The sequence below is a fragment of the Enterobacter sp. ENT02 genome (assembly GCF_019219165.1).
Taxonomy (GTDB): domain Bacteria; phylum Pseudomonadota; class Gammaproteobacteria; order Enterobacterales; family Enterobacteriaceae; genus Enterobacter; species Enterobacter mori.
Genome location: NZ_JAHUWD010000001.1, coordinates 57672 through 288357 on the forward strand (window position 1 = coordinate 57672; position 230686 = coordinate 288357).

The following is a 230686-nucleotide window of genomic DNA, read 5'->3' on the forward strand; positions in this document are numbered from 1 at the left end:
TCTGGCCTTGCTTCCCTGTTTTCCAAAGCGGCCTACGCGGCTGACTCTGACATTGCAGACGGCCAGAGCCGTCGTTTTGACTTCTCCGTACTGCAATCCATGGCGCATGACCTGGCGAAAAACCCGTGGGGTGGCGCGCCGCGTCCGCTGCCGGAGACGCTGGCAACCATGACGCCGCAGGCGTATAACGCCATCCGCTACGACGAAAAACAGTCTCTGTGGAATAACATCGAAGGCCGTCAGCTGGACGTGCAGTTCTTCCATATGGGGATGGGTTTCCGCCGCCGCGTGCGTATGTTCTCGCTGGATCAGACAACCTCTCAGGCGCGTGAGATCCACTTCCGCCCTGAACTGTTCAGCTACGGCGACACGGGTGTTGATACGAAACAGCTTGAAGGCCAGAGCGATCTCGGTTTTGCGGGCTTCCGCGCCTTTAAAGCCCCCGAGCTTGCGCGTCGCGATATCGTCTCGTTCCTCGGTGCGAGCTACTTCCGCGCGGTGGATGACACCTATCAGTACGGCCTTTCCGCACGCGGTCTGGCGGTGGATACCTTTACCGACACGCCGGAAGAGTTCCCGGATTTCACCTCCTTCTGGTTTGAAACCGTTAAGCCTGGCGATACCACTTTTACCGTCTACACGCTGCTGGATAGCCCAAGCATCACCGGTGCCTATAAGTTCGTGATCCACTGCGAGAAGAGCCAGGTGATTATGGAGGTGGAAAACCATCTCTATGCGCGTAAAGACATCAAGCAGTTGGGCATCGCGCCGATGACCAGCATGTTCAGCTGCGGCAATAACGAGCGCCGCATGTGCGACACCATTCACCCGCAAATCCACGACTCCGACCGCCTGGCGATGTGGCGCGGCAACGGGGAGTGGATCTGTCGTCCGCTGAATAACCCGCAGAAGCTGCAGTTCAATGCCTACATGGATAAGAACCCTAAGGGCTTTGGCCTGCTGCAGCTTGACCGCGATTTCTCTCACTATCAGGATGTGATGGGCTGGTATAACAAACGTCCAAGCCTGTGGGTTGAACCGCGTAACGACTGGGGTAAAGGCGCTGTAGGGCTGATGGAGATCCCAACGACGGGCGAAACGCTGGATAACGTGGTCTGCTTCTGGCAGCCGGAGAAGCCGGTGGCAGCGGGGGACGAGCTGGACTTCAAATACCGCCTTTACTGGAGCGCGCAGCCGCCGGTGCGTTCTCCGCTGGCGAACGTTTTCGCCACCCGTACCGGTATGGGGGGCTTCCCGGAAGGCTGGGCACCGGGCGAAAATTACCCGAAAGTGTGGGCGCGTCGCTTTGCCATTGATTTCGTCGGAGGCGACCTGAAGGCCGCTGCGCCAAAAGGTATCGAGCCGGTGATCACGCTCTCCAGCGGTGAAGCGAAGCAGGTTGAGATCCTCTACGTTGAGCCGTTTGACGGGTATCGTATTCTGTTTGACTGGTATCCAACCTCGGATTCAACCGAGCCGGTGGATATGCGCCTGTTCCTGCGCTGTCAGGGCGATGCCATCAGTGAAACCTGGCTGTATCAGTATTTCCCGCCAGCGCCGGATAAGCGTAACTACGTTGACGACCGGATAATGCGTTAACGTTTGTGGGGTTGTGCCGGGTGGCGGCTTCGCCTTACCCGGCCTACTCTGGACGCATTTGTAGGCCGGGTAAGCGTTAGCGCCACCCGGCAATTGAGAGGCACCATGTCTTCAGAAATCATCCCCGTTTCACAGCAAATCGAACTGCGATCCGTCGAAGAGCGTTACACCACCGACCTGCACAGCCTCGTCATCAAAAACAAAAATTTCCTGCAAACCGCCTTTGACTGGGCGCAGCACGTGGGCAGCGAAGAGGATACCCGCCGCAACGTGCAGAGTAACCAGATGCTGCACCAGCGCGGCTACGCCAAAATGTTTTTAATTTTTCATGACGATGCGCTGGCAGGTGTGCTGTCGTTCAACGCCATTGAACCCGCGAACAAAACGGGCTATATCGGCTACTGGCTGGATGAAGCGCATCAGGGAAAGGGCATCCTCTCCCGGTCGTTGCAGGCGTTTATGCGCCATTATGTTGAACTCGGGACCGTTCGCCGCTTTGTGATTAAGTGCCGGGTGGATAACCACAGCAGCAACGCTGTTGCGCTGCGCAACGGTTTTATGCTCGAAGGGTGCCTGCGGGAGGCCGAATACCTGAACGGCCGTTATGATGATGTAAATACCTACGCGAGACTGTTCCCGCTATAGCGCGCCAAGCAGTGGCGTGCGGGTAATGCGCGTATCGCCGTTGATCGCCTTTTCCCCACGCAGGTGAATGTTCTCGCCCATAAAGGCTTCAATCACAGCATCGTCGGTAATCTCCACCCGATGTTCGATAAACACGTCGCCACTGATGCGCGCGCGCCCCTGAATAACGACTTTATCGTCAATCAGAATCGGCCCACCGCGCAGCCACGCCTCTCCACCGATCAGCACGTGATGCTTGATGACGCAGTTACCTTCGATAACGGCGTTTTCTGCAACCTGCGAGCTGTAGCGCACGGTGGGGATAGCGTCGTCATCAAAGCCCGCAATAAGACGCGCGTTGCCGTACACTTTGGCGCAGTCACAGACCCAGACGTTGTTGAGATCGTTACCCTCCAGGATGGCCCTGTCGAAGACTTCGGCTCGATGCTCGATAAAGGCATAGCTGACCAGCGCGTCGCCGTAGATTTGCGCCTGATGCACAATGCGCGACTCGCTCACCGTGGCCCGGTCATAAATTTTGAGGATCTGTTCCTGGTCGGGCGTTAAGCCTTTCGCGGCAACCACTATGCTATTGTGGATCACGCGAGCATCACCGTAAATATGGCATTCGCCGCGTACGGTAGATTGCTGAATAGTGACGTTGTCACTTATTTTTGCCTCATGGCTCACCTGTGCATTGTCCAGCCAGCTGTTACCGCCGACGCAGGCACGGTGGCTCACGACGCAAGGCTGGGTAAGACGGGCGTTATCCGATATTGTCGCGCCCGCAAATACCACGCTGTTCTCGTCGTAGATCCAGCAGTCACCGTCCTGCGCGAGGGCACTCTCGTCGTCAATCCAGCCGCCTTTCGTGCCGGCCGTCACGTCGTTAAAATCCGCAGTGGCGATAATCTGCCGCAGAGTGGCTGAGTGGCTTGTCTCGCCGTTTTTCCACTGCCAGAGGCGGGTCTCGTCGCTAAGGCGGTATTTGTTCATCATGTTATCCCAGGTGAGCGTCTCCACTAAACGTAGCAAACTTTCGGCTTTCCGTTGTGCTGGCATCCGTAGCGGAAACCTCTTAAAATGGCATTTAAAATACATTTTAAAAAATCAAATTAATGAATAACTTTAACAAATCCCAACAGGTGCTTAACCTTCCCGCGGGGTATTTTGGCATGGTGCTGGGCATCATCGGCATGGGCTTCGCCTGGCGATACGCCAGCACTCTGTGGCCGGTGACGCGCTGGCCGGGTGAGATTCTGGTCGCTCTTGCGGTTACATGCTGGTTTTTACTGACGGCGGCCTTTATCACCAGAGCGATCCGTTTCCCGTGCAGCGTGCTGGCAGAGATGCGCCACCCGGTGATGAGCAGCTTCGTCAGCCTTTTTCCGGCCACCACCATGCTGGTTGCCATTGGCTTTGTACCTTGGTTCCGCCCGGTATCGCTGGTGCTGTTCGGTGTGGGTGTGGTGGTGCAGCTTGCCTATGCTGCCTGGCAAAGCGCCGGGCTATGGCGGGGGACGCACCCGCAGGAGGCCACCACGCCGGGATTATATCTGCCAACGGTGGCGAATAATTTTATCAGCGCAATGGCGTGCGGAGCTCTGGGATTCAACGACGCAGGGCTTGTCTTCCTCGGCGCAGGCGTCTTTTCCTGGCTCAGCCTGGAGCCGGTGATCCTCCAGCGTCTTCGCAGCGCCGGAGAGCTTCCCTCCGCGCAGCGTACCTCTTTAGGCATTCAGCTGGCGCCCGCGTTGGTGGCGTGTAGCGCCTGGTTTAGCGTCAACGGTGGGGAAGCCGATACCTTCGCCAAAATGCTGTTCGGCTACGGCCTGTTGCAGTTGCTGTTTATGCTGCGCCTGCTGCCGTGGTATTTGTCTCAGCCGTTTAACGCCTCCTTCTGGAGTTTTTCGTTTGGCGTGTCGGCTCTGGCTACTACGGGGCTGCATCTGGGGCACGGCAGTTCGTCTGGATTCTTCCACGCCATTGCCGTGCCGCTGTTTATCTTTACCAATCTCATCATTGGGATGCTATTGGTTCGTACATTTATCCTGCTGATACAGGGCAAACTTCTGGTGCGCACTGATAAAGCACTGCTTATGCAATCTGAGGAAAAATAATGGCTGTCGATGAAAATTACTTCACAGAGAAATATGGTTTAACCCGTACCCACTCTGAGGTGCTGTACAGCGCGGAGATCGTTAAACCGGGTAAAACGCTGGATCTGGGCTGCGGAAATGGCCGCAATAGCCTTTACCTGGCCGCCAACGGCTTTGAGGTGACCGCCTGGGATAAAAACCCGATGAGTATTGATAACATCGAGCGCATCAAAGCGGCAGAAGGGATGACGACGCTGCATACTGCGATCAAAGATCTTAACAACCTGAGCTTCGACGGTGAGTATGATTTTATCCTCTCCACCGTAGTGCTGATGTTCCTGGAAGCGAACACCATCCCTGGTCTTATCGCCAATATGCAGCGCTGCACGAAGCCGGGCGGCTACAACCTGATCGTTGCCGCCATGGATACGGCAGACTACCCGTGCACCGTTGGCTTCCCGTTTGCGTTTAAAGCAGGTGAGCTGAGCAACTACTATGAAGGCTGGGAGTTGCTCAAATACAACGAAGAGGTGGGCGAACTGCACCGCACCGATGAAAACGGCAACCGCATCAAGCTGCGCTTTGCCACTATGCTGGCACGCAAGCCCGCTTAACGGGCGGCCAGCAGGCAGATCTGCAGGGCAGTGTTGTACGACGCCTCGAACGACGACAGCGGTAAAAACTCAAACTTCGAGTGGAAGTTATGCGCGCCGGTGAAGAAGTTCGGGGTGAGCAGCCCTTTAGCAGAGAGCGCTGCGCCGTCGGTACCGCCGCGCATCGGCGTGGGTTTTGGCGTGATGCCCAGTGATTCCATCGCCTCAAACATCAGATCGATGGCGCGCCTGTCTTCGCCAATCGCATTGCTGATATTGCTGTAGGTGTCTTCAATGCGATAGTCCACCCTGGCCGTTGGATGTTGGGCGGCAATCAGTGCGGCTACGTCGGCAATCTGCTGCTTGCGGGCGGCAAAGTTGTCCTTATCGAAGTCCCGGATATTGGCTTTAAGAACGGCCTCGTTCTGACCGGCCTGAATGCCGTTAAACCAGATATAGCCTTCACGCCCCTCGGTGCACTCCGGCGTTTGCTGGCGGTCAAAATGGTTGATGTAGTCAGTCGCCATCAGCAGGGGATTCACCAGCACGCCTTTGGCGGACATCGGGTGCGCCGTCACGCCGTTAAAGCGGATCTCAGCGGCTGCCGCATTAAAGTTTTCGTAGACAATTTCACCCAGCTCGCAGCAGTCGATGGTCCAGGCGAAATCGACGTCGAAGCGTTTCAGATCCAGCGCCTTGGCACCGTTCAGGCCGATCTCTTCATCAGGCACAAATGCCACGACGATATCCCCGTGCTGATGTTCCGCCGTCAGGTTTTCCAGCACCGTCATCACCACCGTCACCGCCGATTTATTATCTGCGCCTAATACGCTGGTTCCGTCGCTGAAAATAATCTCTTCGCCAGGATACGCCAGAATTTCTGGGTGCTCTTTTACACGTAACCAGATGTCTTTCTCTTTATTCAGACAGAGATCTTCACCATGAAAGGTCAATATTTGCGGATGAATATCCGGTGATAAGCCCACGTCTACGGTATCAATATGCGTAATAAAGCCGATGCGCGGTGCACCGGGCACGTTGCCTTTTTTTACCGCCGTTACCGTGGCGAATTCATCAATCACAATATCGTCTAACCCCAGCTGTGCCAGCTCCTGCGCCAGCTCCCGCGCCATGTCATGCTGGCCCGGCGTTGAGGGCAGGGTTTTCACTTTGGGATCGCTCTGGCTGGTGATAGCGAGATAGCGGAAAAAACGATGCGTTAATTGTCTGGAAAGCGGCGAGCCCATAGTGATTTATTCCTTATTTATTTTTCAGGTGTTTGCCACATCACTTTAATGTTATTTATGGAATGGCAAAAGAATTAATTAGCCGTCGAATTAAAAAGACAGGAATAAATGATGAAAAGCAAACTCACAATGTTAACGCTCGCGTTTGCTGCGCTGACGGTCAGTTCCACCGTGGTGGCGAAAACGCTGGTGTATTGTTCCGAAGGATCGCCAGAAAACTTTAATCCTCAGCTATATACCTCGGGAACTAGCGTGGATGCCAGCGCCGTGCCGGTCTATAACCGACTGGTCGATTTTAAGCCGGGCACAACGGAGCTGGTGCCGAGCCTGGCGGAGCGCTGGGAGGTGAGCGAGGACGGCAAGGTCTACACCTTCCATCTGCGAAAAGGGGTGAAATTCCAGAGCAATAAAGCGTTCAAGCCGACGCGGGATTTTAACGCCGACGACGTCATTTTCTCGTTTATGCGTCAGAAGGATGTCAATCATCCGTACCATAACGTCTCCAACGGCAGCTATTCCAACTTCGAAAGCCTGGAGTTTGGCAGCCTGATTACCGCGATAGACAAGGTGGATGACCATACCGTGCGCTTTACGCTGGCTCACCCGGAAGCGCCGTTTGTGGCCGATCTGGCGTGGTATTTTGCCTCGATTCTTTCGGCGGAATATGCCGATGCGATGCTCAAGGCCGGTACGCCGGAGAAGGTCGACATGGATCCTGTCGGGACCGGGCCGTTCAGGCTGGCGCAGTATCAGAAAGACTCCCGCATTTTATTCACGGCGTTCCCGGAATACTGGCAGGGTAAATCGAAGCTGGATCGACTGGTCTTCACCATCACGCCGGATGCGTCCGTGCGTTTTGCAAAAATCGAAAAAAATGAGTGTCAGGTGATGCCGTTCCCGAACCCGGCCGATCTGCCGCGCATGAAGGCGAACAAAGACATCACGTTGATGAGCAAGGCGGGGCTGAATACCGGTTTTCTGGCATTCAATACGCAAAAGCCGCCGCTGGATAATGTGAAAGTCCGTCAGGCTCTGGCGATGGCTATCAATAAACCCGCCATTATTGACGCGGTATTCCACGGTACGGGCACTGCGGCGAAAAACCTGCTGCCGCCGGGCGTCTGGAGCGCAGACAGCGAGCTTAAGGATTACGATTACGATCCCGAAAAGGCGAAAGCGCTGCTGAGAGAGGCCGGTTTTGCTAACGGTGTCAGCATCGACTTGTGGGCGATGCCGGTGCAGCGTCCCTACAATCCAAATGCGAAACGCATGGCGGAGATGATTCAGGCCGACTGGGCGAAGGTTGGCGTGCAGGCCAAAATTGTCACCTATGAGTGGGGGGAATACCTCAAGCGTGTGAAAGGGGGCGAACATCAGGCTGCGCTGATGGGCTGGACAACAGCCACGGGCGACCCGGATAACTTCTTTGGCCCGCTCTTTACCTGTACGTCCGCCAACGGCGGTTCGAATTCGGCCAAATGGTGCTACAAACCTTTTGATAAAATTATTGCCGAGGCAAAATCGATAACCGATCAGAATAAACGTATTGCCTTGTACAAAGAGGCGCAGCAGATAATGCATGACCAGATGCCAGCCGTCATGATTGCACACTCCACAATATTTGAACCGGTGCGTAAGGAAGTGACTGGCTACGAAATAGACCCGTTTGGTAAGCATCTGTTCTGGCAGGTGGATATTAAGCCGTAATTTTGTTCTGCCCGGACCGCGTTCGGGCAGTCTTTTCGCAATTTGTGCTGTCTGCATCATTTTTTGCCACAACAAATCCCCCCATCTTTTGCTATAACTTCAAGTGCATACTTGCAGATAACATGGAATACCATCATGCGTACTCACACTTTTTTTAAAGTTGCAGTGCTTTCTGGTCTGTTGGCGTTGGCTGGCTGTGCATCGAAAGTTGCCGCTCCCGAACAATATTCAGGCTTTTTAAAAGATTATTCAGGCTTGCAGCAAACGACGTCCGCGACGGGGAAACCAACGCTGCGTTGGGTTGAACCTTCGTATAACGAAGCCAATTACGACAGTATTCTCTGGACGCCGATAACCTATTATCCGGCGCCAAAACCGACGACTCAGATTGGTCAAAAAACGCTTGATGAGCTTCTGGCCTATACCAATACCAAAATGAAAACGGCAATTGGTCAGCGTAAACCTGTTGTGTCGACGCCGGGCAAACACAGCCTGATCTTCCGCGGAGCCATCACCGGTGTGAGCTCGCAGAAGGAAGGCCTGCAGTTCTATGAAGTGGTGCCTGTCGCGCTGGTCGTAGCGGGTACGCAGATGGCAACCGGTCACCGCACCATGGATACGCACCTGTTCTTCGAAGGTGAATTGATTGATGCGGCAACGAACAAAACCGTCATGAAAGTAGTGCGTAAAGGCGAAGGGAAAGAACTGGCGAACGAAAATACGCCAATGGGCTTCGCAACGCTGAAGCAAGTCGTGGATGACATGGCGACAGATGCCACCATGTTTGATGTGCATAAAACAGCGAAATAATGAATCAGGGCCTGCAGCGATGCAGGCCTTTTTTTATGCCGTTCTCAGTCGTCTGTACCAGGTTTCTGGCTTCGTAAACATCACCATATTCCCGCCCAAAATCAGCAATAGCCCAACAATCCCATTCACGTGCCACACGTATCCTTCATAAATCGTCGAAAAAGATAGCGCAACCAGCGGGAACAGCAGGGTGCTGTAGGCGGCTTTACCCGGACCGATGCGTCCGACCAACGTAAAGTAGGCGCCAAAGGCAATCACCGAGCCAAACAGGGCCAGATAGAGCAGCGCACCGATGTAGCTTACCGTCCATTCCGGCATAAAATTGTCCCCTCTGACGAGCGCAATACCGCCCATCACCAGCGTACCGTAGAGCATCGCCCAGGCGTTGGTTGTCATGGTCTCCAGACCGTTACGCTGGTGGCGCATGCTGATCATATTACCCAGTGAGAATCCGTAGGTGCCCAGCGCCGACAGGCCAATGCCCGTCAGTAGAGAGGCGCTCCAGCCGCTTGCCAGCAGATCGTCCCAGAAGAGGGTGATGATCCCGACCAGGCCCAGCGCGGCGGCCGTCCAGAAACGAGCGGGCGGGCGCTGTCCAAAGAAAAGAAAGGTGTTAATGGCGTTATACAGCACCGCCATGGAGAAAATCACCGACTCCAGGCCGGTATTGATGTGTGCGGCGGCAGCGTAAAAGCACCAGAAGTTGAAGCAGAAAACGCAGCATCCCTGCAGCAGGCAAAAGAGGTGATCCCGCAGGGCCATCTTACGCAAACGGCGAAGGGCAAGTAAGACGATCATTATCGTGGCGGTGGCCACGGCAAAGCGCCAGAAAATCGACACCGGGGCCGAGACAGGTCCCTGCTGCAGAAAAATGGCAATCCAGGTCGTTCCCCATATCACGACCACCAGTCCATAGAGCAATGCGTTCATTGTTTCTCTCTTCTCATACCGCGAAAAGCACAGTCTGACCCGTCTGGCGCTGGGCTGCTTTCATCCTCTTGCGCTGGACTTGCAAATTCTTGCGCTTTTTTGTTGCGCGAAGGCTGGCATCGCGCGACAACACTTCTTAGACTGAGGGTCTGATCAACCATCCGTTCACGGCTATGTCTCACGCTTACGATACCTTTGAAACGCTACGCCAACAGAATGCAGTGCTCCGGGAAACGGTCGCGCTCAATTCCGGTATTCAACTGGCGGCGTGGTACAACAAGCACGATACGATCACCGTAAAAAGCAATCACCATACCCTCAGCCTGTACGTGGCCGATGGTTACGAAAGCTACCAAAAAACGCCGGGCGGCTGGAAGAATGGCGGCGGTCCGGACCGTTTCTGCCTGATGCCGAAAGAGAGCGAATCGACGTGGGATATCCGCGATGACCTGTCGTTTGTTCATCTGTACTGTACCGATGAACATCTGCGCGATGTTGGCGAAAAAATCTGGGATAAACGCCCGCTGTCGCTGACGCTGGATGAGAAAATCTTCGGCAGCGATCCGAAAATCACCGCGCTTTATCGCCAGTTTTTGCTTGGCTGCGACTGGCAGCAAAAAGCGAATCAGCTCGCCCTCAGTACCGCCTCTACGCTTTTACTGACGCATCTGCTCCAGAATTATGCCAGCGTGCAGTGGAAGCTGCCGGTTGTCACCGGCGGGCTGTCGCCGTTTGTGCTGCGAAACGTGCTGGCATTTATCGAAGAGCATCTCTCCCAGCCGCTGACGCTGGCCGATCTCGCCGATCAGGCTGCGCTGAGCGAGTATCACTTTGCCAGAATGTTTCGTCAGTCGATGGGGCTGGCTCCGCATCAGTACGTTATGCAGCGCCGTATGGAGAGAGCCAAAGCGCTGGTGCAGCATACCAACACGCCGCTTACGGATATCGCACTTGCCTGCGGGTTTAACTCCGCCAGCCACTTCAGCAACCGTTTTCGCAGCATCATGGGGATAACCCCGTCACAGCTACGCGCGGCGACGGCGTGAAAACACGGCGTAACAGAGGCCACCCAGCACCAGCCCCCAGAAAGCAGAGCCAATCCCCAGAATTGTTGCCCCGCTGGCGGTCATCAGAAAGGTGACGATCGCCGCGTCGCGTTCCGCCTCGTGATTCAATGCGTGATACAAACTCCCGCTGATGGTGCCGAGCAGCGCCAGACCGGCAAGCGTCTGGATCCAACTGAGCGGTAATGCGGCCATTAATCCCGCGATCGATCCGCCAAAAATGCCCGCCAGGAGATAAAACGCGCCCGCAGCCGCGGCGGCAAGCCAGCGTTTACCCGCATCCGGATGGGCATCAGGGCTCTGGCAAATGGCGGCGGTAATGGCGGCGATACAGATGGAGAACACGCCGAAGGGAGATAACAGCAGCGCCAGCCCGCCCGTCACGATAATCAGCGGTGAGACCGCCAGCGGATAGCCCGATGCTTTCATCGTGGCGAACCCCGGCGCGTTTTGCGAGGCCATGGTGACCAGGAAGAAGGGCACGCTGATGCTCAGCAGGCTGGTGAAGGTAAACGCCGGTGCGATAAATTGCGGCATAACGACAGAAAGAGCGATATCGCTTGTGACAACGTCACCTCCTGCCCATGCTACTGCGCTACCCACCAGCAGTGTGGCGACAATGGCGTACCGGGGCGCAAAGGCTTTGGCCATCAGCCAGGCCGCAAGCATGCTCCCGCACAACAGAAAATGCCCGTCGAGATTGCTGAACGCCTGCAGGCCAAACCGCAGCAGCACGCCTGCCAGCATCGCGGCAGCAAGGGAATGCGGGATGAGCTTCATCAGGCGGGCAAATAGGCCGGTCACGCCGCACAGTAAAATGAGCGCGTTGGCAAAGATAAAAATGCCAATGGTTTCGGCAAGCGTCACGCCGTTGAGGCTGGTGGCTAACAGCGCCGCGCCGGGCGTTGACCAGGCGGTGAGTACCGGGGCTTTGTACCACCAGGATAACGCAAGGGTGCTGACACCCATCCCAATGCCCAGCGCGGTCATCCAGCCCGCAATCTGATGCGCATTTGCGCCCGCCGCCGCTGCGGCCTGCCAGATGATGGCTGCCGAGCTGGCATACCCCACCAGTACAGCAACAAACCCGGCAAGGACGGCAGGAAAGAGATGAGTTGAAGGGCGCATAAAAAAACTCCGTTGTGCGTTATAGCGTCCGGCATAAGGTAACACTGTGCGTTATAGCGTACAAGTGGTATGCTGTGTGAGTATCTGGAGGGACCATGGAAATTACACAACATCTTGCGCACACTCTGAAAACCGAGCGCCAGGCGCGCGGCTGGAGCCTGTCGAAGCTGGCAGAAGAGACGGGCGTGTCAAAGGCCATGCTGGGCCAAATTGAGCGCAATGAATCCAGCCCGACGGTGTCGACGCTGTGGAAAATCGCCACCGGGCTGAACGTACCCTTTTCTGCCTTCATCGCACCAGAGGCGGACGGGCAGGCCGTGTTTGATCCCCAGCAGCAGGCGATGGTTGTGAAACCGTTATTCCCGTGGGATGAGACGCTGAGGTTTGACCATTTTTCGATTACCCTCGCGCCCGGTGCGCTGAGCGAATCCACGCCGCATGAAGCGGGCGTCATTGAACATGTGGTGGTGATCAGCGGCGAACTGGAGATGAACATCGACGGCGAGTGGCGCACGATCCACGCTGACGCCGGGGTGCGTTTTGCGGGGGATAAACCGCACGCCTACCGCAACAGCAGCGCCCGGACGGTGCATTTTCACTCCCTTATTCATTATCCCCGCTGAGGCTACGCAAAACTGTTTCGCTGACGCATACTTCTGACTACAATAGCCGCCATTTTGACCATAACGGATAACGACGAAGTATGCGCCTGCAATCCCATCATCTTGAACTTTTAAGCCCGGCCCGTGACGCCGCCATTGCCCGTGAAGCGATCCTTCACGGTGCCGATGCCGTCTACATTGGTGGCCCTGGCTTCGGTGCCCGCCATAACGCCAGCAACAGCCTGAGCGATATTGCCGAGCTGGTGCCGTTCGCCCACCGTTTTGGGGCGAAAGTGTTCGTGACCCTGAATACGATCCTTCATGATGATGAACTGGAGCCTGCGCAGCGTCTGATTACCGATCTCTACGAAACCGGCGTGGATGCCTTGATTGTTCAGGACATGGGCGTTCTTGAGCTGGATATTCCGCCGATTGAACTCCATGCGAGCACCCAGTGCGACATCCGCACGGTAGAAAAAGCGAAATTCCTCTCTGACGTCGGTTTCTCGCAGATCGTGCTGGCGCGCGAGCTGAACCTGAACCAAATCCGCGATATTCACCAGGCCACGGACGCGACCATCGAGTTCTTTATTCACGGTGCGCTGTGCGTCGCGTATTCCGGCCAGTGCAATATTTCTCACGCGCAGACCGGCCGCAGCGCCAACCGCGGCGATTGCTCGCAGGCCTGCCGTTTGCCGTACACCCTGAAAGACGATCAGGGGCGCGTGGTGGCCTTCGAAAAACACCTGCTGTCCATGAAGGATAACGATCAGACCGCTAACCTTGGCGCGCTGATTGACGCAGGCGTGCGCTCCTTCAAGATTGAAGGGCGCTATAAAGACATGAGCTACGTGAAGAATATCACCGCGCACTATCGCCAGATGCTGGACGCCATCATCGACGATCGCGGCGACCTGGCGCGGGCTTCCGCCGGGCGTACAGAGCATTTCTTTGTTCCGTCGACGGATAAAACCTTCCATCGCGGTAGCACCGACTACTTTGTTAATGCCCGTAAAGGGGATATCGGCGCGTTCGACTCCCCGAAGTTTATCGGTTTACCGGTTGGCGAAGTGCTGAAAGTGGCGAAAGATCATCTGGACGTAGAAGTGACGGAGCCGCTGGCGAACGGTGACGGCCTGAACGTGATGATCAAGCGTGAAGTCGTGGGCTTCCGCGCCAATACCGTAGAAAAAACCGGCGAAAATCGCTATCGCGTCTGGCCAAACGAGATGCCAGCGGATCTCTACAAAGCGCGCCCGAATGCGGCACTGAACCGTAACCTTGATCATAACTGGCAGCAGGCGCTGCTGAAAACCTCCAGCGAGCGTCGCATTGCGGTAGATATTGAGCTCGGCGGCTGGGAAGAACAGCTGATCCTGACCATGACCTGCGAAGACGGCATCAGCGTGACGCATACGCTCGATGGCCTGTTCGAGGTGGCAAACAACGCGGAAAAAGCGCTGAATAGCCTGAAGGACGGCGTGGCGAAACTGGGGCAGACGATGTATTACGCCCGTAACATCGACGTGAATCTCCCGGATGCGCTGTTTGTCCCCAACAGTCTGCTCAACCAGTTCCGCCGTGAAACGGCCGACATGCTGGATGAAGCACGTCTGGCGAACTACCCGCGCGGTAGCCGTAAAGCCGAAGCGGTGCCCGCGCCGGTCTATCCGGATACGCACTTGTCCTTCCTGGCGAACGTCTACAACCACAAAGCGCGTGAATTTTATCACCGCCACGGCGTGCAGCTGATCGACGCGGCCTATGAAGCGCATGAAGAGAAGGGCGACGTGCCGGTGATGATCACTAAACATTGTCTGCGCTTTGCGTTTAACCTCTGCCCGAAACAGGCGAAGGGGAATATCAAGAGCTGGAAAGCAACGCCAATGCAGCTGGTGAACGGCGACGAGGTATTGACCCTTAAGTTCGACTGCCGTCCGTGTGAAATGCACGTCATCGGTAAAATGAAAAATCACATTTTTAAGATGCCGCAGCCCGGCAGCGTCGTGGCGTCAGTCAGCCCTGATGAACTGATGAAGACCCTGCCTAAGCGTAAAGGCAGCTAACTAGCGAAAATGGGTGTCTGGTTTGCGCGATTTCTGCCACTGGTGGTGCTCGCGCAAGCCTTCCGCTGACTCCTCCGCTGCGGTACGCAACTCATCGCTGTCGGCTTCATGCCGAAGCTGATGCTCCACACTCTTCACATACAGAAATTCATGTCCTTTGTGTCCGGCCATCAGTTGACCGGAGAATAATGCACACGTCAGTAATATTATCGATAAGCCTTTTCTTAACATTATTTCACCGCAGCAGATTCTGTCGTGGCTATCATGGCAATAATTTCGTGGTGTTATTATTCACAAAGTCAAAGTAGCGAAAAGGGTTTGTCAATACCTGTAGTGAGGTGGCGACCTGGTAATATCCCGTAACCAATAAGAGGTCATCCATGCCTATTTTAGGAATATGCTGAATTACATTACCCCTGCCAAATTTGATATGTCTCCGACTCACCAAAAAGTAGAATAATCCTATATAATGGTATTCCTCTGGCTAAGGAATGAGTCTGATTAAATGAAAAAAATATTACCTATTGCGCTCGTGGTGGTTTCTGTTGGTGCAGTTGCAGGGATAGGCTATACCCGTACTGGCGCCCCGGAATATATCCAGTCGGCCGAATCCCGTGTGGGCTCCTATTTAACCAGCGATTACGGCCGTGTGGCGTGTATTAGCAGCCAAAAGAGCGAGCAGCGCTGGGAATTAGATTGCACCAATCAGGCAAAAGGGAAGTCATTCCAGTTTGCCGTATATCCTTCCGAAAAGGCGCCCTATGGCGTATCACGCTCTTTTTATCTTGAAGCGATTAATGATGACGCTAAACAGAGCGCGGAACAGGGACTGATGCGTTACCTGCAAATAAACACCCAGGCAGGTTAAGCGGTCTGTTTACCTTTCGTTGAGTCTGATGGTGTTAGGTTGTACGGGATCCGCACCCCGGCATGGAATGTCGGGAACGTAGATACCAAAATACAAATCTATCCATGCAAGCATTTACCGCCAGCTAATGGCGGTTTTTTTTTGCCCGTATTCAGCCCGCGCGGGCGAACTGTTTACGGTACCGTGCAGGGGAAAGGGCATAATGCTGCCGGAAATGGTGCCTCAGGGTAGCGGCCTGGCCAAATCCGGTCTGTTCAGCGATGCTGTCGATGCTTAATTTACTGTTTTCAAGGTAATCTTTGGCGCGCAGCAGGCGTTCATTCAACAGCCAGCGCGTGGGCGTGGTCCCGGTGGCGTCCTGAAAGCGCCGCAGAAAGGTGCGCTGACTCATGCCAACCCGACGCGCCAGGGAGTCCACGGTGTGCGCCAGAGCCAGATGCTGGTGCAGGAAATCAAACAGCTGGCCCAGACGCTGGCTTTCCCGCAGCTGGGCAACTGGACGGCTCAACTGTTGGGTCTGCGAACCGTCCCGATGCGGCGGAATGACCAGACGCCGCGCCACGCGGTTTGCCGCTTCCATGCCGTAATCCCGACGCACTACATGCAGGCACAAATCGATTCCCGCAGCGCTCCCCGCAGAGGTCAGAATATCGCCTTCGTCCTGATACAGGACATCTTCAACCACGTCGATGGCAGGATAACGGGTTTTAAGCGCCTCAATGTAGCGCCAGTGCGTGGTGGCTTTGCGCCCATTGAGCAGCCCGGTTGCGGCAAGTACAAAGACCCCTGAACAGATGGACAACAGCTGGCACCCGCGCGCGCTGGCCCGGCGTAAGGCATCACAAAGCGCGTCCGGTACGGCGGCATCAATACCGCGCCAGCCCGGAACGAGGATTAAATCTGCACACTCAAGCAGGCTCAGATCGCCATCGGCCAGAATACGGATGCCCCCCGTTGCCCGTAACTCGCCTTCATCCACGCCTGCAACCGCAAACCGATACCAGCTCTCGCCCATTTCCGGGCGTGGCAGACCGAAGATTTCCACGGCTACACCAAACTCAAAGGTACACAAACCGTCATAGGCCAGAACGACCACCCTGGCGGGAGAAACCTGTCTTAAGTTTGTCATCTTTTTGCTGTTTTCTGGCATACGCGGACGCATTCACTGGCTGAATTTATAGATAGAGTAGTGTTAACACAAACACCCAAGATGAGGAAGGATCATGAGCTATGTTACTGAAATCCCGGCAGCAGAACCGCAGGAAGCCGTTGCCCATTTTCTGCGTCGGCTGAGCGTCGAGACCGATTGTGCTGACGTGCATCATGCCATTACAAACAATGAACAGGACTTTGTTTTGCTGCACGTGGTGGGTAAAGCAGAGCAGTTTGCCCGTCGCCACGTCCCCGGCGCGCTGCATTTGCCCTGGAGCCAGATATCCGCAGTGCGCATGACGCAATGGCCTGCAGGCACGCTGTTTGTCGTTTACTGCGCCGGGCCTCACTGTAACGGAGCAGACAGGGCTGCGCTTAAGCTCGCCCGCCTTGGGCTGCCGGTAAAGATCATGCTCGGGGGGATTACCGGGTGGGAAGACGAAGGGTTCACGTTTGCTCATGAGGGATCGCCCGTTTCGCTGTGAAGATGAATTTTTTTCAACACAGGTGAAATTTTCTCGTTTGCCGGAATGCGGCAGATATGACATCTTTTTTGGACATTTAGACATCCAGAAGTCTAAAGATTCAAATAATGAATTATCACTGTTGGCAACCATTGCCGACAGACAGAGGAGATTTCCATGCAGCGACAACACGCCCCGTACCGCGCCGATGTAGTTGGCAGTTTTTTACGCCCGGATGCCATCAAGCAGGCTCGCCAGAAATTTGCCAACGGTGAGATTGATGCCGGGCAGCTTCGTGCGGTAGAAGATGAGGCCATCCGCCATGTTGTCGAGCAGCAGTGCGCCTGCGGGCTACACGTCGTCACTGACGGTGAGTTTCGCCGCGCCTGGTGGCATTTTGATTTCTTCGACGGCCTGCAGGGCGTGGAGCGTTACGATTCACAGCAGGGCATTCAGTTCAACGGCGTGCAGACGAAAGCCCACGGCGTTCGCGTGACGGGCAAGCTGGGCTTTGGCGAGCACCCGATGCTTGATGATTTCCGCTACCTGAAAAGCATTAGCGGGAACGCGCAGCCGAAGATGACCATTCCAAGCCCGAGCGTGCTGCATTTCCGCGGGGGACGTAAAGATATCGACGCCACGGTTTACCCCGATCTGGCTGAGTATTTTGACGATCTGGCGACCACCTGGCGCGATGCCATCCGCGCGTTTTACGACGCAGGCTGTCGTTATCTTCAGCTGGACGATACCGTCTGGGCCTATCTCTGCTCGGACGACCAGCGACGCCAGATCCGCGAGCGCGGCGATGATGCCGATGAACTGGCACGGATCTATGCCCGCGTGCTGAACAAAGCGCTCGAAGGCAAGCCTGACGATCTGACCATCGGGCTGCATGTCTGTCGCGGTAACTTCCGTTCGACCTGGATTTCCGAAGGCGGCTATGAGCCAGTGGCCGAGGTGCTTTTCGGGACGGTCAACGTTGACGCGTTCTTCCTCGAATACGACAACGACCGAAGCGGCGACTTTGCGCCATTACGTTTCGTGCGTCCGGGCAAGCAGCAGGTGGTACTGGGCCTTATCACCACCAAGAACGGCGAGCTGGAAAACCCGGAAGGGGTGAAGGCGCGTCTGGAAGAAGCGGCGAAATACGTGGCGAAGGAGCAAATCTGCCTTAGCCCGCAGTGCGGCTTTGCCTCGACAGAAGAGGGCAACAGCCTGAGCGAATCCCAGCAGTGGGACAAAGTGCGTCTGGTGACGCAGATCGCCAGCGAAGTCTGGTAAGCCTCCTCCAGCGCTGCATTATAAAAGTGCAGCGCTGATTCATTCTGAGTCGTTCTTTTTACAACCCGCGCCTCATCTCCCGCCATTCCGCTTTCTCCATTCTGGCATCCTTTTTGCTCTCCTGAAGCTGACACCTTGTTTATCTGCGTCCCTGCGGTATCGGACGCTTTCGCACAGCTTTCTTTTCAGGAGTGAAAATATGCACCGTCGTACCTTGTTAAAAGCTTTTGCACTGTCGGCCTCCGTGGTCGCGATGGGAATGAGTTTTGGCGTGCAGGCTGCCGATACCATCAAAGTGGGAATTATGCACTCGCTGTCCGGCACGATGGCGATCTCCGAGACGCCTCTGAAAGACGTTGCCCTGATGACGATTGATGAGATCAACGCCAAAGGCGGTGTGCTGGGCAAGAAACTGGAGCCGGTGGTGGTTGACCCGGCGTCGAACTGGCCGCTGTTTGCCGAGAAAGCCCGTCAGCTCATCAGCCAGGATAAGGTGGCGGTGGTCTTCGGCTGCTGGACGTCGGTATCGCGCAAATCCGTGCTGCCGGTGTTTGAGGAGCTGAACGGCCTGCTGTTCTACCCGGTTCAGTACGAAGGTGAAGAGATGTCGCCGAACGTCTTCTATACCGGCGCCGCGCCGAACCAGCAGGCGATCCCGGCGGTGGAGTACCTGATGAGCGAAGACGGCGGCGCGGCGAAGCGCTTCTTCCTGCTGGGCACGGACTACGTGTATCCGCGCACCACCAACAAGATCCTGCGTGCCTTCCTGCATTCAAAAGGCGTTGAGGATAAAGACATTGAAGAGGTTTACACCCCGTTTGGCCACAGCGATTACCAGACCATCGTAGCCAACATTAAGAAATTCTCCGCAGGCGGTAAAACGGCGGTGGTGTCGACCATCAATGGCGATTCCAACGTTCCATTCTATAAAGAGCTGGCTAACCAGGGGCTGAAGGCTACCGATGTTCCAGTGGTGGCGTTCTCTGTCGGTGAAGAGGAGCTGCGTGGGATCGACACCAAACCGCTGGTGGGGAACCTGGCGGCGTGGAACTACTTCGAATCCGTGGATAACCCAACCAACCAGACCTTCGTGGCGGATTACAAAGCCTACGCCAAAGCGCACAAGGTGCCGAATGCCGATACCGTCGTAACCAACGATCCGATGGAAGCCACCTATGTGGGCATTCACATGTGGGCGCAGGCCGTCGAAAAAGCAGGCACCACCGACGTGGATAAAGTGCGTGCCGCGATGGCAGGTCAGTCCTTTAAAGCGCCGTCTGGGTTTACGCTCACCATGGACGCCACCAACCACCACCTGCATAAGCCGGTCATGATTGGGGAAATCGAGGGTAACGGCCAGTTTAACGTGGTCTGGCAAACCGACGCGCCGGTGCGCGCCCAGCCGTGGAGCCCGTTCATCGCCGGAAATGACAAAAAGCCTGACCAGCCGATGAAAACCGCCAGTAACTAAGCCATTACCGCAGGGAGAAACGTCATGAACGCCATGCGCATGTTCATCGCTCTTGTATGGCTTACCGGACTGCTGCCAGGGATGGCGCAGGCATCGGATGCCGATAACTTTGTTGCTGCTAACCGCACGCAGCAAGCAGCATTGCTGTCCGCGTGGGCGGCTTCACCGGATGCGGCAAGGATGCCGCTGCTTCAGGCGCTGCAAGCTGAAAGCCTGTTTATCGACGGCCAGAAGCATGCCTTTGCCAGGCACGGCGGCGAGATGGTGCCGCTCGGGGCGGCAACGGCGGCAGAAGGCGCTACCAAAGCCGTACGCCTGACCAACCGACTCCGTGTGCTGTCGGCGACTGCCCTGGCGACACACCAACTCATAAGTGACAGCGTCACAGAAAGGCGAGGCGCAGCCCGGCAGCTCCAGCGGGATATCCAACCAGATATGCTCGGTTTTCTGCAAAAAAGGGTCAGTCTCGAAACGGATGATGTGACGCGGCAGTCCCTGCTGCTGGCGCTGGCGAACCTCCAGCTTGCCAGTCCACTGGCGGAGACCCGTCTTCAGGCTATTGAACTACTGGGTCAATCCGACGACCCGGACGTGCAGGCAAAAATCACGCCGTTTACCCAACCGCAGACGGAGCCGGATGCGAAGGTGCGTGCGGCCGCTGCCGAGAGCCTGAGCCACATTCAGCACCGTCTGATGTGGGGCGACCTGCTTGGGCAAGCATTTATGGGGCTTTCTCTGGGCTCTGTCCTGCTGCTGGCTGCGCTGGGGCTGGCGATCACCTACGGACTGCTTGGCGTCATCAACATGGCGCATGGTGAAATGTTGATGTTAGGGGCGTATGCCACCTGGATGGTGCAGCAGGTGATGGCGCAATTTATGCCCCAGTGGCTGGCGCTTTATCCGGTTATTGCGCTGCCCGTGGCCTTTTGCCTGACGGCGGGCATCGGAATGATTCTCGAGCGCACGGTGATTCGCCATCTTTACGGACGTCCACTGGAAACGCTGCTGGCGACATGGGGGATCAGCCTGATGCTTATCCAGCTGGTACGCATGACGTTCGGGGCACAAAACCTGGAGGTGGCAAACCCGTTCTGGCTTTCAGGAGGCGTGCAGGTGTTCGCCAACCTGACGCTGCCGTGGAACCGCATTGTGGTGCTGGGCTTTGTGCTGCTGGTGCTGTTCTTCACCTGGCTGATTCTGAACAAAACCCGTCTTGGCCTGAACGTCCGCGCGGTGACCCAAAACCGCAGCATGGCTGCCTGCTGCGGGGTGCCTACCGGGCGCGTCGACATGCTGGCGTTTGGGCTGGGGTCCGGCATTGCCGGTCTGGGCGGCGTGGCGCTTTCCCAGTTGGGAAACGTAGGGCCGGAGCTGGGTCAGGGCTACATTATCGATTCGTTCCTGGTGGTGGTGCTGGGCGGCGTCGGCCAGCTGGCCGGTAGCGTGGCAGCGGCGTTTGGCCTGGGGATTTTCAACAAAATTCTCGAACCGCAGATGGGTGCGGTACTCGGCAAGATCCTGATTCTGGTGGCGATCGTTCTGTTTATTCAGAAACGCCCTCAGGGACTCTTTGCCTTAAAAGGGAGGGTTACTGACTGATGAGCCAGCCACTTACCTTAACGATGGCGCGTAAAGCGCCGCGCACGACTCAGATTGCGGGCAGCCTGCTGGTGGCGTGTCTGCTGATCTTACCGTTTTTCGCGCTGCTGCCCGCCACGCATCCCCTGGCGCTATCGACCTGGATGCTGACGCTGATTGGCAAGATCCTCTGCTATGCCATCGTGGCCGTTGCGCTCGATCTGGTATGGGGATACGCGGGCATGCTCTCGCTGGGACACGGCATTTTCTTTGCCCTTGGCGGCTATGCGATGGGGATGTACCTGATGCGCCAGGCGGCGGGTGACGGTCTGCCTGCGTTCATGTCCTTTCTCTCCTGGAGCGAGCTGCCGTGGTTCTGGTGGGGCACCCAGCACTTTGCCTGGGCGCTGGTCCTGATTGTGATGGTTCCGGGATTGCTGGGGCTGGTATTTGGCTGGTTTGCCTTCCGCTCAAAAATCAAGGGGGTCTATTTTTCCATCATGACCCAGGCGCTGACCTACGCGGGCATGCTGCTGTTCTTTCGTAACGAGACCGGTTTTGGCGGTAATAACGGCTTTACCGGTTTTACGACCCTGCTCGGATTTCCGGTGACGGAGACCGCCACGCGCATCGCGCTGTTTCTGGCGACCGTGTTGCTATTGATTCTGGCATTAGGCACAGGATTTGCGCTGGCTAAAAGCAAGTTTGGCCGTATCCTGACGGCGGTGCGTGACGCGGAAAACCGCCTGACGTTCTGCGGTTACGATCCGCGCGGGTTCAAGCTGCTGGTGTGGACGCTGTCCGCGGTGCTGTGCGGTCTGGCGGGGGCGCTGTACGTTCCGCAGGTGGGCATTATCAACCCTGGCGAAATGTCGCCGACCAACTCGATTGAAGCCGCTATCTGGGTGGCGCTGGGCGGGCGCGGCACGCTGGTCGGTCCGGTGATTGGCGCAGCGCTGGTGAACGGCGCCAAGAGCTTCTTCACCGTCGCGATGCCGGAATACTGGCAGCTGTTTTTGGGGCTGATTTTTATCGCCGTCACGCTGTTCTTGCCGCGCGGCGTCTACGGCCTGTTGCGTAAGGGGGAGAAATAATGCAGCCATCTGACGGATTATTCACCCGGCAGCTGCCCGGTGACCGCTACCGGGAACAGACCGATCCCGTGTTGCAGCTTGAGGCCATCAACGTCAATTTTGACGGGTTTCAGGCGTTGACGGATCTCACGCTCAATATTGGCGTGGGCGAACTGCGCTGCGTAATTGGGCCTAACGGCGCGGGCAAAACGACGTTAATGGACGTTATCACGGGCAAAACGCGGCCTCAAAGCGGCAAAGCGCGCTATGACCAGTCTGTCGATCTGACCCTGCTCGATCCCGCCGCTATTGCCCGACAAGGGATCGGGCGTAAATTCCAGAAACCCACGGTCTTTGAAGCGCTTACGGTGTGGGAAAACCTCGAAATCGCAATGAAAACCGACAAATCCGTCTGGGCGAGTCTGCGGGCAAAGCTAAACGGCGAACAGGTCGATCGCATTGATGAAATGCTGGTGCTTCTGCGGCTCAGCAGCGAGCGCGACCGCCGCGCCGGGCTGCTTTCTCACGGGCAAAAACAGTTTCTGGAGATCGGTATGCTGTTGGTGCAGGATCCGCATCTGCTGCTGCTGGACGAGCCCGCCGCTGGAATGACGGACGCGGAAACCGAATACACCGCAGAACTGTTCAGAACGCTGGCGGGCAAGCACTCTCTGATGGTGGTGGAACATGACATGGGGTTTGTGGAAACCATCGCCGATCGGGTGACGGTGCTGCATCAGGGGCGCGTGCTGGCGGAAGGCTCGCTTCGTGAGGTACAGGCCAACGAGCAGGTGATTGAAGTCTATCTGGGACGCTAAGGAGCCGTAATGCTACAGGTTAACGAACTGAATCAATACTACGGCGGCAGCCATATTCTGCGCGGCGTGAGCTTTCAGGCTCTTGGCGGCGAGGTCACCTGTCTTTTGGGGCGCAACGGCGTCGGTAAAACCACGCTGCTGAAGTGTCTGATGGGGCTGATCCCGGCGAAAAGCGGTGACATCGTCTGGCAGGGCAAGAAAATCACCCACAGCAAGCCGCACCAGCGGGTGCGCGCTGGCGTGGCGTATGTCCCGCAGGGGCGCGAGATTTTCCCGCGATTAACCGTTGAAGAGAATCTGCTGCTGGGACTGTCACGCTTTTCCGCCCGCGACGCGAAGCAGGTGCCGGATGAGATCTGGCAGCTGTTTCCGGTGTTAAAAGAGATGAAACACCGCCGCGGGGGCGATCTCTCCGGGGGACAACAGCAACAGCTGGCGATAGGACGCGCGCTGGCAAGTCGTCCCCAGCTTCTGATCCTCGATGAGCCGACGGAAGGCATTCAGCCATCGGTTATCAAAGAGATTGGGCAGGTGATCCGCTCGCTGGCAGATCGCGGCGATATGGCGATTCTGCTGGTTGAGCAGTTTTACGACTTTGCCGTCGAGCTGGCCGACAGCTATCTGCTGATGTCGCGCGGCACCATTATTCAGCAGGGTCGTGGTGAAAATATGGAGCAGGAGGGCGTTCGCAGTCTGGTTGCGATCTGAAATGTTATAATATAACATCGTCATTCTTATAAAACGGAATGAGGGTTTTGTTTTGGCTGCACATATTGGAAAAATTGCCATGACTCTGGGGGCGCTGCTGGTCAGCGGTCAGCTGTTTGCCCATTCGCACGGTCACCAGATGACCGAGGCGGAACAGAAGGCGGCGAACGGCGTGTTTGAGGATAAAGACGTGAAGGACAGAAAGCTGTCTGACTGGGACGGCACCTGGCAATCCGTCTATCCGTTCCTGTTGGACGGTTCGCTCGATCCGGTATTTAAGAAGAAAGCGGAGAAGGACCACAAATCCGTTGAGGCGGTGAAAGCCTATTACCGGACGGGCTACGCAACGGACGTGGGATCTATCGGCATCGAAAATAACGTGATGGAATTCCACCAGGGGGAAGCGGTAAGCCGTTGTCACTACGACTACAGCGGCTACAAAATCCTGACCTACGCCTCGGGGAAAAAAGGCGTTCGCTATCTGTTTGAGTGTAAGGATACCAGCAGCAAGGCACCGAAGTTTGTTCAGTTCAGCGACCATATCATTGGACCGAAAGCCTCTTCACACTTCCATCTTTTCATGGGCAATACCTCCCACGAGGCGCTGCTGAAAGAGATGGATAACTGGCCGACGTACTACCCGAACGAGATGTACAAAGAACAGGTGGTTGAAGAGATGTTGCACCACTAGCTTTTGCTTGAGCCGGGTGGCGGCTACGCCTTACCCGGCCTACATGGTTATGCGACTTTGGGCGCGTCGCACCACGCTTTCACGCTCATCCCACGCAAAATCATCAGCCAGGCAATGACGATGGCGGCCATCATAATCACAAACAATGACCAGTGAGGCAGATGGGTCAGGATGAGCCCGGTGATCATCGGGTTCGCCGCCGCGCCCAGCCAGCCCAGCGCTTGGGCGGAGAAATAGCTCGCCTTCATTCCCGGCGGGGCGATGTTGTCGATCAGCATATATTCCCCCGGAGCATAGATAATCTCCCCGAGGGTAAAGATCGCGGCAGCGATGCCCCAGTAAACCAGGTTTTCACCGGAGAGCATAAACCCGCCCAGACCCACGATGAAAAACAGGGTGGCAACGGTCATCAGCGGGCGAATGTTGCTGGCTGAAATTTTACGCCCGAGGGCGTATTGCAGCGTCACCACCACGGCGGCGTTGACGGGGAGTACCACGGCCACCACCTTTTCGGCGAAATCACCGTCGGCGTGCGCGGCAAGCACATACTGCGAAATGCAGGTCGCAAACGATCCCCCGACGTAAGAGGCGAGCAGACCAGACAGCGTGTACCAGAACAGGGCGCGGTCCTTCAGCAATACCGACGGCTGCCATGGCGCCTTTTCTTCAGCGGCATCTAACGCCACGCTTTTCTGTACAAAGAAATGGATAAAGCCGAGCGGCAGTGCGGCGCAAAAGGCCGCCAGCCAGAACGGGAGCTGCAGGCTGTACATCACCAGCAGGGTCCCAAGCGGTGGGCCGATCGTCCAGCCGATGTTCAGGAAGCTGTAGTTCAGCGAGAAGACGCGGGCTTTTTCGCTTGAGGTCAGCACATCGGCAAACCAGGCTTTGAGTACCGTTGAAAAAACTGAGTAGGCGCAGTTGATCAGCGCAAAAAACAGGACCACCAGCGTGACGTTATTAACCAGCGGAATGGCCACAAAGCCCGCAATAAACGCCACAATGGCGATTAGCATATAGCGCTTTTTATCAAACTTATCGGCCAGAATGCCAAACCCTAAGCTGAACACGACGCCAATGGTCAGCGCAATGGTCAGCGCATAACCGATATTCTCGACGCTCATGCTATACGCGCGCGTGAGATAAATGGTCATAAACGGCAGCGTTGCCCCTCGACCAATTGTTAATAACAATGACGATGCCAGCAGCGCTGCGGTAGAGCGCCTGAGAGATGGTTTCATATTCCTGCCCGACAAATGCTTATGCTTTTTTTGTTGTGTTATAAAAGGAGTATCACGACATAAGGGGCTTGTATAGCGCCTAATTTATCCCTAAGTGCTTCGCCTGACTGCCAGAATTAATGATCTTCTCGTGGTGCTATTTTTTCTGTTACCTTGAACTGTTAACAAATTATTAATAATTCAGGGGCAGGGTATGACGCGTAAAGACGGGCTGCTGGCGTTGCTGGTGGTCGTAGTGTGGGGGCTTAATTTTGTGGTCATCAAGCTGGGGTTACACAATATGCCCCCGCTGATGCTGGCCGGTTTACGTTTTATGCTGGTGGCGTTCCCGGCGCTATTTTTCGTGGCGCGTCCAAAAATCCCCCTGAAACTGCTGCTGGGCTACGGCCTGACCATCAGTTTTGGTCAATTTGCGTTTCTCTTCTGCGCCATTAAGTTCGGCATGCCCGCCGGCCTGGCCTCGCTGGTTCTGCAGGCGCAGGCGTTCTTTACCATCATTCTCGGCGCGTTTGTGTTTGGTGAGCGTTTACAGGGTAAACAGCTGGCGGGGATCACGCTGGCGGTGTTTGGCGTGCTGGTGCTGATAGAAGCCAGCCTGAACGGTCAGCATGTGGCCCTGCTGGGCTTTATGCTCACTCTGGCGGCGGGGCTTAGCTGGGCCTGCGGAAACATCTTCAACAAGCTGATTATGCAGCATGAGGCGCGCCCGGCGGTGATGTCTCTGGTGGTGTGGAGTGCGCTGATCCCTGTTATCCCGTTTCTGGCGGCATCGTTTATTCTGGACGGCCCGGATCTGATGCTGAAAAGCCTGGTCGAGATCGATCTCACGACTATCCTGTCGCTGATTTATCTGGCGTTCGTCGCCACGATTATCGGCTATGGCATTTGGGGTTCGCTGCTGGGTCGCTACGAAACCTGGCGGGTGGCGCCACTGTCTCTGCTGGTACCCGTGGTGGGGCTGGCCAGCGCGGCGTTGCTGCTGGATGAAAAACTCAGCGCGCTGCAGCTCTTTGGCGCGGTGCTGATCATGGGGGGACTCTACATCAACGTGTTTGGTTTGCGCGTGCGTCGGGCGACGCGAGTACGGAATTAGGGCACAAAAAAGCCCCGCAGAGGCGGGGCAAAACGAATCAGAAGCCGTGCTGATTGTAATATGGCACGCCTAATTCGTCGGATTTGTCGCTACCAGCTCCCATATGGTTGAAATCAAAAGGTGACTGGTCATGTGCTGACGGCAAAATCATCGTGTCACGATTATTTTGCTGCGTTGCACTGGGCGTTTGCTCCGCGAAGGTCTGGCTGGAAAACAGCACCAGCAAGGCGAGGGCGGCGGAGACGGTAACTTTCATGATTTCCTCGGTACGTCTTTACAGGCGTTGTTTAACTACAGTGTTTTAACGGATAGAGATATCGGGATTCACCCGGCATGCTGGTGATACGATACTTATGAGGCGGCACATCAAAGTAGTTCTTAAACGTGCGCGTCAGGGTTTGTTGCGATTCAAATCCGTAACGCTCCGCCAGATAAAGGATCGGCTCATTGCTTTCTTTCAGTTTTTGGGCAATCTCCGTCAGCTTGCGGCTGCGAATATATTGACCTAATGAATGACCGGTCTCTTTTTTGAACATCCGTTGCAGGTGCCATTTTGAGTAACCTGAACGCTCTGACACTTTTTCAAGGGAGAGCGGCGATTCCAGGTTGTCCTCGATCCAGTCCAAAATGCTATGAATGGTGATAGCGTCAGTATTGCGTCTGGACATCGTCATACCTCTTTTTCTGTTTACGGCAGTATTTTCTTAAGCAAAAGCTCAAGCGTTGCCACTTCATCTGCCGTTAAGTTTTTTGTTAGTTCCTGATGCAGTGTTTGTCCTACGAGTTGATGACATTGCTCACACATGGCCGCGCCGTCGCTGGTCAGTTTGATCAGCACGCCGCGTTTGTCATTCGGGTTAGGGCTTCGTTCTATCCATCCTTTGCAGACGAGACGATCCAGCATGCGGGTTAACGCACCCAGATCGACAGAGAGCACCTTTTTCAGCTCAACCGGCGTGATACACACTTCGCAGCGAATGGAACACAGCACTTTGAACTGTGTTGCGGTGATATCCAGCGGTGACAGATAGTCATTGAGCAGGCGATCTTTTTTCTGGTTAACCATGTGAATAAGACGGCCCAGTGGAATGATGTCGTTAAAGAGATCGCTGGTGCTTTTCACAATGGTTGCCCTGGCAAGTAGTTTAGTCACGGCAGATATTATTGCTCAGGCAAGTATAAGTCAACTGAATGAATCGACGGATGCCACGAATTGCTAAAACGTTTCATGAACTTTTTTTGAGTGCTTTCAAATCATATACATAACGCAGGGTTATCATTGCAGTGAGAAAATAATGGTTACGTTGTGGTCATGGCTGAATGTCACACTTTCACCCTATAATTGCGGGGATGAATATGGATAAGGACAACGACGCACTATGTTGGATTTGATTAAAGCAATTGGCCTCGGGCTGGTGGTGTTGCTGCCGCTGGCGAACCCGTTAACGACGGTGGCGCTGTTTCTGGGGCTGGCAGGGAATATGAACAGCGCAGAGCGCAATCATCAGTCGATGATGGCCTCTGTCTATGTGTTTGCCATCATGATGGTGGCTTATTACGCCGGACAGCTGGTGATGAACACCTTTGGGATTTCGATTCCCGGCCTGCGTATCGCCGGGGGGCTGATTGTGGCCTTTATTGGGTTCCGTATGCTGTTCCCCGCGCAAAAAGCGCATGAATCACCGGAAGCGGCCAGCAAATCCGAAGAGCTGGAAACAGAGCCCAGCGCGAATATTGCTTTTGTCCCGTTAGCGATGCCGAGTACGGCGGGGCCGGGAACGATTGCGATGATCATCAGCTCCGCCTCAACGGTGCGTGATAGTTCCACCTTCCCGGACTGGGTGCTGACGGTTGCGCCACCGCTGATTTTCGCCCTTATCGGTATTATCGTGTGGGCATCCCTGCGCAGTTCCGGTGCGATTATGCGCTGGGTAGGAAAGGGCGGGATTGAAGCGATTTCCCGTCTGATGGGTTTCCTGCTGGTGTGTATGGGCGTGCAGTTTATTATTAACGGCGTGCTGGAAATTATTAAGACCTACCACTGAGGTCATTGCCGGGTGGCGGCTTCGCCTTACCCGGCCTACAAAAAGACGGATTTCGTAGGCCGGGTAAGCGCAGCGCCACCCGGCACAAACAAACCTCACCCGTGCTGGCCCTGTTCCTCCAGCGCCACCGGCCATTTACGGAAGATCAGCAGCGACCAGATAAGCGCCACCAGCGCAGGGATCGCCCCCAGATAGCCAATCGCCGACATCGACACATGCAGGCTAATCTGATTTCCCAGCAGCGCGCCCGCCCCAATCCCCAGATTGAAAATTCCCGAGAAGAGCGACATCGCGACGTCCGTGGCATCCGGTGCCAGCGCCAGCACTTTCACCTGCATGCCCAGACCGATAATCATGATTGCTACGCCCCAAAACAGGCTGAGGATTGCCAGATGGCTTTCGCTGCCCGCGGCAGGCATCAACAACAGCAGGCACGCCAGCAGCAGGCCAATGGCGCTGCTCACCAGCGTAGACGCATGCTGGTTGCCGAGCTTACCAAACAGAATACTGCCGATAATGCCCGCGCCGCCCAGAATCAGCAGCAGAACCGTGGCGAAATTGGCGCTAAAGCCCGCCACAACCTGCACAAACGGCTCAATGTAGCTGTAGGCCGTGTAATGGGCGGTTACCACAATCACCGTAAGCAAATAAATGCTCATCAGCGCCGGGCGACGCATCAACAGCGGCAGGCTTTTCAGCGAGCCGGAATGTTCGCTCGGCAATGTTGGCAGTAGCTTGATGAGGCAGACCAGCGTGATCAGCGCCCCCATGCCGATGGCAAAGAAGGTGGTACGCCAGCCGAAGTATTGCCCGACAATGCGGCCAATCGGCAGGCCGAGCACCATCGCCAACGCGGTACCGGTGGCAATCAGGCTCAGCGCCTGCGCGCGTTTCCCCGCCGGTGCAAGGCGAATAGCGAGCGACGCGGTAATCGACCAGAACACCGCGTGGGCAAAGGCAATACCGATGCGGCTAATGACCAGCACCGTAAAATTCCACGCCATGAATGACAGCACATGGCTGGCGATGAAGACCACAAACAGGCCAATCAGCAGCTTTCGCCGCTCCATCTGGCTGGTCAGCAGCATAAACGGCAGCGACATCAGCGCCACCACCCAGGCGTAGATGGTCAACATAATGCCCACCTGCGCCGTCTCCATCTGGAAGCTGTCGGCTATGTCAGACAGCAGCCCAACCGGAACAAATTCAGTGGTGTTGAAAATAAACGCAGCGATGGCGAGCGTGACCACACGTAGCCACGCGACCCTGCGGGAAACCGTGTTTGTTGTCATAAAGATGTCTGGGATTGATTAACGATGAGGAGACGATCTTAAAGCTTTAAACGGCGAAAACTCAACCATAATGTGACCTAAATCACAAAATTTACCGTACCACAGCGGTAGCGGCGGGCGAGCTTTTCCGTGAAGATAAAGAACAACATAACGATAACAGGCGGTAAGTCGATGCAGGAGATTGATTTTTATCTGGTAGATGCGTTTAGTGATACCTCATTTGGTGGCAATCCGGCGGCGGTTTGCCCGCTTAAGGCATGGCTACCGGATGAGACGTTACTCAGCATGGCGCAGCAGCATAACCAGTCCGAAACCGCGTTCTTCGTGTGCAGTAAAGGCGGGATTGAGCTGCGCTGGTTTACCACCTTAACCGAGGTCAATCTCTGCGGACACGCGACGCTTGCCGCTGCGTATGTGCTGTTTAACGAGCTGGACTACCCGGATTCGCGCATTCACTTTGAGACCGCCTCGGGCCGCCTGACGGTCAGCCGGGAAGGTGACTGGATAACGCTCGATTTCCCGGCCAGTCCGACGCAGGAATTGACCCCGCCGCCAGAGATGCTCGCCGCGCTGGGGATCAACCGCTACGTTGAGGCCCGAAAGGGACGCGCCTGGGTGGTGGTGCTGGAAAATCGTGAGCAGGTGGAAGCCGTGACGCCAAACTATTCCGCGATGACGCCAGGTGAACACAAGGTTGCCGTCACCGCTCGTGGGGAGGGTGAGTACGATTTCGTCAGCCGCTTCTTCTCACCGGGGGTTGCCGTACCTGAAGATCCTGTCACCGGCTCTGCGCATACGATGCTCATTCCTTACTGGAGTGAAACGCTGGGGAAAACGACGCTGTTTGCGCGCCAGGTGTCGGCCCGTGGCGGTGATGTGCGCTGCGAACTGAAAGGCTCGCGCGTGATGATGAGCGGCCAGGCATCACTATATCTGAAAGGCACAGTATTTCTGCGCTAGAAAAAAAGAGGAAGAGACCATGCAGGAAATTGATTTTTATCTGGTAGATGCCTTCAGCGACAGGGCGTTCGGTGGTAATGCGGCGGCGGTTTGCCCGCTGGAAGAGTGGCTTCCGGATGAGACGCTGCTCAACATGGCGAAGCAGCATAACCAGTCGGAAACGGCCTTCTTCGTGCGTACGGATAACGGCTTTGAGCTGCGCTGGTTTACCACGCTTGATGAAATTAACCTCTGCGGACATGCGACGCTGGCGGCGTCCCACGTCATTTTTGAATATCTCGACTACCCGCATACCGAAATCACCTTCTCGACGCGTTTTGTTGGCGACCTGACGGTGAAGCGCAACGGAGACTGGCTGACGCTCAATTTCCCGGCATGGTCGACGGAGGTTGTCGACAATCCGCCCGCGTTACTCTTTAGCGCGCTGGGCATCAGCGGTGCACAAGAGATCCGCGCAGGGCGCGATTACATGGTAGTGCTGGAAAGCCAGCAGCAGGTGGAAGCCTTAACGCCGGATATCGCGGCAATGATCCCGCTGGATAAAATGGTCTGCGTCACGGCACCGGGGGACGCGTATGACTTTGTCAGCCGCTTCTTCTGTCCGGGCGAAGGCGTGCCGGAAGATCCGGTGACGGGATCGGCGCACAGCATGTTGATTCCGTACTGGAGCGAAAAACTGGGTAAAACGTCACTGAATGCCCGCCAGGTATCAGCCCGTGGCGGGGATCTGCGCTGCGAGTTAAAGGGCGACCGCGTGCTGATTGGCGGGCAGGCGACGCTGTATCTGAAAGGACGGATCTTTTTGCGCTAGCTGAGCGATGCGCCGCCGCAGATCGCAATCTCTTGCCCGGTAATGGCGGCGGCCTCTTCGCTCAACAGGAAGTTGACCAACCCGGCGACCTCTTCTGGCCTGATAAGCCTCCCTAACGGCGGACATTTCGGCGGGGAGGTTTCCCGCCCCGGCGAACTGAGCATTGGCGTTTGGGTGGCACCGGGAGCGACCACGTTCGCGGTAATCCCTCGTGGGGCCAGTTCGGCGGCCCAGCTTCTGATCATCCCAACCATTGCCGCTTTGGTGGCGACATACTGGGAACGTCCGGCTGCGCCGCGTGACGTTCTGCTGCCTATCGCCACCAACCGTCCTCCGGACGCCATGCGGGGTGCGAAGTGGTTAAACAGTACTTCACACGCCTGCACGTGCAACCGCCAGAGCGCGTCACCGGTAGCAGACTCCAGCAGCCCCAGAGGCGCGGCAGCCATCATTCCGGCAGCATGGATCACCGCGTGAGGCGGAGGGAGGGGCTGCAATACGGCCATCAGCGCATCAGGCTTGCTGATATCAAGGCTCAGACTGGTGAAGCTGGACGTTTCCAGCGTGACGGGGCGTCGGCTCAGTCCGGTCACCTGCCAGCCTTCAGCCAGCAGACGTTTAACGATCGCCTCACCAATGCCCGAGCTGGCTCCGGTAACGACAGCATGGCGCATCTCATACCTCCAGCATCGTGCGGGGAATTTTGAATACCGCTTTGCGCACGGTCATGGGCGACACGGCAGCACACAGCGCCTGATGGGGCTCACCAGGGTAAAAGACGGCAAAATCACCCGCGCCGAGACGGATAGCGACGCTGTGTTCAGCGGTGGAGGCAATAAACAGATCTGGCTTGCGCTCTTCATCACCCGGCCGCCCGATGGGAAGTGCTCCGGCGTGAATATATTCTTCGCCTGCTAACACAACCTGAATATCTGCCCACTGGTGATGGTACTCCGTGTGCCGCTCGATACGCGGCTGCGTCCTGGCAGGCCCGATATGGCAAAACCATTCGCTATTCTCCGGTTGCCAGCGACCATCCGCGCGCGCCATAAGAGCCGGGAGCGTGCACTCCGGGCGGGAAAGCAGGGCGTATAACGCCGACGGTAGCCCTGCCAGTGGCAGGGCGTTGAGATGCCCAATAATCATATTAGCCCCTTGACCCATTCTGGCGTCACCCGCACGTATTTGATGGCCTGACGGAAGTAGGTGTAAGCGATATGAATATTGCCTTCCGATCCCTGTTTGATGCTGGGATAGGAAAATTCGCGATTGAGTTTTTCCATGGAGTTGTTGGTCATACAGTAACCATCCCCCTCGTCCAGGTTACGCTGCCACGGCCAGCTTTTCCCGCCGTCCGGCGAAATGGCGACGGTCATCGGCGCACGCGGCGCACCCCAGAAGGCAGCACGACCGCGGGTGACGACCGGCTCTTTACGGTCATCACCATCATCAATTTCATCGTAGAGAGACGCCCGGCGCTCAAACGCACCGGCGGCGCTCATGTGATTGAACACCAGCGCCAGTTCACCGCTCGAAAGCGTCGTTACCTGAATGGAGGAGTTGTTATTGGGTAGCGCCGTCGGCTCCGGTACGGACCAGCTTTCGCCGCCGTCCGTTGACTGGCTGTAATAAATATTGTCCGCCCAGCGGCTGCGGAACAGCGCCACCAGGGTGCCGTTGTGAAGCGGGGTAATATTCATATGCACGCAGCCCAGGCTTTCGGGCACCACAACATCACGCCAGGTTTCTCCGCGATCCTCCGAGATTTTCACCGCGCTGATATCGTCGTTACCTACCCATTTCTCCCCCGGCCGTGTACGGCAGTAAAACACCGGTAGCAGCCAGTTGCCGTTTTCTAGCACCACTATCGGCTGGCGGATAAAGGTGCCCGGTTTATCGAGAAGAGTATCAATCTCGCCCCAGGTTTGGCCCAAATCCAGTGACTGGCGATAGCGCACAATCGCCGTGTCCTGATTGCCGGAAATCTGGGCGGTCCACAGCAGCCACAGCACGTTGTCCGGGGCAAGGAAGAGGACCGGGTTTTGCTCAGAGCGCGTCGCGTCGTCCGAGAGTTTAACCGCGTCGCTCCACTGCTGGCTGCCCTGTGTCAGGCGTGAACCCCATACGGAGATATCCGCAATCCCTTCCTGCGTCCCCCCGAACCAGACGCACATCAGCGCGCCATCCGGCAGCGGCAGCAGGTTTGCGGCATGGTTTTGTGGGCAAGAGGAAGGCAGCATGGCTGTCTCCATGTGAATGTCCTGCGGGTGCGGACGAACAATCCCGTCGCGGGTTACGGTTACAGACATATCAAACTCCATTATTTTCTGCAGGGGTGGGCGCTTTTGCGTTCGCTTTTCCCGGAATAAGCCGCTCTATCACCATGATGACGGCTGGGGTCAGCAGAGCGATATACATATTGTTGATACCAAACGGATCGCCAAGCAGATACCAGACCGACGTGACGACGCAGGCACCAATTAGGCCAGCGTTAGCCCCACGGGTGCTGCGGAAGAACGGGGCGTAAAAGGCGATAACGGCCACCACGGAAATCGACAGGCGAATGGCGCGGGTAAAGAACGAGAGCTTCAGGACTTCAGGCACCAGCAGAACAAAAATCAGCGGCAGGAAGCCAATCAGCAGTGAGATCCAGCGGGTGGCCTTAAATTCCTGCTCAGGCGTCGGGTTGCGCATCGGCACGTAAAAGTCTTTAACCACCAGGGAGGCGATAGCTAGCGCAACGGTACTGACGCTGACGAAAATAGACGCCACCAGAGAGGTGGTGACCAGACCGGCCAGCCACGGGTTCATATCCTGCAGGAAAATCGGCATCGCATACAGGCTGTTAATCTCCGGGTGCAGGTATTTAGCCGCCACGCCGATTACCGCGATGGCCAGCGCAATCGGCAGACAGAAGAAGAACGCGACCCAGGTTGAACGTTTGGCCGATTTCACGTCTTTGGTGGAGGAGATGGCCTGAATCACAAACTGGGTACAGAAGATGGAACCAATGGTGCCGATGAGCCATGCGAAAATGGTCGACGCACCGATATTGCCATCCCAGGTCCAGTAGAAGTCCGGCATGTTTTCAACCATTGGCGCGAAGCCGCCTGTCTTAGACAGCGCGAAGCCCATGATGACCAGAATGCCGAAGTATTTAAGCGCACTGTGCAGCACCGTCACCCACGCCACACCCTTCATGCCGCCAAAGGCGAAATAGAAGGTGCTGACGATAGCGGTAATAAACGCCGCAACGGGCAAATTGACCTTCAATACGGTGGAGATGGCTGCCGCACCGCTGACATAGTTCCCTACGTTAACCAGCAGAAGGGCGTAGATCATGATGATGGAGATAATATTTTTGGTGCTGTTACCGTACTTTTCGGCAATGGCCCCGGAGATGGTGATTTTCCCGGTGTTATAGATGCGCTTGACGAGCAACAGACCAAACAGCGGAAAGCCAATCGCCGCACCGATGACGGACCAGGAGGCCGCAAACCCGTCTTCAAACGCGGCCTGCGCCGTGCCGATAGTGGATTTTGCGCCGATATATTCAGACATGAGCAGGATCCCGACAATAAATGCTGGCATTGCGCGGGAGCCTTCCATGAAATCACCGGAGTTTTTACTGCGGATCCGGAAGGTTAGCCAGGTCGTGAACAGAATGTAGACAATCACTATGCCGACAATGATTAGGGTATCTTCAGCGGTAAAATTATTCATCTTTGCCTCTCTTCAGGGCGAGTGAATCCTGGGCACCTCAGGCACCCGGTATTCTTATTGACGAAACTGACGCCGGTTAATTCAGTGACGCTGTCACTATCTGGCGTATCTGTTGCAGCTGTTGCGCGTTAAACGCCACGGCGTATCGGCTTTCTCCAACGTCTTCTCCCATAATCTGCAGCGCTTTTTTGACTGCAGCGGGGGAAAACGCGACGCTGTATAACTCCGTGCGAAGCTGGGTGACGCTTTCCTGAGCCCGGCGGGAACCGTCGATGTCACCAGCATTAAAGCGTGACCAGATGGCGTTAATGGCCGCCGGTGCCACGTTCGCCAGTCCGGAAATACAGGCGGAGCAGCCATCGACAAAGCCCTGATGGATCAGCGAATCGGGGCCGTTCAGCACGTCGAATCCGTCAATGTCTTTCACCGCATTGAGGAATCCGCTCAGGCTCTCGTAACTACCGGCACTGTCTTTAATACCGATAATATTGGGATGCTCCGCCAGCGCGCGAGCGGTGTCTGGCTCAATGGTGTTACCGGTTCTCGCTGGAATGTTGTAGAGATAAATCGGCACGCTCAGCGCATCGGCAATAGCCGTATAGTGCGTGATTAGCTCGTCTTGCTTTAGGGGAACAAAGTAAGGGGTAATGACCGATACGGCATCCACACCCAGTGAGGCGATCTGTTTGCCAAGACGGATGGTCTGATGGGTAGATATTTCTCCTGCATGGGCCACAACGGGCGCGCGTCCCGCCACGGTTTCAACGCAGTGCCGGGTGACGGCAATTTTTTCTTCTTCGCTTAGCACGAAAAACTCGCCGTTGGTCCCACCGCAAAAGATGCCATTACCGGCATCCAGCTGACGCGCGATCTGCCGTGTGAGTCCCGGTAAGTTCAGGTCGCCGTCCGCGTCAAAGGGGGTGACGATAGCCGTCAGTACGCCCTTTATGGTGTTACGCATTTCTCACTCCTTCGATATTAATGTTGGGGAAACAGTGTCCGATAGATTGCCTGCACCTCGTCACGGTCTGGCTGACAGGGGGCATTATTCATTAAGCGTTTAACGTTAAGCGCGGCCTCACTGAGGGAAGCAATGTCTTCTCGCGGTACGCCCAGCGTCTCAAGGTTATCCGGCAGGTTGAGGCGGCGAACCAGCGCCGCAAAGTACGTCACCAGCGCGTGGGATTTGTCCTCGTCCGACAGGGTGGTATCCGCGCCGGGCACGAGATCCCAGACCTGAGCAAACTTTGTCACCGCATGGGGGCGCACTACGCGCATGCACGGTGCCAGCAGAATGGCGTTAGCCACGCCGTGCGGCAGGTGATATTTCCCCCCGAGAGGATAGGAAAGGGCGTGAACCAGGTGCGTGCCTGCATGCGCAATGGCAACCCCGCCGTAGTAAGACGCCCACAGCATCTCCAGCTTCGCCAGCAGATTACCCGGTTCGGCGCAGGCTGTTTCAATATTGTTCAGCAGCTTAGACAGTCCCGTCAGCGCGGCGTTATCGCTGACCGGGTTGGCAACCGTTGACGTGAAACACTCAATCAGGTGGCACAACGCATCAATACCCGTCGACGAGGCGATGTGCGCGGGCATGCTGGTAGTGAGTTCAGGCAGGAGCGCAACGTAATCCGGCAGCAGCACGGGGGAGATGATCCCCACTTTCGTATTCTGTTCCGGTATCGCCAGAATTGCGTTTGGCGTGGCTTCGGAGCCAGTACCGGCCGTAGCGGGGATCAGCAAGGAGGAAATCCGCGCTGCGGGTTTTGTCCCGGCTAGCAGGGTATCCAGCCCCGGGGACTGAGGATGACACAGTACGGAGAGTAACTTTGCGACGTCCAGCACGCTGCCGCCCCCGATCCCCACGATCAAATCGAACTTGCAAGACGTTAACCCGCCGAGCACCTGGCTGACATCGTGGTGCGAAGGTTCCGGCGGCACGTTATCAATAATCGTGATGCTGCGATTGTCCTCTTCAAGAAGGGTCCGGATCTGCTTTGCTGCCTCCAGACGTGAAATATTGCCGTCTGTGACCAGTAAAATGTGCGCTTTACCGTGAAGCAGCGGTCTGATGGCGGGAATAGCGCCAGCGCCGCTGATAATTGTGCTGTTGATGGTTACCACATTCTTCTCCTGTCCAGGTGGTCATGATTGATTTCGCTCAAATGAGATCAGTTATGGTCATCGTGTGGCTAAATTTATAATTTATTCGCAAACTGATTAACTTGATCTTGCTCACATATAATCAATCGTGATTGAATATAATCATTAACAGGATGAACGGACCCGGAGTGGGGATGAAAACAAACAATCTGTACAGAGAGGTGGTGGTCGTCGCAGATGACTTTACCGGCGCAAACGATGCGGGCGTCAGCCTGGCGCTTCGCGGGGAAAAGGTCTGCGTGGCGTTCCAGACGGTTTCTACTGAACCCACTGATGCGCTGGTTATCAATACCGAATCACGGGCGCTGGGGGCATCAGAGGCGGCTGAAAAAATAGCGCGCCTCGGGGCGGATGTCGTGAACGCGCGGTGGCTGATTAAAAAGATTGATTCCACGCTGCGCGGGAACGTGGGCGCTGAAACCGCAGCCCTTCAGGCACTGAGCGGTAAACGGCAGATCGTCATTGCGCCAGCGTATCCCGCAGCCGGGCGCATTACGCGACACGGCCAGTGTCTGGTTAACGGCATCCCGGTAAATGAAACCGAATTTGCCAGCGACCCGAAAACGCCGGTGCCTTCTGCTGACATTGTTGATCTCTTCTTCGGACTGGCGGGCAAATCCGTGACCGTACACGACCTGGAAACCGCGCTGGCGCAAGGGGATGACGTGCTGATTGTGGATGCAGAGACGGAGGGTGAGCTGGATGCCGTTATTGCCGCCGCGCTGACCTGCGAGCAGACGCCGCTGCTGGTGGGATCGGCCGGGTTGTGCGATGCGCTGGCGCGTCATCTTGCACCGGTCCGGCACAAACAGCTGCTGGCCGTCGTTGGCTCGATGAGTGAAATCGCGCAGCGTCAGATTGCGTTTGCGCTTAACGCACCTGGCGTGTCGCGGGTGTTCATTGATGTTAACGACATGCTTAACGGCACAACGGCAGACGCATTCATCCGAATAATTCAGGCGCTTCAGGCGGGTCATCACTGCATTGTGCAGACCTGTTCGGATCGGGAGTCCCGACATCGCGTTGAGGATATTTGCAGCCAACATCGAATGACCCGCGCGGCGCTGGGTGAAAAGATTTGTACTTATCTGGGAACGCTGACCCGCGAAGTGCTGGAAAAGCAGGCACCGGATGCGCTGTACGTTTCAGGTGGCGATGTGGCGATGGCCGTTGCCAGCGCGCTTGAGGCACAAGGTTTTGAGATTACGGGACGTATTGCACATTGCGTACCTTACGGCAGATTTATGGGTTGTGCCTGGCATCGGCCGGTGATGACCAAAGCAGGGGGCTTCGGAAAGGAAGAGACGCTGCGTGAGGTTTTGCATTTTATCGAGGAGAGAATGAGTGACTAATATTATTGCTGTAACCATGGGTGACCCGGCGGGTATTGGCCCGGAAATTATTATCAAATCCCTTACTGACGGCGAGTTATCGGGTTCACCTGTTGTCGTGGTGGGCTGCGCCCGTACGCTACAGCGGGTGCTTAAGCAAGGGATCACCGCGCAAGCCGATATGCGTGTGATTGAGAAAGTCAGCGATGCGCAGTTCGCGCCCGGTGTGATTAACGTGCTGGACGAACCGCTGGCGGATCCTGATGGGTTAACGCCGGGGGTTGTTCAGGCTCAGGCCGGGGATCTGGCTTATCGCTGCGTGAAGCGAGCCACCGAACTGGCGATGGCGGGTGAGGTAAAGGCAATTGCAACGGCGCCACTCAATAAAGAGGCTCTGCATCTGGCCGGACATCACTATCCGGGCCACACTGAACTGCTGGCACATCTGACCGACAGCAGAGATTACGCCATGGTGTTGTATACCGATCAACTCAAGGTGATTCATATCACCACCCACATCGCGCTGCGCAAATTCCTTGATACGCTCAGTCAGGATCGGGTAAAAACCGTGATCGGTATTGCCGATACCTTCCTGAAGCGTGTGGGAATCGATCATCCGCGCATTGCAGTTGCAGGTGTGAACCCGCATGCGGGTGAGAACGGCCTGTTTGGTGATGAAGAGATCAAGATTGTCGGCCCCGCCGTCGAGGCGATGAAAGCGCAGGGGCTAAACGTCACCGGACCTTGTCCGCCGGATACGGTATTTATGCAATGCCACGAAGGAATGTATGACATGGTCGTTGCGATGTATCACGATCAGGGGCATATTCCGTTAAAATTACTCGGCTTCTATGACGGGGTGAATATCACCGCCGGGTTGCCGTTTATCCGTACCTCTGCAGACCACGGCACCGCGTTTGATATTGCGTGGACCGGCAAAGCGAAGTCTGAGAGCATGACGGTGTCTATCCAGTTGGCTATGCAAATTACACGGGAATGATATGAAGGGATATAACCGGTTAGAGCAGATAATGGATTACCTGAAAGGGCATAATCTGGTGACGGTGGATCAGCTGGTGGCAATCACGGATGCCTCACCGGCGACCATCCGCCGCGATCTAATAAAGCTCGACCAGGAGGGCGTCATTAGCCGTACCCACGGCGGCGTTACCCTTAACCGGTTTATTCCTTCCCAGCCCACGACGCACGAAAAAATGCAGAGGAGTCTGGCGGAGAAACATGCTATTGCCAGTGTGGCGGCCAGCTTTGTTAAGGCGGGAGATGCCGTCGTGCTGGATGCGGGCACCACGATGATTGAACTCGCGCGTCAACTGACGCACCTGCCGCTGCGCGTCATTACCAGCGACCTGCATATTGCGCTGTTTCTCTCGGAATTTAGGCAAATCGAAGTGACGATTATTGGTGGCCGTATCGACGATTCGAGCCAGTCGTGCATCGGTGAACACGGGCGTCGCTTGCTGCAAAACGTATGGCCGGACGTGGCTTTCGTCAGCTGTAACGGCTGGGATATGACCCGAGGGATCACCTCGCCAACGGAAGAGAAGGCGGCATTAAAACGCGATTTGATCGCCAACGCTAAGCGCCGCGTACTGCTGGCAGACAGTTCGAAGTACGGCGCCTGGTCACTGTTTAACGTGGCACATCTGCATACTCTGACGGATATCGTCACGGACAGCAGGCTGGATGAGACGACACAGGCCGAGCTGAGGGCGCTTGATGTCCAACTGACGCTGGCCTCATGACATAAGTTAATACTATGTAGCCCCCTGGCAGGTCTGCGCTATGTTAAAAGAAAAATAGCAAGGAGCCTGCCATGTATTCCATCACCTCTGAGTCTGCCCGTCATCCCGACATCCTTAATCTGATCGCGGCCCTTGACCGCTATCAGAGCGAACTTTACCCCGCCGAAAGCAACCACCTGCTCGATTTGGCTAATCTGCCGGACGCGTCCCTAATTTTAATGATTATTCGCGACCAACAGCTCAATGCCGTAGGGTGTGGCGCCGTGGTGCTGAACGGTGACGGCACGGGAGAGATGAAGCGGGTGTATATCGACCCGACGCATCGGGGACAACATCTTGGGGAAAAGCTGCTGGCCGCCCTTGAAGATGAAGCCCTGAGCCGGGAATGCCATACCGTCCGGCTCGAGACGGGGATCAAACAGCATGCCGCTATCCGTCTGTATCAGCAGTGCGGATACGAACTGCGTCCGGCGTTTGCCCCGTACGTCGAAGACCCGCTGAGCCTGTTTATGGAGAAGGCGCTGGTGGTTGACGTTCGTTTAGCAGCGCTATAAAGGCTTCAAGCTGACGGGTCATTGCCCCGCGTCGCCACACCAGCCAGGTGGTGAGCCAGCGCCAGTTTTCCACCAGCGGCCACGCTGCAACCTGATGGTGCCCCGGCATGCTCTCCAGCATGGATCGGGGCATTAATGCGATGCCGGCCCCGGCAATCACGCAGGCGAGCATGCCGTGATACGACTCCATCTCATGAATACGCCCCGGCGTAGCTCTGTCGGCGTGAAACCAGCTTTCCAGATGTCGGCGATAGGAGCAGTTTGCGCGAAAAGCGTAAACATCGCTGCCGCTGACCTGGGTGGCTTTTGAGACTTCAGCATGCCCGGCGGGCGTCACCAGCATCATCTCTTCCCGATAAACCGGCATCCCTTCCAGCTCCGGATGGGATAGCGGCCCGTCGACAAATGCGGCGCTCAGGGTACCTTCCAGTACCCCATCAATCATCGTCCCGGATGGCCCGGTGGACAGTGCAAACTGAATGCGCGGATAGCGCTGGTTAAACTGCGCCAGACTCTCCGGGATGCGCACGGCGGCGGTGCTCTCCAGCGCGCCGAGGGCAAACAGCCCCTGCGGTTCGTCCCCGGCCACGACCATCCGCGCCTCGTCAACCAGCGCCAGGATCTGCCTGCTGTAGCGCAGAAAATTATGCCCGGCTGGCGATAAGCGCAAACGCTGGTTCTCGCGGATAAACAGCTCCACGCCGAGATCCGCTTCAAGCTGGCGGATGCGGGTGGTCAGGTTCGACGGCACGCGATGCACCTTCTGCGCCGCCTGGGTGATGCTGCCGGTTAGCGCGACGGCGTTAAACATTTCAAGCTGAGTTAAGTCCATAGCGTTCTCGATTCGTGAATAAGGTGGTCAGTATTATTCATTTTTAAGAAATAGCAGAGTGGGCCACAATGAATCAACTGTTATTGCGAGGAGAACATCATGACCCTTTCATCTGCTACTCATGCACGCTCTGTTAACCCGGCGACGGGCGAAACCCTGGCCACGTATCCCTGGGCGACAGCCGACGATGTAGAACGCGCCATTTCCCAGGCCGATACGGGCTTTCGCCAGTGGCGTCGCGAAAGCGTTTCCCATCGCGCGCAGAAGCTGCGCGATCTGGGCGCGGCTTTGCGTAACCGGGGTGAAGAGATGGCGCGGATGATGTCCCGCGAAATGGGTAAACCCATTCTGCAGGCGCGCGGCGAGGTGGCTAAATCTGCCAGCCTGTGCGACTGGTATGCCGAACATGGCCCGGCAATGCTGAATGCTGAACCCACGCTGGTTGAGGATCACAACGCGGTCATCGAGTACCGTCCGCTGGGACCGATTCTGGCGGTAATGCCGTGGAACTTCCCGCTCTGGCAGGTGCTGCGCGGCGCGGTTCCCATTCTGCTGGCGGGGAACAGCTACCTGCTGAAGCACGCCCCGAACGTGCTCGGCTCCGCGGATCTGATTGCGCAGATTTTTGCCGATGCCGGTTTTCCTCAGGGCGTATTTGGCTGGGTAAACGCCACCAACGACGGCGTCAGCCAGGCCATTAACGACCGCCGTATCGCTGCGATTACCGTCACTGGCAGCGTGCGTGCCGGGGCGGCAATTGGCGCTCAGGCGGGCGCGGCGCTTAAAAAATGCGTGCTGGAGCTGGGCGGTTCCGACCCCTTTATCGTCCTGAACGATGCCGATCTGGATCTGGCGGTGAAAGCCGCAGTGGCGGGGCGTTATCAAAATACCGGACAGGTTTGCGCGGCGGCGAAGCGTTTTATCGTGGAACAGGGGGTGGCTGATGCCTTTACCCAACGCTTTGTCGACGCGGTTGCGGCGCTGAAGATGGGCTCGCCGGAGACGGAAGAGAACTATCTTGGCCCGATGGCGCGCTTCGATCTGCGTGATGAACTGGATCAGCAGGTGCAGGCCACCCTGGCAGAAGGGGCGACCCTTCTGCTGGGCGGAGAGAAACTGGCTGGTGAGGGTAACTACTACGCGCCAACCGTGCTCGGCAACGTCAACCCGAACATGACCGCGTTCCGCCAGGAGCTGTTTGGCCCGGTGGCGGCGATTACGATCGCCAGGGATGCGGAGCATGCTTTAGCGCTGGCTAACGACAGTGACTTTGGTCTGTCTGCCACGGTCTTTACCGCAAACGACGCGCTGGCGGAGACATTCTCTCGCGAGCTGGAGTGCGGCGGGGTGTTTATCAATGGCTACAGCGCCAGCGATGCCCGCGTGGCTTTTGGCGGCGTGAAGAAGAGCGGCTTCGGTCGTGAGCTTTCACATTTCGGTTTGCATGAGTTCTGTAACGTGCAGACGGTCTGGAAGGATCGCGTGTAATTTATCGCCCATCTGTAATTTCGGCCCTCATTACGAGGGCCGTTGTCATGTATCTGCAATGGTTCTGTCATTTTCGTTTCGTAGACTCGCTCGCGTCTAACGTATTGTTACAGAAGAAAATTATGAACCTAACGCAAATTTTTCGCCGTATTGCGCAGCGCGTCATCCCCCGTCAATTTGGTCTGCTGGCCGGCATTTTTTGTATTATTGGGCTTTTCTCCACACTGCAACTCTCCTCCACGCTTCTGCTCACCGCCTCTCTGAGAGAGGCCCAGCGCAACGAACAGCATAACCAGCTGGCGTATCAGCAGCAGGGCAAGCTGGATCAGGCGCGCGTTTCCCTGCTGGCCGCAAGCGATTTGCTTAACCGCTCCGGCGTCTGGTTTATGCAGGATAAGGAGACCGGCTCGGAAGGGAGCTGGCACAGTCTGATGGACGAGGCGCAAAAGGCGCTGGACGACTCTCATCAGGCATGGACGGCGTGGCTGGCACTCCATCCGGCGAAAGACGAGGCGCTGGTGAACAGCTACCAGCTTTTCTACGGTGCCATTAAAGAGCAGGCGGAAGGGCTGATTAAAACGAACGCCATTGATGCCTTTTTTGCTGTTCCCGCCCAGGCGTTTCAGACCGACTTTAATGATAACTATGCGCGTTACCAGCAACTGAGCGAGAAACAGGCCCTACAAGGGCGGCAGACGCTGGTGTCGCAGCTTTCAGGCCTGCAAACGCTATTCCTGTTTGCGCCCGTCGTTCTGCTGGTGATTGCCATTCTGGTCTGGTTCGGGATGGCAAAGTGGGTCATTACGCCGTTGCGTCGGTTGATTGCACATATCAACCAGCTTTCTGCGGGGGATCTGTCCGGTACACCGCCAGGTGTAGCCTGCTTCAACCGGGAGATGGGTCAGCTCAGCGGCAGTGTTAATACCCTACAGCATGGGCTACTGCAGCTGGTATCGCAGGTCAGCCACGCCACGACCTCGATGGTCGAGAACATTGGCTCCCTGGCGCAGGGGAATCAGAAGCTGTATCAGCAGTCTGTACGTCAGGCGAAAGAGCTTGAGGATGTCACGGCGAATATCGCCGCGCTGGAAACGCATGTTGAAGGCAACACCGGCTATGCGAAACTGGCCAGCGCCCGCGCAGATGAGGCGCGTCAGGCTGCGGCAGGCGGCGACCAGATGATGTCTACGGTGAATGCCTCCATGCAGGCGATCGTTGACCGATCCTCCGAGATGCGCGGGATCGTAGCGATGATCGACAGCGTGGCGTTCCAGACCAATATTCTTGCCCTGAACGCGGCCATTGAAGCGGCACATGCGGGCAATCAGGGACGCGGCTTTGCCGTGGTCGCCCGCGAGGTGGGGCTGCTGGCCCGCAAAAGCAGTCATTCTACGCAGACCATTCAGGCGCTGATCAATCACTCTTTGCAGGGGATTCATGATGGCTCAAAAGCGGTTAACCGGCTGGAAGATAACCTGCAGCAGGTTACCGGGCTGGTGGCGAATTTAAGCAGCCTGCTGAATGACATCTCAGACGCCACGCTGAGCCAGGGGGAGAGTATTCATCAGATGACTCGCCAGCTTCACGCCCTGAATCAGGTATCGCGGCAGACGGATGCGCTGGTGTCTGACGCGTCGGATGCCTCTGCGCGTTTGCATCAGGAGTCCGATAATTTGCTGGAAGCCGTCTCGCGTTTTCGTCTTCCCGCCTGACGCAATATATAAGCCTCTGTTATACTCGCAGCCCGTTTTAGCCTGAGGGCAAGGAGCAAAGTGTGGCTGCGGTTATCCATAATGAGATGCTGGACGAAATTCTGGCGCAGGTCCGACCGTTAATCGGAAAGGGGAAGGTTGCCGACTATATTCCGGCTCTGGCCTCGGTCAGCGGTAATAAGCTGGGTATCGCCATATGCACGGTAGACGGACAGCGTTTCCAGGCCGGTGATGCGACCGAGCGATTCTCGATTCAGTCCATCTCAAAGGTGCTGAGCCTGGTGGCGGCAATGCGTCAGTATGAAGAAGACGAGCTCTGGCAACGTGTGGGTAAAGATCCCTCCGGCCAGCCGTTTAACTCGCTGCTGCAGCTTGAAATGGAACAGGGTAAACCGCGTAATCCTTTTATCAATGCCGGGGCGCTGGTGGTGTGCGATATGCTGCAAAGCCGCCTCAGCGCGCCTCGCCAGCGAATGCTCGAAATCGTGCGCCAGCTTTCTGGCGTGCAGAGCATTGCCTACGATCCGGTGGTCGCGCGCTCGGAGTTTGAGCACTCGGCGCGCAATGCGGCGATAGCCTGGCTGATGAAATCCTTTGGCAATTTCCACAACGATGTGGCGACGGTTCTGCAAAACTACTTCCATTACTGTGCGCTTGAAATGAACTGTGTTGAACTCGCGCAAACGTTCCTGTTCCTCGCGCATCAGGGGCATGCACCGCATCTCGATCAGGAGGTGGTATCGCCGATGCAGGCCCGTCAGGTGAACGCCCTGATGGCAACCAGCGGGATGTACCAGAATGCCGGTGAGTTCGCCTGGCGTGTCGGCTTACCGGCAAAATCCGGCGTGGGCGGCGGGGTCGTGGCCATCGTTCCCCATGAGATGGCGATTGCCGTCTGGAGTCCGGAACTCGATGAAACGGGAAATTCACTGGCAGGTGTGGCGGCACTGGAACGACTGACCCAACGGTTGGGGCGCTCGGTTTACTGATGTCGAACCTGGATCCGTTATTTGCGCGCCTGTCGCGTTCGACGTTTCGGTCGCGCTTTCGACTGGGGCCGAAAGAGCGGCAATACTGTTGGGAAAAAGGGGCTGAGACCATCGATCGCCATGCGGCGGATTTTGTTGCTCAGCGCCTTGCCCCGGCTCATCCCGCGAATGACGGTAAGCAAACGCCAATGCGTGGACATCCGGTGTTTATTGCTCAGCACGCCACTGCCACGTGCTGTCGTGGCTGCCTGGCAAAATGGCACAGCATTCCGCCGGATGTCGAGCTTACGGCGCAGCAGCAGCACTATATCGTCACCGTGATTCATCACTGGCTGGTCATACAAATGAATGCATGACGCAGACGTAGAATTATCCTGTTGTTCATCCCCATGCAGTGAGAAAGCGGCCTTGATATATATGATTAAAAGATAAATTGCTTGCTAGGTATTTTTAAGCTCAATAAGATACCGCAAGAAACATATCGGAAAAATCTTAGTATGAATGCCACTGACAAACTTAGTCCCAAGCCTCGCTTACCTGGTCGTCGGTTTGTCAAACGTATGTATCTCATGCGTTTACTCGGCACATTTCTCTGTTTTATTCCTGTCCTGTCCGTATTGATTGAACACCATCGCTCGGTCTGGCTGATGATCCTGCTAGGGGCGAATGCCTTTATTTGGCCAACGGTGGCCTGGCTGCGGGCGCGTCATTCACCGACGCCCCTGTCGACCGAGCATCAGCACCTGGTGCTGGATGCAGGCGCCGGGGGCTTTTGGATCGCGATGATGGCGGTTAATCCGCTTACGTCGGTCGTGATTGCGACCATTTTGCTTTCAGACAGGCTTTCTGCAGGCGGTATTACGCTGCTGAAAAAGGCCGCCGCTCTGATGCTGGGCGTATTCCTGGTGACCTGGCTGACGCAGGGGATGGAGGTAGACGGGTTTGTTTCCCAGCGGACAATGTTTGCCACCTTGCCGCTGATCGCTATCTACATGCTGGCCATGAGCATGCTGACTGACAGTATTGCGCAGCGCTTACGGATAAAAAGCCGAGAGCTGGAGCGGATCGCCATGATGGATCCGCTGCTGGATATCGCTAACCGTCGTCTGCTGGAAAAACGTATCGATCATGAACTGAATAAACTTCGTCAGACGTGCCGTGAATCTGCTTTGATGTTTATCGATATCGACAACTTTAAAGATGTAAATGACCGCTTTGGCCATAAGGTGGGCGACGCGATGCTGGCAACGGTATCGAAGATCCTGCATCTGGCCACGCGCCCGACAGATACCCCAGCGCGTCTGGGGGGCGATGAATTTGTCATTTTGCTTCCGGATACCAGCGTGGATGAGGCCCAGATTGTGGCTACCCGCATTATGGACGCGGCGGCAGTAATGAAGGATGTGGCGCAAGAGGCCGTGCATTGCACCCTCAGTATCGGTATCGCCTGCGCAACGCGAGACACAAGCAGCGTGGCCGACTGGCTGCAGGCCGCCGATAGTGCTCTTTACCATGCCAAGCGTGAAGGCAAGAACAGAATATTCGCACACTGACAATGTCTCTGTTTAAGCTACGCTTTTAATAACGCAAAGCGTCAGGAGACGTTATGAAAGCACCTGTAACCCCCGCTAATGAAACAGAACGCCTGAACTCGCTGCGCGAGTCTGGCCTTCTTGAAATCGACAATTCCGTGGCATTTGACCGGCTGACGCGTCTGGCTAAACGTTTTTTCCAGGTGCCGCTGGCGATGGTCAATCTCATTGATGAACATTCACTTATTGTGAAATCCGCCGACGGACAGGCGCCTGACACCGTTCCGCGCAATATCTCTTTTTGTGGTCACACGATCCTCAGCGAAGCGCCGCTGGTGGTGAGTGATATGCTTCAGGACGACCGTTTTGCCGATAATCCGCTGGTGGCAGGCGACCCAAGGGTTCGCTTCTACGCGGGTTTTCCGCTGCGCTTGCGTGACGGGGCGAGCGTTGGGTCGCTGTGCCTAATCGATTTCGCGCCACGTGAATTTTCCGCGGCGGATCTCGCCGTACTCGGGGACCTGGGCGCGCTGGCGGAAGATGAATTTGCCGCAGTCAGCGCGGCAACCACCGACGAACTCACCGGTTTATACAATCGCCGCGGCTTTAACCAGTTTGTTCGTTTCACCCTCTCTGTCGCCAGACGTCGGGCGGAGCCGCTAACCCTGGGATGGCTGGATCTCGATCGTTTTAAAGAGATCAACGATCGTTATGGCCACGAGGAGGGCGACAAGGCATTGCAAGCGATGGCTTCCCTCATGAAGGCCTCTTTCCGCGAGGCCGATCTGCTGGTTCGCTTTGGGGGTGACGAATTCGCGGTGCTGTTTGCAGATACGGATGAGCAGGGCGCCTGGATCGCCATGCAGTATTTGATCGAACAGGTAGAGAGCTATAACGCGCGTCAACTGCACCCCTGGTCGCTGCATTTCTCCTGGGGCTTGAGTGAGTTCGACCATAACAGCAACGATATTCAGCAGTGGCTTAAAAATGCCGATCGGAAAATGTATTCCATGAAACAGCAGAGACATACTGAGAGATAACGAAATCCTATGTATTAGGTTATTGCGTTACGGAAATGTTAATAGCAATCTGGAGAGATTCATTAAAAGGACAAAACATGAACTCTCCACTGCATATTAAAACCCTCTCCCGGGACGACATTCTGTCCCACATCGACGCGCTGGCCGATATCCTCGAAAACTGTGTTAACGGCGGCGCATCCGTTAGCTTTATGCTGCCTTTTAGTCACGACAAAGCGCGCACGTTCTGGCGCGGGATTGCTGAAAGCGTTGGCCGTCATGAGCGTACCGTACTGGCGTGCGTTGATGAGCAGGACGGCATTATTGGAACGGTACAGCTCATCACCGATCAGCCGGAAAATCAGCCGCACCGCGCGGATGTCGCAAAACTGCTGGTTCACGAAAAGGCCCGCCGTAAAGGGGCGGCAATGGCGCTGATGGAGACCCTTGAGGTGATGGCGCGCGAAAAAGGGCTATCGGTTCTGGTACTGGATACCTCCACCGGTAGCGGCGCGGAGAGCTTTTACCAGCGGGCGGGCTGGCAAAAAGTGGGAGAGATCCCGCGCTATGCCTTGATGCCTGATGGCGCGATGACCGCAACATCCATTTTCTATAAATTCTTATGATTATTTTTCACAATTGCCTGATGAGTTGATCCAAACAGGGGTTCTGGTCTGAAAGGTTTGATAAGTTATTACACCAATCTTATCAGGCTGTATGACTAATCGAAAAGGACCCCAATGTGAACACACTCAACCGACGTGATTTCCCCGGTGCTCTCTACCCTGAACGTATCATTCAGTTTGGCGAAGGTAACTTCTTACGTGCGTTCGTTGACTGGCAAATCGACCTGTTAAACGAGCATACCGATCTTAATGCCGGTGTGGTGATTGTTCGCCCGATCCAGAGCGATTTCCCGCCATCGCTCAGCACCCAGGATGGTTTGTACACCACCATCATTCGGGGTCTGAATGAGAAGGGGGAGGCGGTAAGCGATGCGCGTCTTATCCGCTCCGTTAACCGTGAAATCAGCGTCTACGATCAATATGATGAGTTTTTGACGCTGGCCCACAATCCCGATATGCGTTTTGTCTTTTCGAACACCACGGAAGCCGGTATCAGCTATCACGCCGCTGACAAATTCGACGATGCCCCGGCGGTAAGCTATCCGGCGAAACTGACGCGACTGCTGTTTGAGCGCTTTAGCCACTTTAACGGCGCAGCGGACAAAGGCTGGATTATCATTCCGTGCGAGCTTATCGACTACAACGGTGAAGCACTCCGCGAACTGGTGCTGCGCTATGCGCGGGAGTGGGCGTTGCCGCAGGCGTTTACCCAGTGGCTGAATAACGCCAATAGCTTCTGCTCTACGCTGGTTGACCGTATCGTTACCGGTTATCCGCGTGACGAAGTGGCATCGCTGGAAGCTCAGCTTGGCTATCGCGATGGATTTATCGATACCGCTGAACATTTCTATCTGTTCGTGATTCAGGGGCCAAAATCACTTGCCGCCGAGCTGCGTCTGGATAAATTCCCGCTGAACGTGCTCATCGTTGATGACATTAAGCCGTACAAAGAGCGCAAAGTGGCTATCCTGAACGGGGCGCACACCGCGCTGGTACCGGTAGCCTTCCAGGCTGGTCTGGATACGGTTGGTGAAGCGATGAACGATGCTGAGATTTGTGCGTTCGTCGAAAAAGCGATTTACGAGGAAATTATTCCTGTGTTGGATTTGCCGCGCGAAGAGCTGGAGTCGTTCGCCAGTGCGGTGACGGGCCGTTTCCGTAACCCTTACATCAAGCATCAGCTGCTGTCTATTGCCCTGAACGGGATGACCAAATACCGCACGCGTATCCTGCCGCAGCTGCTGGCGGGGCAGGAGGCGACGGGTCAATTACCCGCGCGTCTGACGTTTGCGCTGGCCGCGTTGATTGCGTTTTACCGGGGTGAACGTCATGGCGAACGCTATCCGGTACAGGATGATGCGCACTGGTTGACCCGCTATCAGCAACTCTGGGCACTGCACCACGATAAGCAGATCGATACCCGTTCACTGGTGGAAGCGGTGCTGAGTGAAAGCAATCACTGGGAGCAGGATTTGACGGAGGTGAAGGGATTGGTTGAACAAGTTACGTTAGATCTTGATGCCATCCTTCATCAGGGGATGCGTGAAGCGGTAAAACCACTTTGCTAAACGGTTACCCGGCTTCGGTCGGGTTTTTTTACGATCCTATTTAGTTACAACATACTATTTATTATGTTTTTAAAAATGACTTCAACTCCGTGCGGTTTAGGCTAGCCAGTGGAGAAAATGCAATGTTCCATTAACATGCTTGCAACCGTGAGGGGGATCACGTTTAATAGCCTCGCTCTTTTCCTTTCTGACACTGACTATGATTGTTCGTCCTAAACAGCACTGGCTACAACTGATATTTGTCTGGCACGGTTCGGTTCTGCCGAAAATCTACACCCGCTTGTTGCTCAACTTCCTGCTTTCCATCGCCGTCATCCTGATGCTGCCGTGGTATACCTCGCTTGGCATCAAATTTACCGTCGCACCGTTTAGCATTCTTGGCGTGGCGATCGCGATCTTTCTCGGTTTCAGAAACAACGCTTGTTATTCGCGCTACGTTGAGGCTCGCCAGCTCTGGGGGCAACTGATGATAGCGGCGCGCTCGCTGTTTCGCGAGGTAAAAAACACCTTACCAGACGATAAACATCTGGGTGAGTTTGTGCGCCTGCAAATTGCCTTTGCCAACTGTTTACGCATGACGCTGCGCCGGGAAACAAACGCAGAACAGCTTTCACCTTATCTGGCGGCAGAGGATTTGCGTAAAGTGATGGACGCCAACTCTCCGGCGAACCGTATTTTACTGATCATGGGGGAGTGGCTTGCCGTACGGCGTCGTAACGGGCAGCTGTCAGATATTCTGTTCCACAGTCTTAATAACCGTCTGAACGATATGTCGATTGTCCTGTCCGGCTGCGAGCGCATTGCGACAACACCGGTGCCGTTTGCGTACACCCTGATTTTGCATCGCACGGTGTATCTGTTCTGCATCATGCTGCCGTTTGCACTGGTTGTGGATCTGCACTACATGACGCCGTTCGTCTCCGCGTTGATTTCCTATACCTTTATCTCGCTGGATACGCTGGCGGAAGAGCTCGAAGATCCGTTTGGCACCGAAGATAACGATCTGCCGCTGGACGCCATCTGCAACATGATGGAACGCGATCTGCTGCAGATGAACGATGAAGAGAACATTCCGGAAAGGTTGTTCCCGGATAAACACTATCAGCTGACCTGACGGGCATTCCACTCGTCACGGGTGATCTCCCATAACTCGGAATCCAGCATTCCGCTGACGTAGGCTTTCTTTTCTGTTCTGATTAACCGCATGCCGCTGCTGTCTGAAATACGTCGGGAGCGGCTATTGGCGGCAGCCTTCGGGGCGCGTAGAACGGGTTTGTTGAGCGTGTTAAACCAATAATCCGTCGCGGCAATGCTGGCTTCGCGCATAAACCCTTTCCCCTGAAACTCCGGCGCCAGCCAGAACCCGCGGTTGTTATCCTCGACATCGTAGAGGCAGATAATTCCCATGAGCCGATCCGGCGCTTCACGACGCCGGATACTCCAGAACCAGGCAATCCCTTTTTCCATATCCGGCAGCGCCACGTTGTTGACATAGCTTTCCGCACCGTTTTCTGGGTAGGGCCAGGGCACCGAAGAAACCATATAGCGTACGATTTCCCAGCGCGGATACAGCTCTTGAATCTGGACAGCATCCTCAGCAACCAGCGGTCTCAGTAGCAGGCGTTCTGTCGTAAGCGTCGGTATCGTCATCCGCGGTTCTCCATATTTAAGCGTTATGCTTTTGTTTGCGTTCTGGTATTTTCATCATTATCACATTCTGATGAGTTGTGCTTTTCGCTGGCGGTATTCTGATGAGATTTCTGAGTTTTTTAACCGGACGTGTATTCCAGGAGCTCCTGCAGCATGGCAAAGAGATTGAGGAAGCTATTGCTCGTCGTGATACCCGTCTTTTGAATCACTCCACTCCCGAGCTGGAACGGTATTTTTCTCGTCCTCTCGACGAGCTTCCGCGTCAAAACCCTTACCCGATAGCGGCGCTGTTACCTCTGTTTATAGTGGCATTTGCGTTAAATCTTCTGCCTTTTCTCCACACGTTGCGGGGTTTGTCGCCTTCACATCATGCACTGAGTTTTTTCGTACCATCATTGATAATCCTTGTCACGCTCATTGTTAGTAGCGTGCTTCTTGCCCGAGGGGTGACGTCAGGTTTGCTGGGCGTTATGGCATTGTTCATCATCCTACTGGTCATGACCCTCGTTCAGGCGCTACATCTCCTGTTTTCTCATGGCGGAAGCCTTTGGCCAATTGTCATCGCATGCTTCGCCCTGTTACTTTGCCGGGTGGTGATGAATAGCAGAGGTTTTGTGCTGTTTACCCTCTATTGTCGCACTCAGCGTCTTGCCAGACTGGCACGTGAAATCCGGTTAAAAAGCCGTTAAGGGGAGGTATGACGTTACGAAAAGCTAAACCGCAGGAAGCCGAAATACTCTGGGATATTCGCAATCAGGCGATTCGTCACGGCTGTAAAACCAGTTACGACGCGGATGTGATTGCGCGCTGGACGCCCGACCTTATGCCCGAACACTATCGAAAAATGGTCATAGATTACCCTTTTTATGTAGTGGAAGATGAAAAGGGTGACATCGCGGCGACGGGTTATCTCGATCTTGATACGCATAGCCTGGAGGCGATATTCACCTTACCTTCAGCATCAGGTAAAGGAATGGCGACGCGGATCGTCGAGGCACTGTTCGACGAAGCCCGCAGCCGTGGAATTACGCGTTTGCTGCTCGATTCCACGCCAAACGCCCGGTCGTTTTATCATAAGCTCGGTTTTGTCACGCTGGGCGAAAAGCATCATCACTCGCGTATGGCGGGTGCTGATTTACGCTGTTTTGAAATGGCAATCACGTTGTAATGTGAGGAACTCATGGCTGTCACGGTAAGATCGTTGCGCGCAGATGACTATTCCCAGTGGCGACCGCTGTGGGATGGCTATACCCATTTTTATGATTGCTACCTCGATGAATCTGTTACCGCATCGACGTGGGAAAGGGCGCTCTCAGATAACTCACCCCTATTTTGCCGGGTCGTAGAGAAGGATGAACAGGTTATCGGTTTCGCGATGTGTATTCTGCATGAAGGCACCTGGTCGACAGCACCCATCTGCTACCTGGAAGATCTGTTTGTGAATGCTGCAGAGCGCGGGGCGGGAGCAGGAAAGGCGCTGATAGATGCTTTGATTGCGGAAGGCCAGCGCGAAGGGTGGTCAAAACTGTATTGGGTCACCCGGGAGAGCAACCCGGCGCGTAAACTCTATGATAAATATGGTGAGGCTGACGATTACGTCCGATACCGCATAACCCTTTAACGTCAAATCGCCTGTGTTTGTATCACACTGTATCAGCGTCCCGGATACATACACAGGCTTGCAATAAACCCGCTTTCGCACATATCCGCTATACAGTGACATGTTGTTATATCCCCGTGAAATGTACACAACCGGAGATATCAACATGTTTAGCAAACTCGCTTACTCGACTCTTGCATTGACCGTTTCTCTTGGCACCGTCATGTCCTGCCAGGCAGAAGCCACGGGCAACGACTTCGCCTCGGCATTTGATCACCCCCAGCAGATTAACGCAGGCGATCTCAACGTCGGCTATGTCGACATCGGACCGAAAACCGGCCAGCCGGTGATTTTGTTACACGGCTGGCCCTACGATATTCATAGCTATGCGGAAGTGGCGCCCGCACTCGCGGCAAAAGGCTATCGCGTTATCGTGCCTTCACTGCGCGGATACGGTACCACGCGGTTTATCTCGGATAAAACACCGCGTAACGGTCAGCCTTCCGCAATGGCGAAAGACGTTGTTAACCTGATGGACGCGCTGAACATTAAGCAGGCCGTTTTCGCGGGTTACGACTGGGGGGCCCGCACGGCGGATATCGTCGCCGCTTTATGGCCAGAGCGCGTTAAATCGCTGGTCTCGGTGAGCGGTTATCTGATCGGTAGCCAGGCCTTAGGCAAACAGCCCTTGCCGCCGAAAGCTGAGGTTCAGTGGTGGTATCAGTTCTACTTCGCAACCGAACGCGGCGCGGAAGGCTATGCTAAAAATACCCATGATTTCGCGCGTCTGATCTGGACCCAGGCTTCGCCGGACTGGAAATTTAGCGAGGCCACCTTTAACGCCAGCGCCAAATCGCTTGATAACCCAGACCACGTTGCCGTAACGCTCAGCAATTACCGCTGGCGTTTAGGCCTGGAGAAAGGGGAGCATAAATACGACCGCTACGAGCAGAAGTTGGCAACGCTGCCGAACATCACCGTGCCTACGATCACCATTGAGGGCGGTAATAACGGCGCGCCGCATCCTGCACCCGCGGCCTATGCCAGCAAATTTACCGGAAAATATGAGCACCGAACCTTTGGTGCCACCGTCGGGCACAATCCTCCCCAGGAAGATCCGCAGGATTTCGTTAAAGCGGTCGTCGACGCTGACGCGCTTTAAAATGTGCTATTTTCAATCCGTTACCCTTCATTCTGGAGCTTGCGGTGGAGCATATTGATCATATCCTTGTCGTCGATGACGACAGGGATATTCGTGAACTGATTGTCGCTTATCTCATTAAATCCGGCTATCACGCCTCCGGCGCGGCGAACGGTAAAGAGATGCATGCGGCGCTTAATAAACAGCACGTCGACTTGGTTGTGCTGGATGTGATGATGCCGGGCGAAGACGGTCTGACACTGTGTCGACAGCTGCGCAGCAGCAAGCATAAAGATTTGCCGATACTGATGCTGACGGCCCGCAACGAGGAGACGGACCGGATCCTGGGGCTGGAAATGGGCGCCGACGATTACGTGGTTAAACCCTTTGTTGCCCGCGAGCTTCTGGCACGCATCAAAGCCATTATGCGTCGTTTTCGCACGATGCCGCCCAATTTGCAGGTCACCGAAGCAGGGCGGTTGGTTGAGTTTGGCGACTGGCAGCTCGACACCGTTGCTCGTCATCTTATCGACCCGGAAGGCACGATCGTGGCACTTAGCGGTGCGGAATATCGACTGCTGCGCGTTTTCCTTGACCATCCCCAACGCGTTTTGACGCGCGACCAGCTGCTGAACCTGACTCAGGGGCGAGATGCCGAACTGTTTGAACGTTCGATCGATCTGTTGGTGAGCCGCGTCCGCCAGCGTCTGAATGAAGATGCGCGAACGCCGGCCTACATTAAAACCGTTCGTAGTGAAGGCTACGTTTTCACCATGCCGGTGACCATTAAAGAGGTTAACGAATGACTCTCTGGCCGCGCTCGCTGCTGACCCGGCTGCTGATTATTGTGCTGGTTGGGCTGCTACTGGCTAATGCGCTCAGCCTGACGCTGGTTATGGTGGAGCGCATGCGCAGCGCCCGCACGGTGATGTTGGGTAACCTGGAATATGATGTTGCTACCAGCGTCGCCATTCTTGACCGCCTTCCGGCGAATGAACGTCCGGCCTGGCTGGCGCGGCTTGACCGGGGAAATTACCGCTATATTCTTGGGCCGGGCGAACCGGGTGCGGCCCCGCAGGACAAGCGGTCGCAAGATGCTGTACGCACCCTCAAAGAGACGCTTTCTGCAGACTACCCCCTTTATTTTACTGCCGTTGCCGGGCCGGTGTCGCACATTCAGGCGCATATCACCTTAAGCGATGGTGCGCCGCTTACGATTGATCTCATCCCCCGCATGCCGCCGGTCGCCAGCTGGCTACCCGTGGTGCTGATCTTACAACTGCTGCTTTTGGCCGCCTGTTCGTGGGTTGCCGTGCGTCAGGTGGTGCGGCCATTCTCGCAGTTTACTCGCGCGGTCGACTCCCTGGACCCGTCGTCACATGCCGCCATGTCCGAGCAGGGGCCGATCGAAGTGCAGCGCGCCGCGCATGCCTTTAACGCCATGCAGTCCCGCATTCAGGCTTACCTCCGCGAGCGCGGGCAGATCCTGGCGTCCATTTCACACGATTTGCAGACCCCGATAACCCGTATGAAGCTGCGCGTTGAAATGGCCGAACAACCTGTACTGCGTGACAAGCTGCTTAACGACCTCGACAACATGACGCGTTTGGTTCGGGAGGGTATTGCCTATGCCCGGTCATCAGAAATTCTTGAAGAAGCCACGGTGAAGATGGAGTTAAACGCCTGGATAAATACCCTTGCCAGTGATTATCAGGATGTCGGTAAGAACGTGCAGTTTCAGGCAAGCGACGAAAGGCTGCCCATCGTCACTCGCCCCCAGGCGCTGCGGCGGGTAATGACCAATTTGTTGGACAATGCGCTTAAATTCGGTGATTACGCCGAGATTGAAATTGAGCCTCAGGCAGAACAGGTTGTTATCCATATCAAAGACGGCGGGCCGGGAATTCCTGATGCCGAACTTGATGCGGTATTACAGCCTTTTTATCGTATTGAAACGTCCCGTAACCGCGATACGGGAGGAACCGGGCTTGGCCTTGCCATCGCGGCGCAGCTCACCGCGCAGCTGGACGGGAAACTTCACCTGGCGAATCGCACCGAAGGGGGACTGGAGGTTTCCGTCGCGCTGCCGCGCCGTTGATTGTACGGTTTTGTATCTGCGTTCCGTACGGATACGGTGGCAGACAAATCGCGCAGATTTACACATCATCTGAACACATCAGTACGTTGAAATAACCTCACTGCAGCTACGCAGCCAATCTGTTATGTGAGGTCGTTATGTTTCTGATTATCGCTTTTTTAGGCGGGATGATTAGCCTGCTGAGCCCCTGTACGCTCCCCGTTATTCCGCTGCTGTTTGCTGGCTTTCAGGGGCAGCGGCGACACGTCGCGGCGCTTCTCGCGGGCATGGTTGTGATGTTCACCCTGGTGGCCCTGGCCGTTACGGCTGCCAGCGAGTGGATCGTGCAAGCCACGCTGGTAGGGCGCTGGATCGCACTCATGATTTTGGCCACCGCAGCCCTTGCGCTGATTTTCCCGCAGTTTGCTCAGCGTATTGCCACACCCGCGGTCCATGTCGGCAATGCGCTGAATACCCGAAGCGGACAAACGCGTGGAGTGTCTGCCGCATTTCTGGCCGGGCTCGCGGTCGGGCTGCTCTGGTCTCCCTGCGCGGGCCCCATTCTTGGCGCGATCTTCAGCCTCAATATCGCGGGTCACTCGCCCCTTACCACCGGCACGCTGCTCATCGCCTACGGAAGCGGATGTGCGCTGATGCTGGGATTGCTTGTTGCCGGAGGCCGTAAGTTGATTCAGCCGTTAAGGGCGAAATCGGCGCTCATGGGACGACTGCGTCAGGCGGCAGGTGCAGTGATGTTGGCCGCGGTGGCATTTAACGTCACCGGGATGACGTCGGCCTTAAAAGGGGCAAATGGCATCGCCGATCGGCTCGAAAACTCACTGTTAAACCTGGCAAAACCGTCGACCTCAACCGTGAAATTGCAGCCGGTGGTGGACAGTGCGCCGAGCAGTGAGTTACCGTCATTGAGCGGCGGCACCGGATGGCTTAATGGTGACCCTGTCACGTCTGAGTCACTGCGAGGGAAGGTGGTTCTGATCGATTTCTGGACCTGGGACTGCATTAACTGCCAGCATACGCTTCCCCACGTCCGGGACTGGGCCAACAAATACCAGTCTCAGGGACTCGTGGTGATTGGCGTTCACACGCCAGAATATCCATGGGAAAAACCGCTTTCGTCCGTAAAAAATGCGGTCAATAAATGGCAGCTCCCGTACCGGGTGGTGGCGGATAATCAGTATCAAATCTGGAACAGATTTGGAAACCAGTACTGGCCCGCGCATTACTTCTTTGATGCCAAAGGACAGCTACGCTATACCTCATTCGGTGAGGGTAACTACGACAAACAGGAGCAGGTCATTCAACAGCTTCTGAAAGAAGCCCGCTCCTGAACGCCACCTTAGGGTTGACGCTGAGCGACGATGAAAAGCCGTGGAAACGCCAGCAGTATCTGCCCATTCTCCTGGAGCGGATACTGCTCTTCCAGCAACGCCTGATAACGCTTCAGATAGGCTTTTCGCTCGCTTTCGTTGAGATCCTGCAGCCACGGACGCAATCCCGTGGCGCTGACCCAGTCAATAATGGCCTGGTGCGAGCTCATCTTGTGGAAATAGGTTGTCCGCCAGATATCCACCTCGCATCCAGCCTCCGTCAAAATATCATAGTAGGCATGCACGCCGGGCAGCGGCTCACGGCCACGGTCGGGATAGCCTTGTTCGTAAGCCACTTCGCGCATTGAAACATGCGTAGGTTCAAGCCAGTTGTCGGGCATTTGAATCGCCAGCACGCCATTCAGACGAAGCAGCGAAACCAGGTGCGGCAGCAGATCGTAATGGTCCGGGATCCACTGCAAAGAGGCGTTGGCGTAAATCACATCCAGCGGCTGGTGAGGTGTGAACTGGCGAATGTCTGCCTCAACAAAGTGGCATTCAGGCAGCGCGCTGCGCGCTTCTTCCAGCATGGCGGGAGAGTTATCCACCCCTGTTATGTGTGCCGACGGCCAGCGCTGCTTCAGCAATGCGGTACTGTTGCCCGGACCACACCCCAAATCAACGACGGTGGACACCGCATCCAAAGGAACACGCGCCAGAAGCTCGGCGGCAGGGCGTGTGCGTTCCGCGCTGTATTGCAGGTAGAGAGAAGGATTCCAGTCGGCCATGTTCGCAGCTCCATTTCACGGGATTAAGGAAGAATAGCACAGACAAATACCCGCACAGCGGCAGGTATCTGACAACGCGATGTTTATAGGATCCCTTTCAGGGCGACGTGGTAAATCAGCATGATGGTTTTGCCGTCAACAATTTGGCCGGTCTCGATGCCGCGGAGCGCCTCGTCCAGCGTCACTTCAAGCACGTCGATATCTTCCCCCTCTGATTTGATTCCGCCACCTTTGCCGGTTTGATCCTGAGGGTGATATTCCGCCAGGTAGAAATAGAGTTTTTCCGTTACCGAGCCAGGGCTCATATAGGCTTCGAAAATTTTCTCTACGCGCGACACCGTAAACCCGGTCTCTTCCTCGGCTTCCGCTTTGATACGGCTTTCAGGATCCATATTGTCGAGCAGCCCGGCAGCGGCCTCTATCAGATCGCCTTCATGACCGTTGATAAAGACCGGAAAGCGGAACTGGCGGGTGAGGATGATCGTTTTTTTGTCTCGATTGTAGAGCAGTATGGTGGCTCCGTTGCCCCGGTCGTACACTTCTCGGCTTTGGTGCTGCCACTCGCCGTCGCGGCGTCGTTTATCAAAGGTAAATTTTTTCAGTATGTACCAGTTATCAGATAGGGTTTCGCTCTCGATAATGCGGATATCTGCGCGTTTTGATTGCACGTTCGGCTCTCCTTACGTAGAGTTAAGATCATAAACAGCACTATCGTGCACCCTCAAGATAAAACATGCAATATCAGGAAAGTCCGATGCTCACTAGTCAGCGAAAACAATTGATTCTGGAAAAACTCGAAGCGGAAGGTCAGGTACAGTCGACAGCACTCAGTGTCCATTTTTCAGTATCTGAAGACACCATCCGGCGCGATCTCCGCGAGCTGGCGGCAGAAGGGCGTTTGCAGCGCGTGCACGGCGGTGCGCTGCCGGCATCGTCGGCGGTAGTACCCTTTGCCGAGCGTAAAACCGTGAAAATGGATGCGAAGAAAAACGTTGCCCGAAAGGGCGCTCAACTCATTTCGGCAGGACAAGTGGTGATTATCGACGGTGGCACGACCACCGCTGAGTTAATCACGTTTTTGCCCCCAGACCTGCAGATTACCGTCGTCACGCATAGCCCGAGTATTGCGCTGGGTCTGGTCGAGCATCCTTTGATTGACGTTATCCTGATCGGCGGACGTCTGTACAAGCACTCGATTGTCACCGTGGGTGCGGCAGCTATCGAAGGCATTGGGAACATACATGCGGATCTGTTCTTTATGGGGGTAACGGGCATTCACCCGGATGCAGGGCTGACAACCGGCGATTTCGAGGAGGCGTGCATCAAACGTGCATTTTCCGGCAAAGCCGCGGAGACCATTGTGCTGGCTTCGCCTGAAAAGATTAATACCGCCTCGTCATTTGCGATCGGCGATGTGTCGCTGGCGAATACGATGGTTGTGGAAGATGGCACGGATCGGGCCTGGATAAATGCGATAACAGAGAAGGGCGTAACGATCGTTAAAACCGCTGATCGGACACATGAATAACCGTTTTTCTGCCAGCTTTTTGGTCAGGCTGTCCCTGGGGTAAAGGTTATTGATTAATTGAGTTCTTATACTGCTGATTTTCAACAGTATAAGGGATTCCATGGCAGACATTTCAATTTTAACGTTCGGGGCAGATCCGCGTGCTGGACGTATTTCAACGACGGCTATCCAACAGGCTATTGCGAAAGCGAAGCCTGGCGACAGCGTGGTGATCCCTGCAGGCCGTTATCTTACCGGTGCCATTTTTCTTAAAAGTGATATCACGCTGCATCTGGCGCAAGGTGCGGTGCTTTTAGGCAGCCAGCACCTGGACGATTACCCCTTAATCGACACTCGGGTTGCCGGCATTGATATGCGTTGGCCAGCAGGCATGATCAACGTGATTAACGCGCAGAACGTAAGCCTCACCGGAACGGGTACCCTCGACGGGCAAGGGCGGATCTGGTGGCAGCGATTCTGGGGAGATGATGAACACGGCGGCATGGTTGGGGACTACAGCGCCAACGGTTTACGCTGGGTAGTGGACTATGATTGCCAGCGGCCACGCAATGTTCTGGTGTATGAAAGCAAGAATATCCTGCTCAAGGATTTCACCAGCTGCGAGTCCGGTTTCTGGAATGTTCACCTTTGTTATTCCCGAGGTGTGGCAGTCGAGAACCTGAGTATCATTAATTCAGCGGGGCCAAGCACCGATGGAATTGACATTGATTCTTGCGAACAGGTTCGAATTGAGCGCTGTACGGTTTCCTGCAATGACGACAATATCTGCATTAAGGCGGGCCGCGGGCGCGAGGCTGCGCAAAAAGCCCGTACGGCCAGGGACATTGTTATTCGGGAATGCGTGTTGAACAAGGGATCAGGCATCACCCTGGGCAGTGAAACCTCTGGTGGGATCGAGCACGTACTGATCGAAAACAACCGTTTCAACGGCACGGGGGTTGGGTTTCGCATTAAGTCAGCCCGCAATCGCGGCGGGTTTATCCGCCATATCACGGTGCGGAATTTGCTGCTTCAGAATGTGCGTTTCCCCGTACTTATCCAACTGAACTGGTTCCCTCAATACAGCTACGGTGATAGCGGCAACCTGCAGGATAAGCCTGAGCACTGGCGCAAACTGGCTGACGGGCTAGAAGGAGAGGCGGGTTTGACGGAAGTGAGCCACCTGACGCTTAGCAATATCACTGCGCGCCGTTCAGACAGCAACTTATTCTCTCGTGCGTTTTTTATCGAAGGCTATCCGGACCGTCCTGTATGCGGGTTAACGCTCGACAATATTTCCGTCGATGCCACCGAGTTTGGGAAAATATCGGGTGTTGAGGGGTTGCGCTTCAATAATGTCCTGGTCACCGCGAATGAACTCACGCAGGACATAAATGATAGCTACGAACGCTGATGGGGATTCCGTCAGGCCTGAGGAATGCTCTCTAAGCTGGTGTAGACCTGAAGACCACGCTTGCGCGCGACCTCAATATCCATATCTGCGCCTTTTGATGCACCTTCGATGCGATAAATCGCGTCGCATTTACCAATGAGGCGATGGGCAACGGGATACAGCATCGCTTCACTGATTTCATCATGCAACGAGGTTGACCCTGCGGCCTTCGCCAGCGGCAGGGCGAGCCATTCACCAATGACCGGGATGTGCCCACGTTCGTACACCGCAAGCGCTGCGTTTTCTAATCTTGCCAGATTGGCATCGATACGTTCCTGAATACCATCCGTGCCGCTACGATAGGGTCCGGCGATTAAAATCAGCTGTTGAGTCATATCTACCTCTGTGAGTGATTATGCATGTTATTGCACGATAATTGCTGTTTTGCAGTGAGATTAAACATAACAGGCATTATCATGCAAGATCAAGTGGAATCATGCATACTGGTCACCGAAGTAGCGGTAGTATCAGTCCAATAAGTCGCTTTCAGGTGCATGACAAACCGCCTCGATATTATGACCATCGGGCGCAATGACAAACGCGGCATAATAATTTTTGCCGTAGGAGCGTAATCCCGGCGCGCCATTATCTTGCGCGCCCGTACGAAGCGCGGCATTGTAAAAGTCATCAACTTGCTGACGCGTTGTGGCTACAAAGGCGATATGCAATGGTGCTGGCTTATCATGTGTCTGATACAGGCAAAGTGAAACATCACCGGAACTCATTTCTACGCCGTAGTCTGGAGTGCCTTCATCGATAATGTTTACGCCAAGCGGCTGCAAGGCTTCGAGGAAGAAGGTTTTACTTTTTTCATAATCACTTACGCCGAATTTAACATGGTCAAACATTTGAGCCCCCAGTAAGTAGCGGTGAAATATGGAGTATAGAAGCGGAGCGTGATTATGGTGGATTGGATGCCTGGTAATGTGGGTTTGAGCACGTTCGTTGACGAGGACAAGGAGGACCATGAAATGCTGGATTTTGCCTTAATCCATTTTAGTGCGCATAATGTATATTATGTTAAATGAGATATTTGAGACGATAAGCCACGTATAATCTGTTGGGGTCTTTCCTCCTTCCTGCCAGGTGGCAATCCTCACCACGCCGTCTACCCCCAACGCGCCGCTGAGATCCAGCTCGTCGATTTTGCCTGCGGGAATATGCGCATAGCGACAAACGCCATAGAGCATATCCGGCAGTGTAATATCATCGCCATATAGGACGGTTCCTTTGACTTTCGCCAACCCATCCACGCGCCCTGGCGACGCTGAACGCAAAGCACACATAATGCTCCCCTTATTATCAATTCTGTAAGTAGCCACGGGAAAAGCCCATCGCTACGTACAAATCCAAGATTTGTGCCAGAGATCAACGAGGTGAGCACCAGGGTTTGTTTTTGTGATTGTGCACGCGTAAAAACCGCGCCGTTGAGTGAAAAGCGTCCATCACAAGCGGCGCTGCCTGAGAATGATTCCCGAGCAGCGCTCGTTTTTATCAAAGTAATAATCGGTTTTATCAAAATAATAATGGCTTAACGCGCGCAGACCAAACAGGGATGTGCAAGGAGGGATATTACTGGGCTGAGAAAGTCTGCCGATAACCTTTAATACTCCTTGGTATCGTTTACATTTTACTCGAGCAATATCATTTGATCACCGAGTTATCACTGCTATTATCAACCTATCCCTGTTCGAAACATAAATTTCTTCAATAAATTACCCTGCTAATTAATAGTCCTCACGGAATGAAGGAGCTTCCTCGATGAACTTACCCGGTCAGCAGTCGCCTGACAGCACCCTTCCCTCTTATGATCTCTCGCGCAGCCTTGGCCTACAGGCTGGTGCTGATATCGATTTTAAAAAGCTGGCCGCGCAGCTCGACTGCACGCGAAATTTTTACAATGTCGGCATCATTTTTGATGATGGCAAGCAACGCTGGCTGGTACGTCCCTCTCGACGCATTGCTGATGTGAATCAGAGCACCGTCAGCCATGTGGTAATCAGTAAAATTCCTGATGCTAAAGAAACCAGTGCAGAAAAAGCTGTTGTAGCAACGCTAACCACTCCGTCACTTGCGACGGAAATCACCTCGACCGGTTTCGCCTGTGGCGCAATGATTGTTACGCTTGTCATGGCGTTTGGTGCCGGTGCGGCAGTGCCTTTTACCGCTGGCGGGTCCGGTGTGATTGCGGCGATCAGCCTGTCCGGTACGCTGGCAACCGGAGCACAATGCATGATTGGCGCGGGCCGCCTGCTGGCTATCCATAACGACCATGGCTCCGATGTTGCCTGGCTCGACAGCCAGGACTGGTACGTCGCCACCACGACAGTTCTGGATGTCATTTCGCTTGCTGCGGCAGGAACCGCGCTAAGAGGTACTTTAGAAACGTACAAGCTGATGAAAGCGGCATCTTCGAGTAAAGTTACCGCCTGGTTCCAGAGCCTGAGCCGTGCCGAGCGTAAGCGCATCACGGAAGAGATCATCAAAGCGCAGAATCCAGGCATTTCCAGTGCCGGGGTAAAGGCCGCGATCCGCGCAGGTGTTTATCCGAAACGTTTCCCCAGCGAATCGTTACAAAAATCACTGCAGCGCGAGCTGATGAGTGCGGTCAATAACGCATCAGCCTTTGTGGGGAGTTCACTCACTGGGACTATCCGCAACCCACAAAATACCGTCCAGTCAGGACGCTATGTGGTAGGTGTGCTGCAGTCATTTTTACCTAACTAAACGCTGAGTATTCAAATGTTTAAAGTTTTAACCCGTCGCCTGCAACGCTGTAACGAGGCTGCCGCCAGCATAAACCATGCCGCCCCGACGCAGCTGCAGCAGTTGAAGACGCAGCTGGCCGACGAAATGGGTAAGCCTGTGGGACTGCATACCATGGGTATTCCCGCGGCGGTCAGTACGCTCGGGGTGATTGTCAGTTTCGCCATTCCGCAGCTGTGGCTGGGGTATGGCGTACTCGCCGCACTCGGCCAGCCGGCCGAACGCGTATTCGTGTGGGTTGTGCTGGTCGCCCTGCTGTTCGCCGGCATTAACGGCGTGACGATGTTTATGATTGGCAAAGGCAGCATGCGCGCCGTGCGGTTACATCTTACGCTGGCGGTGATAAGCTTGATATTAACCGCAGCCTACCTGCTGGCCGCGCTGAGCGGTAGCGCTGCTCCGGGCGTCAGCCTGACCGCGGCGCTGGTGAGTATTGTCATGCTGGGGCTGAGCGGCAGCTGCATCCTCTCTACCGCTTTCTATAAGATGCTGCTATTTACTCTGCATAACAGAGCCTGGCGCAAGCTTATCAGCCAGACGCGCTAAGCATTAATCCCGTAAAAAACCCGCCGCTACCAGCGGGTTTTTTTATGGCTTTTTATGCCTGCGCAACCAGATCAGCTTGTACGCCGCAGGTATAATAAACAGCGATAGCAGCGGCGCCGTGATCATCCCGCCAATCATCGGTGCCGCTATCCGGCTCATGACCTCTGACCCGGCACCGGTACCCCACAGAATGGGCAGCAGACCGGCAATGATCACCGCAACGGTCATCGCCTTTGGCCGCACGCGCAGCACGGCGCCATGATAAAGGGCGTCATCAAGCCCTTGCTCGGTGAACGTTTCACGACGAGACAACTCCGGGTGCGCTTCAATGGCCTGACGCAGATACATCAGCATGACTACCCCAAACTCAGCCGCGACGCCAGCCAGCGCGATAAACCCGGTTCCGGTTGCGACAGACATATGGAAGCCCTGCCAGTACAGGAACCAAATCCCCCCAACCAGTGCGAACGGCAGGCTCATCAGGATCAGCAACGCCTCATCCACGCGTCGGAACGCCAGATAGAGCAGAATGAAAATGATCATCACCGTCATCGGCACCATCAGCTTCAGTTTTTTATTGGCATGCTCGAGTAGCTCAAACTGTCCTGAGAATGACACGCTGGTTCCCGGCCTCAGTTTTACCTTCTGGCTGATGGCTGTCTTAATGTCGTTTACCACCGACACCATGTCCCTGCCCCGTGCATCAATGTAAATCCAGCTGGCGGGACGGGCATTTTCCGTTTTCAACATTGTTGGACCGGAAACGACGTTAATCTCTGCCACATCGCCAAGGGTGATTTGCTGCTTCATCGGCGTCAGGATCGGCATCTCCTTCAGCGCCTGCGGGCTGTTCCGGTAATCCTGCGGATAGCGGATATTGATCGGATACCGGGCCACGCCTTCAACCGTTTCACCTACCGTCGCGCCGCCGATTGCGGAGGAGACGAAGAGTTGCACATCGCCCACCGTCATGCCGTAGCGGGAGGCTTTTTCACGGTTGATATCCACATCAACGTAGCGCCCCCCTTCCAGACGTTCAGCCAGTGCTGAGACCACGCCCGGCACGGTTTTGGCTACCGCCTCAATGTTCTGCGCCGTTGCGTCGATATCCGACAAAACGGTACCCGACACCTTGATCCCTATCGGACTTTTGATCCCGGTTGAGAGCATATCAATGCGGTTACGGATGGGCGGCACCCAGAGATTGGCAAGCCCCGGCAAACGAACCGTCTGATCCAGTTCATCGATAATCTTGTCAATCGTCATGCCCGGCCGCCACTGGTCTTCCGGCTTAAGCTGAATGGTCGTTTCAACCATTTCAAGCGGCGCGGAATCTGTTGCGGTTTCAGCCTTACCCGTCTTACCAAACACGGAAGCCACTTCCGGGACGGTTTTGATTAACTTGTCCGTGGTCTGTAACAGCGCTGCCGCTTCCGCTGGAGAGACGCCCGGCAGCGTCGACGGCATATACAGCAGATCGCCCTCATTGATCTTCGGCAGAAACTCACCGCCCACCTGACTTAAAGGCCAGATAACCGTGAAGATGGATAACGCCGCAACCAGCAGGGTGGTTTTTGGCCAGCGAAGCACCTTAAGTAGCAGCGGATGATAGGCTCCGATCAGCAGCCGGTTCAGCGGGTTACTGTTCTCAGCGGGGATTTTTCCCCGGATCCAGAACCCCATCAGAATCGGAATGACGATGATAGCCAGCGCGGCCGCCCCCGCCATGGCATACGTTTTCGTGAAGGCCAGCGGACCAAACAGCCGCCCTTCCTGCCCTTCAAGGGTAAAAATCGGAATGAAGGATAAGGTGATGATCAGCAGGCTGATAAACAGCGCGGGGCCAACCTCCACGGAGGCGTTGGTGATCACCTGCCAGCGGGTGGCGTTATCAATCTGCTCTCCGGGATGCTGATGATCCCACTCCTCGAGCCGTTTATGCGCATTTTCAATCATCACAATGGCGGCATCCACCATTGCGCCGACGGCGATGGCGATCCCACCCAGCGACATAATATTGGCGTTCAGCCCCTGGAAGTGCATGACGATAAAGGCAATGCACAGGCCGAGCGGCAGAGAAATGATGGCGACCAGCGCAGAGCGGACGTGCCAGAGGAACAGCGCGCAGACGATGGCCACCACGATAAACTCTTCGAGCAGCTTGCCGCTCAGGTTATCAATGGCCCGGTCGATAAGCTGGCTGCGGTCGTAGGTCGTGACAATCTCAACGCCTTCCGGCAGGCTGGCCTTCAGCGTCTCCAGTTTCTCTTTCACCGCAGTAATGACCTCACGCGCATTTTTGCCTGAACGCAGGATCACGACGCCTCCGGCGACTTCCCCCTGCCCGTTTAGTTCGGCAATACCGCGTCGCATTTCCGGCCCCGTCTGCACGCGAGCAACATCACGCAGATAAATGGGTACCCCGTTCTCCCCGGTTTTCAGGACGATATTATTGAAGTCATCAAGAGTCTGGAGATAACCGCTGGCGCGAACCATATACTCCGCTTCCGCGATTTCAATGGATGAGCCCCCTGCTTCCTGGTTGGACGATTCCAGGGCTTGCTTAACCTCAGGCAGGCTTACGCCGTACTGGGCCAGTTTTAATGGATCGACCTGAATCTGATACTGCTTCACCACGCCGCCGACCGACGCCACCTCGGCCACGTTCGGAATGGTTTTCAGTTCAAACTTGAGGAACCAGTCCTGAAGAGATCGCAGTTCCGCGAGATCGTGTTTTCCACTGCGATCGACCAGCGCATACTCAAATATCCAGCCCACGCCCGTGGCATCAGGCCCGATTTCAGCGCTCACCCCGGCGGGCAGTTTACCCTGCACCTGATTCAGATACTCCAGCACGCGTGACCTGGCCCAGTAGAGATCTGTCCCATCTTCAAAAATGACATACACGTAGGAATCACCAAACTGGGAAAACCCGCGCACGGTCTTTGCGCCCGGCACCGACAGCATGGTGGTGGTGAGCGGATACGTCACCTGGTTTTCAACAATCTGCGGAGCCTGGCCGGGATAACTGGTTTTAATAATAACCTGAACATCAGACAGATCGGGCAAGGCATCGACCGGCGTGTTGATGATGGTCCAGGTTCCCCAGACGCTGAGAAACAGCGCCCCCATCATCACCAGAAAACGATTGGCAACTGACCGCCGGATAATCCATTCAATCATCGTCGTCTCCTTAGTGACCAGCATGCGCGTCGTCATGTTTTTCAGGATGCCGCATGCGCTCCAGCGCACCGGTAATATTGGCCTCAGAGTCAATCAGGAACAGACCGCTGACCACCACCGACTCCCCTTCATTCAGGCCAGAACCAATACCGGACTGTTGCTGAGATTCGTGCAGCACGTGGATCGGTTTCGGCACAAAACGCCCCTCCGCATCGACCGTAATCACGCGCTGTTCCTTGCCGGTATCGATAATGGCCTGAGACGGGATCAGCAGCATGTCCTGGCTTTGAGTATTCAGTTTCAAATAAGCGTTCATACCCGGTTTCAGACGTTCATCTTTATTGGAAACCTGCAGGCGCACCTGCAGCGTGCGAGTGGCCGGGTCCACGCTCGGCAGAAGGTTCCATTTTTCAACGGGGAAAGATGTGTCCGGATAAGCCGGTACGGAAACGGCAAACTGCGACGTGTCTTTCAGGAGATACGCGATGGACTCAGGGATGGCTGCGCTGATCCAGACGGGGTCCATCCCCTGAATCTGTGCCACCACTTTATCTTTTGAAATATTCATTCCGGTGCGCAGGTCAAACGTGGTGATCACCCCGTCGATGGGGGCTTTAATGGTAAATCGGGTCTGAATCGTTCGGCTTGCGCGCAGCCTTTGTATATCGTCGTCTGGCATGCCTGCCAGCCGCAGCCGCTCAAGTACCCCTTTAATCTGGGTAGGCGTTCCGCCGGTGCCGGATAACAGCAAAAACTCACTCTGCGCTTCGACCCAGTCCGGGATCGTGATATCAATCAGCGGTGTACCTTTCTTCACATGGTCGCCCGTTGTCAGCGGGTACACCTTCTCAACGAAACCTTCAGCGCGCGCCTGCACAATGACAAACTGATAGTCGTTATAGCTGACGTTGGCCGGGATGGTCTGGGAATAATTCAGCTTCCCTTGCGTGACTTTTTGCGTTTTTAATCCCAGATTCTGAACCTGTGTCGGATCAATACGAATACCGGCGCTGCTTTTCTCGTCGTCTTCATCCGCATATTTCGGCACCAGGTCCATATCCATAAAAGGTGATTTACCGGGTTTATCAAATTTAACGTCTGGTTTCATCGGGTCATACCAGAAAAGTACCTTTCGCTCGGGTACTGTCTTTTCTGTTTTATCCACTGAATGCATTGCCTGCCAGGCCGTCACTGAAATCAGCCCGCCTGCGATGAGGCTGGAAATAATCATTGCAGCATATTTTATTTTAAAAGACGCCATGCTATTTCTCGCTATTTAATGCTCTTCAGTAAAGAGATATTGCCCTGCTGCACAAACGAAAAATTAACCTGGCTACCCACTTTTAACGCCGTAATACTCTCGTCAGCCTGGGTAAAGGTGAAGCGCATGGTCATCGCGGGCCACCCCACCGCCGGGATAGCATCATGAGAAATGGTGATTTTCTTATTGGTGAGATCAATGTCCTTCACAATGCCGGTTCCTTCGATTACCTGCTCTGAAGCGGCGTTGCTGGCAGCAGCCATTTCACCATGCTGATGAACTTCAGCCTGAAGGCCAGCAGAAAACATCACAGAGAGAGCACCAAATACAACGGCTTTAATGGAATTACGCATATTCATTGTCCTGTTAAATGATAAATAATTTATTCAACCCAGCCGCCACCCAGTGCGGTGTAGAGATTAATTTCATTCACCTGTCTGGAATTGGTCAGGTCGAGTAGGGTTTGCTGTGTGGTGAAAAGAGAGCGTTCAGCATCAAGCACTTCGATATAGCTCACCGCGCCGCTGGCATATAATCCTCTGGCGCGCTGAAGGGTAATTTGCAGTGAATCCAGATAACGCTGCTGCGCATCAATTTGATTGTTAATGCTGTCACGCAGGGCGAGCGCATCAGCAACATCTTTAAATGCAGCCTGAATTTTTTGTTCGTAATTTACAACCGACTGCTGCTGGCGTATTTCAGCCAACTTCAGGTTGGCGTTATTCCTTCCGGCATTGAAAATAGGAATGTCGATTTTAGGAATGAAATTCCACATCCCGCTCGCCGGTGTGAACAGGCTGGATAGCGCCGTACTGCTTGTTGAAAGTCCACTTGTCAGCGAAATGGAAGGGAAAAAAGCGGCTCGCGCAGCGCCAATATTGGCATCAGCCGCTTTCAGCTGATACTCCGCCTCCATGATATCCGGGCGCTGAAGCAGAATGTCTGATGACAGATTGGGCGGCAACTTTACGGGTGTCATAGCGCTATCGCTCGCACCGTTTTCTGCCGGGAGCACGCGATACGTGCCCAGTACAAGCTGCAAGGCATTATTGGCCTGCGCCAGCTCGCCCTCTCTTTTGGCAATCTCCGCGCGGGTGCTTTCGATTTGTCCACGAGCCTGTTCCAGCGCGAGGACGTTCGTGCTGCCCGTCACCAGCTGCTGCTCTACAAAAGCATAAGACTGTTGATAATTTTTCAGCGTCTCGCGCGCAATACGCAGCTGTTTGTAGGCCAGCTGCTGGCTGAAATAACTCTGAGACACGCTGGAGACAAGCAGAATATGTACCGCCCGGCGGGCTTCTTCGCTGGCAAAAAAGTTTTGTCTGTCTGCCTCACTCATGTTCCTGAGCTTGCCGAAAAAATCGAGTTCGTAGCTAAGCTCAAGGCCCGCGTCATACTCTTGTGATGTCGGCTTGTCACTTTTCAGCCCGCCGCTGTAGGTAATACCTGACGACGCATTCAACTGCGGATAGCGGTCTGCATCCGTGACGTTAAACTGCGCCCGGGCCTCTTCCACCTTCAGGGCCGCCATGCGCAAATCGCGATTGTTGCTCAGGGCCTCGGCGATCAGCCTTGTCACCTGCGGATCGGCAAAAAAGTTGCGCCACCCGCTGTCCTGATAATTCTGCGCTGCGGGCATCAGACCGTTGCGAGACAGTGAAAACTGCTGCGGGACCGGTGCCGCGGGGCGCTGGTATTCAGGCGCCAGCGAGACGCAGCCTGCAAGGAGGAAAATTGTGCTGATGCTAAGTCGTTTTAAGGTGAACATAACGCTTCTCGTCCAGGCAGACCTGGTAAATGATTCCAATGAAGTCCAGAGTGTTACCAGGGTTACTCTAACGAAATCATCCTGTTTGCCCGGTGACAGGATAATGACAATGTTGTCATTTTTAGCGTAAGCCGTTGATTACGCCCTTCGGCGCAATAGAATGTCGCTAGCAGCCAGTCAGGGGAGCAAGATGAAAATACTGATCGTTGAAGACGAGATTAAAACAGGCGAATACCTCAGCAAGGGGCTGACGGAGGCGGGCTTTGTGGTGGACTACGCTGACAATGGCCTGAACGGATATCATCTCGCCATGACCGCCGGGTATGATCTGCTGATTCTGGATATCATGCTGCCTGATGTGAACGGCTGGGATATCGTCCGCATGCTGCGTTCTGCCGGGAAAGGGATGCCGATACTGTTACTGACGGCCCTCGGCACGATTGAACACCGGGTTAAGGGGCTTGAGCTGGGCGCAGATGATTACCTGGTAAAACCTTTCGCCTTTGCTGAGCTTCTCGCTCGGGTGAGAACGCTGCTAAGGCGCGGTAATACAGCGATAGCCGAGAGCCAGTTCAACGTGGCGGACCTGACGATCGATCTCATCTCCCGGAAGGTCACCCGCGCCGGAAACCGTATTCTGTTAACCAGCAAAGAGTTCAGCCTGCTGGAGTTTTTCATCCGGCATCAGGGCGAAGTCCTGCCCCGCTCCCTGATTGCTTCGCAGGTGTGGGACATGAACTTTGACAGCGACACCAACGCCATCGACGTCGCGGTTAAGCGCCTGCGCGCCAAAATAGATAATGATTATGAGCCGAAACTGATCCAGACCGTCCGCGGCGTCGGCTATATGCTGGAGGCACCTGATGCACAATAAGCCCGCCAGGCGTCCATTCTCTCTTGCCCTGAGGCTGACGTTTTTTATCAGCCTCTCTACGATCCTCGCTTTTTTCGCTTTTACCTGGTTTATGCTGCATTCGGTTGAAAAGCATTTTGCCGAACAGGATGTTAGCGATCTGCAGCAAATCAGCACCGCAATGCACCGCATACTGCAGTCACCGGCCGATCCCGATGAACGAAAGGTCAGTAAAATCAAAGAGTCGATTGCCAGTTACCGCAACGTCGCCGTGCTGCTTCTGGATCCTCAGGGGAATGAACTGTTCAGTTCAGCGCAAGGCGCGGCATTACGGCCTGCGGTAAATACGGCGGATTTTGGCACACACCGCCGCGCGCAGGATGTGTTTCTCTGGACGGTAGAAGATCCGTCCATGCCCGCGCATTCCGGCCCCGAAATGAAAATGGAAACCTACCGAATTATCGCCTCTTCTGGAACGGCTGCATTTCAGGGAAAAACGCAGAACTACGTCATGCTTATCGGGCTTTCCATCAATTTTCATCTTCACTACCTCGATGCGCTGAAAAAGAATCTGCTCGCGATTGCTGCTGTTATCAGCGTGCTGATTATTCTTGTCATCCGCATCGCGGTTCGCCAGGGACACCTGCCCCTGCGTAACGTCAGCACCGCTATCAAAAATATCACCTCTGAAAATCTGGATGTGCGGCTGGAGCCGTCCCGCGTGCCTGTTGAGCTGGAACAGCTGGTGATCTCCTTCAACCATATGATTGAAAAAATTGAGGATGTCTTTACCCGTCAGGCCAATTTTTCTGCCGATATCGCGCACGAAATCAGAACCCCCATCACCAACCTGATGACGCAGAGCGAGATTGCGCTAAGCCAGAACCGGACCCAGAAAGAGCTTGAAGACGTACTCTATTCCAGCCTTGAAGAGTACACCCGGATGACCCGCATGGTCAGCGACATGCTGTTTCTCGCGCAGGCAGATAATAACCAGCTGATCCCTGACCGGGTCATGTTTGATTTACGTGCAGAGGTGATGAAAGTTTTCGATTTCTTCGAGGCCTGGGCGGAAGAGCGCAACATCACGCTGAAATTCAACGGGATGCCCTGCCTGGTTGAAGGCGATCCCCAGATGTTCAGGCGAGCAATCAATAACCTGTTATCCAATGCCCTGCGCTATACGCCGGAAGGACAGGCTGTGACCGTTTCACTCACAGAACAAGATAGCTATTTTGTTCTGATGATTGAAAACCCCGGCACGCCCATCCCGGAAGCGCATTTGCCGAGACTGTTTGACCGCTTCTATCGGGTGGATCCGTCCAGGCAACGTAAAGGCGAAGGCAGCGGGATCGGGCTTGCCATCGTCAAATCCATTGTGGTTGCCCATCATGGAAAAGTGCGTGTGGAATCTGACGCTCGCTCAACGCGGTTTATCTTGTCTGTGCCAAAGGCGATAACGCGCTAAGGCTCACTGCGCAACCTGGCAGACTTCGCGCACTTTCTCTCTCAACCAGCGGTGCCCCGGATCCTGCTCCATTCGCGGGTGCCACATCTGGGAAACCGTAATGGTCCGGGCTTTAAACGGCAGTTCGAAGACGTGCAAATTTTCCGTCATGGTTTGATTGCGCAGATACAGTGCGGGAACCATCGCAATGAGATCGGACGCCAGCGCCACGGATAACGCCGTCGGGAAGCCCGGCACCACGCTGGCCACTTTACGTTTCATACTCTGTTCCGCCAGAACGTCATCGACAAAGCCGTGTAACGAACCGTCGGGCGAGGCGACCACATGGCCCCATGACACATAATCGTTGATGCTGATTGCCGACAGCGCGGCCAGCGGATGTCCTTTGCGTACCGCACCCACAAACCGGTCCTGAAATAACCGCTGCAAACGTATCTCCGGTCCCATGTTGCTCTGTACGCCAATTTCCAGGTCAACCAGCCCCTCACGCAGGTACCGCGACGTTTTTTCAGGCTTCGGTGCGAAGCGTATACAGACCTCAGGTGCAGCCGCGGCAACGGCGGCAATCAGGGCAGGACCAAAGGCCACCACGAAGCCATCATTTGCCCGAATGGTGAAAAGTCGTGCCAGAGTTTGGACGTTTAGCGTCTCGGTGGAGGGCTGGAGCACCGCCCTCGCCTCGTGCACGGCGTTTCTGGCCCGGTCCCGGGTGGCTTCTGCCCAGGGCGTCAGCACCATGTGACGTCCGGCCCGAACCAGAATCGGATCGCCGGTCACTTCACGCAGCCTGCTCAGCGTTCGGCTCATGGCGGAGGTGCTCAGGTTTAGACGCCGCGCCGCAGCCGCTACGCTGGCTTCAACCAGCAAAACGTCAAGGGCAACCAGCAAATTGAAATCAGGGTCGGTCACGTTATCTCCTCATATAAGGCGTTATACGCAACGAATGAATGCACAGGCTGCGTCTTCCGCCTTGTATACCCCATGATTATAGTTTCGTCATCACTATTCTTTTCTGGAGTAAATATCATGACGCTGTTTTCAAACCAGCCCGGCGATGAGGGATTACCGGGACATGAACGTGCTCGGGTCATGGTCGCGCTGATGACCACCACGCTGATGGGCGTCTTTGATGGCACCATGATTAACGTAGCGCTGCCCTCCATGGCGAGCGCGATGCAGGTCTCTGCGAATGTCGCAGTATGGTTTGCCAACGGTTACCTGCTGTCGGCGGCGATGACGCTGGCTATCTTCGCGGCGCTGGCAGCGAGCAAGGGCTATCGCCCGGTGTTTCTGGCGGGTCTTGCGACGTTCACGCTTACCTCCCTTGGCTGCGCGCTGGCGACGACGCCGGATATGCTGATCGGGATGCGCGTTTTGCAAGGTATCGGTGGCGCGGCCACGTTGAGCATCGCTCCGGCGATACTGCGCTCCGTTTTCCCTGGACGACTGCTTGGCCGCGTTCTGGGGCTACACGCCCTGCTGATTGCCGCCAGCACGGCCATAGCGCCGGTGCTGGGCGGCACGATCCTGGAGGCGCTGCGCTGGGAATGGCTGTTTGCAATTAACATGGTTCCGGGAAGTGTCGCACTGCTGCTGGCCTGGAAGGCGCTACCGCGCGGTTCGGCTTCCAGTAAAACGCCCTTTGACACCACAGGTGCGGTGCTCTCGGCGATACTGTTAGGTTCGACGATCATGACCGCGAACAGTTTCCAGCACGTCAGCCATGAGGCGGCGTTCTGGGCGGGTATTGCCCTGCTCAGCGCCACCGCCTTCATCTGGCATATTTGCCGCGTCCAAAGCCCCTTGCTGCCCCCCGTTATCTTCCGCAACGGCCGCTTTACGCTCGCCGCACTCACCTCACTTGCGTCATTTGTGAGCCAGGGCATCACCTTTATCGCGCTGCCGTTTCTGTTTCAGAGCGTGTATGGCTACAGCCCGCTGGAATCGGCCCTTCTGTTCACGCCCTGGCCGATTGGGATCGTGTTGATTGCCCCTCACGCGGGCCGTTGGGCAGATACGATTTCCGCGCCGCTGATTTCCACCATCGGGCTGATGATTTTTGCCGTTGGGTTGATCCTGCTGGCGACGTTACCCGCAAGCCCTCCCACATGGGATATCTGCCTGCGCAGTCTGGTGTGCGGTATTGGGTTTGGCTGCTTCCAGAGCCCCAATAATCGGGAAATGCTCGCTAACGTGGCGCGCGAGAATTCCAGCTATGCGTCCGGGGTATTGTCCATCGTCAGGACCTTCGGGCAGTGTCTGGGGGCGGCCGTGATAGGCGTTTGGCTGGCTGCGACGACGGGCTCGGACCAGGCCGTTCACTTTGCGCTGTGGACTGCGGTGGTAGCCTCAGCCGGATCGGTGTTGTTTAGCCTGAGCCGACTGCGCGCCGCCGTTCGGGCATCAGCCTGATTCGCCCGGCGGCGCTACGCTTGCACGGGCCTACAATGTAGGCCGGGTAAGCGCAGCGCCACCCGGCAAAAAAGACGACGCGTTTATTTACTCCAGCGCCAGCAGCGCAAAGCTCGCCAGCCAGTGCCCGCCGCTGTAGTGGCTGCCCACCACGTGCTCAACGCTTGCCGTCAAATGTTTCGCCACGGCATCACGCAGCGCCTGCTGTCCCGGATGGTTCTCCGGCAGCGCCTTTGCAATGTGCTTCATACACCAGGCGCGGCTGAGGTTTAACCCGTCCAGATGGGCAATTTTCGGGTCGGTACGGTCGCTCACCTCCGCCGGGTTCATCAGTGCCGCAACTGTCTCTACATCAGGGAGGAATTTATCGAACCATGCCGGGAAGTTATCCGTTACCTTGCTCATCAGCAGCGCCTCGGTCAGCGCGCCGGAAATATACTCATCGCCGCCCGGTTCGTAGTGCGCAGGATAGCGCGTATCCGCGAGATAAAACCGCTCAGCCGCCGTCAGAATTGCCTGCTCGAGCCCGCTGTCCTGCACGGCACGGGCGTAATCCAGCCCCAGCGCGAGGGCAAACGCCGTGTTGTAGTGCGTTCCGACGCGGATCGGATAGGTAAGCTTGCTGAGATAATCCACCAGCCGGTTGCGAATATCCTGGGTTAACGGCTCAAGCGTCTGGTACCAGACTGCGGCCTGCGGCAGCGACGACTGTTTCAGCTCATGAGCCAGTGCCAGCAGCCAGCCGTAGCCATACGGACGTTCGAACGACGCGCGGAACGGCGCGGTGAAATAGGCCAGCTCTTTCGCCACGTTCTCGTCGGTCAGATGCTCGTCGATAAGCGCGACGATTTCATTCCGACACGGTAGCTCAGGATAGAGGCGCACGCAGCGCAGCAGCAGCCAGTAGCCGTGCACCGCCGAGTGCCAGTCAAAACAGCCGTAGAAAATGGGGTGCAGCTCGCGAGGCGGTAGAACATCGCCATCATCATTCAGCAGGTGCATGATGTGGTTCGGGTATTCCTGGCGCAAATAGGTCAAAGGCATGCGGGCAAACGCGTCTGCCTGATGTTGCGTTAATTCCATATCAGCTCCTTAGCGAAACACGAGGAAATACATTAAGAACACGTTCACCACCAGCAGGGTTAACGCGGTCGGGATCTGGATCTTGATCACCTGATATTTGTCTTTCAGCTCCAGCAGCGCGGCGGGAACGATATTGAAGTTCGCGGCCATCGGCGTCATCAGCGTGCCGCAGTAGCCCGCGTACATGCCAATCGCCAGCAGCGGTGCCGGGTTGCCGTGATGCACGTTAATCAGGAACGGTAAGGCGATACCGGCACTTAATACCGGGAAAGCGGCAAAGGCGTTACCCATGATCATGGTAAACAGCGCCATACCCACGCAGTAAATCACCACCAGCATGAAGCGGCTATTCGGGTTCACGAACAGGCTGACCACCTTCTGCACCGAATCGCCGGTATTGGCCGCCACGAACACGCCGCCGAGCATCGCCAGCATCTGCGGCAGGATCACCGCCCAGCCGATGGTGTCGACAAGACGACGAGACTGGCGGATAGCGTGCAGCGGGGTACCCTTCGTTAGCCACCATCCGGTGAGGATCGCCGCGACGCAGGCCACGCACAGCGCCGCCAGGGTAAGCTGTTTCTGGTCGAGAAGATAAACGCCACCAATCGACACGCCCTTCAGGAACAGCGTCCCGATAACCGTCACCACCGGGATCATCAGAGCGGGCAGGAACAGCCAGTTTTTGAGCCGGTTCGATGAGGCAATGCGCTCCTCGTCGGAGGCCATTTTATAGTGCCCTTTCCCGACCAGACCAAAGCCCGCCAGCAGCGCGATAGCGATGACGCCGCCGCCAATGATCCGGTACGCCAGCGATTTCCCCAGCTCCTGCACCATCAGATCGCCAAACAGGAAGATCCCGCCGAATAAAAACCAGAACAGCGCAGTGGTAAAACGCTTCGGATTAGCCCGATCGCGCAGGGTCATCACGACCAGCAGCATCACGACAAAGCCGATGAGGTAGTACACGCGGTTAATGGTGATAAGCGTCATCATTGCGCCACCTCCTGTTTCCCCTGCTCTGCACGCCAGGCCATGACGTCGCGACGAATGCTGGCATCCAGGCGCAGCAGGCGCGTCATATGAATAATTAATGCCGCAATGGCGGTGGGAATAGCCCACAGTCCGATATGCAGCGGTTCGATCCCCTGGATCCCGTTCTCTTTCAGGAAGGCGTCAATCAGCAGAACCGCACCGAAGGCGATAAAGATATCTTCGCCAAAAAAGACCGCGATATTGTCGCACGCGGCGGCATGGGCTTTGATTTTGTCGCGGATATGCTGCGGCAGTTCGCCATATTCATTCAGCGCCGCCCCTTCGGCCATCGGGGCCAGCAGCGGGCGCACCGTCTGGGCATGGCCGCCAAGAGACATCAGACCCAGCGCCGCGGTCCCTTCACGCGCGACAAAATAGAGCATCAGAATACGCGCCGAGGTGGCGCTGGCGATCTTCGCCACCCAGGCCTGGGCGCGCTCTTTAAGCCCGTAGTATTCCAGCAGACCAATCACCGGCAGGATCAGGATGAAGGTGGCCAGCGATCGGCTATTCACGAACTTCTCGCCGAAGGTTTCCAGCAGCATCCCAAAATCCATCCCGACCAGCAGACCCGTCGCCAGCCCCGCCACCACGACCACCAGCAGCGGGTTGAAGCGCAGTGCAAAACCAATAACCACGATCGGTATCCCGATCAGCGGCAACAGCGTAGTACCGTCCATAAACGTTTACCCTATCCAAAGTGAGCGTTGCGCGCCGACGGCTATTTTTTTAATTTGCGGCGAGCGATGTTGTGTTTTGTTGGCAGGCTTCGCAAAACCTGCGCTAAAAAGCTATATCTGAACCTCAAAAACATGTAAACAATTTATCAATAAAATGTTCTTATTTTATCGATGAGTTTACATTTCTGGCTAAGGAACGTTATGACCTCAAAAAAGAGTGTTGCCTCAAACCACGACGATATTACGGATGGCCGCATCGTCTCCTCTCGCCACCTGGTGTCGGAACGCTGTGCGGAGCTATCGGAGCTGGAATACGCGCTGATCATGACCAGCAACGCGTTTAACAAATGGATGGTGCGCTGCATGACGGCTGCCGGTGAGCCGGATATGGGGGCGTTTGACGTGTCGCTGCTGCATCATGTGAATCATCGCAACCGCAAGAAAAAATTGGCCGATATCTGCTTTGTCCTGAACGTGGAGGACACGCACGTGGTGACCTATGCGCTAAAGAAACTGATGAAAGCGGGCTATGTGACGAGTGAGAAAGCGGGCAAGGAGCTCTTTTTCTCAACCACGGAGGAAGGCAAAGCCTTATGCATGAAGTACCGCGACGTGCGGGAAGCCTGCCTGATTAACATTCATGGAGAGAGCGGTATTTCAGGAACGTCTATCGGGGAAACCGCGCAGCTGCTGCGCACGATCTCCTCTCTGTATGATACCGCCGCGCGGGCGGCGGCATCGCTGTGAGTTAAGGACGTCTGAAAAGCGAGATACTGCGTCCGGCCAGTTCGTAATCTACGGCCTGGGTGATAACCGTTCCGGTGGCAGTATCTTCAGCCGTAGACAGTTCGAGCACCCATCCACCTTCCCCAAACTGCGGGATCTGGAACGGAACCGGGCCTTCAAACGGGTTAAATAACATCAGCACATCGTGCCAGATGCCGTCCTCCTGCTTGAGATCCGGCCTGCTGATGGAGACCCCGAGCGTCGAGCCCTCATCCCACTGTTCCTCCTGCTGCGGCCCGCCTCCGGCATTAAACCAGCGGATCTCCAGCCCGTCGCGCCAGCTTTCACGGCGCAGTAACGGCTGTGAAGCGCGCAGGGCAATAAGACGGCGGGTAAAGTCGCGCAGCGCTTCGTCGTTTTCGGATAGCCCCTTCCAGTCTATCCACGAGATCTCGCTGTCCTGGCAGTAGCCGTTGTTATTGCCCTTCTGCGTGCGGCCAAACTCATCACCCGCCAGCAGCATCGGCGTGCCGTGGGAGAACAGCAGTGTGGTCAGGAAATTACGCTTCTGCCGCTCGCGCGTGACAATAATATCCGGGTTCTCCGTCGGCCCCTCTTCGCCATAGTTGTACGAGCGATTATCGTTATGCCCGTCGTTATTATCTTCTCCGTTGTCGGCGTTGTGCTTCTCGTTGTACGACACCAGGTCGTTCAGGGTAAAGCCGTCGTGAGCGGTGATGAAGTTAACGCTGGCCCACGGACGACGACCGCGCAGATCGTAGAGATCGCCGGAGCCCAGCAGACGCGCGGCAAAATCGGTTGAGACGTTATCCCCCTTCCAGTATTCGCGGGCGGTGTCGCGGTATTTGTCGTTCCACTCGCCCCAGCCCGGCGGGAAACCGCCGACCTGATAGCCGCCGGGACCGATATCCCAGGGTTCGCCGATAAGCTTAAGCTTAGAGAGCACCGGATCCTGGGTGACCGCGTCAAAAAAACCGCCACGCGGATCAAACCCTTCCGGCTCGCGGCCAAGGATGGTCCCTAAGTCAAAGCGAAAACCGTCAATATGCATCGATTCCGCCCAGTAGCGCAGGGAATCCATCACCATCTGCAGCACCCGCGGGTGCGAGGTGTTGACCGTGTTTCCCGTCCCGGTGTCGTTAATGTAATACCGGTGCTGGTCCGGCAGCGTGCGGTAATAGCTGTAGTTATCAATACCCTTAAACGAGAGCGTTGGCCCAAGCTCGTTACCTTCCGCCGTGTGGTTATACACCACGTCGAGGATCACCTCGATACCCGCATCGTGATAAGCGCGCACCATGTCGCGGAAACCTTGGATCCCCGCCGGGCCGTAGTAGCGCGACGCCGGAGCGAAAAAGCCCAGCGTGTTATAGCCCCAGAAGTTTTTCAGCCCGCGGTCAAGCAGATGCTGATCGTCCGGGAACCAGTGAACCGGGAGCAGCTCAACCGAGGTGATGCCAAGACTCTTGATGTAATCGACCGAGGCTTTGTGTCCCATCCCCTCAAACGTCCCGCGCAGTTGGGGCGGAATGGCCGGGTTCATCTGGGTAAAGCCTTTCACGTGGCTCTCGTAGACAACGGTATGCGGCCAGGGCACGTCCGGCCGGTTGTTGTCCTGCCAGTCGAAGGCGTCCGGATCGATAACCTTGCATTTGGGCGTGAACGGCGCGCTGTCGCGAGTATCAAAACTGAGATCAAGTTCATCATGCCCAAGCTCATAGCCAAAATGGGCGTCGTTCCAGTCGATATCGCCCACCAGTTCACGCGCGTACGGGTCGATAAGCAGCTTATGCGGGTTGAAGCGGTGGCCGTTTTCCGGGTCATAAGGACCATAGACGCGATAGCCGTACAGCGCGCCGGGCTTAAGATCGGGCACGTAGCCGTGCCAGACTTCATGGGTATATTCCGGGAGCTCCAGCCGGGCAATTTCCGTTTTCCCGGACGGGTCAAACAGACAGAGCTCCACCCGCTCTGCGTGCGCGGAGAAGAGCGCAAAGTTCACGCCTTTTCCGTCGTAGTTTGCGCCCAACTGCTGGCCGTGACCGGCCCGAATTTCAAACCTGTTATCCTTTGCCATTTTCGTTCTCCACGATTATTCGCAGGTAAGCAGAACCAATACACATCCCTTTTCTGACGTTAGATCCAGCGTCTCTTGCAGAACGCGGCTTTCACCGCTGAACACATCGCGATAGCGCTTCCCGACCAGCTCTTCGGGTATGTCTACCGAGGTATTGACCCACAGTTTTTCGTTCCCGGTGACAGTGAAAACCAGGCGCGGCACAGCAACAATCAGCGCCTCGTCGTCCTTCACGCGCGCATACACAATCAGATGCTCCTCGCGTTCACCGGTCACTTTAAGCGGCAGCCAGTCGCCGTAGCGGAACAGCGCCGGGTAGTGCGGACGCAGCCGCAGCAGCGTGGCAGTGACATACTGCTTCACGCGTCCGTCCCGCCAGCATTGTTCGTCGTTAAATACCCTGAGGTTCGACGTACTGAGGTTTTGCACCAGCGTGGCGAAGTCCGGTTCGCGTCGGTTATCCGGGTCAACCAGGCTAAAGTTGAGCGCTTCGCTGCCCTGATAGATGTCCGGTACGCCGGGCGCGGTAAGTTTAATCACAGTCTGACTCAGGCTGTTCATCAGGCCTGCGCGAACAAACGGCTGTAAGGTTTCACTGAAATCATGCAGGAACAGCGTGTTGTCGGGCGACAGCAGATGACGAACATAGTCCATCACCACGTTTTCGTAGCTCTCGTTACTGTCGATCCAGTCGGTTCGCTGCTTGGCCTCGCGCAGCGCTTTTTCAATAAAACCGAGGAAACGCGCTTCAAGGGTTTGCAGCCCGTCCCGGTCGTCGGGTGAGAGCGTGGCAGGCCAGACGCCAGCCAGCGCCTGATAAATCATCCAGGTATCAGCGGCGTTCGGCGCGGTGCCGTCGTTAAGGAAACGCACGTGCGTCTGGTTCATCTGCCGCCAGCGGGCCATATTTTCGCCCCACTGCTCGGGCGCTTCGGTCAGCGTGTACAGGCGCGCCCGGGCATCCTCCCCGCGCTTGGTGTCGTGCGTCGAGGTGCCCAGCAGCGCGTCGGGCTGACGGGCAAGACGGATGCGCATCTCCTGATGGAAACGCGACAGCGAGAAGGCGCGCGGCGTCGGGTCGGCTCCCACTTCATTAAGCGCAAGCTCAAGGTTGTGGCGAAAGAACAGCGTGTCTTCCACAGACTTCGCCATCAGCGGCCCGGTCAACTGCTGGAAACGGGTCCGGAACAGGGTGGCCGCATCGCGGTCACCCACCGGCAGATCGCCGGTCAGAATCCGCACGATCAGGCTTAGCGCGGGTTCTGAAGCGTTCACACTGGCGACAACGCGGCTCAACAGCGTAACGTCAGAAGGCGTTAACCCCTCCGCCGTCCCGTAGGTGCGGTAAACCGGAAAGGCGATAAGCAGTTCGCGTAACGCATGGTGAATATCATCCGTCTGTATCTCAACGCCGTTGTGCTGAGCCAAATCGCGGGCGAGGTTGAGGAGCGTGGTGAATTCCCCCTCGAAGTTGCGGTCGGTCATCAGCCCTTTGGCATCCCGCAGCGCGTTTTGCCGATCGACCGTAACGCCCAGCGTCTCGTTATGGACTTTCTCCAGACGCTCCAGGCTATTGTCATCCACCAACACCTCCGCCAGCGAGGCGATGAACTCATACCCCGTCGTGCCGGACACGGGCCACTCGGCCGGGAGTTGTTCTCCTTTCGCGAGGATTTTTTCCACCGTGATGTAACAGTCTGGCCCGGTGGCCTGGCGCAGGCGCTGCAGATACCCCAGCGGATCCGCAAGCCCGTCAATATGGTCAATGCGCAGGCCGTCAACGGTCCCGTCGTGAACCAGCTCGAGGATCAGGCGGTGCGTGTCGTGAAAAACCTGTTCGTCTTCAACCCGAACGCCGACCAGCCCGGTTATCTCAAAAAAGCGTCGCCACGAAAGCTGCTTTGGCGCTTCGCGCCATGACATCAGCCGCCAGCTCTGTGCCTCGTGCAGTTCGGCGATGCTTTTGTTCTCGTCCCAGGTACCCGGGTTAAGCGGATAGGCCGTGTCGTAATAGACCAGTGCGGCCTTATTCGTGACACTGTCACGATGAAGCCTAATGGCATCCTTCTCCAGTTCGGCTTCAAAGGTATCGCCAAGAAACGGCAGCGTCAGCGGTCGCGACCAGTCGATATCGAAATAACGCGCGTAGCGGCTCTGTTTGCCGTGCTCAATCACGTCTCGCCACCAGCGGTTTTCCAGCGAGGTCGACATATGGTTAGGGACAATATCCAGTATCAGCCCCATGCCAGCCTGCCCGAGCGCCGCGGCCATGCGGTTAAAACCGTCTCGCCCGCCTATCGCGGGGTCAATTTCGTTGGGATCGGTGACGTCATAGCCGTGGGTGGAATCCGTTGTCGCGGTAAAAACAGGTGACGCATAGAGATGGCTAATGCCGAGATCGCGCAAATACGGGATCAGAGCAACCACCCGGTCAAACGTCATGCCATTGCGAAACTGTATGCGGTACGTGGCGGAAGGGATCATAACGCGGCTTCTCCATCAGCAAAGCGAACGACAATACTGTTCGGCGTCAAAATGTCTCCCGTCTCCGGCCAGCTAAAGAGGGTTTCTCCGGCCAGTTCGGGCATTGGGGCAGGTTTTTTGCCAATATTCAGCGCCAGCGACAGCGTCCCCTGCGGGAACTGCCAGCTCACCGCGACCCTGCCGTGCGCCGTGTGCAGGATCTTGCCCTCAACGGTTCCGCCCTGGCGCAGCAGCGGGACGATATGACGATGTCGCAGCGTAAGCAGGCTTCGGGTAAAGCGCAGCCATGATTTTCCCTCCTCCTGCGACGGCTTATCCCAGTCGAGTGTTGAGCGAACAAACGTGTTCAGATCGTTAGGATCGGGGACGGTTTCATCGTGCCCGGCATGGCCGGTAAACTCCTTCGCACGCCCTTCCCGCACGGCTTTTGCCAACTCGCCATGGAAATCGGTGAAGAACAGAAACGGATGGGTTTCACCGAACTCCTCGCCCATAAACAGCAGCGGGATATGGGGTGAAAGAAGCAGCGTCGCCAGCAGCACGCGGGTCTTTTCCGCGCCCGCCAGCGTGATGAGCCGCTCCCCCTGGGCGCGATTCCCGGTCTGATCGTGGTTTTGAATAAAATCGACGAAGAACGGTGGCGGCTGGGTGTGGCACTCCACGCCGCGCGATTGACCGGTTTGCAGAGAAACCTCGCCCTGGTAGACAAAGCCTTCCGCCAGCGCCCGGGCGAACTTTTTCTCCGGTTCAAAGGCAAAATCCTGGTAGTAGGCGTGCGTCTCGCCGGTGGCAAACACGTGGGCTGCATTGTGGAAGTCATCATTCCACTCGGCGGTGAACAGTGGCGTATTTCCCTGTTCATCTCGCGGATGCAGGAAAATCACGTTGCGGCTGTCTTCCGTGGTCAGGTGAACGTGACGGTGCGGGATCGCTTCGCGGATCTTTTCGGCTATCTCCTCAAGGATATGCGTATCCGAGGTGTCTTTTATCTGATCGATGGCATCAAACCGTAGGCCATCCAGACGATATTCCGTCAGCCAGTAAAGAGGTGCATCGGTGATGTACTGCCTAACCGGCTCGCGCTCGTAAGCGATGCCGTTGCCCCACGGCGTCATCCGATCCGCATCGAAAAACGCGGGCGACAGCAAGGGCAGATAATTCCCTTCCGGGCCGAAGTGGTTGAGCACAATATCCAGAACCACCGAAAGCCCCAGCCCGTGCGCGGCGTCGATAAACGCGTGAAAATCCTCCGGCGTACCGTAGGCGGCGTGCGGAGCGTACAGCAGCACGCCGTCATAGCCCCACCCGCGGGATCCGCCAAACTGAGAGACGGGCATCACTTCAAGCTGGGTAATTCCGAGCTCTGCCAGATACGGCAGCTTGTCGATAGCAGCCCGGAAGGTTCCCTCCGGGGTAAAGGTCCCCATGTGCAGTTCGTAAATGACCGTCTCTTCCCACTGACGCCCCTTCCAGTCACGGTTAACGTGCGCAAACCGGCGATGATCGATAACAACTGACGGTCCGTTGACGTCCCCTTTCTGAGCGCGTGATGCAGGGTCAGGAACGGTCATGCCGTCCTGTAAAACAAACTGATACTCTGCGCCATGCCTGATGCCCGGAACGTCAGCCTGGAACCAGCCATTGCCGCTGGTAACCATCGGAATGTCGTTATCATTAAGACGCAGCGTGAGATTTTTTTGTCCTTCAGCCCAGACGCGAAAGCGGACAACGTCATCGGAAATATACTCAGCACCCCAGTGCCTTTGACATGTTCTGAATTCCATTCCTTGTCCTCGAATGACCGCATTTTACGCGAAACGAAGTACAAGCTTAGTTCAGGATGAAAAGTGTGTTAGCTCAGCGGATTTAACCGCTTCGTCTATTCTTTATGAAATAACTCACCACAGGGAATACTATGCAGATTCGAAAAGGATTAAATACTGACCTTGTACGTCTTGAATGCTGTGACTTTTCTTTCACCATTAGCCATATTGCGCGAGAGCCCTTTATCCACTGTGATTTGCATATTGAAGCCGTCACCGAGCCCTGGATTAAAACCTACGAGCTCGACATCCAAACCCTTGAAAACCACTGCGTAAACCCGGACGCCATATTTCTTATCGCCGAAACGGATGACGGTGAAATAGCCGGATTTATTACTGCGTCAATCGGCTGGAATAAGTTTATCTCAGTGGATTATATTGCCGTTGAGCGAACAAAACGCAGAACCGGCGCTGCGCAAAAATTAATGGCCGCCGCCCACGTATGGGCCCGCAGCGTAAACGCGCCGGGATTACGGCTTGAAACACAAAATGTGAACGTCTCTGCCTGTCTGTTTTACCGTAACTACGGGTTTACTCTTGGCGGATACGATCGTTTTCTCTACAACGCCTTACCGGAAAAAGACGAAGTCGCCCTGTTCTGGTATTACATGCTGGTGTAGCAACGCAGCCTTCATATTTCTGTCATTAGATTTCATTACGCTTTCGGGATTTTAACCACGGTGTTGAGGAAAGAAGTGTGAATTCAATGGCTAAGGCATTACTGCTGGCATTACCTATTTTGAGTGCAACGGCAGCGGCGACGGCCGCTGAGCGCGACCTGTGTGAACCCAAAGCGTACGAAATGGCGCTGCGCTATCAGCAGAAATCGGCAGAGATTATGGCTCTTCAGCTGCAGACGTATCGGTTTGCCACCGAGCGTTTCAACGAAAAGGTAAAAGACCTTAAAACGCCTGAAAATTACGCCGTGGTAATGGATCTTGATGAAACGGTACTGGATAACACCCCTCTGCTGGTGCGCGACACGGAACAGTGTCACGACTATACAAAATGGGACACCTGGAGCGACTGGGAGAAACAGGGAAAACCCGGCTTGATTCCTGGCGCGAAGGCGTTTCTTGACCATGTGAATCAAAGCAATGTCCGTATCTATTATGTCTCGGACCGCATGCAGGAAAATAAAGCCGATACGCTCAGGACGTTAAAAGCCCTGGGGCTTCCGCAGGTATCCGATGAAAACGTGCTTCTGGATACGGTCAGCAAGGAAGAGCGTCGCCAGAGCATCCTCAAAAAGCAGCAGATCGTGATGCTGTTTGGCGACAGCCTGCCGGATTTCGCCGTGCAGTTTAAAAACAAAAAGCCGAGCGAGCAGCAGCGTGAGCTGGTTGAAGCCAGCAAAGCGCACTTCGGCGATGACTGGATTGTGCTACCTAACGCCGCTTATGGATCCTGGTCGCAAGCCACGCCGGACAGCTGGAAACCATGAATTTTGCCGGGTGGCGCTGCGCTTACCCGGTCTACGTCCAGAATGTAGGCCCGTGCAAGCGTAGCGCCGCCGGGCGATACTCACATCCTCTGGGATGCTAAATATTCATCAATATCTTGCACATAGGCGTGGGTGTCGCTCTGAAGGCATTCGCGGTTTTATCCATCACTACCTGAGCGTCAGTGCCTGAATCCAGCACAGTATTTTGTACCGATGCCGCTTCAATCTGGACGGTTGTTACTGTCAGCGCTTCAAGACCCTCAGTCGCCAGTAACGCATTCACCTGCGTAGCGAAACACGCGCTGGCATCTGCCGCTGCCGCTTCAACAGTGGTTTCGGTTGTGGCAACAATATGATTATCAGAAATATAATTTCCTTTACCGGACACCACCCGAATAATGACCGGAGTAGCATCGGGCGGGGTTATATATTGCGTATCAATAGTCTCGGAAATATGGTTGGCAATGACGGAATTATTATCACCACTGATATACAGCAGGCCATATAAATCATCTAACCCGTTATTGTAGCCCTGCATCGGCCCCCAGGGTTCACGCTCGCGGAAGAAATGGTTTGACGATACCAGGTTTTCAGCGCTGCCTTCTTCAATGACCAGCATGCCTGGGTAAAAGGAATGGAATCGGTTACTGCTTATTGAGGAGCGAACCACCCCGGAGAAATGCACGCTGCTTTTTCCGCGCGGGAATATATTGTTGGCGGTAATTAAAAGGCCGCCGAAGTCTTCAGCGTAAACAGAGTAACCTCTGTAGCCTGCGCCAATCATATTATCGGTGATTTTTGAAGCCTGACCGGATCCACGTAGCTCAATGCAGTTACCACATTCCGCGATGAAGTTGTTATGGATAGCCAGGGCATCGGCATTGTAAATCGTCACGCCGTGCTCAAGGTAGACCAGCCCCATGCCGCTGATGCGAAAGGAGTCTTGCGCGCTGGCAATGTAAATGCCGGTCTTACCGTTAAGGTAGCTGTTCTCCGGGTCATTGCTTCCAGAACCGTCGTCATCAAAGTGCAAACCATCAATGCAGAAGTCAGCAAATTCGACCGAGCTTATTCGCGGGTCACCGCTGCGTGCGACATAGAATGCGGCTCCGGCTGATTCTTCGCCTCCCTCTTGAGGTGACATATCCACCAGAATACGGCTGCCGCCCGGCCATAATTCATGCCAGTTTGGCCAGTCGCTTACTGGCGTATTAAAGCGGATACTGGAAGAGGTAAAACCATGCCCGGAACCCATGATTTTTAAATAACTTATATCAATGACAACCTGCGTCAAAAGATGATAATCGCCGGGTGGGATATAAATCACCGCACCGGGTTTCCCCCCTTCATTCACATCGGCGTTTGTTTGCCGGCTCTTAATATCTGCGATAATGCTATTAATCACTTCACCAATGTCATTATACGGATTACCCGTGGTCCACTCAGTGACATCGTAAAAATTATTACTCGACATGTATAAAATCCTTCTGGTCTATTAATATTAAGCAGGCTTATAACTACGCGTAAGTAGAGTTAGCTTCTAATTCACGTTTAGCGAGATCGACTTTAATTTTCTCAAGGAACGTTTGGTTGAGTTTGAAATAGCGCACTATCCACGCGCTAAAGAAATAGCTCACCATCGGCAATAGCGAAAACATCATAATAATTCCCTGGAGGGTCTGCGGATTTTGCTGCGCCTGATTCGCAACATAACCGGTCCAGGACAGTATCCACGCGACAATAGCACCGGCGACAGCCAGACCCATTTTCAGCATGAAGAGATTTCCGGCAAAAGAAATACCCGTCAGCCGTTTACCAAACTTCCAGTCACCGTAATCGTCAACATCGGACATCATTGCCCACAAAATCGGCCCGGACTGAATCAGGTGCAGAATATTAATGACGATAAACAGCGTCAGCAGCAGCGTCAGTGAATGTGGGTCGACAAACCACAGGGCAAAGGAAAGTATGCCGAGAATAATATTAATGATGCGAAAGAGCTTAACTTTATCAAAACGATCGGTCAGCGGTTTAGCAATGACGCTGCCCAGCATATTGCAGGCCACGCCGAGAGCCATAAAGAAGGTGATAAACCCGACGGAGGCTTGCATCACATAGGTAGCATAATAGATGGTTACCGCCCCCCGAATGAATGCTGGAAAAACGTTCAGGAAGGTAATGGTGATCATCAGCAGCCATTGGTCATTTTTAATAATGTCGTTAAGATCCTTTCTTAAGGAGTCATTGGTTTTAATCGAGACCACGCGCTCTTTTATACTGGAGAAGCAGAACAAGAACATTAATGTGGCGGCTCCCCCCATAATCATCATGGTCAATTGAAAGCCAGATGCCCGATTACCGTCTCCCAGCCAGTCGGTTAACGGCAAAATGGAGGAGGACACAATCAGCGTGGCGAGACCATTCAGGAAGAAACGCCATGAGAGACAGCCCAGACGCTCTTTCTGATTAAGCGTAATAACGCCAGCAACCGAACAGTACGGGATATTAATTGCTGTATAAATTAAAGACATAACCAGATAGGTAACCCATGCATAAATAATTTTCCCGTTCATGCTCAGGTCTGGCGTTGTGAACATCAACACTGCGCCCAGACCAAACGGTACGGCCATCCACAGCAGCCACGGCCGGAACTTACCCCAGCGGGTTCGGGTACGATCGCAAATTGCGCCCATGACGGGGTCGCTGAAGGCGTCGAAAATACGGATGACCAGAAAAAGAGTCCCAACAATACCGGCATCAAGGCCGTACACGTCGGTATAAAACCAGGTCAAATATAGCGCCAGCACGCTCCAGATCATACATGACCCAGCATCGCCCATACCGTAGCCGATTTTTTCTTTCAGACTCAATTTTTCATAAGCGCTGTGTTTATCTGCGGCCGTCATATATATCCTTAAACAGTGATAATGAATACAAAGCAAGGTTTACCCTGTGAAGCCAGGGAAATATTACCCAACTTCAGTTGCATTTGATTAATAAATACTTAAAGCGTAGTGATATTAAGGCTGATGCTGCTCTCACGGATAATCAGGCGAGAGTCGATTTCGACCATTTCGATGCTTTCCTGTTTATTATTATTAACCATCTGGAATGCCAGATGCGCAATTTCACTTATCGGCTGTGCGATGCTGGTCATTTTCCTGGTCTGCGCCAGCATCGTATTATCGAAACTGACGATGGCAATGTCCTGTGGAATGCATAAACCCTTAGCATTCAGTCCGTCAATAATATAGCTGGCAGCGACGTCGTTATAGATCATCAGGCCCGTGCATACCGTTTTTCGACTGGCTAGCTTTTCTATAATGTCGTCAAGAATACTGATATGGCCCGATATTTTTTCACCCTCACCTTTTGCTATCCAGAACTGGTTCAGTGGATTAAGTGCTATTCCGTGACTGGTGATTTTTTTACTCCAGGCGGATACTTTTCGATTGTCTACGCCCTCCTGAGCAATAAAACCTAATGCGGTATGTCCGGTCTGGATAAAATGTTCCGCAATCTTTTCCGCGCCTTTGCTCTGATCGATTGACACCGAGTTAAAAAAACGGGAAACCTGCGTCACCACGGCCACCGGAATGTGTGTTGCGGTAAGCCACTGTGCAAGCTCAGCTTCCGCTTCCGTCGGAACCCACAGCAGGCTGTCAATTCCCATCCCGATCAGGGTATGAACGATCTGTTTATCCTGCTGCGGCTGGTTCTGGTGCGTTTTAACGATCACCGTTTTGCCAATGTATCGCGCCTCTTCCTCAAACGTTGCCAGCAGTTCGCAGAAATGTGGGTTGACCAGATTCGGCAGCACGACGGCAATCAGGCCTGAGCATTTACCGCTCAGTTGAATCGCGCTTTTATGGGGTACATAACACAGGTAATCCATCGCATCATGTACCGCCCGACGCGTTTCGGGCACCACGCTGGGATGATTGTTCAGCACCCGCGAGACGGTAGCTGTTGATACGCCAGCTTTTTTTGCGACATCTTTAATGGAAGCCATAGTGTTGAAACGCACCCTCTAAACAGTGACGTCACTATAAAGTGTGATAAAGGTCTAAAATGTAAGCCAGTTCACATGTTGTTTCGTTACATGAATTCCGGTTCACGCTCTCATTTTTCCATAAGCGTTGCGAAACGTTAGCCGCCTTTGTCCGCTGGACCTATCCATCCCGTTTATAGGTCCTATCATTATTAGGCAGGTTCTTATAATTTTACGGAGAAGTAAGATGAGCGCTTTCAAAGGAGACTTGTATGCTTACCGTGAAAAAACTTGCTCTGTCCACGCTGATTTCCAGTTCATTGCTTTTCTACCCTGCGCTGCAGGCGTCGGCACAGACACCTCAGCACGTCGTCAAACAACCGGCAGGCGGATACAGCGTTCAGGTCGGCGATGTGCTTGTCACCTCGTTTACCGACGGGAGCGTCGCGCAGGATCTGCACAAACTGCTGCGCCGGACAACACCGCAAAACATTGATGCGCTGCTGGCGAAAAATTTCCAGACCAACCCGGCTGAGGTATCCATCAACGCCTTCCTGATTGCGATGCCCGGACATAAAATTCTGGTGGATACCGGCTCAGGCCAGCTCTTCGGCCCCGGCAACGGCGGACGTCTGATTGAGAGCCTCGCCACGCAGGGAATTAAGCCGCAGGATATTACTGAAGTCCTGCTGACTCACGCCCACTCCGACCATTCTGGCGGCCTGGTGAAAGACGGCAAGGCGGTGTTCAGCAACGCGCGCGTTTTCGTGGGCAAACCGGACATCGACTTTTTCTTTAACGACGACAACCAGAAAAAAACCGGCTACGGCAAGAACTACTTTACCGTCGCGCAGAAGACCTTAAAGCCCTATCTGGACGCCGGCAAGGTCGTGCCGTTTAGCGGCACCTCTGAACTTCTGCCGGGTATTACCGGCACGGTTCATCCAGGCCATACGCCGGGTTCGGCGTTTTATACCCTGGAAAGCAAAGGCGAGAAGATCACCTTTGTGGGCGACATTATTCACGCCGCGGCGGTCCAGTTCCCGCAGCCTGACGTGACCATCACTTACGATGAAGATCAGGACAAAGCGGCAGGCGTGCGCCAACACGCGTTTGCGGACTTTGTGAAAAATAAAGATCTTGTGGCCGCACCCCATCTGCCTTTCCCGGGTATCGGCTATGTGACCAAAGGCGAAAACGGCGGCTATGCCTGGGTACCGGTAACCTATACCAACCGGGACGCCAGCGGCGCGAAATAAGATGACGCGGGTATCTGAGATGGACATAGACCTGCTCCTGACCCTGGACGCCCTGCTTCAGGACAGGAACATCACCCATGCGGCCGCGCGGCTGGGCATCAGCCAGCCGGCGATGTCCGCCCGTCTCGCGCGCCTGCGTTCGCTCTTTGGCGAACCGCTGTTTATTCCCTCCCCGCATGGACGCGGGGTGTTACCCACGCCGAGAGCGGAAGCCCTCAGGCCGCAGGTGGAGAGCGTGCTGCGCGGCATCAGCGCGATGTTTGCCCCCACCGCGTTCGAGGCGCAAACCAGCAGCCGGACCTTTGTTATCGCGCTGCATGAAAACCCGGCGCTGATGCTGGGCACCGGGCTGCTTAACCAGGTAGGCACCGCTGCCCCCGGCGTTCGCCTGCGCTTCGCCCTGCCTGTGATGGCTGAACTGCCGCAGCAGCTTGAAAATGGCGATGTGGATATCTACATTGGCGTGAGCGCGGGCGCCCATGACGGCTGGGTAAGACGCAAACTCATCGACGACGCGTTTGCCACCGCGCAGCGCAAAGGCCATCCGCGCGGGACAGGACCGTTAGATCTGGAAAGCTACTGCGCCCTTTCTCATCTGGTAGTGTCTTCGGCGGGGGATCCGTTCACCGGCTTTGTCGATCAAACCCTCGCAGGGCTGGGCTACCAGCGGCACGTCGCCATGTCGACACAGAGCTACGCCGTGGCGCCTGCGCTTGTGACCGGTACCGACCTGGTGTGCACCCTGCCGGAGCGGATGCTCAAACTGTTTGCCAGCACGCTGGATCTCTTCGCGCCGCCGCTGCCGCTCCAGCCGATTACCATCAACATGTACTGGCACCCGAAAAACAGCCATGATCCGGCGAATACCTGGCTGCGCGGGCAGCTGCTGCTGGCCGCCGGACGTCAGGTGTGATCGAGGGTAACCAGAAACTTTTTAAGCACCTCTGAGCGAATAATCCGGTGGCAAACCAGCGTCAGCTCGCTCTCCCGGAGCCGGTCGAGGATGTCCACGTAAACAACGTTCTCGACGCTCACCGCCTTTGCCGAGGCGGGCAGCAGCGCCAGCCCAAACCCCGCCGAGACCAGGCTTATCACGGTGGGCACGTCGGTCGCGTTTTGTACCACGTTCGGCTGAAAACCCGCTCCGCTGCAGGCGTCGTAAAAGTATTGTTCCAGCCCCATTCCCTCCGGGTCGCGCAGGGAGATCCACTTTTCATCTTTAACGGAGGCGAGCGTCAGCGCGGATGAGCCCGCCAGCGGATGCTGACGATACAGCGCCAGCACCGTTTTCTCGGCGGTGAACGGTCGGCTCTGCAGATCGTCAGGCAGCGTGGGCAAGGGAGCCCGTATGATGGCCACATCCAGCTGATTGCTCTGCACGGCCGCGTAGAGCGTTTGCACATTTCCCGTCACCAGCGACATGGTGATGTCCGGCCAGCGCGTATGCATCTGGCGCAGCGCGGCGGGCAGCCTGCCGTCGAACATCGCGCTCGACACGCACCCAAGGTTTAACACCCCCAGCTCGCCCCTTGCCGTTTGCCTGGCGTCCAGAACCGCCTGCTCGGTCAGGGAGATGGCGAGTCTGGCTTTCACCAGAAACGCTTCACCAGCGGGAGTCAGGGTCAAGCGGCGGTTCGCCCGGCTAAAGAGCGTGACGCCTAAACGATCCTCCAGCGCCTTTATCTGCTGACTCAGCGCCGGTTGCGCCATGTTCAGACGCTCGGCGGCCCGGTGCATGTGGAGCTCTTCGGCAACAACGATGAAATGGCGCATCTGACGAAACTGCACGGGACGCCTCCTTTTTGATATGAGTTTACTTATCAATTTAGCAGTAATGATGCAATTGATGCTATTGGTCATTGCCATAAGAATGGAGGTATTCAAACGAGGGAGGAAAATATGGAAAACCCGATCAACGATCTCCGCAGCGCCATCGCCCTGCTTCAGCGCCACGAAGGGCAGTTTCTTGAAACCGATTATCCGGTCGATCCCAACGCGGAACTGGCGGGGGTCTATCGTCATATCGGCGCGGGCGGTACGGTAAAACGTCCGACCCGTACGGGCCCGGCCATGATGTTCAACAGCGTGAAGGGCTATCCGGGTTCCCGCATTCTGGTGGGCATGCACGCCAGCCGCGATCGCGCGGCGCTCCTTCTGGGCTGCGAGCCTTCTGAACTGGCAAAACACGTCGGGCAGGCGGTGAAAAAGCCCGTGGCACCCGTTGTCGTCCCGGCCTCGCAGGCGCCCTGTCAGGAGCAGGTCTTCTACGCAGACGACCCTGATTTCGACCTGCGCAAACTGCTTCCGGCACCGACAAACACGCCAATCGATGCGGGACCATTCTTCTGTCTGGGACTGGTGCTGGCAAGCGATCCTGAAGATAGCTCGGTCACGGATGTCACCATCCACCGTCTCTGTGTCCAGGAGCGCGACGAGCTTTCCATGTTCCTCGCCGCCGGTCGGCATATCGAAGTCTTCCGTAAAAAGGCGGAAGATGCCGGAAAACCGCTGCCGGTGACGATCAACATGGGGCTCGATCCCGCCATCTATATCGGCGCGTGCTTTGAGGCCCCCACCACGCCGTTTGGCTACAACGAGCTGGGCGTCGCCGGGGCGCTGCGCCAGCAGCCGGTCGAACTGGTGCAGGGCGTGGCGGTGAAAGAGAAAGCCATTGCGCGGGCAGAAATCATCATCGAAGGCGAACTGCTTCCAGGCGTGCGCGTAAGGGAAGATCAGCACACCAATACCGGCCACGCGATGCCGGAGTTCCCAGGCTACTGCGGTGAGGCGAACCCCTCCCTGCCTGTGATCAAAGTGAAAGCGGTGACCATGCGTCATCACGCAATCCTGCAAACGCTGGTGGGACCCGGAGAAGAACATACCACGCTGGCCGGTTTGCCAACGGAGGCCAGCATCCGTAATGCCGTTGAGGAGGCGATCCCGGGCTTCCTGCAAAACGTCTATGCGCATACCGCGGGCGGCGGTAAGTTCCTCGGGATATTGCAGGTGAAAAAACGCCAGCCATCAGACGAAGGACGACAGGGCCAGGCGGCGCTCATTGCCTTAGCCACCTATTCGGAGCTGAAAAACATTATTCTTGTCGACGAAGACGTGGATATTTTCGACAGCGACGACATTCTGTGGGCGATGACCACCCGCATGCAGGGAGATGTGAGCATCACGAATATACCGGGGATCCGCGGCCACCAGCTGGATCCGTCGCAGTCGCCGGACTACAGCAACTCAATTCGCGGAAACGGCATTTCCTGCAAGACAATCTTCGACTGCACGGTGCCGTGGGCGCTGAAGGATCGCTTCGAGCGCGCGCCCTTTATGGAGGTGGATCCGCGTCCGTGGGCGCCGGAGCTGTTTAAAGATAAAAAATAAACGCTTTTTCTTCACCCCTCAGGGGTGAAGAACCTCACGCTTAAATTGCCGCTTCCCCTGCTTTCTTGTACCCTTTCACCGGAAACCCTTCTCCCATAAACATTGAGATATCCGGACGCCTATGACTGCACACATTTCTAACGATCCTTTACATGGCGTAACGCTGGAGATGATGGTCAACGCCCTGGTGGCGAAATATGGCTGGAGCGAGTTGGGCGACCGAATCAAAATTAACTGTTTCAGAAAAGATCCCAGCGTTAAATCGAGCCTGAAATTTCTGCGCCGTACCCCGTGGGCGCGCGCAGAAGTCGAAGCCCTGTATCTGGATTCCCTCAACGATGAGGTAAGCACAGAACAGGCGGAGCCCGCCTTTAATCCCTGGGCTAACAGTCGGATTATCAAGAGCTAAAACGCAAATGACGCGACACGTAAAACGGATTGGTGCGCTGGCTGCCTGCGCGCTTTTACTTGTGAGTTGCTCCTCAACACCACCCAAATCACTGGTTACCCCTCTCCCGACCGTGAGCAAACCGACGCAGCAGGCAAACGCGCCGATGCGCGGGATCTGGCTGGCGACCGTCTCTCGTCTCGACTGGCCGCCGTTGGCATCCGTGAATGGCCGCAGCGCTGACCAGCGTATCGCGATGCAGAAGCAGGCGCTGACGGACAAACTCGATAAGCTGAAAAGCCTCGGGATCAACACCGTATTTTTTCAGGTGAAGCCGGATAGCACGGCGCTGTGGTCATCTAAAATCCTGCCCTGGTCGGATACCCTGACGGGAACCATTGGAGAATATCCGGGCTACGATCCGCTCCAGTTTATGCTGGATGAGGCCCACAAGCGCGGCATGAAAGTCCACGCCTGGTTCAATCCATACCGCGTATCCACGAACACCAAACCCTCAACCATTGCCGCGTTAAACCGGACAACGTCACTGCACCCTTCCAGCATTTACGTACAGCACCCGGAATGGATCCGTACCTCAGGCGATCGTTTCGTCCTCGATCCAGGCATTCCGGAGGTGCGTGACTGGATAACCCAGGTTGTAACAGAAGTAGTGAGGCAATATGCGATAGACGGCGTGCAATTCGACGACTATTTCTACACAGAAACGCCCGGGTCGACCCTGAATGATGCCTATACCTACAGGCGATATGGCGAGGGATTTGCCTCAAAAGCAGACTGGCGACGTCACAATACGCAAGAATTGATCGTGCAGGTCTCCCGTGCAATTAAACAGGCAAAACCCAACGTTGAGTTTGGTGTGAGCCCGGCGGGTGTCTGGCGCAACCGCTCCTTTGATCCGGCAGGCTCTGACACGCGCGGTGCTGCCGCGTATGATGAATCCTACGCCGACACCCGTAAATGGGTTCAACAGGGGTTGCTGGATTATATCGCGCCGCAGATCTACTGGCCCTTCGCCCGTGACGCCGCGCGCTATGATGTTCTGACCAAATGGTGGGCTGACGTGGTGAAACCGACCCATACCCGCCTTTACATCGGCATCGCGTTTTACAAAGTGGGGGCACCCTCTAAAAATGAGCCCGACTGGACGGTTAACGGCGGCGTGCCTGAGCTGAAGAAACAGCTCGATTTGAACGATTCACTGCCCAACGTGAATGGCACCATCCTGTTCCGCGAAGACTATCTCAACCAGCCGCAAACACAGGACGCGGTAAGCTATCTCCGTGGGCGCTGGGGTAGCTGAGAGGATAAACGCAGGCAGGAACACGCCGTTTCTGCCCGCGCCGATCAGGGTTTCGGCCCGAACATCTCTACCAGCTGTTTCTCGTTCGGCAGTCCCATTACCTGCTGAAGTTCGTTTTCTTCATTCAGATAATAAATCGCCGGAGTGGCATTCCCCCCCAGACTGTCCATTAATGCCTGATGCTTCTGCAGGATCTCGACGGTTTCACGCGTCGCCGCAGCGTCTGGTTTAGGCAATTTTCCCCCCCCCGAAAGCTCGTACTCTTTCCAGGCCGAGACTGGATCTTTCGCATTCAGAATGGCTGAGGCGTTACGCCCGCTGTTGGGGTTGAGAAACGCAACCAGCAGCGTGTTCAGCTGAACCTTGCCCGCCTTCACCCACGGCTGCGCTTCGGACCAGAACTGTTTGCAGTACGGGCAGAACGGATCGGCAAAGACGAAGACTTTACGCGGCGCAGCGTCAGCCCCCTCTTTCAGCGGATGCGCGGCATTGAGCTTTTTCCACATTTCACGCCCCATCGGCGCGTAGATCTCTTTCTGGAAATAGGCCTCACTGAGATTTTTTCCCTTATCATCATACAGATACCCCGAAACCACGTGTTTTCCGTCAGGGGTTAAGAAAAGGGTGACGCCCATGTCCTGGTATTGTCCCAGCCAGGCAGGTGCGCCGCCCGGGGCGTCAATCTTCTTGAGGATCTTGATATCCTGCTGCTCACTGAAGTTCTTCACGGCATCAGGCAGCGTCTCTTCCGCTTTGAGCCCCCCAGAAACCATGAGAGCAGCAAGTAACAGCACTTTTTTCTTTGCAGGCAGTTGAAGCATAACGATCCCTCTAACATATTGTTTTTCAGAGTGGTCGAACTTCATTCCCCTGTCAACGCTTCATAGATATCCTGCAGGCGACTACGCAGGAATCGCACGGCCTTGTGCTTGCGGGATAACAACGCCTGCACCGTGTCGCCCGTTTCATCCGCCAGCGCTTTCATGCTGTACCCCTGAAATTCCGTTTTTTCGAATACCTCCCGCTGCGACGGCGGCAGTTCCGACAGGGCTTGCTCGAGTTCTTCCCACAGCAGCGATTTAAGATACTCCTCCTCCGGCGTTTGAGGCACGCCGAATAACGTTTCGGCTAACTCCTCTTCAGGGAAATCCTCGTCGTCGTCAGCGGTAAAGTAGCCAGCGAGCGAAACCTCGCGCTTTTTCCGCGCCCGGTCGGTCATCTCATTGCGTGCCGCGCGAAACAGCCAGGCGGCGACGTTCTCCACCGGCTGTTCCACTTTCATCAGCTGGTACGTCACTTCCTGCAGGATATCGTCGGCATCATCGCGAACCGCCGTTCGCCCGCGAATGAATGCCTTCAGGCGGGCGCGGCAGGCATTAAGCGCCGAAACCAGTAATGATTCACCTGCCTCACCAGCTTTCATATCGTTCACTCTGCTTCCGGTGTTTTCGCCGCAGTGTCATCGCGCTTTTCATCACGATGGTCGCGCCAGCCACAATGGCCGTGGCGTCCAAACCCAGCGCGGCGCTGCTGAATAAAAGCTTCACGCTGTTCGGGCGTCATGTTCATCCAGCGCTCGTGCATCCGGCGGTGTGCGCCGAACATGCCTGGCCTGAAGCCCAACCCACCGAACAGAATGCGGCTCAGCAGCAGAATGCCCAGCGCTTGCCAGAAGCCGATGGCTTTCACGCCGAGGATGGCGGGAAGTAATGCGTTCCACAGGGTCATCACCAGCAGGCCGAGCACGATGAAAATCACCGCGCCGATGACTAAACCCTTGCCCATACGGTGGCGACCAAACCCGCGTCCGTGACCTCTGCCGTGCAGTTCAAAATCTCTCATGGTGTTTACCTCGTTTACAGTAACTGATTATGGCTTGTGATGAGGTAGACGGATGAGGACGGGAAATATTGCTGGGGAAAATGAAATAATTACTCTGGCCGCACATTCGCGGTTATTGCCCGCCGGCGCTGACGCTTGCGCGAGCCTACAGGTTTCGTAGGCCGGGTAAGCGTCAGCGCCACCCGGCACATGTCAAAGGCTTACGCCTGCACCGGCAATCTAAAACTCGAAATACTCCGTGAAAGCTGCTGCGCCTGCTCTTCCAGCGAGGCCGCCGCTGCGGCAGACTGCTGTACCAGCGCCGCATTCTGCTGGGTCACGCCATCCATCTCGGTCACCGCCTGTCCGACCTGCCCAATCCCTCGGCTCTGCTCTTCCGAAGCAACGGAAATCTGTTCCATCAGCGTATTCACTTTATTTACCGAAGAAATAATCGAATCAATAACGTCTCCCGAGCGGTTAACCAACTGCGCACCGTTTTTCACGCTGGAAACAGACTGCGCGATAAGACTTTCAATGTCCTTCGCCGCCACCGCGCTTTTCTGCGCGAGTGTTCGCACTTCGCTGGCAACAACCGCAAAGCCGCGGCCTTGCGTGCCCGCGCGCGCGGCTTCAACTGCCGCGTTGAGCGCCAGAATATTGGTCTGGAAGGCGATGCTGTTAATGACGCTGGTAATATCCTCGATGCGCTTCGAGTTCGCCGCAATGGTGTTCATCGTTTCGATCACTTCGCGGGTCACCGCTTCGCCGGTGTGGGCATTTTTCACCGCATCCTGCACCAGCTTCCCGGCCTGGAATACATTATCGGTATTATTCGCCACCGTCGCGCTCAGCTCTTCCATACTGGCTGCGGTCTGTGTCAGTGCAGATGCCTGTTGTTCGGTGCGTGAAGCCAGGTCGATATTTCCGGAGGCGATCTCTTGCGCCGCGTGCGTGACGATATGGCTCGCGTCGCGCACCTGGGCGATAGTGGCGAGCAGCGCCTGACGCATCTGTTCCATCGACCCCATCAGGTGATCGATTTCATTCCCGGCGCTGCCCTTCACGGGCACCGGTATGTCCAGCTTGCCCGCCGCAATCTGGCAGCAGTGTTCACGGGCCAGGTTAACCGGCGCGAAGACAAATCGCTTCATCAGCAGGCTGACGGCGATAATCACCAGCACAAACAGGCAGGCGATAACGGCAATAATCACCAGACCAGAAACAAAGTTGCTGCTCGCATCCTCGTTAAGACTTTTGGCATATTTCTGATGAATGGAAAGGACCTGGTCGAGAACGATCTCGTACTGACGGTCGAGGCGGGAGACTTCCGGGATCAGCGCGTTAAATTTGGCCACGTCGTGCACCTCGGCGGCCTCGATCAGCGGAGCCAGCCCCTGGTTGCGGTAGTTTTGCCAGGCATCCTGATAGGCAGCCACCTGCGGGGCTTCATCCGTCAGACGCGGCGAAGCCATAAAGGCCGCAAAGGCGTGGTCCGCTTTGGTCAGCGCCTCTTTCACCGCAGAAAGCTTGGCAGCCTCATCGGCAGTATTGCCCGCTTCCACCATCTTCACGTACTCCATCACCCTGACGCGCAGCGTACGGCTATGGTTGATAGGGTCAATAATGGAGAGCACAACCTGGATCTCTTTGTTCACGTTATCCAGGGAATTATTACTTTTAATGATGAGGCCAACGCTGGTAGCAGTGCTGACAACAAAGAAGAAAAGCAGTGAGAACAGGACAATCAGGGACGACTTCTTCAACGACATAAACCAATACCTCAAGGAAAATTATTCCTTATGGTTATCGGCTGTTCCAAAACTTAAATTAATTAAAGTTATTGATGTATTGGCCGGGGCTATACCGCTGACTTATAGCGCCGCTGAAGGGTGGCATCCAGCTTCCGCTGCACAGGTTGCGGTGCCTCACCGTCGATCAATTTCCCAATCAGATCAAAGCAGTGCCACGCCAGCTGGCGGTTGTCCTGGCGAATGGTATCAACCGGTATCGTCAGCGAATCATACAAATAATGGTCGTCAAAACTGGCTAACCTGATATCACTTTGCAACAGGTTATGTTGCCCCATATAGCGCAATACCCCTTCCAGCAGGCCACAGGCGGCGGTAAAGAGGGCTTTAGGCGGACGGCCTAAGCGCGCGCAAAGCTCAGCGAACATCTCGTAGCCGGAGCTCGGGTGATAGTTGCCGTGAATGATCCACTCCGGACGTAGTTCGACGTTGGCCTCGCGTAAACCTTGCTTAAAGCCTTCCAGACGGTCCCGCGTCGGGGAAAGCCGTGGCTGCCCGCCGAGGAAATAAAACTCATCAGGATGCTGGCGGGCGATCTCAGCCACCAGTTCCGCCGTGGGGGTAATCGAATCGGTAATGACCAACGGCAGAGAGCTATCGTTCATATGGCGGTCAAAGAGGACAACGGGCAGCTGCTCGCTCAGTTTCTGGTAGTCCGCATCATTCAGCATGCTGGAGGCCACAATCAGACCGTCTACCTGGCGCGCCACCATGTTATTGACCACCACGGTCTCCTGCCCCGGATTCTCATCGCTACAGGAAATCAGCAGCTGAACACCCGCCTCGCGGCACAGTGTTTCCAGTTCGTGAGAAAAGACGGCAAAACCGTAGTTGGTGATCTCCGGGACCACCAGACCAATGGTGTGGCTGCGGTTATCACGCAGCGAACGGGCGTGAATGCTCGGCTGATAGTGATGCTCTTTGGCAATTGCCAGAACGCGATCGCGGGTCTCTTCCGCCACCCGAAGCTCTTTGCTGCGTCCGTTCAGTACCAGGCTGGCGGTGGCTTTTGAAACCCCCGCCAGCTCCGCGATGTCTTTAATTGTGACGCGTTTTGTTTTTCTCACAACGACTTAGATCCGGCTGCCAAAACCCCTATTCTATCATGCAGCGGCGCAGCGACCAGTAGCGTAATGTGATGTCGGACGCACCTTCGAAGCACACCTGAGCCGGATGAGCAGGAAAATAGCGGCTGCTCATCACCCCTTCGCCATGATTGATGAAAATCTCAACGCTGGAACGGTCGCACAGCACGCGTAAATGGTTAACGTCACCCAGCCAGTACCGGGTCAAGGTTTCGCCATTTTTCAGGCTGGCACGTTCAAGACGCAGCCCCTTCTCATCCCAGCGAAGGCGCATCGCGCCGGCAAAATCCACATTCACACACGCCGTTTCCAGCTCAAACTCAAGACTCGTCGCATCCAGAACGGGCGCACCGTGGGCAGCACCCTGCCACTGACATTCGGTCTCGCGCAGCGTTTCCAGTTCACGAACAGGCGTTTGCCACAGCCTGCCGTCGCGATACCGCAGTTCACGCGGGCAGGTCATCTGGTGGATCCAGCCATGGGCTCGCGTCGGCTGGAGCATCTCTTCCCCGTCCGGCACGCCCATCCAGCCAATGAGGATACGCCGTCCGTCTTCCGCCAGCGTGGTTTGCGGGGCGTAGAACTCGAACCCGGCGTCCAGTTCATGTAACTCGCCGTGATCAAACGTCGCGCGCTGATAGTCAAACGCCCCACTCATCCAGGTCGCCGGATAGGTATTGAGGTAGCGATGCGGCTCGCGCGCCAGCCCCTGCGGACAGCAGATCAACACGTGCGTCCCGTCGAGCCCGAACAGGTCCGGACACTCCCACATATACCCTGCGTCCGACAGGCCGTTGACGCCGTGACCGGCAATCTCGCCGCAAGGCTGCCAGCGCTGTAAATCACTGGATGTGAACAGCAGCACTTTGCCGTGCTTTTGCACGTCTTGTGCGCCCAGCACCATGTACCACTCCCCGTCGTGTTGCCACACCTTCGGGTCGCGGACGTGTCCGGTATAACCGTCCGGCAGCGGCAGCACCGGGCCCCGTTTTTTAAAGCTTCCGTCCGGTTGTTCGACGGCCAGGCACTGCCAGGCGGTGCGGCTGCCGTCGTCAAACTTCACGTTGCCGGTGTAGCACAGCGTCAGTTCGCCGCCATTGTCCACGGCGCTGCCGGAGTAGCAGCCGTTGCGGTCATATTCTTCATCCGGCATCAGCGCCAGCGGCTCATGCTGCCAGTGCACCAGATCCGCTGAACTCCAGTGTCCCCAGCATTTGTAGCGATGATCGCAATCCAGGGGATTCCACTGATAAAACAGGTGGTAGCGCCCGGCGAACCAGATAAAACCGTTGGGATCGTTCATCAGCCCCGTCACGGGCACGGCGTGCCACGCGGGGTAATGGCTGTCGGCCAGCGCGCGCGGCTGGCCCTTCATGACGGCCTGCAATATCGCAGGCCAGCGGGAAGCGAAAGTCATTATTCAGAGTCCGTTTTATATTTCAGCAGCAGCGAGACGGTAAACGCCACGCCGAACGCAATCACCATGCCGATAATATAGTTGAGCAGCGAGCTGGCCTGCACGATGGCCATTCCCGGAATAGCGGTCAGGCCAACGGCGGTCATATAGACATGGACCGACACCACCCAGGCGCCGCCCACCGCGCCGCCAATCAGCGCGGCGATAAACGGTTTTACAAAGCGAAGGTTGATACCAAAAATGGCCGCTTCGGTGATGCCCAGCATCGCAGAAAACGCCGAGGGTAAGGTAATGGCTTTGATTTTGGCATCTTTTGTCTTGAACCACACCGCCAGACAGGCACCGCCCTGCGCCACGTTCGCCATGGCCCAGATTGGCAGCAGGAAGTTAACACCAATCGACGGGTTACCCAGCAGCCCTGCCTCGATGGCGTGGAAGCTGTGGTGAATACCAGTGATCACAATCACCGAATAAAGCCCACCAAACAGCAGCCCGGCTAGCCAGCCCGCGTGTTCAATGAGCGTACTCAGGATAAAGGAGATGCCGTCGCCCAGCGCGCGCCCTGCCGGGCCGATAATCAACAGCGCAATAAAGCCGGAGATCACCACGGTCAGGAACGGCGTCAAAATCAGATCCAGCGCGTCCGGGATCGCGCGGCGCAGATTTTTCTCGACGATGCTCATAAACCAGACGGCCAGCAGAACCGGGAACACCGTGCCCTGATAGCCAATCATGGCGATCTCAAGCCCGAAGAAGTTCATGGTGTGGAAGCCGGACGCCACGCCCCAGGCGTTGGTCAGCGCCGGGTGCGTCAGGATCCCGCCCAGCGTGGCCCCCAGATAGGGGTTGCCGCCAAATTCGCGTGCGGCGGTGAAGCCAATCAGGATAGGCAGGATGATAAACGCCGCCGAGCTGCACATGTCCAGCATGATGTAGAGCGCGTTGTCCGCGTTAACCCAGCCGTAGGTTTTCACCATCCCGAGCAGCCCCATCAGCAGACCCGAGGCCACAATCGCCGGAATAATCGGCACAAAAATATTGGAGAGCAGACGCGCGATGCGCTGGAACGGGTTGAGCTTGCGCGCTGCAATATCCGCCGCTTCCGACTTGCTGGATTCACTGATACCCGCCGCCTGAATAAACGCCGCGTAAACCTTGTTGACCACGCCCGTGCCAAAAATTACCTGCATCTGCCCGGCGTTACGAAAACAGCCTTTTACACCCTCAACCTTGCCGATAGCCTGCTGATCGGCAAGCGCGTCATCGACCAGCACCAGACGAAGACGCGTTGCGCAGTGGGCGGCGCTGGCGATGTTTTCCTTGCCACCGAGCAGCGGAATAAGCTCGCGGGCGATTTGATTAAAATCCATAGATACCTCTGCCTGACTTCTTTTTTATGATGTGCGAAACGCTCCCGCCAGGCGGGAGCGTGATGGGTTAAAACCAGGTTTCCATCTGAACCCCAAAGTTCCATTCCCCGCCAGCGTTGAAGCCGCTGCTGCCAAAGGCATCATCGCTGGCGTAATTATCCAGTTTGCTGCTCCAGTCCATCCAGGTGGCAAACAGGCGCAGCTCCGGACGGCTGAAGAAATCGCCAATCTTGCCCGCTTTTAACGTCGGGGCGAAGGTCAGCTTGTAGAAGCTGCCGTTAACCGCATTGCGATCCTTGTAGCCTTCCGGGTTTAAGTCCATGTACTGATAGCTACCCTCGAACGCGAGGGCGAAATTCTGCGTGACCTCTTTGATCAGGCGCGTATTCAGGGTGACCCACTCATAGCTGTCGCCTTTCACGTAGCGGTCCTTGCTGCTCTGCGCCAGCACGGCAGGCGCGATATGCCAGCCACCACCGAGCGGCGTGACACCGTAACTTGCAAAGCGCAAGGTATCGGCTTCCGACAGCAACGCGCCATCCGAACCGATGCTTTTGACCTCGGCGCCCAGACCGTGACCGTAGAGCAGCGCCGTTTTGGCGGAACCTTCACGCAGCCCGTAGAAACTCTCGTTATGCAGGCCGACCAGGGCGTGCACGCCGTTGTTCGCCGCATCGGTTTTAATCAGATCGCCGCTGCTGTCTTTACGGTCGTCATTATCCTTCGCGCGTAAGCCGCTGACCATGACCTGGAGCGGACCGGCGAAGTGGTTCATGCTGAGGATGTAGTTCTGAACGTTATTGTCGATCTCCTCTTCGCTGCCAAAGTTGCGGCCATAAATCGAGAAGTTGCTGCGCAGGTTCTCGTTCCACTTCACGTCATACACGCCGCCGCCGGTTCCGGCGAGAAACACCACGTCGGAGTCCAGCCAGTGAATGTCAAAGTTATCGCGATCGAATCGTTTACCCGCCCAGAAGGTGCTGCCCTTTAGCGCGCCGGTAAAATCTGGCAGATTTCCCAGTTCGGCAAAGGCCTGACGAATATTGAGATCGCTGGTATCGGCGGACCAGTCGTTATAGGTCTTCTGACCGTCGGCAAGCATTGCCTTGAAGCGGGTGGTCGCCCCGCTGTCGAGCGTCTGTTTGTGCTCCACGTTCAGCTCAACGTAGGTGTCTGCTTCGTTACCCAGACGCCCTACCGCACCACCGGTTTCCCCGGCTGGCGTCAGGTATGGACCACTTTTACTGCTGGAGGCCGCGTCGTTCATCAGCAGGCCCGAACGGGCGTAGCCGTGGAACTCAAACCCGCTGCTCTGGTCGGCTTTTTTCTCCAGCACCGTGGTACGTTGCGCCACCTCCTTAGTGGTGGTTTGCGCCTGCTGCTGTGCCGCCACCAGCTGCTGCGTTTTTTGCTCCGCCGCCGTGGCACGTTTCTCGGCAACCTGTGCGCGGGTTTCCGCAGCCTGGAGGCGCTGCTCCATCGCGGCAAGGCGCGCTTCGATGCTTGTCATATCCGTTTGGGCAAAAACAGAGGTACTGCCGGCCAGCATGCCTATCATCACGGCAAGTCTGCGTTTTTTATACATTTTGTCGCATCCCTAAAAGAATTTATTAAAAGTGCTAAAGTGCTAAACCGGTTTAGGTTGCTGATACTAAACCTGTGAAATTTGGATCGGCAATGTTTTTTGCTAAACCGATTTAGTTTGTGTGATCGAGGCAACAATTCAGGCCGCCGACGGGCGGCCATGGGGGGGAATTACAGTTCGTGATGGTAAGGCAGCGCGGTCATTGCCCCTTTCGCCGTCGTGGCTAACGCGCCGCAGCGCTGCGCGAGTCCGATGACCGGGACAAGTTCCTGACCGGCGGCCAGTCCGTAGAGAAGACCGGCCACGAAGGCATCACCTGCTCCGGTCGTATCAACACACTCCACGGAGGTTCCCGGATAGTGTTTCACGGCGCCATCATGCCAGGCGATAACGCCCTCTTTGCCCAGCGTGACCAGCACCAGACGGGCCGGACAGCGGCGCATGAGTGACTCCAGCCCGGTTTTTACCTGAGCGTCGTGGGTTAAAAACGTCAGCTCCTCAACGGAGAGTTTGACCACGTCTGCGTGCTGCAAAGCCAGTTCGAGGCAGCGGCGAAGTTCGTTCTCATCAGCCCAGAGATCCGGACGAATATTGGGGTCGAAACTGACGTAACCGCCCGCTTCTCTGATGGAGGCCATCGCCTGAAACGCCGCTGAGCGGCTCGGTTCTGCGCTTAAGGCGATGGAGCAGACGTGCAGCCACTCACCGGCGCTGAAGGACGGCAGATCGGCGGGTTCCAGAAACAAATCGGCGCTCGGGCGCACCATGAAGGTAAACGAGCGTTCGCCCTGGTCATCCAGATCGACAACCACCGTAGAGGTACGATGCGCCGGGTCAAGGCGCATCTGCTGCACCTCAACCTTCTCATCAGCTAATATCTGATACATAAAGCGGCCAAAAGGATCGTCGCCCACTCTGCCGATAAACGCGCTGTTTCCCCCCAGCCGCGCCACACCAACCGCCACGTTTGCCGGTGCGCCGCCGGGGCATTGCAATAACCTGCCTTCCCCATCTGGCAGGAGATCCACTACGGCATCACCAAGAACCCAGATCTTTTTCATGTCACCCTCTTTGCTAAACAATGTTAAACCGTTTTAGCTATTTAAGCACAGCCTGGCATGAGGGGGAAATAGTCGAGGAGGAAATGTATGGAATGCGTGATCAACGCGTCATATGCGGCCAGTTAATATCAGACACGCCGTTCAGCTGTGGGCGAGCAAACAAAAAGCCCTGAAAACGGCGTATTCCGGCAGACTCCAGCCAGAACCACTCTTCGAGCTTCTCGATGCCTTCGGCCACCAGGGTAATTTCAAGGTCGGTACAGCAGCTAATGATTGAGCGCACAATCGCCTGCTTCGGGCCGCTCAGGTGAATATTGCTGACAATCTCCCGGTCGATTTTAATTTTATCCGGCTGGAATCGGGTCAGCAGAGAAAGTCCGGCATAGCCAGAGCCAAAATCGTCAATGGCCAGACCAATCCCTTCTGCACGCAGCTGTTTAATGGCGCTATTAAACTTATTGAAACCGGAAATCATCTCGTTTTCGGTCACTTCGATGATGACCTGTTCAGGCTGTAAACCATACCTGCCGATCTGTTCGACCAGAAACTCAACCGCGCCAGGCACATTCACCAGCGACATTGGCAGCAGGTTCACTGCAAGTTTATGACTCCCGATCCCCAGTTTTTCGGCCAGCGCGAAGGCATACGCTTTGGTTTGCAGATCGACCTCGTAAATCTTATCCGGATCGAGAGCATTGAAGAAATGCTCCGGGCTTCCGCCGTCATTTCCGCGGATCAGCGCTTCAAAAGAGCTAATTTTGCCTTCCGAGGGCTCGACAATCGGCTGAAGGGCAAACTGGCAGGGTTGATCCGCGAACAGCCCTAAGGCATCACCAAAATCCGTGCTCTCGCGGGAAAGCGTCCATTTCTCCGGTTCGTAATGCGAGCCAGACGATGTCGATTTATCGCCGGTAATAAACGACTGGATAAATTTAAACACCCGATCGTCAGATGTCAGATAACTCTCGAGCTTACTGTAATGTAGAACCGATTCCAGAACCTCTTTCTGCGACTGAACCTGCAGATCGAACAGCAGCATGCCGACGTTGTCGAAACGTCGGCGCGGACCGTAATCCCGCATAAGCTCGACCACGCCTGCATGCCGTTCATCTGCGCGGATTTTATGGAAGAGTTTCACCACGCTCTCTTCTTTCCCTTCGAGAAGTTGCAGGATTTCGCTTCCATTCGAGAGAAGAATACCGGTGATGTTCTCCCCCGTATTACGGATCCTGGCCTTTTCAACCAGCGCGCTGAGCTCTGCAGAGCTGCAGGATAAATTCAACTGGCTTCGATAAATGAGAGTAGTAAGCACAGAATCGGGGTCCGAATATGAGGTAAACGTCTGGAAGTTACTGTTTATACACTTCATCCTTCAAGCTGCCTCTGCGTTGGCTACGTCTGTTCACCCCAGTCACTTACTTCAGTAAGCTCCTGGGGATTCTCAGACTCGCCGCCTTGATCCAGCATGAATGATTTTGTGTATAACATACTTCCCCCTTGCGGCCTAATCTATTCATTAAACCAATTAATTTCCGTCGATGCGCCGGTTAATCCGCTCCTGCATATAGTCGTAAAACGGATTCGACGTGACTCGCATGAGCGCATCCTTCCCAACGCTAAGAACCGATGTCTCGCCCCACAGCGCAATGGTTCCCAGGCTGATGCCATAGCGGTTTTTGACCTCCGGTTGACGGCCATACAGATCATCTTCAGGAGGGAACGGGATGGCCACATGCGAGAGCGAATAGACCTCTTGCGGATACAGCATCGACAGCGGGACGACCGTTTCACGCATACTCTCCGCTGGCGTAATCTTAGCAACCGTGTCATCACTGTTTACACCGCGATTAGTCACCACCGTGACACTGTAACGCCTTTTTACCGCAGGCAGGAGATCGGCAAGCGCTGTCCATGAAGAGGGTTTAAACAACGGACGGAAGCTCGCCGCCTGGTTGATATCAAACACCACCAGTTCACTGCCGTTTGCCGGAAGCTGGTCGAACAGCCCCGTCACCACCGCCCGGGTACTGACCGTAGAGTCCATGATGGACTGAAACGCTATCACCGGCGCGAGCTGGTCGAGGCGGTGGCTCTGTGCATCATGGCTAAGCTGCTGCTGCAACGCCTGCGTAAGTAACCACGACTGTCGCGCCGCGTTCACCGGAAACGAATTATATTTGTAAGGGTTATATTCTGGAGCAATGTTGAGCCACGCGGCTTTGGCGAATGCCGGTAACATCGCGGGGAGCCCGGCGAATCCGGCAAAACGGGCGAACGCCGTGACGCCAATCATGGGCGACAGCAGTACCAGCTGGTGAGGTTTACGCAACGTCGGGGCGTCGAGCGCATCAAGGGCATACTTCATGGCCAGCGCCCCGCCGTTGGAATACCCCACCAGATGCAGCGGGACTGCGTCACCCGCCAGACGCGTCGCTTCACGTACGGCAAGCCGCGTCGCCGCCATCCACATCTCCCAGTCGACATCCGTTAACGCACCAGGCGCAGTGCCATGACCGGGCAGGCGCGGAACAACGGCGACAAAACCGTGCTGCTGATAGTTAACCGCAAGGTGTTTTACGCTGTAAGGCGAATCCGTCAGTCCGTGAAGCAGCACCACCGCTCCGCGTGGTTTGCCTTTTGGCATCAGCACAAATGAACGGTTGGCATCGGGTGAAAACTGTCCTGGCCATACCAGGCTCTGGCGGTTGTAGCGGTTAAGAGGGGTCTTCTCTTCTGCTTCCGTTTTCGCCGTCACCTCGTTTTCCAGCGCGCTGAAAATGGCGTTTTCGCGGGTCAGGTACTGGGCGAAATTTGCCTTGTCCATCTCCTGGACGGACATTTCATCCGCGCGCCAGGTATGCCAGCGGTGCAGTTCCGGCCCCTGCTGCGAGAGATAAACCCGCACGGCGAGCAGTACAAACAGGATAATCCCCAACACCAGGATACTTTTCTTTGCGAACGCGATCAGCCGCACGCTGACACGCCAGGGCCAATTCGCCATGCCGATTTTCCTTTCCAGCTCAGTGTCCTTCAATCTTAACAAAAATGTGAAGGCACTGACGTATTCACCAAAATCATTCTCCTCCGCTTCGACCAATGCACCAAAAGTGAACTACGCTGCACAAATGTTGATCATTGGTTAAACAAATATTGCATTAACTTTGCTGCATAGCGGGTTTTACCCCCTCTGTGAACATGGCACGCGTCCTGCATTGTTAATCAGGTAACAAAAAATCGGCAATTGACAGCGAGTTAACAGCGAGGCGGTATGACGACACAACCTGAAGTGCTGAGCCGTATCGAAGCGACCTTCAGTCAGCTCACGCCAAGCGAAAAGCGGGTGGCAAGCTGGATGCTGGCGCACGCCGCGCAGATCCCCTTTGAAACGGCAGAAAGCGTGGCGCTGATTACCGGGACCAGCGGGATCACCGTCGGGCGCTTCCTGCGCAAGCTGGGCTACCGCAATCTTGACGATGCAAAAAAAAGCCTGCGCGACCCTTATCAGCCCTGGGGTATGAACGAGCGTCTTGACTCGTGGCAACAGCAGCAACCGCTGTCGGACCGCGTTCAGCACTCGCTTTCCCTGGAAATCGACGCGATTACGCAGGTGTACCAGCTGGCGCAAAGCGAGGCCTTCAGGCAGGTGGTCCATCAGCTTGCCCGTGCAGACGCGGTATTTGTGCTGGGTATTCAGTCGACGCGCGGGATCGCTAATGCGTTCTTCAGCCATCTGGAATATCTGCGCCCGCGCGTGAGCTACTCAGAAGGGTTATCCGGCAGTTGGGTGGAGTCCCTGAACTCCGGATTTGCCAACCCCTACGTGGTGCTGACCGATACCCGCGCTTACTCCGCTATCGCCCGTCAGTACTGTCGCGTCGCGAGTGAAAAAGGCATTCCGATGGCGCTCATTACCGATATCTGGTGTCCGTGGGCGCGGGATTACCCTATCGATTTACTGCAGGTGAAAACCGATACCGGACACTTCTGGGATTCGCTTGCCCCCGTCAGTTGCCTGTTCAACCTGCTGCTCTCGGGCGTGGTGGAAGCACTGGGTGAAGCGCTGCCGGAACGCCTCGCGGTAAACCGACAGCTACAACAAGAGTTTGGTCAATTCGAACGCTAAAGGAGTGGATCAATGTCCGACGAGTATCAACTGGTTGATGTGGCGAAGACGTTTCCCGCGCTGCATATCGATCTTAAATACGCCACCGATGACAACATCACCGGCAGGCCGATTTATCAGGAAGCTCGATGCTTGCTGCATACCGATGCGGCTACCGCGTTAGCGAAATCGATCGGCATTGCTACCCTGGCCGGACTGAAACTGGTGGTCTACGACGCCTACCGTCCGCACGAGGCCCAGGCGCAGCTGTGGGATGCATGCCCAAACCCGGAATACGTGGTTGATGTGGCCATTGGCTCGAACCACAGCCGGGGGACCGCCATCGACGTCACCTTGATGGATGAACGGGGTCACGTGCTGGATATGGGCGCCGGGTTTGACGAAATGCACGACCGCTCGCATCCGTATCACCCTTCCGTACCGCCGCAGGCACAGCGCAACCGCCTGCTGCTCAACGCCATTATGTTTGGCGGCGGATTCGTGGGCATCAGCAGCGAATGGTGGCATTTCGAGCTGCCAAACGCCGCAGGCTACCCGCTGTTAGACGACCAATTTCCCTGTTTTTCGACCACACACGCTGCACGTTAATACTGGAGCCCGGCCATGAAAAAAACGCTTCTTACCACCCTGATCGCCGCTACGCTGGCGTTAACTTCTACCGCTGCACTGGCAGCCGTTCCCAAAGATATGCTGGTGATTGGCAAGGCGGCCGATCCGCAAACCCTTGACCCGGCGGTGACAATTGATAACAACGACTGGACGGTCACCTACCCGTCCTATCAACGTCTGGTGAAATACAAGCCGGGCACGACCGAGGTGGAAGGCGATCTGTCGACGGGCTGGAAAGCGTCCGACGACCAGAAAGAGTGGACATTTACCCTGACGGACAACGCCAGATTCTCCGACGGTACGCCGGTCACCGCCGAGGCGGTCAAGCTATCCTTCGAACGTCTGCTGAAAATCGCTCAGGGCCCGTCGGAAGCCTTCCCGAAAGATCTCAAGATTGATGCGGTTGATGAGCACACGGTGAAATTTACCCTCAGCCAGCCGTTTGCCCCGTTCCTCTATACGCTGGCGAACGACGGGGCCTCCATCATTAACCCGGCGGCGCTGAAAGCCAATTCCGCCGATGATGCACGCGGTTTTCTGGCGCAGAACACGGCGGGATCTGGCCCGTTTATGCTGAAAAGCTGGCAGAAAGGCCAGCAGCTGGTGCTGGTACCTAACCCACACTGGCCGGGCGACAAGCCGCACTTTAAGCGCGTGTCGGTGAAGATCATTGGCGAGAGCGCATCGCGCCGCCTGCAGCTTTCCCGTGGCGATCTGGACATCGCCGACTCTCTGCCGGTGGATCAGCTTTCCGCCCTCAAGCAGGAAGGCAAAGTGACCGTCGCGGAATACCCGTCCCTGCGTGTGACCTATCTCTATCTGAACAACAGCAAAGCGCCGATGAACCAGGCTGATTTACGCCGGGCTGTCTCCTGGGCGACGGACTATCAGGGGATGGTGAAAGGTATTCTGAGCGGCAACGGCAAGCAGATGCGCGGGCCGATCCCGGACGGCATGTGGGGCTATGACGCCACCGCCATGCAGTACAGCTTTGACGAGGCCAAAGCAAAAGCGGCGCTGGAAAAAGTGAAGGATAAACCCGCCAGCCTGACGTTCCTCTATTCCGACAACGATCCCAACTGGGAGCCGATCGCCCTCTCCACTCAGGCGAGCCTCGGCAAGCTCGGGATTAACGTCAAGCTGGAGAAACTGGCCAACGCCACCATGCGCGACCGCGTGGGCAAAGGCGATTACGACATCGCCATCGGCAACTGGAGCCCGGACTTTGCCGACCCGTATATGTTCATGAACTACTGGTTCGAATCGGACAAAAAAGGGCTGCCGGGCAACCGCTCGTTCTATGAGAACAAAGAGGTCGATGCCCTGCTTCAGGCGGCGCTGAAAACCACTGACCAGGCCGAGCGCACCAAGGACTACCAGCAGGCGCAAAAAGTGGTGATTGACGAGGCGGCCTACGTTTATCTGTTCCAGAAAAACTACCAGCTGGCGATGAACAAAGAGGTCAAAGGCTTCACCTTTAATCCGATGCTCGAGCAGGTGTTCAACATCGCCACCATGAGCAAGTAGCGGCTCTCGCCGGGGGAAAATGTATGACGTTCTGGAGCATTCTGCGCCAGCGCTGCTGGGGGTTACTTCTGGTGGTGGCCGGTGTCTGTATTATCACCTTTGTTATTTCACACATGATCCCCGGCGATCCGGCCCGCCTGCTGGCCGGTGACCGCGCCAGCGACGAAATGGTCCAGAGCATCCGCCAGCAGCTGGGGCTGGACCAGCCGCTCTGGGTCCAGTTTGGTCGCTACGTGGACGCGCTGGCGCACGGTGATTTAGGCACCTCCATCCGCACGGGGCGGCCGGTGGCGGAAGATTTGAAGGCCTTTTTTCCCGCCACGCTGGAACTGGCCTTTTGCTCCCTGCTGCTGGCGCTGGTGATTGGCGTGCCGCTGGGCATTTTATCCGCGGTCTACCGTAACCGCTGGCTGGACCACCTGGTGCGGCTGATGGCGATGACCGGCATCTCCACGCCCGCGTTTTGGCTGGGGCTGGGGGTGATTGTGCTGTTCTACGGACAACTGCAAATTCTCCCGGGCGGCGGCAGGCTGGATGACTGGCTCGATCCGCCCACGCACGTGACCGGGTTTTATCTGCTGGATGCGCTGCTGGAAGGCAACGGCGAGGTGTTTTTCAACGCGCTGCAGCACCTGATTCTCCCCTCGCTCACCCTGGCGTTTGTTCACCTGGGAATTGTAGCGCGACAGGTTCGCTCGGCGATGCTGGAGCAGCTTAGCGAGGATTATATCCGCACCGCCCGCGCCAGCGGCCTGCCGGGCTGGTACATCGTCCTGCGCTATGCTCTGCCCAATGCGATGATCCCGTCGATTACGGTGCTCGGGCTGGCGCTGGGCGATCTGCTTTACGGTGCGGTGCTGACCGAAACCGTCTTTGCCTGGCCGGGAATGGGTGCCTGGGTGGTGACCTCTATACAGGCGCTGGATTTCCCGGCAGTAATGGGATTCGCGGTGGTGGTGTCGCTGGCGTATGTCTTCGTCAATCTGGTGGTGGATCTGCTCTATCTGTGGATTGACCCACGAATCGGGCGCGGAGGTGCCGAATGATGTTAACTCAGGAAACGTCCGTCCCCGTAAAACCCGCAACGCAGCGCATCAACTGGGCAAAGCTGTTCTGGATGCTGCGCCAAAGCCCGCTCACGCTGATTGGCGGCGTGATAATGCTGCTGATGCTGGCGCTGATGGTGACATCACCGTGGATCGTACCGCACGACCCGAACGCGCTCGACCTGACCGCCCGCCTGCAGGCACCGTCTGCGCAACACTGGTTTGGCACCGATGAAGTGGGCCGCGATCTGTTCAGCCGGGTGCTGATTGGCAGCCAGCAGTCCATTACCGCAGGGTTAGCCGTGGTGGCGATCGCGGGCGGTATTGGCTCGCTGCTCGGCTGTCTGTCCGGCGTGCTGGGCGGGCGCGGTGACGCCATTATCATGCGGATCATGGACATTATGCTCTCCATCCCGTCGCTGGTGCTGACGATGGCGCTGGCCGCCGCGCTCGGTCCGAGCCTGTTTAACGCGATGCTGGCGATTGCGATTGTGCGCATTCCGTTTTATGTCCGCCTGGCGCGCGGGCAAACGCTGGTGGTGCGTCAGTTTACCTACGTGCAGGCCGCACGTACCTTTGGCGCTTCGCGATGGCACTTGATCAGCTGGCACATCCTGCGCAACGCCCTGCCGCCGCTGATTGTGCAGGCCTCACTGGATATCGGCAGCGCGATCCTGATGGCCGCCACGCTGGGCTTCATTGGTTTAGGCGCGCAGCAGCCCACCGCCGAATGGGGTGCGATGGTCGCCGTTGGCCGCAACTACGTGCTTGACCAGTGGTGGTACTGCGCCTTTCCGGGAGCGGCGATTCTGATCACCGCTGTCGGTTTTAACCTGTTTGGCGATGGGATCCGCGACCTGCTGGATCCGAAATCGGGAGGAAAGCAGTGATGAGTGATGCCGTTTTAGCGATAGAAGATGTACACCTGAGCTTCCCGATTTTTCGCGGAGACGTTCATGCGCTTAACCACGTTTCGCTGGAGATCAAACGCGGGGAAATCGTCGGCGTGGTGGGCGAGTCCGGTTCGGGCAAATCGGTGACGGCGATGCTGGCGATGCGCCTGCTGCCGGAAGGCAGCTACCGTGTTCATCACGGAAAGGTCACTCTGCTGGGTGAAGACGTGCTGAACGCCACGGAAAAACAGCTTCGCCAGTGGCGCGGCGCGAAGGTGGCGATGATTTTTCAGGAGCCGATGACGGCGCTCAATCCCACCCGGCGCATCGGCAAACAGATGGTGGAGGTGATCCGCCAGCATCAGCCGCTCTCCCGCCGCGAATCACAGCAAAAAGCCATCAGCCTGCTGGAGGAGATGCAAATCCCCGACGCGGCCAGAGTGATGGAGCGCTATCCGTTTGAGCTTTCCGGCGGCATGCGTCAGCGGGTGATGATTGCCCTTGCCTTCTCCTGCGAGCCGGAGCTTATCGTTGCGGATGAGCCCACCACCGCGCTGGATGTGACCGTCCAGCTGCAGGTGCTGCGGTTACTGAAGCATAAAGCGCGCGCCAGCGGCACCTCAGTGCTGTTTATCAGCCACGATATGGCGGTGGTATCGCAGCTTTGTGACAGGATGTACGTGATGTATGCAGGAAGCGTGATAGAGAGCGGTGTCACGCAGACGTTAATACATCATCCCGTTCATCCCTATTCCATCGGCCTGCTGCAGTGCGCACCGGAAAACGGCCAACCTCGCGATGTTCTGCCCGCCATTCCCGGCACGGTACCGAACCTCAGCCAGCTTCCGCGCGGGTGTGCATTTCGCGAGCGCTGCTTTGCCGCTGGCGCAAAATGCGGCGAAACGCCCCGCCTGATGCCACATGGCGCTGAAGGCCAACAGGCGGCATGCTGGTACCCGCAACAGGGGGCACACCATGTCTGACATTCTGCTGGAACTGAACAGCGTGCACGTGAACTTTACCGCGCGCAAAAACTGGCTTGGGCACGTTACCGAGCAGGTTCACGCCCTCAACGGGCTGGATCTCCAGCTCCATCGGGGCGAAACGCTGGGCATTGTCGGAGAGTCCGGCTGCGGCAAAAGCACGCTGGCGCAGCTGCTGATGGGGATGCTCAAACCCAGTACCGGCGTTTGCCAGCGGACACACCATGCTGGCGATATGCAGATGGTGTTTCAGGATCCGCTCTCGTCGCTCGATCCGCGCTTGCCGGTCTGGCGGATTATCACCGAGCCGGTGTGGGTGCAAAAACGCAGCAGCGTACGTGAACGTCGCCAGCTTGCTGAAGATCTGGCGCTGCAGGTCGGGATTCGTCCGGAATACCTCGAGCGACTCCCCCACGCGTTTTCGGGCGGCCAGCGCCAGCGCATCGCCATCGCCCGCGCGCTCTCCTCCGATCCTGACGTCATCGTGCTGGATGAACCCACCAGCGCGCTGGATATCTCCGTGCAGGCGCAGATCCTCAATCTGCTGATCAAGCTGCAGCAGCAGCGCAATCTCACCTATGTGCTGATCTCGCATAACGTCTCGGTGGTCCGGCACATGAGCGACCGCGTGGCGGTGATGTATCTGGGGCAAATCGTTGAGCTGGGAAGCGCCGCGCAGGTTCTGGGGGATCCTCAGCACCCGTATACCCGGCTGCTGCTGGACTCCGTCCCGAAAACCGGCGTGCCGCTGGATGAAGCGCTGGCGCTGCGTAAAACGGACCTTCCGGGTAACCGCCATCTGCCTGAAGGGTGTTATTTTCGCGACCGCTGCCCGATGGCAACGCAGGGGTGTGAACGTCCTCAACCGTTACAGCCCTCGCGTGAGGGCCGAAACGTGCGCTGCTGGAGAAATGCGGGTTAGATTTGCGCCATTCCGCCGTCGACAAACAGCTCGACGGCATTAATAAAGCTGGCCGCGTCGGAGGCCAGAAACGCCACAGCTTTACCGACCTCTCCCGGTGCCCCTAAGCGGCCCAGCGGAACCTGAGCGGCCAGCGCGTCGTAAAGCCCCTGGCGCTGGGATTCTGGCACCAGGTCACCCAGTCCTGGGGTTTTGACCGGACCAGGGCTGACGACGTTGACGCGAATGCCCCGCCCCTGTAAATCCAGTGCCCAGGAGCGGGCAAAGTTACGCACGGCGGCCTTACTGGCGCTGTACACGCTGAAGTTGGCGGTCCCTTTCACCGATACGGTCGACCCCGTAAGGATGATGGATGAGCCGGTGACCAACAGCGGCAGCGCTTTTTGTACCGTAAACAGTACGCCCCGCACGTTAATGCCGAAGATCCGGTCAAACTGCTCTTCGGTGATGGCCCCGAGCGGCAGCATGTCCCCGCCGCCTGCGTTAGCAAACAGGATATCCAGGTGACCTGCTTCTTGTGCAATTTGGGCGTAGATCCGGTCGAGATCGGCAAGCGAAGAGACGTCTGCACGGATACCCACGGCAGCGGCACCGATGCTGGTGACAGCGGCATCCAGCTCAGCCTGGCGGCGACCGGTAATATAGACCTTAGCACCCTGTGCCGCCAGCTCCTGCGCGGTTGCCAGACCAATACCTGTGCTGCCTCCGGTGACCAGTGCGATTTTTCCTGCGAGCGTTGTGTTCATTGTATTCACCTTTAATGAGGGGGTTGGGTTGAACACACTTTAGCGCTGGCGTTATTGGTGAAAAATGGGCAAAAATGAAAATGACTATTCACACAGAGAAATAATCCGGGGGATCGCATGGATCAATTACTGGCGATGCGGGCGTTTACGCGAGTCGTCGAATCCGGCAGCTTCACGCGTGCGGCAGATTCTCTGAACATGCCGATCGCCACGCTAAGCAAGCTGGTTAAATCGCTGGAAACGCATCTGGAAACGAGGCTGCTGCACCGGACGACCCGCCGCGTCGTGACGACGCTGGAGGGGACGGAATACTATGAAAAAGCCATGCGGGTGCTGATTGATATTGAGGATATCGACACCTCGTTTCGCGCCTCCTGCTGTACGCCCAAAGGGCATTTGCGTATTGACGTCGGCGGCTCCACCGCGCGTGACGTGCTGATCCCCCTGCTGCCGGACTTTATGCAGCGGTATCCGGATATTCGCATCGATCTGGGCGTGGCTGACCGCCCGGTAGATTTGATAGGCGGCAACGTGGACTGCGTGATCCGCGGTGGCCCGCTTGATGATTCAACGCTGATCGCCCGCCGCATCGGGGAGGCGGAAAGGGTGACCTGTGCGTCACCCGACTATTTGAAGCGTCACGGCATTCCCGCGTACCCGCAAGAGCTGCGCAATGGGCACAAGCTGGTGAGCTATCTCTCACCCGTAACCGGACGGGCGTTTCCTTTTCGCTTCAGAGAAAACGGCGAGGCGCTGGACATCAGCGTGCCGCACTATCTTGGGGTAAACGAAAGCAATGCGCACCTGGCGGCGGCGGTCGCGGGGCTGGGAATTATTCAGACGTTTGGCTACGCGGCCCGTTCCTCTTTGAGAACCGGATCGTTAGTTGAAATCCTTCAGGAATGGCGTCCTGCGGATTATCCTTTTCACGTGGTTTATCCGCAGAACCGGCATCTGACGCATCGCCTGCAGGCATTTATTACGTGGCTGGGTGACGTGTTCCCGACAGCGTTGAAGGGCTAGCCGGGCGGGCGCCCGGCTTTAGACTTAGTTGAGCTTATAGTCCAGCGTGATTTCCGCTTTTAATACCTGCGATACCGGGCATCCAGCTTTGGCCTTCTGGATGATGCCGTCGAATTTCTGCGGGTCAATACCCGGTACGGTAACCTTACTGGTTAGCGCAATTTTTGTGATCGCAAAACCACCGTCGGCCTTGTCCAGTGAGACATCCGCCGTGGTGTCAATGGAATCCGCGGTGAAGCCCGCTTCACCAATCATCAGCGACAGCGCCATTGAGAAACAGGCGGCGTGCGCTGCGCCAATCAACTCTTCCGGGTTCGTGCCCTTAGCGCCTTCAAAACGGGTGTTAAAGCCGTAAGGTTGTTGATTCAGGACGCCACTTTCCGTTGAAACCGTCCCTTTTCCTGATTTGATGTCACCAGACCAGTGTGCCGAACCGTGCTTATGAATCGTCATTCTTGCTCTCCTTTTGGCTTACAAAGGGTTAAGTATAGACTATGCCTCTGGCACTCTCCTGAACCCAGACAATTCCGTAACTTACCTCTGCCCTACCGACAACAAGGATAAACATATGACACTAAAAATCAGGATGGCCCTCGCGGTAACGACGCTGGCTATGTCGCTGTCTCTGCTGGCAAAGACGCCGGAAAACTTTATTTATACCAGTTCAGGCGATCTCGACGCGGCGTTCCCTCTCATTGCGCGAAGCGACATCGGTGGTGTGCAGATCGTCTACAGCTGGCGCGCGCTGGAAAAAGAGAAGGACAGCTATGACTTCTCGCAGATTGAACAGGATCTGGCGCGCCTCAAGGCCGCCAATAAAAAACTCTTTATTCAAATTCAGGATCGTTTTTTCGAAAAAGATGCCCGCTATGTTCCTGACTATCTGATGAAGGATAAGCAATATGGCGGCGGCATTGCGCCGCAGTTTGATAACCCAGGGGAAGGTAAACCGGTTGGCTCGGGCTGGGTAGCTCAACAGTGGGATCCCGCCGTGCGCCAGCGGTACCAGGCGCTACTGGCGGCCATTGCTAAGCAATTTGATGGCCGGGTGTATGGCGTGAATCTCCCCGAAACGGCGATAGATCTTGACGAGAAAAAACCACCAAAGGGATTTTCATGTGATAGCTATTTTGCCGGAGAAATGGAAAACCTGGCCTATGCGCGAAAGGCATTCAGCCAATCCCATGTCGTGCAGTATGTCAACTTCTGGCCGTGCGAGTGGAATAACGATCGCAATTACATGGGACGCCTGTTTGCCTTTGCCAGCGCCAATAACATTGGCCTCGGCGGCCCGGATATCGTTCCCAACCGCAAGGCACACATGAAGAACGCTTATCCGTTCTTCAATCAGTACAAAGGTAAACTGGCCCTCGTCGCCATGGCCGTTCAGGAGCCAACCCTGACCTACCGCAACCCGGCGACCGGTAACCCGTTCACTAAAAATGAGTTTGTGCAGTTTGCAGAGAATTATCTCGGCGCTGATATCATCTTCTGGAGCACGTCATCCCCCTGGCTGAATGCGAAATAGCCATCAGCCCTGCCGCGCGTCGTTTGACAGATAGCGCACAATTTCGTCCAGAAAGACGCGCAGTGCTGCGGGCTGATATTCCCGGGACTGATAAATACCGTGGATGGCTAAGGTTTTGGGTTTCAGCCCGCTCAGCAACGGGACCAGCGTACCCTGCTCAATCGCGGCGTGTGCTTCCTGCTCTGGCAGCATCGCAATGCCGCAGTGCTTCTCTGCCGCATCCATCAACAACGATGAGATGCTGGCGCTGAGGTTGCCGCTTACGGCGACGCTGACGTTTTCCCCTTCCGGCGTCAGGAAGTGCCACGACTGGCCAGCGAAAAAGCTGTAGTGCAGACAGTTGTGCTGCGCTAAGTCATCCGCATGTACTGGCGTGCCGTGGGTAGCGAGATACTGCGGCGATGCACAGAGTACGGAGCGGCACTCACCCAGCCTGCGGGCAATCATTCCCGGCTCCGGGTTATCCGTGATGCGAATCGCCACGTCAATCCGTTCTCCGACAAGGCTCACCGGATGGTTGTTCACGTCCAGCTCAACGCGCAGCTGCGGAAACCGGGACAGCAGATCGGGCAGCACCGGCGCGATAATGTGCATAGCGGTAAAATGCGCGCAGGCCACCCGCAGCGTGCCTGAAGGCAAATCTTTTGCCGACTGATCTTCAATTTCCTGCGACAGCTGCGAAAGCGTGCGCGTTTTTTGCAGCACCTTTTCCCCTGCCGCCGTCAGCGTCAGCTTGCGCGTCGAGCGGTTTACCAGCCGCGTTCCCGCCCACTTTTCCATCTGTTCCAGATAGCGGCTGACCATTGGGCGAGAAATACCCAGCGCGCGGGCTGCCGCGCTCAGGCTCCCCAGCTCGCATATTCGGTTATAGACCTGAGCAGCAATAACGCGATCCATACAACACTCCATTTGCTCGATTTATGAAACAAAGCATGTCTTGTTTCAGGAATTCTGGCAAATGCGAATATCCGTACAATAGCGATATTCCTGAACAACAGAGACAACAGCATGAAATTCACTCACCTTGCCCTGCTTTCCACCCTTTTTACTCCGGCTGTGTTTGCCGCGCCGTTAACCATTGATACCTATAACCCGCAGGAAAAAGGCATTTTTGCGGTCTCCTCCACGCTGGTCTCCGGCCCGAAAGAGGCGGTGCTGTTTGACGCGCAGTTCAGCGTGAAAGATGGCGAAGCGCTGGTAGAAAAAATCCGCAAAAGCGGGAAAACACTGAACAAGATTGTGATCACCTCCGGCGATCCGGATTTCTATTTTGGCCTTCAGCCGCTGGTGAAAGCTTTCCCGAATGCCAAAGTGGTGGCCACGCAGCATGTGGTTGACCATATCAAAGCCACCAAAGACGCCAAACTCGCCTTCTGGGGTCCGCAGATGAAAGATGGCGCGCCAACGGAACTGGTTGTCCCTCAGGTGCTCGCGTCCACCACGTTTATGGTTGATGGAGAAAAGATCGATATTGAGGAGCCAGACAGCTACGCGGCCTATGTGTGGATCCCGTCAGCGAAGACTATCCTCGGCGGCACCGGCGTCTCCTGGGGCATTCACGTCTGGACAGCGGATACCCAAACGTCGGCTCGCCGTCAGCAGTGGCAGGAAACCCTGGATAATATGGCCGCGCACAAGCCAGAGCGCGTGATCCCGGGCCACTACCTCGGTACGCCGCCTGCCGGAACCGGCGCTATCGACTTTACCCGCACGTATCTGCAGCAGTTTGAACAGGCATTGGCTAAGCATAAGGATTCTGCTGGCGTGATTGCCGCGATGAAAAAACAGCAGCCGGACCTGGCCGAAGTCAGTTCTCTTGAGTTAAGCGCTAAGGTGAATACCGGCGAAATGAAGTGGTAAGTTAAACTCTGCTCCTGCTATATTTCCGTGATAGCAGGAGCAACCAGCAAATATCTACCCACTCTCCCATTGATTCCCCCTTCTTTTTAAAAGCACATAAAAGCATGCACTTATGACTTTTTTAATTCTAAGATGAATCTTACACACAGCGCCGGAAATATTTGCCATTCTGAATGTGAATTATATTTTTGCACGCCGTAACATTAAACAGACAACGACACGGAGGCAGCATGTTTACTTATTACCCGGCAAATACTACAGCAGCACAACCGGAACTCGTTAACGCCATTGCGCAGGGTCTTCACGCCGAGCACGGTGCTGTGACTGAAGATGACATTTTGATGGAACTGACCAAGTGGGTGGAATCCACAGACAATGACATCCTCAGTGACATCTACCAGCAGACCATTAACTATGTTGTTAGCGGGCGAAACGCACCTTTGTAAAAACCTGCTAAGCTGGATCTGCAACCTAAGGGGTTACATTTCGTTTGCGTAAGCAAGCTTGTCCTTAAAACTATCAACAGGATTGAGGAGTTAACATGAAATCGAACCGTCAGGCACGCCATATTCTGGGACTGAACTACAAGCTTTCAAACCAACGTAAAGTGGTGATTGAGGGCGACAGTGAAACGCAGGTCACCCACGCCACGGGCAGAAAACGCCACGCAGGCAAGTAAGTTCCAGTAAGATATTTACGACACCATCGGTAATCCCGATGGTGTTTTTGTTTATGTGTTGCGGTAATTAATATTTAGCTCCTTTATAATACCGCCCGACCGCACCCCGTAGCACAGGCCAGAAAGATGACAAACAGCAGTGTCAGGGACGGATCTTCATAAAAAGAGTGAGTGACATGGACAACAAACTGAAAAAACATCGTTCCTTATACATCCCATACGCCGGACCCGTTTTACTCGAATTTCCCCTGCTTAACAAAGGCAGCGCCTTCAGCATGGAAGAGCGCGGCAGCTTTAACCTGCTTGGCCTCTTGCCTGAAGTGGTTGAAACCATTGAAGAACAGGCAGAGCGCGCCTGGATCCAGTATCAGGGCTTCAAGACGGAAATCGACAAACACATCTACCTGCGCAACATCCAGGACACCAACGAAACCCTTTTCTATCGCCTGGTGCAAAACCATCTCGAAGAGATGATGCCGGTGATCTACACCCCGACGGTGGGTGCCGCCTGTGAACGTTTCTCTGAGATCTATCGTCGTTCCCGTGGGGTATTTATCTCTTATCAGAACCGTCACAACATGGACGATATTCTGCAGAACGTGCCAAACCACAATATTAAAGTCATCGTGGTGACCGACGGCGAACGTATTCTGGGTCTTGGTGACCAGGGCATTGGTGGGATGGGGATCCCAATCGGCAAGCTCTCCTTGTATACCGCCTGCGGTGGCATCAGCCCGGCGTATACCCTGCCGGTGGTGTTGGATGTCGGAACCAATAACCAGCAGCTGTTGAACGATCCGCTTTACATGGGCTGGCGTCATCCGCGTATAACCGACGATGAGTACTATCAGTTTGTCGACGACTTCATCCAGGCCGTGAAACAGCGTTGGCCGGACGTACTCTTGCAGTTCGAAGACTTTGCGCAGAAGAACGCGATGCCGCTGCTGAACCGTTATCGGGATGAGATCTGCTCGTTCAACGACGATATCCAGGGCACCGCCTCGGTGACCGTAGGCACGCTGATCGCTGCCAGCCGCGCAGCCGGTAGCCAGCTGAGCTACCAGAAAATCGTCTTCCTGGGTGCAGGCTCTGCGGGCTGTGGTATTGCCGAGCAGATTATCGCCCAGACGCAGCGTGAAGGGTTAAGCGAAGAGCTGGCCCGCTCCCGCGTCTTTATGGTTGACCGTTTCGGCCTGCTGACCGACGGTATGCCGAACCTGCTGCCCTTCCAGACCAAGCTGGTGCAGAAGCGCGAAAACCTGAAAAACTGGGATACCGACAACGAAGTTCTTTCCCTGCTGGACGTGGTGCGCAACGTGAAGCCGGATATTCTGATCGGCGTTTCCGGACAAACCGGTCTCTTTACCGAAGAGATCATCCGCGAGATGCACAAGCACTGCGAACGCCCTATCGTGATGCCGCTGTCTAACCCGACCTCGCGCGTGGAAGCGACGCCGCAGGACATCATCGCCTGGACCGAAGGTAACGCGCTGGTCGCGACCGGCAGTCCGTTCGATCCGGTGGTGTGGAAGGATAAAACCTATCCGATTGCCCAGTGCAACAACTCCTACATCTTCCCGGGCATTGGTCTGGGCGTGATCGCCTCCGGCGCATCCCGCATTACCGACGAAATGCTGATGTCGGCAAGCGAAACCCTGGCGGGCCACTCTCCGCTGGTCAATGACGGCGAAGGTCTGGTGCTGCCAGAGCTGAAAGACATTCACAAGGTGTCACGCGCTATCGCATTTGCGGTAGGTAAAATGGCGCAGCAGCAGGGCGTGGCGGTGAAAACCTCTGCCGACGCGCTGCAGCAGGCCATCGACGACAACTTCTGGAAGCCTGAATACCGCAGCTATCGCCGTACCTCGATTTAATTCTGCACGCCGACCGTTCCCTCTCCTCAAAAGGGAGAGGGGATGTCAACACCCTACTCCCTTGATTTTGTTTGCCGCTTCTACAGCATTCCCCATAACATTATTTTGAAAATCAATACTCCAACAATAATACATATCTCATTGAAATATAAATATTTTGCATAGCATTCCTTGCCTAATAAACAATTTCTTTTAAAGGTTTAGTAACGTTCCGCATCACTAAATTCATTAATTGAAAAAGGAGTTTTGAAATGGCAATTCCGGCATACCTTTGGCTTAAAGATGACGGCGGCGCAGATATCAAAGGCGCTGTTGATGTAAAAGATCGCGAGGGAAGTATCGAGATATTAGGGTTCGGTCATGGGCTGCATCTGCCAACAGATAACATGACAGGAAAAATAACGGGTACACGCGTTCATAGTGCGCTGGTATTTGAAAAGGAGTTTGACAGTTCTAGCCCTTATTTATACAAGGCCGTGGCAAAAGGCCAAACGCTGAAAAGTGCCGAGTTTAAGTGGTATAAGATCAATGATGCTGGTCAGGAGGTCGAGTACTTCAACATGTATCTGGAGAACGTTAAAGTTGTCTCAATATGCCCGGTAATGCATGACGTAAAAAATCCAGCGATGGAAAAACATAACCATCTTGAAAATATTTCCCTACGCTATGAGAAAATCACGTGGCGGCATTGTGACGGTAATATCATCTTCGCTGATTCATGGAATGATCGTTCATGAACCTCCTGCAGTGTTATTTCCACCTTAACGGCGGTAAGTATGCAACATTGTCTGTGCCCGGTGTGGGTTTTTTCCCTGCATTTTCTGGGAATGGTAATGCAACAAATCGTCCCGAAAGCGCGTCTCTACCCGACATAGGCCCTCTCCCTCCGGGCCGATATTTCATACTATTGCGTGGATTAGGTGGTTGGTATACTCAAACAAAGGACAGTGTCAATGCATTTTTCACGGGTTCCAATCGGAGCGAGTGGTTTGCTTTGTATCGCGATGACGGATTGATAAATGATGAGACTTTTGTGAACGGGATAAGGCGAGGAGAATTCAGATTGCACCCTATCGGACCATCTGGATTAAGTAAGGGATGTATCACGCTTTACAGTCAGAGCGATTTTAAGGTTCTGGCATCAGCCTTGCTTCGAACGGGAGGGCAGCAACTGGGAAACTATATGATTGCTCATGGCGTTGTGCAGGTTTATTAATGAAGGTGGTACTACTGGCACTGCTATGGTGTACGGCAGTGTTTCTTTCACTACTCACACTATATAAAGTTATTCCACCGGAAGCGCAATACTCTTTTGCGGAGCATTTTGAAATATATGGCGACGAATTGATCATGGATTTTGTTCTGTACCTTTTTTTCGGTATAGCCACATTCATTGCGTCAGTTCTCACACTAGCCCTATATGTTTTTATACGAAAAAGATAATCCTGGGCAGCACTGCTGCCCCTCTGTTTGGTATATGCAAAGAAACGTTGTATAGTGATAGTCACCTACAAACTCAAAACATATAAGGAGGCCAATTATGCTGTATCGTGAAATTTTCAATGTTTCACATACATTTGGTGATCGCACCAGCTCAAGCGTTATCGGTATCGTGCTGCGATAACTTCTGCTTGAGCGAAGACACCAACCCCTGAAATCCCTTCTCTCGGGCTTACTGAGTTATCGTCAGCGATGTTTGACGAGGCATAAACATGCCTGTAACTCTTGGGTAAGCAACAATGAGCACTTTACTCACTGCACAATCTTTACGCGTTGATACGGCGTTTGGCACGCTCTTCGACTCACTCTCCTTTACGCTGAAAAAAGGCGACCGCATTGGCCTGCTGGGCGACAACGGCTGCGGCAAAAGTACGTTGCTGAAGGTGCTGGACGGAACAGATTCCCCTGCTGTCGGAACGGTAGCGCTGGCCGGGCACTGCCTGATGGCGCGCGTTGAGCAACATCTCCCGGACGCCATTTTCCCGCTGACCATGCTGGATGCCGTACTCGCACAGCTGCCTTTTGCTGAGCGCGACAGCCTGCGCTGGAAAGCCGAAACGCTGCTGGCAAGCATGGGCTTTACGCCGCAGGATATGATGCTGCAATCCGCAACGCTCAGCGGCGGGCAGCATACGCGTCTGCTACTGGCACGAGCGTTGATTCACGATCCGGATCTGCTCCTGCTGGACGAACCGAGCAACCACCTCGATTTACCGACCCTGCTGTGGCTGGAACAATTCCTGCAGAACTGGCCAGGGAGCTTCGTGCTGGTCTCGCACGACAGACAGCTGCTGGATGCCGTCACCAACGGCAGCTGGATCCTGCGCGATAAGATGCTGCACTACTTTGCCCTTCCCTGCACGGCGGCACGCAAGGCGCTTGAAGCAAAAGATGAAAGCGACGCGCAGCGCCACAAAGCGGAGCAAAAGGAGATCGACCGCGTCACCGCCAGCGCCAGGCGGCTGGCAACCTGGGGAAAGGTCTACGACAACGAAGACCTTGCCCGCAAAGCCAAACAGATGGAAAAACAGGTCGAACGGCTCAGGGAGAGCCAGACGGCGCTCACGGCGGGCAGTCAGTGGACGTTAACCCTGCGCGGCGACGCGCTGCGGGCAGACCGTCTACTGGAACTGGAAAACCTCGACGTCCCGCCTGCGCCCGGGCTACCGGCACTGTTTAACATCGAAATGGCACGGCTGAAAAGCGGCGATCGCGTGGCGATTGTCGGTCGTAACGGCTGCGGCAAATCGTCGCTGATGAGGCTTATCTGGCAACAATTTGCCGATGAGCCCGCAGGAAGCGGGCTGAAAATCCATCCGCGCGTGTCGCCAGGCTATTACGACCAAACGCTTAATCAACTTCCGGACTCTGCCACGCTGCTTGACGCACTGGAGCCGTTCGCACCGGATCCGCAGAACCGCAAAATGGCGCTGATAAGCGCGGGTTTCCCGTGGGCGCGTCACGGACAAACCGTCAGCACGCTCAGCGGCGGCGAGCGCTCTCGCCTGCTGTTCGTTGGCCTGACGCTTGCCCGCTATAGCCTGCTGATGCTGGATGAGCCGACCAACCACCTTGATATGGAAGGCAAAGCGGCGCTGGCAGAAACCCTTCAGCAGTTCGAAGGCGGCGTGCTGCTGGTCAGCCATGACCGCCAGTTAATCAGCCAAAGCTGCAACCGTTTCTGGCTGATTGAAGAGGGAACGCTGAGCGAATGGCACGATGCCGAAGCGGTGTTTGAGCGGATGCGTGAAAGCGCGGGTCTGGTGACACCCACCGCGCCTGTCATCGCCGCTGAGACAGTTCAACCCTCGCCGTATGACGATCTGCTCGAACGGCTGGTCGCGCTGGAAACGCTGCTGGAAGACGATCTGGCGCGCAAGCCGAAGCATCAAAAGCCGCAGCTGCAGGCGCAATGGCGTAAAGAGATTGAGGAGATAGAAGCACAGCTGTGAGTCTGCGCCCGGCGAGCACCTCGCCGGGCCAGCATTTCCCCCCCTTAATTATTAGAGGATCGCCGTATTCTTAATCTGAAATCGAATCAAATGATGACATTATGTTGCGGCAGCCTTGCATTACCAGGCTAATGTATTAATCCTTAAGGGGTATTACACCTGCTATGCAGATTCTTATCATGAACAAGGAGATACACATGAAGGCTGCTGTTGTCACACAGGACCACCAGGTCAACGTTACCGAAAAAACCTTACGCCCGCTAAAGCACGGGGAAGCCCTGCTGAAGATGGAGTGCTGTGGCGTATGCCATACCGACCTCCACGTTAAGAACGGCGATTTCGGCGATAAAACCGGGGTGATCCTGGGCCATGAAGGGATTGGCATCGTGAAGGAAATCGGTCCCGGCGTGAAATCACTGAAAGTTGGCGACCGTGCCAGCGTGGCGTGGTTTTTCGAAGGCTGTGGCCACTGCGAATATTGTAATACCGGCAACGAAACCCTGTGCCGTGACGTGAAAAACGCCGGTTACTCCGTTGACGGCGGCATGGCGGAAGAGTGCATCGTCACCGCTGACTACGCCGTCAAAGTGCCGGACGGTCTGGATTCTGCAGCGGCCAGCAGCATCACCTGCGCCGGCGTGACCACCTACAAAGCGGTGAAAGTGTCTGGAATCAAACCGGGCCAGTGGATTGCTATTTATGGTCTGGGCGGGCTGGGCAACCTCGCGCTGCAGTACGCTAAAAACGTCTTTAACGCCAAAGTCATCGCCCTTGACGTTAACGACGAACAGCTGAAGCTGGCGGCCAGCATGGGTGCAGATTTGACCATCAACTCCCGCAGCGAAGATGCCGCGAAAATTGTGCAAGAGAAAACGGGCGGCGCACATGCCGCAGTCGTTACTGCCGTCGCAAAAGCCGCATTCAACTCAGCCGTTGATGCCGTGCGTGCCGGTGGCCGCGTGGTCGCGGTTGGCCTGCCGCCGGAAGCGATGAGCCTCGACATTCCGCGCCTGGTGCTGGACGGCATTCAGGTGGTCGGTTCGCTTGTCGGCACCCGTCAGGATCTGCAGGAAGCCTTCCAGTTCGCCGCTGAGGGTAAGGTTGTGCCGAAAGTGACGATGCGTCCGCTTGAGGATATCAACGCCATCTTTAAAGAGATGGAACAGGGCCAGATCCGCGGCCGTATGGTGATCGACCTGCGTTCATAACCGATCATCTTTCATCACCGCTCCTCTCCGGGGCGGTTTTTTTATAGCCATTTTCCGGCAATCCTTATCTTAATTCCTTTGTTCCCTTGTTTTCCCCCGCGCCCGATGATGAATCCGACGCTAACAAGAAGATAACAAAGGAATTCACCATGCAAACCCCATTTCGTCTGCCGCTGCTGACGGCGCTGATTCTGGCGACAACAACAGCCTGGGCAGCAGAAGCGCCCGTCAAAGGCGGCACGCTGATCTATCTGGAGCAACAGGCGCACACTAACCTCTACCCGCCCGCCGGTGGCTTTTACCCGAACGGCGGCATTCTGAATCAAATCACCGACAAGCTGACGTGGCAGAACCCGAAAACGCTGCAGGTGGAACCCTGGGTGGCAGAAAGCTGGACCACCAACGCCGATAAAACCGAATACACCTTTAAGCTTCGGCCCGGCATCACCTTCTCCGACGGCACGCCAGTGGACGCCAGCGCCGTGGCGAAAAATTTTGATACCTACGGTTTAGGCAATAAGGCGCAGCGCCTGCCGGTGTCAGAAGTGATCAATAACTACGATCACAGTGAAGTGGTCGATCCGCTGACCGTGAAGTTCTACTTCAAAAAACCATCGCCGGGGTTCCTGCAGGGCACTGCCACCATTGGCTCTGGGCTGGTCTCGCTCAGCACGCTGAAGCGCAACTTCGAAGAGCTGGGTGATGCCCGCCATATCGTTGGCTCCGGGCCGTTTGTGGTTAAAGACGAAAAGCTCGGACGCGAAGTGACGCTGGAAGCCCGCAAAGACTACCAGTGGGGACCGAAAAGCCTGGCGCAACAGGGGCCAGCGAATCTCGACGGCATCAAGTTTATCGTCACCCAGGAAGACAGCGTGCGCGTCGGCGCTCTGCTGGCGGGTCAGGCCGACTTTATTCGCCAGGTGCAGGCGTATGACGAAAAGCAGGCGACCGATCAGGGCTATAAAATCTACGCAGCGCCTACGCGCGGGGTGAATGACAGTATCAGCTTCCGCCCGGATAACCCGCTGGTATCCGATATACGCGTGCGCCAGGCACTGTTGCATGCCACCAATGCAAAACAGGTGGTCGAGACCCTCTTCTCGCCTAACTACCCACAGGCGAAGTCGGTGATTGCCGATTCCGCCGCTGGCTTTGTCGATCTCAGCGATAAATTGACCTTTGACCCGGCTAAAGCCAACCGGCTGCTGGACGAGGCGGGCTGGAAAGCGGGAAGCGACGGGATCCGCGCAAAAGACGGTCAACGTCTGGCATTGACGGTATATGAATCCCTGCCGCAGCCGCAAAACAAAGAGGTACTGCAGCTGGTTGCCCAGCAGTGGCGACAGGTGGGCGTGGCGCTGAGCGTCAAAGCCGGTGACGCAGGCAGCCGCACGCTGGATAACCTTGACCCGCTGAAAACCCCGCTGACCGTCTCCGAAGTGGGCCGTGCCGATCCGGACGTGGTGAAAAGCATGTTCTACCCCGCTAACCGCGACGCGCTGCTGCAAAAAGGCGGCTCCAGCGACAAGGTCAAAAACTTCCGTGACGATAAGCTGAATGAACTGCTGGTGAACATCTCTGCTGAGGTCGATCCACAAAAACGCCTGCAGCTGACGGGAGACGCCCAGCGCTATCTTCTGGACAACGCTTATGTCATTCCGATTTTCGAGGAGCCGCAGGTCTTTGCCGGTGCGCCGTGGTTAAAAGGTGTGAATTTTGAAGCGGTTGGTCGCCCGTCGTTCTACGGCGCGTGGATTGAGAAACACTGAGGAGCTGACGATGCGCCACGCACTTCTTCAACGTCTTGGGCACGGCCTGCTGGTATTGTGGGCTGCCTTTACCCTCTCGTTCGTGTTGCTCCAGGTGCTGCCGGGTGACGCGGTGCTGATCAAATTTCAGAACCCGGATCTGGGACTAAGCCCGGCACAAATCGAGGAAATGCGCGTGGCGTACGGCGCGGACAGCCCGCTCTGGCTGCAATATTTTCATACGCTGCTTGCTATGCTACACGGTGATTTCGGCTACTCCTTGCAGGCTGGCGTACCGGTTAGCGAGCTGATTGCCAGCAACCTGCCGGACACCCTGAGCCTCGCTCTGCCCGCGTTTGTGCTCGCGGTCCTGCTGGCGTTTGCGCTGGCCTTTGCCTCCCGCCTGCCGGGTCTGCGCTGGCTGAGTAATACCCTTCAGTCTCTGCCGGTCCTGTTTATCTCCTTACCAACGTTCTGGCTGGGGATTGCCCTCATCCAGCTCTTTTCTTTTCAGCTGCGGCTGATCCCGGTGATTAACCCGACGCCGCTGCAGGGGCTGATCCTGCCGATCGTCACTGTCGCCATCCCGATCTCCGCCCCGCTGGCGCAGATTCTGATGCGCAGTCTCGACCAGGTGGCGGCGCAGCCGTTTGTCGCCGTCGCCCGGGCCAAAGGACTGAGCGAAACCGCCGTCCTGTGGCGTCACGTCACCGGTAACGCCCTGCTGCCGGTCCTGAACATTGCCGGGTTGCTGCTGGGCGAACTGATTGCCGGGGCGTTGATCACCGAAACGGTTTTCGGCCGCAGCGGGCTGGGACAGCTGACCCAGCAGGCGGTGAATAACCAGGATATCGCCGTGCTTCAGGCCGTGGTGATGATTTCTGCGCTCGGTTTTGTGCTGATTAACCTGATGGTGGATCTGCTGATGCCGCTCTTCGATCCACGCCTGCAAACCGTTACCGGAGGTGCCTCATGAGTCTGGTCGATTACGCTGCCGCCGCGCGCAAACGCGTCCCGACGTGGCAAGGGCTGCAGTGGCAGCCGGGACTCTGGCTGGCCTGGGCGGTCATTATCGCCGCTGCGCTCGCCGCCGTTGCGCCGGGTCTGTTTACCCACTACAGCCCGATTGAAGGGATTGCCGGGGCGCAGCGTCTGGCTCCGCAGGCCGATCACTGGCTGGGTACCGATCAGCTTGGCCGCGACGTGTACGCCCGCATTGTTTACGGCGCGTCGCATTCGCTGAGCGCCGCGCTGGCCGCCGTCACCATGGGGCTGCTGGTCGGCACCGGGCTGGGCGTGGTAGCCGGGGCGTTCGCCGGGCGCGTCGAATCTCTGCTGATGCGTTTTGTTGACGTATTGCTGTCAATTCCGTCCCTGCTGCTTTCCCTGACCGTGATCATCCTGCTCGGTTTTGGCACCGTCAACGCCGCCATCGCCGTGGGCGTCGCCTCGATTGCCAGCTTTGCCCGCCTGGCGCGCGGTGAAGTCGTGCGCATCCGTCACACGGATTACGTCGAAGCGGCGTACGGCAGCGGCGGAACGTTCTTCGCCGTGCTGTGGCGACACATTCTGCCCAACTCGTTAACCGCCGTCCTCGCCTTCGCCACGCTGCAGTTTGGTCAGGCTATCCTGGCGCTGTCCACGCTGAGCTTCCTCGGTTATGGCACTCCGCCCCCCATTCCGGAATGGGGTTTACTGATTGCCGAAGGCCGTAACTATCTCTCAACCGCCTGGTGGTTAACCACCTTCCCCGGCGTGGTGGTCATCGCCGTGGTGCTGGCCACCAACCGTATCAGCCAGCAGTTTAGCGGAGGTCGCTCATGACCGTTCTCTCAGTGGAAAATTTGACGATTAGCTACCGCACCGCTCGCCAGTGGCAAGAGGTGGTGCATAACGTCAGCTTTACCCTCAAACGGGGGGAAATGCTGGCGTTTGTGGGCGAGTCAGGATCCGGTAAAACGAGCACTGCACAGGCGATCATGGGGTTGCTGGCCGACAACGCCCGGCGTGATGCGGGCAAAATCATCCTCAACGGCGAGGAGATAAGCCAGTGGTCAGCTAAACGTCTCGATACCCTTCGTGGTGCGCGGATTAGCCTCGTCCCGCAGGATCCGGGTAATTCCCTCAACCCGGTGAAAACCATCGGTGCGCAGGTGGGTGAAATAATTGAACTACACCAAAAAGTGACCCACGCCCAGCGTCATGAACAGGTGCTTGCCCTGCTGACTAAAGTGGGGTTGAGCCACCCCGAACAGCGCATGAAACAGTATCCTCATCAGCTCTCCGGCGGTATGAAACAGCGCGTGTTGATTGCCATCGCCATTGCCCTGCGACCGGACGTGATCGTTGCCGACGAGCCGACCAGCGCGCTGGATGTGACGGTGCAAAAGCGCATTCTGGATCTGCTGGACGCCCTTCGCCGGGAGTCCGGTACCGCCGTACTGTTTGTGACGCATGACCTGGCGCTGGCCGCACAGCGCGCCGACAGGCTGCTGGTGTTTCGCCACGGTGAAGTGCAGGAGCACGGCGCGACCGTTGATATCGTCCGCGCCCCGCAGCATGCCTATACCCGCCAGCTGTTAAGCGATTTACAGGGCCAGCGTCTGACTATCGCGCCGGTCTCAGGACGTCCGCTGGCCTCGCCTGCCATTCGCGCGCTGTCCATCAGCAAGCAGTTCTCGTTGGGTAAAGGGCATCAGCTGCAGGCGCTGGACGACGTCAGTTTTGACGTCACGCGCGGCAGCACGCACGCGTTAGTCGGCGAATCGGGGTCGGGAAAAACCACCCTTGCCCGCATTTTGCTCGGGTTTGAGCAGGCGGACAGCGGGCGGGTGATTATCGATGATATTGATGCCACCACGCTCAGCCGGGAGGCACGTCGACAGCTGCGTCAGAGGATCCAGTTCGTCTACCAGAACCCATTTGCCTCGCTCGATCCGCATCAGTCGCTGTTTGAGATTATTGAAGAGCCGTTGAAAAATTTCGCCCGTCTCAATAAAGCGGAGCGTAGGACCCGCGTGGTGACGGTTGCGCAGCGGGTGGCTCTGCCGCTTGACGTGCTGGGGCGTACGGCGCGGGAACTCTCCGGTGGCCAGCGCCAGCGCGTGGCCATTGCCCGGGCGCTGATCCTGGAGCCGACCCTTATCGTTCTGGATGAAGCTACTTCCGCGCTGGACGTTACCGTGCAGGCGCAAATTCTGGCGCTTCTCCAGCAGCTGCAGCAACAGCTTGGGCTGACCTATCTCTTCATCACACACGATCTGGCAACGGTTCGCCGCATAGCCCACACCGTCACCGTGCTGCAGGGCGGTAAAGTCATCGAGCATGGCGCCGTTGAGACGTTGTTCAACGCCCCGCAGAACGACTATACCCGCGAACTGATCGACGCTATTCCCCATTTTTCACCCGCTACGGAGGAGTTCGCATGACGCGAAAACGCCTGGGCTTTTTCACTCGCCTGCTTGACGACGCCACGCCAAAGGAGCGCTATCGACTGGCAACCGAACAGATCCGCCACGCCGAACGCCACGGTTTTGACAGCGCCTGGATTGCGCAGCATCACTTTCATGAAAACGAAGGCGGGCTGCCGTCGCCGCTGCTGTTTTTGGCACACGTTGCCGCGCATACCGAAACCATCCGCCTGGGTACGGCCATCATTACCCTGCCGATGGAAAACCCGCTCCGCGTCGCAGAAGATGCAGCCGTGCTCGATTTACTCGCCAATGGACGTCTTGAAGTCGGTTTTGGTTCCGGCGGCACGCCGACCTCTTTTCTGCCCTTTGGCCTGACGTTTGAAGAACGCGGCGCGGTCTTCGCTGACCATTTGCACGCGATCCAAAGCGCCTGGCGCGGGGACTCACTGACCCATCCGGATAACCACCTTTATCCGCCTGCGCCACAGCTGGCCGACCGTATCTGGATCGCCACCTTCTCCGTCGACGGTGCCGTGCGCGCCGCGCGGGCCGGTCATGGGCTGATGCTGTCTCGTACCCAGCCTCGCCCCGCTGAACAGTTAGATTTAACGCTCGACCAAATCCAAAACCCGATTGTTGACGCCTATCTTGACGCGCTACCCGCCGGTATCGCGCCACGGATCCTGGCCTCACGTACGGCGTTCGTCGCCGACAGCGATGACTATGCGCTGAAGGTGGCGACGCCGGGCTTAACCCGACAGGCGCAACAGCATCGCGCGGCGGGACACAGGGTAACAGGTGACACCGTCACGGATTATCGCAGACAGTTCGATGCACATATCGGGTCGCCAGAAACGGTACTGAACTCGCTTAACGCGGACGTCATCCTGGCGCGCGCCACGGATATCTCATTCCAGGTGCATTCGGTAGAACCTTCGCACCGGGACACCCTACGATCGATTGAATTGATTGCAGAACACATCGCCCCCCACATTGTTTGAGGAGACACGTATGGCTTTAAGTCAGGATATTCTCGCCGAACTGGCGGAAATCGTGCCCGGTTCGCCGCTGGCAGAGGCGCGGGCCACGCGGGACGCCGCCACGCGTCACGCTCAGGGCAGTTATGAGACTTTATTCAGCCAGCAGGATGCAGCATTTGCGCTGGATGAACGCTTTGCCGTGGCGGCGAAGGTCGCAAAATGGCACAACGCAGAGGCGCTGGCGGCGCACTATGCCGGATTTGGGCTGGCCGATCCGACCTCCGGGCGCCTGACCGCTGCGCTGAACTTTGCCCGTCTGCTCACCTTCTCACCTGTCGACGCCACACCCGGTGCGTTACAGGCGCTTGTAAAGGCGGGATGGAGCAAAGACGGCATTGTCACCCTTGCTCAGCTGATCGCCTTCGTCAGTTTCCAGAGCCGACTCATTGCCGGGCTGCGTTTACTGAATGATAAACCCATTGCGGCCAGCGATACGCCCGTCGTTGCGGGGGCATGGCACACCAACACAGCCACTGCCAAGGGTAAAGCGGCCCCCGTCGCGTTCACCCAGCAAGAGCTGGGCTGGGAGCCATGGATTGCCGCTAAACCTCTGGCAGAATTTAACGATGATGAAGTGACCATTCTCGCCAAATTTGGCCATACGGAATCTGACTATTTCCGCCTGCTGGGTCGCAACCTGCCAGTTCTGGAACAGCGCACGTTAACGGATAAAGGGATTTTTTACACGCCGGGAGGATTACCGCGTGCTGAACGCGAACTGGCCGCGACGGTAGCCAGTAAAATCAACGGCTGCATTTACTGCGCATCTGTCCATGCGCGCAAAGCGAGCCAGCTGTCAAAGGACGACGGCGCGGTGGAAACCCTTCTGGCCGTCAGGCCGGGACGCGCCCTGAGCGAGGGGCAGTCTGCGCGCTGGCAGGCGGAAATCAACTATGCGGCGGCGCTGTCGGTCACGCCACCGGCCGCCACGCCGGGCCATCTGGCTGAGCTGGAAAAACAGAGACTGGATACGCTTGAACAGCTCGATCTGCTGCAATCCGCCGCGTTCTTTGCCTGGGCCAACCGTCTGATGTTGACCCTGGGCGAGCCCTGGCTTCCCTAAAAAAATCAGGCCAGCGCCCGCGCGTTGGCCTGACGCTTTTTGGCGCAGAGATGGCCATACATCAACAGCGAGGTCATCGCAGCGAAGGACAACAACGCCGCCGGTAGCGTGACATAGCTCCAGCTAAAGCCGAGCGTAATCATCATCCCACCAAAGTATGCCCCTACAGCGCTACCCAGATTAAAGGCCATCTGTCCGCCCGCCGCCCCGAGCATTTCACCCCCTTTCGCATTCTGCAGCAGAAGAATTTGCAGTGGTGCGGAAAGTGCAAACAGGCCTGCACAGCAGACAAAGCCCATCAACAGCGAGGCCGTTTTCAGTTCGCCAAAGGCGAAAAGCAGCAACAGTGAGGCGACAATGACCATGTCGGTGGTGGCAGCAATGCGCAACGGGCTAAACCGCCCCGAGAGTTTACCGCTCAGCAGATTGCCCAACACCATGCCGAGTCCCATCAGCATCATTATGACGGTCATCATGCCTTCGGAGAAACCCGATACATTGACCATAAACGGCTTAACGAAGCTGAACCACGCGAAGACGCCGGCGTTGCCAAACATGGTGGCGGCGAAAATCAGCCAGGGCTCCGGTTTCTTCAGAAAGTGAAACTGCGCGGTCAATTTGATCTCTGATTTATCGTGCAGAGTGGGCACCCACAGCAACACGGAGAGGATCACCAGTACATCAAAGGCAGCAATCAGGAAAAAGGTATAGCGCCAACTGTACTCATGCCCAAGCCACGTCCCGAGCGGTACGCCGACAAGATTGGCAACGGTCATTCCGGCGATCATACCGGCCACCGCGACCGTGACTTTTCCCGGCGGCGCAATTTTGGAGAGAATTATCGCCCCTACGCCGAAAATCGCGCCGTGAGGGAATCCGGAAATTAAGCGGCCTGTCGCCAGCCCGACGTAAGAATGTGAAAGGCTGAATATGGTATTCCCGATGACGCACATCGCCACCAGGAACAATAATGTTGATTTCAGAGAGAACCGGCTGGAAAACAGCGCCACTATCGGTGCGCCTATCACCACCCCGAAGGCGTAAAAGGAGATCATGTTCCCGGCAGAGGGAATCGAAATCCCGGTATCCTTCGCCAGTTCCGTCAATACGCCCATCACGCCGAATTCGGCCATTCCCAGACCAAACGTACCAAGCGCCAACGAAAAAATTGTTTTTTTCATACCACGACCACGGGTTAACTATTCGCGACGGGCATTATCAAACAATCTGGTATGGTGAGCCAGTTCAAATCAGTTGGCTGACAGGTTAATCCATTAAATCGGGTGCTTTATCCTACATTTTTTAAATCAGGTCGTTTCATACGGATTAGATTTTTAGCGTTGAGAGAATCGCCACGCGGCATTCTCACAGGGGAACGGGTGCATTAAGGGTAACAAAACTCGGCCAGACAATAAGGTGCAAGCCCTTATTGTCTGGCCGATGGCGGGATTAGAAAATGAAAATGCTTTCTTCAATCTTGCTGATTGCAACGCCACGCAGGGTAACCTGGCTGTCAAGATAAGAGACTACCGTGCCGTTATTGGCTGCCTGGAAGTGCAGATCGTCAAAACTCACATTGGAATCTGAGAACATTATCTTGTCTTCCAGGACATTAAAGTCACCAATAATATCCTGACCCGCACTCCCACTGAAGATAAACATATCGTTGCCACCGGAGCCGTACAGGATATCATCCCCAACTCCACCGATAATAGTGTCTACACCCTGTGTACCGTGGACAGTATCGTCACCCGCGCCAGCGTCGATGTAGTTCACTTTATCTTTATCATTATTTCGATCGAGATCGTAGGTATAAATGACGTCCTTGCCACCACCGGACTGAATAATGTTATTTCCGCCATAGGCGTAGATGGTGTCATTCCCATTGCCCGTCACAATGTTGTCATCTGTTCTGCTTGTGTGGATCACATTATTACCGTTACCGGTGTGGATCTGAGTCTCATCTCCACTCCCCGCGCGGCGATTCGCCGCCGTATCGATATAATTATTGCCATCACCCGTGGTAATACTGTCATTACCGCCGAAGGTATGGATCCTCTTCTGGCCGTCATCTACAATCACCGTGTCGTTACTATAGGAAGTCGAGATAATGTCACGTCCAGCACCGCTGATCACGGTTTTACTACGGCCAATGTCGTCGTTGCGATTGCTGGAATAGGCATAGATATTATCGTTACCATCGCCAGTCTTGATATAATCATCACCACCATAGCTGTAAATGGTGTTATTACCCGCGCGCCCATCAATCAGATCGTTACTGGCTCCGGTATGAATATCATCGTTACCGCTGCCGGTGATTACCTTGACCGTATTGCCGCTCCCTTCGGTATAGTTTCTGGCTGTATCGATATGGTTATTGCCGTTACCGGTAATAATGCTGTCATTCCCTCCGTAAGTGCGGATGACTTTATTACCATCCCCCACCATGATTTTGTCATTGCTGTAAGACGTATCGATCACATCGCGGCCATTACCGCTGATGATGGTTTTAGTGACATTGATATCGTCATTACGATTAGCGGCATAAGCTGCAATAAAATTGTTACCGTTGCCAACTGTGATACTGTCCGTACCACCATAGGAATAAATACGTTTATCCCCATCACCACCAATAATGGTATCATCGCTGTCCGAGGTTTGGATGTAGTCTCTACCCGCCCCGCTGTTTATCAGTTTGGTGAACCCTTTGTCCTGTTGACGATTATTTGATGCAGCATAAATGGTATCATTACCTGCGCCAGCAATGATCTCATCATTACCTCCATAACTGCGCACGATATTATTACCTTCACTTACATCAATAAAATCGTCCCCTTTGGCCCCATAGACCGTATCGTTACCTTCACCGGCATAGATGATATGACGCGCATCAGCATCGTCCGTATTGCCATTTTGGGCTGCATGAATTATGTCATTGCCTGCACCGGCAAAAATAATCTCGCTGCCTTTATTACCATAAATACCGTCATTACCCTCATAACCATAAATAATGTCGTTCTGCTCACCACCGCGCAGTACATTATTATACTGGTTACCATGAATAGTGTTATGCTCTCCAGCCCCTTGACCATAAATCACCAGTTGTAATTGAGCGCGATCGGTCAACGCAGTTTCATCACTGATCTGATAATCAATAGCAATCCGTATTGACTCCCCAAAAGCCAAACCGTCATAGGCCCCCTGATGCTCAAAGATATATTGCCCATCGGCGGAAATCTTGATGCGCCCTCCCTGTTCCAGGTCAATCCATTCGCCAACAGCATCTGTGCTATTGCCAACGGCGGACACGTGGATCATCTGCGGGTTATAGTCGCGATCATTGAGCAAAACGTTGCCAATATCTTCAGTGATACCAGGGATCACGGTCACGCGATCATCACCGGACTCTGGAGCAACCGGCCGTAACCAGAGGGGGATATAACCCGTGATATCTTCCTGCGAAACCGGGCTACCCATCAGGTCTTTCAGGAAATTAACGGCAAACTGGTACCCCATATAGGAGTATCCTTCCGCATCGAAGTGTACCCGTCCATTAGACGACTGCAGAAAGTGTTGCATACTGAAAAACTCAATATGATCGGAGGCATCGGCCGCCTGCTGCAACTCAGCCTCTATCTGCGGTCCTCCCTGGTATGGAGAGGTACCACTTGCCACCAATTTGAGATCTTCCATAGCAAATTCGTTTTGCATGCGGGCAAGCAAAGCGAGCAGTTTCTGGTCGTAATCATTATGCCGACCATAATCATTTTCCCCTTGAGTCCAGCCAACGCCACCGATAAAGGGCGCGTAGCCCTGGTCAGCAATCGACTGCGATGCCTTGAGCGTGTTGGTGAAAACGCGCTCGAGCATGTCTCTATCCAGCCAGCGGTCGATAGAGGTACCACCGGCCGTGACCTTGGTGAAATAGACTTCTGAGCCTAATGCCTGTGTCAGGTTGATCCCCAGGGACAATTCAGAACCCGCCCAGCTTTTCGCTGACCCGGCCCCGAATTCCAGCGGATGGGTGTTTTTATTCGGCGTCAGGCTTTCAAATTGGCTACCAGTCCAGATTTTCACCTGCTCCTGCACGCCGCGCAATTCAGGATCAAAATCGGCGACATCTTCCCAACCGGCCATATTTGACTGCCCCGACAACACGAAATTATAGCGTGTCTCAGCAATAATCCCCGCGTTGTTTACTCCACCACTGGCGGTTACCCCGACAACAGCAGGGCCTTCGGTATGCATATTGGTGCCAACCACGGCGTTATATTTTGATATACCGTTTAGCTGGGCGCCACCCGAACCTGGGGCGGTGTACTTTTCGGTAGTGATACCATCCGAGTGATATACTACTGCGCTGGCACCTTCACCTAAAATATATTGGTTTTTAAACAGCGCCACACCCGAAGTTTGAATGACTCCGGCAGAGTTCAACAAAACAATAACGCTATTCTCGCCACCTGCATAAACAGCGGTCGCCAGATCCATCGGACTATTCGCAGTCCCTTGTGCTTCTTTTGTGCCATCAGCACTTACATAAATCACGTTTAACGACATAGTTCCCTCTACGCTATAGTATTCAGGCTCATTCAACAGCCTTAAATAGCGCTGGAACAATACCAGGAAAAATACCAAAAAAAATTAGTAAAACGTGGATATTATATAGAACGGTGAACGCTATTTCATCGCCCCAACAAAAAATCAGTGGTTTCTTAGAACCTGCCGAAAAAGAATTTCATTCCAGACGTAAATATTTCAACGTCCTGGACGAATATACGTCCGCCTGCGACGGCATGTTGAAAGCCGCCGATACCGCCTGGGCACCGTGTTTTGTGCCGCGTTCAGAAAATAAAAAACGCGTGCGGATAAATATTATTTCACACCTGCTTAAACAGATCCCGTATAAAGACATTCATGCCGACAAGGTGGAGTGAGGCTGTGAATACCGTTAGCCTAAAACAACGATGCCAAGTCGCTCCATCAACTGGGAAACCTGATAGCTGTCCAGTTTGACGCCCTGCAAATCAATACCCCGCACGTCCAGATCACCCAGTTCTGAATTGGTCAGATCGCAGTGGGTAAAATTGGCCGCTCGCCAGTCAAAGGATGAGAACTCGCCCCCAGACAGATCCGAGCCGCTAAAGGTAGCGCCAAGTATCTGCGCGCCGTTCCAGCGGTTTTCCCACAGTTCGCATTTTTCCAGAACCACCTTCGAAAAATTGGCATAGCTCAGGTTGCTTTTTGTGATGTAAGCACAGCAAAACCAGGTACGGGTGGTGATCATGTTCATAAAACTGGCCCCGCGGAAATCGGCCCCTTGCGCCCTGCATTCACGGATTTCGATGCCTAATGCATTTGAATGCCTGAAATCCGCCATCGATAAATCGCAGCTTTTGAAAATAGCATCTTTAAGTTGCGCCCGATTAAAGTTACCGCCCTGCTGGCTTTCCCGGTCATAGAACTGACAGCCGATAAACTCCGAGCTGGTTAAATCCGTACCGGAAAAGTCGCAGTTACGAAAGATTGCATTTTCTATTTTCTCGCCGGTAAAACGTTTACGACCTATTTTTTCGCCTTCAAAAATCAATGCCATGGCACCACCCTGTTTATTTATACAGTCCCTCGCACCATTCTAACCCGTTACCTGATGAAGGGAAACACGCTTATCAGACACGTATGTCAAAAATTCCCGCGAAGGTTGCCGGCCAGCATTACACTTCAAAGTGTTAGTTCCTTCCAGGCACATCACCCGATTCGGAGATGAGGATTATCATGGGAAACGCAAAACAGAATAAAACGAAAGCAGTGACCGTGACCAAAGCCAGCGTAGACAGGGAGTTTAAACCCGCGCTGAAGACCAAAGAGTATGAACAAGAGCTTCGTCGCCTTCACGTGGAACTGGTTAAACTCCAGCAGTGGGTCGTCGCCAAAGGATTAAAGGTCTGTATTGTGTTTGAAGGACGCGACGGTGCCGGTAAAGGCGGCACCATCAAAGCAATCACCGAGCGCGTCAGCCCGCGCGTCTTCCGCGTTGTCGCGTTGCCCGCCCCCACCGATAAAGAGAAAAGCCAGCTCTACTTCCAGCGTTACGTGCCGCATCTGCCCTCTGCCGGTGAAATCGTCATCTTTGACCGCAGCTGGTATAACCGCGCGGGCGTCGAGCGCGTGATGGGGTTCTGTACCGAGGAGCAGGTGGAGAAATTTTTGGACGGCACGCCGGTCATGGAAAAAGCGATGGTGGATGCCGGAATTATCCTGCTGAAATACTGGCTGGAAGTCACACCAAAAGAGCAGGAGCGCCGTCTGCGCGATCGCATTAACGATGGTCGTAAGATCTGGAAGCTGTCCCCGATGGACATTAAATCTTTCAACCTTTGGGATGAATACACAGTTGCCCGCGACGCGATGTTTAAAGCCACTGACACCGCCTGGGCACCGTGGTTTGTGGCGCGTTCAGAAGATAAAAAGCGCGTGCGGCTAAATATTATTTCGCACCTGCTTAAACAGATCCCATATAAAGACATTCACGTCGAAAAGGTCGACTTGCCGAAGCGTAAAATTGGCAAGGTAAAACCCACGAAATACCCGTTCAGGTATGTGGAGGAGCGGTTCTGATACAGCAAGGGTAGGCCCGCGCAAGCGCAGCGCCGCCGGGCAAAGCCGACGGCGCAGGTCTTACTTCATCCCTTCCGTACTCTCTTTTTTCGCTTCCAGACGTTCCACATCACGATACCAGCGCGGGTGGTGCTTCTGCGCCCAGCGGCGGCTCACCTTCCCTTCAATCATCCCTTTAATCGATCCTTTCACCCAGAACGCCATATACATATGGATCAGGATGGCATGGATCAGAATGATGGCCGACGTGGCGTGGATGAGCAGCGCATAGCGAATCACCTGAATCGGGAAATACTGCGCAAAATATGGACGCCAGATAATCACCCCGGTCACCAGCAGCACAAAAATCATGCTCATGATGGTCCAGAACATCATCTTCTGCCCGGCGTTGTATTTGCCCACCTTTGCGACTTTATGCTCGTTGCCTTTCAGGACTTCAACAATCCCTTTCACCCATGGGATGTCCTGCTTGTCCGGGATGTTGTGATGAACAAAACGCACGAACATAAACATCAGCACCACGAAAATCAGCACGCCGAAGAATGGGTGCAGAATTCGCCCCATCTGCGGCGTACCGAAGGTTTCGGTCAGCCACTGCAGTGTCGGGAAGAAGAATGAGATCCCGGATACCGCCACCAGGAAGAAGCAGATCACCACCGTCCAGTGACAGGCGCGGTCGATAAACTTCGTGCGCACAATCATTTTCGACTTACTCATGGTGTTCCTCCTCCTCGTCGTCATCCACCTCTTTGTTTGGCCCGATCCCAATGTAGTGATAAATCAGCCCGGCAAAAGTGGCGATAAAGCCCGCCGCCGAGAGCGGTTTGAGAGCACCTTTCCACAGGTTGATCGAGGTATCGATCACCGGATCTTTCGGTAGATTGTGGTACAGCTCCGGCTGGTCGTTATGGTGCAGCACATACATCACGTGCGTACCGCCCACGCCCTGCGGGTTATAAACGCCTGCATTCTCGTACCCGCGCGCTTTCAACTTATCCACCCGCGCCTGCGCCACATCCAGCATCTCTTTTTTGGTGCCGAAGTGGATAGCGCCGGTGGGACAGGTCTTGACGCAGGCAGGCTCCTGCCCGACGCTGACGCGGTCCACGCACAGGGTGCATTTGTATACCCGGTTATCCTCTTTATTGAGGCGCGGGATATTAAACGGACAGCCCGCAATGCAATACCCGCAGCCGATGCAGTTGTCCTGCTGGAAGTCGACGATCCCGTTGGCGTACTGAATAATTGCACCGGCAGACGGGCACGCCTTCAGGCAGCCCGGATCTTCGCAGTGCATACAGCCGTCTTTGCGGATCAGCCATTCCAGCCTGCCGTTCTGGTCGGTTTCGCTAAAACGCATCACCGTCCATGATTTGGCGCTCAGATCCGCCGGATTGTCGTAGACGCCAACGCAGTGCCCGACCTCATCGCGGATATCGTTCCACTCCGAACAGGCCACCTGGCAGGCTTTACAGCCCACGCAGGAGGAGACATCGATAAGCTTGGCGACCTCTGCCTTATAATCCCGCGCGCGAGGTGCGGGAGTTATCGGGTTGGTCGCGGAGCGTTTGATAATGTCTTGTGTTTCCATCGCCATTGAATCGCTCCTTACGCTTTCTCGATGTTGACCAGAAACGCCTTGTACTCCGGCGTTTGCGAGTTGGAATCGCCGACGTTAGGCGTCAGGGTGTTGGCGATGTAGCCTTTCTGCGCCACGCCCTCAAAGCCCCAGTGCAGCGGAATACCCACGGTTTCAACCTGCTGACCGTGCACGTTCAGCGACTGCAGGCGGCGAGTGACCACGGCAACGGCGCGAATAAAGCCGCGCTTGCTGCTGACCGTGACGCGATCGCCGTTGGCAATGCCTTTCGCCTTCGCCAGCGTTTCGCTGATTTCCACAAACTGTTCCGGCTGCGCGATAGCGTTAAGCCGCGCGTGCTTGGTCCAGGTGTGAAAATGCTCGGTCAGGCGGTAGGTTGTTCCGACGTATGGGAATTTGTCCTTTTTGCCCAGGCGCAGCACGTCCTCTTCGTAAATACGCACCACCGGGCTGGAGATCACGTTCGGGTGCAGCGGGTTAGTCCCCAGCGGCGTTTCCATCGGCTCGTAGTGTTCCGGGAAAGGCCCTTCCGCCAGCTTGTCGAGGGCAAACAGGCGTCCCAGTCCTTCCGGCTGCATGATAAACGGCCCGGTGTTGCTGCCCGGCGCGGCGGTGTTGTAGTCCGGGATATCGTTCCCCGCCCACTTCGCCCCGTTCCACTGAATCAGCATACGTTTCGGATCCCACGGCTTGCCGTTTACGTCCGCAGACGCGCGGTTGTACAGCACGCGACGGTTCAGCGGCCACGCCCATGCCCAGCCCAGCGTATTGCCCAGCCCCGACGGGTCGGCGTTATCGCGGTTGGCCATCTGGTTACCCTGCTCTGTCCAGCTGCCAGAGTAGATCCAGCAGGACGACGCGGTCGTGCCGTCATCGCGCAGCAGCGCGAAGCTGTTCAGCAGTTGACCTTTCTTCGCCACCAGGTTGCCGCTCGCGTCATAGAGATCCGCCAGCGCCACGCCGTTGTTCTCTTTGGCGACTTCCTCTGACTCAGGATGGTCAGGCTGCTTGTAGTCCCAGCCCATCTTCAGCAGTGGCTCCGCGCCTTTGCCACCTTCAGTGCGGTACATTTCGCGCAGGCGATGGTAAATCCCGGCGAGGATCTCACCGTCATTACGCGCTTCGCCCGGCGCATCCTGACCTTTCCAGTGCCACTGCAGCCAGCGGCCGGAGTTGGCAATAGAACCATCCTCTTCTGCAAAGCAGGTAGACGGCAGGCGGAACACTTCGGTCTGAATAGACGCCGGATCGACATCGTTTGATTCCCCGTGGTTCTGCCAGAAGGTGGAGGTCTCGGTCACCAGCGGATCGATAACCACCATGTACTTCAGCTTGCTCAGGCTGCGAACGACTTTGTTTTTGTCCGGGAAGGAGGCCACCGGGTTGAAGCCCTGGCAGATATATCCCGTGACGTTGTCCTTATCCATCATGTTGAAATACTTGATGACGTCGTAGGCCTGGTCCCACTTAGGCAGCCACTCAAAGCCCCAGTCGTTCTCCTTCTGCGCCGCGTCACCGTAGAAGGATTTCATCAGGCTGACGTAGAACTTCGGATAATTGCTCCAGTAGTTCACCTGATCCGGCAGCGTCGCCTTAGGCGTATTCGCCGCCAGATAGGTCTGCAGATCGGCCTGCTTCTCAGACGGTAGCGTCAGGTAGCCTGGCAGGCTGGTCGACAGCAGGCCGAGGTCGGTCAGGCCCTGGATGTTGGAGTGACCGCGCAGCGCGTTCACGCCGCCACCGGCCATACCCATGTTGCCGAGCAGGAGCTGGATCATCGCCATGGTGCGGATGTTCTGCGCGCCAACGGTATGCTGCGTCCAGCCCAGCGCGTACAGGAACGTGGTGGTTCTGTCGGCGGCGCTGGTTGAGGCCAGCACTTCGCACACCTTCAGGAAATCAGCTTTTGGCGTGCCGCAGATGTTTTCCACCACGTCAGGCGTATAGCGGGATACATGCTCTTTCAGCAGATTCCACACGCAGCGCGGGTGCGTTAGCGTTTCATCACGCATCGCGTAGCCGTTTTCATCGAACTGATAGTTCCAGGACGATTTATCGTACTGGCGTTTTTCGGCGTCATAGCCGCTAAACAGCCCGTCATCAAAGGCAAAATCATCCCGCACCAGCAGGTTCGCGTTGGTGTAGTGCTTAACGTATTCCGCGTTAATTTTGTTATTTTCGATCAGGTACAACAGCACGCCGGACAGGAACGTGATGTCCGTACCGGAGCGGATCGGCGCATAGATATCGGCCACCGATGCCGTACGCGTAAAGCGCGGATCGACGACGATCAGCGTCGCATCGTTGTTGTTTTTTGCTTCCATCGCCCAGCGGAAACCCACAGGGTGTGCTTCAGCAGCGTTACCGCCCATCACCACCACGACGTTAGCGTTTTTGATATCAACCCAGTGGTTGGTCATCGCACCGCGACCAAATGTTGGAGCAAGACTTGCTACCGTTGGTCCGTGTCAAACGCGCGCCTGGTTGTCTACCGCCAGCATGCCGAGAGAACGCACAAATTTTTGCGTCAGCATGCCGGTTTCATTACTCGCCGCAGATGCGCACAGCATCCCGGTGGAAAGCCAGCGGTTAACCGTTACGCCCTGCTCGTTCTTTTCAATAAAGTTGGCATCGCGGTCGGCTTTCATTAATTTGGCGATTCGGGAGAAGGCCTCCTCCCAGGATATTCGCTGCCACTTGTCGGAACCCGGCGCGCGGTATTCCGGGTAGCGCAGGCGGTTTTCACTGTGAACGTAGTCCAGCAGCCCCGCCCCTTTCGGGCAAAGTGCGCCCCGGCTCACCGGATGATCCGGATCCCCTTCAATATGATAAATCGCTTCTCTGGCGTTCTTCGCGCCATCGCCCAGGCTATACATTAAAAGCCCACAACCTACGGAGCAGTATGTGCAGGTGTTACGGATCTCTTTCGCGCGCAGCAGCTTATAGTTGCGTGCCTGAGCCAGCGCCATTTTGGGAGCAAATCCCAGCATCGCGGCTGTTGTTCCGGCCATACCGCCCGCGCAGATTTTGAAAAATTGTCTGCGGCTGACGTCCATTGTTGTCCTCGTTATCTGATAAGACTTCGTGGCGCAAACTAACAGCAATGCCCCTGTGTTTTTTGCGTCAAATCAAGGTCATCTCCCTTCCCCCCCTAAATAGTCACCTTCGGTACGGTCAAATACCCCTTTTTGATTAACAGCTTAAGAGAATAATTCGCGACAGCGTCAGGATGAATGCGCTACATTTTCCCTCTGATTTTTATTGCAATGGCAACGACATGGACAGAAAAAGAGCAACGCTTATTGGGCTGGCGGCGATACTGTTATGGAGCACCATGGTCGGCCTTATTCGCAGCGTGAGCGAAGGGCTGGGGCCGGTAGGCGGCGCGGCGATGATATACACCCTCAGCGGATTACTGTGTCTGGTAACAGTAGGATTTCCTGATATCAGACGGTTTTCGCCCCGGTATCTTATTGCTGGCAGCGTTTTATTTGTCAGCTACGAAATATGCCTGGCGCTGTCATTAGGCTATGCCGCCACGCGATCTCAGGCTATAGAAGTAGGCATGGTCAATTATCTCTGGCCAAGCCTGACGATTGTATTTGCGATTTTGTTCAACGGGCAGAAATCAAACGTGTGGGTGATCCCCGGGCTCGCGATCTCATTGCTCGGCGTCTGCTGGGTATTAGGCGGTGAACAGGGGTTACACGTTGATGAAATCATCCGCAATATCGTCTCCAGCCCGCTGAGTTATGCTCTGGCATTTGCCGGTGCCTTTATCTGGGCGGCCTACTGCACCGTCACCGCCAAATTTGCCAGAGGACAAAACGGGATCACCCTTTTCGTTTTGCTAACGGCGCTGAGTCTGTGGGTGAAATATGCGCTCAGCGATCAGCCGGAGATGGTGTTCAGCATCCCGGTGGTGGTGAAGCTCGTCATGTGCGGCATCGCGCTGGGGTTTGGCTATGCCGCATGGAATATTGGCATTCTCCACGGCAACGTCACCGTCCTGGCGGCGGTCTCCTATTTCACCCCGGTATTATCCGCCGCCCTGGCGGCCGTGCTGTTAAGTTCCTCGCTGTCGTTCTCTTTCTGGCAAGGTGCACTGCTGGTCTGCGCCGGTTCGCTCCTTTGCTGGTATGCGACACGCAAATAATTCCCTCGCGCCGGGAATATTTTCATCCCGGCAACATAATTAACATTAATTTAAAATGTGAGCCTGCTCAGAATATTTATCAGAATTAGAGTGACCGGTTTAAATTCTGTTTATATTAGGCTCGTGGCGTAACCTCACCTCTTCTCATATTGACATAAACTGACAACGCAATGTGATTAGTTCGCTGCGTATATTAACGAACTATATAGCACGGAATGCAATAATACATTTCTGGATATGTCAGACATCCTTTTATAAATTCGATGCAATAAAACCTTCATGTGACTGTTTTTATTGATCTTAAAATTATCACCTAACACTTAAAACATCGTTAATCACGAATATTCCCCTCCTGTACTACAACATATACAAACTATTTACTGCGCAATATTCATGGCGCGTAAATAGTCATTTTATGTGTGAATATTAATCAAATTCGCGGGTTTCACGGCAATTATTCCGATCAGGATCACACTAATTGAAATTATCTTTAATATTTTGAAACTTATTATTGAAAGCAGGCTACAAGATTTTTAAAAATAGTCTGCCATTGACGAACCGCCTCGTTTAGAAATCGTTCAAATTGGCTCAGGAAATACCTAAGAAAATTATAAGGAATGTTTAAGATGAAACTTAAATTAGTTGCAGTGGCAGTCACTTCTATGCTGGCAGCAGGCGTTGTAAACGCAGCTGAAGTTTTTAACAAAGACGGTAACAAACTGGATCTGTACGGCAAAGTAACAGGTCTGCACTATTTCTCTGATGACGCTGACAACGACGGCGACAAAACTTACGTTCGTCTGGGTTTTAAAGGCGAAACGCAGATCAACGACCAGCTGGCCGGTTACGGTCAGTGGGAATATGAGTTCAAGGGCAACCGCTCTGAAGCACAGGGCTCTGACGGTAACAAAACCCGTCTGGCATTTGCCGGTCTGAAATTCAACGAATTCGGCTCTTTCGACTACGGTCGTAACTACGGTGTTGCTTACGACATCGGCGCGTGGACTGACGTTCTGCCAGAATTCGGTGGCGATACCTGGACCCAGACCGACGGCTTTATGACTGGCCGTACCACTGGCGTTGCAACCTACCGTAACACCGACTTCTTCGGTCTGGTTGACGGCCTGAACTTTGCGGCACAGTACCAGGGTAAAAACGACCGTGACGATATCACCGAATCCAACGGTGACGGCTGGGGTCTGTCTTCCAGCTATGAGTTCGACGGCTTCGCTGCGGGCGCAGCCTATGCGAAATCCGACCGTACTGACCGTCAGGTTCGCGCAGCAAGCGATCTGAACGCCGGTGGCGAAAACGCAGAAGTCTGGGCAGCGGGCCTGAAGTACGATGCGAACAACATCTACCTGGCAACCACCTACTCTGAAACCCGTAACATGACCGCGTTCGGTAACGGTCACGTGGCGAACAAAGCGCAGAACTTCGAAGTGGTTGCACAGTACCAGTTCGACTTCGGCCTGCGTCCATCCATCGCTTACCTGAAATCCAAAGGTAAGGACATCGGTTCTTATGGCGATCAGGATCTGGTTGAATACATTGATGTAGGCGCGAGCTACTACTTCAACAAAAACATGTCTACCTACGTTGATTACAAAATCAACCTGCTGGACGACAACACGTTCACCAAAGATGCCAAAGTGTCTACCGACAACATCGTGGCTGTGGGTCTGACCTACCAGTTCTAAGATGTGTCAGTACGAAAAGGCCAGCCATTGTCGCTGGCCTTTTTTATTCCAGGCTCTGTTCACTGCCCGCCGCCCGGCGTAGCCAGTTTTGCAGCAGTTTCCCGTCTTCGGTCATGTCCGAGTCAGTGCGTACGCAGAGGTAGTAATCCCGCCCGTCGTCGATCGGCAAATCAAAGATCTTTACCAATTCCCCGCTCTCAAGATACGGAGCAATGAGCGGCTCGCGCATCAGGGCACATCCCAGCCCGGCCTGTACGCCAGCCAGCGTCAGTAAGCCATCCTCAAACATCGGTCCACTGCGGCGCACGGGACGCTTCACCCCCTGCTGCATGAACCATTGCGGCCATGTCGAGCGCTCCTCGTCATGCAGCAGCGGCATTTGCAGCAGCTGTTCGGGCGTATCGATATGGCCGTGAATACGCAAAAACGCGCGGCTGCACACCGGCACCATCTGGCCGGAGATCAGTTTTTCACTCTGATAGCCAGCCCACTGACCGTTACCAAAGCGAATCGACATATCGGATGCGTCGCTCAGGTAGTTACGGTGGTTGGCGTAGACGACGTTGATCTCCGTCTGCGGGTTGGCGCGCATAAAGGTCGGCAGACGTGGAATAAACCACCCCATACCAAACAGCGGGATCAGGCTGATGGTCACCTGACGCGTTTGCGCCTGTTCCACCAGGTGCTCCGTCGCCTGCCGAAGCACGTTGAACGCGGCGCGAATCGAGCGGTAGTAATCCCGCCCCTGCTGGCTCAGGATCAGCCTTCGCCCCTGTCGCTCCGTGAGTGGCATCTGCAGATAGGCCTCCAGCACCTTAAGCTGATGGCTCACGGCGGAGGGGGAGATATCCAGCTCCTGCGCGGCCAGGGTTACGCTTCCCAGCCTGGCAATGGCTTCAAATGCCCGCACGGCCCGAAGCGGCGGATCGTTTGCCAGACGGCTTTCGGCATAGGCTGACACGGCGGTCGACTGTTCTGTTTTATTCATATATTGATTTCTTTAGGCTTTTCACCCTGCTAATGGGTTTTGATATTTTCATGTAAATCATAAAGATAAAGCAATACCGGTTTATCATAAGAAATAATATATGTGTATTTTACAATTTTATTCATTTATTGGATGGTAGCCGCTGAAAGAGCCACTTGTCGGGTACGCACGTTGGATACACTGATACAACAACTGATCAACGGCGTGATGCTGGGAAGCATCTACGCGCTGATCGCGCTGGGCTATACCATGGTGTATGGCATTTTGCGCATTATTAACTTCGCCCACGGCGATATTCTGATGGTCGGCGCGCTAACCACGCTTTCAGCCATTAACGTTCTGAACAACACCTTCCCACATCTGCCGCTGCTGCTGCAGTTGGGCTTTGCGCTGCTGGTTGCCATGGCGGTCTGTGCTCTGCTGGCGATGGCTGTTGAACGCTTTGCCTACCGACGCCTGCGCAACGCGCCGCGTCTGGCACCGCTGATCTCCGGGATTGGCGTCTCAGTGCTGCTGCAAACCGTGGCGATGATTATCTGGACGCGAAATCCGCTGATGTTCCCGCAGATCCTGCCGATGGGCCCGATCGCCGTCACGTCCGGCAGCGAAGCCCATCCCCCTGCGATTGTTACCGTCACCGGCATCGTGACCGTGGCGCTGGCGCTGACCGTCATGATCGGTCTCTGGCTGTTGGTCGAATACAGCCGCCTGGGGCGCGGCATGCGCGCCGTGGCGGAAAATCCGCGCGTCGCCATGCTGATGGGCGTGAACCCGAACGCGATAATTACCCTCACGTTTGCCATCGGCGGCATCTTTGCCGCACTGGCAGGCGTGATGATGGCGAGCAACTATGGTAACGCCAGCTTCTCCATGGGCTTTCTGCCAGGGATTAAAGCGTTCACCGCCGCCGTGCTGGGCGGGATCGGCAATATTCGCGGCGCAATGATTGGCGGGATCCTGCTTGGCATCATTGAAGCACTCGGCGCGGGCTACCTGGGTGAACTGACCCACGGCGTGTTCGGCAGCAATTATCAGGATGTCTTTGCCTTCATCGTGCTGATTCTGGTGCTGGTCTTCCGTCCGGCAGGCCTGCTCGGCGAACGCGTGGCAAACAGAGCGTAAGGAACACTATGACAACCGTACAACTCCAAACGCCAACGGCGACGCGCAAGTTCTGGTCCGGCATGACGCTGTTCTGCCTCGCGCTGCTGATTGCGCCCGTGGTCGCCAGCCAGATCGGCGGCAACTACTGGGTGCGGGTTATCGACTTTGCCCTGCTTTACATCATGCTGGCGCTGGGGCTTAACATCGTGGTCGGCTACACGGGCCTGCTGGACATGGGCTTTATCGCTTTTTACGCGGTCGGTGCCTATCTGGCCGCCCTGCTTGCCTCCCCGCACCTGTCAGAGGTATTCCCGATCCTCACCGTCTGGTTCCCGGAGGGGCTGCACACCTCCTGGCTGCTGATTATTCCCATAGCGGCTCTGGTCGCCGCGGTGTGCGGCATTCTGCTTGGCGCACCAACGCTGAAGCTGCGCGGGGATTACCTGGCGATAGTGACCCTCGGCTTCGGTGAAATCATCCGCATCCTGATGCGTAACCTCGACCGTCCGGTGAACATCACCAACGGCGCAAAGGGCATTACCGGCGTCGATACCCTGAACCTGTTCGGCCTGAAGTTCAGCGGCGTATATCACTGGTTTGGTTTCAAAGTGCCCGCCCTGTGGCTGTGGTACTACCTGCTGATGCTGGTGATTGTGGCGATTGTGTTTGTCTGCCTGCGCCTGCAGCATTCGCGCATTGGTCGCGCCTGGCACGCCATTCGTGAAGATGAAGACGTGGCCCGCGCGATGGGCATCAACGTGCGCAACTACAAGCTACTGGCCTTTGCCATGGGCGCCTCGTTTGGCGGCGTGGCGGGTGCCCTGTTCGGCGCGTTTCAGGGCTTTGTCTCACCGGAGTCGTTTACCTTGCAGGAATCCATTGCCGTGCTGGCGATGGTAGTACTTGGCGGTATGGGGCATATACCCGGCGTGATCCTCGGCGCGGTGCTCCTGACGGCCCTGCCGGAGCTGCTGCGCAGCCAGGCCGCGCCCGTTCAGCAGGCGCTGTTTGGCACGGTGCTGGTCGACCCGGAAATTTTACGCCAGCTGTTCTACGGTCTGGCGCTGGTGCTGGTGATGCTGGTTCGTCCTTCAGGTATCTGGCCGGTGCGCCACAAGGAGGTGAAAGCATGAGCCTGTTAACTGTACGCAATATGTCCAAGCGCTTCGGCGGGCTGACCGCCGTGGATGACGTTTCGCTCACCGTGAATAAAGGCGAAATCTACGGCCTGATTGGCCCTAACGGCGCGGGCAAAACCACCTGCTTCAACCTGATTACCGGGCTCTATCCGGCGGACAGCGGTGAGTTCACCATTGCCGATAAGCCCTATTACCCGAAACAGATTGAAAAAGTCACCGCCGCCGGGATCGCCCGCACGTTTCAGAACGTCAGGCTGTTTAACGAGATGTCGGTACTGGAAAACGTCATGGTGGGCCGGCACGTGCGCACCCGCAACGGTTTATGGGCGGCGCTGAGCCGCAACGGGCGCGCCCGTAAAGAAGAAGCCGAAACGCGCGAGCTGGCGTGGCACTGGCTGGAATACACCGGCATTGCAAAATTTGCCCACTATCGTGCCTGCGACCTGGCCTACGGGCATCAGCGACGTCTCGAAATTGCCCGGGCGCTGGCAACGGATCCGCTCCTGCTGGCGCTGGACGAACCCGCCGCCGGGATGAACGCGGCGGAAAAAGTGGCACTCGGTGAACTGCTGTCGCGTATTCGTGACGACGGCAGAACCCTGCTGATGATCGAACACGACGTCAAGCTGGTGATGGGCATCTGCGATCGCCTGACGGTGCTTGATTACGGCAAAACGCTCGCCAGCGGCACGCCAGAGAGCGTGCGTCGCGACCCGGCAGTGATTGCCGCCTGGCTTGGAGGCAGCGCCCATGTCTGAATTACTGAAGGTTGAACGTCTGGACGTGCATTACGGCGGTATTCAGGCCGTACGCGATGTCTCTTTTACCCTGCACGAAGGCGAACAGGCTACGCTGATCGGCGCGAACGGCGCGGGAAAAAGCTCCACCGTGCGCGCCATCACCGGGCTGGAAAACTTTAGCGGCAGTATTGAATTCAACGGTAAAACGGTACGTAAGCGCAGGCCCGAATCCTTGCTCCGGGATGGGTTAGTCATGGTCCCGGAAGGACGAGGGATCTTCGCCCGAATGACGGTACTGGAAAACCTGCAGATGGGTGCCTGGCTCAGGCGTGACACTGTCACCATCAGGCAAGAGATGAATGACATTTTCGAGCGCTTCCCGCGCCTGGGGGAGCGCCAGCATCAGCTCGCTGGCCTGCTTTCCGGCGGTGAGCAACAGCTGCTGGCGCTTAACCGCGCCCTGCTAAGCCGCCCGCGCCTGCTGATCCTCGACGAGCCGTCGATGGGTCTGGCCCCGAAGATGGTGGAGAACATTTTTGCCGTTATCGGCGGCCTGCGTGAACGCGGCGTCGCCCTCCTTCTGATCGAGCAAAACGCCAGGCTCGCGCTTGAAGTAACCGACAGCGCGTGGGTGATGGACAGCGGCAGCATTGTCCATCATGGCGAGTCAAAAGCGCTGCTCAATGACGACCAGATTGCACAGATTTACCTGGGCGAAATGCCCGTTTAACCACACCAGCCAACATCAGGGAAATATAATGAAAACAGTAAAAATCAGTGTGCTCAGCGCCGCTATTCTCCTCAGCGGTTTTGCCTCGACGGCCGCGTGGGCCGCTGGCAGCGAAACCGTGACCATCGGCCTGGCGGGCCCACTCACCGGCCCGTCTGCCCGTATCGGTAAAGATCTGGAAAACGGTGCGCAGCTGGCCATTGACGACATCAACAAGCAGCACCCGACCATCGGCGGCAAAGCGGTGACTTTCAAACTGCAGTCCGAAGACGATCAGTCTGACCCGCGTACCGCCGTTGCCGTGGCGCAACGTCTGGTGGACAGCGGCGTGGCGGGCGTAGTTGGCCACTGGAATACCGGCACCAGCATTCCTGCCGCGCGCGTTTATCACGATGCGGGCATCGCACAGGTGGCTCCGGTAGCGACCGGGCACGCCTATACCAAACAGGGCTTCGACACCAGCTTCCGCGTAATGGGCCATGACGATGACGGCGGACAGTTTGCTGGTCAGTACGCGGTCAATACGCTGAAAGCCAAACGTATTGCGGTGATCGACGACCGTACCGCCTTTGGTCAGGGTCTGGCGGACGAATTTATCAAATCGCTGGAAGCTCAGGGCGTGAAGATTGTCGACCGTCAGTACGTCGATGATAAAACCGTGGACTTCAGCGCCGTGCTGACCGCCATTCGCAGCAAAAACGCCGATCTGATCTTCTTTGGCGGCGTCGACAGCCAGGCTGCACCGCTGGCGCGCCGTATCAAACAGCTGGGCATGAACGCCACGCTGATGGGCGCAGGCGGCTTCGTCAGCCAGACGTTCCTTCAGCTGGCGCAGAAAGAAGGCGAAGGCGTTGTCGCCCTCGAACCGGGACTGCCGGTTGAGAAAATGCCGGGCGGTAAGGCGTTTGAGCAGGCCTACCAGGCGCGCTACCACACGCATATTGAACTGCACGCCCCGTTCGCCTATGACGCCACCCGCGTGCTGGTTGCGGCCATGGAAAAAGCCGACTCCGTCGATCCGACCGAGTATCTGCCTGCCCTGCGCGCCATCAGCTATTCGGGCGTGACCGGACAGATCGCGTTTGATAAAGAAGGCAACCTGAAATCACCGTCGTTCACGGTCTACAAAGTCGTTGACGGCAAGTGGCAGCCGCAGACCGTGCTGGGCGGCGCGAAAGACAAGTAACCGCAGTGAGGCAATGTGATGAGTGATAATAATGAGCTGGGCATTCTCGCCCGCCGCAAAATTGAAGCAGAAATTATTAAGCCAATCTATGAAATCCTGGTGCGGGAGATAGGAAAAACCCGCGCACAGGCGGTCATTGGCGAGGCCATTGAGCAGGCCGCGATTGACGCAGGCAAAGCGTTTGCCAGCAAAGAGCCCGACGGCGCGGACGTAAAGAGCTTTATCGCCCTGCAGTATCTGTGGGAGAAAGATAATGCCCTTGAGGTTAAGGTGATCGACGCCGACGACCAGCAGTACAACTACAACGTGACCCGCTGCCGCTACGCCGAGATGTACCACGAGATGGGGCTGGGTGAAATCGGTCACCTGCTTTCCTGCGCGCGCGATGAGAAATTTATTGTGGGCTACGCGCCGGACGTGGAGCTGACGCGCACCACCACCATCATGCAGGGCGGCTCATGCTGTGACTTCCGCTACCGCAGTAAAAAGGACACGGCATGATTCGGGTCAACGCTGAGCGTCTGTGGACAACGCTGGAGATGATGGCGCAGATCGGCGGCACTCCCGCCGGTGGCGTTACCCGTCTGGCCCTGAGCGAGGAGGATCGCATCGCGCGTAACCTGCTTCGCGACTGGGCGCTGGAGGCGGGCCTCACCTGCGACGTCGACAGCATGGGCAATATGTTTATTCGCCGCGCGGGTACAAACCCAGCGCTTGCGCCGGTGATGACCGGCTCGCACGTCGATTCGCAACCCCTCGGCGGCAACTACGATGGTATTTATGGCGTGCTGGCCGGACTTGAGCTGCTGCGGACGCTGAACGATAACAACGTACAAACCGAGCGCGACATTGTGCTGGTGAACTGGACCAACGAGGAAGGCGCGCGCTTTGCCCCGGCGATGCTCGCATCAGGCGTTTGGGCAGGCCAGCTTTCGGAAGATTTTGCCTACGCCCGGATGGACAGCAAGCGAGTAACGGTACGCGAGGCGCTTGAGACGATCGGTTATCGCGGCGAAATCCCGGCCCGCGCTTTTCCGGTCCACGCCTGCTATGAACTGCACATTGAGCAGGGACCGATTCTGGAAGATGAATCCATCGATATCGGTCTGGTGCGTGCGGCCATGGGCCAGCGCTGGTTTACCCTCGCGCTGGAGGGTTTCGCCGCGCATGCGGGCACCACGCCCATGCACAGCCGACGCGATGCGTTAACCGCGTTTGCCGAGCTGGCGCTGAAGGTGGAAGAGATTGGTTATCGGCATGCGCCGGACGGTCGCGCAACGATCGGCATGGCGGAGATCATACCGAACTCGCGAAACGTGGTGCCGTCTCGCGTCGTGTGTAGCGTGGAGTTCCGCCATCCGGAGCAGGATGCGCTGGAAGCGATGGAGGTGGCGCTGCATCAGGCTGCGGAAAGCCTGGCCGCCCGTGGCGTGACGGCTAACGTCGAGCGCATTTTTGACTACGCGCCGATTGCGTTTAACGCGGCGTGTCTGGCCCGCACGGAACGCGCCGTGGCGGCGCTGGGCTACTCGTCTAAACCGATGGTTTCGGGTGCCGGGCATGACACCTGTTATGTCAGCAAAATCGCCCCGGCCAGCATGATCTTTATCCCCTGCGAGAAAGGCATCAGCCATAACGAAGCGGAAAGGATCCTGCCGGAGTGGTCAGAGAAAGGGGCCAACGTGCTGTTGCACAGCGTGTTGGCCGCCGCGCAGGAAATCTAAGCCATTACCTCTCCCACAGGTCTAAGGACGGCTCCCTCTCCCTTGAGGGAGAGGGCTGGGGTGAGGGGGAACATACGGCTCTGGTGGACATTCCGTTCACTTTATGTTCCTTGCTACTCTGTAACGACATGACCGGTGAACGTGCCAGGGTGGCTCAGTCGCCACCACCCTGGCGACCCGGGCTCCCGGCGGTAAATCGCCGCTTCGCGGTGCCCTCGGCTTATTCCTTCCGGCTTGTCGGGGACGGGCGGAGGCAACGTCCATGTAAAGCCCGCCCTCTCGGCGCATCCCTGCGCCTCGCCCCGGCCGGAATGCAAACGCCTCAGCGATTTACAGCCGGACCAGGTCGTCGCTGTAAGTCATTAATTATCCTGAAACAACATTCATCGCTTCCGGTTAAAAAACTACTGGGGATCAGCCCACAGGGAGAGGGGACAAACCGGGTGGGTTTTACGGCTTCGGCACCTTCGCCAGGCTAAACCAAATCCCTGTCGCAAGCATCAGCAGCATCGCTCCCGCGCTGCCGAGCGCTACGCTGTGGGAGGTGATAAACGCCGTTTTCGCCGCCTCAATCACCGACTCCGCCAGTGACGGTGCCAGGTCCTGCGCCACCTTCACCGCTTCACCGATAGATGACGAGGCTTTATCTGCAAGCGACGGGTTCAGCCCCTGCGGCAGCTCAATCGACGCCGAGAAGCTGCGGGTTAACAGCAGGCCGAAAATGGCGATCCCCAGCCCCGCGCCCAGCTCGTAGGACATGGTTTCAATCGCCCCTGCAGCAGCCGCTTTCTCTTTTGGCGCAGCGGCCATAATCGCAGAGGTCGAGGCCAGCAGCGCGCTGGCCGCGCTAAAGCCGAGCAGAACCATCAGGGCAGACGCCAGCAGCTGCTGAGTGCTGAAATCCAGCATCGACAGGCCGATAAAACTGACCGCGCTCAGACCCATCCCCCCTGCCGCCACAAGACGCAGACCGAGACGTCCCACCAGTACACCCGCTATCGGGCCGCTAAACCCGCTGGCCACCATCAGCGGCAGCATAAACATGCCCGCCTCAAACGGCGTGAAGCCATGTACAAACTGCAGCTCCTGCGCCATCAGCAGTTCAAACCCCACCAGCGCGATCATCGCCGTCATCGCCATCACCACGCCGCTTAAAATGATGCGGTGGCAAAACAGGCGCATGTCGATCATCGGCACGCGGGCGCGGAGCTGAATGCGCACGAAAATAAACAGCATTACCGCGCCAGTCAGCAGCGTACAGGCCACCAGCCACGGCGACAGCACGCCTTTCAACGCGGTTTTGGCGCTGTAGACCAACAGTAAAATCGCCACGATCAGCATGATCGCATGGCTAATGTTCAACGGCTGCTCAGGCCGCCCCTGCTGCCGGGGAACAAAACGCGCCGCAAGCGTGACAACAATAAGCACGATTGGCACGTTGATCAAAAACACTGACCCCCAGTAGAAGTGTTCCAGCAACATACCGCCAATCAGCGGACCAAACGCCGCCCCGCCTGATCCCACGGCCGCCCAGACGCCGAGCGCGATGTTGCGATCCTTCGCGTCGACAAACAGCGTGCGGATCCCTGCAAGCGTGGCCGGAATTATCATCGCTGCGCCTATTGCCAGCGAGGCGCGCGCCGCAATCAGCCAGCCCGCAGAAGGCGCAAACGCTGCCGCCAGCGACGACAGGCCAAACAGCGTGCTGCCAATCATGAGCAATCGTTTAAAACCAATGCGGTCACCCAGCGCCCCCATTGGCAGTACCATTCCCGCCATCACCAGCGAGTAAATGTCGATGATCCACAGCAATTCATTGCCGCTGGCGCCCAGCGTCATGCTCAATGTCGGCGCCGCCACGTGCAGCACCGTCGCGTCGATCGCCACCGGGATATACACCAGCACGATAATCACTAACGCTAACCACTGACGAAACATAAATTTCCTTTTCTTTTAAAACATGGACACATGTCCAGGATGCGATCCTACGTAAAGTTGAACGCATGTCCAGCTTTTTGTTACACTCGTTTCGCCCCCATTGAGAGTGAGAAAAACATGCGTTATCTGAGCAAGGACGAGCGGCGTGAAGCCATCCTACAGGCCGCCATGCGCGTGGCCCTCGCCGAAGGACTGGCGGCCATGACGGTGCGCCGTATTGCCGCAGAAGCCAGCGTGGCGACAGGACAGGTTCACCATCACTTCACCTCCGGGGGAGAGCTAAAGTCGCTGGCCTTTGTTCGCCTGATCCGCGAGCTGCTGGATGCCGACGCGTTGGACGAAAACGCCAGCTGGCGCGAGCGGCTGCATGCCATGCTCGGCAGCGATGACGGCAGGTTTGAACCCTACATTCGTCTGTGGCGTGAAGCCCAAATTCTGGCCATTCGGGATGCCGAAATAAAAGGCGCTTACGTACTGACAATGGAGATGTGGCACCAGGAGACCGTTGCCATTATTCGTGCCGGGGCGGACGCCAGCGAATTTACGCTGACTGACCGTGCAGAAAATATTGCCTGGCGTTTGATAGGGCTGGTGTGCGGGCTGGACGGCATTTACATATTAAATATGCCGGAGATGGACGACGCGGCCTTTAATAAGCATCTCGATAAACTCATTTCGCTGGAATTGTTTTAATACCCCTTCTGGAGTATTAATTCTCGTGCATTTTACAATTAGTAACACATTAAGCGCCCCCTTAATCCCATTCTAATCTCCGGGGTTCGCTTTTTTATCTATCCTTTCAGATGTATCCCAAAACATCCAATAAACTCTAGTCCCCACTCTTATTTATCTTTTTGTTTTCACTTCGTTTTTCTCTCCATTATGGCAAGCAAGAGGGCGATATGTCACCACAAAGTGAAAAGAGTAACCCGCATCTTTTAAGAAACTGGAAACCTGAAAACGCGCAATTTTGGGAGAATAAAGGCAAACATATCGCGCAAAGAAATCTGTGGATCTCGGTGGCATGTTTACTGCTGGCCTTTTGCGTATGGATGCTGTTTAGCGCAATCGCGGTCAATCTCAATAAAGTCGGATTTAATTTCACCACCGATCAACTTTTTATGCTAACGGCATTACCTTCTCTCTCCGGCGCGATATTGCGCGTCCCCTATTCGTTTATGGTACCCATATTTGGCGGACGATACTGGACGGTATTGAGTACCGTCATCCTGATTATTCCCTGCGTCTGGCTGGGAATTGCCATTCAGACCACCGCGACGCCTTACTGGGTCTTTATCGTGATTGCCCTGCTCTGCGGCTTTGCAGGTGCCAACTTTGCCTCCAGCATGGGCAACATCAGCTTCTTCTTCCCCAAGGCAAAACAGGGTAGCGCGCTCGGCATTAACGGCGGGCTCGGCAACCTGGGCGTCAGCGTGATGCAGCTGGTCGCACCGTTGGTGATATTTCTGCCGATGTTCACTTTCCTCGGCGTGCACGGCGTGCCGCAGGAAGATGGCTCGACGATATGGCTGGCCAATGCAGCATGGATCTGGGCGCCGCTGCTGCTGCTGGCAACCCTTGCGGCTTTTTTTGGCATGAACGATATAGCCAGCTCTAAGGCTTCTATTGCCAGCCAGCTCCCGGTGCTGAAGCGCTTTCACCTCTGGCTGCTGAGCCTGCTCTATCTGGCGACCTTCGGCTCGTTTATCGGCTTCTCGGCGGGTTTTGCCATGCTGTCAAAAACTCAGTTTCCAGATGTCAACATCCTGCACCTCGCCTTCTTTGGTCCACTTATCGGTGCGCTGGCCCGTTCAGCAGGCGGGATGATCTCTGACAAACTGGGCGGCGTGCGGGTCACGCTGATTAACTTCGTCTTTATGGCCGTCTTTAGCGCCCTGATCTTCCTGACGCTGCCCGGCTCTGGCTCCGGCAGCTTTGTCGCGTTCTATCTGGTCTTTATGGGACTGTTCCTCACCGCCGGGCTGGGCAGCGGATCCACCTTCCAGATGATCGCGATTATTTTCCGCCAAATCACTCTCGACCGCGTCAAAAAGCAGGGCGGCACGGACGAGCAGGCGCAGCACGAAGCGGTGACGGAGACCGCCGCCGCGCTGGGCTTTATCTCCGCTATCGGCGCCGTTGGCGGGTTCTTCATTCCCAAAGCCTTTGGCACCTCGCTGGCGATGACCGGATCGCCGGTCGGCGCCATGAAGGTGTTCCTCGTGTTTTACATTGTCTGCGTGCTTGTTACCTGGCTGGTGTATGGCCGCAAATCCGCAAAAAAAGAATAACTACACGTCCGAAGCAGGAGAAATGTCATGAGCAAACTGTTGGATCGCTTTCGTTATTTCAAAACAAAGGGGGACAGCTTCGCCAACGGGCACGGGCAGGTATACCACACCAACCGCGACTGGGAGGACAGCTACCGTCAGCGCTGGCAGTTCGACAAGATTGTGCGCTCCACCCATGGCGTAAACTGTACCGGCTCCTGCAGCTGGAAGATTTACGTCAAAAACGGCCTGGTGACCTGGGAAACCCAGCAGACCGACTATCCGCGCACCCGCCCTGACCTGCCCAACCACGAGCCGCGCGGCTGTCCGCGTGGGGCGAGCTACTCCTGGTATCTCTACAGCGCCAACCGTCTCAAATACCCGCTGGTGCGCCGCACGTTAATTGAGCTCTGGCGCGAGGCGCTGGCGCAGCATACCGATCCGGTGCTGGCCTGGGACGCCATCCAGAGCGATCCGCAAAAAGCGCAGAGCTACCGGCAGGCGCGCGGACACGGCGGATTTATCCGCTCGAACTGGAAAGAGCTGAACCAGCTGATCGCCGCCGCCAACGTCTGGACCATCAAAAATTATGGCCCGGACCGCGTGGCGGGTTTCTCCCCTATCCCGGCAATGTCAATGGTCTCCTACGCCGCCGGCACGCGCTATCTTTCCCTGCTGGGCGGCACCTGCCTGAGCTTCTATGACTGGTACTGCGACCTGCCTCCGGCTTCGCCGATGACCTGGGGCGAACAGACCGACGTGCCGGAGTCCGCCGACTGGTACAACTCCAGCTATATCATTGCCTGGGGCTCGAACGTGCCGCAGACCCGTACCCCGGACGCCCACTTCTTCACCGAGGTGCGCTACAAAGGCACCAAAACCGTCGCCATCACGCCGGACTTCTCGGAGGTCGCGAAGCTGAGCGACCAGTGGCTGGCCCCCAAACAGGGCACCGACAGCGCCCTCGCGATGGCGATGGGCCACGTGATCCTCAAAGAGTTTCACCTCGATAACCCCAGCGACTACTTCCTCAACTATTGTCGCCGCTATACCGACATGCCGATGCTGGTGCTGCTCGACGAGCAGGAAGACGGTCGCGAGGTACCGGGACGAATGCTGCGCGCCTCGGACCTTGTCGACGGGCTGGGTGAAGCCAATAACCCTGAATGGAAGACCGTCGCCTTTGACATTGCCGGGAACCTGGTGGTGCCAAACGGATCGATTGGTTTCCGCTGGGGAGAAAAAGGCAAATGGAATCTGGAGCCGCAGGCTGCGGGCCACGAAACCGAACTGACGCTTTCTTTGCTCGTTACCCACGACAGCGTTGCCGACGTCGCCTTCCCCTACTTTGGCGGCAACGAAAATCCACATTTCCGCAGCGTGAAGCAGGAGCCAGTGCTGACGCGCCGCGTGCCGAGCAAAACCCTGACGCTCGCCGACGGCAGCGAGAAACGGGTGGTCAGCGTTTACGATCTGGTGCTGGCTAACTACGGTCTCGATCGCGGTCTGGAAGACAACAACGCAGCAGCACACTACGGTGAAATCAAAGCCTACACCCCGGCCTGGGGCGAGCAGATTACCGGCGTGCCTGCTTATCTGATAGAAAAAATCGCCCGCGAGTTTGCCGATACGGCGCACAAAACGCACGGTCGTTCGATGATCATTCTGGGTGCCGGGGTGAACCACTGGTACCACATGGACATGAACTACCGCGGGATGATCAACATGCTGGTCTTCTGCGGCTGCGTCGGGCAGAGCGGCGGCGGCTGGTCACACTATGTCGGCCAGGAGAAGCTGCGCCCACAAACCGGCTGGCTGCCGCTGGCCTTCGCGCTGGACTGGAACCGTCCGCCGCGCCAGATGAACAGCACTTCCTTCTTTTACAACCACGCCAGCCAGTGGCGCTACGAGAAGCTGACCGCGCAGGAGTTACTCTCCCCGCTGGCGGACGCCTCGAAATTCACTGGCCACTTGATCGACTTCAATGTCCGCGCGGAGCGTATGGGCTGGCTGCCGTCGGCCCCGCAGCTCAACCTTAACCCGCTGCACATTAAAGCCCGCGCGGAGGCGGCGGGCATGACGCCGCAGGAGTACACCGTACAGGGGCTCAAATCCGGTGACGTGCGTTTCGCCTGCGAGCAGCCCGACAACGGTAAGAACCATCCCCGCAACCTGTTCGTCTGGCGCTCTAACCTGCTCGGCTCGTCCGGGAAAGGCCACGAGTACATGCTGAAATACCTGCTCGGCACCGAGAGCGGCATTCAGGGCGAGGATCTCGGCTCTACCGATGACGTGAAGCCTGAAGAGGTGGAGTGGCAGACCGCCGCCATCGAGGGCAAGCTCGACCTGCTGGTCACGCTTGACTTCCGCATGTCCAGCACCTGTCTGTTCTCGGACATCGTTCTACCCACCGCCACCTGGTATGAAAAAGACGACATGAATACTTCGGATATGCATCCGTTTATTCATCCGCTCTCCGCCGCCGTCGACCCGGCGTGGGAGTCCCGCAGCGACTGGGAAATCTATAAAGGCATCGCAAAAGTCTTCTCCGAGGTCTGCGTCGGGCATCTGGGCACCGAAACCGACGTGGTGCTGCAGCCGCTGCAGCACGACTCTCCGGCGGAGCTCTCCCAGCCATTTGATATTCAGGACTGGCGCAAAGGCGAATGCGATCTGATCACCGGCAAAACCGCGCCGAACATTGCGGTCGTCGAGCGTAACTACCCGGAAACCTACGAACGCTTCACCTCTCTCGGTCCGCTGATGGATAAGCTCGGCAACGGCGGAAAAGGCATTTCATGGAACACGCAGAACGAGGTCGATTTCCTCGGCAAGCTGAACTACGTCAAGCTCGAGGGCCCTGCGAAAGGCCGGCCGCGCATTGAAACCGCTATTGACGCCTCCGAGGTGATCCTCGCTCTGGCACCGGAAACCAACGGTCAGGTGGCGGTGAAAGCCTGGGAAGCGCTCGGCGAACTGACCGGGCGCGATCACACCCATCTGGCGCTGAACAAAGAAGACGAGAAGATCCGCTTCCGCGATATCCAGGCGCAGCCGCGCAAAATCATCTCCAGCCCGACCTGGTCCGGACTTGAGAGCGAGCATGTCTCCTACAATGCGGGCTACACCAATGTGCACGAGCTGATCCCGTGGCGTACCCTTTCCGGTCGTCAGCAGCTTTATCAGGACCACGCGTGGATGCGCGCCTTCGGAGAGAGTCTGGTGGCCTACCGTCCGCCGATTGATACCCGAAGCGTTACCCATATGCGCGAGATCCCGCCAAACGGCTTCCCGGAAAAAGCGCTGAACTTCCTGACGCCGCACCAGAAATGGGGCATCCACTCCACCTACAGCGAAAACCTGCTGATGCAAACCCTGTCGCGCGGCGGGCCGATTGTCTGGATCAGCGAAACCGACGCCCGCGAGCTGGGCATTGAGGACAACGACTGGATCGAAGCCTTCAACGCCAACGGCGCCCTCACCGCCCGCGCGGTGGTCAGCCAGCGCGTGCCGCCGGGCATGACCATGATGTACCACGCCCAGGAGCGCATCCTGAACATTCCGGGTTCAGAGGTGACCGGACGGCGCGGCGGGATCCACAACTCGGTGACCCGCGTTTGCCCTAAACCGACGCACATGATCGGCGGTTACGCGCAGCTGGCGTACAGCTTCAACTATTACGGCACCGTCGGCTCCAACCGCGACGAGTTCATCATGATCCGCAAAATGAAAAACATTAACTGGCTGGATGGCGAAGGTCGGGATCAGGTACAGGAGGCGAAAAAATGAAAATACGCTCACAGGTTGGCATGGTTCTGAACCTCGATAAATGCATTGGCTGCCACACCTGCTCGGTCACCTGTAAGAACGTCTGGACCGGGCGTGAAGGCATGGAGTATGCGTGGTTTAACAACGTCGAAACCAAACCGGGGATCGGCTACCCGAAAAACTGGGAAGATCAGGATGAGTGGCAAGGCGGCTGGATCCGCGGCATTACCGGCAAGCTAACGCCGCGCCTCGGCGGCAAAATGGGTGTGCTGTCGAAAATTTTCGCTAACCCCGTCCTGCCGCAGATTGACGATTATTACGAGCCCTTCACCTTTGACTATCAGGATCTGCACCGCGCCCCGGAGGGCGATCACCTCCCTACCGCCCGTCCGCGCTCGCTGATTGACGGCAAGCGGATGGACAAAATCGTCTGGGGGCCCAACTGGGAAGAGCTGCTGGGCGGCGAGTTCGAAAAACGCGCCCGCGACCGCAACTTCCAGAAGATCCAGAAAGAGATGTACGGCCAGTTTGAAAACACCTTCATGATGTACCTGCCGCGCCTGTGCGAGCACTGCCTGAACCCCAGTTGTGCCGCCACCTGCCCGAGCGGCGCGATTTACAAGCGTGAAGAGGACGGCATTGTGCTGATCGACCAGGATAAATGCCGCGGCTGGCGTCTGTGCATCAGCGGCTGTCCGTACAAGAAAATCTACTTCAACTGGAAAAGCGGCAAATCAGAAAAATGCATCTTCTGCTATCCGCGCATTGAATCCGGCCAGCCGACCGTCTGCTCGGAAACCTGCGTCGGGCGCATCCGCTATCTCGGCGTGCTGCTGTATGACGCGGACCGCATTGAAGAGGCGGCCAGCACCGAGCATGAAACCGATCTGTACGAGCGCCAGTGCGACGTGTTCCTGAATCCAAACGACCCGGCCGTGATTGAAGAAGCACTGAAACAGGGTATTCCGCAGAACGTGATTGACGCCGCCCAGCGCTCGCCGGTCTATAAAATGGCGATGGACTGGAAGCTGGCCCTGCCGCTACATCCGGAGTACCGCACCCTGCCGATGGTCTGGTACGTGCCGCCGCTGTCACCGATTCAGTCCTACGCTGATGCGGGCGGCCTGCCGCAGAGCGACGGTGTCCTGCCTGCCGTTGAAAGCCTGCGCATTCCGGTGCAGTATCTGGCGAACATGCTCAGCGCGGGCGATACCGGCCCGGTGCTGCGCGCCCTGAAGCGCATGATGGCGATGCGCCATTACAAACGTTCCCAGACCGTGGAAGGCGTGACCGATACCCGCGCCATTGAAGAAGTGGGCCTGACCGAAGCGCAGGTTGAAGAGATGTATCGTTATCTGGCCATTGCCAATTACGAAGATCGCTTCGTGATCCCGACCAGCCACCGTGAAATGGCGCGCGACGCCTTCTCGGAGAAAAACGGCTGCGGCTTCACCTTTGGCGACGGCTGCCACGGCTCCGACACCAAATTCAACCTCTTCAACAGCAGCCGCATTGACGCGATTAACATCACCGAGGTGCGCGAACACGGGGAGGGAGAATAATGCAAATCCTCAAAATCATCGCGCTGCTGATCGAATATCCCGATGAAACCCTATGGGATAGCCGTGATGAAGCGTTTTCGTTGATTGAGCAGGACGCGCCCACGCTGCTGCCGTTTACCCGGCAGCATCTGAACGCCCCGCTGCTGGATAAACAGGCCGAGTGGTGCGAGGTTTTTGAGCGCGGTCGCGCAACGTCGCTGCTGCTGTTCGAGCACGTTCACGCTGAGTCCCGCGATCGCGGTCAGGCGATGGTCGACCTGATGAGCCAGTACGAGAAAGCCGGGCTGCAGCTCGACTGTCGTGAGCTGCCGGATTACCTGCCGCTCTACCTGGAATACCTCAGCATCGTCACCGACGATGAAGCTCGCGAAGGATTACAAAACGTCGCGCCGATCCTGGCGCTGATTGGGGGACGTCTGAAGCAGCGCGGCGTGGCGCATTACCAGCTATTTGACGCCCTGCTGGCGCTGGCGGGTACGCGGCTTTCCAGCGACAGCGTGGCGACACAGGTGTCCAGTGAAAAACGGGATGATTCCCGCCAGGCGCTGGACGCCGTCTGGGAAGAGGAACAGGTCAAGTTTATCGAAGACAACGCCACATCGTGCGACAGCTCGCCGATGCAGCAATATCAACGACGCTTTAGCCAGGACGTCGCGCCGCAGTACGTGGACGTCAGCGCCGGAGGCCCAAAATGACACACTACCTGAACGTGTTTTTCTATGACATTTACCCCTACATCTGCGCCACCGTCTTTTTCCTCGGCAGCTGGTTGCGCTACGACTACGGGCAGTACACCTGGCGCGCCTCGTCGAGCCAGATGCTCAGCAAACGCGGCATGAACTGGGGCTCGAACCTGTTTCATATCGGGATCCTGGGGATTTTCTTCGGACACCTGTTCGGCATGTTAACCCCGCACTGGATGTACGCCTGGTTTTTACCCGTCGCGGTTAAACAGCAGTTGGCCATGATGGCGGGTGGGGTTTGTGGCGTATTGACGCTGATTGGCGGTTCTATGCTGCTTTACCGCCGCCTGTTCAATCAGCGCGTGCGCGCCACGTCCACCACGCCGGATATCATCATCATGAGTATTTTGCTGATCCAGTGCATCCTGGGCCTGACCACCATCCCCTTCTCCGCACAATATCCTGACGGGAGTGAGATGATGAAGCTGGTCGGCTGGGCGCAGGGGATCGTGACGTTTAAGGGAGGCTCATCAGAAATGCTGAGCGGCGTGGCGCCGATCTTCCGCGTTCATCTGGTGCTCGGGATGACGATCTTCCTGATCTTCCCGTTCACCCGTCTGGTGCACGTGTGGAGCGCGCCGTTTGAGTATTTTACCCGTCGGTATCAGGTGGTGAGATCGCGTCGTTGATTTTGTCGGGTGGCGGCTACGCCTTACCCGACCTACGTTCAGGTTCCTCCTGGCCCGGTAAAGCGTAGCCGCCACCGGGCTATAATCAGCCTACGGAACCTCCGGTTACCAGAGAGAGAATAAATAACAGCAACAACACTGCGACGATCAGCCCGAACGCAAGCAGCACAGCATGAAAGGTCAGCGTTAGCCCTGAGAATAGAAGTGCCCCAGAGATACCCCAACGGCTCTCCTTGCACATTCCTCCGATGAACGAAAGTCCCAGTGCCACAACAGCGAGTATAATCCCGGCGTTAAGAATAATGCTGTCGATATCAACCGTCGTTTTTTCTGTTCGGGCAGCAGGACGCTCTCCCTTTAACCCCGCAATTACCCCTTGTTTTACAGCCGAAACTTTCTCAGCAACAATAACCTCAAGCGCTGCCGGCTTTGGAGAAAACGGTCCGAATGAAAACTGAACGATTGAGAGAATGAGTGCAATTCCCCCCAAAAACATTCCCAATGAACTGAATTTATTTCGTAATACGATTTCCATATCAACATGCCTTCGAGTAATGCCGCCGCGTGGGCTGTAGGCCCGGTAAGGCGTAGCCGCCACCGGGCGATTAAGACTGAAGCATGCCGTTTTGCAGAAGAAAATTCCACCACGGAATGCCACAAACTCTATGGACCTGAAACGTGACTGGTTTTATGAAGTGCGGAAAAATTCAGAGAGATGACAGTATGTCGAGCTGCCGGTTCAGAATACGCGTCGCGGGGATTATTTCACCGATGCGCTGGCTTGGGCGACGGAGAATCTCCAGCTCGCACTCACGCTGGACTGCGTGGCGGAGAAAGCCTGCATGAGCCGACGCAGTTTTACCCGGCGGTTCCAGCAAACCACGGGGGAAAGTTTTTCGCGCTGGCTACTCAACCAGCGCATCATCGTCGCACAGCGCTATCTCGAAAAAACCGACCAGCCTGTGGATGACATTGCCGAGCGCGTCGGTTTTCCCTCGACGACCTCTTTACGCCGTCACTTTCACAATCTGCTCAATACCTCACCTTCCCGCTATCGACGCGAGTTTCGCGGCCGATAATGAAGTGAGTTATTTTCCCTGCGTTTCAAAACCCGCCATCACGGCCGTGAGCTCAGCCAGTGAAAATCCGTGTTTTGCATCGTCAACGCCCAGTCCAAAGCGTTCCTGCATCAGTCGGTAAAGCGCTTCAGCGTCCGGCAAATGGATCTGCTCCTCCACATGGCCATTTTGCCAGTGGGTAAAGTTGAAGTTGGTTAGCGTCAGCTTGCCGCCATCCGGCAGATGACGACACATCAGCAGATGGTGACGGAAATGCGACTGCGGCCAGTGCGCCGACCAGAAATTCCCCATAACGTAATCACTGAAATACTGCGTCGTCAGGTCAAACTGATACATCGACTGCCAGTGCTCGTGGTGGCGGAACTGCAGTACCCAGTCGTTACCCTCACTCAGCAGACGATACAGCCCGTGCGGCGTCTCTTGTTCTTCATTGGCAAGCAAACGAATCGGCGCCGTCAGCGTCTGGCCGCCAAACCCTACGTCGGCAATCCAGCGCTCACCGTTAAGCTCCACCAGCAGCAGGCGATGCGTGCGCGGCGGCATTTGCGGCGGATTTGCCAGAACGACGCGCCCCAGCACGCTGCGTACCGTAAAGCCAACTTCGCGCAATACGCGTTCGAACAGGCCGTTTTGCTCAAAGCAATAGCCTCCGCGGCGCGCGGAGACCAGCTTGTCGACCAGATTCTGATCCTCAAGGTGGATCTCTCGCGGCAGAACGACATCAATATTTTCAAACGGGATCGCGCCGTTGTGGTGTAAATGCAGCGCGCGCAGCATGTCGATATCAACAGCGGTTGGTTGCGTCCAGCCGATGCGAGCGAAATAGGCGGTCAGAAATGGGGACATTCATCAGTTTCCTTTGATTGCGATGTTTTGTTTATAAACTAATTTTATGCGTCCACTTTGATTTACGTGCTTTTTCGTCATACTCATCAAAGTAAATAAGGAGCCTCTATGAATCACTTTCGCCCTGTTGAATTACGTCATGCCAGCCGTCTGCTGAACCACGGTCCGACTGTGCTTATCACCAGTCGGGATGAAAGCCTCGACAGACGCAACGTGATGGCCGCCGCATGGTCAATGCCCGTTGAGTTTGAACCGCCGCGCATCGCGATCGTCGTGGATAAAAGTACCTGGTCACGTGAGCTGATTGAGCGCAGCGGGAAATTTGGCATCGTCATACCCGGCGTGGCAGCGGCCAACTGGACATACGCGGTCGGTAGCGTCAGCGGACGCGATGAAGACAAATTCAACTGCTATGGGATCCCGGTCGTGAACGGTCCTGAACTTGGCCTGCCGGTTATTGAAGAGAAATGTCTGGCGTGGATGGAGTGCCGGTTATTACCTGTAACTTCTGCGGCAGAAAAATATGACACCCTGTTTGGTGAAGTGGTTTCAGCAGCAGCAGACGAACGCGCGTTTGTCGCTGGCCGCTGGCAGTTTGACGGGGATAAGCTGAACACCCTGCATCATCTTGGTGCCGGGACGTTTGTGGCGAGTGGGAAGATTGTGAAGGCGTTGGATTGATTTTTTAAACATATGCGTCTGAATTATATAAAATTTCTATGGCATTTTATGTTTACTATTGCGTTGTGAAACGGAGGATATTTCCGGAGTTGCTGCATTAGCACTCACGCGTTAAGGAAATATCAATGTCATGGAATAAAGATGGCGCAATCTCGTATGCCAAATCACACGCCCAACCGAAGAGCACCGGTTATTGTGCTCGCTACGTCACCGAAGCGATCAGAACGGGGGAAGATTAAAAATCCCCAATACGCGTCTGGCGAAAGATATGGGCCGTACCTTGGTCAACGCTGGATTCCGCCTGGTATACGATCAACCTCATGCCGGTGACGTAGCCGTTATCCAAAATATAGTGGGTCACGATAGCGGGCACGTTTGCATATACGATGGTCAGCAGTGGATCAGCGATTTTGTACAACGCACCCTGTATCCAGGACAGGCTTACCGCAACATACAACCTCATTACGAACTGTTCAGGCATGATTAATGAAACCACTCTACTTATTACTTTTCACCCTTTCTCCGCTCGCGGTCGCAGAAAACATTTATACACCGGGCCAGGCAGCGCTTAAATTCAATCAATGGTATATCGCGCAGTTAGAACAGAACAAACCGCCCGTACTCAATCCAGACGTTATGAATGATTACGTTGCCTCTGGGACAATTGCAGCAGTTAAAGAATTGTATTCAGGCGACAGTAATGAAAAAGATATGCCCGACGCGGATATGTTTATCAAAGCACAGGACTGGGATGATGACTGGAATCAGATAACCGTCTTACATTCTGATTTTGACGCCGTTTGCACAAACGTCTATATCGCGTTTGGTAAGAAGCAAGATCATGTTGTTGCGGATTGTCTCGTTGAAGAACAAGGAAAATGGAAAGTTCGATCGGCGACGCTAATTAAGCAACAGGCATAAGCTCCCAGTCGTACTAATAAAAACACATGGTAGCCTAACGACTACCATGTGCAATTAATTAACTACTTAGAACGCCGCGAAATAATCTCTTCCGCAACATTCCGCGGAGCTTCCGCAAAATGATGGAACTCCATCGTGTACGTCGCGCGTCCCTGTGACATAGAACGCAAGGTGGTGGCGTAACCAAACATCTCTGCCAGCGGCACGTCAGCACGAATAATCTGGCTGCCGTACTGCTCTGCCATCCCCTGCACCATGCCGCGACGGGAAGAGAGATCACCCATAATATTACCGGCGTACTCTTCCGGCGTTTCCACCTCCACGTGCATCACGGGCTCCAGGATAACCGGATCCGCTTTACGCGCGCCCTCTTTGAAGCCCAGGATCGCCGCCATGCGGAAGGCCATCTCCGAGGAGTCGACGTCGTGATACGAACCAAACGTCAGGGTGGCTTTCACATCCACAACCGGATATCCCGCCAGCACCCCAGAGTTCATGGCCTCACGCAGTCCTTTCTCAACGGAAGGAATATACTCGCGCGGCACCACGCCTCCCTTGGTGGCATCTTCAAATTTAAAGCCGCTGCCCGGCTCTAACGGTTCAAGGCTGAGCACCACATGGCCGTACTGCCCTTTACCGCCGGACTGACGGACAAATTTGCCTTCGATGTCCTTCACCGCTTTACGCAGGGTTTCACGGTAGGTTACCTGTGGACGACCAATATTTGCCTCCACGCCAAACTCACGCTTCATGCGGTCGACGATGATTTCCAGATGAAGCTCGCCCATCCCGGAGATAATCGTCTGGCCAGACTCCTCGTCGGTGTGGAGACGGAAAGACGGATCTTCCGCCGCCAGACGCTGCAGCGCGATACCCATTTTCTCCTGGTCGGCCTTGGTTTTCGGCTCGATCGCCAGAGAAATTACCGGGTCCGGGAACTCCATACGTTCAAGCGTAATAACCGCATTAGGGTCGGTCAGCGTGTCACCGGTCGTGACATCTTTCAGACCCACGCAGGCCGCGATATCGCCCGCGCGCAGTTCGTCCACCTCGTGGCGATCGTTCGCATGCATCAGCACGATACGCCCGATACGTTCTTTCTTCCCTTTTACCGGGTTATACACCGCGTCGCCTTTGCGCAGCACGCCGGAGTAGACGCGGATAAACGTCAACTGCCCGACGTACGGGTCGCTCATCAGCTTGAATGCCAGCGCCGAGAACGGTTCGTCATCACTCGGATGACGTTCCGCGTGCTGCCCTTTTTCATCCACGCCATCAATGGCGGGGACGTCCAGCGGCGACGGCATCAGTTCGATCACGGCATCCAGCATGCGCTGCACACCTTTGTTTTTGAAGGCGCTGCCGCACAGCATCGGTTGGATTTCCCCGGCAATGGTGCGAATACGTAGCCCTTTAATGATTTCAGCTTCATCAAGATTGCCCGTTTCCAGGTACTTATCCATCAGTTCATCGCTTGCTTCCGCCGCCGCAGAGACCATTTTTTCGCGCCACTCTTGCGCGGTACCGAGCAGATCGTCAGGTACCGGCGCATAGTTAAACGCCATGCCCTGAGTGGCATCGTCCCACAGAATGGTGCGCATCTTAATGAGATCCACCACGCCGGTGAAATGTTCTTCTGCGCCAACCGGGATCACAATCGGCACCGGATTGGCCTTCAGGCGTTCCTGCATCATCCGCACGACGCGGAAGAAATCGGCACCCGGACGGTCCATTTTGTTGACGAACGCAATGCGTGGAACCTTGTATTTGTTAGCCTGACGCCAGACGGTTTCCGACTGCGGCTGTACGCCGCCCACGGAGTCATACACCATCACGGCACCATCGAGTACGCGCATGGAACGTTCCACCTCTATGGTGAAATCCACGTGCCCCGGAGTGTCGATGATGTTGATCCGGTGCGGCTCAAACCCCCGGTCCATACCCGGCCAGAAGCAGCTGACCGCCGCGGAGGTAATGGTGATACCGCGCTCTTGCTCCTGAGCCATCCAGTCGGTGGTTGCCGCGCCATCGTGTACTTCACCCAGCTTGTGGCTCATCCCGGTATAAAACAGGATGCGCTCAGTGGTGGTTGTTTTACCGGCATCGATATGCGCGGAGATACCGATGTTGCGATAACGTTCGAGGGGGATGGGTCGGGGCATGATATTTCCTTAAGTCTTCAAGACTGTATTGTGACGACCGGGATGGTCGTATATTCGTTCGTTTGCTATAATAGTCCTATTGTACGAGTATTATCGAACTATTTTTTAACGATTGACCTATTGTTGATATAGCTCAATCTGACATTTCACGCAGGAAAACCATGATCCCAAACCACCCCGAACCTGAACAAATACTCCTGGAAAACGTGCTGTTCGCCCTCGGCAACCCGCTCCGCCTCTCGATAATTCGCAGGCTGGCCGACGGCAGTGAACTCAGCTGTAATGCCCTTCGTCCGGAAGATGTGGTGAAATCGACAATGACACACCACTGGCGCGTACTGCGCGACAGCGGCGTTATCTGGCAGCGCCCGCAGGGGCGGGAAAATATGATTTCATTGCGAAGAGAGGATCTTGACGCCCGCTTTCCGGGGCTGATGGAGATACTTTTACAGGCGAAATCATAAGAACATGTGGGGTTTCCCCTGAAAAATGCCCCGTATAGATTTAAGGGGCATCATGTCAGCTAAGGGATTTATCTCACGTGCATACGATACTCAATCATCCCGCTTTTTTTCGCAATCCAGTCGTACAATCGTTGCCCGCGATAATTGGCTTCATGCGTATGCCAGTAAAGATGGGCGGCATGATGTTTCCTTGCTTCTTTCTGAACATATTCTATTAATTGTTTGCCAACGTGTTTGCCTCTGATGGTCTCACAGACATATAAATCTTCGAGGTAGCAGTAATCGCTCTCAGCCCAGGTCGAACGGTGAAAAAGATAATGCGCAAAACCCACTACGTCTCCATCACATCGCGCCACCACGCAGAATAGCGGTTCTACGGGGCTGAAAAATCGTTGCCAGGTTCGTTGAGTGACGGCCCCTGAGAGGTCGACATTATAAAATTCCTGGTATTTACCCCACAGTGGCATCCAGCTTTCAAAATCACGTTCTTTAACTGCCTCAACCGTCACGCTCGTATTGTTCATATTGCCTCTTTCCTTATCCGTTATTTGTTTCAGGAAGAGTGTATTTGCTGAATGGCACGTTTTTCCCCGCCAATTTTTGCCATAAATGCAGACCAATTCTTCATCCTGCTGTCCGCAATATTGCTTTAGAATCAAGAGACACAGAGGAAAAGTGGACAACGTAATGTTTAAGCACGCGCAGCTTGAAACGGTTAAAGCATGGATCATCGATCCTGCAAACGGTTCGCTACCGCTTCACGAAAGAATCCAGAGAGCGATACGGACACTGATACTGGAAGGGATCTTATCTAACGGTAAGGCCCTTCCTGCTTCACGTGCGCTGGCTATCTCACTGAGTGTTTCCCGGGATACGATTGAAGCAGCCTATTCCAGCCTGCATGCGGAAGGTTTTATTGAGCGGCAAACAGGCCGAGGAAGCTTTGTCTCTTCCAGCGCGCGGTTTTTAAAACCTCGCTCTCGACTGCGCCAGCCAACCGCTGAAACACGAAAAGCAAAACTCAGTGCCCGTGGAAAAGTCATCTATGAAAGCGGCGGGATCCGCGAATTTTCCTCACCCCGTCCGCTGGCACCCGGTATTCCTGAAACCCGCATGTTTCCCATTCCAACCTGGGAACGTCTTCAACGGCAGGTCCTGAAGGAATATCAGCACCAGATATTAGCGCAAAGCCCTCCGCAGGGTATGGAGCGCCTGCGGCGAGCAATCGTGGAATATGTCAATCTTGAGCGCGGGACACGGGCGAGTGCAGAACAGGTCATCATTCTGACAAGTTCTCAGCAGGCGCTAGCGCTCTGTTCCCACGTGCTGATGGACACCGGGGATGGCATTGTCATTGAAGATCCCTCCTATCAGGGGGCACACAAAGCGTTCAACGCCGCAGGATTGCACCGTATTCCGGTATCTCTTGATGAAAAAGGCATCTCAGTTGACGGTCTTAATTCTCTGGCCGAACCAGCCAAAGCTATCTACCTTACGCCTTCCCATCAGTATCCTACCGGGGTGACGCTCTCTCTTGACCGACGGCTGGCTGTCATTGACTGGGCAAATCGTCACTCGGCCTGGATCATTGAGGATGACTATGACAGTGAGTTTCACTACGAAGGAAAGCCTATGGCCTGTCTTCAGGGGCTGGATGCTTACCATCGGACAATTTATATCGGCACGTTCACCAAGGCCCTGTTCCCTGGGTTACGTATTGCTTACATGATCGTTCCCTCAGAGTTGACAGAGCCCCTTACCATGGCCAGGACATTAATAGATGGCCATACAGCCTCAATAAACCAATTGACGCTGGCTAAATTTTTGGAAGGTGGGCATTTTGGTGCCTACATTCGCAAGATGCGGAGCGTTTATGTTGCTCGTCGCGACAAACTGGCTAGCCTGATGGAAGAGTATCTTTCTGATTATGTTGCGTGCATAACGCCAGCGGGTGGAATGCAGATGCCTTGTCTCCTGAAGCACGGTATATCTGAGAAAGAGATTGCCGCCGCCGCTCGCCATGCGGGCGTTGATATATTAGGGCTTACCGGTTTATATGCAGGTCCCCCCGGCTCCACCGGTTTTTTGATGGGGTTTGCTGCCTATACGGAGAGGGAAATAGAAGACGCTGTAAAAAAACTGGCCGCAATTTTCCGTCTTGTTTGATGCGGTCGACTGGTCAGCGGCTGATACTCATTCCGGGCGAGCAAGGCTATAAACAGGAACCCGCCGGCTGGTCTTTGTAAGCGTATCAAAGACCTCGGTTTCCGACGTCACAATGCGCACGCCCATTCTCCTTAACCTCTGAACATCCGCCGCGATGCGCTGAATACCAAACCAGAAAAGCCCGTCGAGCGCCGTCACGGACAGCCCGTTTTCCAGCGCCAGCTTGAGTCGTTCGCGGGGCGCTTTCACCTGCAGGGCGATTTGCCGGTAAGGGACTTCATTGCATCCTGTCGCGTCACTGCGCTGGATCCGCGTTTTCAACTGATAGGTAAACTCGTCAGGTATTCCGTTGAGATCCTTTTTAAGGCTATAGACGCAGCCAAAGCGCTTGCCGTTAAACAGAACATTTTTCTGACTAAGCTGCAGCTCGTTTCTGACGCCGTCTATCAGCTGTGGCGCACGGGTGAGGAGAAGCCTGAAGGGAAGCTCGAAGCTGGTCACATAATCCACATTTAGCAGCGCGAGGCGCAAGCGCTCCTCAGCACCGGATTTTTGCTCACGACACTCTTCCAGCACCTCTGCCCACTGGCGCGTCAGGCGTTCCGGCTCGGCGGCTTCGGTAAGGAGATATTTTTCAATCTGGTAATCGACTCGGGTGGTCATAGTGGTGTATCCGGTCGCTGTGGATGGGGTAATTCTATCCAGCGCGGCGACTTTTATAAAGGGCTGAACCGCAACGGCATTCACAAAATGCCGTTGCGATTCAGTCTCCTGATATTTCGAATCAGTGCGCCATTATCCAGCCCATCAGCAGCGTGGCGAAAATCACCGTCGATGCGCCGCCGATACGGGTAGCGATCTGCGCGAACGGCATCAACGACATGCGGTTAGAGGCGGATAAAATCGCCACGTCCCCTGTCCCACCCAGCCCGCTGTGGCAGCAGGTAACGATAGCCGCTTCCACGGGATACATATTCAGACGCGATGCAACAAAATAGCCGCTCAGCGCCATCGCAATCACGATCGATCCGCACACCACAACGTAGCCCACCGAGAAGACCGCCACCACGCTCTCCAGCGGCACGTACAGCATGCCCAGACCAATCATTAGCGGCCAGACCAGCGCTGCCGAGACAAACTTATAGCAACTGTGCGCCCCCTGTTCCATGGAACCGGGGATCACCCTGAAATACTTACACAGCACGGCGATGAGGATCATCAGCACCGGACCAGGAATGTGCACCAGTTTTTCAAACAGGCCACCGACGATGAAAAATGCGCACACCATTAGCAGCCCGCCCCCCATCAGGTGGAAATCCGTCTGCTGAACGCTTTGCGTCCCCGCAAACAGATTCTGATCGTCCTTGCTGCGGGTTAGCATGCCGTTTCCCGAAAGTGCAGGACGTTTCGTTCCCAGACGCGCTAGCGTACCCGCACAGATGATGGCGAAGATATTACCGACGACGGCGGCAGGTGCCAGCTGTGCGACGTAAACGTCAGGCGCTTGTCCGAGTATGGCCGAATACGCCAGCGACAGTGGCAAAATGCCCTCACCAATCCCACCGCCAATAATCGGCACGATGATGAAGAAAAAGGTGTGGTAAGGCGTATAGCCAAACAGCGAGCCGACGATTAACCCGCTCATTACCGCCATTAGCGTCCCGACAACCAGCGGTACAAACATGCGGATCATCCCCTGGATAAGCAGCACCCGGTTCATCCCCAGAATGCTTCCCACCACCAGACAGGCAATGACGAAATAGAGCAGATTCGCCTCTTTCATCAGCAGGTGTACGGTATCCAGCGTCTGTTTTTCGAACACGCCAAAATAGACCAGGATGGATGGCACCATCAGGCAGAGAATGGCCGGGCCACCGATGTCCTTCAACAGCGGGATCTGACGACCGATTTTGGCAAAGGCGAAACCGAGCGTCATGATCACCGCCAGTCCACCGATCATATTTTTCGGCAGCAGCCCCGCCCATGCGGACGTCGCCACGATGGTCGCAATGCCCACAAACAACATCAGTGGGACGGCGCCCACTTCGGCATTACTCAGCCCTAACGTAAAACGCGAGGAGACCGGAGAAGTCGATACAGGATTATCTTTCATATAATCACCTGATTAGTAGGTTCGGATATAAAAACAGGAGTAAAAACCGATAACTCCCGTGTTCAAAAATATTCTTTATATTTAATAATTTTAAATCGCCATTGATAAAATGGTTCAGCGTGAAATTAGCATGGGCATTCAGCCAGAAATGTGAAGACCGCAATGGTTTCATTTTATAAAGTTAATTCATCTTTTTGTAAGTAAAGTTATTCATCGCCCGGTATTTTGAAATTAATAAAACCAGACAGAGTGTGACCCTTATCACCACCGCCCTGATGTTTAACCGCTAGATTAGCGCTAAATAAAAACATAAACGCGCTTAAGAACAGACCTGCTTCGCAAATCTTATTTAATCCGTTTTAACTATTTCAGGAGTCAACCATGTCTCGCAAAGAAGTGCTGTATACGCCTTATAACGGCGCAGTACTGCTGGAAAACCCATTACTGAATAAAGGCCTCGCGTTCATTAAAGAGGAACGTGATAATTTTAATCTGCACGGCTTATTACCGCATAATGTTGAAACCATTGAAGAGCAGACCGAACGCGCATGGGTACAATTCTGTCATTTCAAAAGTGATATTTCCCGCCACGTTTATCTGCGTAATATTCAGGACACCAATGAGACCCTGTTTTACAATCTGTTGCGGAAACATATGAAGGAGACGCTGCCGATCATATATACCCCAACGGTCGGTGAAGCCTGCGAACATTTCTCTACCATCAATCGTCGGGCGCGCGGGCTTTTTATTTCATGGCCGAATCGCCATCGCATCGATGAAATGCTGCAAAGTTTCTCGCGTAATGATATTCGCGTGATCGTGGTAACTGACGGAGAGCGTATTTTGGGCCTTGGCGACCAGGGGATCGGCGGAATGGGTATTCCGATTGGTAAATTGTCATTGTATACCGCGTGCGGTGGTATTCATCCGGCCTCAACGTTGCCGATTATGCTGGATGTCGGCACCAATAATCAGCAACATCTGGACGACCCGCTGTATATGGGCTGGCGTCATCCACGCATCAGCGACGAGCAATACGCTGAATTTATGGATATGTTTATCAGTACCGTCAAAGCCCGCTGGCCAACTGTTTTACTGCAGTTCGAAGATTTTGCGCAAAAAAATGCGACCAGGTTACTCCAGCGTTACCGCGACCAGCTGTGCTGCTTCAATGACGATATTCAGGGAACCGCTGCCGTCACGGCCGGCACGCTGATTGCAGCCGCCCATGCAGCCGGAACCCGCATCCGCGATCAGCGCGTGGTCTTCCTCGGCAGCGGCTCTGCCGGATGCGGTATAGCCGAAAAAATCGTGGCGCTGATGGTCGGCGACGGGCTAACCGAGGCCGAGGCCCGCAGCCGGATCTTTATGGTCGATCGTTTTGGCTTACTGACCGACGATATGACCAACCTGCTCGATTTCCAGAAAAACCTGCTTACGGCGCGGGAAGCCATTCGCGACTGGCAGGTGGAATCGTGCAATATTTCGCTGATGGAGGTGGTCAGAAATGCCCATCCAACCGTGATGATTGGCGTATCCGGTCAGCCGGGGCTGTTCAGCGAAGCGATAGTTAAAGAGATGCACCGCCACTGCCCGCGCCCTATTATTATGCCCCTCTCTAATCCAACATCACGCGCAGAGGCGCAACCTCAGGATCTGATCGAATGGACGCAGGGTAGCGCTCTGGTTGCGACGGGTAGCCCCTTCTTGCCGGTATTCTGGCAGAACGAACAGTACGACATTGCCCAGTGTAACAATGCCTACATTTTCCCCGGTCTGGGGCTGGGGATATTGGCCAGCAACGCGCGGCGGGTTACCGAAGAGATGTTGATGGTGGCGAGCCGCAGCCTGGCGGCGCAATCGCCGCTGGTCACCACTGAAAAAGGTGGATTACTCCCTCCCGTCGACTGCATTGATACCGTGTCGCGCAATATCGCGTTTGCGGTCGCCCGGGCAGCGATTGAGCAAGGCGTTGCGGCGGCAATGGATGACGAGACCTTGCTGGCGCAAATCGAAAAAACCTGGTGGCAGGCGGACTATGCGCCGTACCGCAGGTCGGCGCTGTAGTTTCAACGCCGGGTAGCGTTCGCGCCTGCCCGGCAAACCTTACATCGAATACCCAGGCTTCTTGATCAGCTCGTCCAGCTTCGGTCCGATCTCGGTATCCCAGACCTGCGCTTTCCAGTCGGCTTCCTGAACTTCATTCAGCGCCACCGAAATGGAGCGGTCTTTGCTGTTCAGATGGCGCGTAATCACCTCGGCGATATCCGCCGCCAGAGCGTTTTTTTGTTCATCGTTCAGATCGCGGGGAAAACATTTGATATCTACGTGTGGCATTTGCAGGCTTCCTGTTGTGGGTGAGCGTTCCACGTTATCAGATAATCTCGTTTGCCTTTAACACCTTGTGCAGTTCCGGCAGCGCACACACCGAATCTGCGATCGCGGTGATCTTTGGCGTGTTGGCCGCAAACCATTCGTGCCGTGGCCCCCAGGTGCGCGCGACCGCAATATAGACATCGAGCAGTGTCAGCCGCTTCCCCAGCGCAAAAGGTGAGGCGGTAAGTTGGCTATCGAACCACAGATAGAGTGATTTCCGGTACTCAATGCAGTTTTTCTTCAGCTGCTCCGGCGCGTCGGGCACCCAGCGTTCCGGATAATCGGCATAGGTAAAGGTGGGATAGACGTTCGCCACAAACCAGATGAGCAAACGCTGAAACTGCTGGCGCTCGGCCTGGCCGACGGGCGGGGCAAGATCCGGGCAACGGTCGAGCACCATCAGGGCAATGGCCGCGGTTTCCGTCATGATGGACCCATTTTCCAGCGCCAGCGTCGGGACCTGGCACAGCGGGTTGAGTTTTTGCAGCAGCTCACGCTGCGGGCCGGGCTGGTCAAACCCGTCCACGTTGATAAATTGATAAGGGATATCAGCCAGGGTTAGCATCACTTCACTGATTGCCGAGCCCCAGCCGGGTACGCCATAGAGTTTAATCATGTTGCCCCCTCAGGAATGAAAACCCTAAGTGTAGAGCACCATTAATAGGTTATCCCAGGCGGGTTGACCTCCGACTGCGCCACCGCTTCGCCCTGTTCACCCCAGCGCGCCAGCACCTTCTGGTACTCTCCCCGCTTGATCGCACCGTCCAGCGCGGCCTGCAGCGCGTACACCAGCTCATTGCCCTTTTTCGTGGTGGTGGCTACAAACGCCTTCTTCGGCCCTAATCCCACGACGCGCGTTTTTCCGGTGAGCGCCGCTTTGTAGGCCGAGACTGACTGAGGCCCGAAGAACACGTCTGCCCTGCCGGACTGAATATAGAGATTGCCGGAGGCATCGTCCTGGAGATAGACCGGCAGCGCAGGCGTCCGCCCCGCCTTTTTGTTCTCTTCGTTCCAGCCCAGCAGTATGCGCTCCTGATTGGTACCCGAGCCGACAATCACCTTTTTCCCTGCCAGATCTTCCGCGCTTTTGATTGACTGAATCTCGCTGGTGGATTTCACCGAAAACGCCAGCGAATCGACGCGGTAGGTGGCGAAATCAAACTTCTCTTTGCGCTGTTCGGTCACCGCAATGTTCACCAGCGCCACGTCGTAGCGCCCGGAACTGATCCCCAGCGGCCAGTCTTCCCACGCCGTCGGCACCAGCTTCAGCTTTAGCCCAAGACTGCCCGCCAGCAGGCGAGCGATATCCGGGTCGCTGCCGATGCGCGTGCGGTTATCGCTTGCCAGCAGCGCCAGCGGTGGCGAATTGAGGGCTGAAATGGCCACCGTCAGCGTACCCGGTTCAACGAATGCGTAGTTCGCGGGGATCTTCGCCACCGCCTGCGGATCAAGCGTTATCGGCAGCGGCTGCTCGTTGGCTTTCACATCAATGCTGGCGTGGCTCACCGTCGTGAAGACCAGCCCCGCCAGAAGTCCATATTTCATCTGCGCTCCTTACAGCACTTTAGACAGAAACTGGCGCGTTCGCGCATGCGACGGACGGTTCAACACCTCGTCGCTACTGCCCTGCTCAACAATTTTCCCGTCAACCATAAACACCACCTGATCCGCGACTTCACGGGCAAAGCCAATCTCGTGGGTGACGACCACCAGCGTGGTGCCGGATCGGGCGAGCTTTTTAATCACGTCCAGCACTTCGCCAACCAGTTCAGGGTCGAGCGCCGAGGTGGGCTCATCAAACAGCATCACGCGAGGGCGCAGCGCCAGCGCCCGGGCAATGGCGATACGCTGCTGCTGTCCGCCGGAAAGATGGCGCGACCAGGCATCGGCTTTATCCCGCAGCCCAACCACGTCCAGCAGGCTGTACGCCCTTTCCAGCGCCTCTTTTTTGCTGAGCTTTTTGTGCGCGATGGGCGCTTCAATCAGGTTTTCCAGCACCGTCAGATGCGGAAAGAGATTAAAGTTCTGGAACACGTAACCTACGTTGACGCGCTGTTTGAGGATCTCCTTCTCCTTCAGCTCGTAAAGCTTGTCGCCCTGACGGCGATAGCCGATGTAATCCCCGTCGATCTGGATAAACCCTTCGTCAACGCGCTCCAGGTGGTTAATGGTGCGCAACAGGGTTGATTTGCCAGAGCCGGACGGCCCAAGGATGACCGTCACGGACCCGGGCGGGATCTCAAGCGAAACGTTGTCGAGCGCCTTATGGCGGCCAAAAAACTTGCTGACGCCGGTAATCGAAATATGTCCTTCAGGAGAGGCTTGCATGAACGGGCTCCTGTGCTGGCGTGGAGGTAACGGAACGGACGCGGCGAGTGGCGCGGTTCTGATTGACGGCGGAGCGGCGTTCGCTGCGTGCCAGAGCGCGCTCAACAACATACTGAATGGCGGACAAGACGGTGGTAATGACCAGATACCAGGCAGCACCGACCATCAGCAGCGGGATCACCTCCTGCGTGCGGTTGTAGATCATCTGAATGGTATAGAACAGTTCCGGCATCGCCAGGACGTACACCATCGCCGTACCTTTGGCGAGACTGATGATTTCATTGAATCCCGACGGCAAGATGGTGCGCAGCGCCTGAGGCAGAATGATCCGCACCGTACGACGCCAGGCCGGGAGACCCAGCGCGGCGGCCGCTTCATACTGACCGTGATCGACCCCAAGGAAGCCCCCGCGAATGATTTCGGCGGTATAGGCGCTCTGCACCAGCGTCAGCCCCACCACGGCGGTAGAGAACTGCCCCAGCACGTTGATGGTGTCGAAGCTGCCCCATGTAATACCGGTGAACGGCACGCCCAGAGAGAGCGTGTCGTAGAGATAGGAGAAGTTGTAGAGAATGATCAGCACCACAATCAGCGGCAGCGACCGAAACAGCCAGATATAGCCCCACGCCAGGCTGTTCAGCAGCCATGACGAGGACAGTCTCGCCAGCGCCAGCAGACCGCCCAACACCACGCTCAGCGCGGTGCCGATCAGGGTCAGCAGCAGGGTCTGCCCTACGCCTTCGAGGATCACCGGGTCAAAGAACCAGCGGGCGAATACCGCCCACTCCCAGCGCGGGTTAAAGGCCACCGACTGAATCACGACGGCCAGGACAAACAGCGCCACCGCGGCGCCGACGGCCCGCAGCGGATATCGCGCCGGGACCACCTTAATGGTTTCAACGTTGCTCATCGTCGTTCCTCATGCGGTTTTACTGAACGCTTCGCGTACCAGCGTTTTAGTGAAGCGCAGCCGACCGTCAAACGGCGGCTGGCTGTACTCTTCCGGATCTCGGTTCAGATCGAACTGCGCCTGGTAGCCCTGGCTGAGATAGAGCCTGACCGCCTCCGGCTGGCGAAAACCGGTTGTCAGGTAGATTTGGCTATATCCTGCCAGTACCGCCCGGCGCTCAAGCTCCTGCACCACGCGTCCGGCAAGCCCCTGCTGACGCAGGGTTTTGTCCGTCCAGATGCGTTTGATTTCCGCGGTGCGTTCGTCGAAAGGTTTGTACGCGCCGGTGGCGATAATCTTTCCGTCTCGCTCCAGTACGATAAACAGCCCCTGCGGCGCTAAATACCACTCGGTGAGTTCTACTTCCGCGTCTTTAGAGAAGTAGTCCCCATAACGGGCGGCGTATTCTCCGAACAGCCCCTCAATGATGGGCTGGAGTTCGGCATCTTCTGGCGAAACGTCACGAAATTGTTCGCTCATGCAGCCTCCTTAATCGCCCAGGCCAGCAGGGTTCACTTCGGACTGAGGAATGCGCTCAACCCCTTCCCCCCAGCGGTTCAGCACTTTGTCGTAATCGCCGTTTTTGATGACGCCGTTCAGCGCGGTTTGCACCGGCTCAACCAGCCCGCTGCCTTTTTTCAACGTCACCGCAATGTGCGCCGCCTTTGGCCAGCCGCCGTCGACGCTACCCACCAGTTTGGTTTTCCCGTTTAACGCCGCTTTCCAGGCGCCAATCACGTTCGGACCAAAGTAGGCATCCGCGCGTCCGGACTGCAGCGCCAGCGTTTGTGCCGCATCGTCTTTGGTGTAGATCGGGGTAAAGGGTTTAAGTCCCTTCTTCAGGTTTTCGGCATTCCATGCCAGCAGGATGGCCTCCTGGTTGGTGCCGGAGCCAACGATAATCCGCAGCCCGGCGATGTCCTCCGCCTTCTCAAGCGACGCGATCGGGCTGGTTGATTTCACGTAGAACCCAAGGGAATCTTTTCGGTAGGTGGCAAAATCAAATTTCTCTTTGCGCTCTTTGGTCACGGTGATATTGCTGATGGCCGCATCGTATTTCCCGGAGGCCACGCCCAGCGGCCAGTCTTCCCAGGAGGTCGGCACCACGTTCAGCTCCAGTCCCAGGCTGTCAGCGACCAGACGGGCGACGTCCACTTCACTCCCCAGCAGCGTTTTGTTGTCATCGGAAAACACCGTCAGCGGCGGTTGATTGAGGCCCGCCACCGCAACGGTAAATTTCCCCGGCACGGCGAAGCGGTAATCTTTCGGCAGCTGTGCCACCGCATCGTTGTTTTTGGCGGTATTAACCGGCGTTTTATTGGCCTCGATGCTCACGCCGGTGCCGTTAATCTTCACATTCTCTGCCCAGACGGCAGGGGTAAAAGCCAGCGCAAGCGCCAGAATAAGGGATGTTTTCTGCATAGCGGGATTCTCTTTTATTGTTGTGTGAATTGGTTTTTAGGTTCGTCTAAGCCAAGACTGTCGCGCAGCGTGGTGCCGGGATAGTCGGTCCGAAACAGTCCGCGCGCCTGTAAAACGGGCACCACCTGGTCAATAAAGCGCGGGAAGGTGTCCGGCGTACCGCCCTGAATGATGAATCCGTCCGCCGCATGGCCTTCGAACCAGGCCTGCAGACCGTCAGCCACCTCTTCCGGCGTGCCGGAAAAGCGCGGGCGCGGTGATGCAGCTTCAAGGGCCACCTGACGCAGGGTTAAGTTACGCTCTGCGGCATTACGCTTAATTTCATCGGTGGTGCTGCGGAAGCTGTTTTTGCCTAAGTCGCCGATATCCGGGAACGGCTCGTCGAGCGGATACTGGCTGAAATCGTGATGCTCAAAATAACGCCCGAGGTAGTTGAGGGCATCGTTAATCGACACCAGCGCCGCCGTGGTTTGATACTGGTTTTCCACGTCATCGGCGTCTTTACCCACAATGACGCTGACGCCCTGGAATATATGCAAATCAGACGCGCGGCGTCCGTTAATTTCCAGCTGCTGCTTCACGTCACGATAAAAAGCTTTCGCTTCGTCGAGGGTTTCATGATGCGTAAAAATGGCGTCGGCATGTTTCGCCGCCAGTTTTTTCCCGTCGTCCGACGCGCCCGCCTGAAAGACAATCGGTCGCCCTTGTGGCGTTCGACCAATATTCAGCGGACCGGCGACCTGGAAGAAATCACCGTGGTGATCCAGGGTATGCAATTTTGCCGAATCAAAGAATTGGCCACTCTCTTTATTGCGCACAAAGGCGTCGCCCTCCCAGGAATCCCACAGCCCTTTTACGACGTCGAGATACTCGTCCGCAATGCGATAGCGCAGCGCATGCTCGGGGTGCTTTTCACGGGAAAAATTCTTCGCTGAGCCTTCCAGCGGCGAGGTCACCACGTTCCAGCCCGCGCGTCCATTACTCAGGTGATCGAGGCTGGCAAACTGACGTGCCACGGTAAAAGGCTCGCTGTAGGAGGTGGATAAGGTTCCCACCAGGCCAAGGCGTGAGGTAATACTCGCCAGCGCGGATAATACCGTTAGCGGTTCAAAGCGATTTAAAAAATGCGGGATCGATTTTTCGTTAATATAGAGACCGTCGGCCACGAATAAGAAATCGAGTTTGCCCGCCTCCGCTTTTAGCGCCGTCTCTTTAACAAAATCAAAATTGATGCTGGCATCCGCGATTGCCGCAGGATGACGCCAGGCTGACATATTTCCGGATGCACCATGCAAAATGGTCCCCAGCCGCAGTTGACGATGTGCAGACATATTCACCTCAAATAAATTAAACGTGTTGCAGGGCTTTTTCCGCAAGCTGTGCAAAATAGCGGGCAGCGGGTTCAATGAGGGCCTCATCCGGATTAAAGGACGGGTGGTGTAAACCGAACGGGCTGTTGCTGCCAATGCTGACAAACGCGCCAGGAATAGACTGCAGATAGACCGCAAAATCCTCCCCGCCCATGTGCAGTTCCGCGTGCTGGGTTTCGTACCCTGACTCTCTGGCAACAGAGGTGGCGAAATCTGCCCAACGTTCGTCGTTCACCAGCGCGGTCGGTCCGGCATACCAGGTGATGTCGATCTGCGCACTGAAGGCGCTGGCAAACCCGGCGGCGATTTCCCCGACGCGGGCCTTCACGTTTTGCTGCACTTCCGTGCGATGGGTGCGCAGCGTGCCTTCCAGCTCCACGCTTTCCGGCAGGACGTTCCAGGTGTTGCCTCCGGCAATGCGCGTTACGCTCAACACCACCGAATCCAGCGTATTGACGTTGCGGCTGGCAACGCTTTGCAGCGCCGTCACCAGCTGGCTCGCCAGCACAATGGCATCGTTGCCTTCGTGTGGACGTGCGGCGTGCGCGCCCTTGCCGGTAATGCGGATCACAAAGCGGTCAACGTTGGCATAAAACGGCCCGCCGCGAGTGGCAAACTCGCCTACCGGCAGCCCCGGCTCGTTATGCATACCGAAGATGGCGCTCACGTCACGCAGGGCACCGGCCCGCACCATGCTTTTTGCACCGCCAAAGTTTTCTTCCGCAGGCTGGAACAGGATCCGCACCCGCCCGTCGAGCGACGCTTCACGCTCTTTCAGCTTCAGCGCCGCGCCGAGGATCACGCTGGTGTGGATGTCGTGTCCGCAGGCATGCATCACCCCCGCACGCTGCGAGCTAAATGGCACGCCGCTGCGCTCCTCTATCGGCAGCGCATCAATGTCTGCGCGCAGCGCAATCAGCTTATTACCCGTCCCGATTTCCGCCACAAGCCCGGTTGTCAGGTCATACGGCAGCGGCGTAATGCCAGCATTCGTCAGCCACTGGCGCAGGCGTGCAGTCGTTTCGACCTCCTGTCCGGAGAGCTCTGGGTTCTGGTGCAGTTCACGACGCCAGGCAATCAGTTGTTCGCCAAAACTCATACGGTGACCTCCTTGTTGAGACGCGCTTCGGCAAGCAGACGGAGCGACGCGACGCGTGTTGCCCCCTCCGCGACCGGCGTGTCGATGATAAATTCGTCAATGCCCCACTGCTCATGCAGGGCGTTCAGCTGTTCAAGCACCGAGTCAGCAGTGCCTGCCAGCAGGGACTGCGCCCGACGTGCAATACGCACCGGCTCGCTGCCTGCCTGACGCGCAAAGGCGTAGGCCTGTTCTTCGCTGGCGACGGTCACGCGCTGGCCGTTTGCCAGCTCAACGCCCCATACTTCGACCTTCTGCGCCAGCGCGTCGGCCTGCTCCTGCGACTCCGCCACAATGGCCTGCACTGCAACAATCACATCGCGGGTGCTGTTCTGACGCCAGGTTGACACCACCTCTCGCAGCAGTTCCGGATCGCCGTTCAGATGAGCGGCAAAAACAAAGTGCCAGTCAAGTGATGCGGCGAGCAGCGCGCTTTCGGTACTGGCTCCCAGCAGGAACCCCTGCGCAGGCACCGGCGGCAGCGGCGTGGCGCGAACGGCCTCCTCCGCCGACTGATTTTCAGGGCGGATCCAGCCGTCCAGCTGCGTCAGCTGTTCAGCAAAGCTGCCTTTTTCCTGCGGATGTAAACCGAGCTGCAGTGCGCGGGTAGAGAGCGGGAGACCGCCGGGGGCTTTCCCGACGCCCAGATCCACGCGGCCCGGTGCCAGCGCGGCCAGAAGATTAAAGTTTTCTGCGACTTTATAGGGGCTGTAGTGCTGAAGCATGACGCCGCCCGACCCCACGCGAATACGCGTTGTTTGCCCGAGGATCCAGGCAATCAGCAGTTCCGGCGAGGGGCTGGCGAGCTGAGGGGTGTTGTGGTGTTCGGCAATCCAGAAGCGGTGATAACCCAGCGTTTCCGCCTGCTGTGCCAGTGTTAAGGTACGTGCCAGCGCATCGGCGGCGGTTTCGTGTTCTGCGACGGGGCTTTTATCCAGAATGCTGATTCGCCATGACATGTTGCGTTCTCGTTTGACTTAACATGTCGTCATTATTAAAGGCGCGATTAACCTCTGAGAAACAATTAATTTACATTTAGTTTGCCGGAAATCAGATATGTAAACCCTGCTAACGGTGTGATTTAAGCGATGAAATCAGCGCCTCCGCCTGCTGCCGACGGGTGATGCGGACAAAGCGAATGTGGGCATATTGCGGATTTTGCATATCAGCTTCGTAGCGTTCGCGATTACTGCGCCAGGTTTTGACGGTCCATATGATGATGGACTCCCGACTAAAAAACGAGCGGCGGAAGCTTTCACGGTTTCCGGTGCCGGGCCACAGTTCCTGCTGGTGCCATGCACGTTTAAACGCACGCGTCACCGCCTGCCAGAGCGTGCGGAGGAACCCGCAGTCCACCCACACCACCAGATCTACCTCGCGCCACTTCACTGGACGGGTGCGGTTGTAGTTACCGTCGAGCACCCAGCCGGGCGTGGCGGCAAGCGTCTCCGCCAGCGTTTTCAGCAGCACCTCGTCGGGCGTTCCCTGCCAGTCAGGACGCCAGTACAGCCTGTCCATCTCAATGTACGGGAGTGACAATTCCGTTGCGATGCGCCGGGCAAGCGTGCTTTTGCCGCTCCCGCTGGTGCCGATAATATTGATTTTCACCGTTCCGCCTGACTATGCTGAAAAAAAGGATCGCATCATATCCCTTTCTTTTTGTCACCGAAACGCTCAATAGCTAATCATTCGGGTACTGCACGTCACTCACTTTCTCCAGCCACTCAACCGGACTGCCGTTTACCGCTTCGGCGATGGCAATATGAGTCATCGCCGTTTGCGCACACGCGCCGTGCCAGTGCTTTACGCCCGGCGGGATCCACGCGATGTCGCCCTGGTTAAGCGGCTCCGCCTCTTTGCCCCACTCCTGCAGCCAGCCGCGCCCCTGGGTGACAATCAGCGTTTGCCCAAGCGGATGAGTGTGCCAGGCGGTACGCGCGCCCGGCTCGAAGGTCACCGTGGCCCCGCCTACTTTTGCCGGTTCTGTCGCCTGGAACGGCGCATCAATGCGTACGGTGCCGGTGAACCAGGCGTCTGGCCCCTTAACTGACGGTAATGAACCGTTGCGGATAATTTTCATCATGTACTCCTCGTTGACTGTTGCGTTAACAGTAGCGCAAAGCCATCCGCAGCATTAGAGTGCATAATCAGAACGTAAACATGAACTGAATTCATAAATGAGGGCTAGCCGCCATGTTAAAAGACAATTTCAACGATCTGCTCTCGTTTATGGTCGTCACCCGCGAGCGCAGCTTTACACGAGCCGCGGCACAGCTGGGCGTCTCGCAGTCGGCACTGAGCCATGCGATGCGCAATCTTGAAGCCCGACTCGGCGTTCGCCTGTTAACCCGAACCACCCGTAGCGTGGCTCCTACCGAGGCCGGCGAGCAGCTTTTTATCCGCTTACGTCCCCACCTGATGGAGATCGAACAGGAGCTAACGGCGCTGCGCGATACGCGCGACAGGCCTGCGGGGAATATCCGTATTACCGCGGGTGAACATGCCACGGAGAGCGTACTTTGGCCGGTGTTGAAACCCTTTATGGCGCAATACCCGGATATTAACGTTGAAGTGACGGTGGATAACGGCCTGACCGATATTGTTGATGGGCGTTTCGACGCGGGCGTGCGCCTGGGTGAACAGGTGGCGAAAGATATGGTGGCGGTGAGGATCGCGCCGGACATGCGCATGGCCGTCGTCGCGTCCGAAGATTATCTGGAGCGCTTTGGCGTGCCGGAAACACCGGAGCAGCTCGCGACGCACCGCTGCATCAATATGCGCCTGCCCACTCTTGGGGGATTATATGCCTGGGAATTTGAACGCGACGGGCGCGGTTTTAGCGTACGAGTTGAAGGACAGCTTACGTTGAACAGCCTGCCGCAGCGTATCGATGCCGCCGAGAACGGTCTCGGTTTGGCCTACGTGCCGGAAACGTCGATCAGTAAGGCCGTGTCAGAAAGACGGTTAGTTCAGGTCCTCGATGCCTGGTGTCCGACCTTTGAAGGATATCACCTTTATTATCCCAGTCGTCGCCAGCATGCGCACGCTTTCAAGCTGCTGCTGGATGCCCTGCGTCAGCCGTCAGCGATACCTACAGGTAATTATTAAGCAAACCTGATGATTAAAGCACCGCTTCAACGCGCGTTTTGTCTAAAAACTCGCCACGTTTCAGCGCGTTGTGATCCCCGTCTGCTCTGACCACACGATTTCCTTCGACGTGCATCACTTTCGGCACGGTTATATTTTGCGTCGCTTATCAATTGCGGGTAGGATGCCACGCCATGTTTCGCCTTATCCATACACAGAATGACTGGAAAGGCAGCATGTGTTTGCGCAGAAGCAATCGTTTGTATTGCGTTCTGCCAGGCAGGACTATCACGATAATGGTTCAGACAGGCAAACAGGTAACTCAATGAAAACAAGCAATAAAAGCGCAGCCGATCATCACGCTGCGAAACGTCGCTGGTTGAACTCCCACGAAGAGGGCTACCACAAAGCGATGGGCAACCGTCAGGTTCAAATGATCGCCATCGGCGGCGCTATCGGTACAGGTCTGTTTTTAGGTGCTGGCGCACGTCTGCAAATGGCGGGCCCTGCACTTGCACTGGTCTATCTGGTGTGCGGGATCTTCTCGTTCTTCATCCTTCGTGCCCTGGGCGAACTGGTACTGCACCGCCCGTCCAGCGGCAGTTTTGTCTCCTACGCTCGCGAGTTCCTCGGTGAAAAAGCCGCCTATGTGGCAGGCTGGATGTACTTCGTCAACTGGGCGATGACCGGTATTGTCGACATCACCGCCGTTGCGCTGTACATGCACTACTGGGGCGCGTTTGGCGATGTGCCGCAGTGGGTGTTTGCGCTCGGCGCGCTGGCGATTGTCGGCACCATGAACATGATCGGCGTGAAGTGGTTCGCCGAGATGGAGTTCTGGTTTGCGCTGGTAAAAGTGCTGGCCATCGTGGTGTTCCTGGTGGTCGGTACGGTGTTCCTCGGCAGCGGTAAACCGCTGGACGGCAATGCCACCGGCTTCCACCTGATAACCGATAACGGCGGCTTCTTCCCCCACGGCCTGCTGCCTGCGCTGGTGCTGGTTCAGGGCGTAGTGTTTGCTTTTGCTTCCATTGAGCTCGTCGGTACCGCGGCGGGTGAATGTAAAGACCCGCAGACGATGGTGCCAAAAGCCATCAACAGCGTGATCTGGCGTATCGGCCTGTTCTACGTCGGCTCCGTGGTGCTGCTGGTTCTGCTGCTGCCTTGGAACGCCTATCAGGCAGGTCAGAGTCCGTTCGTGACCTTCTTCTCTAAGCTGGGCGTCCCTTATGTGGGTAGCATCATGAACATCGTGGTACTGACCGCGGCGCTCTCCAGCCTGAACTCTGGCCTGTATTCCACTGGCCGTATTCTGCGCTCCATGTCGATGGGCGGTTCAGCGCCGAAGTTCATGTCGAAGATGAGCAAGCAGCAGGTTCCTTATGCGGGGATTCTGGCGACGCTGGTGGTTTACGTCTTTGGCGTGTTCCTGAACTATCTGGTGCCGTCCCGCGTATTTGAGATCGTTCTGAACGTGGCCGCGCTGGGCATTATCGCCTCCTGGGCCTTTATTGTGGTCTGCCAGATGCGTCTGCGCAAAGCGATCAAAGAAGGCAAAGCGGCTGATGTGAGCTTCAAGATGCCGGGCGCACCGGTGACCTCCTGGCTCACCCTGCTGTTCCTGTTCAGCGTGCTGGTGCTGATGGCGTTTGACTACCCGAACGGTACTTACACCATCGCGACGATCCCACTGCTGGCGGTTCTGCTGATTGCTGGCTGGTTCGGCGTGCGTAAGCGCGTTCACGAGATCCACAGCACCGCGCCGGTTCATCACGACGATGAAAAGAACGACGCACCGCTGGTGGAAGAAACCTCGCGTTAATAAAAAAGCCGGGTGGCGGCTTCGCCTCACCCGGCCTACATATCAAGAATTTGTAGGCCCGGTAAGCGCAGCGCCACCGGGCAATTCCCCCATCAGAGTGCAATACGAATCACATCGTCAGGCTGGGTTGCTTCCTGCTGACGGGTCGACTTCTGTTTCACCGTCACATACAGCGTTTTACCATCGGCAGAGAGTGCCAGGCTATTCGGATAAACCGGCGTATCGAACGTTTTGGTCACCTTGTAGGTTTTCGCGTCAATCACGCTCACCTTGCCCGCTTCGCGGTGCGTCACGTAGACTTCATTGCGCGTTGGGTTAAACAGGACGGCCAGTGATTCAGGCGCGGCGATCTTCTCCATTACGCTGCCGTCTTTCAGGCTCACCACCAGCACTTCCGGCTGTTTTGAATCGGTCAGGAACGCGCGCTGGCCGGCGGTGTCCAGGTTCAGGTTAAGGTAGAAATGCTCTTTACCGTCGTCCTGCACTTTTTTACGGCTGATGATTTTGTGGGTGGCCGTGTCAATCGTCAGCAGCTCGCCGTCCGCATTCGTGGTGTAAAGACGTTTCGCCTGCGCATCCAGCGCCAGGCCGGTGCTGTAGGTGCCGGTATTAGCGATAGTGTCCTTCAACTTCAGGGTTGCGCCGTCCACGACCCAAATCACGCTCTCTTTGCCTACCCCGGTGATGTAAACGGTGTTGCTCGCGTCGTCCGCCACCAGCTGGCGCGGCTGTAACGGTTTGACCGTCTCGCTGCGTTTACGATCGTCGAGTACCAGACGCCCTTTCACGTCCCCCGTTTTGGCATCAATGGCCGTCACCGCACCGTTGATGGTGTTACCCAACCACAGCGTCTGGGTGGCGTTATTGAAGGTTGCCCCGAACGGTTTGAGATCGCTATGGATCGCTTGCGTCACGTCCAGCGTGACCGGGTCAAGGCGATAAACGACGCCGCCTTTATCGGTCTTACGGCTTTGTGATGTCGCCACCCACAGCGCGTTCTCCTGCTGGCTCAACGCCATCTCATAAGCCCCTTTGCCGACCGCTTTACGCAGCATCTCTTCTGCCGCATGAACCTGGAACGTTCCAGCGAATAATAATGAGCCTAACAGCAGAGAACCGCGCAGGCGCGGCGAGCACAGATGACGTAAAGACATAACAATTCCTTTTTTGAAGAATAAGTGTACTGCTGACATCGCTTCCAACCGGCAGCGTCATCGCGCCACCTTTATGATAATGAGAATAGTAATCATTAATTCTATAAATGTGGAGTTTTTCTTCCCTCACATCCTTTCATTAACGCAATGTGCGGTTATAGTTTTCAAAACATTTACAAAAGATTTAACATGTATGCACATGTTCCATTTGGTTCGTTTCTTCACCTTAACTGGTTTACTTCATGAAAATCATCACCGCCCGTAAGGCAACTCTCCCGCTGCTGCTGGTTCCTGTTATCCTGGCGCCCCTTGAGGCGATAGGCGCGGACGAGCAGACCATGATCGTCAGCGCCACGCTGCAGACCGTCTCTGAACTGGATACGCCCGCCGCGGTCAGCGTGGTCAATGGCGACGATATTCGTCAGGCAACCCCACGGATTAACTTGTCTGAATCTCTCGGTAGCGTGCCGGGGCTGCAAATTCAGAACCGCCAGAACTATGCGCAGGATCTGCAGATTTCAATGCGTGGCTTTGGCGCCCGCTCTACCTTCGGCGTGCGCGGTATTCGGATGTACGTGGACGGTATTCCCGCCACCATGCCGGACGGACAGGGCCAGACCTCGAACATCGATCTCACCAGCGTGGATAGCGTGGAAGTGCTGCGCGGCCCCTTCTCTGCCCTTTACGGCAACGCCTCTGGTGGCGTCATTAACATTAATACGCAGACCGGCCAGCAGCCGCCGACCATTGAGGCCAGCAGCTATTACGGCAGTTACGGCACCTGGCGCTACGGCATGAAAGCCACCGGCGCGATGGGCGACGGTACGCATGCGGGCGATGTGGATTACACCGTTTCGACCACCCGCTTCACCACCCATGGCTATCGCGACCACAGCGGCGCGCGTAAGAACCTCGCCAACGCGAAGCTGGGCGTGCGAATTGATGACGTAAGCAAGCTGACGCTGATTTTCAACAGCGTGGACATGAAAGCCAACGATCCGGGCGGTCTTGACTATCAGGAATGGCGTGACAACCCGCGTCAGTCACCGCGCGGCGATCAGTACAACACCCGCAAAACCATCAAGCAGACCCAGGCAGGGCTGCGCTATGACCGTCAGCTGAGCGAGCAGGACGATCTCAGCGTGATGATGTACGCCGGTGAGCGTGAAATGACGCAGTATCAATCCATCCCGTTCACTGCGCAGCGTAATAATCCGAACCACTCTGGAGGTGTCATTGATATGACACGTCATTATCAGGGGATAGATACTCGATGGACCCATCGTGGGGAATTTGTTGTTCCAGTCACATTCACTACAGGGTTGAACTACGAAAATCTGAACGAAGATCGTCTGGGTTATGAAAACTATGTAATGGTCAATAGCAAACCAGATTACGGTGTAAAAGGAACAAAACGTCGTGATGAACGTAATCTGATGTGGAATTTGGATCCTTACTTCCAGAGCAGTTGGCAACTCACAGATAAGTTATCACTTGATGCAGGGGTTCGTTATAGCTCTGTCTGGTTTGATTCAAATGATCATTATCTGAAGAATGGCGATGATAGCGGCGACACCAGTTATCATAAGTGGCTGCCTGCAGGTTCAGTGAAGTATGCGATTACCAGTGCCTGGAACATTTATGCGGCTGCAGGTCGCGGTTTTGAAACACCAACTATCAATGAACGCGCATACACAGCAGGAGGTAACGGGGGATTAAATTATGACCTTAAACCTTCAACGAATAACACATATGAAATAGGCAGTAAAACCCGCATCGGCAATGGTTTACTGACAGCAGCGCTTTTCCGCACCGATACCGATAATGAAATTGTGGTCGATACATCGACGGGAAGACGCGATACGTTTAAAAATGCCGGTAAAACCCGTCGTCAGGGGGTGGAAGTTTCCCTCGACCAGCAGTTTGCGGAAAACTGGAAGCTGAAAATGGCGTGGACCTACCTTGATGCCACCTACCGTACCAACGTATGCGGGGATGATAACTGCAACGGCAACCGTATGCCGGGTATCGCCCGCAACATGGGCTTCGCATCGTTTGGCTGGCAGCCAGAAGAAGGCTGGTATGCAGGGACTGACGTGCGCTACATGAGCGACATCATGGCCGACGACGAAAACACGGCCAAAGCGCCGTCTTATACGGTTGTCGGACTCAATACCGGGTATAAATTCAACTACGGTAACTGGGGAATGGATCTCTTTGGCCGCGTCGATAACCTGTTCGATAAAGAGTACGCGGGCTCGGTGATTGTCAACGAGTCCAACGGGCGTTATTACGAACCTGCTCCGGGCCGCAACTACGGCGTAGGACTGTCGGTCTCTTATCGCTTCGAGTAAGGATACGCGACGGCCCTCTTCTCTTTTTTATATTTTAACTCCTGTTGGCTAAATGCCAGCAGGAGTTATTCATCAAAAAAATAAATGGATGCAGTAAATAGTCGCGCGCTAAAATAATCTCTCAGTTGAAATATTGTCGCTGTAGCAGATCGTTTGCTTCATCAATCAGCTTATCTATTGCTTTCTTACTCCCTTCAACATCCCTTCTTTCCAGGGCAGAAAGTAAATCTGCGTAATGATAGGTTGACGCCCTGATATCATTCAGCTCCCGGTGGAGATAGTTAATACAGGGACCAATGCGCACCCACAGCTGCTCGATGAGCGCATTGAGCGTCGGCATCTCCGCGTACTGATACAGCGTAAAGCGGAAAACACGGTTTGCGTATAACGCCTGCTGGACGTTGCCGTTAGACATGGCGTCATGAAAGGCCTCAGACAGCTTGTGCAGCGTTTCCAGCTTGCTCTCCGTCATGTGCTGACAGGCAGCCGCTACCGCCATTGGCTCCAGCTGTTTTCTGATGGCGTTTATTTCGTTATAGCGATCTAACGTTACCTCAGGCACCAGGAAGGCCTGTGCAGGCGTGGCGTGCAGCGCCCCCGCCGATACCAGACGTAAAAGCGCCTCGCGAACCGGGGTGATACTGGTGCCTAATTTATCGGCGATCTCTTTCGTAATCAGTCGAGCACCCGGTTTAAGTGAGCCTGTAATTAACGCCCCTTTTAAACTGATCTCAACTTGCATGGTTAGACTGACTCTTTGCGCTTTTTCTAAATGATCCAAATCAAGCATGTTCAATTCCTGTAGCTAATACTTAACGCTATTTTTAAGCGTCGCTTTTTATAACGACGCTGGTTCGATATATCCTGTATCGTCATGCCTGGTGGTGGGAAGTGCGTATAAACGCAAAAAAAATACATTCACTCTGTTTTTATCGCGCTCTGGCCTTCTATGCTGATGACGCTGGCGCGGTGCCGATATAATTAAAGACAATATATCGTATCTTCACAAATAAATATGGCGGGTTTCCCGCCATATTTTCGTTTATTTATTGTCCGCCGCGACGCGAATCACGACTTTGCCGAAGTTTTTGCCTTCAAGCAGCCCAATCAACGCCTCGGGTGCGTTTTCGAGTCCGTCAGTAACCTGTTCGCGATAATGGATTTTACCTTCCTGTACCCAACGCCCCATCTCGTCCTGGAACTCTTTAATACGGTGTCCGTAGTCCTGGCCGATGATAAAGCCCTGCATGCGAATGCGTTTCTTCAACAGGGTTGCCATCAACAGCGGCAAACGATCCGGGCCGTCCGGCAGACCGGTTGCGTTGTAGCCGCTGACCAGCCCACATACCGGCACACGCGCGGCGGTATTCAGTAGCGGCAGTACGGCATCAAAGACTTTCCCGCCAACGTTTTCATAATAAACATCTATTCCCTGCGGGCAGGCTGTTGCCAGCTGCGCGTCAAAATCCGCAGCATGGTGATCCAGGCACTGGTCGAATCCCAATACCTCGACAGCATGGCGGCATTTTTCAACACCACCCGCGACACCGATAACCCGGCAGCCTTTAATCTTGCCAATTTGCCCGACCGTTGCCCCAACCGGCCCGGTCGCCGCAGCCACCACCAGCGTTTCACCGGCTTTTGGCTGACCGATATCCAGCAGGCCCATATATGCGGTAAAGCCCGGCATCCCGAGCACGCCAAGCGCCCATGAAGGGTGCGAAGGGTTTTCTCCCAGCTTGACCAGGCCGCTGCCGTCCGAGAGTTCATACTCCTGCCAGCCGCTATAACCCAGAACCCATTCACCCGGTTTGAAATCCGGGTGGCTCGACTGCTCAACCCGGCTTACCGTACCGCCCACCATTACCGCGCCAATCTCAACGGGCGGCGAATAGGAAGGCGCATCGCTCATGCGACCGCGCATATACGGGTCCAGCGAGAGCCACACCGTGCGTAATAGCACTTGTCCCTCTGTCAGAGCGGGCAGCGGCTGTTCTTCTAAACGGAAGTTATTCGCCACTGGCGCGCCGTGTGGGCGCGAGGCCAAAAGCCAGCGACGGTTTCGCGTGGAAGATTGACTCATAAATCACTCCTTTCTCGTGCAAATGTCTCTTGAGACTAGTCCCTTATCTGGCATGATGCTTTGACATTACGAGCCAGACTGATTGAGGCGGACAACCAGATAAATGCAGGCTTCATCGGTCTCATTAATAAACCGACAGTCATTGGGCGGCCCCAGTTCGAGACAATCTCCGGCCTTCATTTCATGCCGGGTATCCCCTTCCTGAAACACCAGCTCGCCAGACTGCAGCCAGATCAGCTGACGTGCCAACGCGTAAGACGATGCGGGCATCGGCACATCGCTGCCGGGGGGAAGTTCCACCTGCACGAGATCGATAGGCAAATCGGTGCGCGGCGACACATGACGCCGCACGTAATGCGTTTGCGGATCGCGCCAGACCGGTTGATTCGCCAGGCGCAGGAGTTTGCCCTCCTGCATTTCCGCCCGCGCGATTAACGTAGACATGCTGATGCCAAAGGCACCCGATAACCGGGCAAGCAGCGTCGCCGTAGGGCTACTGTCCCCACGCTCTATCTTATGGATCATCGCGCGCGATACGCCTGCCCGTTCGGCCAGCTCGCTCAGGGACCAGCCTCGCGACTCACGTTCGATACGAATACGCGCGCTAATCCGTTGATTCATATTGTCTGTCATAGTATTCATCACGTCATACTATAGTGTATGAACAGTATTTCAATGGCAGTTTTTATAACAAAAAAATAGGGTTTATACCGTAGCCGTAAGACGGCACTTTTGTGTACTATTGTGGCATCAGCGTATCACTATAGTGAACATCTCAGCCTGAGGGTTAATCATGATCGTTCGTCATGCCAGTAAAGAAGATTGCGCCGCCATCGGTGAAATATACAACCACGCGGTCCTGCATACGGCCGCCATCTGGAACGATAAAACGGTGGATACCGATAACCGAATCGCGTGGTTTGAAGCGCGCACGCTGGTGGGTTATCCCGTGCTGGTCAGCGAAGACGATGGCGTAGTAACGGGATATGCCTCCTTCGGCGACTGGCGGGCGTTCGACGGTTTTCGCCACACCGTTGAGCACTCCGTCTACGTCCACCCGGACCACCAGGGTAAAGGCATCGGGCGGTTGTTGATGAAGGCGTTGATTATTGAAGCGCGAAAAATTGGCAAACACGTCATGGTGGCGGGGATCGAAGCGCAAAACCATACCTCCATTCATCTTCATGAGACGCTGGGGTTTGTCACTACGGGACAGATGCCGCAGGTGGGGACCAAGTTTGGTCGCTGGCTGGATTTAACCTTCATGCAGCTGCAGCTTGACGAGCGCAGCGAACCGGATGCACTCCCATGAATCAATCGCTCACGCTGGCGTTCCTGGTTGCCGCGGGTATTGGGCTGGTGGTGCAGAACACGCTGATGGTGCGCATCACTCAAAGCTCGTCCACCATTCTCATCGCCATGCTGTTGAACTCGCTGGTTGGCATTGTGCTGTTTGTCAGCATTTTGTTGATTAAGCAGGGGTTCACCGGCTTTCATGAACTGGCGTCAACGGTTCGCTGGTGGACGTTGATCCCGGGCCTGTTGGGCTCGTTTTTTGTTTTTGCCAGCATTAGCGGGTACCAGAATGTGGGGGCGGCAACCACCATTGCGGTGCTGGTGGCAAGCCAGCTGATTGGTGGGCTGGTGCTGGACGTGCTGAGAAGCCACGGCATTCCGCTGCGCGCGCTGATCGGCCCGGTGTGCGGCGCGGTGATGCTGGTGGTGGGCGCCTGGCTGGTGGCCCGCCGCCAGTTTTGATCGTTACAGTATGGTGCCGCCTTTAGTTAGCTGTTCCTCACGCGCATCCATCTCTTCTTTGTGCTGCTTACCGTGGTGTGAAATCGCGGTGCGTAGGCGCTGCTGCTGGGTATAGCGGTCTTCCCGGCTCAGCTCTGCATCATCGCTTAATTCAATCAGCAGTTCGTTCATGTGAGTAATCACGCTCTCTTTGATGGCGGCATCCACACGGGCTGTTACGTCGTTTAAATGTGACATTGTCACTCCTTGTTATTGCCGGGTGGCGGCTACGCCTTACCCGGCCTACTTTAGACCTGTAGGCCCGGTAAGCGCAGCGCCACCGGGCAACATTGTCAATTCAGCTTCGCTTTGGAGAAATCGCTGCCCATCAGGCTCACGCTGTAACCCGTCACGTTGCTTCGGGTCGCGTAGAAGGTTTTGCCGTTCGCGAGGGCAATCCACGGCGCCTGCTGGTAGAAAATCTCCTGCGCCTGGCCGTAGAGTTTCGCACGTTCGGCCGGATTGCTGGTCAGCTTCGCTTTATTCACCAGAGCGTCATAACCCTTGTCGCACCAGCGTGCGGCGTTGGATCCGGTTTTGATGCTGTCACAGCCCAGCAGCACGTCGGCGAAGTTATCCGGGTCGCCGTTGTCGGACATCCAGCCAAACAGCGCGGAGTCGTGCTCGCCCTTACGCATGCCGGAGAGATACTCGCCCCACTCGTAAGAGATAATTTTCGCCTTCACGCCCACTTTCGCCCAGTCGGCCTGAATCATCTCAGCGATACGTCGCGAGTTCGGGTTATACGGACGCTGAACCGGCATTGACCACAGGGTCACTTCTGCGCCCTTCTCCAGTCCGGCCTGTTTCAGCAATGCTTTCGCTTTTTCTGGATCGTAGCTGTAATCCTTCAGATCTTTGTTAAAGCCCAGCATATTTGGCGGGATCGGCGATTTTGCCACCGTACCCGAACCCATAAACACCGCGTTCACGATCGCCTTTTTGTCGGTCGCATAGTTCAGCGCCTGACGCACCAGCACGTTATCGAACGGTTTTTTCTCGGTGTTGAACGCCAGATAGCCGACGTTAAGCGCGTCGATTGAATGCAGCGTCAGGTCTTTGTTTTTCTTAATGACGTCAAACTGAACAGGCGACGGAGCAGGGATAATCTGGCATTCGTTGGTCTGCAGTTTCGCCAGACGGGTTTCTACGTTTGGCGTGATAGAGAAAATCAGGTGTTTGGTCGGGACCGCGCCGTCCCAGTAGTTCGGGTTTGCGACGTAGCGGATAAGCGAGTCCACCTTATACTGCTGAAGTACGTAAGGCCCGGTGCCGATTGGCCACGTATCGACGTTCTCAGGCGTGCCCTTTTTCAGCATCGTATCGGCATATTCGGCGGACAGGATAGAGGCAAAATCCATCCCCCAGTCGGCCAGAAACGCGGCGTTCGGTTCGCTAAGCGTAAACTGGACGTGGTAATCATCGACCTTTTTCACGTCCTGAATCAGCTTATCCAGCCCCACGTCGTTAAAGTATTCGTAATTGCCCTGCGAGACGTTGTGATACGGATGCTTAGGGTCTTTCTGACGCAAGACCGAAAAAATTACGTCATCCGCGTTAAAGTCACGGGTCGGCTTGAAGAATTTATTACTGTTAAACTTCACCCCTTTGCGCAGGGTGAACGTATAGGTCTTGCCGTCCGGCGAAATGGTCCATGACTCCGCCAGCGACGGAACCGGGGTGTTTTTCACCGGGTCAAAATTGATCAGACGGTTATACAGTACCTGAGAACTGGCGACAAAAGACGGGCCCGAACTGGCGATTTGCGGGTTAAACGACTCGGGTGAAGCCTCGGAGCAGTAAATAATGGTATCGGTGTTTGCCGCCCATGCGGCCCCTGCCGGTAAAAGCGTGCTCAACGCGAGAGCAAGCAGTGTTTTCCCTGTAGACATGGTTATAACCCTTTCAGTTTTATTATTGTGAACAGTAATAACAGCACAGCTGTTTTGACCTGACAAATAACGAAACACTATCAGGTTATTCTAAAGCAGAGTTTATTGCTGCTTTTCCAGTCAAGAAAAATGGCGATTTGCCTTAAGTTCCATTTTTCGTCAAGCACAACCGTCGCGATCAATGCCGTAAGAAATCGGCCCTTTTGGCGTCTCCTCAGCCGTTTGTTTGCGTCCCGGTTTCGTTAAAGTAACGGTGTGAAGAAGTCTATGGGACCAAATCGTGGCAAAAACACTTTTACGCAGCGGTAATCTGGATGATTTTCAGGCCGTTGGCGGCGGCGGACAGGCCGTTTTTGAATCAGCGTTGCAAATCCGTGAAGCGCTTCGGCTGCGCAAACAGCAGGCTATTGTCGACTGCCTGGCCATTCCTCAGGTGAACGATGGCGGCGATCGCGTTGACTGGTATTCCCCCGTTGACGGAACGGTATCCAGCTGGAAAGCCGCAGAGGAAGATGAACGTTACCGCGCCCTGCGCTACCTGGAGAACACCCTGGCCAGCGTGGAATCGCTAAGTAAAAAGTGTCTTCAGTCACCGAAAACCGCGCAACAGCTGTTTGGTTCCCTGCTGTCAAAAACCTTCCAGTTCCCCGGCGAAAACTTCCTCTATCTGGTCGATGGCAAACCGGTGATCTGCTTCTGGGGCTTCGTGAACCTTAACGAAAACGCCCGTGACGACGTGCTTGATTGCCTGAGGGAATCGCTGATCCCGGAACCTGCGCCCGTAGTTATTGACGATCCCGAGCCAGAGCCCGAACCTACGCCGGTGATTACCTTTGAACAAGCCGATGAGCCGCTCGTTACGCCCGCGACCAGCGTGCGCATCACCGAGGACGCGCTGTACGAACCAGAACCGCCTCGCGTGATTGTGCCGACTGTAGCCGAAGAACCGGTCCCCGAAATTGTGCCGAAAAAGCACCGTATCCCCCTGTGGTCATTGCCCGTCGCAGCGGTGATTGTTGCGGCAATAGCGACCCCATTACTCTGGCCAAAACAGGCACCCTCTGCTGAACCTGTCGCCGTACCGGCAGCACCTGTTGCCATTGCGCCAAAACCCATTAAGCCGGTAGAACAGCTTGCCATGAACCTGCCTCTGCACCAGGCCGAAGTGCTGGAGCCGAAGGTACAAGCGCCCGTCGCAAAACCAGAGCCTGTCGTGATTGCCGCGATCCCGAAAGATGCCATGGTGATGGAGGCAAATCAGGTCAAAGCAGGCTCGACACGGTTCCTGAACGGAACCTGGCGCGCCCTTCTCGACGTGAAAGATCCGGTCACCGGCAAGCCGCCGTCACTGCGCTACCAAATACAGAATAATAAAGGCACCGCACGCGTGGTTCACGGCGACAACATCGTTTGCCGCGTCGAGGTGTTCTCCGGACTGCACAGCAACGGTGAGTTACTGATTAAAACGCGCGGCAACGCCCGCTGCACGGACGGCTCACGCTATCCCATGCCTGAAGTCGCCTGCAAAGCAGGCACCAGCGATGTGGCGGAATGTAGCGCACGTTATGATGCCAACACCGTCGTTCCACTGACGTTCAAGAAAGCAGGTGCGTGATCCTATGCTGGTAACTCTTTGCGACTATAAACAGAGCGTCACGCTCATTGCTAACAGCGGCGTACAGTTCCTTGATTTTGGCCTGACCCCGCAGGACACCGCCAGCAATGGTCGTTTCGTGCGTAAAACGGCAAATGGCCCGCTGCTGCGCCTTGATTTCGACCTGGTGAACGGCCGTTACACGCTCCCGGCAAGCGGCGGCAGTCAGCCGGAGGTGGTGAAGCCGGAAAGCACCATTCCACTGCATCAGTCTCTGACGGTACTGGACGGTGTCTGGCTCCCGCTACCGTTCCTGCGCTTTAATCCTCCGCGCACCTTCGTTGATGGCCCGGACAACTGGGCTCGCGTGCAGGTGCGTAAACTGGATACCCCGGATGCGGCAGGCAATACGCATCGCGTGACCCTCGCGCTCGACAGCCAGATTGCAGAACACGCCACTTCCGCGCTGTCGCCTGTCGAAAACGACATTCTGAACGGCACCCGTTTCGCCCTCGCCTGGCGCGATGAGGAAGTGGAGAACTTCCTCGATCAGACCTGGATTGACGGCTGGCTGCGCGAAGCCTTTACCCAGTTTGCGGACGGTGTTGAAAAACGCTCTGAGCGCGAGTTGTACCAGGCAATGCGCAGCTTTGAATATCAGGCGCACTGGCTCAATCTCCTGTCGATGCTCGGCGAGCAGTTGACCGTGCCTGAAGTGAAATTTGTCACCCACACGCTCAGCACCCCTGCCATTCCGGTCGACCTGATCCTCGACGTGGGCAACACCCACACCTGCGGCGTCATTATTGAAGATCATGGCGATGCGAACGATGGGCTACGCCAGACCGCCGAGCTGCAGGTTCGCTCGCTAAGCGAACCGCAGTTCCTGAATGAGCCGCTCTTCACCAGCCGCCTGGAGTTCTCCGAAGCGCGTTTCGGCAAGCAGCACTTCTCCGTGGAAAGCGGCCGTGAAGATGCCTTCGTCTGGCCGTCAATCGTGCGCGTGGGAGACGAAGCGCGCAAACTGGCGATGCAGCGCCTGGGTACCGAAGGTAACAGCGGTATCTCCAGCCCGCGTCGCTACCTGTGGGACGAAACCCCGGTGGTTCAGGACTGGCGCTTCAGCCAGATGAACAGCAAAACCCAGCGTGAACCGCTGGCGACCGCCTTCCCGCTGATGAACCTGATGAACGATGACGGTGAGCCGCTCTTCACCCTGCCTCAGGATGAACGTCTGCCGGTATTTTCCCCGCAGTACAGCCGCAGCACGTTAATGACCCATATGCTCTGTGAGCTGCTGGCACAGGCGCTGGGGCAGATCAACAGCGTCGCCACGCGCTTGCGCCTGGGCTTCCCGGCGTCTCCGCGTCAGCTGCGCACGCTCATTCTTACCCTGCCCTCGGCCATGCCGAAACAGGAGCGTGAGATTTTCCGTCGTCGCATGTTTGAAGCCATTGCTATCGTCTGGAAAGCGATGGGCTGGCACCCGCAGGATGAAGATTTTGCCAGCCGCAAACAGCAGGAAAAAAGCGTGGTGCCGGTACCTGAAATTCAGATGGAATGGGATGAAGCCAGCTGCGGCCAGCTGGTCTGGCTGTATAACGAAGCCATCTCCCATTTCGGCGGCCAGACGGAAGCGTTCTTCGCTTCCCTCGCCCGTCCGGATCGTGAGCCTGAACCGGGCGTTCAACCCGGGCGTTCACTGCGCGTGGCCTCTATAGATATTGGCGGCGGTACGACGGATATGGCGATTACGCACTATCAGTTAGACGACGGTTCCGGTAACAACGTCAAAATTACCCCGCAGCTGCTGTTCCGCGAAGGGTTTAAGGTCGCCGGAGACGACACGCTGCTGGACGTGATCCAGCGCTATGTGCTGCCTGCGCTGCAAACCCAGCTGCAGAAGTCCGGGATTGCGGACGCTTCCCTGCTGATGGCGTCGCTGTTTGGCGATTCCGGACGCATTGACACGCAGGCCGTGCTGCGCCAGCAAACGGCGCTTCAGCTGTTTATGCCGATTGGACATGCGATCCTTGCCGCGTGGGAATCCAGCGACATTGACGATCCGCTGGCCGGACTGCATGCCACCTTCGGCGATCTCCTTGCGCAAAAACCGACGCGCAACGTCCTGAACTATCTGCAGCAGGCGATCGACCATGCACTGCCCGCGGGGTCAGAAGCGTTCGATCTCTTTGCCGTTCCGCTGCACGTTAATTTCCGCGAGATGCAGGATGCGATGCTGGCCGGACAGTTCACGCTGGCGTCTCCCCTTCATGCGGTGTGCGAGGCCATTTCCCATTACAGCTGCGATATTTTGCTGATCACGGGCCGTCCGGGCTGCCTGCCGGGTGTCCAGGCGCTCATTCGCCACCTGCAGCCGGTGCCGGTCAACCGCATCGTCTGGCTGGATAAGTATCAGGTGCATGAATGGTATCCATTCAGCCAGCAGGGGCGTATCGGCAATCCTAAATCTACTGCCGCCGTCGGCGCGATGCTGTGCAGCCTGGCGCTGGATCTTCGCCTGCCGCGTTTTAACTTTAAGGCAGCCGACATTGGCGCATACTCGACGGTTCGTTACCTGGGCGTGCTGGATAACACCATCAATACCCTGCGCGAAGAGAACGTCTGGTACCAGGATATCGATCTCGATAAGCCGGGCACGAAGCTGGATGCCCGTCTCCATTTCCCGCTACGCGGGAACGTCACGCTCGGCTTCCGTCAGCTTGCAAACGCCCGCTGGCCAGCGACGCCGCTGTATACCCTGAGCATTAACTCTGCTGAACTGGCAAAAGCCATTGCAGGCGACGGCGTGCTTAACGTTCGCCTGAAGCTGCGCGGCGGCAGCAAGCACGAAGGGCCGGAGTCCTTCGAGCTCAGCGACGCCTGGCTACAGGACGGCACGCCGGTTCCCCCGGACGCACTGACCTTTAAACTGAATACCCTGGCCGATCGCCGACACAGCGGCAGCCACTACTGGATTGACAGCGGGAGCGTATACCTGAAATGACTGTGACGACTGCCACCACTCAGGCCTTAATCGGGTGGATTAACGACACGCGCCTGCACGCTCCCATGCTGGATAACGATGCTGATGCCCTGCTGTCACGGGTCACGTCCGCCCAGGCGCGTGAGCAGACCATTGACCGTGCCCTCCTGAGCCAGAGCAGCATCGGGCTGTACGGCCATTCCCAGGCGGCGAAATCGTATTTACTCACGTCATTGTGCGGCAGCGGTAATGGTCGTCTGAACGTGTCACCCGGCCAGCGCACGTTCGACTATTTATCGCATATTAATCCCGGCCATGCGGCAACGAATATGGCCATTCGCTTCACCCGCGAACAGCGGGATATTGCCGATGAGGCGTTTCCGCTGCGTCTGCGACTGGTGACCGAAGCCGAACTGGTCCAGCTGTTTATTGCGCGCATCACCCTGCACCCGCAGATCCGCCCGGTGGATAAATCCGTGATTGAAACGCGGCTGGAGAAGTGGCGCGCCTTGCGTCAACCGCAGGGCGTTCCGGGGATCACCGCACAGGAAGTGGGTGCAATCGCCCGTTTCTGGCAGAGCGCCGTTCCCGGCGGGAAACAGCATATGGACGATGCCCTGTGGCACCAGTTCGCACTGCTGATCCCTTCGCTCGATCTCAGCACGCGCGCCAGCGTCTGGTCACTGCTGTGGGGAGAACAACAGGAGTTAACCCAACAGTGGCTTAAGCTCGCCCACGTTCTGCATCAAACCAGCCATGCCACGCTGCTTGCGGCCCCCCTTAGCCTGCTGGTGGATAATTTTGGTCTGCCGAGTGAAGGTTTCCTGACTCACGGGGCGTTAACCGCGCCGGAGGCGCAGGAAGCGCTGCTGCACCCGATCAGCGACGGTGACGTGCTAAATGCCATCAGCATTCCCGTTGATATCCTCGCCTTCCTTACCCGTGAGCTGGTGCTGCCGGTAGAGGGATGCGTCATTGATAATGTAGATATTATTGATATTCCTGCGCTGTCTGACGACGGAGCATCGTTGATGACGCAGGCCAAATGCCTGTGGCTGCTGGAACATTATCGTCAGCAGCTACAGCCCGATGTACTGGTCATCTGTAACGCCACCGCACATCATCAACAGACGGCTAAAGCTGCGCGAACCCTTCAGAACTGGGTCAAAGAGACGCAGCCTGCGGAAGAATCCGCTCTCCCGGGTCTCGTGTGGGCAATTACGCCGCACGACGCGCGTTTTACGACGAAACAGAATCTGGATGAAGCCGTCCAGCACCTGCTGGGCCAGCCGGGTCTGCGCTGGGGTACGCTGCAGGCGCTGGACAGCCACAGCATGCAGCGCATGATTGAGTGGCTTTCTCAGGCCACGCTGCCGTCTCAGCGTCATAAGCGGCTCCATAAGCTAAAAACGCTTTTACAGCAGGATCTGGCGGCACTCATGCAACCTTATCTTGCCCCGGTCACTCAGGATGCAGGGGAGAGACGTTCTCAGGCCGAAAATATGGTGAGAATGCTGCAAAGCAGCGCCGCACGCCACGGTGAACTGCTTGAAGGGCTTTTACCGCCGCTCAAAGCCTTTGAAACGCTGCTGGCAGTACAGCAGCCGCGCGAGGAGCAGGTCAACGGGTTGTTCACCGACGTGATTGACCTGTTCGCAGAAAATACGCAGGAAAGCACCGGTACCGTTCAGACCAAAGATAAAGCACGCCTCGCGCACAAGGTGTGGATTAACCATCTGCGTCAGTGGAGTCGCAACGATGCCGCCGCCGCCCGGTTAGGCCTTGAACCGGCGGTTTTACAGCAGGTTGCCGATGTACTCATCGTCGCCAGTTATCGTCTGGATTTACCTCAGCAACTGCAGCGGATCGTTGAGACGGATAAAAGTAGCGCCGCGCAACTGCATGCGGTGATGGGCAATTTCATTGGCTGGCTGGGTTACGACAAAATGCCGGTTACTGGGCGTCCTGCAAGCCGCATCCGTAAAGGCAAGGCAATCTTTGTTACACCCATCGTGAGCAGTGCCACCCCGCGTCTCGCGCGTCTGGGCGAGCAACCCATACATGCCGCAACAGCATATGTGTACGACTGGCTGGTTGCGCTTTATAGCCGCGCGATAGAGAACATTGATTACCAGCATCCGCATGATGTCCAGCCTGGCGCGCGTCAGGCCTTACAGGCATTATTGCGCTGAACGCTGATTAACAATGTAGCCGCCTTTCTTGCCGGGTGGCGTGGCGCTGCGCTTACCTGGCCTACATTCTTCACCGTAGTAGGCCCGCGCAAGCGTCGCGCCGCGCTTATCACTCCGTCATACAACCGGCTAGCGTCTGCGCCAGCGCAGAGGGATTTTCCCACGACATTGAGTGCCCCGCCGCAGGGATGATTTTCACCTCAACGCCCTTCTGCTTCAGATTCTCCACGTCGCCATCAGGCAGCGACTGCTCGCCGAAAATCAACGTAACCGGACAGGCAAGCGACAGGAATTGTGTTGCCCAGTCAGGTTCAACACCGTGCACGAGGCTCGACGCGCCCCGCCAGACGGCATAAGGAGCATTGCTTTTCAGGCAACCCGCCCACGCCGTCGTTTCCGCGCTCAGCATGGCGTCATAACCCTGCGTCAGAAACTGTTGCTCGGTTTGTGCGGCAATTGACCGGCTGAACATTCCCCCACCCGCATGAAAATTGGGTTCTGAGACCATCAGTCCCTTCACGCGCGTTGCCAGCAGCCCCGCCGTTTCGATAGCAATGCTGCCGCCCATGCTGTGGCCGTATAACCAGAAGGCATCCAGTTTAAGGTGATCAATCAGTTCCGCCACAACGTACGCCTGGTCGGTAGTTTTATAGCTGTAGTGCTCAGGCTTATCGCTGTAGCCGCTGCCGGGCAAATCGATGAGAATCGCTCTGCGCGCGCCAAACAGCGGGTCATGAACGACACGGGGATATTCATAGGAAGAGGCGCAGCCCAGCCCGTGAATGAACACCACGGGATCGCCGGTGCCAGGCAAGTCATGCCAGCGCACGGTGCAACCGGCCTGCTGCGAGTAAAAACTGTTCATAAGCACTCCTTTTACGATGAGCTGTATATTTATACAGTTATCGTATCTGGAATGCCATATTCATCTTTTAAAAATGGAAGCGTTCTTCAGAAAAGCGAGATCAGCAGCGCAACGGGAAAGCTCATTGGCCACGTCGAGCCCACCAGAAAAGCGCTGAGCAGGCGGATACGTTTGCGGTCTTTGGAGAGGAACCAAGTAATTAATGCGCAGATAGAAGCCATGATTGCGTAAAAAACCAACATCTTTTGATACAACGTCATTCTGTATACCAGAGCCGAAAAAATAACCGCACGCAATATGCGTCATATGTTGATACAGATCAAGTTTTTTCGTTACAGAATAACCACTTAAATTTTATGGATAATAACAATTGAGTATCTTGCGTAACAAACAGGGAGAGCAGGCAATACTCCTTATCTATAACACGTATATGAAATGCACTTTTTGACAAATCCTTTAGTTTTGAAAGGCGTCTAATAAAGGCAGACATTCATGGGAGGCCAAATGCTACGCATTCCGCAGAGTTGTATTCATACCCGTTCCACCCCTTTCTGGAATCGAGACACCGCCCCTGCCGGGATCTTTCAGCGTCATCTCGACACGGGTACCCGTCCGGGCGTTTATCCGCGCCTTTCCGTTATGCAAGGCGCCATACGCTACTTAGGCTACGCCGATGAACTGACTCCCGAGCCTGACAGCACATTGATTATCAAGGCCGGGCACTTCGGTGTTTTTCCGCCGGAGAAATGGCATCACATCGAAGTTATGTCCGATGACACGCTGTTCAACATCGACTTTTTCGTCGAACCCGAGGTACTGAGGTCGCTTTAAGTGGCTTTCACTTAAGAGGAAATCATTATGCTACGTATTCCTGAGAATTTTGTTCATACCCGCTCCACGCCATTCTGGGATAAAGACTCAGCACCAAAAGCCCTTTTCAATCATCATAATACTAAAGCCAGCGTCTACGGCCGTTTGTCCGTGATGCAGGGCGCGGTGCGCTATTTTGGCTTCCCGGATGCAGATGCAACAGAACCGGATTTGGAACAGGTGATCGAGGCGGGATCGTTTGGCATCTCACCGCCGGAAAAATGGCATCGCATTGAGTTATTGACCGACGATACCTATTTCAATATCGACTTTTTTGCCGATCCTGACGTTACGCTTCAGGGCGCAGGTATCGGGAAAGTTGTTAATACACATAAGGAGTAATGTCGTGAGTAAAGCAACGTACACCGTGACCGTGACCAACAACAGCAACGGCGTCTCGGTGGATTATGAAACTGACGCACCAATGGAGTTGCTCATCCCCGACGTCGCCGCAGACGTGGTGAAAGATTTGGTGAATACCGTCCGCGCTTACGATACGGAAAACGAGCACGAGGTATGTGGCTGGTAAATAAAATGCCCGGCGATACTGGCCGCCGGGCAGGGTTTTTAGTGTTTTATCATCACATGCCGGACAACCGTATAATCCTCAAGCCCGTAGACCGACATATCTTTGCCGTAGCCGGATAATTTCATCCCCCCGTGCGGCATTTCGCTCACCAGCATAAAATGGGTATTCACCCAGGTGCAGCCGTACTGCAGGCGCGCACTCAGGCGATGGGCGCGGCCCACGTCTTTGGTCCAGACCGATGACGCCAGGCCATATTGCGAATCGTTGGCCCAGGCAAGTACCTGCGCTTCGTCGTCAAATTCCGTCACGCTGACGACCGGACCAAACACCTCGCGTTGAACAATTGCATCTTCTTGTTTCGCCCCGGCCAGCAGGGTTGGCTGGAAGTAGTAGCCCGCCCCCTCGTGTTTACTCCCGCCGGTCACCACACGGATATGGCTCAGCGCTTTTGCCTCGTCAACCGCGTTGCACACGCGTGACAGGTGTGCGGCAGAACTGAGAGGGCCAAGTTCTGTCGACTCGTCCTCCGGCGCCCCCATTTTCAGGCTGGCGACGGCGGCCCCCAGCTTCTCAACCAGCGCGGCGTAAATGCCCTTCTGGGCATAGATACGGCAGGCAGCGGTGCAGTCTTGTCCGGCGTTGTAGAAACCGAACGTGCGCACGCCTTCCACCACGGCGTCCAGATCGGCATCGTCAAAAACAATCACCGGTGCTTTGCCGCCCAGCTCCATATGGGTGCGCTTAATTGAGGAAGCCGTGTGGCTGATAATATGCTCGCCCGTGGCAATCGACCCGGTGAGTGAGACCATGCGGACTTTTTCATGCCCGGTGAGCGGGTCGCCGACGGTTTTACCGCGACCAAAGAGAACGTTAAGTACGCCTGCCGGGAAGATATCTCTGGCCAGCTCGGCCAGCTTTAAGGCCGTCAACGGGGTAATTTCAGAAGGTTTGATCACCACGCAGTTGCCTGCCGCCAGCGCGGGGGCCAGCTTCCAGGCAGCCATCATCAGCGGGTAGTTCCACGGCGCAATGGACGCGACGACGCCGATCGGGTCGCGGCGGATCATTGACGTATGCCCTTCAAGATACTCGCCGGCGGCCAGTCCATTCAGGCAGCGCGCCGCGCCCGCAAAGAAGCGAAACACGTCGACCACCGCCGGGATTTCGTCCCCCAGCGCGCAGTGCAGAGGCTTTCCACAATTAAGGGATTCGAGCCGGGCGAACGCTTCAGCATGCGCTTCAATGGCATCAGCCAGCTTCAGCAAACACTCGGCGCGGGTTTTAGGCGTCGTTTGCCCCCATTCCCCGAACGCGCGATCCGCAGCCTGAACGGCCGCATCGACCTGCGCCGCTGACGCTTCAGCAATATCCAGCAGTACGTCGCCGGTGGCAGGGTTATAGACCGGCTGCGTTTCCCCTTCACCGGCCACCAGTTCACCATTAATCAGCAGTAGTTTTTGCATAGCATTGTCCTGTTGAAATCAATGTTATTTCCCGCTTTCGGCACCGTTTTCGCCGTCGCGGGTTAGCCACCAGGCTCCCAGAATGGGGATGGTTGTGACCAGCATCACCAGCAGTGCAACAACGTTGGTGACCGGAACGTCACGCGGACGACCGAGCTGGTTGAGCAACCACAGCGGTAACGTGCGCTCGTGTCCCGCCGTAAATGTCGTCACGATAATTTCGTCAAACGACAGCGCAAACGCCAGCATCCCTCCGGCCAGCAGCGCCGAGCCAAGGTTAGGCAGCACCACATAGCGAAAGGTTTGCCAGCCGTCTGCACCTAAATCCATCGACGCTTCCACCAGACTCCAGGACGTGCGCCGGAACCGGGCAATCACGTTGTTGAAAACCACCACCACGCAGAAAGTGGCGTGTCCTACAACGATGGTGAAAAATCCCGGCTCAAGGTTGATGGTTTTGAATGCCGTCAGCAGCGCCAGGCCGGTGATAATCCCCGGCAGGGCAATCGGCAACAGCAGCAGCAGAGAGATCGCGTTTTTACCAAAGAACTCGCTGCGCCACAGTGCCGCTGCAGCAAGCGTGCCAAGCACGAGTGCAATACCGGTTGATAAGCTGGCGATTTTAAGTGACAACGTCACTGATTCAAGTATATCCCCACGCCCTGCCGCCACGCTGAACCACTTGAGCGTTAGCCCCTGCGGCGGGAAGCTGAAAGCCGCGTCCTCGGTATTGAACGCATAGATCGCGATAATCAGCAGCGGGAAGTGGAGGAAGATAACCCCGCCCCACGCGGCCACTTTCAGGAACAACGGTGCGCGATCAGAGTGCATCGAATGCTCCCAGGCGTTTCACGAACGCCAGATAAAGCGAGATCAGCACAATCGGAACCAGCGTGAATGCGGCAGCCATGGGCATATTCCCAATGGCCCCCTGCTGGGCGTAGACCATGTTTCCGATGAAATATCCCGGCGGCCCCACCAGCTGCGGCACGATAAAATCCCCGAGCGTCAGCGAGAAGGTAAATATTGATCCTGCCGCAATCCCCGGAATAGCCAGCGGCAGAACCACGTAGAGGAAGGTTTGGCGCGGCCGCGCGCCCAGATCGGCAGACGCCTGTAGCAGAGAAGCGGGTAACCTCTCCAGCGCCGCCTGCACGGGTAGGATCATAAACGGCAGCCAGATATAGACGAAGACCAGAAAGCGGCCCAGCCCTGATGTCGACAATGTGTTACCGCCAATCGCCGGAAGCGTAAGCAGAGAAATCAGGAGCGGCTCAAGCCCCAAATGGCTGAGAAACCACTGTGCCACTCCATCTTTCGCCAGCAGCAGCGTCCAGGCGTAAGCCTTAACGATATAACTCGCCCACATGGGTAGCATCACCGCGATGTAGAAAAAGGCTTTCCACTTACCGCGGGTATAACGCGCCATATACCACGCCATCGGAAACGCGAGGATCGCGCTGGCGACAGTGACCGCAAGAGCCATCACCAGCGTGCGCAAGATGATGTCGTAGTTCGCCGGGTTGAAAAGTGCCTGAATGTTCGCAAAGGTGAGATCGGGCGTCACCGACATGGTGAAGTCGTCGAACGTATAGAAACCCTGCCACAGCAGCGTCAGAAGCGAACCCAAATAGACGATGCCATACCACATCAGCGGCGCGAGAAGGAGCAGGAACAGGCCAAGCGACGGTTTGCGCCAGAACAAGGCGGTAATACGGCTTAACCTACCGTGCGGCGCGGGCGTGGGTGAAACGCTCATGTCCATTTCACCTCTCCTCATGAAGCAACACCATGGCCTCGCGTGACCACGAGGCCAGCACCTGCTGTCCGGGCGCAATCCCTGCCGGGAGCGCGCCTCCGGTAAGGTTTGCCTGGCTGACGAGCAGTTTCACACCGTCAGCCAGACGCAGCTCGAAGCGCGTGGCCGCGCCCTGATACTGTACCGCCTGTACCACGCCCTGCACCTGAACGTCACCGCCCTCATTGAGACGAATATGTTCCGGGCGCAGCGAATACATCCCCTCCATCCCACAGACCTGACGGGCCAATGCGGTATCAAAAACGTTAGAGGTGCCAACAAAACTGGCGACAAACGGCGTGCGAGGACGCATGTAAAGTTCGCGCGGGGTGTCAACCTGCTCAATACGCCCGTTGTTGAAGACGGCCACCCGATCCGACATGGACAGGGCTTCTCCCTGATCGTGGGTGACGAAAATAAAGGTAATGCCCAGCTCCTGCTGAAGCTTTTTCAGCTCGAACTGCATTTGTTCGCGCAGTTTAAGATCGAGCGCGCCTAGCGGTTCGTCCAGCAGCAGCACGCGGGGTTCGTTCACCAGCGCGCGGGCAATCGCCACGCGCTGACGCTGGCCGCCGGAGAGCTGTGAAGGCTTACGCGCGACGGCAAAACTCAGGCCGACCTTCTCCAGCGCCTGACCGGCCAGCGCGTAGCGTTTTTTCTTGTCGATACCTTTAACCATCAGCCCGTACGCTACGTTGTCGAGGATCGACATGTGCGGAAACAGCGCGTAGTCCTGAAATACGGTGTTGACGTCGCGCTCCCAGGGAGGCAATTCGCTGGCTTCTTTACCGAAGATTTTTATCGCGCCGCCGCTCAGCTGTTCAAAACCGGCAATCAGGCGCAGGCAGGTCGTTTTGCCGGAGCCCGAAGGCCCCAGCATGGAGAAAAACTCCCCGTCACGAATGCCAATAGTCACCCCATCCACCGCTCGTACGTCGCCGTACAGACGGGAAACGTCATTAAACTCTACTGCGTACGTCATGTTCTGCTCCCGGACGTTCAACGACCGCCCATGATGGCAATGTAATCCTGCGTCCAGCGGCTGTAAGGGACAAATTTCCCCCCTTCCGCAATCGGCGTTTTCCAGAACATAATTTTTTCGAACTCGTTATAACCGTTTGTTTCGCAGCCTTTATCACCGAGCAGCGTGCTGGCTTTACAGCCTTCCGCGACCACCGGCAGCGAGCCAAACCAAGCCGCCAGATCGCCCTGCACTTTTGGCGTCAGCGACCAGTTCATCCATTTGTAGGCGCACATTGGGTGTTTTGCCTGCGCGTGCAGCATGGTGGTGTCCGCCCAGCCGGTCACCCCTTCTTTCGGGAAGACGGTGGCAACGGGCTGGTTCTCTGCCTTCAGGGCATTCGCTTGATATGGCCAGGCGCTGGAGGCCACCACGCCTTCATTTTTAAAGTCGCTCATCTGAACGGTGGTGTCATGCCAGTAGCGGTGGATAAGCGCGTGCTGATCGCGCAGCACCTTGAGTACAGCGGCGTACTGCTCTTCGGTGAGCTGGTACGGATCTTTAATACCTAACTGCGGCTGAGTGGCTTTGACGAACAGCGCGGCATCGGCGATATAAATCGGGCCGTCGTACGCCTGCACGCGTCCCTGGTTGGTTTTACCGTCAGGCAAATTCTGTTTGGTGAATACCACGCTCCAGCTGTCCGGCGGCGTCGGGAAAGTTTTGGTGTTGTACATCAGCAGGTTTGGCCCCCACTGATACGGCGTGCCGTAGACTTTGCCGTCAACGTTAAACCATTCCCCTTTCACAATCCGTGCGTCGAGGGTTTTCCAGTTGGGGATCAGATCGGGGTTAATCGGCTGAACGCGTTTCCCCATGATCAGGCGCAGCGAGGCGTCACCGGAGGCCGTGACCAGGTCATATCCCCCTTTCGCCATCAGGCTGACCATCTCGTCGGATGTGGCCGCCGTTTTGACGTTGACGGTACACCCGGTCTCTTTTTCAAACTGGGTCACCCAGTCATAATTTTTATCCGTCTGACCGCGTTCGATGTACCCCGGCCAGGCAATAATATCCAGTCGTCCTTCCCCGTTACCGATGGCCTTCGGCGGTTCGGCGGCTTGCGCGGTCATGATTGTCATGCCAAGCGCATACAGGCTGCTGCGGGCAAAATTTTTGCTCATTAGATATACTCCAGTCGCAATGAAATTTAGCGGCAGCCTTGCCGTAAAAATATCTCCTTAATTAAACGTAGACCGCGCAAATGCGCCGCACCTTTCGGCTAAAGGAAATTTCATCAAGGTGTGACCGAGGGCGCATTCCCCGTTAACTGGATTATAGACAAGGAGTTAGCAGAGGAAGGGGGTATGCAGATTTCCTATGATGCGGCGCTGAGAGATATTCGCAGCGCCGTCATAAAGATAAGGAAGGATTATTTAAAAGCCGACTACGCGATTTATTCCAGCATCTCGCTAATTAATTTTCCCAACTGAATAACAGCCTGTTCTTCCCGTTCTCCCCACGCCCAGGAAGTATTAAACCGGAAAAACGGCGTCCAGCTGTCTGACGTTGAAAACATCTTACCTGGCGCAATGCTGATGTGGTGGACTAACGCTTTCTCGCTCAGCAGCCCGGCATCCAGCTGTGCCGGAAGCTCCAGCCATAAAAAATAGCCGCTGTCGTTGTGATGGATTTTGACGCCAGCAGGCATATGGCGCAAAAGCGACTGCCACCCCTGCTGTTTGCGCTCGGCCAGCGTGCGTCGCAGGCGGCGAAGATGCGCGTCATATCGTTTGGTCGCCAGATAATCCACCAGCGCCAGCTGCATGGGTGAGCTGGTTGATAAGGTGCTCATGAGCTGCAGCTGCTGAATGCGGCGCGCATGCTTTCCCGCCGCCACCCATCCGATGCGAAAACCGGCCACCAAACATTTTGAAAATGAGGAGCAGTGCAGCGTCATGTCCTGCCTGTCCCAGGCCTTGGCCGGGAGCGGTTTTTCACGGCCAAAATAGAGTTCGCTGTAGACGTCGTCCTCAATCAGGGTGACGTTATGCTTCGTTAGCAGCGCCACCAGCAGCGCCTTTTTCTCCGCACTCAGCGTGAAGCCAAGCGGGTTTTGACTGTTGGTCATTAGCCAGCAGGCTTTTACCGGATAATCATTCAGGGCCTGTTCAAGGGCATTCAGGTCGATCCCCTCGCGCACGTCGGTCGCTATCGACAGGGCCTTCAGCTTCAGGCGTTCAAGCGCCTGGAGAGCACCATAAAAACAGGGATTTTCAACGATTACCCAGTCACCGGGTTCGGTGACGGCCTGAAGGCTTAGGTTCAGCGCCTCAAGCGCGCCTGCGGTAATGACAATCTCTTCAGGTGAGATGTTCATCCCCTGCTGCGCGTAGCGGCGGGCAATGGCGTGGCGGAGATCGACGTTACCCGGCGGCAGGTTTTCAATCACGCTCATCGCGGTGGCGGTTTTACTGACGTTCGCCAGCGAGCGGTTAAGCTGCTGAAGCGGAAAGAGGCGCGGATCGGGAAATGCGGAAGCAAACGGCACGACGGAGGGATCGCGGCTGGCCTGCAGTACATCGAAGATATAGGTGTTGATGTCGACCACTTCATCGCGCATCACCTGAGCCGGAGGAGCAGGCTGTTGCGCAGTCGGGCGCGAGGCAACGTAATAGCCCGATTGCGGTCTGGCGACAATGCGCCCCTGGCTTTCCAGCATCTGATACGCGTGGCCCACGGTCATGAAACTCATGCCGCTGCTCGCCACCTGCTCTCGCAGCGAAGGCAGCTTATCGCCCGGCAGCCATACGCCAAGCTCAATCTGCGAGATAATTTGTTGCGCCAGACGCTGGTATTTTTTCATCAGATTCTCCTTATTGCCGACAGTGTATATCAGCAGGAGAAAAAGAGAAGATTTTGCTAACTGTTATGGAAAGCGTTGTTAATTACTTGCGGTACTCAGTGATATGGCTCTGGGCAGAACGTGCTGCGGCCAGGTGATCGAGCGTAACCATCGACGATTTGCAAAATATGCATTTCGCGCCGTGAGGATTTTTCTCAGACACATCAAAAACTGAAGTACGGTACTGCGAGCCATGACAGCATGGGCAGCGAAAATGGATATAAGAAGTCATAGGATTCTCCTGTAAACGTAAAAACGTAAATTACTCATGAGCCGATCAGGCAATAATGGTTTTAAACAAAACTAATCGGAAAGTAGATAAAGACCCAAGAGAGGCTGCGGAGAGGCACAACGTGATGAGAACTGCTTTATAAAACTACGTCAGATATTTATTTGGACTCAAAACCAGAAGACCATTAACGCACGACGCAGACTACAACGCAAGCGGTTTAATGCGTAAAATTCATAAAAAGAATTTTCTTATTCTTAATTACCAACCTATATCAGATGAGTTAAATGACGACAGTTTTCGAACTGTTATGCATAAATTTTACTTTTCTGCCTCTGATAGTCGACTTTGCCCCCCTATACCATAACAGCACACCGTTTGACATTGAGGCTGTGCATGTTTGGTTTAGATGCTTTTCACCTTGCGCGGATACAGTTTGCCTTTACCGTATCCTTTCACATTATTTTCCCGGCAATCACCATCGGCCTGGCAAGCTATCTTGCTGTACTCGAAGGGCTGTGGCTCAAAACAAAAAATCCCGTCTGGCGCTCGCTGTACCATTTCTGGTCGAAGATCTTCGCCGTTAACTTTGGTATGGGTGTGGTCTCCGGGCTGGTCATGGCCTACCAGTTTGGCACTAACTGGAGTGGATTTTCACAGTTTGCGGGCAGTATTACCGGCCCACTGCTGACCTATGAAGTGCTCACCGCTTTCTTCCTTGAGGCCGGTTTCCTTGGCGTGATGCTGTTTGGCTGGAACAAAGTCGGTCCGGGTCTGCACTTCTTTGCAACCTGTATGGTGGCGCTGGGGACGATTATATCGACCTTCTGGATCCTCTCCTCCAACAGCTGGATGCAGACCCCGCAAGGCTATGAGATCGTCAACGGTCAGGTCGTACCGGTAGACTGGTTTGCCGTGGTATTTAACCCCTCTTTCCCGTACCGCCTGCTGCATATGTCGATAGCCGCCTTCCTCAGTAGCGCGCTGTTTGTTGGTGCTTCTGCCGCCTGGCACCTGCTGCGCGGTAACAGGACGCCTGCCATTCGCGCCATGTTCTCTATGGCACTCTGGATGACCCTGATTGTGGCCCCCATACAGGCGATGGTGGGTGATATGCACGGGCTGAACACCTTAAAGTACCAGCCCGCCAAAATTGCCGCCATTGAAGGCCACTGGGAAAACCCGCCGGGTGAACCGACGCCGCTGCTGCTGTTCGGCTGGCCGGACATGGAGCAGGAGCGCACCCGCTTTGGGCTGGAGATCCCGGCGCTGGGCAGCCTGATCCTGACCCACAGTCTGGAAAAACAGGTTCCCGCGCTCAAGGAGTTTCCGAAAGAAGACCGGCCTAACGCCACCATCGTCTTCTGGTCGTTCCGCATTATGGCAGGCCTGGGCATGTTGATGCTGCTGCTGGGAGTGGCTGCGGTCTGGCTGCGCTACAAAAAACGGCTGTATACCTCTCGTCCCTTCCTGTGGTTTGCCCTGCTTATGGGGCCATCCGGATTGATTGCCATCCTTGCCGGATGGGTTACCACGGAAGTGGGCCGCCAGCCGTGGGTGGTCTATGGACTGCAGCGCACGAAAGATGCGGTTTCCGCGCACGGCGATCTGCATATGAGCGTCAGCCTGCTGGCCTTCTTCGTGGTTTATACCTCGGTGTTTGGCGTGGGTTATAGCTATATGGTACGCCTGATCAAAAAAGGTCCTCAGCCTCATGAGTCATTTGCCACTGAAGCTGATGGTCGACCCGCTCGTCCCCTTTCCGCCGTTATCACTGAACGTAAGGAGAAGCCATAATGGGAATCGATCTCTCCCTTATCTGGTTTGTGATCATCGTATTCGCCACGTTAATGTACATCGTGATGGATGGATTTGATCTGGGAATTGGCATCCTGTTCCCCGCGACGCAGAACGGCGACGATCGCGATGTGATGGTCAACAGTGTTGCGCCGGTGTGGGACGGGAACGAAACCTGGCTGGTGCTTGGCGGCGCGGCCTTGTTTGGTGCCTTTCCGTTGGCTTACGCGGTCATCATCGACGCGCTGACCATTCCGCTGACATTAATGCTGATCGGACTTATTTTCCGGGGCGTGGCGTTTGAGTTTCGCTTCAAAGCCACACCGGCACACCGTCCGTTCTGGGATAAAGCCTTTATTGGCGGCTCGATTCTGGCAACGTTCACCCAGGGCGTGACGGTCGGCGCTGTGATTAACGGTTTCTCCGTTACCGGACGCGCGTACAGCGGGGGACCCTTTGACTGGTTCACTGCCTTTAACCTGTTCTGTGGCGCAGGTCTGGTCATAGCCTATGCCCTGTTAGGCTCCACATGGCTGGTGATGAAAAGCGAAAATGCCCTGCAACAGCGGATGCGTGAGGTTTCAAAAACGCTGTTAATCGTCCTTCTGGTATTCATTGCGGCAATCAGTATCTGGACGCCTTTGGCGCAACCGGCTATCGCCGCGCGCTGGTTTACGCTGCCGAATCTGTTTTATCTGCTGCCCGTCCCGGTGCTGGTGGCGATCCTGAGCCTTTGGCAGTGGCGAAGCCTGAAGGATCCTGATAGCCATAATCTGCCGTTTGTGCTGACGCTGGGGTTAATTTTCCTCGGATTCAGCGGTCTTGGGATCAGCATCTGGCCGCACATCATCCCGCCGTCTATTACCTTATGGCAGGCCGCTGCACCCCCGCAGAGTCAGGGCTTTATGTTAGTGGGCGCACTGTTGATCATTCCCATCATTCTGGTCTACACCTTCTGGAGTTATTACGTATTTCGCGGAAAAGTACAGCATGGGGAGGGTTATCATTGATGCAACAACCTGTCTGGAAACGTCTGATGTGGCTGGTCATCATCTGGGGCGGTAGCGTCCTGGCGCTGGCCGCCGTAAGTATGTTCTTCCGCATGCTGATGGCGGCGGCGGGATTTAAATCTCACTAACACCCTGTGCCGGGCACCGCGCTGTTGCCCGGCCTCTTCTCGCACTTTCAGATAAACCCCATTAACTCGCGCGGGCGTATGGTTACACTTGGAATAGATTCACAGCATTGATATTTAGAGAAGAAAAATGAAAAAGCTCGTTGCAGTAACTTTTCTGAGCCTGGCCCTGGCGGGCTGCGTTAACCCGGGTAAAGCGTCCGTTCAGCCGGAGCAGCTTCAAAACCACCGTTTTGTGCTGGAAAACGTCGATGGTAAAGCCATCACCAAAACGGCAACGCAGCCTGAAATAAGCTTTAGCGCACTGTCAGATATCAGCCTGATTAAAAACATCACTGTCTCAGGCGTGATGTGTAACAGCTATAACGGACAGGGGAAATTGTCCGAAGGCGCGCTCACCGTCAAAACGCTGGCGATTACCCGGAAACTGTGCACTGACCCACAGCTTAACGAACTGGATCAGGCCATCGGCGACATGCTGCGCAAGGGCGCACAGGTCGACCTGACTGAAGACCAGTTAACGCTGGCGACAGCCGAAAAAACGCTGATGTTTAAACGCGTTGAGTAATCAGTAGTTACCGCAAGATCCCACGGCAAGTGACTGTTCACTGCAGCGCTTGCCATTTGGCAACGCGCACATACCAATCGCAGACCCATCAAGCTGGCGAGCAACCGATAACGAACCCCCAATCATCGCGCAGTTGGCCTGGCCGGAGCTTGACATCGCGGCTCTCATACCTGGCGTAACGTGCGCCGCCGTTGCCTGCTGAACAGGTTCACTACTACATGCCGACAACAATAACGCGGCACACCCTACCCAAAACGCTGAACGCATGTTCTCTCCCCCATGAATAATGACAAACCTATGCATAATAGGCACCCGGCGCCGCATCGTCGAGAGTGGATGTGCGTATTTATGCGCTGCGGAAACAATTTCTCGCAATTTTTTCGGCAAAAGTTTGATCTACTCATTGATGCTGGGAATATCGAGGACACAAAAGCGAAAATCGCAAAACCTGAGCTTTGCTAAAATAAAAGAATAATTATCAGGGCTTGTTGCCGTTATACAGGCCCCTCTTTTTGCGCAATGTAAGGGTGTCGTCTTATGCAAACTATTGACGGTAATGGTGCAGTCGCGTCAGTTGCGTTCCGTACCAGCGAAGTTATCGCCATCTACCCGATTACGCCAAGTTCCACGATGGCTGAACAGGCGGATGCCTGGGCCGGAAACGGGGTAAAAAACGTCTGGGGGGATGTCCCACGCGTGGTTGAAATGCAGTCCGAAGCGGGCGCGATTGCCACGGTGCACGGTGCACTTCAGACAGGCGCCTTGTCCACGTCGTTTACCTCCTCTCAGGGATTGCTGCTGATGATCCCGACGTTATACAAATTAGCCGGACAGTTGACGCCATTTGTGCTGCATGTTGCCGCACGTACGGTCGCGACTCATGCCCTCTCCATTTTTGGCGATCACTCAGACGTGATGGCGGTCCGTCAAACGGGCTGCGCCATGCTGTGCGCCAGCAGCGTCCAGGAGGCCCAGGACTTCGCGCTGATTTCGCATATCGCGACGCTGAAAAGCCGCGTGCCGTTTATTCATTTCTTTGATGGGTTCCGCACATCTCACGAAATCAACAAAATCGTTCCGCTGGCTGACGATACGATCCTCAATCTTCTGCCACAGGCTGAGATCGATGCGCACCGTGCTCGCGCCCTCAATCCGGAACATCCTGTGATTCGCGGAACCTCTGCAAACCCGGATACCTATTTCCAGTCTCGCGAAGCGACCAACCCGTGGTACGACGCGGTTTACGACCATGTTGAACAGGCGATGAATGCGTTCGCCACCGCCACCGGACGGGCGTACAAACCGTTCGAATATTATGGACATCCGCAGGCGGAACGCGTGATCGTGCTGATGGGCTCAGCCATCGGCACCTGTGAAGAAGTGGTGGATGAACTGCTGACGCGCGGCGAAAAGGTCGGCGTGCTGAAAGTGCGGCTTTATCGTCCGTTCTCGGCTAAACATTTGCTCTCAGCGCTTCCGGAAAGCGCGCGATCCGTTGCCGTTCTTGACCGTACCAAAGAACCGGGTGCGCACGCGGAACCGCTCTATCTGGACGTGATGACGGCCCTGGCGGAAGCGTTTAATAGCGGCGAACGCGAAATGCTGCCGCGCGTTATTGGCGGGCGCTATGGCTTGTCATCTAAAGAGTTTGGCCCGGACTGCGTGCTGGCAGTCTTTAACGAGCTGAATGCAGCGAAGCCAAAACCGCGCTTTACGGTCGGCATTTATGATGATGTGACTAATCTGTCCCTGTCGTTGCCGGAAAACACCCTGCCCTCGACCGCCAAACTCGAGGCGCTGTTCTATGGTCTGGGCAGCGACGGTAGCGTCTCAGCAACCAAAAACAACATCAAAATCATCGGCAATTCGACGCCGTGGTATGCCCAGGGCTATTTCGTCTATGACTCCAAAAAAGCGGGCGGGCTGACAGTTTCCCACCTGCGCGTCAGCGAACACCCTATTCGCTCGGCTTACCTTATTTCTCAGGCAGATTTTGTAGGCTGCCACCAGCTGCAGTTTATCGACAAATACCAGATGGCGGAGCGCCTGAAACCTGGCGGTATTTTCCTGATTAACACTCCGTACAGCGTTGATGAAGTCTGGGCGCGGTTGCCGCAGGAAGTGCAGGCGGTGCTAAACCAGAAAAAAGCCCGCCTCTTTGTGATTAACGCCGCCAAAATTGCCCGCGAATGTGGCCTGGCGGCACGTATCAACACCGTGATGCAGATGGCCTTCTTCCATCTAACCAACATCCTGCCGGGCGACAGTGCGCTGATGGAGCTGCAGGGTGCGATAGCCAAAAGCTACAGCAGTAAAGGCCAGGAGCTCGTCGAGCGCAACTGGCAGGCGCTGGCGCTGGCGCGCGAATCGCTGTTCGAGGTACCGCTGCAGCAGGTGAATGCAGCCAGCCCGAACCGTCCTCCGGTGGTGTCCGACGCGGCGCCGGATTTCGTGAAAACCGTAACGGCGGCGATGCTGGCCGGTCTGGGCGACGCCCTGCCCGTCTCGGCGCTGCCGCCGGACGGTACCTGGCCAATGGGCACCACCCGTTGGGAAAAACGCAACATCGCCGAAGCGATCCCGATCTGGAAAGAAGAGCTGTGTACGCAGTGCAACCACTGCGTGGCGGCCTGCCCGCACTCGGCCATCCGTGCCAAGGTGGTTTCTCCTGAAGAGATGGAAACCGCACCGGCCAGCCTGCACTCGCTGGATGTGAAATCACGCGACATGCGCGGAAAGAAATACGTTCTGCAGGTCGCCCCTGAAGACTGTACCGGCTGTAACCTGTGCGTCGAAGTGTGCCCGGCGAAAGATCGTCAAAATCCGGACATTAAAGCCATCAATATGATGTCGCGCCTGGAACATGTTGAAGAGGAGAAAGTGAATTATGACTTCTTCCTGAACCTGCCGGAAATCGATCGCAGCAAGCTGGAACGTATTGATATTCGCACCTCACAGCTGATTACTCCGCTGTTCGAATACTCGGGTGCCTGCTCTGGCTGCGGAGAAACACCGTATATCAAACTGCTTACGCAGCTTTACGGCGACAGAATGCTGATCGCTAACGCCACCGGCTGTTCGTCTATTTACGGTGGTAACCTCCCTTCCACGCCATACACTACCGACGCTAACGGTCGCGGCCCGGCATGGGCAAACTCGCTGTTTGAAGATAACGCCGAGTTTGGTCTTGGCTTCCGTCTGACCGTCGACCAGCACCGCGCGCGCGTGATGCGTTTGCTGGAGCAGTTTGCCGATAAAATCCCTGTAGAACTGAATGATGCACTTCACTCGGAAGCCACGCCGGACGTACGGCGCGAGCAGGTGGCTGAACTGCGCAACGCGCTGCAGGGCGTTGAGGGTGCGGAACAATTGTTGACGGATGCTGATGCGCTGGTTGAGAAATCTATCTGGCTGATCGGCGGCGACGGCTGGGCCTACGACATTGGCTTCGGCGGGCTTGACCATGTTCTGAGTCTGACCGAAAACGTTAATATTCTGGTGCTGGATACGCAGTGTTATTCCAACACGGGCGGTCAGGCGTCAAAAGCGACACCGTTAGGCGCTGTCACCAAATTTGGTGAGCACGGTAAACGCAAAGCGCGTAAAGATCTCGGCGTCAGCATGATGATGTACGGCCACGTTTATGTCGCGCAGATTTCACTGGGTGCGCAGCTTAATCAGACCGTGAGAGCGATTCAGGAAGCGGAAGCCTATCCTGGCCCATCGCTGATCATTGCCTATAGCCCTTGCGAGGAGCACGGCTACGATCTGGCTCTCAGTCACGATCAGATGCGTCAGCTCACAGCAACCGGCTTCTGGCCGCTGTACCGGTTCGACCCACGCCGTGCGGATGAAGGCAAACTGCCGCTGGCGCTGGATTCACGTCCGCCATCTGATGCCCTTACAGAGACGCTTATGCAGGAGCAACGCTTCCGCCGCCTCAACGCGCAACAGCCTGAAGTGGCAGAACAGCTCTGGAAAGATGCCGCCGCGGATCTGCAAAAACGCTATGACTTCCTGGCACAGATGGCCGGGAAAGCGGATAAATCGACCAGCGAATAACTCTACCTGCCCGGCTCGTCCGGGCTTTTTTTTGTCATAAAAAAAACCCGATGTATTCACACCGGGCTAATCCAGATAATCACAGAAAACTATTTAGATAACTAAATAATATTCACATCAATTATGGATGAAGAAATCTTAAAGGCATATAACAACGGCGATCTTACCTTTTCTCCCGCGCAATTAATAATTTTAGTTTTGTATATTTCCGGTTAATACATTCATGAAATCTATCAAGATTTCAACAGTATTATTTAGTTGAGAATTTACTTAAAACGTAACAAATATAATTACGACTCCTCATTGGGAGTGATTTAGCATGAGACATCTTTCCTGTGTGGAAAGTTCATCTGGTAATTAAATAAAAATGATTGCAAAGGAATATCACTATGCAAAGAAAAGTACTGGCCCTCATGATTCCTGCGCTGTTAATGGCAGGCGCAGCACATGCAGCAGAAATTTATAATAAAGACGGCAACAAATTAGATCTGTACGGAAAAGTAGATGGTCTCCACTACTTCTCTGACGACGCGTCAAAAGATGGCGATCAAACCTATATGCGTCTGGGCTTCAAAGGCGAAACCCAAATCAATAACCTGATGACCGGCTACGCGCAGTGGGAATACAACGTTCAGGCTAACAACACCGAAGGGTCTGATAACCAGTCCTGGACGCGTCTGGCTTTCGCGGGTGTTAAAGTGGGTGATTACGGTTCATTTGATTATGGCCGTAACTACGGTGTGCTGTACGACGTGGAAGGCTGGACAGATATGCTGCCAGAATTCGGTGGCGACTCATACACCTACGCCGATAACTTTATGACCGGCCGTGCAAACGGCGTGGCAACCTACCGTAATACCGACTTTTACGGTCTGGTGCAGGGTCTGAACTTTGCGCTGCAATACCAGGGCAAAAACGAATCCGGTAATAACAATCAGGAAGGGACCAACAACGGTCGTGATACGCGTCATGAGAACGGCGACGGTTTCGGTATCTCTACCACCTATGATTTCGGCATGGGCTTCAGTGCAGGCGCGGCTTACGCCTCTTCTGACCGTACCAACGATCAGGTTACACGTACAACCGCGGGTGGCGATAAAGCAGATGCATGGACTGCTGGCCTGAAATACGATGCCAACAATATCTACCTGGCGGCAATGTATTCCGAAACCCGCAATATGACACCATACGGTGATAACGAAGGTAATGTG

General features: G+C 55.7%; 211 protein-coding genes and 4 pseudogenes (2 of these 215 only partly in view). 120 read left to right on the plus strand and 95 right to left on the minus strand.

What is annotated here, in order from left to right:
* Together KW829_RS00175 and rimL are read left to right on the plus strand one after the other, a co-directional pair.
* A protein-coding gene (locus KW829_RS00175) for a glucan biosynthesis protein D (RefSeq protein WP_218307346.1) crosses the window boundary here: on the plus strand, positions 1 to 1599 show its 3' portion. It extends 57 nt beyond the left edge of the window; 1599 of the gene's 1656 nt are visible here — the last part of the coding sequence; its start codon lies off the left edge, out of view; its stop codon occupies positions 1597 to 1599.
* Between the two features lie 105 nt (positions 1600 to 1704).
* Positions 1705 to 2244, plus strand: coding sequence for a 50S ribosomal protein L7/L12-serine acetyltransferase (gene rimL / locus KW829_RS00180; RefSeq protein ID WP_218307347.1), 540 nt, complete (start codon positions 1705 to 1707; stop codon positions 2242 to 2244).
* Here the strand turns inward: rimL and ydcK are convergent.
* Positions 2239 to 3219: a YdcK family protein gene (gene ydcK, locus KW829_RS00185; RefSeq protein WP_218307794.1), complete on the minus strand. Its 981-nt coding sequence runs from the start codon at positions 3217 to 3219 to the stop codon at positions 2239 to 2241. The two genes, rimL and ydcK, sit on opposite strands and share 6 nt — an antisense overlap.
* A gap of 122 nt (positions 3220 to 3341) precedes the next feature.
* Between ydcK and tehA the strand changes: the two genes are divergently transcribed.
* Complete coding sequence (gene tehA / locus KW829_RS00190) at positions 3342 to 4343, plus strand: dicarboxylate transporter/tellurite-resistance protein TehA (RefSeq protein ID WP_120158119.1); 1002 nt, start codon at positions 3342 to 3344, stop codon at positions 4341 to 4343.
* Positions 4343 to 4936 (plus strand): tellurite resistance methyltransferase TehB, encoded by a 594-nt coding sequence (tehB, locus tag KW829_RS00195; protein WP_218307348.1) that lies wholly within the window; start codon positions 4343 to 4345, stop codon positions 4934 to 4936. The genes tehA and tehB overlap by 1 nt, the downstream gene beginning before the upstream one ends.
* On the opposite strand, the gene pepT is transcribed toward tehB, so the two are convergent.
* Positions 4933 to 6162: a peptidase T gene (pepT, locus tag KW829_RS00200; RefSeq protein WP_218307349.1), complete on the minus strand. Its 1230-nt coding sequence runs from the start codon at positions 6160 to 6162 to the stop codon at positions 4933 to 4935. The two genes, tehB and pepT, sit on opposite strands and share 4 nt — an antisense overlap.
* 111 nt (positions 6163 to 6273) lie before the next feature.
* On the opposite strand from pepT, the gene KW829_RS00205 reads away from it, so the two are divergent.
* The gene (locus KW829_RS00205; protein WP_218307350.1) at positions 6274 to 7869 is read left to right on the plus strand and encodes an ABC transporter substrate-binding protein; all 1596 of its coding nucleotides are present in this window, start codon (positions 6274 to 6276) and stop codon (positions 7867 to 7869) included.
* 135 nt (positions 7870 to 8004) lie between these two features.
* On the plus strand, positions 8005 to 8679 hold the full coding sequence (locus KW829_RS00210) for a DUF3313 domain-containing protein (protein WP_218307351.1): 675 nt from the start codon (positions 8005 to 8007) through the stop codon (positions 8677 to 8679).
* 33 nt (positions 8680 to 8712) lie between these two features.
* Here KW829_RS00210 and KW829_RS00215 read toward each other — a convergent pair whose 3' ends face one another.
* Positions 8713 to 9609, minus strand: coding sequence for a DMT family transporter (locus tag KW829_RS00215; protein WP_218307352.1), 897 nt, complete (start codon positions 9607 to 9609; stop codon positions 8713 to 8715).
* Positions 9610 to 9782: 173 nt separating this feature from the next.
* Here KW829_RS00215 and KW829_RS00220 point away from each other — a divergent pair, with 173 nt between their 5' ends.
* Entirely contained in the window at positions 9783 to 10655 is an 873-nt protein-coding gene (locus KW829_RS00220; protein WP_010431040.1) for an AraC family transcriptional regulator, read from the plus strand.
* Here KW829_RS00220 and KW829_RS00225 read toward each other — a convergent pair.
* Entirely contained in the window at positions 10635 to 11801 is a 1167-nt protein-coding gene (locus KW829_RS00225; RefSeq protein WP_218307353.1) for a benzoate/H(+) symporter BenE family transporter, read from the minus strand. The two genes, KW829_RS00220 and KW829_RS00225, sit on opposite strands and share 21 nt — an antisense overlap.
* 95 nt (positions 11802 to 11896) lie before the next feature.
* Here KW829_RS00225 and KW829_RS00230 point away from each other — a divergent pair, with 95 nt between their 5' ends.
* A complete protein-coding gene (locus tag KW829_RS00230; protein ID WP_100166686.1) occupies positions 11897 to 12424 on the plus strand; it encodes a helix-turn-helix domain-containing protein in 528 nt (175 codons plus the stop codon).
* A gap of 80 nt (positions 12425 to 12504) precedes the next feature.
* The gene (locus KW829_RS00235; protein ID WP_218307354.1) at positions 12505 to 14469 is read left to right on the plus strand and encodes a U32 family peptidase; all 1965 of its coding nucleotides are present in this window, start codon (positions 12505 to 12507) and stop codon (positions 14467 to 14469) included.
* Here KW829_RS00235 and KW829_RS00240 read toward each other — a convergent pair whose 3' ends face one another.
* Positions 14470 to 14700: a DUF2554 family protein gene (locus tag KW829_RS00240; protein WP_100166684.1), complete on the minus strand. Its 231-nt coding sequence runs from the start codon at positions 14698 to 14700 to the stop codon at positions 14470 to 14472.
* A 274-nt stretch (positions 14701 to 14974) separates the two neighbouring features.
* Between KW829_RS00240 and KW829_RS00245 the strand changes: the two genes are divergently transcribed.
* On the plus strand, positions 14975 to 15337 hold the full coding sequence (locus KW829_RS00245) for a hypothetical protein (RefSeq protein WP_010431056.1): 363 nt from the start codon (positions 14975 to 14977) through the stop codon (positions 15335 to 15337).
* Positions 15338 to 15488: 151 nt separating this feature from the next.
* Here the strand turns inward: KW829_RS00245 and ftrA are convergent, their stop codons facing one another.
* Positions 15489 to 16487, minus strand: a complete 999-nt coding sequence (ftrA, locus tag KW829_RS00250) for a transcriptional regulator FtrA (protein WP_029485076.1) — start codon at positions 16485 to 16487, stop codon at positions 15489 to 15491.
* 73 nt (positions 16488 to 16560) lie between these two features.
* Here ftrA and KW829_RS00255 point away from each other — a divergent pair, with 73 nt between their 5' ends.
* The 8 genes from KW829_RS00255 to zinT all read left to right on the plus strand — a co-directional run bounded on the left by KW829_RS00255 (position 16561) and on the right by zinT (position 24573).
* A complete protein-coding gene (locus KW829_RS00255) occupies positions 16561 to 16974 on the plus strand; it encodes a rhodanese-like domain-containing protein (protein ID WP_218307355.1) in 414 nt (137 codons plus the stop codon).
* A gap of 156 nt (positions 16975 to 17130) precedes the next feature.
* Positions 17131 to 18234 (plus strand): cobalamin-independent methionine synthase II family protein, encoded by a 1104-nt coding sequence (locus tag KW829_RS00260; protein WP_010431066.1) that lies wholly within the window; start codon positions 17131 to 17133, stop codon positions 18232 to 18234.
* 199 nt (positions 18235 to 18433) lie between these two features.
* A complete protein-coding gene (urtA, locus tag KW829_RS00265) occupies positions 18434 to 19705 on the plus strand; it encodes an urea ABC transporter substrate-binding protein (RefSeq protein WP_218307356.1) in 1272 nt (423 codons plus the stop codon).
* 24 nt (positions 19706 to 19729) lie between these two features.
* Positions 19730 to 21304: an urea ABC transporter permease subunit UrtB gene (gene urtB / locus KW829_RS00270; protein WP_218307357.1), complete on the plus strand. Its 1575-nt coding sequence runs from the start codon at positions 19730 to 19732 to the stop codon at positions 21302 to 21304.
* The gene (gene urtC, locus KW829_RS00275; protein WP_218307358.1) at positions 21304 to 22377 is read left to right on the plus strand and encodes an urea ABC transporter permease subunit UrtC; all 1074 of its coding nucleotides are present in this window, start codon (positions 21304 to 21306) and stop codon (positions 22375 to 22377) included. The genes urtB and urtC overlap by 1 nt, the downstream gene beginning before the upstream one ends.
* Positions 22377 to 23174 (plus strand): urea ABC transporter ATP-binding protein UrtD, encoded by a 798-nt coding sequence (urtD, locus tag KW829_RS00280; protein WP_010431077.1) that lies wholly within the window; start codon positions 22377 to 22379, stop codon positions 23172 to 23174. The genes urtC and urtD overlap by 1 nt, the downstream gene beginning before the upstream one ends.
* Positions 23175 to 23183: 9 nt before the next feature.
* A complete protein-coding gene (gene urtE, locus KW829_RS00285) occupies positions 23184 to 23882 on the plus strand; it encodes an urea ABC transporter ATP-binding subunit UrtE (protein WP_218307359.1) in 699 nt (232 codons plus the stop codon).
* A gap of 52 nt (positions 23883 to 23934) precedes the next feature.
* A complete protein-coding gene (gene zinT, locus KW829_RS00290) occupies positions 23935 to 24573 on the plus strand; it encodes a metal-binding protein ZinT (RefSeq protein ID WP_218307360.1) in 639 nt (212 codons plus the stop codon).
* A 47-nt stretch (positions 24574 to 24620) separates the two neighbouring features.
* On the opposite strand, the gene ydeE is transcribed toward zinT, so the two are convergent.
* Complete coding sequence (gene ydeE / locus KW829_RS00295; protein WP_218307361.1) at positions 24621 to 25814, minus strand: efflux MFS transporter YdeE; 1194 nt, start codon at positions 25812 to 25814, stop codon at positions 24621 to 24623.
* A 193-nt stretch (positions 25815 to 26007) separates the two neighbouring features.
* Here ydeE and eamA point away from each other — a divergent pair, with 193 nt between their 5' ends.
* Positions 26008 to 26907, plus strand: coding sequence for an O-acetylserine/cysteine exporter (eamA, locus tag KW829_RS00300; RefSeq protein WP_010431090.1), 900 nt, complete (start codon positions 26008 to 26010; stop codon positions 26905 to 26907).
* Positions 26908 to 26944: 37 nt separating this feature from the next.
* Here eamA and marB read toward each other — a convergent pair whose 3' ends face one another.
* Genes marB through marR form a run of 3 tightly spaced genes read right to left on the minus strand, consistent with a single transcriptional unit; the run spans position 26945 to position 28030 of the window.
* Positions 26945 to 27163, minus strand: a complete 219-nt coding sequence (gene marB, locus KW829_RS00305) for a multiple antibiotic resistance protein MarB (protein WP_010431092.1) — start codon at positions 27161 to 27163, stop codon at positions 26945 to 26947.
* Positions 27164 to 27194: 31 nt separating this feature from the next.
* Positions 27195 to 27575: an MDR efflux pump AcrAB transcriptional activator MarA gene (gene marA / locus KW829_RS00310; protein ID WP_001303241.1), complete on the minus strand. Its 381-nt coding sequence runs from the start codon at positions 27573 to 27575 to the stop codon at positions 27195 to 27197.
* A 20-nt stretch (positions 27576 to 27595) separates the two neighbouring features.
* Positions 27596 to 28030 (minus strand): multiple antibiotic resistance transcriptional regulator MarR, encoded by a 435-nt coding sequence (marR, locus tag KW829_RS00315; protein WP_010431103.1) that lies wholly within the window; start codon positions 28028 to 28030, stop codon positions 27596 to 27598.
* A gap of 256 nt (positions 28031 to 28286) precedes the next feature.
* Here marR and KW829_RS00320 point away from each other — a divergent pair, with 256 nt between their 5' ends.
* A complete protein-coding gene (locus KW829_RS00320; RefSeq protein WP_010431105.1) occupies positions 28287 to 28952 on the plus strand; it encodes a MarC family NAAT transporter in 666 nt (221 codons plus the stop codon).
* Between the two features lie 95 nt (positions 28953 to 29047).
* On the opposite strand, the gene KW829_RS00325 is transcribed toward KW829_RS00320, so the two are convergent.
* Positions 29048 to 30244: a sugar transporter gene (locus tag KW829_RS00325; protein WP_089598470.1), complete on the minus strand. Its 1197-nt coding sequence runs from the start codon at positions 30242 to 30244 to the stop codon at positions 29048 to 29050.
* A gap of 171 nt (positions 30245 to 30415) precedes the next feature.
* Here KW829_RS00325 and KW829_RS00330 point away from each other — a divergent pair, with 171 nt between their 5' ends.
* Positions 30416 to 31204: a PhzF family phenazine biosynthesis protein gene (locus KW829_RS00330; protein WP_218307362.1), complete on the plus strand. Its 789-nt coding sequence runs from the start codon at positions 30416 to 30418 to the stop codon at positions 31202 to 31204.
* A gap of 19 nt (positions 31205 to 31223) precedes the next feature.
* Complete coding sequence (locus tag KW829_RS00335; protein ID WP_126544663.1) at positions 31224 to 32015, plus strand: PhzF family phenazine biosynthesis protein; 792 nt, start codon at positions 31224 to 31226, stop codon at positions 32013 to 32015.
* On the opposite strand, the gene KW829_RS00340 is transcribed toward KW829_RS00335, so the two are convergent.
* The 6 genes from KW829_RS00340 to KW829_RS00365 all read right to left on the minus strand — a co-directional run bounded on the left by KW829_RS00340 (position 32012) and on the right by KW829_RS00365 (position 37862).
* A complete protein-coding gene (locus tag KW829_RS00340; RefSeq protein WP_218307363.1) occupies positions 32012 to 32689 on the minus strand; it encodes an SDR family NAD(P)-dependent oxidoreductase in 678 nt (225 codons plus the stop codon). The two genes, KW829_RS00335 and KW829_RS00340, sit on opposite strands and share 4 nt — an antisense overlap.
* A gap of 1 nt (position 32690) precedes the next feature.
* Positions 32691 to 33161, minus strand: coding sequence for a YhcH/YjgK/YiaL family protein (locus KW829_RS00345; RefSeq protein WP_089598474.1), 471 nt, complete (start codon positions 33159 to 33161; stop codon positions 32691 to 32693).
* Positions 33158 to 34324 carry an exo-alpha-sialidase gene (locus KW829_RS00350; RefSeq protein ID WP_218307364.1) on the minus strand — a complete coding sequence of 389 codons (1167 nt, stop codon included), beginning with the start codon at positions 34322 to 34324 and terminating at the stop codon, positions 33158 to 33160. The genes KW829_RS00345 and KW829_RS00350 overlap by 4 nt, the downstream gene beginning before the upstream one ends.
* Before the next feature lies 1 nt (position 34325).
* Entirely contained in the window at positions 34326 to 35738 is a 1413-nt protein-coding gene (locus tag KW829_RS00355; protein WP_010431119.1) for a sodium:solute symporter family protein, read from the minus strand.
* 76 nt (positions 35739 to 35814) lie between these two features.
* Complete coding sequence (locus KW829_RS00360; RefSeq protein ID WP_218307365.1) at positions 35815 to 36699, minus strand: dihydrodipicolinate synthase family protein; 885 nt, start codon at positions 36697 to 36699, stop codon at positions 35815 to 35817.
* Positions 36700 to 36716: 17 nt separating this feature from the next.
* Positions 36717 to 37862 (minus strand): iron-containing alcohol dehydrogenase, encoded by a 1146-nt coding sequence (locus KW829_RS00365; RefSeq protein ID WP_010431121.1) that lies wholly within the window; start codon positions 37860 to 37862, stop codon positions 36717 to 36719.
* A gap of 173 nt (positions 37863 to 38035) precedes the next feature.
* On the opposite strand from KW829_RS00365, the gene KW829_RS00370 reads away from it, so the two are divergent.
* The 4 genes from KW829_RS00370 (at position 38036) to KW829_RS00385 (ending at position 41549) form a co-directional block, all read left to right on the plus strand.
* Complete coding sequence (locus tag KW829_RS00370; RefSeq protein ID WP_218307366.1) at positions 38036 to 39253, plus strand: four-carbon acid sugar kinase family protein; 1218 nt, start codon at positions 38036 to 38038, stop codon at positions 39251 to 39253.
* Positions 39246 to 40232 carry a D-threonate 4-phosphate dehydrogenase gene (locus tag KW829_RS00375; protein ID WP_218307367.1) on the plus strand — a complete coding sequence of 329 codons (987 nt, stop codon included), beginning with the start codon at positions 39246 to 39248 and terminating at the stop codon, positions 40230 to 40232. The genes KW829_RS00370 and KW829_RS00375 overlap by 8 nt, the downstream gene beginning before the upstream one ends.
* Before the next feature lies 1 nt (position 40233).
* Complete coding sequence (locus tag KW829_RS00380; protein WP_120158143.1) at positions 40234 to 40995, plus strand: DeoR/GlpR family DNA-binding transcription regulator; 762 nt, start codon at positions 40234 to 40236, stop codon at positions 40993 to 40995.
* 71 nt (positions 40996 to 41066) lie between these two features.
* Positions 41067 to 41549: a GNAT family N-acetyltransferase gene (locus KW829_RS00385; protein ID WP_010431126.1), complete on the plus strand. Its 483-nt coding sequence runs from the start codon at positions 41067 to 41069 to the stop codon at positions 41547 to 41549.
* Here the strand turns inward: KW829_RS00385 and KW829_RS00390 are convergent.
* Entirely contained in the window at positions 41503 to 42381 is an 879-nt protein-coding gene (locus tag KW829_RS00390) for a LysR family transcriptional regulator (protein WP_010431127.1), read from the minus strand. The two genes, KW829_RS00385 and KW829_RS00390, sit on opposite strands and share 47 nt — an antisense overlap.
* Positions 42382 to 42480: 99 nt before the next feature.
* Here KW829_RS00390 and sad point away from each other — a divergent pair, with 99 nt between their 5' ends.
* From sad to KW829_RS00435, 9 genes are all read left to right on the plus strand, one after another.
* Entirely contained in the window at positions 42481 to 43869 is a 1389-nt protein-coding gene (gene sad / locus KW829_RS00395) for a succinate-semialdehyde dehydrogenase (RefSeq protein WP_010431128.1), read from the plus strand.
* Between the two features lie 122 nt (positions 43870 to 43991).
* Positions 43992 to 45581: a methyl-accepting chemotaxis protein gene (locus KW829_RS00400; protein WP_218307368.1), complete on the plus strand. Its 1590-nt coding sequence runs from the start codon at positions 43992 to 43994 to the stop codon at positions 45579 to 45581.
* 62 nt (positions 45582 to 45643) lie between these two features.
* On the plus strand, positions 45644 to 46570 hold the full coding sequence (gene glsB, locus KW829_RS00405; RefSeq protein ID WP_148400686.1) for a glutaminase B: 927 nt from the start codon (positions 45644 to 45646) through the stop codon (positions 46568 to 46570).
* Positions 46570 to 46926 (plus strand): DUF4186 domain-containing protein, encoded by a 357-nt coding sequence (locus KW829_RS00410; RefSeq protein ID WP_089598485.1) that lies wholly within the window; start codon positions 46570 to 46572, stop codon positions 46924 to 46926. The genes glsB and KW829_RS00410 overlap by 1 nt, the downstream gene beginning before the upstream one ends.
* Before the next feature lie 204 nt (positions 46927 to 47130).
* Positions 47131 to 48123: a sensor domain-containing diguanylate cyclase gene (locus tag KW829_RS00415; RefSeq protein WP_218307369.1), complete on the plus strand. Its 993-nt coding sequence runs from the start codon at positions 47131 to 47133 to the stop codon at positions 48121 to 48123.
* A gap of 53 nt (positions 48124 to 48176) precedes the next feature.
* Entirely contained in the window at positions 48177 to 49142 is a 966-nt protein-coding gene (locus KW829_RS00420; protein WP_089598487.1) for a sensor domain-containing diguanylate cyclase, read from the plus strand.
* Between the two features lie 77 nt (positions 49143 to 49219).
* The gene (locus KW829_RS00425; protein ID WP_218307370.1) at positions 49220 to 49747 is read left to right on the plus strand and encodes a GNAT family N-acetyltransferase; all 528 of its coding nucleotides are present in this window, start codon (positions 49220 to 49222) and stop codon (positions 49745 to 49747) included.
* A gap of 116 nt (positions 49748 to 49863) precedes the next feature.
* The gene (locus KW829_RS00430) at positions 49864 to 51315 is read left to right on the plus strand and encodes a tagaturonate reductase (protein WP_218307371.1); all 1452 of its coding nucleotides are present in this window, start codon (positions 49864 to 49866) and stop codon (positions 51313 to 51315) included.
* Between the two features lie 199 nt (positions 51316 to 51514).
* A complete protein-coding gene (locus KW829_RS00435; protein ID WP_010431145.1) occupies positions 51515 to 52429 on the plus strand; it encodes a bestrophin family protein in 915 nt (304 codons plus the stop codon).
* On the opposite strand, the gene KW829_RS00440 is transcribed toward KW829_RS00435, so the two are convergent.
* Positions 52417 to 52965, minus strand: coding sequence for a GNAT family N-acetyltransferase (locus KW829_RS00440; protein WP_218307372.1), 549 nt, complete (start codon positions 52963 to 52965; stop codon positions 52417 to 52419). The genes KW829_RS00435 and KW829_RS00440 overlap by 13 nt on opposite strands.
* A 101-nt stretch (positions 52966 to 53066) precedes the next feature.
* Here KW829_RS00440 and KW829_RS00445 point away from each other — a divergent pair, with 101 nt between their 5' ends.
* The 7 genes from KW829_RS00445 to KW829_RS00475 all read left to right on the plus strand — a co-directional run bounded on the left by KW829_RS00445 (position 53067) and on the right by KW829_RS00475 (position 59132).
* Positions 53067 to 53654, plus strand: coding sequence for a hypothetical protein (locus KW829_RS00445; RefSeq protein ID WP_218307373.1), 588 nt, complete (start codon positions 53067 to 53069; stop codon positions 53652 to 53654).
* A gap of 8 nt (positions 53655 to 53662) precedes the next feature.
* Complete coding sequence (locus tag KW829_RS00450) at positions 53663 to 54133, plus strand: GNAT family N-acetyltransferase (RefSeq protein WP_089598493.1); 471 nt, start codon at positions 53663 to 53665, stop codon at positions 54131 to 54133.
* A gap of 12 nt (positions 54134 to 54145) precedes the next feature.
* Complete coding sequence (locus tag KW829_RS00455) at positions 54146 to 54586, plus strand: GNAT family N-acetyltransferase (RefSeq protein ID WP_042718097.1); 441 nt, start codon at positions 54146 to 54148, stop codon at positions 54584 to 54586.
* Between the two features lie 145 nt (positions 54587 to 54731).
* A complete protein-coding gene (locus tag KW829_RS00460; RefSeq protein WP_042718096.1) occupies positions 54732 to 55727 on the plus strand; it encodes an alpha/beta fold hydrolase in 996 nt (331 codons plus the stop codon).
* Between the two features lie 44 nt (positions 55728 to 55771).
* Positions 55772 to 56512, plus strand: a complete 741-nt coding sequence (locus KW829_RS00465; protein ID WP_042718094.1) for a response regulator — start codon at positions 55772 to 55774, stop codon at positions 56510 to 56512.
* A complete protein-coding gene (locus KW829_RS00470) occupies positions 56509 to 57804 on the plus strand; it encodes a HAMP domain-containing sensor histidine kinase (RefSeq protein ID WP_218307374.1) in 1296 nt (431 codons plus the stop codon). The genes KW829_RS00465 and KW829_RS00470 overlap by 4 nt, the downstream gene beginning before the upstream one ends.
* A 137-nt stretch (positions 57805 to 57941) precedes the next feature.
* Positions 57942 to 59132: a cytochrome c biogenesis protein/redoxin gene (locus KW829_RS00475; RefSeq protein WP_218307375.1), complete on the plus strand. Its 1191-nt coding sequence runs from the start codon at positions 57942 to 57944 to the stop codon at positions 59130 to 59132.
* An 8-nt stretch (positions 59133 to 59140) separates the two neighbouring features.
* Here KW829_RS00475 and tam read toward each other — a convergent pair whose 3' ends face one another.
* The gene (gene tam / locus KW829_RS00480) at positions 59141 to 59899 is read right to left on the minus strand and encodes a trans-aconitate 2-methyltransferase (RefSeq protein ID WP_182946931.1); all 759 of its coding nucleotides are present in this window, start codon (positions 59897 to 59899) and stop codon (positions 59141 to 59143) included.
* Between the two features lie 83 nt (positions 59900 to 59982).
* Positions 59983 to 60567 (minus strand): NUDIX domain-containing protein, encoded by a 585-nt coding sequence (locus KW829_RS00485; protein WP_218307376.1) that lies wholly within the window; start codon positions 60565 to 60567, stop codon positions 59983 to 59985.
* 86 nt (positions 60568 to 60653) lie between these two features.
* Here KW829_RS00485 and KW829_RS00490 point away from each other — a divergent pair, with 86 nt between their 5' ends.
* Both KW829_RS00490 and KW829_RS00495 read left to right on the plus strand, forming a co-directional pair.
* A complete protein-coding gene (locus KW829_RS00490; RefSeq protein WP_218307377.1) occupies positions 60654 to 61427 on the plus strand; it encodes a DeoR/GlpR family DNA-binding transcription regulator in 774 nt (257 codons plus the stop codon).
* A 100-nt stretch (positions 61428 to 61527) separates the two neighbouring features.
* Positions 61528 to 62820 carry a glycoside hydrolase family 28 protein gene (locus tag KW829_RS00495; protein ID WP_218307378.1) on the plus strand — a complete coding sequence of 431 codons (1293 nt, stop codon included), beginning with the start codon at positions 61528 to 61530 and terminating at the stop codon, positions 62818 to 62820.
* A gap of 11 nt (positions 62821 to 62831) precedes the next feature.
* Here the strand turns inward: KW829_RS00495 and KW829_RS00500 are convergent, their stop codons facing one another.
* From KW829_RS00500 to KW829_RS00510, 3 genes and pseudogenes are all read right to left on the minus strand, one after another.
* A complete protein-coding gene (locus KW829_RS00500) occupies positions 62832 to 63194 on the minus strand; it encodes a DUF4406 domain-containing protein (protein WP_010431180.1) in 363 nt (120 codons plus the stop codon).
* A 132-nt stretch (positions 63195 to 63326) separates the two neighbouring features.
* On the minus strand, positions 63327 to 63707 hold the full coding sequence (locus KW829_RS00505; protein ID WP_010431183.1) for a VOC family protein: 381 nt from the start codon (positions 63705 to 63707) through the stop codon (positions 63327 to 63329).
* 228 nt (positions 63708 to 63935) lie between these two features.
* A pseudogene (locus tag KW829_RS00510) lies at positions 63936 to 64145 on the minus strand (hypothetical protein); the annotation flags it as partial.
* A gap of 475 nt (positions 64146 to 64620) precedes the next feature.
* On the opposite strand from KW829_RS00510, the gene KW829_RS00515 reads away from it, so the two are divergent.
* Entirely contained in the window at positions 64621 to 65586 is a 966-nt protein-coding gene (locus KW829_RS00515; RefSeq protein ID WP_010431212.1) for a hypothetical protein, read from the plus strand.
* Between the two features lie 15 nt (positions 65587 to 65601).
* Positions 65602 to 66171, plus strand: a complete 570-nt coding sequence (locus KW829_RS00520) for a hypothetical protein (protein WP_010431214.1) — start codon at positions 65602 to 65604, stop codon at positions 66169 to 66171.
* Between the two features lie 42 nt (positions 66172 to 66213).
* Here KW829_RS00520 and silA read toward each other — a convergent pair whose 3' ends face one another.
* From silA to KW829_RS00540, 4 genes are read right to left on the minus strand one after another with little or no spacing between them, the layout of a single operon-like run.
* Positions 66214 to 69354, minus strand: a complete 3141-nt coding sequence (gene silA, locus KW829_RS00525) for a Cu(+)/Ag(+) efflux RND transporter permease subunit SilA (RefSeq protein WP_218307379.1) — start codon at positions 69352 to 69354, stop codon at positions 66214 to 66216.
* A 10-nt stretch (positions 69355 to 69364) separates the two neighbouring features.
* Positions 69365 to 70615, minus strand: coding sequence for an efflux RND transporter periplasmic adaptor subunit (locus tag KW829_RS00530; RefSeq protein ID WP_218307380.1), 1251 nt, complete (start codon positions 70613 to 70615; stop codon positions 69365 to 69367).
* Positions 70616 to 70626: 11 nt separating this feature from the next.
* A complete protein-coding gene (gene cusF, locus KW829_RS00535) occupies positions 70627 to 70968 on the minus strand; it encodes a cation efflux system protein CusF (protein WP_218307381.1) in 342 nt (113 codons plus the stop codon).
* 29 nt (positions 70969 to 70997) lie between these two features.
* Entirely contained in the window at positions 70998 to 72383 is a 1386-nt protein-coding gene (locus KW829_RS00540) for an efflux transporter outer membrane subunit (protein ID WP_218307382.1), read from the minus strand.
* A gap of 190 nt (positions 72384 to 72573) precedes the next feature.
* Between KW829_RS00540 and KW829_RS00545 the strand changes: the two genes are divergently transcribed.
* On the plus strand, positions 72574 to 73257 hold the full coding sequence (locus tag KW829_RS00545) for a copper/silver response regulator transcription factor (RefSeq protein ID WP_010431225.1): 684 nt from the start codon (positions 72574 to 72576) through the stop codon (positions 73255 to 73257).
* On the plus strand, positions 73247 to 74704 hold the full coding sequence (locus KW829_RS00550) for a Cu(+)/Ag(+) sensor histidine kinase (RefSeq protein WP_010431227.1): 1458 nt from the start codon (positions 73247 to 73249) through the stop codon (positions 74702 to 74704). Before KW829_RS00545 ends, KW829_RS00550 begins: the two co-directional genes overlap by 11 nt.
* Before the next feature lie 3 nt (positions 74705 to 74707).
* On the opposite strand, the gene KW829_RS00555 is transcribed toward KW829_RS00550, so the two are convergent.
* Complete coding sequence (locus KW829_RS00555) at positions 74708 to 75613, minus strand: LysR family transcriptional regulator (RefSeq protein WP_214597550.1); 906 nt, start codon at positions 75611 to 75613, stop codon at positions 74708 to 74710.
* A gap of 117 nt (positions 75614 to 75730) precedes the next feature.
* Here KW829_RS00555 and KW829_RS00560 point away from each other — a divergent pair, with 117 nt between their 5' ends.
* Positions 75731 to 77116 (plus strand): MFS transporter, encoded by a 1386-nt coding sequence (locus KW829_RS00560; protein WP_218307383.1) that lies wholly within the window; start codon positions 75731 to 75733, stop codon positions 77114 to 77116.
* An 87-nt stretch (positions 77117 to 77203) separates the two neighbouring features.
* On the opposite strand, the gene KW829_RS00565 is transcribed toward KW829_RS00560, so the two are convergent.
* The 3 genes from KW829_RS00565 to KW829_RS00575 are packed head-to-tail and all read right to left on the minus strand — an operon-like array spanning position 77204 to position 79914.
* On the minus strand, positions 77204 to 78199 hold the full coding sequence (locus tag KW829_RS00565; protein ID WP_218307384.1) for a DUF2891 domain-containing protein: 996 nt from the start codon (positions 78197 to 78199) through the stop codon (positions 77204 to 77206).
* A 9-nt stretch (positions 78200 to 78208) separates the two neighbouring features.
* Positions 78209 to 79195, minus strand: coding sequence for a DUF979 domain-containing protein (locus KW829_RS00570; RefSeq protein WP_218307385.1), 987 nt, complete (start codon positions 79193 to 79195; stop codon positions 78209 to 78211).
* Positions 79192 to 79914, minus strand: a complete 723-nt coding sequence (locus KW829_RS00575; RefSeq protein ID WP_010431244.1) for a DUF969 domain-containing protein — start codon at positions 79912 to 79914, stop codon at positions 79192 to 79194. The genes KW829_RS00570 and KW829_RS00575 overlap by 4 nt, the downstream gene beginning before the upstream one ends.
* Positions 79915 to 80115: 201 nt before the next feature.
* Here KW829_RS00575 and KW829_RS00580 point away from each other — a divergent pair, with 201 nt between their 5' ends.
* Positions 80116 to 80661 (plus strand): winged helix DNA-binding protein, encoded by a 546-nt coding sequence (locus tag KW829_RS00580; RefSeq protein WP_218307386.1) that lies wholly within the window; start codon positions 80116 to 80118, stop codon positions 80659 to 80661.
* Position 80662: 1 nt separating this feature from the next.
* Here KW829_RS00580 and glgX read toward each other — a convergent pair whose 3' ends face one another.
* The 3 genes from glgX to treZ are packed head-to-tail and all read right to left on the minus strand — an operon-like array spanning position 80663 to position 87006.
* Entirely contained in the window at positions 80663 to 82738 is a 2076-nt protein-coding gene (gene glgX, locus KW829_RS00585) for a glycogen debranching protein GlgX (protein WP_218307387.1), read from the minus strand.
* A 15-nt stretch (positions 82739 to 82753) separates the two neighbouring features.
* On the minus strand, positions 82754 to 85222 hold the full coding sequence (gene treY / locus KW829_RS00590) for a malto-oligosyltrehalose synthase (RefSeq protein WP_218307388.1): 2469 nt from the start codon (positions 85220 to 85222) through the stop codon (positions 82754 to 82756).
* Positions 85219 to 87006 (minus strand): malto-oligosyltrehalose trehalohydrolase, encoded by a 1788-nt coding sequence (gene treZ / locus KW829_RS00595; protein ID WP_218307389.1) that lies wholly within the window; start codon positions 87004 to 87006, stop codon positions 85219 to 85221. The genes treY and treZ overlap by 4 nt, the downstream gene beginning before the upstream one ends.
* 131 nt (positions 87007 to 87137) lie before the next feature.
* On the opposite strand from treZ, the gene KW829_RS00600 reads away from it, so the two are divergent.
* On the plus strand, positions 87138 to 87665 hold the full coding sequence (locus tag KW829_RS00600; protein ID WP_063142750.1) for a GNAT family N-acetyltransferase: 528 nt from the start codon (positions 87138 to 87140) through the stop codon (positions 87663 to 87665).
* Positions 87666 to 87742: 77 nt separating this feature from the next.
* Positions 87743 to 88489, plus strand: coding sequence for a 5'-nucleotidase, lipoprotein e(P4) family (locus tag KW829_RS00605; protein ID WP_218307390.1), 747 nt, complete (start codon positions 87743 to 87745; stop codon positions 88487 to 88489).
* Between the two features lie 97 nt (positions 88490 to 88586).
* Here KW829_RS00605 and KW829_RS00610 read toward each other — a convergent pair whose 3' ends face one another.
* From KW829_RS00610 to KW829_RS00620, 3 genes are all read right to left on the minus strand, one after another.
* Positions 88587 to 89963, minus strand: coding sequence for a NosD domain-containing protein (locus KW829_RS00610; protein WP_010431265.1), 1377 nt, complete (start codon positions 89961 to 89963; stop codon positions 88587 to 88589).
* Positions 89964 to 90006: 43 nt separating this feature from the next.
* Positions 90007 to 91395, minus strand: a complete 1389-nt coding sequence (locus tag KW829_RS00615) for a glycoside-pentoside-hexuronide (GPH):cation symporter (protein ID WP_010431267.1) — start codon at positions 91393 to 91395, stop codon at positions 90007 to 90009.
* Positions 91396 to 91493: 98 nt separating this feature from the next.
* Positions 91494 to 92501, minus strand: coding sequence for a LacI family DNA-binding transcriptional regulator (locus tag KW829_RS00620; RefSeq protein ID WP_218307391.1), 1008 nt, complete (start codon positions 92499 to 92501; stop codon positions 91494 to 91496).
* A gap of 251 nt (positions 92502 to 92752) precedes the next feature.
* Between KW829_RS00620 and KW829_RS00625 the strand changes: the two genes are divergently transcribed.
* Entirely contained in the window at positions 92753 to 93739 is a 987-nt protein-coding gene (locus KW829_RS00625; RefSeq protein ID WP_010431269.1) for an MBL fold metallo-hydrolase, read from the plus strand.
* 1 nt (position 93740) lies between these two features.
* Positions 93741 to 94652, plus strand: coding sequence for a LysR family transcriptional regulator (locus KW829_RS00630; protein ID WP_029485082.1), 912 nt, complete (start codon positions 93741 to 93743; stop codon positions 94650 to 94652).
* Here KW829_RS00630 and KW829_RS00635 read toward each other — a convergent pair.
* Positions 94643 to 95527, minus strand: coding sequence for a LysR substrate-binding domain-containing protein (locus tag KW829_RS00635; RefSeq protein ID WP_010431272.1), 885 nt, complete (start codon positions 95525 to 95527; stop codon positions 94643 to 94645). The two genes, KW829_RS00630 and KW829_RS00635, sit on opposite strands and share 10 nt — an antisense overlap.
* 111 nt (positions 95528 to 95638) lie before the next feature.
* On the opposite strand from KW829_RS00635, the gene KW829_RS00640 reads away from it, so the two are divergent.
* The 3 genes from KW829_RS00640 to KW829_RS00650 all read left to right on the plus strand — a co-directional run bounded on the left by KW829_RS00640 (position 95639) and on the right by KW829_RS00650 (position 98835).
* Positions 95639 to 97126 carry a UbiD family decarboxylase gene (locus KW829_RS00640; RefSeq protein WP_010431274.1) on the plus strand — a complete coding sequence of 496 codons (1488 nt, stop codon included), beginning with the start codon at positions 95639 to 95641 and terminating at the stop codon, positions 97124 to 97126.
* Positions 97127 to 97247: 121 nt separating this feature from the next.
* The gene (locus KW829_RS00645; protein WP_010431276.1) at positions 97248 to 97535 is read left to right on the plus strand and encodes a VF530 family DNA-binding protein; all 288 of its coding nucleotides are present in this window, start codon (positions 97248 to 97250) and stop codon (positions 97533 to 97535) included.
* 7 nt (positions 97536 to 97542) lie between these two features.
* Positions 97543 to 98835, plus strand: a complete 1293-nt coding sequence (locus KW829_RS00650) for a glycoside hydrolase family 10 protein (RefSeq protein ID WP_029485083.1) — start codon at positions 97543 to 97545, stop codon at positions 98833 to 98835.
* Positions 98836 to 98879: 44 nt separating this feature from the next.
* Here KW829_RS00650 and dsbG read toward each other — a convergent pair whose 3' ends face one another.
* The 11 genes from dsbG to KW829_RS00705 form a co-directional block, all read right to left on the minus strand.
* Complete coding sequence (dsbG, locus tag KW829_RS00655) at positions 98880 to 99656, minus strand: thiol:disulfide interchange protein DsbG (RefSeq protein ID WP_010431282.1); 777 nt, start codon at positions 99654 to 99656, stop codon at positions 98880 to 98882.
* A gap of 41 nt (positions 99657 to 99697) precedes the next feature.
* Positions 99698 to 100258, minus strand: coding sequence for an RNA polymerase sigma factor (locus tag KW829_RS00660; protein WP_218307795.1), 561 nt, complete (start codon positions 100256 to 100258; stop codon positions 99698 to 99700).
* 5 nt (positions 100259 to 100263) lie between these two features.
* A complete protein-coding gene (locus KW829_RS00665; protein WP_010431287.1) occupies positions 100264 to 100677 on the minus strand; it encodes a hypothetical protein in 414 nt (137 codons plus the stop codon).
* A 200-nt stretch (positions 100678 to 100877) separates the two neighbouring features.
* Complete coding sequence (locus KW829_RS00670) at positions 100878 to 102428, minus strand: methyl-accepting chemotaxis protein (RefSeq protein ID WP_218307392.1); 1551 nt, start codon at positions 102426 to 102428, stop codon at positions 100878 to 100880.
* 89 nt (positions 102429 to 102517) lie between these two features.
* Positions 102518 to 103534, minus strand: coding sequence for a LacI family DNA-binding transcriptional regulator (locus tag KW829_RS00675; RefSeq protein ID WP_010431293.1), 1017 nt, complete (start codon positions 103532 to 103534; stop codon positions 102518 to 102520).
* A 28-nt stretch (positions 103535 to 103562) separates the two neighbouring features.
* Positions 103563 to 104969, minus strand: coding sequence for a sucrose-6-phosphate hydrolase (locus tag KW829_RS00680; RefSeq protein ID WP_218307393.1), 1407 nt, complete (start codon positions 104967 to 104969; stop codon positions 103563 to 103565).
* On the minus strand, positions 104969 to 106339 hold the full coding sequence (locus tag KW829_RS00685; protein WP_010431297.1) for a sucrose-specific PTS transporter subunit IIBC: 1371 nt from the start codon (positions 106337 to 106339) through the stop codon (positions 104969 to 104971). The genes KW829_RS00680 and KW829_RS00685 overlap by 1 nt, the downstream gene beginning before the upstream one ends.
* 67 nt (positions 106340 to 106406) lie before the next feature.
* Positions 106407 to 107924 (minus strand): carbohydrate porin, encoded by a 1518-nt coding sequence (locus KW829_RS00690; RefSeq protein WP_218307394.1) that lies wholly within the window; start codon positions 107922 to 107924, stop codon positions 106407 to 106409.
* A 170-nt stretch (positions 107925 to 108094) separates the two neighbouring features.
* Positions 108095 to 108985, minus strand: a complete 891-nt coding sequence (locus KW829_RS00695; protein ID WP_010431302.1) for an aminoimidazole riboside kinase — start codon at positions 108983 to 108985, stop codon at positions 108095 to 108097.
* Between the two features lie 100 nt (positions 108986 to 109085).
* Positions 109086 to 110297, minus strand: coding sequence for a diguanylate phosphodiesterase (locus KW829_RS00700; RefSeq protein ID WP_218307395.1), 1212 nt, complete (start codon positions 110295 to 110297; stop codon positions 109086 to 109088).
* A gap of 213 nt (positions 110298 to 110510) precedes the next feature.
* Entirely contained in the window at positions 110511 to 111986 is a 1476-nt protein-coding gene (locus KW829_RS00705) for a carboxylesterase (RefSeq protein WP_218307396.1), read from the minus strand.
* 267 nt (positions 111987 to 112253) lie between these two features.
* On the opposite strand from KW829_RS00705, the gene KW829_RS00710 reads away from it, so the two are divergent.
* From KW829_RS00710 to KW829_RS00740, 7 genes are read left to right on the plus strand one after another with little or no spacing between them, the layout of a single operon-like run.
* Complete coding sequence (locus KW829_RS00710; protein ID WP_010431311.1) at positions 112254 to 113108, plus strand: MurR/RpiR family transcriptional regulator; 855 nt, start codon at positions 112254 to 112256, stop codon at positions 113106 to 113108.
* 12 nt (positions 113109 to 113120) lie between these two features.
* On the plus strand, positions 113121 to 113696 hold the full coding sequence (gene ddpX, locus KW829_RS00715; protein WP_218307397.1) for a D-alanyl-D-alanine dipeptidase: 576 nt from the start codon (positions 113121 to 113123) through the stop codon (positions 113694 to 113696).
* 15 nt (positions 113697 to 113711) lie between these two features.
* A complete protein-coding gene (locus KW829_RS00720) occupies positions 113712 to 115244 on the plus strand; it encodes an ABC transporter substrate-binding protein (protein WP_108417420.1) in 1533 nt (510 codons plus the stop codon).
* A gap of 23 nt (positions 115245 to 115267) precedes the next feature.
* Complete coding sequence (locus KW829_RS00725; protein WP_126817046.1) at positions 115268 to 116290, plus strand: ABC transporter permease; 1023 nt, start codon at positions 115268 to 115270, stop codon at positions 116288 to 116290.
* On the plus strand, positions 116287 to 117180 hold the full coding sequence (gene ddpC / locus KW829_RS00730; RefSeq protein ID WP_215229869.1) for a D,D-dipeptide ABC transporter permease: 894 nt from the start codon (positions 116287 to 116289) through the stop codon (positions 117178 to 117180). Before KW829_RS00725 ends, ddpC begins: the two co-directional genes overlap by 4 nt.
* A complete protein-coding gene (locus KW829_RS00735; protein ID WP_218307398.1) occupies positions 117180 to 118166 on the plus strand; it encodes an ABC transporter ATP-binding protein in 987 nt (328 codons plus the stop codon). Before ddpC ends, KW829_RS00735 begins: the two co-directional genes overlap by 1 nt.
* Positions 118159 to 119088: an ABC transporter ATP-binding protein gene (locus KW829_RS00740; RefSeq protein WP_218307399.1), complete on the plus strand. Its 930-nt coding sequence runs from the start codon at positions 118159 to 118161 to the stop codon at positions 119086 to 119088. The genes KW829_RS00735 and KW829_RS00740 overlap by 8 nt, the downstream gene beginning before the upstream one ends.
* Here KW829_RS00740 and KW829_RS00745 read toward each other — a convergent pair.
* Positions 119085 to 119834, minus strand: coding sequence for an SDR family NAD(P)-dependent oxidoreductase (locus tag KW829_RS00745; RefSeq protein WP_108417417.1), 750 nt, complete (start codon positions 119832 to 119834; stop codon positions 119085 to 119087). The two genes, KW829_RS00740 and KW829_RS00745, sit on opposite strands and share 4 nt — an antisense overlap.
* 117 nt (positions 119835 to 119951) lie before the next feature.
* Here KW829_RS00745 and KW829_RS00750 point away from each other — a divergent pair, with 117 nt between their 5' ends.
* Positions 119952 to 120857 (plus strand): LysR family transcriptional regulator, encoded by a 906-nt coding sequence (locus KW829_RS00750; protein WP_218307400.1) that lies wholly within the window; start codon positions 119952 to 119954, stop codon positions 120855 to 120857.
* Between the two features lie 24 nt (positions 120858 to 120881).
* On the opposite strand, the gene KW829_RS00755 is transcribed toward KW829_RS00750, so the two are convergent.
* Positions 120882 to 121310: an OsmC family protein gene (locus KW829_RS00755; RefSeq protein ID WP_010431333.1), complete on the minus strand. Its 429-nt coding sequence runs from the start codon at positions 121308 to 121310 to the stop codon at positions 120882 to 120884.
* Positions 121311 to 121425: 115 nt separating this feature from the next.
* On the opposite strand from KW829_RS00755, the gene KW829_RS00760 reads away from it, so the two are divergent.
* Complete coding sequence (locus tag KW829_RS00760; protein ID WP_089598511.1) at positions 121426 to 122385, plus strand: hypothetical protein; 960 nt, start codon at positions 121426 to 121428, stop codon at positions 122383 to 122385.
* A 3-nt stretch (positions 122386 to 122388) separates the two neighbouring features.
* On the opposite strand, the gene KW829_RS00765 is transcribed toward KW829_RS00760, so the two are convergent.
* Entirely contained in the window at positions 122389 to 123282 is an 894-nt protein-coding gene (locus tag KW829_RS00765) for a LysR family transcriptional regulator (protein ID WP_218307401.1), read from the minus strand.
* A 111-nt stretch (positions 123283 to 123393) separates the two neighbouring features.
* Between KW829_RS00765 and KW829_RS00770 the strand changes: the two genes are divergently transcribed.
* The 14 genes from KW829_RS00770 (at position 123394) to KW829_RS00835 (ending at position 138722) form a co-directional block, all read left to right on the plus strand.
* Positions 123394 to 124245: a Vmh family MBL fold metallo-hydrolase gene (locus KW829_RS00770; protein ID WP_042714308.1), complete on the plus strand. Its 852-nt coding sequence runs from the start codon at positions 123394 to 123396 to the stop codon at positions 124243 to 124245.
* Between the two features lie 230 nt (positions 124246 to 124475).
* Positions 124476 to 124691, plus strand: coding sequence for a biofilm-dependent modulation protein (gene bdm, locus KW829_RS00775; RefSeq protein WP_010431341.1), 216 nt, complete (start codon positions 124476 to 124478; stop codon positions 124689 to 124691).
* 95 nt (positions 124692 to 124786) lie between these two features.
* Positions 124787 to 124924: a stationary-phase-induced ribosome-associated protein gene (gene sra / locus KW829_RS00780; protein ID WP_013096533.1), complete on the plus strand. Its 138-nt coding sequence runs from the start codon at positions 124787 to 124789 to the stop codon at positions 124922 to 124924.
* 176 nt (positions 124925 to 125100) lie between these two features.
* Entirely contained in the window at positions 125101 to 126798 is a 1698-nt protein-coding gene (locus KW829_RS00785; protein ID WP_089598514.1) for an NAD-dependent malic enzyme, read from the plus strand.
* Positions 126799 to 127049: 251 nt separating this feature from the next.
* Positions 127050 to 127535, plus strand: coding sequence for an Hcp family type VI secretion system effector (locus KW829_RS00790; protein ID WP_218307402.1), 486 nt, complete (start codon positions 127050 to 127052; stop codon positions 127533 to 127535).
* Positions 127532 to 128014: a DUF2778 domain-containing protein gene (locus KW829_RS00795; protein WP_182945433.1), complete on the plus strand. Its 483-nt coding sequence runs from the start codon at positions 127532 to 127534 to the stop codon at positions 128012 to 128014. Before KW829_RS00790 ends, KW829_RS00795 begins: the two co-directional genes overlap by 4 nt.
* Before the next feature lie 523 nt (positions 128015 to 128537).
* Positions 128538 to 130250 (plus strand): ABC-F family ATP-binding cassette domain-containing protein, encoded by a 1713-nt coding sequence (locus KW829_RS00800; RefSeq protein WP_218307403.1) that lies wholly within the window; start codon positions 128538 to 128540, stop codon positions 130248 to 130250.
* A 197-nt stretch (positions 130251 to 130447) separates the two neighbouring features.
* Positions 130448 to 131458 (plus strand): alcohol dehydrogenase AdhP, encoded by a 1011-nt coding sequence (adhP, locus tag KW829_RS00805; protein WP_010431351.1) that lies wholly within the window; start codon positions 130448 to 130450, stop codon positions 131456 to 131458.
* A gap of 149 nt (positions 131459 to 131607) precedes the next feature.
* Positions 131608 to 133227, plus strand: coding sequence for a TIGR04028 family ABC transporter substrate-binding protein (locus tag KW829_RS00810; RefSeq protein WP_218307404.1), 1620 nt, complete (start codon positions 131608 to 131610; stop codon positions 133225 to 133227).
* A 10-nt stretch (positions 133228 to 133237) separates the two neighbouring features.
* Positions 133238 to 134182 carry an ABC transporter permease gene (locus KW829_RS00815; protein ID WP_218307405.1) on the plus strand — a complete coding sequence of 315 codons (945 nt, stop codon included), beginning with the start codon at positions 133238 to 133240 and terminating at the stop codon, positions 134180 to 134182.
* Positions 134179 to 135030, plus strand: coding sequence for an ABC transporter permease (locus KW829_RS00820; protein WP_089598521.1), 852 nt, complete (start codon positions 134179 to 134181; stop codon positions 135028 to 135030). Before KW829_RS00815 ends, KW829_RS00820 begins: the two co-directional genes overlap by 4 nt.
* Positions 135027 to 136634 carry an ABC transporter ATP-binding protein gene (locus KW829_RS00825; protein ID WP_218307406.1) on the plus strand — a complete coding sequence of 536 codons (1608 nt, stop codon included), beginning with the start codon at positions 135027 to 135029 and terminating at the stop codon, positions 136632 to 136634. The genes KW829_RS00820 and KW829_RS00825 overlap by 4 nt, the downstream gene beginning before the upstream one ends.
* Positions 136631 to 137620 (plus strand): putative FMN-dependent luciferase-like monooxygenase, encoded by a 990-nt coding sequence (locus KW829_RS00830; protein ID WP_218307407.1) that lies wholly within the window; start codon positions 136631 to 136633, stop codon positions 137618 to 137620. The genes KW829_RS00825 and KW829_RS00830 overlap by 4 nt, the downstream gene beginning before the upstream one ends.
* A gap of 10 nt (positions 137621 to 137630) precedes the next feature.
* Positions 137631 to 138722 (plus strand): alkylhydroperoxidase domain protein, encoded by a 1092-nt coding sequence (locus KW829_RS00835; protein WP_218307408.1) that lies wholly within the window; start codon positions 137631 to 137633, stop codon positions 138720 to 138722.
* A gap of 5 nt (positions 138723 to 138727) precedes the next feature.
* On the opposite strand, the gene araJ is transcribed toward KW829_RS00835, so the two are convergent.
* Both araJ and KW829_RS00845 read right to left on the minus strand, forming a co-directional pair.
* Positions 138728 to 139903, minus strand: coding sequence for an MFS transporter AraJ (gene araJ / locus KW829_RS00840; RefSeq protein WP_218307409.1), 1176 nt, complete (start codon positions 139901 to 139903; stop codon positions 138728 to 138730).
* A gap of 268 nt (positions 139904 to 140171) precedes the next feature.
* Positions 140172 to 143282, minus strand: a complete 3111-nt coding sequence (locus tag KW829_RS00845) for a sialate O-acetylesterase (protein ID WP_218307410.1) — start codon at positions 143280 to 143282, stop codon at positions 140172 to 140174.
* 191 nt (positions 143283 to 143473) lie between these two features.
* Between KW829_RS00845 and KW829_RS00850 the strand changes: the two are divergent.
* Positions 143474 to 143656: pseudogene (locus KW829_RS00850) on the plus strand (polyphosphate kinase 2); the annotation flags it as partial.
* Positions 143657 to 143673: 17 nt separating this feature from the next.
* Here KW829_RS00850 and KW829_RS00855 read toward each other — a convergent pair.
* Positions 143674 to 144318, minus strand: coding sequence for a QnrE family quinolone resistance pentapeptide repeat protein (locus tag KW829_RS00855; protein ID WP_218307411.1), 645 nt, complete (start codon positions 144316 to 144318; stop codon positions 143674 to 143676).
* Between the two features lie 179 nt (positions 144319 to 144497).
* Between KW829_RS00855 and ppk2 the strand changes: the two genes are divergently transcribed.
* Positions 144498 to 145340, plus strand: coding sequence for a polyphosphate kinase 2 (gene ppk2, locus KW829_RS00860; protein WP_256350396.1), 843 nt, complete (start codon positions 144498 to 144500; stop codon positions 145338 to 145340).
* A gap of 60 nt (positions 145341 to 145400) precedes the next feature.
* Here ppk2 and fdnI read toward each other — a convergent pair whose 3' ends face one another.
* Genes fdnI through fdnG form a run of 3 tightly spaced genes read right to left on the minus strand, consistent with a single transcriptional unit; the run spans position 145401 to position 149996 of the window.
* Positions 145401 to 146057 (minus strand): formate dehydrogenase-N subunit gamma, encoded by a 657-nt coding sequence (gene fdnI / locus KW829_RS00865; RefSeq protein WP_108417402.1) that lies wholly within the window; start codon positions 146055 to 146057, stop codon positions 145401 to 145403.
* Positions 146050 to 146937 carry a formate dehydrogenase subunit beta gene (fdxH, locus tag KW829_RS00870; RefSeq protein WP_218307412.1) on the minus strand — a complete coding sequence of 296 codons (888 nt, stop codon included), beginning with the start codon at positions 146935 to 146937 and terminating at the stop codon, positions 146050 to 146052. The genes fdnI and fdxH overlap by 8 nt, the downstream gene beginning before the upstream one ends.
* 11 nt (positions 146938 to 146948) lie before the next feature.
* Positions 146949 to 149996: a formate dehydrogenase-N subunit alpha gene (gene fdnG, locus KW829_RS00875; protein WP_218307413.1), complete on the minus strand. Its 3048-nt coding sequence runs from the start codon at positions 149994 to 149996 to the stop codon at positions 146949 to 146951.
* Between the two features lie 221 nt (positions 149997 to 150217).
* Here fdnG and yddG point away from each other — a divergent pair, with 221 nt between their 5' ends.
* Both yddG and ompC (KW829_RS00885) read left to right on the plus strand, forming a co-directional pair.
* Positions 150218 to 151096, plus strand: a complete 879-nt coding sequence (yddG, locus tag KW829_RS00880; RefSeq protein WP_218307414.1) for an aromatic amino acid DMT transporter YddG — start codon at positions 150218 to 150220, stop codon at positions 151094 to 151096.
* A gap of 626 nt (positions 151097 to 151722) precedes the next feature.
* The gene (gene ompC, locus KW829_RS00885) at positions 151723 to 152796 is read left to right on the plus strand and encodes a porin OmpC (protein ID WP_010431398.1); all 1074 of its coding nucleotides are present in this window, start codon (positions 151723 to 151725) and stop codon (positions 152794 to 152796) included.
* A 43-nt stretch (positions 152797 to 152839) separates the two neighbouring features.
* Here the strand turns inward: ompC (KW829_RS00885) and KW829_RS00890 are convergent, their stop codons facing one another.
* Positions 152840 to 153784 (minus strand): LysR substrate-binding domain-containing protein, encoded by a 945-nt coding sequence (locus KW829_RS00890; protein WP_042715064.1) that lies wholly within the window; start codon positions 153782 to 153784, stop codon positions 152840 to 152842.
* A gap of 171 nt (positions 153785 to 153955) precedes the next feature.
* On the opposite strand from KW829_RS00890, the gene KW829_RS00895 reads away from it, so the two are divergent.
* Genes KW829_RS00895 through KW829_RS00925 form a run of 7 tightly spaced genes read left to right on the plus strand, consistent with a single transcriptional unit; the run spans position 153956 to position 160407 of the window.
* Entirely contained in the window at positions 153956 to 154906 is a 951-nt protein-coding gene (locus KW829_RS00895) for a branched-chain amino acid ABC transporter permease (RefSeq protein WP_218307415.1), read from the plus strand.
* Positions 154907 to 154914: 8 nt separating this feature from the next.
* On the plus strand, positions 154915 to 156021 hold the full coding sequence (locus tag KW829_RS00900) for a branched-chain amino acid ABC transporter permease (protein ID WP_046889617.1): 1107 nt from the start codon (positions 154915 to 154917) through the stop codon (positions 156019 to 156021).
* The gene (locus KW829_RS00905) at positions 156018 to 156785 is read left to right on the plus strand and encodes an ABC transporter ATP-binding protein (protein WP_218307416.1); all 768 of its coding nucleotides are present in this window, start codon (positions 156018 to 156020) and stop codon (positions 156783 to 156785) included. The genes KW829_RS00900 and KW829_RS00905 overlap by 4 nt, the downstream gene beginning before the upstream one ends.
* Entirely contained in the window at positions 156778 to 157497 is a 720-nt protein-coding gene (locus KW829_RS00910; protein ID WP_214605118.1) for an ABC transporter ATP-binding protein, read from the plus strand. Before KW829_RS00905 ends, KW829_RS00910 begins: the two co-directional genes overlap by 8 nt.
* A 28-nt stretch (positions 157498 to 157525) precedes the next feature.
* On the plus strand, positions 157526 to 158683 hold the full coding sequence (locus KW829_RS00915) for a branched-chain amino acid ABC transporter substrate-binding protein (protein ID WP_218307417.1): 1158 nt from the start codon (positions 157526 to 157528) through the stop codon (positions 158681 to 158683).
* A gap of 18 nt (positions 158684 to 158701) precedes the next feature.
* Entirely contained in the window at positions 158702 to 159184 is a 483-nt protein-coding gene (locus KW829_RS00920) for an L-2-amino-thiazoline-4-carboxylic acid hydrolase (protein WP_046889613.1), read from the plus strand.
* Entirely contained in the window at positions 159181 to 160407 is a 1227-nt protein-coding gene (locus KW829_RS00925; RefSeq protein WP_010431421.1) for a Zn-dependent hydrolase, read from the plus strand. The genes KW829_RS00920 and KW829_RS00925 overlap by 4 nt, the downstream gene beginning before the upstream one ends.
* Before the next feature lie 450 nt (positions 160408 to 160857).
* On the opposite strand, the gene KW829_RS00930 is transcribed toward KW829_RS00925, so the two are convergent.
* On the minus strand, positions 160858 to 162345 hold the full coding sequence (locus KW829_RS00930; protein ID WP_010431424.1) for an MFS transporter: 1488 nt from the start codon (positions 162343 to 162345) through the stop codon (positions 160858 to 160860).
* Positions 162346 to 162462: 117 nt separating this feature from the next.
* Here KW829_RS00930 and KW829_RS00935 point away from each other — a divergent pair, with 117 nt between their 5' ends.
* The 6 genes from KW829_RS00935 (at position 162463) to narI (ending at position 171317) form a co-directional block, all read left to right on the plus strand.
* Complete coding sequence (locus tag KW829_RS00935) at positions 162463 to 163038, plus strand: TetR family transcriptional regulator (protein WP_218307418.1); 576 nt, start codon at positions 162463 to 162465, stop codon at positions 163036 to 163038.
* 209 nt (positions 163039 to 163247) lie between these two features.
* Positions 163248 to 164636 (plus strand): NarK family nitrate/nitrite MFS transporter, encoded by a 1389-nt coding sequence (locus KW829_RS00940; protein ID WP_218307419.1) that lies wholly within the window; start codon positions 163248 to 163250, stop codon positions 164634 to 164636.
* A gap of 27 nt (positions 164637 to 164663) precedes the next feature.
* Positions 164664 to 168404, plus strand: a complete 3741-nt coding sequence (locus KW829_RS00945; RefSeq protein WP_218307420.1) for a nitrate reductase subunit alpha — start codon at positions 164664 to 164666, stop codon at positions 168402 to 168404.
* The gene (gene narH, locus KW829_RS00950; RefSeq protein ID WP_218307421.1) at positions 168401 to 169945 is read left to right on the plus strand and encodes a nitrate reductase subunit beta; all 1545 of its coding nucleotides are present in this window, start codon (positions 168401 to 168403) and stop codon (positions 169943 to 169945) included. The genes KW829_RS00945 and narH overlap by 4 nt, the downstream gene beginning before the upstream one ends.
* Positions 169945 to 170640 (plus strand): nitrate reductase molybdenum cofactor assembly chaperone, encoded by a 696-nt coding sequence (gene narW, locus KW829_RS00955; protein ID WP_010431443.1) that lies wholly within the window; start codon positions 169945 to 169947, stop codon positions 170638 to 170640. Before narH ends, narW begins: the two co-directional genes overlap by 1 nt.
* Positions 170637 to 171317, plus strand: coding sequence for a respiratory nitrate reductase subunit gamma (narI, locus tag KW829_RS00960; protein WP_100166583.1), 681 nt, complete (start codon positions 170637 to 170639; stop codon positions 171315 to 171317). The genes narW and narI overlap by 4 nt, the downstream gene beginning before the upstream one ends.
* A gap of 85 nt (positions 171318 to 171402) precedes the next feature.
* On the opposite strand, the gene KW829_RS00965 is transcribed toward narI, so the two are convergent.
* Complete coding sequence (locus KW829_RS00965) at positions 171403 to 171852, minus strand: hypothetical protein (protein WP_010431448.1); 450 nt, start codon at positions 171850 to 171852, stop codon at positions 171403 to 171405.
* 184 nt (positions 171853 to 172036) lie between these two features.
* Here KW829_RS00965 and KW829_RS00970 point away from each other — a divergent pair.
* Positions 172037 to 172396 (plus strand): annotated as a pseudogene (locus KW829_RS00970) (helix-turn-helix domain-containing protein); the annotation flags it as partial.
* A gap of 9 nt (positions 172397 to 172405) precedes the next feature.
* Here the strand turns inward: KW829_RS00970 and nhoA are convergent.
* A complete protein-coding gene (gene nhoA, locus KW829_RS00975) occupies positions 172406 to 173242 on the minus strand; it encodes an N-hydroxyarylamine O-acetyltransferase (protein WP_010426133.1) in 837 nt (278 codons plus the stop codon).
* Positions 173243 to 173350: 108 nt separating this feature from the next.
* Here nhoA and KW829_RS00980 point away from each other — a divergent pair, with 108 nt between their 5' ends.
* On the plus strand, positions 173351 to 173923 hold the full coding sequence (locus KW829_RS00980; protein WP_010426134.1) for a flavin reductase family protein: 573 nt from the start codon (positions 173351 to 173353) through the stop codon (positions 173921 to 173923).
* 235 nt (positions 173924 to 174158) lie between these two features.
* Here KW829_RS00980 and KW829_RS22980 read toward each other — a convergent pair whose 3' ends face one another.
* Positions 174159 to 174404 (minus strand): hypothetical protein, encoded by a 246-nt coding sequence (locus tag KW829_RS22980; protein WP_324292037.1) that lies wholly within the window; start codon positions 174402 to 174404, stop codon positions 174159 to 174161.
* Positions 174405 to 174409: 5 nt separating this feature from the next.
* On the opposite strand from KW829_RS22980, the gene KW829_RS00990 reads away from it, so the two are divergent.
* Positions 174410 to 174844: a DUF3828 domain-containing protein gene (locus KW829_RS00990; RefSeq protein ID WP_010431452.1), complete on the plus strand. Its 435-nt coding sequence runs from the start codon at positions 174410 to 174412 to the stop codon at positions 174842 to 174844.
* Between the two features lie 62 nt (positions 174845 to 174906).
* Here KW829_RS00990 and fusA read toward each other — a convergent pair whose 3' ends face one another.
* The gene (gene fusA, locus KW829_RS00995; protein WP_010426139.1) at positions 174907 to 177006 is read right to left on the minus strand and encodes an elongation factor G; all 2100 of its coding nucleotides are present in this window, start codon (positions 177004 to 177006) and stop codon (positions 174907 to 174909) included.
* Positions 177007 to 177167: 161 nt separating this feature from the next.
* On the opposite strand from fusA, the gene KW829_RS01000 reads away from it, so the two are divergent.
* Positions 177168 to 177470 carry a helix-turn-helix transcriptional regulator gene (locus tag KW829_RS01000; protein ID WP_010426140.1) on the plus strand — a complete coding sequence of 101 codons (303 nt, stop codon included), beginning with the start codon at positions 177168 to 177170 and terminating at the stop codon, positions 177468 to 177470.
* A gap of 68 nt (positions 177471 to 177538) precedes the next feature.
* Here the strand turns inward: KW829_RS01000 and KW829_RS01005 are convergent, their stop codons facing one another.
* The gene (locus KW829_RS01005) at positions 177539 to 177994 is read right to left on the minus strand and encodes a GNAT family N-acetyltransferase (RefSeq protein ID WP_010426143.1); all 456 of its coding nucleotides are present in this window, start codon (positions 177992 to 177994) and stop codon (positions 177539 to 177541) included.
* A 163-nt stretch (positions 177995 to 178157) separates the two neighbouring features.
* On the opposite strand from KW829_RS01005, the gene KW829_RS01010 reads away from it, so the two are divergent.
* Complete coding sequence (locus KW829_RS01010; RefSeq protein ID WP_218307422.1) at positions 178158 to 179636, plus strand: PLP-dependent aminotransferase family protein; 1479 nt, start codon at positions 178158 to 178160, stop codon at positions 179634 to 179636.
* Between the two features lie 27 nt (positions 179637 to 179663).
* Here the strand turns inward: KW829_RS01010 and KW829_RS01015 are convergent, their stop codons facing one another.
* Positions 179664 to 180299: a helix-turn-helix domain-containing protein gene (locus KW829_RS01015; RefSeq protein ID WP_010426145.1), complete on the minus strand. Its 636-nt coding sequence runs from the start codon at positions 180297 to 180299 to the stop codon at positions 179664 to 179666.
* A 121-nt stretch (positions 180300 to 180420) separates the two neighbouring features.
* A complete protein-coding gene (locus KW829_RS01020; protein ID WP_010431462.1) occupies positions 180421 to 181749 on the minus strand; it encodes a 2-hydroxycarboxylate transporter family protein in 1329 nt (442 codons plus the stop codon).
* A 381-nt stretch (positions 181750 to 182130) separates the two neighbouring features.
* Between KW829_RS01020 and KW829_RS01025 the strand changes: the two genes are divergently transcribed.
* Positions 182131 to 183816 (plus strand): NAD-dependent malic enzyme, encoded by a 1686-nt coding sequence (locus KW829_RS01025; RefSeq protein ID WP_010431464.1) that lies wholly within the window; start codon positions 182131 to 182133, stop codon positions 183814 to 183816.
* 39 nt (positions 183817 to 183855) lie between these two features.
* Here the strand turns inward: KW829_RS01025 and pptA are convergent, their stop codons facing one another.
* The 11 genes and pseudogenes from pptA to KW829_RS01085 all read right to left on the minus strand — a co-directional run bounded on the left by pptA (position 183856) and on the right by KW829_RS01085 (position 193412).
* Complete coding sequence (gene pptA, locus KW829_RS01030; protein WP_010426149.1) at positions 183856 to 184086, minus strand: tautomerase PptA; 231 nt, start codon at positions 184084 to 184086, stop codon at positions 183856 to 183858.
* 37 nt (positions 184087 to 184123) lie between these two features.
* Entirely contained in the window at positions 184124 to 184741 is a 618-nt protein-coding gene (locus KW829_RS01035) for a glutathione S-transferase family protein (protein WP_218307423.1), read from the minus strand.
* Between the two features lie 41 nt (positions 184742 to 184782).
* On the minus strand, positions 184783 to 185670 hold the full coding sequence (locus KW829_RS01040; RefSeq protein WP_010426151.1) for an ABC transporter substrate-binding protein: 888 nt from the start codon (positions 185668 to 185670) through the stop codon (positions 184783 to 184785).
* Positions 185671 to 185679: 9 nt separating this feature from the next.
* Complete coding sequence (locus KW829_RS01045; protein ID WP_010431467.1) at positions 185680 to 186453, minus strand: amino acid ABC transporter ATP-binding protein; 774 nt, start codon at positions 186451 to 186453, stop codon at positions 185680 to 185682.
* The gene (locus tag KW829_RS01050) at positions 186437 to 187363 is read right to left on the minus strand and encodes an amino acid ABC transporter permease (RefSeq protein WP_010431472.1); all 927 of its coding nucleotides are present in this window, start codon (positions 187361 to 187363) and stop codon (positions 186437 to 186439) included. Before KW829_RS01050 ends, KW829_RS01045 begins: the two co-directional genes overlap by 17 nt.
* 9 nt (positions 187364 to 187372) lie before the next feature.
* On the minus strand, positions 187373 to 187882 hold the full coding sequence (locus KW829_RS01055) for a GNAT family N-acetyltransferase (RefSeq protein ID WP_010431475.1): 510 nt from the start codon (positions 187880 to 187882) through the stop codon (positions 187373 to 187375).
* A 9-nt stretch (positions 187883 to 187891) separates the two neighbouring features.
* A pseudogene (locus KW829_RS22885) lies at positions 187892 to 190155 on the minus strand (NtaA/DmoA family FMN-dependent monooxygenase).
* Between the two features lie 16 nt (positions 190156 to 190171).
* Entirely contained in the window at positions 190172 to 191293 is a 1122-nt protein-coding gene (locus KW829_RS01070) for an amidohydrolase (protein ID WP_010431480.1), read from the minus strand.
* Positions 191290 to 192291: an LLM class flavin-dependent oxidoreductase gene (locus KW829_RS01075; protein WP_010431482.1), complete on the minus strand. Its 1002-nt coding sequence runs from the start codon at positions 192289 to 192291 to the stop codon at positions 191290 to 191292. The genes KW829_RS01070 and KW829_RS01075 overlap by 4 nt, the downstream gene beginning before the upstream one ends.
* 109 nt (positions 192292 to 192400) lie before the next feature.
* On the minus strand, positions 192401 to 192940 hold the full coding sequence (locus KW829_RS01080; protein WP_010431484.1) for an AAA family ATPase: 540 nt from the start codon (positions 192938 to 192940) through the stop codon (positions 192401 to 192403).
* A 73-nt stretch (positions 192941 to 193013) separates the two neighbouring features.
* Positions 193014 to 193412: a cupin domain-containing protein gene (locus tag KW829_RS01085; RefSeq protein WP_010431485.1), complete on the minus strand. Its 399-nt coding sequence runs from the start codon at positions 193410 to 193412 to the stop codon at positions 193014 to 193016.
* 113 nt (positions 193413 to 193525) lie between these two features.
* Between KW829_RS01085 and KW829_RS01090 the strand changes: the two genes are divergently transcribed.
* Together KW829_RS01090 and ansP are read left to right on the plus strand one after the other, a co-directional pair.
* Positions 193526 to 194440, plus strand: coding sequence for a LysR family transcriptional regulator (locus KW829_RS01090; protein WP_010431487.1), 915 nt, complete (start codon positions 193526 to 193528; stop codon positions 194438 to 194440).
* A gap of 304 nt (positions 194441 to 194744) precedes the next feature.
* Positions 194745 to 196241: an L-asparagine permease gene (gene ansP, locus KW829_RS01095; RefSeq protein ID WP_218307424.1), complete on the plus strand. Its 1497-nt coding sequence runs from the start codon at positions 194745 to 194747 to the stop codon at positions 196239 to 196241.
* Between the two features lie 92 nt (positions 196242 to 196333).
* Here the strand turns inward: ansP and KW829_RS01100 are convergent, their stop codons facing one another.
* The gene (locus tag KW829_RS01100; protein ID WP_218307425.1) at positions 196334 to 197395 is read right to left on the minus strand and encodes a YncE family protein; all 1062 of its coding nucleotides are present in this window, start codon (positions 197393 to 197395) and stop codon (positions 196334 to 196336) included.
* Positions 197396 to 197637: 242 nt separating this feature from the next.
* On the opposite strand from KW829_RS01100, the gene pqqU reads away from it, so the two are divergent.
* The gene (gene pqqU, locus KW829_RS01105; protein WP_218307426.1) at positions 197638 to 199749 is read left to right on the plus strand and encodes a TonB-dependent receptor PqqU; all 2112 of its coding nucleotides are present in this window, start codon (positions 197638 to 197640) and stop codon (positions 199747 to 199749) included.
* Between the two features lie 121 nt (positions 199750 to 199870).
* Here pqqU and KW829_RS01110 read toward each other — a convergent pair whose 3' ends face one another.
* From KW829_RS01110 to KW829_RS01120, 3 genes are all read right to left on the minus strand, one after another.
* Entirely contained in the window at positions 199871 to 200539 is a 669-nt protein-coding gene (locus tag KW829_RS01110; protein ID WP_010431497.1) for a GntR family transcriptional regulator, read from the minus strand.
* A gap of 252 nt (positions 200540 to 200791) precedes the next feature.
* Positions 200792 to 201832, minus strand: coding sequence for an NADP-dependent oxidoreductase (locus KW829_RS01115; RefSeq protein WP_218307427.1), 1041 nt, complete (start codon positions 201830 to 201832; stop codon positions 200792 to 200794).
* 66 nt (positions 201833 to 201898) lie between these two features.
* Positions 201899 to 202474, minus strand: coding sequence for a helix-turn-helix domain-containing protein (locus KW829_RS01120; protein ID WP_089600100.1), 576 nt, complete (start codon positions 202472 to 202474; stop codon positions 201899 to 201901).
* 151 nt (positions 202475 to 202625) lie between these two features.
* Here KW829_RS01120 and KW829_RS01125 point away from each other — a divergent pair, with 151 nt between their 5' ends.
* Together KW829_RS01125 and KW829_RS01130 are read left to right on the plus strand one after the other, a co-directional pair.
* Complete coding sequence (locus KW829_RS01125) at positions 202626 to 203144, plus strand: GNAT family N-acetyltransferase (protein ID WP_010431503.1); 519 nt, start codon at positions 202626 to 202628, stop codon at positions 203142 to 203144.
* Positions 203141 to 203590 carry a DMT family transporter gene (locus KW829_RS01130; protein ID WP_010431505.1) on the plus strand — a complete coding sequence of 150 codons (450 nt, stop codon included), beginning with the start codon at positions 203141 to 203143 and terminating at the stop codon, positions 203588 to 203590. The genes KW829_RS01125 and KW829_RS01130 overlap by 4 nt, the downstream gene beginning before the upstream one ends.
* Positions 203591 to 203593: 3 nt before the next feature.
* Here the strand turns inward: KW829_RS01130 and KW829_RS01135 are convergent, their stop codons facing one another.
* Entirely contained in the window at positions 203594 to 203827 is a 234-nt protein-coding gene (locus KW829_RS01135) for a YdcY family protein (protein ID WP_010431507.1), read from the minus strand.
* 95 nt (positions 203828 to 203922) lie between these two features.
* Positions 203923 to 205521, minus strand: a complete 1599-nt coding sequence (locus KW829_RS01140) for an ABC transporter substrate-binding protein (protein WP_218307428.1) — start codon at positions 205519 to 205521, stop codon at positions 203923 to 203925.
* A gap of 280 nt (positions 205522 to 205801) precedes the next feature.
* Here KW829_RS01140 and KW829_RS01145 point away from each other — a divergent pair, with 280 nt between their 5' ends.
* The 3 genes from KW829_RS01145 to KW829_RS01155 are packed head-to-tail and all read left to right on the plus strand — an operon-like array spanning position 205802 to position 212293.
* Positions 205802 to 207136, plus strand: a complete 1335-nt coding sequence (locus KW829_RS01145; protein ID WP_218307429.1) for an SrfA family protein — start codon at positions 205802 to 205804, stop codon at positions 207134 to 207136.
* Positions 207137 to 207140: 4 nt separating this feature from the next.
* Entirely contained in the window at positions 207141 to 210122 is a 2982-nt protein-coding gene (locus tag KW829_RS01150; RefSeq protein ID WP_218307430.1) for a virulence factor SrfB, read from the plus strand.
* Positions 210119 to 212293 carry a virulence factor SrfC family protein gene (locus KW829_RS01155; RefSeq protein ID WP_218307431.1) on the plus strand — a complete coding sequence of 725 codons (2175 nt, stop codon included), beginning with the start codon at positions 210119 to 210121 and terminating at the stop codon, positions 212291 to 212293. The genes KW829_RS01150 and KW829_RS01155 overlap by 4 nt, the downstream gene beginning before the upstream one ends.
* A gap of 109 nt (positions 212294 to 212402) precedes the next feature.
* Here KW829_RS01155 and KW829_RS01160 read toward each other — a convergent pair whose 3' ends face one another.
* Together KW829_RS01160 and KW829_RS01165 are read right to left on the minus strand one after the other, a co-directional pair.
* Positions 212403 to 213158 carry an alpha/beta fold hydrolase gene (locus KW829_RS01160; protein WP_218307432.1) on the minus strand — a complete coding sequence of 252 codons (756 nt, stop codon included), beginning with the start codon at positions 213156 to 213158 and terminating at the stop codon, positions 212403 to 212405.
* Positions 213159 to 213244: 86 nt separating this feature from the next.
* Positions 213245 to 213418, minus strand: a complete 174-nt coding sequence (locus KW829_RS01165) for a GhoT/OrtT family toxin (protein WP_003856960.1) — start codon at positions 213416 to 213418, stop codon at positions 213245 to 213247.
* 244 nt (positions 213419 to 213662) lie between these two features.
* Between KW829_RS01165 and KW829_RS01170 the strand changes: the two genes are divergently transcribed.
* Genes KW829_RS01170 through KW829_RS01180 form a run of 3 tightly spaced genes read left to right on the plus strand, consistent with a single transcriptional unit; the run spans position 213663 to position 214557 of the window.
* A complete protein-coding gene (locus KW829_RS01170) occupies positions 213663 to 213989 on the plus strand; it encodes a DUF1971 domain-containing protein (RefSeq protein ID WP_218307433.1) in 327 nt (108 codons plus the stop codon).
* A gap of 27 nt (positions 213990 to 214016) precedes the next feature.
* Positions 214017 to 214370, plus strand: coding sequence for a DUF1971 domain-containing protein (locus KW829_RS01175; RefSeq protein WP_089600111.1), 354 nt, complete (start codon positions 214017 to 214019; stop codon positions 214368 to 214370).
* A gap of 4 nt (positions 214371 to 214374) precedes the next feature.
* Positions 214375 to 214557 (plus strand): DUF1869 domain-containing protein, encoded by a 183-nt coding sequence (locus KW829_RS01180; protein WP_010431529.1) that lies wholly within the window; start codon positions 214375 to 214377, stop codon positions 214555 to 214557.
* Between the two features lie 38 nt (positions 214558 to 214595).
* On the opposite strand, the gene patD is transcribed toward KW829_RS01180, so the two are convergent.
* The 7 genes from patD to KW829_RS01215 all read right to left on the minus strand — a co-directional run bounded on the left by patD (position 214596) and on the right by KW829_RS01215 (position 221916).
* Complete coding sequence (patD, locus tag KW829_RS01185) at positions 214596 to 216020, minus strand: aminobutyraldehyde dehydrogenase (RefSeq protein WP_218307434.1); 1425 nt, start codon at positions 216018 to 216020, stop codon at positions 214596 to 214598.
* Between the two features lie 24 nt (positions 216021 to 216044).
* Positions 216045 to 216851, minus strand: a complete 807-nt coding sequence (locus tag KW829_RS01190; RefSeq protein ID WP_042716209.1) for an ABC transporter permease — start codon at positions 216849 to 216851, stop codon at positions 216045 to 216047.
* A complete protein-coding gene (locus tag KW829_RS01195; RefSeq protein ID WP_371317565.1) occupies positions 216841 to 217779 on the minus strand; it encodes an ABC transporter permease in 939 nt (312 codons plus the stop codon). The genes KW829_RS01190 and KW829_RS01195 overlap by 11 nt, the downstream gene beginning before the upstream one ends.
* A gap of 7 nt (positions 217780 to 217786) precedes the next feature.
* Positions 217787 to 218800, minus strand: coding sequence for an ABC transporter ATP-binding protein (locus KW829_RS01200; RefSeq protein WP_218307436.1), 1014 nt, complete (start codon positions 218798 to 218800; stop codon positions 217787 to 217789).
* A gap of 17 nt (positions 218801 to 218817) precedes the next feature.
* Positions 218818 to 219963: a putative ABC transporter substrate-binding protein YdcS gene (gene ydcS / locus KW829_RS01205; protein WP_089600118.1), complete on the minus strand. Its 1146-nt coding sequence runs from the start codon at positions 219961 to 219963 to the stop codon at positions 218818 to 218820.
* Positions 219964 to 220235: 272 nt separating this feature from the next.
* Entirely contained in the window at positions 220236 to 221645 is a 1410-nt protein-coding gene (locus KW829_RS01210) for a PLP-dependent aminotransferase family protein (protein ID WP_010431538.1), read from the minus strand.
* A gap of 82 nt (positions 221646 to 221727) precedes the next feature.
* On the minus strand, positions 221728 to 221916 hold the full coding sequence (locus tag KW829_RS01215; RefSeq protein WP_052302284.1) for a hypothetical protein: 189 nt from the start codon (positions 221914 to 221916) through the stop codon (positions 221728 to 221730).
* 393 nt (positions 221917 to 222309) lie between these two features.
* Here KW829_RS01215 and KW829_RS01220 point away from each other — a divergent pair, with 393 nt between their 5' ends.
* The 4 genes from KW829_RS01220 to hslJ all read left to right on the plus strand — a co-directional run bounded on the left by KW829_RS01220 (position 222310) and on the right by hslJ (position 225413).
* Positions 222310 to 223710 carry a cytochrome ubiquinol oxidase subunit I gene (locus KW829_RS01220; protein ID WP_100167423.1) on the plus strand — a complete coding sequence of 467 codons (1401 nt, stop codon included), beginning with the start codon at positions 222310 to 222312 and terminating at the stop codon, positions 223708 to 223710.
* On the plus strand, positions 223710 to 224720 hold the full coding sequence (gene cydB / locus KW829_RS01225; protein WP_218307437.1) for a cytochrome d ubiquinol oxidase subunit II: 1011 nt from the start codon (positions 223710 to 223712) through the stop codon (positions 224718 to 224720). The genes KW829_RS01220 and cydB overlap by 1 nt, the downstream gene beginning before the upstream one ends.
* Positions 224720 to 224848, plus strand: coding sequence for a DUF2474 domain-containing protein (locus tag KW829_RS01230; protein WP_010431546.1), 129 nt, complete (start codon positions 224720 to 224722; stop codon positions 224846 to 224848). Before cydB ends, KW829_RS01230 begins: the two co-directional genes overlap by 1 nt.
* A 127-nt stretch (positions 224849 to 224975) precedes the next feature.
* Entirely contained in the window at positions 224976 to 225413 is a 438-nt protein-coding gene (hslJ, locus tag KW829_RS01235; RefSeq protein WP_218307438.1) for a heat shock protein HslJ, read from the plus strand.
* Here hslJ and KW829_RS01240 read toward each other — a convergent pair whose 3' ends face one another.
* Positions 225414 to 225680, minus strand: a complete 267-nt coding sequence (locus KW829_RS01240) for a DUF333 domain-containing protein (protein WP_010431552.1) — start codon at positions 225678 to 225680, stop codon at positions 225414 to 225416.
* 270 nt (positions 225681 to 225950) lie between these two features.
* On the opposite strand from KW829_RS01240, the gene nifJ reads away from it, so the two are divergent.
* Together nifJ and ompC (KW829_RS01250) are read left to right on the plus strand one after the other, a co-directional pair.
* Positions 225951 to 229475 (plus strand): pyruvate:ferredoxin (flavodoxin) oxidoreductase, encoded by a 3525-nt coding sequence (gene nifJ / locus KW829_RS01245; protein WP_218307439.1) that lies wholly within the window; start codon positions 225951 to 225953, stop codon positions 229473 to 229475.
* A 389-nt stretch (positions 229476 to 229864) separates the two neighbouring features.
* On the plus strand, positions 229865 to 230686 hold the 5' portion of the coding sequence (gene ompC, locus KW829_RS01250) for a porin OmpC (protein ID WP_089600128.1). 288 nt of this gene lie beyond the right edge of the window; the window shows 822 of its 1110 coding nt (coding positions 1-822); its start codon is at positions 229865 to 229867; its stop codon lies beyond the right edge, outside the window.

Excerpts from the sequence above, each read along its gene's own strand:
- rimL (WP_218307347.1), top strand. The coding sequence starts at position 1,705 with ATGTCTTCAGAAATCATCCCCGTTTCACAGCAAATCGAACTGCGATCC.
- ydcK (WP_218307794.1), bottom strand. The coding sequence starts at position 3,219 with ATGAACAAATACCGCCTTAGCGACGAGACCCGCCTCTGGCAGTGGAAA.
- tehA (WP_120158119.1), top strand. The coding sequence starts at position 3,342 with ATGAATAACTTTAACAAATCCCAACAGGTGCTTAACCTTCCCGCGGGG.
- tehB (WP_218307348.1), top strand. The coding sequence starts at position 4,343 with ATGGCTGTCGATGAAAATTACTTCACAGAGAAATATGGTTTAACCCGT.
- pepT (WP_218307349.1), bottom strand. The coding sequence starts at position 6,162 with ATGGGCTCGCCGCTTTCCAGACAATTAACGCATCGTTTTTTCCGCTAT.
- KW829_RS00205 (WP_218307350.1), top strand. The coding sequence starts at position 6,274 with ATGAAAAGCAAACTCACAATGTTAACGCTCGCGTTTGCTGCGCTGACG.
- KW829_RS00210 (WP_218307351.1), top strand. The coding sequence starts at position 8,005 with ATGCGTACTCACACTTTTTTTAAAGTTGCAGTGCTTTCTGGTCTGTTG.
- KW829_RS00215 (WP_218307352.1), bottom strand. The coding sequence starts at position 9,609 with ATGAACGCATTGCTCTATGGACTGGTGGTCGTGATATGGGGAACGACC.
- KW829_RS00220 (WP_010431040.1), top strand. The coding sequence starts at position 9,783 with ATGTCTCACGCTTACGATACCTTTGAAACGCTACGCCAACAGAATGCA.
- KW829_RS00225 (WP_218307353.1), bottom strand. The coding sequence starts at position 11,801 with ATGCGCCCTTCAACTCATCTCTTTCCTGCCGTCCTTGCCGGGTTTGTT.
- KW829_RS00230 (WP_100166686.1), top strand. The coding sequence starts at position 11,897 with ATGGAAATTACACAACATCTTGCGCACACTCTGAAAACCGAGCGCCAG.
- KW829_RS00235 (WP_218307354.1), top strand. The coding sequence starts at position 12,505 with ATGCGCCTGCAATCCCATCATCTTGAACTTTTAAGCCCGGCCCGTGAC.
- KW829_RS00240 (WP_100166684.1), bottom strand. The coding sequence starts at position 14,700 with ATGTTAAGAAAAGGCTTATCGATAATATTACTGACGTGTGCATTATTC.
- KW829_RS00245 (WP_010431056.1), top strand. The coding sequence starts at position 14,975 with ATGAAAAAAATATTACCTATTGCGCTCGTGGTGGTTTCTGTTGGTGCA.
- ftrA (WP_029485076.1), bottom strand. The coding sequence starts at position 16,487 with ATGCCAGAAAACAGCAAAAAGATGACAAACTTAAGACAGGTTTCTCCC.
- KW829_RS00255 (WP_218307355.1), top strand. The coding sequence starts at position 16,561 with ATGAGCTATGTTACTGAAATCCCGGCAGCAGAACCGCAGGAAGCCGTT.
- KW829_RS00260 (WP_010431066.1), top strand. The coding sequence starts at position 17,131 with ATGCAGCGACAACACGCCCCGTACCGCGCCGATGTAGTTGGCAGTTTT.
- urtA (WP_218307356.1), top strand. The coding sequence starts at position 18,434 with ATGCACCGTCGTACCTTGTTAAAAGCTTTTGCACTGTCGGCCTCCGTG.
- urtB (WP_218307357.1), top strand. The coding sequence starts at position 19,730 with ATGAACGCCATGCGCATGTTCATCGCTCTTGTATGGCTTACCGGACTG.
- urtC (WP_218307358.1), top strand. The coding sequence starts at position 21,304 with ATGAGCCAGCCACTTACCTTAACGATGGCGCGTAAAGCGCCGCGCACG.
- urtD (WP_010431077.1), top strand. The coding sequence starts at position 22,377 with ATGCAGCCATCTGACGGATTATTCACCCGGCAGCTGCCCGGTGACCGC.
- urtE (WP_218307359.1), top strand. The coding sequence starts at position 23,184 with ATGCTACAGGTTAACGAACTGAATCAATACTACGGCGGCAGCCATATT.
- ydeE (WP_218307361.1), bottom strand. The coding sequence starts at position 25,814 with ATGAAACCATCTCTCAGGCGCTCTACCGCAGCGCTGCTGGCATCGTCA.
- eamA (WP_010431090.1), top strand. The coding sequence starts at position 26,008 with ATGACGCGTAAAGACGGGCTGCTGGCGTTGCTGGTGGTCGTAGTGTGG.
- marB (WP_010431092.1), bottom strand. The coding sequence starts at position 27,163 with ATGAAAGTTACCGTCTCCGCCGCCCTCGCCTTGCTGGTGCTGTTTTCC.
- marA (WP_001303241.1), bottom strand. The coding sequence starts at position 27,575 with ATGTCCAGACGCAATACTGACGCTATCACCATTCATAGCATTTTGGAC.
- KW829_RS00320 (WP_010431105.1), top strand. The coding sequence starts at position 28,287 with ATGTTGGATTTGATTAAAGCAATTGGCCTCGGGCTGGTGGTGTTGCTG.
- KW829_RS00325 (WP_089598470.1), bottom strand. The coding sequence starts at position 30,244 with ATGACAACAAACACGGTTTCCCGCAGGGTCGCGTGGCTACGTGTGGTC.
- KW829_RS00330 (WP_218307362.1), top strand. The coding sequence starts at position 30,416 with ATGCAGGAGATTGATTTTTATCTGGTAGATGCGTTTAGTGATACCTCA.
- KW829_RS00335 (WP_126544663.1), top strand. The coding sequence starts at position 31,224 with ATGCAGGAAATTGATTTTTATCTGGTAGATGCCTTCAGCGACAGGGCG.
- KW829_RS00340 (WP_218307363.1), bottom strand. The coding sequence starts at position 32,689 with ATGCGCCATGCTGTCGTTACCGGAGCCAGCTCGGGCATTGGTGAGGCG.
- KW829_RS00345 (WP_089598474.1), bottom strand. The coding sequence starts at position 33,161 with ATGATTATTGGGCATCTCAACGCCCTGCCACTGGCAGGGCTACCGTCG.
- KW829_RS00350 (WP_218307364.1), bottom strand. The coding sequence starts at position 34,324 with ATGTCTGTAACCGTAACCCGCGACGGGATTGTTCGTCCGCACCCGCAG.
- KW829_RS00355 (WP_010431119.1), bottom strand. The coding sequence starts at position 35,738 with ATGAATAATTTTACCGCTGAAGATACCCTAATCATTGTCGGCATAGTG.
- KW829_RS00360 (WP_218307365.1), bottom strand. The coding sequence starts at position 36,699 with ATGCGTAACACCATAAAGGGCGTACTGACGGCTATCGTCACCCCCTTT.
- KW829_RS00370 (WP_218307366.1), top strand. The coding sequence starts at position 38,036 with ATGAAAACAAACAATCTGTACAGAGAGGTGGTGGTCGTCGCAGATGAC.
- KW829_RS00380 (WP_120158143.1), top strand. The coding sequence starts at position 40,234 with ATGAAGGGATATAACCGGTTAGAGCAGATAATGGATTACCTGAAAGGG.
- KW829_RS00385 (WP_010431126.1), top strand. The coding sequence starts at position 41,067 with ATGTATTCCATCACCTCTGAGTCTGCCCGTCATCCCGACATCCTTAAT.
- KW829_RS00390 (WP_010431127.1), bottom strand. The coding sequence starts at position 42,381 with ATGGACTTAACTCAGCTTGAAATGTTTAACGCCGTCGCGCTAACCGGC.
- sad (WP_010431128.1), top strand. The coding sequence starts at position 42,481 with ATGACCCTTTCATCTGCTACTCATGCACGCTCTGTTAACCCGGCGACG.
- KW829_RS00400 (WP_218307368.1), top strand. The coding sequence starts at position 43,992 with ATGAACCTAACGCAAATTTTTCGCCGTATTGCGCAGCGCGTCATCCCC.
- KW829_RS00410 (WP_089598485.1), top strand. The coding sequence starts at position 46,570 with ATGTCGAACCTGGATCCGTTATTTGCGCGCCTGTCGCGTTCGACGTTT.
- KW829_RS00415 (WP_218307369.1), top strand. The coding sequence starts at position 47,131 with ATGTATCTCATGCGTTTACTCGGCACATTTCTCTGTTTTATTCCTGTC.
- KW829_RS00420 (WP_089598487.1), top strand. The coding sequence starts at position 48,177 with ATGAAAGCACCTGTAACCCCCGCTAATGAAACAGAACGCCTGAACTCG.
- KW829_RS00425 (WP_218307370.1), top strand. The coding sequence starts at position 49,220 with ATGAACTCTCCACTGCATATTAAAACCCTCTCCCGGGACGACATTCTG.
- KW829_RS00435 (WP_010431145.1), top strand. The coding sequence starts at position 51,515 with ATGATTGTTCGTCCTAAACAGCACTGGCTACAACTGATATTTGTCTGG.
- KW829_RS00440 (WP_218307372.1), bottom strand. The coding sequence starts at position 52,965 with ATGACGATACCGACGCTTACGACAGAACGCCTGCTACTGAGACCGCTG.
- KW829_RS00445 (WP_218307373.1), top strand. The coding sequence starts at position 53,067 with ATGAGATTTCTGAGTTTTTTAACCGGACGTGTATTCCAGGAGCTCCTG.
- KW829_RS00450 (WP_089598493.1), top strand. The coding sequence starts at position 53,663 with ATGACGTTACGAAAAGCTAAACCGCAGGAAGCCGAAATACTCTGGGAT.
- KW829_RS00455 (WP_042718097.1), top strand. The coding sequence starts at position 54,146 with ATGGCTGTCACGGTAAGATCGTTGCGCGCAGATGACTATTCCCAGTGG.
- KW829_RS00460 (WP_042718096.1), top strand. The coding sequence starts at position 54,732 with ATGTTTAGCAAACTCGCTTACTCGACTCTTGCATTGACCGTTTCTCTT.
- KW829_RS00470 (WP_218307374.1), top strand. The coding sequence starts at position 56,509 with ATGACTCTCTGGCCGCGCTCGCTGCTGACCCGGCTGCTGATTATTGTG.
- KW829_RS00475 (WP_218307375.1), top strand. The coding sequence starts at position 57,942 with ATGTTTCTGATTATCGCTTTTTTAGGCGGGATGATTAGCCTGCTGAGC.
- tam (WP_182946931.1), bottom strand. The coding sequence starts at position 59,899 with ATGGCCGACTGGAATCCTTCTCTCTACCTGCAATACAGCGCGGAACGC.
- KW829_RS00490 (WP_218307377.1), top strand. The coding sequence starts at position 60,654 with ATGCTCACTAGTCAGCGAAAACAATTGATTCTGGAAAAACTCGAAGCG.
- KW829_RS00495 (WP_218307378.1), top strand. The coding sequence starts at position 61,528 with ATGGCAGACATTTCAATTTTAACGTTCGGGGCAGATCCGCGTGCTGGA.
- KW829_RS00500 (WP_010431180.1), bottom strand. The coding sequence starts at position 63,194 with ATGACTCAACAGCTGATTTTAATCGCCGGACCCTATCGTAGCGGCACG.
- KW829_RS00505 (WP_010431183.1), bottom strand. The coding sequence starts at position 63,707 with ATGTTTGACCATGTTAAATTCGGCGTAAGTGATTATGAAAAAAGTAAA.
- KW829_RS00515 (WP_010431212.1), top strand. The coding sequence starts at position 64,621 with ATGAACTTACCCGGTCAGCAGTCGCCTGACAGCACCCTTCCCTCTTAT.
- KW829_RS00520 (WP_010431214.1), top strand. The coding sequence starts at position 65,602 with ATGTTTAAAGTTTTAACCCGTCGCCTGCAACGCTGTAACGAGGCTGCC.
- silA (WP_218307379.1), bottom strand. The coding sequence starts at position 69,354 with ATGATTGAATGGATTATCCGGCGGTCAGTTGCCAATCGTTTTCTGGTG.
- KW829_RS00530 (WP_218307380.1), bottom strand. The coding sequence starts at position 70,615 with ATGGCGTCTTTTAAAATAAAATATGCTGCAATGATTATTTCCAGCCTC.
- cusF (WP_218307381.1), bottom strand. The coding sequence starts at position 70,968 with ATGCGTAATTCCATTAAAGCCGTTGTATTTGGTGCTCTCTCTGTGATG.
- KW829_RS00540 (WP_218307382.1), bottom strand. The coding sequence starts at position 72,383 with ATGTTCACCTTAAAACGACTTAGCATCAGCACAATTTTCCTCCTTGCA.
- KW829_RS00545 (WP_010431225.1), top strand. The coding sequence starts at position 72,574 with ATGAAAATACTGATCGTTGAAGACGAGATTAAAACAGGCGAATACCTC.
- KW829_RS00550 (WP_010431227.1), top strand. The coding sequence starts at position 73,247 with ATGCACAATAAGCCCGCCAGGCGTCCATTCTCTCTTGCCCTGAGGCTG.
- KW829_RS00560 (WP_218307383.1), top strand. The coding sequence starts at position 75,731 with ATGACGCTGTTTTCAAACCAGCCCGGCGATGAGGGATTACCGGGACAT.
- KW829_RS00565 (WP_218307384.1), bottom strand. The coding sequence starts at position 78,199 with ATGGAATTAACGCAACATCAGGCAGACGCGTTTGCCCGCATGCCTTTG.
- KW829_RS00570 (WP_218307385.1), bottom strand. The coding sequence starts at position 79,195 with ATGATGACGCTTATCACCATTAACCGCGTGTACTACCTCATCGGCTTT.
- KW829_RS00575 (WP_010431244.1), bottom strand. The coding sequence starts at position 79,914 with ATGGACGGTACTACGCTGTTGCCGCTGATCGGGATACCGATCGTGGTT.
- KW829_RS00580 (WP_218307386.1), top strand. The coding sequence starts at position 80,116 with ATGACCTCAAAAAAGAGTGTTGCCTCAAACCACGACGATATTACGGAT.
- glgX (WP_218307387.1), bottom strand. The coding sequence starts at position 82,738 with ATGGCAAAGGATAACAGGTTTGAAATTCGGGCCGGTCACGGCCAGCAG.
- treY (WP_218307388.1), bottom strand. The coding sequence starts at position 85,222 with ATGATCCCTTCCGCCACGTACCGCATACAGTTTCGCAATGGCATGACG.
- treZ (WP_218307389.1), bottom strand. The coding sequence starts at position 87,006 with ATGGAATTCAGAACATGTCAAAGGCACTGGGGTGCTGAGTATATTTCC.
- KW829_RS00600 (WP_063142750.1), top strand. The coding sequence starts at position 87,138 with ATGCAGATTCGAAAAGGATTAAATACTGACCTTGTACGTCTTGAATGC.
- KW829_RS00610 (WP_010431265.1), bottom strand. The coding sequence starts at position 89,963 with ATGTCGAGTAATAATTTTTACGATGTCACTGAGTGGACCACGGGTAAT.
- KW829_RS00615 (WP_010431267.1), bottom strand. The coding sequence starts at position 91,395 with ATGACGGCCGCAGATAAACACAGCGCTTATGAAAAATTGAGTCTGAAA.
- KW829_RS00620 (WP_218307391.1), bottom strand. The coding sequence starts at position 92,501 with ATGGCTTCCATTAAAGATGTCGCAAAAAAAGCTGGCGTATCAACAGCT.
- KW829_RS00625 (WP_010431269.1), top strand. The coding sequence starts at position 92,753 with ATGCTTACCGTGAAAAAACTTGCTCTGTCCACGCTGATTTCCAGTTCA.
- KW829_RS00630 (WP_029485082.1), top strand. The coding sequence starts at position 93,741 with ATGACGCGGGTATCTGAGATGGACATAGACCTGCTCCTGACCCTGGAC.
- KW829_RS00640 (WP_010431274.1), top strand. The coding sequence starts at position 95,639 with ATGGAAAACCCGATCAACGATCTCCGCAGCGCCATCGCCCTGCTTCAG.
- KW829_RS00645 (WP_010431276.1), top strand. The coding sequence starts at position 97,248 with ATGACTGCACACATTTCTAACGATCCTTTACATGGCGTAACGCTGGAG.
- KW829_RS00650 (WP_029485083.1), top strand. The coding sequence starts at position 97,543 with ATGACGCGACACGTAAAACGGATTGGTGCGCTGGCTGCCTGCGCGCTT.
- dsbG (WP_010431282.1), bottom strand. The coding sequence starts at position 99,656 with ATGCTTCAACTGCCTGCAAAGAAAAAAGTGCTGTTACTTGCTGCTCTC.
- KW829_RS00660 (WP_218307795.1), bottom strand. The coding sequence starts at position 100,258 with ATGAAAGCTGGTGAGGCAGGTGAATCATTACTGGTTTCGGCGCTTAAT.
- KW829_RS00665 (WP_010431287.1), bottom strand. The coding sequence starts at position 100,677 with ATGAGAGATTTTGAACTGCACGGCAGAGGTCACGGACGCGGGTTTGGT.
- KW829_RS00670 (WP_218307392.1), bottom strand. The coding sequence starts at position 102,428 with ATGTCGTTGAAGAAGTCGTCCCTGATTGTCCTGTTCTCACTGCTTTTC.
- KW829_RS00680 (WP_218307393.1), bottom strand. The coding sequence starts at position 104,969 with ATGACTTTCGCTTCCCGCTGGCCTGCGATATTGCAGGCCGTCATGAAG.
- KW829_RS00685 (WP_010431297.1), bottom strand. The coding sequence starts at position 106,339 with ATGGATTTTAATCAAATCGCCCGCGAGCTTATTCCGCTGCTCGGTGGC.
- KW829_RS00690 (WP_218307394.1), bottom strand. The coding sequence starts at position 107,924 with ATGTATAAAAAACGCAGACTTGCCGTGATGATAGGCATGCTGGCCGGC.
- KW829_RS00695 (WP_010431302.1), bottom strand. The coding sequence starts at position 108,985 with ATGAAAAAGATCTGGGTTCTTGGTGATGCCGTAGTGGATCTCCTGCCA.
- KW829_RS00705 (WP_218307396.1), bottom strand. The coding sequence starts at position 111,986 with ATGGCGAATTGGCCCTGGCGTGTCAGCGTGCGGCTGATCGCGTTCGCA.
- KW829_RS00710 (WP_010431311.1), top strand. The coding sequence starts at position 112,254 with ATGACGACACAACCTGAAGTGCTGAGCCGTATCGAAGCGACCTTCAGT.
- ddpX (WP_218307397.1), top strand. The coding sequence starts at position 113,121 with ATGTCCGACGAGTATCAACTGGTTGATGTGGCGAAGACGTTTCCCGCG.
- KW829_RS00720 (WP_108417420.1), top strand. The coding sequence starts at position 113,712 with ATGAAAAAAACGCTTCTTACCACCCTGATCGCCGCTACGCTGGCGTTA.
- KW829_RS00725 (WP_126817046.1), top strand. The coding sequence starts at position 115,268 with ATGACGTTCTGGAGCATTCTGCGCCAGCGCTGCTGGGGGTTACTTCTG.
- ddpC (WP_215229869.1), top strand. The coding sequence starts at position 116,287 with ATGATGTTAACTCAGGAAACGTCCGTCCCCGTAAAACCCGCAACGCAG.
- KW829_RS00735 (WP_218307398.1), top strand. The coding sequence starts at position 117,180 with ATGAGTGATGCCGTTTTAGCGATAGAAGATGTACACCTGAGCTTCCCG.
- KW829_RS00740 (WP_218307399.1), top strand. The coding sequence starts at position 118,159 with ATGTCTGACATTCTGCTGGAACTGAACAGCGTGCACGTGAACTTTACC.
- KW829_RS00745 (WP_108417417.1), bottom strand. The coding sequence starts at position 119,834 with ATGAACACAACGCTCGCAGGAAAAATCGCACTGGTCACCGGAGGCAGC.
- KW829_RS00750 (WP_218307400.1), top strand. The coding sequence starts at position 119,952 with ATGGATCAATTACTGGCGATGCGGGCGTTTACGCGAGTCGTCGAATCC.
- KW829_RS00755 (WP_010431333.1), bottom strand. The coding sequence starts at position 121,310 with ATGACGATTCATAAGCACGGTTCGGCACACTGGTCTGGTGACATCAAA.
- KW829_RS00760 (WP_089598511.1), top strand. The coding sequence starts at position 121,426 with ATGACACTAAAAATCAGGATGGCCCTCGCGGTAACGACGCTGGCTATG.
- KW829_RS00765 (WP_218307401.1), bottom strand. The coding sequence starts at position 123,282 with ATGGATCGCGTTATTGCTGCTCAGGTCTATAACCGAATATGCGAGCTG.
- KW829_RS00770 (WP_042714308.1), top strand. The coding sequence starts at position 123,394 with ATGAAATTCACTCACCTTGCCCTGCTTTCCACCCTTTTTACTCCGGCT.
- bdm (WP_010431341.1), top strand. The coding sequence starts at position 124,476 with ATGTTTACTTATTACCCGGCAAATACTACAGCAGCACAACCGGAACTC.
- sra (WP_013096533.1), top strand. The coding sequence starts at position 124,787 with ATGAAATCGAACCGTCAGGCACGCCATATTCTGGGACTGAACTACAAG.
- KW829_RS00785 (WP_089598514.1), top strand. The coding sequence starts at position 125,101 with ATGGACAACAAACTGAAAAAACATCGTTCCTTATACATCCCATACGCC.
- KW829_RS00790 (WP_218307402.1), top strand. The coding sequence starts at position 127,050 with ATGGCAATTCCGGCATACCTTTGGCTTAAAGATGACGGCGGCGCAGAT.
- KW829_RS00795 (WP_182945433.1), top strand. The coding sequence starts at position 127,532 with ATGAACCTCCTGCAGTGTTATTTCCACCTTAACGGCGGTAAGTATGCA.
- KW829_RS00800 (WP_218307403.1), top strand. The coding sequence starts at position 128,538 with ATGAGCACTTTACTCACTGCACAATCTTTACGCGTTGATACGGCGTTT.
- adhP (WP_010431351.1), top strand. The coding sequence starts at position 130,448 with ATGAAGGCTGCTGTTGTCACACAGGACCACCAGGTCAACGTTACCGAA.
- KW829_RS00810 (WP_218307404.1), top strand. The coding sequence starts at position 131,608 with ATGCAAACCCCATTTCGTCTGCCGCTGCTGACGGCGCTGATTCTGGCG.
- KW829_RS00815 (WP_218307405.1), top strand. The coding sequence starts at position 133,238 with ATGCGCCACGCACTTCTTCAACGTCTTGGGCACGGCCTGCTGGTATTG.
- KW829_RS00820 (WP_089598521.1), top strand. The coding sequence starts at position 134,179 with ATGAGTCTGGTCGATTACGCTGCCGCCGCGCGCAAACGCGTCCCGACG.
- KW829_RS00825 (WP_218307406.1), top strand. The coding sequence starts at position 135,027 with ATGACCGTTCTCTCAGTGGAAAATTTGACGATTAGCTACCGCACCGCT.
- KW829_RS00830 (WP_218307407.1), top strand. The coding sequence starts at position 136,631 with ATGACGCGAAAACGCCTGGGCTTTTTCACTCGCCTGCTTGACGACGCC.
- KW829_RS00835 (WP_218307408.1), top strand. The coding sequence starts at position 137,631 with ATGGCTTTAAGTCAGGATATTCTCGCCGAACTGGCGGAAATCGTGCCC.
- araJ (WP_218307409.1), bottom strand. The coding sequence starts at position 139,903 with ATGAAAAAAACAATTTTTTCGTTGGCGCTTGGTACGTTTGGTCTGGGA.
- KW829_RS00845 (WP_218307410.1), bottom strand. The coding sequence starts at position 143,282 with ATGTCGTTAAACGTGATTTATGTAAGTGCTGATGGCACAAAAGAAGCA.
- KW829_RS00855 (WP_218307411.1), bottom strand. The coding sequence starts at position 144,318 with ATGGCATTGATTTTTGAAGGCGAAAAAATAGGTCGTAAACGTTTTACC.
- ppk2 (WP_256350396.1), top strand. The coding sequence starts at position 144,498 with ATGGGAAACGCAAAACAGAATAAAACGAAAGCAGTGACCGTGACCAAA.
- fdnI (WP_108417402.1), bottom strand. The coding sequence starts at position 146,057 with ATGAGTAAGTCGAAAATGATTGTGCGCACGAAGTTTATCGACCGCGCC.
- fdxH (WP_218307412.1), bottom strand. The coding sequence starts at position 146,937 with ATGGCGATGGAAACACAAGACATTATCAAACGCTCCGCGACCAACCCG.
- yddG (WP_218307414.1), top strand. The coding sequence starts at position 150,218 with ATGGACAGAAAAAGAGCAACGCTTATTGGGCTGGCGGCGATACTGTTA.
- ompC (WP_010431398.1), top strand. The coding sequence starts at position 151,723 with ATGAAACTTAAATTAGTTGCAGTGGCAGTCACTTCTATGCTGGCAGCA.
- KW829_RS00890 (WP_042715064.1), bottom strand. The coding sequence starts at position 153,784 with ATGAATAAAACAGAACAGTCGACCGCCGTGTCAGCCTATGCCGAAAGC.
- KW829_RS00900 (WP_046889617.1), top strand. The coding sequence starts at position 154,915 with ATGACAACCGTACAACTCCAAACGCCAACGGCGACGCGCAAGTTCTGG.
- KW829_RS00905 (WP_218307416.1), top strand. The coding sequence starts at position 156,018 with ATGAGCCTGTTAACTGTACGCAATATGTCCAAGCGCTTCGGCGGGCTG.
- KW829_RS00910 (WP_214605118.1), top strand. The coding sequence starts at position 156,778 with ATGTCTGAATTACTGAAGGTTGAACGTCTGGACGTGCATTACGGCGGT.
- KW829_RS00915 (WP_218307417.1), top strand. The coding sequence starts at position 157,526 with ATGAAAACAGTAAAAATCAGTGTGCTCAGCGCCGCTATTCTCCTCAGC.
- KW829_RS00920 (WP_046889613.1), top strand. The coding sequence starts at position 158,702 with ATGAGTGATAATAATGAGCTGGGCATTCTCGCCCGCCGCAAAATTGAA.
- KW829_RS00925 (WP_010431421.1), top strand. The coding sequence starts at position 159,181 with ATGATTCGGGTCAACGCTGAGCGTCTGTGGACAACGCTGGAGATGATG.
- KW829_RS00930 (WP_010431424.1), bottom strand. The coding sequence starts at position 162,345 with ATGTTTCGTCAGTGGTTAGCGTTAGTGATTATCGTGCTGGTGTATATC.
- KW829_RS00935 (WP_218307418.1), top strand. The coding sequence starts at position 162,463 with ATGCGTTATCTGAGCAAGGACGAGCGGCGTGAAGCCATCCTACAGGCC.
- KW829_RS00940 (WP_218307419.1), top strand. The coding sequence starts at position 163,248 with ATGTCACCACAAAGTGAAAAGAGTAACCCGCATCTTTTAAGAAACTGG.
- KW829_RS00945 (WP_218307420.1), top strand. The coding sequence starts at position 164,664 with ATGAGCAAACTGTTGGATCGCTTTCGTTATTTCAAAACAAAGGGGGAC.
- narH (WP_218307421.1), top strand. The coding sequence starts at position 168,401 with ATGAAAATACGCTCACAGGTTGGCATGGTTCTGAACCTCGATAAATGC.
- narW (WP_010431443.1), top strand. The coding sequence starts at position 169,945 with ATGCAAATCCTCAAAATCATCGCGCTGCTGATCGAATATCCCGATGAA.
- narI (WP_100166583.1), top strand. The coding sequence starts at position 170,637 with ATGACACACTACCTGAACGTGTTTTTCTATGACATTTACCCCTACATC.
- KW829_RS00965 (WP_010431448.1), bottom strand. The coding sequence starts at position 171,852 with ATGGAAATCGTATTACGAAATAAATTCAGTTCATTGGGAATGTTTTTG.
- nhoA (WP_010426133.1), bottom strand. The coding sequence starts at position 173,242 with ATGTCCCCATTTCTGACCGCCTATTTCGCTCGCATCGGCTGGACGCAA.
- KW829_RS00980 (WP_010426134.1), top strand. The coding sequence starts at position 173,351 with ATGAATCACTTTCGCCCTGTTGAATTACGTCATGCCAGCCGTCTGCTG.
- KW829_RS22980 (WP_324292037.1), bottom strand. The coding sequence starts at position 174,404 with ATGCCTGAACAGTTCGTAATGAGGTTGTATGTTGCGGTAAGCCTGTCC.
- KW829_RS00990 (WP_010431452.1), top strand. The coding sequence starts at position 174,410 with ATGAAACCACTCTACTTATTACTTTTCACCCTTTCTCCGCTCGCGGTC.
- fusA (WP_010426139.1), bottom strand. The coding sequence starts at position 177,006 with ATGCCCCGACCCATCCCCCTCGAACGTTATCGCAACATCGGTATCTCC.
- KW829_RS01000 (WP_010426140.1), top strand. The coding sequence starts at position 177,168 with ATGATCCCAAACCACCCCGAACCTGAACAAATACTCCTGGAAAACGTG.
- KW829_RS01005 (WP_010426143.1), bottom strand. The coding sequence starts at position 177,994 with ATGAACAATACGAGCGTGACGGTTGAGGCAGTTAAAGAACGTGATTTT.
- KW829_RS01010 (WP_218307422.1), top strand. The coding sequence starts at position 178,158 with ATGTTTAAGCACGCGCAGCTTGAAACGGTTAAAGCATGGATCATCGAT.
- KW829_RS01015 (WP_010426145.1), bottom strand. The coding sequence starts at position 180,299 with ATGACCACCCGAGTCGATTACCAGATTGAAAAATATCTCCTTACCGAA.
- KW829_RS01020 (WP_010431462.1), bottom strand. The coding sequence starts at position 181,749 with ATGAAAGATAATCCTGTATCGACTTCTCCGGTCTCCTCGCGTTTTACG.
- KW829_RS01025 (WP_010431464.1), top strand. The coding sequence starts at position 182,131 with ATGTCTCGCAAAGAAGTGCTGTATACGCCTTATAACGGCGCAGTACTG.
- pptA (WP_010426149.1), bottom strand. The coding sequence starts at position 184,086 with ATGCCACACGTAGATATCAAATGTTTTCCCCGCGATCTGAACGATGAA.
- KW829_RS01035 (WP_218307423.1), bottom strand. The coding sequence starts at position 184,741 with ATGATTAAACTCTATGGCGTACCCGGCTGGGGCTCGGCAATCAGTGAA.
- KW829_RS01040 (WP_010426151.1), bottom strand. The coding sequence starts at position 185,670 with ATGAAATATGGACTTCTGGCGGGGCTGGTCTTCACGACGGTGAGCCAC.
- KW829_RS01045 (WP_010431467.1), bottom strand. The coding sequence starts at position 186,453 with ATGCAAGCCTCTCCTGAAGGACATATTTCGATTACCGGCGTCAGCAAG.
- KW829_RS01050 (WP_010431472.1), bottom strand. The coding sequence starts at position 187,363 with ATGAGCAACGTTGAAACCATTAAGGTGGTCCCGGCGCGATATCCGCTG.
- KW829_RS01055 (WP_010431475.1), bottom strand. The coding sequence starts at position 187,882 with ATGAGCGAACAATTTCGTGACGTTTCGCCAGAAGATGCCGAACTCCAG.
- KW829_RS01070 (WP_010431480.1), bottom strand. The coding sequence starts at position 191,293 with ATGAGTTTTGGCGAACAACTGATTGCCTGGCGTCGTGAACTGCACCAG.
- KW829_RS01075 (WP_010431482.1), bottom strand. The coding sequence starts at position 192,291 with ATGTCATGGCGAATCAGCATTCTGGATAAAAGCCCCGTCGCAGAACAC.
- KW829_RS01085 (WP_010431485.1), bottom strand. The coding sequence starts at position 193,412 with ATGAAAATTATCCGCAACGGTTCATTACCGTCAGTTAAGGGGCCAGAC.
- KW829_RS01090 (WP_010431487.1), top strand. The coding sequence starts at position 193,526 with ATGTTAAAAGACAATTTCAACGATCTGCTCTCGTTTATGGTCGTCACC.
- ansP (WP_218307424.1), top strand. The coding sequence starts at position 194,745 with ATGAAAACAAGCAATAAAAGCGCAGCCGATCATCACGCTGCGAAACGT.
- KW829_RS01100 (WP_218307425.1), bottom strand. The coding sequence starts at position 197,395 with ATGTCTTTACGTCATCTGTGCTCGCCGCGCCTGCGCGGTTCTCTGCTG.
- pqqU (WP_218307426.1), top strand. The coding sequence starts at position 197,638 with ATGAAAATCATCACCGCCCGTAAGGCAACTCTCCCGCTGCTGCTGGTT.
- KW829_RS01110 (WP_010431497.1), bottom strand. The coding sequence starts at position 200,539 with ATGCTTGATTTGGATCATTTAGAAAAAGCGCAAAGAGTCAGTCTAACC.
- KW829_RS01115 (WP_218307427.1), bottom strand. The coding sequence starts at position 201,832 with ATGAGTCAATCTTCCACGCGAAACCGTCGCTGGCTTTTGGCCTCGCGC.
- KW829_RS01120 (WP_089600100.1), bottom strand. The coding sequence starts at position 202,474 with ATGAATACTATGACAGACAATATGAATCAACGGATTAGCGCGCGTATT.
- KW829_RS01125 (WP_010431503.1), top strand. The coding sequence starts at position 202,626 with ATGATCGTTCGTCATGCCAGTAAAGAAGATTGCGCCGCCATCGGTGAA.
- KW829_RS01130 (WP_010431505.1), top strand. The coding sequence starts at position 203,141 with ATGAATCAATCGCTCACGCTGGCGTTCCTGGTTGCCGCGGGTATTGGG.
- KW829_RS01135 (WP_010431507.1), bottom strand. The coding sequence starts at position 203,827 with ATGTCACATTTAAACGACGTAACAGCCCGTGTGGATGCCGCCATCAAA.
- KW829_RS01140 (WP_218307428.1), bottom strand. The coding sequence starts at position 205,521 with ATGTCTACAGGGAAAACACTGCTTGCTCTCGCGTTGAGCACGCTTTTA.
- KW829_RS01150 (WP_218307430.1), top strand. The coding sequence starts at position 207,141 with ATGCTGGTAACTCTTTGCGACTATAAACAGAGCGTCACGCTCATTGCT.
- KW829_RS01155 (WP_218307431.1), top strand. The coding sequence starts at position 210,119 with ATGACTGTGACGACTGCCACCACTCAGGCCTTAATCGGGTGGATTAAC.
- KW829_RS01160 (WP_218307432.1), bottom strand. The coding sequence starts at position 213,158 with ATGAACAGTTTTTACTCGCAGCAGGCCGGTTGCACCGTGCGCTGGCAT.
- KW829_RS01165 (WP_003856960.1), bottom strand. The coding sequence starts at position 213,418 with ATGACGTTGTATCAAAAGATGTTGGTTTTTTACGCAATCATGGCTTCT.
- KW829_RS01170 (WP_218307433.1), top strand. The coding sequence starts at position 213,663 with ATGCTACGCATTCCGCAGAGTTGTATTCATACCCGTTCCACCCCTTTC.
- KW829_RS01175 (WP_089600111.1), top strand. The coding sequence starts at position 214,017 with ATGCTACGTATTCCTGAGAATTTTGTTCATACCCGCTCCACGCCATTC.
- patD (WP_218307434.1), bottom strand. The coding sequence starts at position 216,020 with ATGCAAAAACTACTGCTGATTAATGGTGAACTGGTGGCCGGTGAAGGG.
- KW829_RS01190 (WP_042716209.1), bottom strand. The coding sequence starts at position 216,851 with ATGCACTCTGATCGCGCACCGTTGTTCCTGAAAGTGGCCGCGTGGGGC.
- KW829_RS01195 (WP_371317565.1), bottom strand. The coding sequence starts at position 217,779 with ATGAGCGTTTCACCCACGCCCGCGCCGCACGGTAGGTTAAGCCGTATT.
- KW829_RS01200 (WP_218307436.1), bottom strand. The coding sequence starts at position 218,800 with ATGACGTACGCAGTAGAGTTTAATGACGTTTCCCGTCTGTACGGCGAC.
- ydcS (WP_089600118.1), bottom strand. The coding sequence starts at position 219,963 with ATGAGCAAAAATTTTGCCCGCAGCAGCCTGTATGCGCTTGGCATGACA.
- KW829_RS01210 (WP_010431538.1), bottom strand. The coding sequence starts at position 221,645 with ATGAAAAAATACCAGCGTCTGGCGCAACAAATTATCTCGCAGATTGAG.
- KW829_RS01215 (WP_052302284.1), bottom strand. The coding sequence starts at position 221,916 with ATGACTTCTTATATCCATTTTCGCTGCCCATGCTGTCATGGCTCGCAG.
- KW829_RS01220 (WP_100167423.1), top strand. The coding sequence starts at position 222,310 with ATGTTTGGTTTAGATGCTTTTCACCTTGCGCGGATACAGTTTGCCTTT.
- cydB (WP_218307437.1), top strand. The coding sequence starts at position 223,710 with ATGGGAATCGATCTCTCCCTTATCTGGTTTGTGATCATCGTATTCGCC.
- KW829_RS01230 (WP_010431546.1), top strand. The coding sequence starts at position 224,720 with ATGCAACAACCTGTCTGGAAACGTCTGATGTGGCTGGTCATCATCTGG.
- hslJ (WP_218307438.1), top strand. The coding sequence starts at position 224,976 with ATGAAAAAGCTCGTTGCAGTAACTTTTCTGAGCCTGGCCCTGGCGGGC.
- KW829_RS01240 (WP_010431552.1), bottom strand. The coding sequence starts at position 225,680 with ATGCGTTCAGCGTTTTGGGTAGGGTGTGCCGCGTTATTGTTGTCGGCA.
- nifJ (WP_218307439.1), top strand. The coding sequence starts at position 225,951 with ATGCAAACTATTGACGGTAATGGTGCAGTCGCGTCAGTTGCGTTCCGT.